Source organism: Pantoea sp. X-Soil-MYKO-1785 (genome assembly GCF_059730675.1).
In genome coordinates, this window is record NZ_AP036000.1 from 749,371 (window position 1) to 978,033 (window position 228,663).

The 228,663-nt window shown below is 57.2% G+C and carries 217 protein-coding genes, 4 tRNA genes, 3 rRNA genes and 1 pseudogene (2 of these 225 cut by a window edge); 132 read left to right on the plus strand and 93 right to left on the minus strand.

Features of this window, described 5'->3' with window-relative positions:
- The 5 genes from AC6I8D_RS03305 to AC6I8D_RS03325 form a co-directional block, all read right to left on the minus strand.
- A protein-coding gene (locus AC6I8D_RS03305) for an SDR family NAD(P)-dependent oxidoreductase (protein WP_497820649.1) crosses the window boundary here: on the minus strand, positions 1-271 show its 5' end (the start). It extends 401 nt beyond the left edge of the window; 271 of the gene's 672 nt are visible here — the first part of the coding sequence; its start codon is at positions 269-271; its stop codon lies off the left edge, out of view.
- 8 nt (positions 272-279) lie between these two features.
- The gene (locus AC6I8D_RS03310) at positions 280-1,470 is read right to left on the minus strand and encodes a sialidase family protein (RefSeq protein ID WP_312055402.1); all 1,191 of its coding nucleotides are present in this window, start codon (positions 1,468-1,470) and stop codon (positions 280-282) included.
- 1 nt (position 1,471) lies between these two features.
- A complete protein-coding gene (locus tag AC6I8D_RS03315) occupies positions 1,472-2,887 on the minus strand; it encodes a sodium:solute symporter family protein (protein ID WP_312055415.1) in 1,416 nt (471 codons plus the stop codon).
- A 213-nt stretch (positions 2,888-3,100) separates the two neighbouring features.
- Positions 3,101-3,985, minus strand: coding sequence for a dihydrodipicolinate synthase family protein (locus tag AC6I8D_RS03320; RefSeq protein WP_497819652.1), 885 nt, complete (start codon positions 3,983-3,985; stop codon positions 3,101-3,103).
- An 8-nt stretch (positions 3,986-3,993) separates the two neighbouring features.
- Positions 3,994-5,145, minus strand: a complete 1,152-nt coding sequence (locus tag AC6I8D_RS03325; protein ID WP_312055404.1) for an iron-containing alcohol dehydrogenase — start codon at positions 5,143-5,145, stop codon at positions 3,994-3,996.
- Positions 5,146-5,331: 186 nt separating this feature from the next.
- On the opposite strand from AC6I8D_RS03325, the gene dtnK reads away from it, so the two are divergent.
- From dtnK to AC6I8D_RS03340, 3 genes are read left to right on the plus strand one after another with little or no spacing between them, the layout of a single operon-like run.
- On the plus strand, positions 5,332-6,654 hold the full coding sequence (gene dtnK / locus AC6I8D_RS03330) for a D-threonate kinase (protein WP_312055405.1): 1,323 nt from the start codon (positions 5,332-5,334) through the stop codon (positions 6,652-6,654).
- The gene (locus AC6I8D_RS03335; RefSeq protein ID WP_497819653.1) at positions 6,647-7,627 is read left to right on the plus strand and encodes a D-threonate 4-phosphate dehydrogenase; all 981 of its coding nucleotides are present in this window, start codon (positions 6,647-6,649) and stop codon (positions 7,625-7,627) included. Before dtnK ends, AC6I8D_RS03335 begins: the two co-directional genes overlap by 8 nt.
- Before the next feature lie 6 nt (positions 7,628-7,633).
- The gene (locus AC6I8D_RS03340; RefSeq protein WP_312055407.1) at positions 7,634-8,395 is read left to right on the plus strand and encodes a DeoR/GlpR family DNA-binding transcription regulator; all 762 of its coding nucleotides are present in this window, start codon (positions 7,634-7,636) and stop codon (positions 8,393-8,395) included.
- A gap of 59 nt (positions 8,396-8,454) precedes the next feature.
- On the opposite strand, the gene speD is transcribed toward AC6I8D_RS03340, so the two are convergent.
- The 3 genes from speD to AC6I8D_RS03355 all read right to left on the minus strand — a co-directional run bounded on the left by speD (position 8,455) and on the right by AC6I8D_RS03355 (position 10,611).
- Positions 8,455-9,264: an adenosylmethionine decarboxylase gene (gene speD, locus AC6I8D_RS03345; RefSeq protein ID WP_312055408.1), complete on the minus strand. Its 810-nt coding sequence runs from the start codon at positions 9,262-9,264 to the stop codon at positions 8,455-8,457.
- 28 nt (positions 9,265-9,292) lie between these two features.
- Positions 9,293-10,156, minus strand: a complete 864-nt coding sequence (speE, locus tag AC6I8D_RS03350; protein ID WP_046289196.1) for a polyamine aminopropyltransferase — start codon at positions 10,154-10,156, stop codon at positions 9,293-9,295.
- A gap of 107 nt (positions 10,157-10,263) precedes the next feature.
- Positions 10,264-10,611, minus strand: coding sequence for a YacC family pilotin-like protein (locus tag AC6I8D_RS03355; RefSeq protein ID WP_009092068.1), 348 nt, complete (start codon positions 10,609-10,611; stop codon positions 10,264-10,266).
- Positions 10,612-10,791: 180 nt separating this feature from the next.
- On the opposite strand from AC6I8D_RS03355, the gene cueO reads away from it, so the two are divergent.
- A complete protein-coding gene (gene cueO / locus AC6I8D_RS03360; RefSeq protein WP_497819654.1) occupies positions 10,792-12,378 on the plus strand; it encodes a multicopper oxidase CueO in 1,587 nt (528 codons plus the stop codon).
- A 1-nt stretch (position 12,379) separates the two neighbouring features.
- Here cueO and AC6I8D_RS03365 read toward each other — a convergent pair whose 3' ends face one another.
- On the minus strand, positions 12,380-13,663 hold the full coding sequence (locus AC6I8D_RS03365; protein WP_312057492.1) for a cystathionine gamma-synthase family protein: 1,284 nt from the start codon (positions 13,661-13,663) through the stop codon (positions 12,380-12,382).
- A 235-nt stretch (positions 13,664-13,898) separates the two neighbouring features.
- Here AC6I8D_RS03365 and hpt point away from each other — a divergent pair, with 235 nt between their 5' ends.
- Positions 13,899-14,435: a hypoxanthine phosphoribosyltransferase gene (gene hpt / locus AC6I8D_RS03370; protein WP_046289198.1), complete on the plus strand. Its 537-nt coding sequence runs from the start codon at positions 13,899-13,901 to the stop codon at positions 14,433-14,435.
- Positions 14,436-14,508: 73 nt separating this feature from the next.
- Here the strand turns inward: hpt and can are convergent, their stop codons facing one another.
- Positions 14,509-15,162 carry a carbonate dehydratase gene (can, locus tag AC6I8D_RS03375; protein WP_031375743.1) on the minus strand — a complete coding sequence of 218 codons (654 nt, stop codon included), beginning with the start codon at positions 15,160-15,162 and terminating at the stop codon, positions 14,509-14,511.
- 108 nt (positions 15,163-15,270) lie between these two features.
- Between can and AC6I8D_RS03380 the strand changes: the two genes are divergently transcribed.
- The 3 genes from AC6I8D_RS03380 (at position 15,271) to AC6I8D_RS03390 (ending at position 18,413) form a co-directional block, all read left to right on the plus strand.
- A complete protein-coding gene (locus tag AC6I8D_RS03380) occupies positions 15,271-16,197 on the plus strand; it encodes an ABC transporter ATP-binding protein (RefSeq protein ID WP_031375742.1) in 927 nt (308 codons plus the stop codon).
- Positions 16,194-16,964 (plus strand): ABC transporter permease, encoded by a 771-nt coding sequence (locus tag AC6I8D_RS03385; protein WP_312057491.1) that lies wholly within the window; start codon positions 16,194-16,196, stop codon positions 16,962-16,964. The genes AC6I8D_RS03380 and AC6I8D_RS03385 overlap by 4 nt, the downstream gene beginning before the upstream one ends.
- A 435-nt stretch (positions 16,965-17,399) precedes the next feature.
- Positions 17,400-18,413 (plus strand): acyltransferase family protein, encoded by a 1,014-nt coding sequence (locus tag AC6I8D_RS03390; RefSeq protein ID WP_312057489.1) that lies wholly within the window; start codon positions 17,400-17,402, stop codon positions 18,411-18,413.
- 58 nt (positions 18,414-18,471) lie between these two features.
- On the opposite strand, the gene panD is transcribed toward AC6I8D_RS03390, so the two are convergent.
- The 9 genes from panD to thpR form a co-directional block, all read right to left on the minus strand.
- Positions 18,472-18,852 (minus strand): aspartate 1-decarboxylase, encoded by a 381-nt coding sequence (gene panD / locus AC6I8D_RS03395; protein WP_031375740.1) that lies wholly within the window; start codon positions 18,850-18,852, stop codon positions 18,472-18,474.
- Positions 18,853-18,903: 51 nt separating this feature from the next.
- Positions 18,904-19,758: a pantoate--beta-alanine ligase gene (panC, locus tag AC6I8D_RS03400; RefSeq protein ID WP_312759331.1), complete on the minus strand. Its 855-nt coding sequence runs from the start codon at positions 19,756-19,758 to the stop codon at positions 18,904-18,906.
- A gap of 15 nt (positions 19,759-19,773) precedes the next feature.
- A complete protein-coding gene (gene panB / locus AC6I8D_RS03405; protein ID WP_497819655.1) occupies positions 19,774-20,568 on the minus strand; it encodes a 3-methyl-2-oxobutanoate hydroxymethyltransferase in 795 nt (264 codons plus the stop codon).
- A gap of 83 nt (positions 20,569-20,651) precedes the next feature.
- Positions 20,652-21,137: a 2-amino-4-hydroxy-6-hydroxymethyldihydropteridine diphosphokinase gene (gene folK, locus AC6I8D_RS03410; RefSeq protein ID WP_312057486.1), complete on the minus strand. Its 486-nt coding sequence runs from the start codon at positions 21,135-21,137 to the stop codon at positions 20,652-20,654.
- Positions 21,134-22,552 (minus strand): polynucleotide adenylyltransferase PcnB, encoded by a 1,419-nt coding sequence (gene pcnB, locus AC6I8D_RS03415; RefSeq protein ID WP_312759446.1) that lies wholly within the window; start codon positions 22,550-22,552, stop codon positions 21,134-21,136. Before pcnB ends, folK begins: the two co-directional genes overlap by 4 nt.
- Positions 22,553-22,591: 39 nt before the next feature.
- The gene (gluQRS, locus tag AC6I8D_RS03420; RefSeq protein ID WP_497819656.1) at positions 22,592-23,518 is read right to left on the minus strand and encodes a tRNA glutamyl-Q(34) synthetase GluQRS; all 927 of its coding nucleotides are present in this window, start codon (positions 23,516-23,518) and stop codon (positions 22,592-22,594) included.
- A gap of 73 nt (positions 23,519-23,591) precedes the next feature.
- Complete coding sequence (dksA, locus tag AC6I8D_RS03425; RefSeq protein ID WP_031375735.1) at positions 23,592-24,047, minus strand: RNA polymerase-binding protein DksA; 456 nt, start codon at positions 24,045-24,047, stop codon at positions 23,592-23,594.
- Positions 24,048-24,295: 248 nt separating this feature from the next.
- Positions 24,296-25,000 (minus strand): DNA/RNA nuclease SfsA, encoded by a 705-nt coding sequence (gene sfsA / locus AC6I8D_RS03430; protein WP_497819657.1) that lies wholly within the window; start codon positions 24,998-25,000, stop codon positions 24,296-24,298.
- Between the two features lie 11 nt (positions 25,001-25,011).
- Positions 25,012-25,539, minus strand: a complete 528-nt coding sequence (gene thpR / locus AC6I8D_RS03435; protein WP_409519792.1) for an RNA 2',3'-cyclic phosphodiesterase — start codon at positions 25,537-25,539, stop codon at positions 25,012-25,014.
- A gap of 36 nt (positions 25,540-25,575) precedes the next feature.
- On the opposite strand from thpR, the gene hrpB reads away from it, so the two are divergent.
- The 6 genes from hrpB to fhuB all read left to right on the plus strand — a co-directional run bounded on the left by hrpB (position 25,576) and on the right by fhuB (position 36,814).
- Entirely contained in the window at positions 25,576-28,059 is a 2,484-nt protein-coding gene (gene hrpB, locus AC6I8D_RS03440) for an ATP-dependent helicase HrpB (RefSeq protein WP_497819658.1), read from the plus strand.
- 98 nt (positions 28,060-28,157) lie between these two features.
- Positions 28,158-30,692: a bifunctional glycosyl transferase/transpeptidase gene (gene mrcB / locus AC6I8D_RS03445; protein ID WP_497819659.1), complete on the plus strand. Its 2,535-nt coding sequence runs from the start codon at positions 28,158-28,160 to the stop codon at positions 30,690-30,692.
- A gap of 200 nt (positions 30,693-30,892) precedes the next feature.
- Positions 30,893-33,112 (plus strand): ferrichrome porin FhuA, encoded by a 2,220-nt coding sequence (fhuA, locus tag AC6I8D_RS03450; protein WP_497819660.1) that lies wholly within the window; start codon positions 30,893-30,895, stop codon positions 33,110-33,112.
- A 39-nt stretch (positions 33,113-33,151) separates the two neighbouring features.
- Positions 33,152-33,946, plus strand: coding sequence for a Fe3+-hydroxamate ABC transporter ATP-binding protein FhuC (gene fhuC, locus AC6I8D_RS03455; protein ID WP_312057482.1), 795 nt, complete (start codon positions 33,152-33,154; stop codon positions 33,944-33,946).
- Positions 33,947-33,956: 10 nt separating this feature from the next.
- Positions 33,957-34,835, plus strand: coding sequence for a Fe(3+)-hydroxamate ABC transporter substrate-binding protein FhuD (gene fhuD, locus AC6I8D_RS03460; protein ID WP_312057483.1), 879 nt, complete (start codon positions 33,957-33,959; stop codon positions 34,833-34,835).
- Positions 34,835-36,814, plus strand: a complete 1,980-nt coding sequence (gene fhuB / locus AC6I8D_RS03465) for a Fe(3+)-hydroxamate ABC transporter permease FhuB (protein WP_497819661.1) — start codon at positions 34,835-34,837, stop codon at positions 36,812-36,814. Before fhuD ends, fhuB begins: the two co-directional genes overlap by 1 nt.
- Positions 36,815-36,847: 33 nt before the next feature.
- On the opposite strand, the gene hemL is transcribed toward fhuB, so the two are convergent.
- Complete coding sequence (gene hemL / locus AC6I8D_RS03470) at positions 36,848-38,128, minus strand: glutamate-1-semialdehyde 2,1-aminomutase (protein ID WP_312759318.1); 1,281 nt, start codon at positions 38,126-38,128, stop codon at positions 36,848-36,850.
- 204 nt (positions 38,129-38,332) lie between these two features.
- Between hemL and erpA the strand changes: the two genes are divergently transcribed.
- The gene (gene erpA, locus AC6I8D_RS03475; protein WP_031375266.1) at positions 38,333-38,680 is read left to right on the plus strand and encodes an iron-sulfur cluster insertion protein ErpA; all 348 of its coding nucleotides are present in this window, start codon (positions 38,333-38,335) and stop codon (positions 38,678-38,680) included.
- Between the two features lie 40 nt (positions 38,681-38,720).
- Here erpA and AC6I8D_RS03480 read toward each other — a convergent pair whose 3' ends face one another.
- The 3 genes from AC6I8D_RS03480 to mtnN all read right to left on the minus strand — a co-directional run bounded on the left by AC6I8D_RS03480 (position 38,721) and on the right by mtnN (position 40,582).
- Positions 38,721-38,972, minus strand: coding sequence for a hypothetical protein (locus AC6I8D_RS03480; protein ID WP_312056741.1), 252 nt, complete (start codon positions 38,970-38,972; stop codon positions 38,721-38,723).
- A 115-nt stretch (positions 38,973-39,087) separates the two neighbouring features.
- Positions 39,088-39,891, minus strand: coding sequence for a vitamin B12 ABC transporter substrate-binding protein BtuF (gene btuF, locus AC6I8D_RS03485; RefSeq protein ID WP_497819662.1), 804 nt, complete (start codon positions 39,889-39,891; stop codon positions 39,088-39,090).
- Positions 39,884-40,582, minus strand: coding sequence for a 5'-methylthioadenosine/S-adenosylhomocysteine nucleosidase (mtnN, locus tag AC6I8D_RS03490; RefSeq protein ID WP_312056744.1), 699 nt, complete (start codon positions 40,580-40,582; stop codon positions 39,884-39,886). Before mtnN ends, btuF begins: the two co-directional genes overlap by 8 nt.
- 92 nt (positions 40,583-40,674) lie before the next feature.
- On the opposite strand from mtnN, the gene dgt reads away from it, so the two are divergent.
- The 3 genes from dgt (at position 40,675) to AC6I8D_RS03505 (ending at position 45,079) form a co-directional block, all read left to right on the plus strand.
- Positions 40,675-42,165, plus strand: coding sequence for a dGTPase (dgt, locus tag AC6I8D_RS03495; RefSeq protein WP_312056745.1), 1,491 nt, complete (start codon positions 40,675-40,677; stop codon positions 42,163-42,165).
- A 132-nt stretch (positions 42,166-42,297) separates the two neighbouring features.
- Positions 42,298-43,737, plus strand: a complete 1,440-nt coding sequence (gene degP / locus AC6I8D_RS03500) for a serine endoprotease DegP (RefSeq protein WP_497819663.1) — start codon at positions 42,298-42,300, stop codon at positions 43,735-43,737.
- A gap of 184 nt (positions 43,738-43,921) precedes the next feature.
- Positions 43,922-45,079 carry a CdaR family transcriptional regulator gene (locus AC6I8D_RS03505; protein WP_312056748.1) on the plus strand — a complete coding sequence of 386 codons (1,158 nt, stop codon included), beginning with the start codon at positions 43,922-43,924 and terminating at the stop codon, positions 45,077-45,079.
- Positions 45,080-45,143: 64 nt separating this feature from the next.
- Here the strand turns inward: AC6I8D_RS03505 and AC6I8D_RS03510 are convergent, their stop codons facing one another.
- From AC6I8D_RS03510 to map, 4 genes are all read right to left on the minus strand, one after another.
- Complete coding sequence (locus AC6I8D_RS03510) at positions 45,144-45,536, minus strand: DUF3461 family protein (protein ID WP_010254085.1); 393 nt, start codon at positions 45,534-45,536, stop codon at positions 45,144-45,146.
- A 225-nt stretch (positions 45,537-45,761) separates the two neighbouring features.
- Positions 45,762-46,586 (minus strand): 2,3,4,5-tetrahydropyridine-2,6-dicarboxylate N-succinyltransferase, encoded by an 825-nt coding sequence (gene dapD, locus AC6I8D_RS03515; RefSeq protein WP_031375273.1) that lies wholly within the window; start codon positions 46,584-46,586, stop codon positions 45,762-45,764.
- An 83-nt stretch (positions 46,587-46,669) separates the two neighbouring features.
- A complete protein-coding gene (glnD, locus tag AC6I8D_RS03520; RefSeq protein WP_312056750.1) occupies positions 46,670-49,324 on the minus strand; it encodes a bifunctional uridylyltransferase/uridylyl-removing protein GlnD in 2,655 nt (884 codons plus the stop codon).
- Positions 49,325-49,391: 67 nt separating this feature from the next.
- Positions 49,392-50,186 carry a type I methionyl aminopeptidase gene (gene map, locus AC6I8D_RS03525; protein ID WP_312056752.1) on the minus strand — a complete coding sequence of 265 codons (795 nt, stop codon included), beginning with the start codon at positions 50,184-50,186 and terminating at the stop codon, positions 49,392-49,394.
- Positions 50,187-50,502: 316 nt separating this feature from the next.
- Here map and rpsB point away from each other — a divergent pair, with 316 nt between their 5' ends.
- The 21 genes from rpsB (at position 50,503) to AC6I8D_RS03630 (ending at position 74,538) form a co-directional block, all read left to right on the plus strand.
- Positions 50,503-51,228 carry a 30S ribosomal protein S2 gene (gene rpsB, locus AC6I8D_RS03530; protein ID WP_031375276.1) on the plus strand — a complete coding sequence of 242 codons (726 nt, stop codon included), beginning with the start codon at positions 50,503-50,505 and terminating at the stop codon, positions 51,226-51,228.
- Positions 51,229-51,409: 181 nt separating this feature from the next.
- A complete protein-coding gene (gene tsf, locus AC6I8D_RS03535; protein WP_031375277.1) occupies positions 51,410-52,261 on the plus strand; it encodes a translation elongation factor Ts in 852 nt (283 codons plus the stop codon).
- A gap of 157 nt (positions 52,262-52,418) precedes the next feature.
- Entirely contained in the window at positions 52,419-53,144 is a 726-nt protein-coding gene (gene pyrH, locus AC6I8D_RS03540; RefSeq protein ID WP_031375278.1) for a UMP kinase, read from the plus strand.
- Positions 53,145-53,287: 143 nt separating this feature from the next.
- Positions 53,288-53,845, plus strand: a complete 558-nt coding sequence (gene frr / locus AC6I8D_RS03545; protein ID WP_031375279.1) for a ribosome recycling factor — start codon at positions 53,288-53,290, stop codon at positions 53,843-53,845.
- Positions 53,846-53,960: 115 nt separating this feature from the next.
- Positions 53,961-55,157, plus strand: a complete 1,197-nt coding sequence (gene ispC, locus AC6I8D_RS03550; RefSeq protein WP_312056755.1) for a 1-deoxy-D-xylulose-5-phosphate reductoisomerase — start codon at positions 53,961-53,963, stop codon at positions 55,155-55,157.
- 177 nt (positions 55,158-55,334) lie between these two features.
- Positions 55,335-56,087, plus strand: a complete 753-nt coding sequence (gene ispU / locus AC6I8D_RS03555; RefSeq protein ID WP_312056756.1) for a (2E,6E)-farnesyl-diphosphate-specific ditrans,polycis-undecaprenyl-diphosphate synthase — start codon at positions 55,335-55,337, stop codon at positions 56,085-56,087.
- A gap of 18 nt (positions 56,088-56,105) precedes the next feature.
- Positions 56,106-56,963, plus strand: coding sequence for a phosphatidate cytidylyltransferase (gene cdsA / locus AC6I8D_RS03560; RefSeq protein ID WP_312056758.1), 858 nt, complete (start codon positions 56,106-56,108; stop codon positions 56,961-56,963).
- A 12-nt stretch (positions 56,964-56,975) separates the two neighbouring features.
- The gene (gene rseP / locus AC6I8D_RS03565) at positions 56,976-58,325 is read left to right on the plus strand and encodes a sigma E protease regulator RseP (RefSeq protein ID WP_312056759.1); all 1,350 of its coding nucleotides are present in this window, start codon (positions 56,976-56,978) and stop codon (positions 58,323-58,325) included.
- A gap of 51 nt (positions 58,326-58,376) precedes the next feature.
- The gene (gene bamA / locus AC6I8D_RS03570) at positions 58,377-60,788 is read left to right on the plus strand and encodes an outer membrane protein assembly factor BamA (protein ID WP_312056760.1); all 2,412 of its coding nucleotides are present in this window, start codon (positions 58,377-58,379) and stop codon (positions 60,786-60,788) included.
- A gap of 110 nt (positions 60,789-60,898) precedes the next feature.
- On the plus strand, positions 60,899-61,396 hold the full coding sequence (gene skp, locus AC6I8D_RS03575; RefSeq protein WP_003852644.1) for a molecular chaperone Skp: 498 nt from the start codon (positions 60,899-60,901) through the stop codon (positions 61,394-61,396).
- 3 nt (positions 61,397-61,399) lie between these two features.
- Entirely contained in the window at positions 61,400-62,425 is a 1,026-nt protein-coding gene (gene lpxD, locus AC6I8D_RS03580) for a UDP-3-O-(3-hydroxymyristoyl)glucosamine N-acyltransferase (protein WP_031375285.1), read from the plus strand.
- A 152-nt stretch (positions 62,426-62,577) separates the two neighbouring features.
- On the plus strand, positions 62,578-63,033 hold the full coding sequence (gene fabZ, locus AC6I8D_RS03585; RefSeq protein ID WP_031375286.1) for a 3-hydroxyacyl-ACP dehydratase FabZ: 456 nt from the start codon (positions 62,578-62,580) through the stop codon (positions 63,031-63,033).
- A 3-nt stretch (positions 63,034-63,036) separates the two neighbouring features.
- A complete protein-coding gene (gene lpxA / locus AC6I8D_RS03590; protein ID WP_312056763.1) occupies positions 63,037-63,825 on the plus strand; it encodes an acyl-ACP--UDP-N-acetylglucosamine O-acyltransferase in 789 nt (262 codons plus the stop codon).
- 3 nt (positions 63,826-63,828) lie between these two features.
- Positions 63,829-64,977 carry a lipid-A-disaccharide synthase gene (gene lpxB / locus AC6I8D_RS03595; protein WP_312056764.1) on the plus strand — a complete coding sequence of 383 codons (1,149 nt, stop codon included), beginning with the start codon at positions 63,829-63,831 and terminating at the stop codon, positions 64,975-64,977.
- On the plus strand, positions 64,970-65,596 hold the full coding sequence (gene rnhB / locus AC6I8D_RS03600) for a ribonuclease HII (RefSeq protein WP_312056766.1): 627 nt from the start codon (positions 64,970-64,972) through the stop codon (positions 65,594-65,596). Before lpxB ends, rnhB begins: the two co-directional genes overlap by 8 nt.
- A gap of 31 nt (positions 65,597-65,627) precedes the next feature.
- The gene (dnaE, locus tag AC6I8D_RS03605; RefSeq protein ID WP_046289208.1) at positions 65,628-69,110 is read left to right on the plus strand and encodes a DNA polymerase III subunit alpha; all 3,483 of its coding nucleotides are present in this window, start codon (positions 65,628-65,630) and stop codon (positions 69,108-69,110) included.
- Between the two features lie 12 nt (positions 69,111-69,122).
- Positions 69,123-70,079: an acetyl-CoA carboxylase carboxyl transferase subunit alpha gene (gene accA / locus AC6I8D_RS03610; RefSeq protein WP_031375289.1), complete on the plus strand. Its 957-nt coding sequence runs from the start codon at positions 69,123-69,125 to the stop codon at positions 70,077-70,079.
- 167 nt (positions 70,080-70,246) lie between these two features.
- On the plus strand, positions 70,247-72,397 hold the full coding sequence (locus AC6I8D_RS03615; protein WP_312056769.1) for a lysine decarboxylase LdcC: 2,151 nt from the start codon (positions 70,247-70,249) through the stop codon (positions 72,395-72,397).
- A 70-nt stretch (positions 72,398-72,467) separates the two neighbouring features.
- Positions 72,468-72,857: a VOC family protein gene (locus AC6I8D_RS03620; protein WP_312759301.1), complete on the plus strand. Its 390-nt coding sequence runs from the start codon at positions 72,468-72,470 to the stop codon at positions 72,855-72,857.
- Between the two features lie 52 nt (positions 72,858-72,909).
- Positions 72,910-74,211: a tRNA lysidine(34) synthetase TilS gene (gene tilS, locus AC6I8D_RS03625; protein WP_497819664.1), complete on the plus strand. Its 1,302-nt coding sequence runs from the start codon at positions 72,910-72,912 to the stop codon at positions 74,209-74,211.
- 18 nt (positions 74,212-74,229) lie between these two features.
- The gene (locus tag AC6I8D_RS03630) at positions 74,230-74,538 is read left to right on the plus strand and encodes a c-type cytochrome (RefSeq protein WP_312056785.1); all 309 of its coding nucleotides are present in this window, start codon (positions 74,230-74,232) and stop codon (positions 74,536-74,538) included.
- A gap of 39 nt (positions 74,539-74,577) precedes the next feature.
- On the opposite strand, the gene rof is transcribed toward AC6I8D_RS03630, so the two are convergent.
- Positions 74,578-74,838 carry a Rho-binding antiterminator gene (gene rof / locus AC6I8D_RS03635; protein WP_312056772.1) on the minus strand — a complete coding sequence of 87 codons (261 nt, stop codon included), beginning with the start codon at positions 74,836-74,838 and terminating at the stop codon, positions 74,578-74,580.
- Complete coding sequence (locus AC6I8D_RS03640) at positions 74,825-75,025, minus strand: YaeP family protein (RefSeq protein WP_312056773.1); 201 nt, start codon at positions 75,023-75,025, stop codon at positions 74,825-74,827. The genes rof and AC6I8D_RS03640 overlap by 14 nt, the downstream gene beginning before the upstream one ends.
- A gap of 217 nt (positions 75,026-75,242) precedes the next feature.
- Here AC6I8D_RS03640 and arfB point away from each other — a divergent pair, with 217 nt between their 5' ends.
- The gene (gene arfB, locus AC6I8D_RS03645) at positions 75,243-75,653 is read left to right on the plus strand and encodes an alternative ribosome rescue aminoacyl-tRNA hydrolase ArfB (RefSeq protein WP_312056774.1); all 411 of its coding nucleotides are present in this window, start codon (positions 75,243-75,245) and stop codon (positions 75,651-75,653) included.
- 32 nt (positions 75,654-75,685) lie between these two features.
- On the opposite strand, the gene proS is transcribed toward arfB, so the two are convergent.
- From proS to metN, 6 genes are all read right to left on the minus strand, one after another.
- Positions 75,686-77,404: a proline--tRNA ligase gene (gene proS / locus AC6I8D_RS03650; protein ID WP_497819665.1), complete on the minus strand. Its 1,719-nt coding sequence runs from the start codon at positions 77,402-77,404 to the stop codon at positions 75,686-75,688.
- Positions 77,405-77,493: 89 nt separating this feature from the next.
- Positions 77,494-78,201, minus strand: coding sequence for a tRNA (N6-threonylcarbamoyladenosine(37)-N6)-methyltransferase TrmO (tsaA, locus tag AC6I8D_RS03655; RefSeq protein WP_312056778.1), 708 nt, complete (start codon positions 78,199-78,201; stop codon positions 77,494-77,496).
- A complete protein-coding gene (gene rcsF, locus AC6I8D_RS03660) occupies positions 78,198-78,596 on the minus strand; it encodes an envelope stress sensor lipoprotein RcsF (protein WP_312056780.1) in 399 nt (132 codons plus the stop codon). Before rcsF ends, tsaA begins: the two co-directional genes overlap by 4 nt.
- Before the next feature lie 128 nt (positions 78,597-78,724).
- Complete coding sequence (locus tag AC6I8D_RS03665) at positions 78,725-79,540, minus strand: MetQ/NlpA family lipoprotein (protein WP_031375298.1); 816 nt, start codon at positions 79,538-79,540, stop codon at positions 78,725-78,727.
- Between the two features lie 29 nt (positions 79,541-79,569).
- Positions 79,570-80,223 carry a methionine ABC transporter permease MetI gene (locus tag AC6I8D_RS03670; RefSeq protein WP_031375299.1) on the minus strand — a complete coding sequence of 218 codons (654 nt, stop codon included), beginning with the start codon at positions 80,221-80,223 and terminating at the stop codon, positions 79,570-79,572.
- A complete protein-coding gene (metN, locus tag AC6I8D_RS03675) occupies positions 80,216-81,247 on the minus strand; it encodes a methionine ABC transporter ATP-binding protein MetN (protein ID WP_312056782.1) in 1,032 nt (343 codons plus the stop codon). Before metN ends, AC6I8D_RS03670 begins: the two co-directional genes overlap by 8 nt.
- 188 nt (positions 81,248-81,435) lie before the next feature.
- Between metN and gmhB the strand changes: the two genes are divergently transcribed.
- The 6 genes from gmhB (at position 81,436) to AC6I8D_RS03705 (ending at position 87,732) form a co-directional block, all read left to right on the plus strand.
- Positions 81,436-81,996 carry a D-glycero-beta-D-manno-heptose 1,7-bisphosphate 7-phosphatase gene (gene gmhB, locus AC6I8D_RS03680; protein WP_312056784.1) on the plus strand — a complete coding sequence of 187 codons (561 nt, stop codon included), beginning with the start codon at positions 81,436-81,438 and terminating at the stop codon, positions 81,994-81,996.
- A gap of 406 nt (positions 81,997-82,402) precedes the next feature.
- A 16S ribosomal RNA gene (locus AC6I8D_RS03685) occupies positions 82,403-83,944 on the plus strand.
- A gap of 89 nt (positions 83,945-84,033) precedes the next feature.
- Positions 84,034-84,108: transfer RNA gene (locus tag AC6I8D_RS03690), tRNA-Glu, on the plus strand.
- 230 nt (positions 84,109-84,338) lie between these two features.
- A 23S ribosomal RNA gene (locus AC6I8D_RS03695) occupies positions 84,339-87,244 on the plus strand.
- A 208-nt stretch (positions 87,245-87,452) separates the two neighbouring features.
- A 5S ribosomal RNA gene (rrf, locus tag AC6I8D_RS03700) occupies positions 87,453-87,568 on the plus strand.
- Together the 16S, 23S and 5S rRNA genes with 2 tRNA genes alongside form the textbook arrangement of a ribosomal RNA operon.
- Before the next feature lie 87 nt (positions 87,569-87,655).
- A tRNA-Asp gene (locus AC6I8D_RS03705) sits at positions 87,656-87,732 on the plus strand.
- A gap of 115 nt (positions 87,733-87,847) precedes the next feature.
- On the opposite strand, the gene yafC is transcribed toward AC6I8D_RS03705, so the two are convergent.
- Both yafC and AC6I8D_RS03715 read right to left on the minus strand, forming a co-directional pair.
- Positions 87,848-88,777, minus strand: coding sequence for a DNA-binding transcriptional regulator YafC (gene yafC, locus AC6I8D_RS03710; protein WP_497819666.1), 930 nt, complete (start codon positions 88,775-88,777; stop codon positions 87,848-87,850).
- Positions 88,752-88,985 (minus strand): hypothetical protein, encoded by a 234-nt coding sequence (locus tag AC6I8D_RS03715; protein ID WP_497819667.1) that lies wholly within the window; start codon positions 88,983-88,985, stop codon positions 88,752-88,754. Before AC6I8D_RS03715 ends, yafC begins: the two co-directional genes overlap by 26 nt.
- A 72-nt stretch (positions 88,986-89,057) precedes the next feature.
- On the opposite strand from AC6I8D_RS03715, the gene AC6I8D_RS03720 reads away from it, so the two are divergent.
- Positions 89,058-89,849 carry an endonuclease/exonuclease/phosphatase family protein gene (locus tag AC6I8D_RS03720; RefSeq protein WP_312057639.1) on the plus strand — a complete coding sequence of 264 codons (792 nt, stop codon included), beginning with the start codon at positions 89,058-89,060 and terminating at the stop codon, positions 89,847-89,849.
- Between the two features lie 101 nt (positions 89,850-89,950).
- Here the strand turns inward: AC6I8D_RS03720 and mltD are convergent, their stop codons facing one another.
- Complete coding sequence (mltD, locus tag AC6I8D_RS03725) at positions 89,951-91,327, minus strand: murein transglycosylase D (RefSeq protein ID WP_089562377.1); 1,377 nt, start codon at positions 91,325-91,327, stop codon at positions 89,951-89,953.
- Between the two features lie 71 nt (positions 91,328-91,398).
- Complete coding sequence (gene gloB / locus AC6I8D_RS03730; protein WP_497820650.1) at positions 91,399-92,154, minus strand: hydroxyacylglutathione hydrolase; 756 nt, start codon at positions 92,152-92,154, stop codon at positions 91,399-91,401.
- Positions 92,155-92,196: 42 nt separating this feature from the next.
- On the opposite strand from gloB, the gene AC6I8D_RS03735 reads away from it, so the two are divergent.
- Entirely contained in the window at positions 92,197-92,934 is a 738-nt protein-coding gene (locus AC6I8D_RS03735; RefSeq protein WP_031377454.1) for a class I SAM-dependent methyltransferase, read from the plus strand.
- On the opposite strand, the gene rnhA is transcribed toward AC6I8D_RS03735, so the two are convergent.
- Together rnhA and AC6I8D_RS03745 are read right to left on the minus strand one after the other, a co-directional pair.
- Positions 92,916-93,383, minus strand: coding sequence for a ribonuclease HI (rnhA, locus tag AC6I8D_RS03740; RefSeq protein WP_031377455.1), 468 nt, complete (start codon positions 93,381-93,383; stop codon positions 92,916-92,918). The genes AC6I8D_RS03735 and rnhA overlap by 19 nt on opposite strands.
- A gap of 49 nt (positions 93,384-93,432) precedes the next feature.
- Positions 93,433-93,495, minus strand: a pseudogene (locus tag AC6I8D_RS03745) (hypothetical protein); the annotation flags it as partial.
- Here AC6I8D_RS03745 and dnaQ point away from each other — a divergent pair.
- Positions 93,486-94,166, plus strand: a complete 681-nt coding sequence (gene dnaQ, locus AC6I8D_RS03750) for a DNA polymerase III subunit epsilon (protein WP_353848065.1) — start codon at positions 93,486-93,488, stop codon at positions 94,164-94,166. The pseudogene AC6I8D_RS03745 and the gene dnaQ overlap by 10 nt on opposite strands.
- Before the next feature lie 134 nt (positions 94,167-94,300).
- A tRNA-Asp gene (locus tag AC6I8D_RS03755) sits at positions 94,301-94,377 on the plus strand.
- A gap of 72 nt (positions 94,378-94,449) precedes the next feature.
- Here the strand turns inward: AC6I8D_RS03755 and AC6I8D_RS03760 are convergent.
- The gene (locus AC6I8D_RS03760) at positions 94,450-95,943 is read right to left on the minus strand and encodes an NCS1 family nucleobase:cation symporter-1 (protein ID WP_312057114.1); all 1,494 of its coding nucleotides are present in this window, start codon (positions 95,941-95,943) and stop codon (positions 94,450-94,452) included.
- A 144-nt stretch (positions 95,944-96,087) separates the two neighbouring features.
- On the opposite strand from AC6I8D_RS03760, the gene AC6I8D_RS03765 reads away from it, so the two are divergent.
- Genes AC6I8D_RS03765 through puuE form a run of 3 tightly spaced genes read left to right on the plus strand, consistent with a single transcriptional unit; the run spans position 96,088 to position 98,535 of the window.
- Complete coding sequence (locus AC6I8D_RS03765; protein WP_312057112.1) at positions 96,088-96,810, plus strand: GntR family transcriptional regulator; 723 nt, start codon at positions 96,088-96,090, stop codon at positions 96,808-96,810.
- A complete protein-coding gene (hpxA, locus tag AC6I8D_RS03770; protein WP_312057110.1) occupies positions 96,807-97,538 on the plus strand; it encodes an allantoin racemase in 732 nt (243 codons plus the stop codon). The genes AC6I8D_RS03765 and hpxA overlap by 4 nt, the downstream gene beginning before the upstream one ends.
- A gap of 34 nt (positions 97,539-97,572) precedes the next feature.
- A complete protein-coding gene (puuE, locus tag AC6I8D_RS03775; RefSeq protein WP_312057108.1) occupies positions 97,573-98,535 on the plus strand; it encodes an allantoinase PuuE in 963 nt (320 codons plus the stop codon).
- Positions 98,536-98,596: 61 nt separating this feature from the next.
- Here puuE and hpxZ read toward each other — a convergent pair whose 3' ends face one another.
- From hpxZ to AC6I8D_RS03795, 4 genes are read right to left on the minus strand one after another with little or no spacing between them, the layout of a single operon-like run.
- Positions 98,597-98,980: an oxalurate catabolism protein HpxZ gene (gene hpxZ, locus AC6I8D_RS03780; protein WP_312057106.1), complete on the minus strand. Its 384-nt coding sequence runs from the start codon at positions 98,978-98,980 to the stop codon at positions 98,597-98,599.
- The gene (locus AC6I8D_RS03785) at positions 98,980-100,377 is read right to left on the minus strand and encodes an AtzE family amidohydrolase (RefSeq protein ID WP_497819668.1); all 1,398 of its coding nucleotides are present in this window, start codon (positions 100,375-100,377) and stop codon (positions 98,980-98,982) included. Before AC6I8D_RS03785 ends, hpxZ begins: the two co-directional genes overlap by 1 nt.
- Positions 100,374-100,556 (minus strand): oxalurate catabolism protein HpxX, encoded by a 183-nt coding sequence (gene hpxX / locus AC6I8D_RS03790; RefSeq protein WP_312057103.1) that lies wholly within the window; start codon positions 100,554-100,556, stop codon positions 100,374-100,376. Before hpxX ends, AC6I8D_RS03785 begins: the two co-directional genes overlap by 4 nt.
- 12 nt (positions 100,557-100,568) lie before the next feature.
- On the minus strand, positions 100,569-102,155 hold the full coding sequence (locus AC6I8D_RS03795; protein ID WP_497819669.1) for a gamma-glutamyltransferase family protein: 1,587 nt from the start codon (positions 102,153-102,155) through the stop codon (positions 100,569-100,571).
- Between the two features lie 143 nt (positions 102,156-102,298).
- On the opposite strand from AC6I8D_RS03795, the gene hpxU reads away from it, so the two are divergent.
- The 9 genes from hpxU to uraH all read left to right on the plus strand — a co-directional run bounded on the left by hpxU (position 102,299) and on the right by uraH (position 109,496).
- A complete protein-coding gene (gene hpxU, locus AC6I8D_RS03800; protein ID WP_031374964.1) occupies positions 102,299-103,138 on the plus strand; it encodes a MurR/RpiR family transcriptional regulator HpxU in 840 nt (279 codons plus the stop codon).
- Positions 103,139-103,330: 192 nt separating this feature from the next.
- On the plus strand, positions 103,331-104,116 hold the full coding sequence (locus AC6I8D_RS03805) for a transporter substrate-binding domain-containing protein (RefSeq protein ID WP_497819670.1): 786 nt from the start codon (positions 103,331-103,333) through the stop codon (positions 104,114-104,116).
- 10 nt (positions 104,117-104,126) lie between these two features.
- The gene (locus AC6I8D_RS03810) at positions 104,127-104,792 is read left to right on the plus strand and encodes an amino acid ABC transporter permease (protein WP_031374966.1); all 666 of its coding nucleotides are present in this window, start codon (positions 104,127-104,129) and stop codon (positions 104,790-104,792) included.
- A complete protein-coding gene (locus AC6I8D_RS03815) occupies positions 104,792-105,448 on the plus strand; it encodes an amino acid ABC transporter permease (RefSeq protein WP_497820651.1) in 657 nt (218 codons plus the stop codon). The genes AC6I8D_RS03810 and AC6I8D_RS03815 overlap by 1 nt, the downstream gene beginning before the upstream one ends.
- On the plus strand, positions 105,429-106,160 hold the full coding sequence (locus AC6I8D_RS03820) for an amino acid ABC transporter ATP-binding protein (protein ID WP_312057096.1): 732 nt from the start codon (positions 105,429-105,431) through the stop codon (positions 106,158-106,160). Before AC6I8D_RS03815 ends, AC6I8D_RS03820 begins: the two co-directional genes overlap by 20 nt.
- Before the next feature lie 21 nt (positions 106,161-106,181).
- Positions 106,182-107,417, plus strand: coding sequence for a pyridoxal-phosphate-dependent aminotransferase family protein (locus AC6I8D_RS03825; RefSeq protein WP_312057094.1), 1,236 nt, complete (start codon positions 106,182-106,184; stop codon positions 107,415-107,417).
- Entirely contained in the window at positions 107,414-108,667 is a 1,254-nt protein-coding gene (gene hpxK / locus AC6I8D_RS03830; RefSeq protein WP_497819671.1) for an allantoate amidohydrolase, read from the plus strand. Before AC6I8D_RS03825 ends, hpxK begins: the two co-directional genes overlap by 4 nt.
- Positions 108,668-108,669: 2 nt before the next feature.
- A complete protein-coding gene (gene uraD / locus AC6I8D_RS03835; protein WP_312758372.1) occupies positions 108,670-109,164 on the plus strand; it encodes a 2-oxo-4-hydroxy-4-carboxy-5-ureidoimidazoline decarboxylase in 495 nt (164 codons plus the stop codon).
- Positions 109,161-109,496, plus strand: a complete 336-nt coding sequence (gene uraH / locus AC6I8D_RS03840) for a hydroxyisourate hydrolase (protein WP_497819672.1) — start codon at positions 109,161-109,163, stop codon at positions 109,494-109,496. The genes uraD and uraH overlap by 4 nt, the downstream gene beginning before the upstream one ends.
- A gap of 28 nt (positions 109,497-109,524) precedes the next feature.
- Here the strand turns inward: uraH and AC6I8D_RS03845 are convergent, their stop codons facing one another.
- Together AC6I8D_RS03845 and AC6I8D_RS03850 are read right to left on the minus strand one after the other, a co-directional pair.
- Positions 109,525-110,292: an amidohydrolase gene (locus AC6I8D_RS03845; protein ID WP_312057087.1), complete on the minus strand. Its 768-nt coding sequence runs from the start codon at positions 110,290-110,292 to the stop codon at positions 109,525-109,527.
- Positions 110,280-111,440 carry a pyridoxal phosphate-dependent aminotransferase gene (locus tag AC6I8D_RS03850; RefSeq protein WP_497819673.1) on the minus strand — a complete coding sequence of 387 codons (1,161 nt, stop codon included), beginning with the start codon at positions 111,438-111,440 and terminating at the stop codon, positions 110,280-110,282. The genes AC6I8D_RS03845 and AC6I8D_RS03850 overlap by 13 nt, the downstream gene beginning before the upstream one ends.
- A 496-nt stretch (positions 111,441-111,936) precedes the next feature.
- Between AC6I8D_RS03850 and AC6I8D_RS03855 the strand changes: the two genes are divergently transcribed.
- Genes AC6I8D_RS03855 through AC6I8D_RS03865 form a run of 3 tightly spaced genes read left to right on the plus strand, consistent with a single transcriptional unit; the run spans position 111,937 to position 113,775 of the window.
- Positions 111,937-112,551: a methylthioribulose 1-phosphate dehydratase gene (locus tag AC6I8D_RS03855; RefSeq protein WP_312057083.1), complete on the plus strand. Its 615-nt coding sequence runs from the start codon at positions 111,937-111,939 to the stop codon at positions 112,549-112,551.
- The gene (gene mtnC / locus AC6I8D_RS03860) at positions 112,548-113,231 is read left to right on the plus strand and encodes an acireductone synthase (protein ID WP_497819674.1); all 684 of its coding nucleotides are present in this window, start codon (positions 112,548-112,550) and stop codon (positions 113,229-113,231) included. Before AC6I8D_RS03855 ends, mtnC begins: the two co-directional genes overlap by 4 nt.
- 1 nt (position 113,232) lies before the next feature.
- Entirely contained in the window at positions 113,233-113,775 is a 543-nt protein-coding gene (locus AC6I8D_RS03865; RefSeq protein WP_046288502.1) for a 1,2-dihydroxy-3-keto-5-methylthiopentene dioxygenase, read from the plus strand.
- A 53-nt stretch (positions 113,776-113,828) separates the two neighbouring features.
- Here AC6I8D_RS03865 and mtnA read toward each other — a convergent pair whose 3' ends face one another.
- On the minus strand, positions 113,829-114,851 hold the full coding sequence (gene mtnA / locus AC6I8D_RS03870) for an S-methyl-5-thioribose-1-phosphate isomerase (protein WP_312057076.1): 1,023 nt from the start codon (positions 114,849-114,851) through the stop codon (positions 113,829-113,831).
- A gap of 122 nt (positions 114,852-114,973) precedes the next feature.
- Here mtnA and mtnK point away from each other — a divergent pair, with 122 nt between their 5' ends.
- Positions 114,974-116,173 (plus strand): S-methyl-5-thioribose kinase, encoded by a 1,200-nt coding sequence (gene mtnK / locus AC6I8D_RS03875; RefSeq protein WP_312057074.1) that lies wholly within the window; start codon positions 114,974-114,976, stop codon positions 116,171-116,173.
- Between the two features lie 191 nt (positions 116,174-116,364).
- On the opposite strand, the gene fadE is transcribed toward mtnK, so the two are convergent.
- Positions 116,365-118,818 (minus strand): acyl-CoA dehydrogenase FadE, encoded by a 2,454-nt coding sequence (gene fadE, locus AC6I8D_RS03880; protein WP_312057072.1) that lies wholly within the window; start codon positions 118,816-118,818, stop codon positions 116,365-116,367.
- A 253-nt stretch (positions 118,819-119,071) separates the two neighbouring features.
- Between fadE and lpcA the strand changes: the two genes are divergently transcribed.
- The gene (lpcA, locus tag AC6I8D_RS03885) at positions 119,072-119,650 is read left to right on the plus strand and encodes a D-sedoheptulose 7-phosphate isomerase (RefSeq protein ID WP_031374980.1); all 579 of its coding nucleotides are present in this window, start codon (positions 119,072-119,074) and stop codon (positions 119,648-119,650) included.
- Positions 119,651-119,700: 50 nt separating this feature from the next.
- Positions 119,701-120,468 carry a class II glutamine amidotransferase gene (locus tag AC6I8D_RS03890; RefSeq protein ID WP_031374981.1) on the plus strand — a complete coding sequence of 256 codons (768 nt, stop codon included), beginning with the start codon at positions 119,701-119,703 and terminating at the stop codon, positions 120,466-120,468.
- On the opposite strand, the gene dpaA is transcribed toward AC6I8D_RS03890, so the two are convergent.
- Positions 120,439-121,179: a peptidoglycan meso-diaminopimelic acid protein amidase gene (gene dpaA / locus AC6I8D_RS03895; protein ID WP_031374982.1), complete on the minus strand. Its 741-nt coding sequence runs from the start codon at positions 121,177-121,179 to the stop codon at positions 120,439-120,441. The genes AC6I8D_RS03890 and dpaA overlap by 30 nt on opposite strands.
- A 245-nt stretch (positions 121,180-121,424) precedes the next feature.
- Here dpaA and dinB point away from each other — a divergent pair, with 245 nt between their 5' ends.
- Complete coding sequence (dinB, locus tag AC6I8D_RS03900; RefSeq protein ID WP_312057544.1) at positions 121,425-122,480, plus strand: DNA polymerase IV; 1,056 nt, start codon at positions 121,425-121,427, stop codon at positions 122,478-122,480.
- A gap of 52 nt (positions 122,481-122,532) precedes the next feature.
- On the opposite strand, the gene AC6I8D_RS03905 is transcribed toward dinB, so the two are convergent.
- From AC6I8D_RS03905 to pepD, 4 genes are all read right to left on the minus strand, one after another.
- Positions 122,533-123,600, minus strand: coding sequence for a sugar ABC transporter substrate-binding protein (locus AC6I8D_RS03905; protein WP_312057542.1), 1,068 nt, complete (start codon positions 123,598-123,600; stop codon positions 122,533-122,535).
- A gap of 25 nt (positions 123,601-123,625) precedes the next feature.
- Positions 123,626-124,627 carry an ABC transporter permease gene (locus tag AC6I8D_RS03910; RefSeq protein ID WP_497819675.1) on the minus strand — a complete coding sequence of 334 codons (1,002 nt, stop codon included), beginning with the start codon at positions 124,625-124,627 and terminating at the stop codon, positions 123,626-123,628.
- Positions 124,624-126,129 carry a sugar ABC transporter ATP-binding protein gene (locus AC6I8D_RS03915; RefSeq protein ID WP_497819676.1) on the minus strand — a complete coding sequence of 502 codons (1,506 nt, stop codon included), beginning with the start codon at positions 126,127-126,129 and terminating at the stop codon, positions 124,624-124,626. The genes AC6I8D_RS03910 and AC6I8D_RS03915 overlap by 4 nt, the downstream gene beginning before the upstream one ends.
- Positions 126,130-126,388: 259 nt before the next feature.
- Complete coding sequence (gene pepD, locus AC6I8D_RS03920) at positions 126,389-127,846, minus strand: beta-Ala-His dipeptidase (protein ID WP_031374986.1); 1,458 nt, start codon at positions 127,844-127,846, stop codon at positions 126,389-126,391.
- Positions 127,847-128,099: 253 nt separating this feature from the next.
- Here pepD and gpt point away from each other — a divergent pair, with 253 nt between their 5' ends.
- From gpt to crl, 3 genes are all read left to right on the plus strand, one after another.
- A complete protein-coding gene (gene gpt, locus AC6I8D_RS03925) occupies positions 128,100-128,558 on the plus strand; it encodes a xanthine phosphoribosyltransferase (RefSeq protein ID WP_312057538.1) in 459 nt (152 codons plus the stop codon).
- Positions 128,559-128,675: 117 nt separating this feature from the next.
- Positions 128,676-129,923, plus strand: coding sequence for an esterase FrsA (frsA, locus tag AC6I8D_RS03930; protein WP_312057536.1), 1,248 nt, complete (start codon positions 128,676-128,678; stop codon positions 129,921-129,923).
- 167 nt (positions 129,924-130,090) lie between these two features.
- On the plus strand, positions 130,091-130,492 hold the full coding sequence (crl, locus tag AC6I8D_RS03935; protein ID WP_031374988.1) for a sigma factor-binding protein Crl: 402 nt from the start codon (positions 130,091-130,093) through the stop codon (positions 130,490-130,492).
- A 138-nt stretch (positions 130,493-130,630) separates the two neighbouring features.
- Here crl and ompC read toward each other — a convergent pair whose 3' ends face one another.
- Complete coding sequence (gene ompC, locus AC6I8D_RS03940; protein WP_312057534.1) at positions 130,631-131,743, minus strand: porin OmpC; 1,113 nt, start codon at positions 131,741-131,743, stop codon at positions 130,631-130,633.
- A gap of 238 nt (positions 131,744-131,981) precedes the next feature.
- On the opposite strand from ompC, the gene proB reads away from it, so the two are divergent.
- The 11 genes from proB to ymcF all read left to right on the plus strand — a co-directional run bounded on the left by proB (position 131,982) and on the right by ymcF (position 140,416).
- On the plus strand, positions 131,982-133,085 hold the full coding sequence (gene proB / locus AC6I8D_RS03945) for a glutamate 5-kinase (RefSeq protein WP_312057532.1): 1,104 nt from the start codon (positions 131,982-131,984) through the stop codon (positions 133,083-133,085).
- 10 nt (positions 133,086-133,095) lie between these two features.
- Positions 133,096-134,349 (plus strand): glutamate-5-semialdehyde dehydrogenase, encoded by a 1,254-nt coding sequence (proA, locus tag AC6I8D_RS03950; protein ID WP_497819677.1) that lies wholly within the window; start codon positions 133,096-133,098, stop codon positions 134,347-134,349.
- A 361-nt stretch (positions 134,350-134,710) separates the two neighbouring features.
- A complete protein-coding gene (locus AC6I8D_RS03955) occupies positions 134,711-135,442 on the plus strand; it encodes a S24 family peptidase (protein ID WP_312057693.1) in 732 nt (243 codons plus the stop codon).
- Between the two features lie 422 nt (positions 135,443-135,864).
- The gene (locus AC6I8D_RS03960) at positions 135,865-136,143 is read left to right on the plus strand and encodes a transcriptional antitermination N peptide (RefSeq protein ID WP_031374992.1); all 279 of its coding nucleotides are present in this window, start codon (positions 135,865-135,867) and stop codon (positions 136,141-136,143) included.
- A 204-nt stretch (positions 136,144-136,347) separates the two neighbouring features.
- Positions 136,348-136,815, plus strand: coding sequence for a lysozyme family protein (locus tag AC6I8D_RS03965; protein WP_312057652.1), 468 nt, complete (start codon positions 136,348-136,350; stop codon positions 136,813-136,815).
- The gene (locus AC6I8D_RS03970; protein WP_031374994.1) at positions 136,812-137,159 is read left to right on the plus strand and encodes a DUF7940 domain-containing protein; all 348 of its coding nucleotides are present in this window, start codon (positions 136,812-136,814) and stop codon (positions 137,157-137,159) included. Before AC6I8D_RS03965 ends, AC6I8D_RS03970 begins: the two co-directional genes overlap by 4 nt.
- Positions 137,156-137,449 (plus strand): hypothetical protein, encoded by a 294-nt coding sequence (locus AC6I8D_RS03975; protein WP_312057654.1) that lies wholly within the window; start codon positions 137,156-137,158, stop codon positions 137,447-137,449. The genes AC6I8D_RS03970 and AC6I8D_RS03975 overlap by 4 nt, the downstream gene beginning before the upstream one ends.
- A gap of 204 nt (positions 137,450-137,653) precedes the next feature.
- The gene (locus AC6I8D_RS03980; RefSeq protein ID WP_312057656.1) at positions 137,654-139,399 is read left to right on the plus strand and encodes a putative phage tail protein; all 1,746 of its coding nucleotides are present in this window, start codon (positions 137,654-137,656) and stop codon (positions 139,397-139,399) included.
- A gap of 172 nt (positions 139,400-139,571) precedes the next feature.
- Positions 139,572-139,647: transfer RNA gene (locus tag AC6I8D_RS03985), tRNA-Thr, on the plus strand.
- A gap of 382 nt (positions 139,648-140,029) precedes the next feature.
- Positions 140,030-140,242, plus strand: coding sequence for a transcription antiterminator/RNA stability regulator CspE (gene cspE, locus AC6I8D_RS03990; protein ID WP_009091867.1), 213 nt, complete (start codon positions 140,030-140,032; stop codon positions 140,240-140,242).
- A 3-nt stretch (positions 140,243-140,245) separates the two neighbouring features.
- The gene (gene ymcF, locus AC6I8D_RS03995; RefSeq protein WP_122983606.1) at positions 140,246-140,416 is read left to right on the plus strand and encodes a cold shock small protein YmcF; all 171 of its coding nucleotides are present in this window, start codon (positions 140,246-140,248) and stop codon (positions 140,414-140,416) included.
- Positions 140,417-140,755: 339 nt separating this feature from the next.
- Here ymcF and AC6I8D_RS04000 read toward each other — a convergent pair whose 3' ends face one another.
- The 3 genes from AC6I8D_RS04000 to AC6I8D_RS04010 all read right to left on the minus strand — a co-directional run bounded on the left by AC6I8D_RS04000 (position 140,756) and on the right by AC6I8D_RS04010 (position 143,826).
- Positions 140,756-142,336: a methyl-accepting chemotaxis protein gene (locus AC6I8D_RS04000; protein ID WP_312758348.1), complete on the minus strand. Its 1,581-nt coding sequence runs from the start codon at positions 142,334-142,336 to the stop codon at positions 140,756-140,758.
- A gap of 307 nt (positions 142,337-142,643) precedes the next feature.
- On the minus strand, positions 142,644-142,775 hold the full coding sequence (locus AC6I8D_RS04005; RefSeq protein WP_312056896.1) for a hypothetical protein: 132 nt from the start codon (positions 142,773-142,775) through the stop codon (positions 142,644-142,646).
- 88 nt (positions 142,776-142,863) lie between these two features.
- Positions 142,864-143,826 (minus strand): chemotaxis protein, encoded by a 963-nt coding sequence (locus tag AC6I8D_RS04010; RefSeq protein WP_312056894.1) that lies wholly within the window; start codon positions 143,824-143,826, stop codon positions 142,864-142,866.
- Between the two features lie 167 nt (positions 143,827-143,993).
- Between AC6I8D_RS04010 and AC6I8D_RS04015 the strand changes: the two genes are divergently transcribed.
- Positions 143,994-144,386 (plus strand): YgiW/YdeI family stress tolerance OB fold protein, encoded by a 393-nt coding sequence (locus AC6I8D_RS04015; RefSeq protein ID WP_312758346.1) that lies wholly within the window; start codon positions 143,994-143,996, stop codon positions 144,384-144,386.
- A gap of 36 nt (positions 144,387-144,422) precedes the next feature.
- Here the strand turns inward: AC6I8D_RS04015 and dbpA are convergent, their stop codons facing one another.
- Positions 144,423-145,805 (minus strand): ATP-dependent RNA helicase DbpA, encoded by a 1,383-nt coding sequence (gene dbpA, locus AC6I8D_RS04020; RefSeq protein ID WP_312056890.1) that lies wholly within the window; start codon positions 145,803-145,805, stop codon positions 144,423-144,425.
- 413 nt (positions 145,806-146,218) lie between these two features.
- On the opposite strand from dbpA, the gene AC6I8D_RS04025 reads away from it, so the two are divergent.
- Positions 146,219-146,437 (plus strand): hypothetical protein, encoded by a 219-nt coding sequence (locus AC6I8D_RS04025; RefSeq protein WP_031375001.1) that lies wholly within the window; start codon positions 146,219-146,221, stop codon positions 146,435-146,437.
- 54 nt (positions 146,438-146,491) lie between these two features.
- Here the strand turns inward: AC6I8D_RS04025 and AC6I8D_RS04030 are convergent, their stop codons facing one another.
- Entirely contained in the window at positions 146,492-147,874 is a 1,383-nt protein-coding gene (locus tag AC6I8D_RS04030; protein WP_312056888.1) for an amidohydrolase, read from the minus strand.
- Between the two features lie 90 nt (positions 147,875-147,964).
- On the minus strand, positions 147,965-148,825 hold the full coding sequence (locus AC6I8D_RS04035) for a LysR family transcriptional regulator (protein ID WP_312056886.1): 861 nt from the start codon (positions 148,823-148,825) through the stop codon (positions 147,965-147,967).
- A gap of 87 nt (positions 148,826-148,912) precedes the next feature.
- Between AC6I8D_RS04035 and AC6I8D_RS04040 the strand changes: the two genes are divergently transcribed.
- The 6 genes from AC6I8D_RS04040 to yniD all read left to right on the plus strand — a co-directional run bounded on the left by AC6I8D_RS04040 (position 148,913) and on the right by yniD (position 154,628).
- Positions 148,913-150,082 (plus strand): cyanate transporter, encoded by a 1,170-nt coding sequence (locus AC6I8D_RS04040; protein ID WP_497819678.1) that lies wholly within the window; start codon positions 148,913-148,915, stop codon positions 150,080-150,082.
- Between the two features lie 217 nt (positions 150,083-150,299).
- The gene (lldP, locus tag AC6I8D_RS04045) at positions 150,300-151,955 is read left to right on the plus strand and encodes an L-lactate permease (RefSeq protein WP_497820652.1); all 1,656 of its coding nucleotides are present in this window, start codon (positions 150,300-150,302) and stop codon (positions 151,953-151,955) included.
- The gene (gene lldR, locus AC6I8D_RS04050) at positions 151,952-152,725 is read left to right on the plus strand and encodes a transcriptional regulator LldR (protein ID WP_312758340.1); all 774 of its coding nucleotides are present in this window, start codon (positions 151,952-151,954) and stop codon (positions 152,723-152,725) included. Before lldP ends, lldR begins: the two co-directional genes overlap by 4 nt.
- Positions 152,725-153,912, plus strand: coding sequence for an FMN-dependent L-lactate dehydrogenase LldD (gene lldD / locus AC6I8D_RS04055; RefSeq protein WP_046288496.1), 1,188 nt, complete (start codon positions 152,725-152,727; stop codon positions 153,910-153,912). Before lldR ends, lldD begins: the two co-directional genes overlap by 1 nt.
- Before the next feature lie 57 nt (positions 153,913-153,969).
- The gene (locus AC6I8D_RS04060) at positions 153,970-154,398 is read left to right on the plus strand and encodes an OsmC family protein (protein WP_031377843.1); all 429 of its coding nucleotides are present in this window, start codon (positions 153,970-153,972) and stop codon (positions 154,396-154,398) included.
- A 122-nt stretch (positions 154,399-154,520) separates the two neighbouring features.
- A complete protein-coding gene (gene yniD, locus AC6I8D_RS04065; RefSeq protein ID WP_236566394.1) occupies positions 154,521-154,628 on the plus strand; it encodes a small membrane protein YniD in 108 nt (35 codons plus the stop codon).
- A gap of 194 nt (positions 154,629-154,822) precedes the next feature.
- Here yniD and AC6I8D_RS04070 read toward each other — a convergent pair whose 3' ends face one another.
- The 3 genes from AC6I8D_RS04070 to AC6I8D_RS04080 form a co-directional block, all read right to left on the minus strand.
- Positions 154,823-155,053: a hypothetical protein gene (locus AC6I8D_RS04070; RefSeq protein WP_312056877.1), complete on the minus strand. Its 231-nt coding sequence runs from the start codon at positions 155,051-155,053 to the stop codon at positions 154,823-154,825.
- A 98-nt stretch (positions 155,054-155,151) separates the two neighbouring features.
- Entirely contained in the window at positions 155,152-155,322 is a 171-nt protein-coding gene (locus AC6I8D_RS04075) for a hypothetical protein (protein WP_089562355.1), read from the minus strand.
- 173 nt (positions 155,323-155,495) lie between these two features.
- A complete protein-coding gene (locus AC6I8D_RS04080; RefSeq protein WP_312056874.1) occupies positions 155,496-156,146 on the minus strand; it encodes a CPBP family intramembrane glutamic endopeptidase in 651 nt (216 codons plus the stop codon).
- A 218-nt stretch (positions 156,147-156,364) separates the two neighbouring features.
- Here AC6I8D_RS04080 and AC6I8D_RS04085 point away from each other — a divergent pair, with 218 nt between their 5' ends.
- From AC6I8D_RS04085 to AC6I8D_RS04095, 3 genes are all read left to right on the plus strand, one after another.
- Positions 156,365-158,968, plus strand: coding sequence for a bifunctional diguanylate cyclase/phosphodiesterase (locus AC6I8D_RS04085; protein WP_312056872.1), 2,604 nt, complete (start codon positions 156,365-156,367; stop codon positions 158,966-158,968).
- Between the two features lie 278 nt (positions 158,969-159,246).
- The gene (locus tag AC6I8D_RS04090) at positions 159,247-159,543 is read left to right on the plus strand and encodes an I78 family peptidase inhibitor (protein WP_312758335.1); all 297 of its coding nucleotides are present in this window, start codon (positions 159,247-159,249) and stop codon (positions 159,541-159,543) included.
- 162 nt (positions 159,544-159,705) lie between these two features.
- The gene (locus AC6I8D_RS04095; protein ID WP_312758333.1) at positions 159,706-160,026 is read left to right on the plus strand and encodes a hypothetical protein; all 321 of its coding nucleotides are present in this window, start codon (positions 159,706-159,708) and stop codon (positions 160,024-160,026) included.
- A 4-nt stretch (positions 160,027-160,030) separates the two neighbouring features.
- Here AC6I8D_RS04095 and AC6I8D_RS04100 read toward each other — a convergent pair whose 3' ends face one another.
- Positions 160,031-160,282, minus strand: coding sequence for a biofilm development regulator YmgB/AriR family protein (locus AC6I8D_RS04100; RefSeq protein WP_031377837.1), 252 nt, complete (start codon positions 160,280-160,282; stop codon positions 160,031-160,033).
- Positions 160,283-160,704: 422 nt separating this feature from the next.
- Between AC6I8D_RS04100 and AC6I8D_RS04105 the strand changes: the two genes are divergently transcribed.
- Positions 160,705-161,979, plus strand: coding sequence for a multidrug efflux MFS transporter (locus AC6I8D_RS04105; RefSeq protein WP_312056866.1), 1,275 nt, complete (start codon positions 160,705-160,707; stop codon positions 161,977-161,979).
- On the opposite strand, the gene AC6I8D_RS04110 is transcribed toward AC6I8D_RS04105, so the two are convergent.
- Positions 161,861-164,992, minus strand: coding sequence for a beta-galactosidase (locus tag AC6I8D_RS04110; RefSeq protein WP_497819679.1), 3,132 nt, complete (start codon positions 164,990-164,992; stop codon positions 161,861-161,863). The genes AC6I8D_RS04105 and AC6I8D_RS04110 overlap by 119 nt on opposite strands.
- A gap of 263 nt (positions 164,993-165,255) precedes the next feature.
- On the opposite strand from AC6I8D_RS04110, the gene AC6I8D_RS04115 reads away from it, so the two are divergent.
- The 4 genes from AC6I8D_RS04115 (at position 165,256) to AC6I8D_RS04130 (ending at position 168,005) form a co-directional block, all read left to right on the plus strand.
- Positions 165,256-165,399, plus strand: coding sequence for a hypothetical protein (locus tag AC6I8D_RS04115; protein ID WP_497819680.1), 144 nt, complete (start codon positions 165,256-165,258; stop codon positions 165,397-165,399).
- 206 nt (positions 165,400-165,605) lie between these two features.
- On the plus strand, positions 165,606-165,857 hold the full coding sequence (gene iraP / locus AC6I8D_RS04120; protein WP_312056860.1) for an anti-adapter protein IraP: 252 nt from the start codon (positions 165,606-165,608) through the stop codon (positions 165,855-165,857).
- A 114-nt stretch (positions 165,858-165,971) separates the two neighbouring features.
- Entirely contained in the window at positions 165,972-166,274 is a 303-nt protein-coding gene (locus AC6I8D_RS04125) for a PsiF family protein (protein ID WP_312056859.1), read from the plus strand.
- A 204-nt stretch (positions 166,275-166,478) separates the two neighbouring features.
- A complete protein-coding gene (locus tag AC6I8D_RS04130; RefSeq protein WP_312758328.1) occupies positions 166,479-168,005 on the plus strand; it encodes an FAD-dependent oxidoreductase in 1,527 nt (508 codons plus the stop codon).
- A gap of 66 nt (positions 168,006-168,071) precedes the next feature.
- Here the strand turns inward: AC6I8D_RS04130 and proC are convergent, their stop codons facing one another.
- A complete protein-coding gene (proC, locus tag AC6I8D_RS04135; protein WP_312056855.1) occupies positions 168,072-168,884 on the minus strand; it encodes a pyrroline-5-carboxylate reductase in 813 nt (270 codons plus the stop codon).
- 168 nt (positions 168,885-169,052) lie between these two features.
- Here proC and AC6I8D_RS04140 point away from each other — a divergent pair, with 168 nt between their 5' ends.
- Positions 169,053-169,502 carry a YaiI/YqxD family protein gene (locus AC6I8D_RS04140; RefSeq protein WP_031377593.1) on the plus strand — a complete coding sequence of 150 codons (450 nt, stop codon included), beginning with the start codon at positions 169,053-169,055 and terminating at the stop codon, positions 169,500-169,502.
- 2 nt (positions 169,503-169,504) lie between these two features.
- On the opposite strand, the gene AC6I8D_RS04145 is transcribed toward AC6I8D_RS04140, so the two are convergent.
- The gene (locus AC6I8D_RS04145) at positions 169,505-170,179 is read right to left on the minus strand and encodes a DUF2076 domain-containing protein (RefSeq protein WP_497819681.1); all 675 of its coding nucleotides are present in this window, start codon (positions 170,177-170,179) and stop codon (positions 169,505-169,507) included.
- 282 nt (positions 170,180-170,461) lie between these two features.
- Between AC6I8D_RS04145 and aroL the strand changes: the two genes are divergently transcribed.
- The 7 genes from aroL (at position 170,462) to ppnP (ending at position 176,162) form a co-directional block, all read left to right on the plus strand.
- Positions 170,462-170,986 carry a shikimate kinase AroL gene (gene aroL / locus AC6I8D_RS04150; RefSeq protein WP_312056851.1) on the plus strand — a complete coding sequence of 175 codons (525 nt, stop codon included), beginning with the start codon at positions 170,462-170,464 and terminating at the stop codon, positions 170,984-170,986.
- Between the two features lie 111 nt (positions 170,987-171,097).
- Positions 171,098-171,289, plus strand: coding sequence for a YaiA family protein (locus AC6I8D_RS04155; protein WP_031377596.1), 192 nt, complete (start codon positions 171,098-171,100; stop codon positions 171,287-171,289).
- Between the two features lie 273 nt (positions 171,290-171,562).
- Entirely contained in the window at positions 171,563-172,315 is a 753-nt protein-coding gene (locus AC6I8D_RS04160) for an IclR family transcriptional regulator (RefSeq protein WP_497819682.1), read from the plus strand.
- 277 nt (positions 172,316-172,592) lie between these two features.
- Complete coding sequence (locus AC6I8D_RS04165) at positions 172,593-174,152, plus strand: OPT/YSL family transporter (RefSeq protein ID WP_312758324.1); 1,560 nt, start codon at positions 172,593-172,595, stop codon at positions 174,150-174,152.
- Between the two features lie 13 nt (positions 174,153-174,165).
- Positions 174,166-175,098, plus strand: a complete 933-nt coding sequence (locus AC6I8D_RS04170; RefSeq protein WP_312758322.1) for a DUF1177 domain-containing protein — start codon at positions 174,166-174,168, stop codon at positions 175,096-175,098.
- 1 nt (position 175,099) lies between these two features.
- Positions 175,100-175,777, plus strand: a complete 678-nt coding sequence (locus AC6I8D_RS04175; protein WP_312056842.1) for an AroM family protein — start codon at positions 175,100-175,102, stop codon at positions 175,775-175,777.
- A gap of 94 nt (positions 175,778-175,871) precedes the next feature.
- Entirely contained in the window at positions 175,872-176,162 is a 291-nt protein-coding gene (gene ppnP / locus AC6I8D_RS04180; protein ID WP_031377601.1) for a pyrimidine/purine nucleoside phosphorylase, read from the plus strand.
- A gap of 45 nt (positions 176,163-176,207) precedes the next feature.
- On the opposite strand, the gene rdgC is transcribed toward ppnP, so the two are convergent.
- The gene (gene rdgC / locus AC6I8D_RS04185) at positions 176,208-177,119 is read right to left on the minus strand and encodes a recombination-associated protein RdgC (protein WP_312758320.1); all 912 of its coding nucleotides are present in this window, start codon (positions 177,117-177,119) and stop codon (positions 176,208-176,210) included.
- A 146-nt stretch (positions 177,120-177,265) separates the two neighbouring features.
- On the opposite strand from rdgC, the gene mak reads away from it, so the two are divergent.
- A complete protein-coding gene (mak, locus tag AC6I8D_RS04190; protein ID WP_497819683.1) occupies positions 177,266-178,177 on the plus strand; it encodes a fructokinase in 912 nt (303 codons plus the stop codon).
- A gap of 28 nt (positions 178,178-178,205) precedes the next feature.
- Here the strand turns inward: mak and eat are convergent, their stop codons facing one another.
- The gene (gene eat / locus AC6I8D_RS04195) at positions 178,206-179,570 is read right to left on the minus strand and encodes an ethanolamine permease (RefSeq protein WP_497819684.1); all 1,365 of its coding nucleotides are present in this window, start codon (positions 179,568-179,570) and stop codon (positions 178,206-178,208) included.
- Positions 179,571-179,828: 258 nt separating this feature from the next.
- On the opposite strand from eat, the gene AC6I8D_RS04200 reads away from it, so the two are divergent.
- Positions 179,829-180,833, plus strand: coding sequence for a phosphotransferase enzyme family protein (locus AC6I8D_RS04200; protein WP_497819685.1), 1,005 nt, complete (start codon positions 179,829-179,831; stop codon positions 180,831-180,833).
- Between the two features lie 149 nt (positions 180,834-180,982).
- Positions 180,983-182,053 carry an AraC-like transcriptional regulator QhpR gene (gene qhpR / locus AC6I8D_RS04205; RefSeq protein WP_497819686.1) on the plus strand — a complete coding sequence of 357 codons (1,071 nt, stop codon included), beginning with the start codon at positions 180,983-180,985 and terminating at the stop codon, positions 182,051-182,053.
- Here qhpR and AC6I8D_RS04210 read toward each other — a convergent pair.
- Entirely contained in the window at positions 182,013-182,441 is a 429-nt protein-coding gene (locus tag AC6I8D_RS04210; protein ID WP_312057238.1) for a cell envelope integrity TolA C-terminal domain-containing protein, read from the minus strand. The two genes, qhpR and AC6I8D_RS04210, sit on opposite strands and share 41 nt — an antisense overlap.
- Before the next feature lie 152 nt (positions 182,442-182,593).
- Here AC6I8D_RS04210 and AC6I8D_RS04215 point away from each other — a divergent pair, with 152 nt between their 5' ends.
- Genes AC6I8D_RS04215 through AC6I8D_RS04225 form a run of 3 tightly spaced genes read left to right on the plus strand, consistent with a single transcriptional unit; the run spans position 182,594 to position 184,295 of the window.
- Positions 182,594-183,271 carry a CsgG/HfaB family protein gene (locus tag AC6I8D_RS04215; protein ID WP_312057240.1) on the plus strand — a complete coding sequence of 226 codons (678 nt, stop codon included), beginning with the start codon at positions 182,594-182,596 and terminating at the stop codon, positions 183,269-183,271.
- A gap of 11 nt (positions 183,272-183,282) precedes the next feature.
- Positions 183,283-183,642 (plus strand): DUF4810 domain-containing protein, encoded by a 360-nt coding sequence (locus AC6I8D_RS04220; RefSeq protein WP_312758312.1) that lies wholly within the window; start codon positions 183,283-183,285, stop codon positions 183,640-183,642.
- Positions 183,639-184,295 (plus strand): DUF799 domain-containing protein, encoded by a 657-nt coding sequence (locus tag AC6I8D_RS04225; protein WP_312057243.1) that lies wholly within the window; start codon positions 183,639-183,641, stop codon positions 184,293-184,295. Before AC6I8D_RS04220 ends, AC6I8D_RS04225 begins: the two co-directional genes overlap by 4 nt.
- A gap of 30 nt (positions 184,296-184,325) precedes the next feature.
- Here the strand turns inward: AC6I8D_RS04225 and AC6I8D_RS04230 are convergent, their stop codons facing one another.
- Together AC6I8D_RS04230 and sbcD are read right to left on the minus strand one after the other, a co-directional pair.
- Positions 184,326-188,000 (minus strand): AAA family ATPase, encoded by a 3,675-nt coding sequence (locus AC6I8D_RS04230; RefSeq protein WP_497819687.1) that lies wholly within the window; start codon positions 187,998-188,000, stop codon positions 184,326-184,328.
- Positions 187,997-189,196: an exonuclease subunit SbcD gene (gene sbcD, locus AC6I8D_RS04235; protein ID WP_312057245.1), complete on the minus strand. Its 1,200-nt coding sequence runs from the start codon at positions 189,194-189,196 to the stop codon at positions 187,997-187,999. The genes AC6I8D_RS04230 and sbcD overlap by 4 nt, the downstream gene beginning before the upstream one ends.
- 195 nt (positions 189,197-189,391) lie before the next feature.
- Between sbcD and phoB the strand changes: the two genes are divergently transcribed.
- The 6 genes from phoB to proY all read left to right on the plus strand — a co-directional run bounded on the left by phoB (position 189,392) and on the right by proY (position 197,049).
- The gene (gene phoB / locus AC6I8D_RS04240; protein WP_003852491.1) at positions 189,392-190,081 is read left to right on the plus strand and encodes a phosphate response regulator transcription factor PhoB; all 690 of its coding nucleotides are present in this window, start codon (positions 189,392-189,394) and stop codon (positions 190,079-190,081) included.
- A 14-nt stretch (positions 190,082-190,095) separates the two neighbouring features.
- Positions 190,096-191,415, plus strand: coding sequence for a phosphate regulon sensor histidine kinase PhoR (gene phoR / locus AC6I8D_RS04245; protein ID WP_312057247.1), 1,320 nt, complete (start codon positions 190,096-190,098; stop codon positions 191,413-191,415).
- 12 nt (positions 191,416-191,427) lie between these two features.
- Entirely contained in the window at positions 191,428-192,348 is a 921-nt protein-coding gene (locus AC6I8D_RS04250) for a PstS family phosphate ABC transporter substrate-binding protein (RefSeq protein ID WP_312057248.1), read from the plus strand.
- 463 nt (positions 192,349-192,811) lie between these two features.
- Positions 192,812-193,915, plus strand: coding sequence for a cobalamin-independent methionine synthase II family protein (locus AC6I8D_RS04255; protein ID WP_497819688.1), 1,104 nt, complete (start codon positions 192,812-192,814; stop codon positions 193,913-193,915).
- Positions 193,916-194,306: 391 nt separating this feature from the next.
- On the plus strand, positions 194,307-195,626 hold the full coding sequence (brnQ, locus tag AC6I8D_RS04260; RefSeq protein WP_497819689.1) for a branched-chain amino acid transporter carrier protein BrnQ: 1,320 nt from the start codon (positions 194,307-194,309) through the stop codon (positions 195,624-195,626).
- A gap of 70 nt (positions 195,627-195,696) precedes the next feature.
- On the plus strand, positions 195,697-197,049 hold the full coding sequence (gene proY / locus AC6I8D_RS04265; protein ID WP_312057251.1) for a proline-specific permease ProY: 1,353 nt from the start codon (positions 195,697-195,699) through the stop codon (positions 197,047-197,049).
- A gap of 490 nt (positions 197,050-197,539) precedes the next feature.
- Here the strand turns inward: proY and AC6I8D_RS04270 are convergent, their stop codons facing one another.
- From AC6I8D_RS04270 to AC6I8D_RS04280, 3 genes are all read right to left on the minus strand, one after another.
- Positions 197,540-198,805 carry a histidine-type phosphatase gene (locus AC6I8D_RS04270; RefSeq protein WP_312057252.1) on the minus strand — a complete coding sequence of 422 codons (1,266 nt, stop codon included), beginning with the start codon at positions 198,803-198,805 and terminating at the stop codon, positions 197,540-197,542.
- On the minus strand, positions 198,806-199,618 hold the full coding sequence (locus tag AC6I8D_RS04275; RefSeq protein WP_312758301.1) for an inositol monophosphatase family protein: 813 nt from the start codon (positions 199,616-199,618) through the stop codon (positions 198,806-198,808).
- Positions 199,619-199,823: 205 nt separating this feature from the next.
- Positions 199,824-200,405 carry an acyl carrier protein phosphodiesterase gene (locus tag AC6I8D_RS04280; protein WP_312057254.1) on the minus strand — a complete coding sequence of 194 codons (582 nt, stop codon included), beginning with the start codon at positions 200,403-200,405 and terminating at the stop codon, positions 199,824-199,826.
- A gap of 103 nt (positions 200,406-200,508) precedes the next feature.
- Here AC6I8D_RS04280 and queA point away from each other — a divergent pair, with 103 nt between their 5' ends.
- The 5 genes from queA to secF all read left to right on the plus strand — a co-directional run bounded on the left by queA (position 200,509) and on the right by secF (position 205,987).
- Entirely contained in the window at positions 200,509-201,579 is a 1,071-nt protein-coding gene (gene queA / locus AC6I8D_RS04285; RefSeq protein WP_031374697.1) for a tRNA preQ1(34) S-adenosylmethionine ribosyltransferase-isomerase QueA, read from the plus strand.
- Positions 201,580-201,654: 75 nt separating this feature from the next.
- Positions 201,655-202,803, plus strand: coding sequence for a tRNA guanosine(34) transglycosylase Tgt (gene tgt, locus AC6I8D_RS04290; RefSeq protein WP_031374696.1), 1,149 nt, complete (start codon positions 201,655-201,657; stop codon positions 202,801-202,803).
- Entirely contained in the window at positions 202,803-203,135 is a 333-nt protein-coding gene (gene yajC, locus AC6I8D_RS04295) for a preprotein translocase subunit YajC (RefSeq protein ID WP_031374695.1), read from the plus strand. Before tgt ends, yajC begins: the two co-directional genes overlap by 1 nt.
- Before the next feature lie 25 nt (positions 203,136-203,160).
- The gene (gene secD, locus AC6I8D_RS04300; protein WP_312758297.1) at positions 203,161-205,008 is read left to right on the plus strand and encodes a protein translocase subunit SecD; all 1,848 of its coding nucleotides are present in this window, start codon (positions 203,161-203,163) and stop codon (positions 205,006-205,008) included.
- A 10-nt stretch (positions 205,009-205,018) separates the two neighbouring features.
- Complete coding sequence (secF, locus tag AC6I8D_RS04305; RefSeq protein WP_031374694.1) at positions 205,019-205,987, plus strand: protein translocase subunit SecF; 969 nt, start codon at positions 205,019-205,021, stop codon at positions 205,985-205,987.
- 59 nt (positions 205,988-206,046) lie between these two features.
- On the opposite strand, the gene AC6I8D_RS04310 is transcribed toward secF, so the two are convergent.
- Together AC6I8D_RS04310 and lysM are read right to left on the minus strand one after the other, a co-directional pair.
- Positions 206,047-206,616, minus strand: coding sequence for a SadB/YajI family lipoprotein (locus AC6I8D_RS04310; protein ID WP_312057646.1), 570 nt, complete (start codon positions 206,614-206,616; stop codon positions 206,047-206,049).
- A 17-nt stretch (positions 206,617-206,633) separates the two neighbouring features.
- The gene (lysM, locus tag AC6I8D_RS04315; RefSeq protein ID WP_497819690.1) at positions 206,634-207,071 is read right to left on the minus strand and encodes a peptidoglycan-binding protein LysM; all 438 of its coding nucleotides are present in this window, start codon (positions 207,069-207,071) and stop codon (positions 206,634-206,636) included.
- 186 nt (positions 207,072-207,257) lie between these two features.
- On the opposite strand from lysM, the gene nrdR reads away from it, so the two are divergent.
- From nrdR to pgpA, 6 genes are all read left to right on the plus strand, one after another.
- Complete coding sequence (gene nrdR, locus AC6I8D_RS04320; RefSeq protein WP_009091750.1) at positions 207,258-207,707, plus strand: transcriptional regulator NrdR; 450 nt, start codon at positions 207,258-207,260, stop codon at positions 207,705-207,707.
- A 3-nt stretch (positions 207,708-207,710) separates the two neighbouring features.
- Positions 207,711-208,814 carry a bifunctional diaminohydroxyphosphoribosylaminopyrimidine deaminase/5-amino-6-(5-phosphoribosylamino)uracil reductase RibD gene (gene ribD / locus AC6I8D_RS04325; protein WP_497819691.1) on the plus strand — a complete coding sequence of 368 codons (1,104 nt, stop codon included), beginning with the start codon at positions 207,711-207,713 and terminating at the stop codon, positions 208,812-208,814.
- A 91-nt stretch (positions 208,815-208,905) separates the two neighbouring features.
- Complete coding sequence (gene ribH / locus AC6I8D_RS04330; RefSeq protein ID WP_031374691.1) at positions 208,906-209,376, plus strand: 6,7-dimethyl-8-ribityllumazine synthase; 471 nt, start codon at positions 208,906-208,908, stop codon at positions 209,374-209,376.
- Between the two features lie 19 nt (positions 209,377-209,395).
- Positions 209,396-209,815, plus strand: a complete 420-nt coding sequence (gene nusB, locus AC6I8D_RS04335; protein WP_094120174.1) for a transcription antitermination factor NusB — start codon at positions 209,396-209,398, stop codon at positions 209,813-209,815.
- A gap of 55 nt (positions 209,816-209,870) precedes the next feature.
- Complete coding sequence (gene thiL / locus AC6I8D_RS04340) at positions 209,871-210,848, plus strand: thiamine-phosphate kinase (protein ID WP_497819692.1); 978 nt, start codon at positions 209,871-209,873, stop codon at positions 210,846-210,848.
- Positions 210,838-211,332, plus strand: coding sequence for a phosphatidylglycerophosphatase A (gene pgpA / locus AC6I8D_RS04345; protein ID WP_312053735.1), 495 nt, complete (start codon positions 210,838-210,840; stop codon positions 211,330-211,332). The genes thiL and pgpA overlap by 11 nt, the downstream gene beginning before the upstream one ends.
- Before the next feature lie 76 nt (positions 211,333-211,408).
- On the opposite strand, the gene AC6I8D_RS04350 is transcribed toward pgpA, so the two are convergent.
- From AC6I8D_RS04350 to xseB, 4 genes are all read right to left on the minus strand, one after another.
- Entirely contained in the window at positions 211,409-212,383 is a 975-nt protein-coding gene (locus tag AC6I8D_RS04350) for an aldo/keto reductase (RefSeq protein ID WP_312053382.1), read from the minus strand.
- A gap of 89 nt (positions 212,384-212,472) precedes the next feature.
- A complete protein-coding gene (dxs, locus tag AC6I8D_RS04355) occupies positions 212,473-214,338 on the minus strand; it encodes a 1-deoxy-D-xylulose-5-phosphate synthase (protein WP_312053384.1) in 1,866 nt (621 codons plus the stop codon).
- A gap of 19 nt (positions 214,339-214,357) precedes the next feature.
- Positions 214,358-215,257 (minus strand): (2E,6E)-farnesyl diphosphate synthase, encoded by a 900-nt coding sequence (ispA, locus tag AC6I8D_RS04360; protein WP_312758290.1) that lies wholly within the window; start codon positions 215,255-215,257, stop codon positions 214,358-214,360.
- On the minus strand, positions 215,257-215,499 hold the full coding sequence (xseB, locus tag AC6I8D_RS04365; protein ID WP_031374685.1) for an exodeoxyribonuclease VII small subunit: 243 nt from the start codon (positions 215,497-215,499) through the stop codon (positions 215,257-215,259). The genes ispA and xseB overlap by 1 nt, the downstream gene beginning before the upstream one ends.
- Before the next feature lie 232 nt (positions 215,500-215,731).
- Here xseB and thiI point away from each other — a divergent pair, with 232 nt between their 5' ends.
- On the plus strand, positions 215,732-217,180 hold the full coding sequence (gene thiI, locus AC6I8D_RS04370) for a tRNA uracil 4-sulfurtransferase ThiI (RefSeq protein ID WP_497819693.1): 1,449 nt from the start codon (positions 215,732-215,734) through the stop codon (positions 217,178-217,180).
- A gap of 66 nt (positions 217,181-217,246) precedes the next feature.
- Here the strand turns inward: thiI and yajL are convergent, their stop codons facing one another.
- Together yajL and panE are read right to left on the minus strand one after the other, a co-directional pair.
- Positions 217,247-217,843: a protein deglycase YajL gene (yajL, locus tag AC6I8D_RS04375; RefSeq protein WP_312053391.1), complete on the minus strand. Its 597-nt coding sequence runs from the start codon at positions 217,841-217,843 to the stop codon at positions 217,247-217,249.
- Positions 217,797-218,717, minus strand: coding sequence for a 2-dehydropantoate 2-reductase (gene panE / locus AC6I8D_RS04380; protein ID WP_497819694.1), 921 nt, complete (start codon positions 218,715-218,717; stop codon positions 217,797-217,799). Before panE ends, yajL begins: the two co-directional genes overlap by 47 nt.
- 135 nt (positions 218,718-218,852) lie before the next feature.
- Between panE and AC6I8D_RS04385 the strand changes: the two genes are divergently transcribed.
- Positions 218,853-219,344, plus strand: coding sequence for a YajQ family cyclic di-GMP-binding protein (locus AC6I8D_RS04385; RefSeq protein WP_003852530.1), 492 nt, complete (start codon positions 218,853-218,855; stop codon positions 219,342-219,344).
- A 640-nt stretch (positions 219,345-219,984) separates the two neighbouring features.
- Here the strand turns inward: AC6I8D_RS04385 and AC6I8D_RS04390 are convergent.
- From AC6I8D_RS04390 to AC6I8D_RS04425, 8 genes are all read right to left on the minus strand, one after another.
- The gene (locus tag AC6I8D_RS04390) at positions 219,985-221,349 is read right to left on the minus strand and encodes an MFS transporter (protein ID WP_312758287.1); all 1,365 of its coding nucleotides are present in this window, start codon (positions 221,347-221,349) and stop codon (positions 219,985-219,987) included.
- A gap of 132 nt (positions 221,350-221,481) precedes the next feature.
- The gene (gene cyoE / locus AC6I8D_RS04395) at positions 221,482-222,369 is read right to left on the minus strand and encodes a heme o synthase (protein WP_046288485.1); all 888 of its coding nucleotides are present in this window, start codon (positions 222,367-222,369) and stop codon (positions 221,482-221,484) included.
- Positions 222,370-222,382: 13 nt separating this feature from the next.
- Entirely contained in the window at positions 222,383-222,712 is a 330-nt protein-coding gene (locus tag AC6I8D_RS04400; protein WP_008924889.1) for a cytochrome o ubiquinol oxidase subunit IV, read from the minus strand.
- Positions 222,712-223,329 carry a cytochrome o ubiquinol oxidase subunit III gene (locus AC6I8D_RS04405; RefSeq protein ID WP_009091720.1) on the minus strand — a complete coding sequence of 206 codons (618 nt, stop codon included), beginning with the start codon at positions 223,327-223,329 and terminating at the stop codon, positions 222,712-222,714. Before AC6I8D_RS04405 ends, AC6I8D_RS04400 begins: the two co-directional genes overlap by 1 nt.
- On the minus strand, positions 223,329-225,311 hold the full coding sequence (cyoB, locus tag AC6I8D_RS04410) for a cytochrome o ubiquinol oxidase subunit I (protein ID WP_312053399.1): 1,983 nt from the start codon (positions 225,309-225,311) through the stop codon (positions 223,329-223,331). The genes AC6I8D_RS04405 and cyoB overlap by 1 nt, the downstream gene beginning before the upstream one ends.
- Positions 225,312-225,315: 4 nt before the next feature.
- Positions 225,316-226,242 carry a cytochrome o ubiquinol oxidase subunit II gene (gene cyoA, locus AC6I8D_RS04415; protein ID WP_031374679.1) on the minus strand — a complete coding sequence of 309 codons (927 nt, stop codon included), beginning with the start codon at positions 226,240-226,242 and terminating at the stop codon, positions 225,316-225,318.
- A 443-nt stretch (positions 226,243-226,685) separates the two neighbouring features.
- On the minus strand, positions 226,686-228,176 hold the full coding sequence (gene ampG / locus AC6I8D_RS04420) for a muropeptide MFS transporter AmpG (protein WP_312758283.1): 1,491 nt from the start codon (positions 228,174-228,176) through the stop codon (positions 226,686-226,688).
- A 57-nt stretch (positions 228,177-228,233) separates the two neighbouring features.
- Positions 228,234-228,663, minus strand: the 3' portion of a protein-coding gene (locus AC6I8D_RS04425) for a lipoprotein (protein WP_094120188.1). 149 nt of this gene lie beyond the right edge of the window; the window shows 430 of its 579 coding nt (coding positions 150-579); its start codon lies off the right edge, out of view — the gene reads right to left on this strand; it ends in the stop codon at positions 228,234-228,236.

Here is a 228,663-nt window from a genome sequence, read left to right on the forward strand (position 1 = left end):
ATAAGCGTGCGCTGGCGTTGAGATCGAGTTCACCCAGCGGCGCAGTCTGCATCATGCCCGCCGCATGCACCAGCGCCTGGGGCACCGGCAGCTGAGCTAACACCTCTTGCAGGGCGGCGGCATCGCTGATATCCACCTGATAGCTCTGCAGGGCCGGATGCTGCCGCGTCAGCGCCGAGCGACTCAGGCCGATTACCTGCCAGCCCTCTACCAGCAAGCGGTCGACAATCGCCTGACCGATGCCTGAACTGGCACCGGTGATCAGCGCCATATTGTCTATCACGCGCGACCTCCCGCCACCCACGACTCTTCAACGCGTACATACTTGATCGCCTGACGGTAAAAGGTGTAGGCAATATGCAGTTCGCCACCGGCCCCCTGTTTAATGCTCGGATAAGAGAATTCACGGTTCAGCTTCTGCTGTGAATTGTTGGTCATGCAGTAGCCATCGCCTTCATCCAGATTACGCTGCAGCGGCCAGCTTTTGCCGCCGTCAGGCGAAATCGCCAGCGTCATGGGCGCGCGCGGAGCACCCCAGAAGGCCGTTCGCGCGCCGTGTGCCACTGGCTGGGCGGCGACAGCCACCTCATCATCCTCATCTTCAATTTCGTCATACAGCGACAGCCGCCGCTCGCTCGCGCCTTCCGCGCTCATCGCATTAAACACCAGCGCCAGATGACCATTGCGCAGCGTGGTGACCTGAATCGACGAGTTATTGTTAGGCAGCGACAGCGGCTGCGGGGCACTCCAGCTTTCGCCCTGATCGACGGAGCGGCTCTGGTAAATATGATCGGCCCAGCGGCTGCGATAGAGCGCCAGCAGCGTGCCGTCATCCAGCAGCGTAACGTTCATGTGAACGCAGCCGGTGCTGTCCGGGACCGCAACATCACGCCAGCTCTGCCCCTTGTCCTCAGAGATTTTTACCGCACTGATATCATAACTGCCGACCCACTTTTCACCCGGCCGGGTCAGGCAGTAAAACACCGGCAGCAGCCAGTTACCGTTGGGCAGCACCACCACCGGTTGGCGGATAAAGGTGCCTGGCTTATCCAGCAGCGTGCCGATAGCGCCCCAGCTGCGGCCCAGATCGTGCGACTGGCGATAGCGCACAATCGCGGTGTCCTGATTACCCGATTTTTGCGCGGTCCACAGTAGCCACAGCACCTGATCCGGATCGAGGAATAGCACCGGGTTTTGTTCTGAACGGCCCGGATCGTCTGACAGTTTCTGCGCCTCGCTCCAGCGAGAGCTACCTTCTGCCAGCCGCGAACACCAGATCGAGATATCGGCGATACCTTCCTGGGTGCCGCCAAACCAGACGCAGAGCAGGTCGCCATTGGGCAGCGGCAGCAGATTGGCAGCATGATTTTGCGGGCAGGGCGATGGCAGCATCGCCACCTGTTGCGCGCTATCCTGCGGATGCGGCGCCAGCTGGCCGGTGCGTTCGACGGTGACGGTTTCCTGAGTCATATTAGGCTCCACTGTTTTGTGCATTGCGTTGCGTATTGGGCTGAGGCTGGCGTGACGGAATGCAGCGGTCAATCACCATGATGATCGCCGGCGTCGCCAGCGCCACGTACATATTATCGATGCCGAAGGGGTTACCGAGGATAAACCACACTGAGGTCGCCAGACAGGCGCCGATCAAACCGGCATTGGCGCCGCGGGTGCTTTTAAACCACGGCAGGTAAAACGCCATGATCGCCACCACGGTAATCGACAGACGAATGGCGCGGGTAAAGAATGACAGCTTCAGCACTTCCGGGAAGAACAACACGAACAGCAGCGGGAAGAAGCCGATGGCGATCGAGATCCAGCGCGTCATCTTAAATTCACGCTCCGGGGTCGGATTGCGGTAGGGCACGTAAAAGTCTTTCACCACCAGCGAGGCGATCGCCAGCGCCACGGTGCCAACGCTGACGAAGATCGACGCCACCAGTGAGGTGGTGACAATGCCCGCCAGCCACGGTGACATATCCTGCAGAAACACCGGCAGCGCATACAGGCTGTTGATATCCGGATGGGCAAATTTCGCCGCCACGCCAATCAGCGCCATCGCCAGACCAATCGGCAGGCAGAAGAAGAAGGCGACCCAGGTGGCACGCTTCGCGGACTTCACATCTTTGGTTGACGAGATCGCCTGGATCACAAACTGGGTACAGAAGATCGAACCGACCGTCCCGATTAGCCACGCCACAATGGTGCTGGCCCCGACGTGACCATCCCACGTCCAGTAGAACGCCGGCATTTTTTCAATCATGGGTGCTACACCGCCGGTCATCTTCAGCGCCACGAACAGGATTATCAGGATCCCGGCATACTTGAGCGCGCTGTGCAGCAGGGTGACCCAGGCGACCCCTTTCATTCCGCCGAAGGCAAAATAGAAGGTGCTGACCACCGCAGTAATAAAGGCTGCCTGCGTCAGGTCGATTTTCAGCACGGTTGAAATGGCCGCTGCGCCGCTGATGTAGTTGCCGACGTTCACCAGCAGCAGCGCATAGATCATGATCAGAGAGATGATATTTTTGGTCGAGGTGCCATATTTCTCGGCAATCGCGCCCGAAATGGTGATTTTGCCGGTGTTATAGATGCGTTTCACCAGGATAAGGCCAAACAGCGGGAAGCCGATCGCCGCGCCAATCACTGACCACGAGGCGGCAAAGCCATCCTCAAAGGCTGCCTGGGCGGTGCCAATGGTCGACTTCGCGCCGATATATTCAGACATCAGCATCACGCCGACGATAAACGCCGGCATCGCGCGTGACCCTTCCATAAAGTCACCGCTGCTTTTGCTGCGCAGCCGCCAGGTCAGCCAGGTGGTAAACAGGATATAGGCGAGCACCATGCCGACGATCAGCAGGGTGCTCTCAGTTGAAAATGCTTTCATCATGACCTCGATTGTTCTGGCAGATGGCGACCATCAGGTTCGTTCTCATCTGACCGGTAGGATACAAAGATGATGGTCGTTCCCCGGCAGGGCAGGCTGACGACACGCCAAAAGGTGATCGGTCATTGGTGCCAGCCGCAAGCGGTTCGCGGTGTCGTTTCAGGACCTCACCCCGGTCCTGCCGAAGACGCAGGGCATCCGCCCTGCTGGCGATTACTGCAGGTACTGATTAACGATCTGGCGGATCAGCTGCTGCTCATCGGCGCTGAACTGCACCGCATAGCGGCTGTCACCGACGTCAAAGCCCAGCAGGCTGACCGCCTTTTTCACCGCGGCAGGGGAGAAGCCAATGCTATAAAGATCGGTACGTAAACCGGTGACGCGCTCCTGCGCCTGATACGAACCGGCAATATCGCCAGCGTTAAACTGCGCCCAGATGGCGTTGATCGCCTGAGGTGCCACGTTTGCCAGCCCGGAAATGCAGGCGGAGCAGCCATCGACGAAACCCTGATGAATCAGCGAGTCGGGACCGTTCAGCACATCGAAATGATCGATGCCGTCGGCAGCCTGCAGGAAGCCGCTCAGGCTCTGGTAGCTGCCGGCTGAATCTTTGATACCGATGATGTTCGGATGTGCTGCCAGCGTCCTGACGGTGTCAGGCTGCAGAGTATTGCCGGTACGCGCAGGGATGTTGTAAAGGAACAGCGGCACCTCAAGCGCGTCCGCAACGGCGTGATAATGCGCAATCAGCTCCTGCTGCTTTAACGGCACGAACCAGGGTGTAATCACCGAGACGGCATCAATGCCCAGCCTGGCGATCTGCTTACCCAGGCGGATGGTTTCACGGGTTGATATCTCGCCAATGTGCGCCACCACCGGCGCGCGGCCGTTGACTTCATCGACGCAGGTTTCAGTGACCGCGATTTTTTCCTGCTGGTTCAGCACAAAGAACTCTCCGTTGGTGCCGCCGCAGAAAATGCCGTTACCGGCGTCGAGCTGGCGTCGCACCTGCTCACGCTGGGCAGCCGGATTAAACTCACCGTCGCGATCAAAAGTGGTAACGATGGCGGTCAGGACGCCGGTTATTTTTTTGTTCATGACAATCCTCATTGCGCCGGGTGAGAAGGAAACAGCGTCAGGTAGACCGCACGGACATCGTCCGCCGTCACGGCCATCGGCACGTTTTTCATCAGGCGCTGCACGTCGAGCGCCGCATCGACTAAATAGGGCAGGTGATCCGGGCTGATGCCCAGCGCTTCCAGGCTGGCCGGCAGCTGCAGGCGCTGAACCAGCGCGCTGAAATAATCGACCAGCGCATGAGATTTCTGCTCCTCGCTTAATCCGGTATCAGCCTCGGGCAGCAGATCGTAAGCCTGAGCAAATTTGCTCACCGCCGCGGGCCGGACAAAGCGCATGCAGGGGGCCAGCAGAATGGCATTGGCGACGCCGTGCGGCAGATGATATTTGCCGCCGAGCGGGTAGGACATGGCGTGGACCAGGTGCGTCCCGGCGTGAGCAATCGACGCTCCGCCGTAATAAGAGGCCCACAGCATCTCCAGTCGCGCCGCTAAATTGTGCGGTTCACGTAGCGTGGTTTCGAGGCTGGCGAACAGCTTCTTCAAGCCGATCAGCGCATAGTTATCGCTTACCGGATTGGCGACCGTGGCGGTGAAACACTCAATCAGATGGCACAGCGCATCAATCCCGGTGGATGAAGCAATATGCGGCGGCATGCTGGTGGTGAGTTCCGGCACCAGCGCGACCCAGTCGGGCAGCATCACCGGTGAAATAATGCCGATTTTGGTCTGTTTCTCTGGAATCGCCAGAATCGCATTCGGCGTAGCTTCCGAGCCGGTGCCGGCGGTGGTCGGAATCAACAGCGAGCGGACGCGGCGCTGCGGTTTCTCGCCTGCCAGCAGCGCATCCAGTGACGGTGCATCGCCAGCGCACAGCACTGATAGCAGCTTCGCGACATCCAGCACGCTGCCGCCGCCGATGCCAATCACCAGTTCAACCTGTTGCGGCGGCAGCGCGCTGACAATCGCCGCCACATCATGCTGGCTCGGCTCTGGCGGAACGCTGTTCACCACGCTGAGGCCGGGGAACTGCTGCCGGAGCTGCCCCACCAGCGCCTGCACGGCGGGAATGGCCTCAATGTTGTTATCGGTTACCACTAACGCTGTCGTGATGCCGTCCAGCAGATAGCGCATGTCGTTCAACGCCTGGTAGCCGCTGATCACCGTGCTGTTGATATTCATTTCACACCCTTGTTGGTATTGTCTGAAGCAATGATTGATATCGCTCAGAGTAATGCTGACGTAATCCCCTTCCTGTGGCTCATTTTATAGGGCATATCGATTTCGATTAATTTGATCTTGCTCACATATAATCAATCATGATTGAATATAATCAATTGCAGCGGCAATAGCCTGACAGGAGAGACGATGAATTCGTCATGGTGGAAAACCCCGGTAGTGGTCATCGCCGATGACTTTACCGGGGCCAATGATGCAGGCAGTGGGCTGGCGCAGGCTGGTGCCCGGGTGCAGGTGCTGTTCAGCCCGACGACGCCGGCGGGCAGTGAGGTGGCGGATGTCTGGGTAATCAGCACCGACAGCCGGGCAGTCACGCCGGCACTGGCGGCAGAGCGGGTCACTCAGGCGGTGGGCCACTACGGCCCACAGATTGCGCAGGGCTGGCTGTTTAAAAAGATCGACTCCACGCTGCGGGGCAACGTCGCAGCCGAACTGCGGGCGGCGCTGGCAGCCAGCGGTAAACGTCTGGCGCTGGTGGCGCCGGCCGTTCCGCACCTCGGTCGCACCACGCGTGCCGGTCAGGTCTGGCTTGGCGATCGTTTGCTGACGGATACCGAATTTGCCAGCGATCCCAAAACCCCGATTGTCAGCGCCAGCGTGCTGCAGCAGCTGCATATTGAGGGAGATCGGATCGATCTCGCCACCCTGCGCAGCGATCGGCTCGATCAGCGCTTAACGGCGGCCCGCGGCGTGCTGGTGGTCGATGCTGAAAATGACGCTGATCTGGCCCGCCTGATGGCAGCAGCGGCACGGCTGAGTGAAAAGCCGCTGCTGGTGGGGGCGGCAGGCTTAAGCGAGGCCCTGGGCCGCCATCTCGCCGCCCGGCCTGTGCCGTCGTCATCGGCGGAAAAGAGAGTTAGCGGTACGGCGGCTGACGCAGGTGTCCACGCAGCACGACCGGTACTGGCGGTTATCGGCTCGATGAGCAGCCGCGCACAGCAGCAGATCGCCACGCTGGCGACCCAGCGGCAGGTGACGGTGGTGGATGTTGATATCCGTCAGCTGTTCTGCCAGCCCACCTGGCCCGATGCGGCGGACTGGCTGGGACAAGCCACGACGGCGCTGCGTCAGGGACGACATACGGTGATCCGCACCTGTCAGCATGCTTCACAGCGGCATGAGGTTGAGACGCTCTGCCAGCAGTTTCAGCTGACGCGCCAGCAGTTGGGCGAGGCGATCTGTCAGCTGTTGGGCGAGATAACCCGCACGCTGTGTAACAGCCAGCTGCCGCATGCGCTCTATCTGTCTGGCGGCGACGTGGCGATTGCCGTCGCTCAGGCGTTAGGTGCCAGCGGATTTCAGATTCAGGGCCTGGTGGCGGGCTGTGTGCCGCACGGGGTTCTGCTTAACAGTGAATTTACCCTGCCGGTGATGACCAAAGCCGGTGGCTTTGGTGATGAAAACACCCTGGTAGCAGCCATTGGTTTTATTGAGGAGAAGTCGAGTGAGTAAAATTATTGCGGTCACCATGGGCGATCCGGCGGGCATCAGCCCGGAAATCATTATCAAGTCGCTGTCGGAAGGCGAATTAAATGGCGTGCCGGCGGTGGTGGTCGGCTGTGCCGCAACGCTGCGGCGGATTATGGCGATGAACATTACGCCACAGGCGGAACTGCGGATCGTGGATCGGGTGGCATCGGCCCACTTTGCGCCCGGCATCATTAACGTGATTGATGAACCGTTAGCCGATCCTGAGGCGCTGAAGCCCGGCGTGGTGCAGAAACAGGCGGGTGATCTGGCATGGCGCTGCGTGAAACGCGCCACCGAACTGGCGCTGGCGGGCGAGGTGCAGGCTATCGCCACTGCGCCATTGAATAAAGAGGCGCTGCACGCGGCGGGTCATCTCTATCCGGGTCACACCGAACTGCTGGCGCACCTGACCGGCACCCAGGATTACGCCATGGTGCTCTATACCGATAAGCTGAAGGTGATCCACGTCACCACTCATATTGCGCTGCGTAAATTCCTCGATACCCTGAGCCGTGCTCGCATAGAGACGGTGATCGGCATGGCGGACACCTTCCTGCGTCGGGTCGGCTTCACCCAGCCGCGCATCGCCGTGGCGGGCGTTAATCCGCACGCTGGGGAAAACGGCCTGTTTGGCAATGAGGAGATCACTACGGTTGCGCCGGCGATTGCGGCGATGAAAGCACAGGGCATCACGGTGTCGGGCCCCTGTCCACCGGATACGGTATTCCTGCAATGTCAGGAAGGGCAGTACGATATGGTGGTGGCGATGTACCACGATCAGGGACACATTCCGCTGAAGCTGCTGGGATTCTACGACGGAGTGAACATCACTGCGGGCCTGCCGTTTATCCGCACCTCGGCGGACCACGGCACGGCGTTTGATATCGCCTGGACAGGTAAAGCGAAGTCTGAGAGCATGGCGATCTCTATCAAACTCGCGATGCAGCTCGCATAGGGAAATATGAAGGGACAGAGCCGTCTTGACCAGATTATGGATTACCTGAAAAGCCATAATCTGGTGACTGTTGAGCAACTGGTCAGTGCGATATCCGCCTCGCCGGCCACGATTCGACGTGATTTGATTAAGCTGGATAAAGAAGGGGTGATCAGCCGCAGTCATGGCGGCGTCACCCTTAACCGGTTCATACCTGCGCAGCCGACCACGCTGGAAAAGATGCAGCGTAATCTGGCAGAAAAGCAGGCGATAGCCGCCTGTGCCGCCAGCTTTGTTCAGGCGGGCGATGCGGTGGTGCTGGATGCCGGTACCACCATGCTGGAGCTGGCGCGGCAGCTTACTCATCTGCCGCTGCGGGTGATTACCGCCGATCTGCACATTGCGCTGTTTTTATCGGAGTTCAGGCAGATAGAGGTAACGATTATCGGTGGCCGCATCGACGACTCCAGCCAGTCCTGTATTGGCGAACATGGCCGTCGACTGTTGCGCAGCATCAATCCGGATATCGCCTTTGTCAGTTGTAATTCGTGGAGCCTTGAGCGCGGCATTACTACTCCGACCGAGGAGAAAGCCGGGCTGAAGCACGATCTGCTGGCCAATGCCGGCCGACGGGTGTTGCTGGCTGACAGCAGCAAATATGGTTCCTGGTCACTGTTTTGCGCCGCACCGCTGGAGAGCCTGACCGACATTGTGACCGATGAACGGCTGGAAGAGGCTGCCCGGCATGGGCTGCGAGAGCGTGGGATTGGCTTGTTGCTGACCGCCTGAGCAACGGCGGTAAGAACAGTCAGCGGCGGCTGCCAGACACAGCGCGCCGCCGGGAAGGATTACAGCGTTTTCAGACCCACCGACGGGATATTTCTGCCGTAATAAATTTCACGCATCTCTTTCCACAGCAGGTCGGTAATCCGTTTATGCTCCTGCGGGCTAAGATCTTCGGGTTTGGTGTTGAACAGGTAGTGCTTCAGATCGAACTCTTTCAGCAACATTTTGGTATGAAAGATATTTTCCTGATAAACGTTCACGTCCACCATGTCATACATTGCTTTCATATCGTCCGACATGAAGTTCTGGATCGAATTAATTTCGTGATCGATAAAGTGCTTCATTCCCTTCACATCACGGGTAAACCCACGCACCCGGTAATCGACCGTGACAATGTCAGATTCCAGCTGGTGAATCAGGTAGTTCAGCGCTTTGAGCGGTGAAATCACGCCGCAGGTAGAGACTTCAATATCGGCGCGGAAGGTACACAGTCCGCCTTCCGGATGACTTTCCGGATAGGTGTGTACGCAGATATGACTCTTATCCAGATGGGCCACCACCGAATTCGGTAACGGGCCAGGGTGTTCCGAGTTATCGATATCTTTCGGATCGATCGGTTCTTCGCTGACCAGAATGGTGACGCTCGCGCCCTGCGGCTCATAATCCTGGCGCGCAATGTTCAGCACGTTGGCACCAATGATCGAGCAGGTCTCGGTCAGAATTTCGGTCAGACGGTTGGCGTTATATTGCTCATCAATATAGGCAATATAACCATCACGTTCAGCTTCAGTATTCGCATAGCAAATATCGTAAATACAAAAACTCAGGCTCTTAGTCAGGTTGTTGAAGCCATGTAGTTTTAGCTTTTGCAATTTCACTCACCCCCTTAGAAATGTGCCATCAGCGCGTGGCGGATAACGCATTCAACAAATATTGCGGCAGGGCAAAACTGCCGGTATGGATTGCCGGTGTGTAGTAACGGCAGGTCAGGCCAGCGGCCTCGAAACGCGCCTGTAACGTCGCGCTATCGAGCTGGCGCAGCGCCGGATTGTCACTGGCCCAGGCGAAAGTCATGATGCCGCCATAATAGGTCGGAATCGCCGCCTGATAGAAACTGACATCGGCAAAATAGTGACCCAGTTTGCGATGGCTGTTGACCGCTTCGTCCTGCTGCAGGAAGCAGACGCCATTCTGTGCCACAAAGATGCCATTTTCATTAAGGGCCGCTTTGCAGCCGGCATAAAATTCTGAGGTAAACAGACTTTCGCCGGGACCGATCGGATCGGTGCAGTCCGAGATGATGACATCAAATTTTTCGCGGGTCTGGTTAACAAAGTTAACCCCGTCGTCGATCACCAGAGTAAAGCGCGGATCGTCATAGGCACCGGCGCTGTGATTCGGCAGATACTGACGACAGAACGTCACCACGCCCGCGTCAATCTCCACCATGGTGATCTTTTCGATCTGCGGATGACGTGACACTTCGCGCAGCATCGCGCCATCGCCGCCGCCGATAATCAGCACGCTTTTCGCCGCACCGTGCGCCAGCAGAGGAACGTGGGTCATCATTTCATGATAGATAAATTCGTCGCGCTCGGTGGTCTGTACCACACCGTCGAGCGCCATCACGCGACCCATCGCGGCATTTTCGAAAATGATTAAATCCTGATGCGCAGTTTTCTCACGATAGAGTTGTTTATCAATCGTGAAATACTGGCCAAAACCGGCATGAAGGGTTTCATACCACATTTCATTTTGGGCCATGGTGGGGCTCTCCTCTGATGACATCGCCATGAAAATGGGCGGCACATCATAGCTAACTCTGACCGTGGTTGCACGGTCAAATGTCCAGCAGCAGAGCGGGGAGAGGATTACCTGACGTAGGCCAGCAGACTCAGTGAATCACGCGCCAGTGACTTGCATTTTTTATCGTTAGTGATGGCGATGCCGCTCAGGTCACGATAGCTCTCTTCACCCAGCGCCTTCATGTTGTAATTGCTGTAGTTGCTTAAATCCCAGCGGTTCTGCTGAGCAAAAAACACCAGCGCTTTACGAATCTGCGCATCCGGCAGATCCTGGTAGCCGCAATCATTCTTCAGATAGACGAACACCGCCGTCAGATCGGCCAGATCTTCCGCTTCGGATTCGCTCAGGGCAAAACTGGTGGAGGAGAAGCCAAGGAGTCCCGTCAGCAGCAGGATCTTAATGCTTTGCTTCATAATCGTTCTCTTCAATGGATATTGTTAATGACGTTAGCACAGTTGCTATCAGGTTTTCGATTAATTTGCCGCGCCGTGCGGCTCGCCAGCTTTTTTCGGCTGATTCTGGCGGGTAACACTTGACCTTCCCATAAGGTCAGGGTTTAGGCTGTCTGCTCTCATGCCACAAGGATGATCACCATGCAACGTCGCCACTTTCTGAAACTCACCGCCGCCCTGAGTGCCGCCGGGGCGCTGCCGCTCTGGAGCCGCTCGCTGATGGCCGCCAGTCGCCCGCTGTTGCCTGTTCCCTCGTTGCTGACGCCGGATGCTAACGGCCAGTACACGCTGACCGCGATGCAGGGCACCAGTCAATGGAATGGCAAAGCGGTGCCGACCTGGGGCTATAACGGCAACTTGCTCGGACCGGCGATCCGGCTGCAAAGCGGCAAGCCGGCCACGGTGAACATCCATAACCGGCTGAACGAAGCAACTACGCTGCACTGGCACGGCCTGGAGATCCCTGGCGCGGTTGACGGCGGACCGCAGGCCAGCATCGCCGCCGGCGACTCCCGTCAGGTCTCTTTCACCCCCGATCAACCGGCAGCAACCTGCTGGTATCATCCGCATCTGCACGGGAAAACCGGCCATCAGGTGGCGCAGGGGCTGGCGGGGCTGATCCTGCTGGAAGATAACGAGATCGGCAAACTGCGGCTGCCGACCCAGTGGGGCGCGGATGATGTGCCGCTGATCTTCCAGGATAAACAGCTGACTCAGGATGGCAGCCGCATCGATTACCAGCTGGACGTGATGCGCGCTGCGGTCGGCTGGTTTGGCGACATGATGCTGACCAATGGCGTGCAGTATCCCCAGCAAGCGGTACCGCGCGGCTGGCTGCGGTTGCGCTTACTCAACGGCTGCAATGCCCGCTCGCTGGATATCGCCGCCAGCGATCGGCGTCCACTCTATGTCATCGCCAGTGATGGCGGACTGCTGGCCGAGCCGGTGAAGCTGGAATCCCTGCCGATGCTGCCGGGCGAGCGCTTTGAAGTGATGATCGATACCGGGGATGGTAAGGCTTTTGATCTGGTGACTCTGCCGGTCGGGCAGATGGGCATGACGCTGGCACCGTTCGATCAACCACTGCCGCTGGTGCAGATTTTACCGCTGCGGGTGATGGCCAGCGGCACGCTGCCGGATCGGCTGGCAACGCTGCCGCCGCTGCCGAAAACCGAAGCGCTGACCAGCCGCTGGCTGCAACTGATGATGGACCCTCAGCTGGATCAGCAGGGGATGCAGGCGCTGATGCAGCGCTACGGTGACAAGGCGATGGGCAAAGGTGGCCACCATACGATGCCGATGGCGCATGATAAACCGGCGGCCAGTCACGAGCAGTCGATGGATCACAGCATGCACGGCATGGCGCAACCGGCCGGTTACGATTTCCGTAATGGCAATAAGATTAACGGCCAGGCGTTCAATATGACCCAGCCGTCATTCGCGGTAAAACTGGATGAAACGGAAAAGTGGACCATTTCCGGCGAGGGCGACGCGATGCTGCATCCGTTCCATATTCACGGCACCCAGTTCCGTATCCTGTCAGAAAACGGCAAACCCCCGGCGCCGCATCGACAGGGCTGGAAAGACATGGTGAATGTCGACGGCTGGCGCAGTGAAGTGCTGGTGCGCTTCAGTTACGTCGCCGCCGCCGAACATGCCTATATGGCCCACTGTCATCTGCTGGAGCATGAAGATACCGGCATGATGCTCGGGTTCACCGTCAGCTAAATCAGGCCTGATCCAGCGCCAGCCTGATATCTTCAATCAGGTCACCCGCGTTCTCGATACCAATCGACAGCCGCACCGTGGCGTCAGTGATGCCGATACGCTGACGCACCGCCTGTGGCACACCGGAGTGGGTGGTGCTGCCGGGATGGCTGGCGAGCGACTCGGTGCCGCCAAGGCTGACCGCCTGCTTGAACAGCGACAGGGCGTTAAGAAAACGGAAGGCTGCCTGCTGGCCACCCGCAATATCAAATGAGAAGGTCGACCCGGCTCCGCTGCACTGCTCACGGTAGGTTTTGCCTTCGGCACTCGCTTCATCCAGATACGGCAGCCAGTGCAGCTTCGCCACTTTAGGGTGATCGCGCAGGAAGGCGGCCACCGCTTCGGCATTGTGAAACGCTTTCTCCATTCGTAGCGACAGGGTTTCCAGCGATCGGCTGATCATCCAGCTGGAGTGCGGATCGAGCTGAGTGCCGATCGCACTGCGCAGCGCCCGAATCTGCCCCATCAGCTTTTTACTGCCCATTGCGGCACCGGCAATCAGGTCGGAATGGCCGCCAACGTATTTGGTCAGCGAGTAGAGCGAGAGATCTGCGCCCAGCGTCAGCGGCTGCTGAAACAGCGGGCCGAGCAGGGTGTTGTCGCAGGCGATAATCGGACGTGAACCCTGCTGCTGGTCGATCTCATCGGCGATCCGCGCCATCAGACGGATGTTCACCAGGCTATTGGTCGGGTTGGCCGGCGTCTCGATCAGGATAATCGCTACCCGACCCAGCGCCATCGCCTGCTGCGCCGCCTCCCGCACTTTGGTTTCATCATTGCCGTCGCTAAAGCCGACCGCCTTAATCTCCAGATTGTGCAGCGTCTTGCTTAGCAGCGTTTCGGTGCCGCCATACAGCGGCTGGGAATGCAGAATCACCTCGCCCGGCCGGGCAAAGGTCAGCAGGGTCGTGGCGATCGCCGACATACCGGACGAGAACAGCGAACAGCTCTCTGCCTGCTCATAGACCGCCAGCCGATCCTCAACGATTTCACTGTTGGGATGGTTAAACCGCGAATAGACCAGTCCACCCGATTTGCCTGCTGGCGGCTCACGCCGGCCTGACACATAGTCAAAGAAATCCCGTCCCTCTTCTGCGCTGTCAAACACAAAGGTTGAGGTCAGAAACACCGGCGGCTTGACCGCGCCTTCAGAGAGGCGAGGGTCGTAGCCGTAATTCAGCATCTGGGTTTCAGGATGCAGCGGGCGATCGCCGATGTGGGTTTTTTTGCTTGATGATGAAGTCATTGAGATCTCCGGCCAGCGGCGCGAGTGGAGTAACGATATGTTGGATAAAGGCTACCACGCAGCGAATCATGCTGGTAAATGCCAGAAAGTTCTAAGGTAATGCGCATTTGCACCACCGCTCGCCGGGACGCAATAATTTTCACCACGGTATCGTTTGCTTTACGCCTGTCGCAGCCGCCGTGCGCCTCTCTATGATAGACTTCGTGGCTTTTCTGACGTAACCGGGCTGAAAGCAATGAAACACACTGTTGAAGTGATGATCCCTGAACAGGCAATCGCCGCGCGCATCGCTGAACTGGGCAAAGAGATTAACGACCATTACCGTGACAGCGGCAGCGATATGGTGCTGGTGGGGCTGCTGCGTGGCTCTTTTATGTTTATGGCCGACCTGTGCCGCGCGATTGACGTCCCGCATGAGGTCGACTTTATGACCGCGTCGAGTTACGGCAGCGGTATGTCCAGCAGCCGCGATGTGAAAATCCTGAAGGATCTGGATGAAGATATCCGGGGTAAAGATGTGCTGATCGTCGAAGATATTATCGACTCCGGCAACACCCTGAGTAAGGTGCGCGAAATCCTGCAGCTGCGTCAGCCAAAATCACTGGCGATCTGTACCCTGCTGGATAAGCCGGAGCGCCGTGAAGTGGAGGTCAACGTGGAGTATGTCGGCTTTGCCATCCCGGATGAGTTCGTGGTTGGATTTGGTATCGACTATGCGCAGCACTATCGCCATCTGCCGTATATCGGCAAAGTGGTGCCGATCGAATCCTGAGTGCAGCGCACCGCACATTCTTCCAAGGCCAGCACCGCCTGCTTCGTGTAGGCTGTGTCGCGCCTGACTCCGCTTATTTATCGCTATTCAACAGATTAGCGATGCCGTGACGGTAGCGTTGTTCAAGGATTTCGCGGCTGTTTGCCGTAACATCAAGGTTACGCAGGCAGCCGTCCTGAATGCCGTAAACCCAGCCATGCAGTGAGACATTCTGCCCGCGTTTCCAGGCAGATTGCAGCACGGTTGAATGTCCCAGGTTATAAACTTGTTCAACGACGTTGATTTCGCACAGTTTATCCAGGCGTTTATCCGGCGGGAGTTCCCCCAGCAACACGCTATGCTTGTACCAGAGGTCACGGATGTGCAGCAGCCAGTTGTCGATCAACCCCAGTTCCGGGTTATCCATCGCCGCCTGCACGCCGCCGCAGCCGTAATGACCACAGACAATGACGTGTTCAACTTCCAGCACTTCGATGGCGTACTGCACCACGGAAAGACAGTTGAGATCGGTATGAATCACCAGATTGGCGACGTTGCGGTGGACAAACAGTTCACCCGGTTCCAGTCCGGTCAGACGTTCGGCGGGGACGCGGCTGTCAGAGCAGCCAATCCACAGGAAGCGCGGTTTTTGGGCCTGGGCGAGCCGCTCAAAAAAGCCGGGATCTTCTTCGACCAGTAATTTGGACCATTCGCGGTTATTACTGATCAGGGTATCGATATCTGTCATGGCGTTGAGCGACCGGTTACTGCGCAGAGTGCGTGCGCGTACTATAGGCGAAGGCTTCACAAATTTAAACGGCATTACATTGCCATCAAAACAGGGTATGGATTCGGAATGACTTATGCACTGGAACTTTCCCGGCTGACCAAGACCTATCCCGGCGGCGTGCAGGCGCTGAAGGGTATCGATCTTAACGTTGAAGCCGGTGATTTTTATGCACTGCTGGGACCGAATGGCGCCGGTAAATCAACCACCATTGGCATTATCAGTTCGCTGGTCAACAAATCTGACGGCAGCGTCCGGGTGTTTGGCTACGATCTGGAAAAAGATGTGGTCAATGCCAAACGCCAGCTGGGTCTGGTGCCGCAGGAATTTAACTTCAACCCGTTTGAGACGGTGATGCAAATCGTGGTTAACCAGGCGGGTTACTATGGCGTCGAACGTCGCGAAGCCAATGAGCGGGCGGAAAAGTACCTGAAGCAGCTCGATCTGTGGGGAAAACGCAGCGAACGGGCGCGGATGCTCTCCGGCGGCATGAAGCGCCGTCTGATGATCGCCCGGGCGTTAATGCATGAACCCAAGCTGCTGATCCTTGATGAGCCAACCGCCGGGGTTGATATCGAACTGCGACGCTCAATGTGGGTGTTCCTGAAAGATCTCAACGCCAAAGGCACCACCATTATTCTCACCACCCACTACCTGGAAGAGGCAGAAATGCTGTGCCGCAATATCGGCATTATTCAGAGCGGGGAACTGGTCGAGAACACCTCAATGAAAGAGCTGCTCTCTAAGCTTAAATCGGAAACCTTCATCCTCGATCTGGCGCCGCGCAGTCCGTTACCAACGCTGGAAGGCTTCCAGTATCGTCTGGTGGATACCTCGACGCTGGAAGTAGAAGTGTTGCGGGAGCAGGGTCTGAACAGCGTGTTCAGCCAGCTCAGCGCGCAGGGCGTGCAGGTGCTGAGCATGCGTAACAAAGCCAACCGTCTGGAAGAGCTGTTCGTCGGCCTGACGCAGGGAAAAACAGGAGCAAAAGCATGACACATTTGTACTGGGTGGCGCTGAAGAGCATCTGGGCCAAAGAGATTAACCGTTTCGCCCGCATCTGGATCCAGACGCTGGTGCCGCCGGTGATCACCATGACGCTCTACTTCATCATCTTCGGTAACCTGATTGGCTCGCGGATTGGTGAAATGCACGGGTTCAGCTATATGCAATTCATCGTGCCGGGTCTGATCATGATGGCGGTAATCACTAACGCCTATGCCAACGTCGCCTCGTCGTTCTTCAGCGCCAAGTTCCAGCGCAACATTGAAGAGCTGCTGGTCGCCCCGGTGCCGACCCACATTATCATCGCCGGTTACGTCGGCGGCGGGGTAGCGCGTGGCGTCTGCGTCGGCATTCTGGTCACCGCCATTTCGCTGTTCTTTGTGCCGTTCCATGTCCACTCCTGGAGCATGGTGGCGGTGACGCTGCTGCTGACCGCGGTGCTGTTTTCGCTGGCCGGCCTGCTGAATGCGGTGTTTGCCCGGACTTTTGATGACATCAGCCTGATCCCGACCTTTGTGCTGACGCCGTTAACCTATCTCGGCGGGGTATTCTATTCCCTGACGCTGCTGCCGCCTTTCTGGCAGGCGGTCTCGAAACTTAATCCGATCGTTTATATGATCAGCGGTTTCCGTTTCGGCTTCCTCGGTATTAACGACGTGCCACTGGTATTTACCCTGTCGGTGCTGATCGCCTTTATCGTGGTGTTCTATGGTCTGGTGTATACCCTGATTCAGCGCGGACGTGGATTGCGGACCTGATTGCTGCCCTCACTAAAAAAGCCACGCGGCTATTACGGCGTGGCTTTTTTTTGTCCGTATAACGGTTGTCCGATTTAAGCTGGCGGCCGGTGTCAAATTTAACCTTTTAATAACATCATCAGCCAGCCGCGGCGCATTATTCTTCCTCAGTCGCGGACATTAATACCCGCCTGGCCGCTAGTGGCAATAAAATAACCTTAAGCATTATCTGATAATCACCCGTTCTGCCTTTATATCGTTCTGATTTGACACAGCTAAAAAACTTTTAGGAATTGTATTAATGGCTGGCTGTTGTTTAATTGCAGCTGAGTTATCAAAATAGCGCCAGATTAAGGTTATTCCTCTGAACATGGACGAAAAAGGGGGGATGTTGAGTGTTCAATAAGAAAGGCACCCGGTAGATCAGGGCCGGTCTTAATTAAAAGGCAGGAAAAAATGAATCGTATTACGTGGATCGATAATCTGCGGGGATTGAGTATTCTCGCAATCATTTTTTTGCATAGCACCATCGCCGTGCATAATAATGCCGGACACTTTACCGCCTTCAGTAGCCTGTTAAATGAAATGCTTGCACCAGTTCGATTAGGACTGATGTTTTTCGTTTCAGGTTTATTTGTCGATGCGGGATTAAGAAAAGGCCTGGGTCCTTTTTTTAATAATAAGGTCCGCAGCATCCTTTATCCTTTCGTGGTTTGGGTGATTATTTATGGCGGGTTAAAGATTGCCTTTAGCTCAATGGCCAATACGCCGCAGTCACCGTTGAACATTATTCTCTCCCACCTGACGGGCGGGGGCGATATGACATGGTTCCTGCAGTCGCTGTTTATTTTCTTTGTGGTGATTATCTTTGCCCGTCACCTGCCGTTCCTGCTGGTGTTCGCGGTCTGTATGGGACTGAGTTGGGGGCTTCCGGCGATCGATCCTGACAGCGTATTTGCCAGCTTCGATAACACCCACGTCAATAAGTCGTTTTACCTGTTCGTTTTCTTCTACCTCGGTGACTACGTGGTAAGAAAACAGGTCGATATCGCGGATAAAGTGCAGCATGGCCCGACGTTAATCATTTCACTGTTAAGCTTTGTGCTGCTCTCCTGCTTAAATATCCTGGTGCTGGAGAACAACTCGCCGGCTTTACTGTCGCCGCTGGCGCTGTTGTCGGTGCCGTTCTTTGTCTGGATTGCGCTGAAGCTGAAGTCGAATCTGGTTTACTATATCGGGGTCAACTCAATCGTCTTTTACCTGTCGCATTATCTGGCGATTCAGTTCTTCAGCAAGATGGTGAAGTTTGAAAGTCCGTCAGCCTGGGTTAACGATCTGAAGTTTATCTCCGCTTTTCTGGTGGCGCTGGCGCTGCCGTGGACGCTGTGTCTGCTGAGGAAACGTGGCTGGTTCAACTTCCTGTTTACCATGAAAAAACCGTCTAAATCGCTCGCGACTAAACCGGTGTAAGCGCGGTCAGGTCAGCAAAAAAAGGGCCGCCGATCGCCGATCGGTGGCCCTTTTTCGATCAGGCAACCTGCACCGGGACCGCTTTCGCCAGCCGCTTCATCTGGTTGTCGCCCTCAAAGTAAGCCACTTTAGGCTGCCACTGGCGTGCTTCCGCATCCTCAACCTGCACGTAAGAACAGATGATCAGAATGTCGCCTTCACAGGCGCAGCGTGCCGCCGCCCCGTTGACGGAAATGATTTTGGAGCCACGTTCAGCGGCGATGGCGTAGGTCGAAAAGCGCTGGCCGTTGGTGACGTTGTAAATATCAATCGCTTCATATTGCAGAATGCCGGACGCATCAAGGAAGTCCTGATCAATAGCACAGGAGCCTTCATAGTTGAGGTCCGCCTGCGTAACCTTCACGCGGTGCAATTTGCCTTGTAATACAGTGCGAATCATAGCCAGAAACCTTGTCAGACGAGGAATAAAATGACCTTCAGCGGATGCAGCTTACTGCGTCAGGTCGACAGTTTGATTATCGATTAAGCGGGCATTACCCAGCCAGGCCGCCATCAGTACCACGGCGCGCTGGCTGTCAACCGTCAGCGGTTGCAGGGTTTCCGCATCGCAAATGGCCAGGCCATCCGGACGTAAGCCCCGCTCCAGCAGCGTCTGACTGGCCGCCTCGATGATCTCTTCAATGTGGCGCTCGCCGTTGGCCAGCCGCGCCGCCATCTGATTCATGACCTGACTCAGCGCAGGTGCCAGCTTACGCTCATCAGCGGTCAGGTAGCCATTGCGTGAACTCAGCGCCAGGCCATCTTTGGCGCGCACCGTCGGCACGCCGACAATCTCAATGTCGAAGCCCATGTCAGCCACCATCTTGCGAATGATCGCCAGCTGCTGAAAATCCTTTTCACCGAAACAGGCAATGTCCGGCTGAACCAGGTTAAACAGCTTGCTGACAATGGTCGCCACGCCGCGAAAATGGCCGGGACGGGTTTCCCCTTCCAGCAGCGAAGAGAGCACCGGCACTTCAACAAAGGTCTGATTCTTCAGGCCATGCGGGTAGACTTCAGCCGGTGACGGGGCGAACACCACATCAACCTGATGGCGGTTCAGCTTCTCGCAATCCTGCTGCAGGGTACGCGGATAGCGCGCCAGATCGTCAGCGCGATCAAACTGCATCGGGTTGACGAAGACGGAGACAATCACGATGTCGCCGCGCGATCGCGCTTCATCAACCAGCGTTAAATGTCCTTCGTGCAGATTGCCCATGGTGGGCACCAGCGCGATGCGCTTACCTTGTTGCCGCCAGCGGCGCACTTCACGGCGCAGCATCGGCAGCGTTTCAATGATCAACACGGTTACTCTCCTGAGTTACTGGAAGCTGTGCTCTGCCGCCGGGTAGGTGCCGGCTTCGACTTCGGCGATATAGTGGCGAATCGCGGCGCGGATATCGCCGGTCGCGGCGAGGAAGTTTTTAGCAAATTTGGGAATGTGACCGCCGGTCACGCCCAGCGCATCGTGCATTACCAGGATCTGTCCATCAGTTACGTTTCCGGCCCCAATGCCGATCACCGGAATGGAGAGGGCAGCGGTCACGCGCTGAGCCAGCGCAACCGGTACGCACTCCAGCACCATCAGCTGTGCACCTGCTGCTTCCAGCGCCAGCGCATCCGTCATCAGCTGCTCTGCGCCTGCTTCATCCCGGCCCTGAACCTTGTAGCCGCCAAAGATATTGACCGACTGTGGCGTCAGACCAAGGTGCCCGCAGACCGGTACCGCACGCTCGGTCAGCATCCGTACCGTCTCTGCCAGCCAGCTGCCGCCTTCCAGCTTCACCATATTGGCACCGGCACGCATCAGCTGAGCGGCGTTGTCGAAGGTTTGTTGTGGTGTGGCATAGCTCATGAACGGCAGGTCGGCGAGCAACAGCGCCTGTGGCGCACCGCGCCGGACGGCGGCAGTGTGGTAGGCGATATCGCTGACCGTGACCGGCAGGGTGGAATCATGACCCTGCACCGTCATGCCGAGGGAATCACCAACCAGCATCACCTGGATGCCTTCATCGGCAAACAGGCGGGCAAAACTGAAATCGTAGGCAGTCAGCGTGGCGAATTTTTTGCCGTCGGTTTTCCACTGACGCAGATGTGACATTGTGGTGGGTTTCATGGCGCTCTCAACTCAGAAATTCTGATGGGCGCAGTTTACTGGATAGCGTGAAAGAGCGGAATCGAAGATGTGTGATTGTGTGCTCAGGCGTGCCAGAGTTGGATAGCGCCGCTGTCGAGGGTGGCAAGCACGGCGCTGAGCGCCCGGCCATCCGGCAGCGTGGCGTCAGGTGCGATGGCCAGCAGCGGCACCAGCATAAAGGCGCGGTTCAGCAAGTCATAGTGCGGCACGATCAGGCGATCGCTGTTAATCACCGCGTCGCCAAACAGCATCACATCGATATCCAGCGTGCGTGGACCCCAGCGCTCCGCTTTACGCACCCGGCCATGCTCTCGCTCAATCCGCTGGGTATGATCCAGCAACGCCTCGGCACTCAGTCCGGTCTCCAGCGCCACGGCGGCGTTGAGAAAGTCAGGCTGATCGGGGGGGCCGTAGGGCGGCGTGCGATAGAACGGCGAGGTGGCGATGCGTTGCGTCTGCGGCAACGCATCCAGTGCGCTTAGCGCTGCATCAACCTGATGCAGCGGATCGGCCAGATTACTGCCTAACGCGAGGTAAACCCGGGTCATGACGCGTTTTGATTATCGCGACGCGGTGCCGAAGGACGACGGCGAGGACGGCGTGATTTATGCCGCGGTGCCGGATCGTCACCCAGGTTATTGAGCATGGTTTTCTGGTGTGGCGGTGCCGCCACCTGGAATTCACCCCACCACTGGCTCAGGCGCAGCAGTTCCGGGTTGTTTTCCACTTCAGCGCGCAACGCCAGCAGGTCATACGCGGCGCGGAACTTAGGATGCTCCATCAGTTTCCAGGCGCGTTTACCGTGGCGACGCGACATGCGTAACTGAAGCTGCCAGATATCACGGATTAGCGACGTGATACGTTTCGGGATCGCCAGCGCGCGGCAGGCTTCATCCAGCGTATCGTTCATTGCCATCGCAAAGGCTTCGAAATAGGTCAGGCCGCTTTCCTGCGCAATGCGTTCGGCCGCTTCAAGCTGTGGATACCAGAACATCGCCGCAAACAGGAAGGCCGGATTGACGCGCATGTCGTTGTGGATGCGGTTATCGGTGTTTTTCAGCACCTGAGCCAGCATCTTCTCCATCAGGCTGTCGCTCTGTTCGGTGAAGTTGCGCGCCAGCGTCGGGAACAGCGGCTGGAACAGCTGGTATTCACACAGCTTGAGGTAGGTGCTATAGCCGTAACCTGCCTGCAGCAGCTTAAGCGACTCTTCGAACAGGCGCGCGGGCGGAATATCACGCAGCAGCGAGGCCAGACGCGGGATCGGCTCAGCTGTTTCCGGCGCAATGCTCATGTTGAGCTTGGCGGCAAAGCGCGCGACGCGCAGCATCCGCACCGGATCTTCGCGGTAGCGGGTTTCCGGATCGCCAATCAGACGAATGATGCCCTGTTGCAGATCCTGCAGACCGCCAACATAGTCACGGACGCTGAAATCGGCGACGCTGTAGTAAAGGCTGTTGATGGTGAGATCGCGGCGCTGGGCATCATCTTCGATGGTGCCGAAAATGTTGTCGCGCAGCAGCATGCCGCTCTGGGCGCGCTGCGAACTGTTGCGATCGTCTTCGCTCTCTTCCATCTGGTGGTGACCACGGAAGGTAGCAACCTCAATCACTTCCGGACCAAACATCACGTGCGCCAGACGAAAACGACGGCCAACCAGGCGACAGTTGCGGAACAGCTTGCGCATCTGCTCTGGCGTGGCATTGGTGGTGACATCGAAATCCTTGGGTTTTTGCCCCAGCAGCAAATCGCGCACGCCACCGCCTACCAGATAGGCTTCATAACCGGCTTTATTCAGGCGATAGAGCACTTTGAGGGCATTTTCGCTGATGTCTTTGCGTGAGATGGTGTGGCTTTCACGAGGAATGATGGTCATATGACTCTCTGGTTCAACCTCTGCAGGGGCTTCCTCTTCATCACGCTTCAGGACTTTCCGGCAAAAATTAGCTACTCGGGTAAAAATGGGACACCTCGACAGTGGCGTAAAAGGGTGTAGGTAAAATCAGCGGCTAATCATAGCCTGTTGAGAACCATTTGAGAATGCTGTTGTCTCTGCATCCGGTTTCAGGGCGTTGTCCTGGGGCATCAAAGCGATATTCCACTGCGACACCGCGTCAGACAGTAGTTTGTCCTGCGTTAAGTCCTGCCAGCCGCTGCAAACCGGCTGTCCGAGAAAGCGTAACGCCGCGACTAACAGCGGCCGGGCATCGCCATCCGGCAGTGACGGCGCATGATTCTGCTTCGACAACTTATTGCCGTCGTGATTCAGCGCCAGTGGCAAATGCAGATAGTCGGGCAGCGGCCAGCCAAACTGCTGATAAAGTGCAATCTGCCGCACCGTCGGCTCAATCAAATCCGCTCCGCGCACCACCTCGGTGACGCCCTGAAAATGATCGTCGACCACCACCGCCAGGTTATAGGCAAACAGGCCATCGCGGCGGTGAATAATAAAATCTTCCTGCGCCAGTCGCGGGTCCGCCTGCACCTTGCCGCGCAACCGATCGTCAAACGCCAGCACCGGGTTATGCTGCCGCAAACGCAGGGCGGCATACTCCGGCCCGCGCTGCCGATCGCGGCAGTAGCCATCATAGAACCCCCCGATCTGCTGAATGCGACGACGGGAACAGGTACAGAAATAACTCTGACGATGCTGCTGAAGCCAGGCCAGCGCGTCGCGGTAGGCCTGATGGCGCTGTGACTGCCACAGTACCTCGCCGTCCCAGGTCAGGCCGTAATGTTCCAGCTGATGCAAAATGCGCGAGGCTGCGCCAGGCACCTCACGCGGCGGATCGATATCTTCAATCCGCACCCGCCAGATACCCTGCTGCGCACGCGCGCTCAGGTAGCTGCCTAACGCAGCAATCAACGAGCCGAAATGAAGTTCACCAGACGGGGAGGGGGCGAAGCGGCCAATGCAGGAGGCGGTCATAGGCGTTAAACGTGACCACGCAGCGGAATAACCGGTAGGTGTTCCACTGCGTGGCAACGTGCTGGACGCGGCATTAGCCGGCCATTTGTTTCTCACGAATTTCTGCTAACGTCTTACAGTCGATGCAGAGATCGGCCGTTGGACGCGCTTCGAGACGGCGAATACCGATCTCAACGCCACAGGAATCGCAATAGCCAAAGTCGTCATCTTCAACTTTCTTCAGCGTCTTCTCGATCTTTTTGATCAGTTTACGTTCGCGATCGCGGTTACGCAGCTCCAGGCTGAACTCCTCTTCCTGCGCGGCACGGTCAACCGGGTCCGGGAAGTTAGCAGCTTCATCCTGCATGTGCGATACGGTACGATCGACCTCGTCCCGCAATTGATTACGCCAGGCTTCCAGAATCTTGCGAAAATGGGTCAGCTGCGCGTCGTTCATATACTCTTCGCCCGGCTTCTCCTGATAAGGCTCCACCCCAGCGATGGCGAGAATACTCAGGGACGATGTTTTACGGTTTTGCCCTTCTTGCATGTTGTTTCTCCTGGATAACACGCACTATACCCTTCGACTTTCGTCTTGCAGGTGCGTTGCTGCTAGCCTGCTGTTTGACATCTACGGGGTACATCGATCCCCCATTGGGGAAAAAAACAGGCCGCTATAAATAACAGAAGCAGTCAGGGTTGGCAATTATTCGTGAACGCACCTTGACAAGCCTGTGAGGAACAGCGTAATTGGGCCTCAGCACAGAGCATTCTTATCACATAAAATTGCAAAAGATATTACAAGCTTACGATAAGCGGCGTTTTAAGAAACATGCCCGCCGCGGATAAGTCCGCCTGATACGCTAAAACCTCCACGCCTTCCCGCTGCGCCTGGACCAGTTGCTCTGCGTAAGCCACGTCAATGTGACGCGCCGGGGAAACGTCCTCAATCCCCGAGTGCAGAACGGCAAACAACAAAACGGCCCGATGACCTTCTGCCGCGACCATAGCCAGCTCGCGCAGATGTTTCTGTCCCCGAACCGTCACCGCATCCGGAAAATAACCTTTTCCTTCATGTAAAAGGGTTACGGATTTCACCTCAATATAGCAGTTGCGTCGGTCCTGCGCCTTGAGCAGAAAATCAATTCTGCTTTTTTCACTGCCATATCTCACTTCTGCCTGTCGCTGCTGATAACCGGCCAGTTCCGGCAGGCGTTGCTGATCGAGCGCCTCTGCCACCAGCTGGTTGGCGCGCAGGGTATTGACGCAGATCCAGTGGCCCTGTTGCGTCTCGGTCAGCTCCCAGCTGTGCGGGTATTTTCGCGTCAGGCTGTCCGAGGTGGAGTACCAGACCCGGTCGCCTGGCGTGGCGCAGCCGGTCATGGCACCGGTATTGGCGCAGTGAATCGTCAGGATCTCGCCGGAGAGGGTCTCGACATCGGCCAGAAAGCGCTTGTAACGGGCGATCAAGCGAGCGGGTTTTAGCGGCGGAGAGAAATGCATAAGCGTCCTGATTAAGGCTGTAACGGCCAGCTGGCCAGCGCACGATAGCGGGTCCGGCCCTGAGCAAAGTCAGAGGCGAACAGGGAAAACTGCGTGACGCGAAAGCGCCAGTGAAAGCCGCGCGGCGGCAGGGCAACCGGCTGTGTCGCCTGTCGCAGCAGGGTGATGTGCGGATGAAACGGCTGCGGACTTTGATGACAGCCGTGGCGGGCGGCCTGCGCCCGTAACAGGCTGGCCAGTTGCAACAGACCGCGCGGCGCGCGCTGGCAACCGAGCCACACCACGCCGGGACGCGGCCAGTGACCGGCGTCATCCAGATCCAGATCAAACGCTGGCTGCACAATGCGCGACGCCAGGGTTTGCAGCCGCTGTGCGGTCTCTGGCGTCACCTCGCCAAGAAACGCCAGCGTCAGGTGCAGATTGGCGGCGGCCACCGGACGGCCCGCCTCGGCGGGAAAGGTATCGGCCCGCCAGCGCACCAGCTGTTGCTGCATCGCGTCAGGCAGGCTGATGGCAAAAAATAAGCGTTGGGTCGACATGGCGCTCTCCGGCAAATTTCACGGATGGATGCTACAATGCGCGCCATCTTAGCACAGGCAGAAGCGGAGTTTGCTGTGAGCGATTTACCGGTCAGCGCGGTGCTGCCTGACATCCTGGCGGCACTGAGCCGCGCCTCACAAATCCTGCTGGCGGCGCCGACCGGCGCGGGCAAATCCACCTGGCTGCCGCTGCAGCTGTTGCAGCAGGCGGACCTGCCAGGCCGGATCATTATGCTGGAGCCGCGTCGACTGGCGGCGCGCAACGTGGCGCAACGGCTGGCGGAGCAACTGGGTGAGCAGCCGGGGGCCACAGTCGGTTTCCGGATGCGCGGCGAAAGCAGCGTCGGGCCACAGACCCGGCTGGAAGTGGTCACCGAGGGGATGCTGACCCGGATGCTGCAGCACGATCCGATGCTGGACGGAGTGTCGCTGGTGATCCTTGATGAGTTCCACGAGCGCAGCCTGCAGGCCGATCTGGCGCTGGCACTGCTGCTGGATGTCCAGCAGGGGCTGCGCGACGATCTGAAGATCATGCTGATGTCAGCCACGCTGGACAATGCGCGGCTGGCGGCGCTGTTGCCAGACGCGCCGCTGATCGTGTCGGAAGGGCGCAGCTATCCGGTTGAACGGCGCTACGCGTCGCTGAACGCCAACGTGCGCTTCGAGGAGGCGGTGGCGCGTGAAGTGGCGCAACTGCTGCGCGATGAGCAGGGATCGTTACTGCTGTTTTTGCCCGGCGTAGCGGAAATCGAGCGGGTCAGGCGCGAGCTGGAATCGCGTATTAGCGATGACGTTGACCTGACGCCGCTGTATGGCGCACTGCCGCTGGCGGCGCAGCGTCGGGCGATTCTTCCCGCGTCGCAAGGACGCCGGAAAGTGGTGCTGGCCACCAATATTGCCGAGACCAGCCTGACGATAGAAGGGATCCGGCTGGTGGTCGACAGCGCGCTGGAACGCAGTGCGCTGTTTGATGCCCGCAGCGGCGTGACCCGTCTGCAGACCCAGCGCATCAGCCAGGCCTCGATGACCCAGCGCGCCGGACGTGCCGGGCGTTTAATGCCGGGCATCTGTCTGCATCTGCTGCCACAGGAGCAGGCGTCACGCGCGGCGGCACAGAGCGAGGCGGAGATCCTGCACAGTGATTTGTCATCGCTGTGGCTCGATTTGTTGCAATGGGGCTGTACCCAGCCGCAACAGCTGCAGTGGCTTGATCTGCCGCCGGCCAGACATCTGGCGGCGGCGCAGCAGCAGTTGACCCGTCTCGGCGCGCTGGATAGCCATGGACTGCTCAACACGCTGGGACGACGGATGGCGGCGCTGGGCTGCGATCCCCGGCTGGCCGCCATGCTGTGCGCCGCCGGTCAGGATGCCGATGCGGTCGCGACTGCCGCGCTGCTGGTGGCGATTCTGGAAGATCCCCCGCGCAGCGGCAGCGCCGATCTGCGCGATGCGCTGCACCGACCACAACCGCAGTGGCTGCGTCGGGCGCAGCAGTGGCAGCGACGGCTTAAGGTCAGCGGTGGCCGGGTGGATGATGACCGTTTTGCCGCCTTGCTGGCGGTGGGCTTCGGTGACCGGCTGGCGCGCCGGCGTGACGAGAGCGGCCGCTATCAGCTGGCCAATGGACTGGGTGCGATGCTGGATCAGCAGGATGGTCTGACGCGCAACGCGTGGCTGATCGCCCCGGTGTTGTTACAGGGCAGCGCCACGCCGGATGCGCGGATGTTGCTGGCGCTGCCGGTCGACATTGAGGCGCTGTGTCAGCAGCAGCCTGCGCTGATTGAGCGGCGGACGGAAGTTGAATGGGATGAGGAGAAGGGCACCCTGCGCACCCTGCGACGTGAGCAGATTGGCGCGCTGGTGCTGAAAACTCAGCCGCTGGCCCGTCCGGAACCCGCGGTGCTGCAGGCGGCTATTCTGCGCTGGGTGGCGGAAAAGGGGCTGTCGGTGTTGGGCTGGACGCCTCAGGCGGAGCAGCTGCGCCTGCGCATCCAGTGTGCCGCACAGTGGTTGCCGGAAGAGCCGTGGCCAGCGGTCGATGACGCCGCGCTGCTCGACAGCCTGCCACAGTGGTTGCTGCCGCAGATGTCCGCCGTCCGCGATCTGAAAACGCTGCAATCAGTGGACCTCGTCAACGCGCTATTACATTTACTCACATGGTCACAACGCCAGCGGCTGGATAGTGCGCTGCCAACTCATTACACTGTGCCGACCGGTAGCCGGCTGCCGATCCGCTACCACGCGGACAAGCCCCCGGCACTGGCGGTGCGGATTCAGGAGATGTTTGGCGAAGCCACCAATCCCGCCGTCGCGGAAGGCCGGGTACCGCTGGTGCTGGAGCTGTTATCGCCGGCGCAGCGCCCGTTACAGATTACCCGCGATTTGGCGGCTTTCTGGCGCGGCGCGTATCCGGAGGTCCGCAAAGAGATGAAAGGGCGCTATCCTAAACATCCCTGGCCAGACGATCCGGCCACCGCCTTGCCGACAAGGCGCACCAAAAAAATGTCTCCGCAAGGTTGAGACCGCTGGATCGAATTCAGAGGGTTCTGCCATGCGGAACGCGAGAAAGCAGTTAGAGTAGCGGCGCAGCCGTAAGCTATGCCTGGAGAATAAAAGTAATGTCTGGCAACGATCGCGAACCTATTGGGCGCAAAGGTAAACCGTTGCCGCCGCGCAGCAGTGCGCGCCGGGGACGCCGCAGGGATATCGAACAGGATATCGATCAGGATGATTTTAATGATGACGAGGAGGAAGCGCCGGTGCCACGTAAAGGTAAAGGTGGAAAACCGCCGCGCGGCAAACGCCGTTGGCTGGGATGGTTAATCAAACTGTTCCTGGTGTTTGTGGTGGTGATGGCCGCATGGGGCGTCTACCTCGACTCGGAAATTCGCAGCCGGATTGACGGGAAAGTGTGGCAACTGCCCGCCACCGTCTATGGCCGTATGGTCAGCCTGGAACCGGGCATGGCCTACAACAAAAGTGAAATGGTGGCGCTGCTGGAAGGTACTCAGTATCGCGAGGTGTCACGTATCACCCGCCCTGGCGAGTTTTCAGTCAAAGGCAACACCATTGATTTGCTGCGTCGTCCGTTCGATTTCCCCGACAGTAAAGAGGGGCAGATCCACGCGCGCATGAGTTTCAGCAAGGATGAGCTGAGCGAGATTAAAAACCTCGAAACCGGCCGTGATTTTGGCTTCTTCCGCCTCGATCCGCGGTTGATTACCATGCTGCAGTCGCCGAATGGCGAACAGCGTCTGTTCGTCCCGCGCGCCGGCTTCCCGGATCTGCTGGTCGATACGCTGATTGCCACCGAAGATCGCCACTTCTACGAACATGACGGCATCAGCCCCTATTCGATTGGTCGCGCCTTCCTTGCCAACATTACCGCCGGTAAAGCGGTGCAGGGCGGCAGTACGCTGACCCAGCAGCTGGTAAAAAACCTGTTCCTCACTAACGAGCGTTCGCTGTGGCGTAAAGCGCGTGAAGCCTATATGGCGGTGATCATGGATGCGCGCTACAGCAAAGATCGCATTCTGGAACTCTATCTGAACGAGGTTTATCTCGGTCAGGCCGGCAGCGATCAGATCCGCGGTTTCCCGCTGGCCAGCCTCTACTACTTTGGTCGCCCGGTTGATGAGCTGAGCCTCGATCAGCAGGCGATGCTGGTCGGCATGGTGAAAGGCGCCTCGCTCTATAACCCGTGGCGTAACCCGAAACTGGCGCTGGAACGCCGCAACCTGGTGCTGCGCCTGTTACAGCAGCAGAAAGTGATCGACCAGGAACTGTATGACATGCTGTCGGCGCGTCCGCTGGGCGTGCAGCCGAAAGGTGGGGTCATTACCCCGCAGCCCGCCTTTATGCAGATGGTGCGTAATGAGCTGCAGGCGAAGCTCGGTGACAAGGTGAAAGATCTCTCCGGCGTGAAGATTTTCACCACCCTCGATCCGGTCTCGCAGGATGCGGCAGAAAAAGCGGTAATCGACGGCATTCCGACGCTGAAAAAACAGCGCGGCCTGAAGGATCTGGAAACCGCGATGGTGGTGGTTGATCGCTTCAGTGGCGAAGTGCGCGCCATGGTGGGCGGTGCCGATCCGCAGTATGCCGGTTATAACCGTGCGCTGCAGGCGCGTCGTTCTATCGGTTCGCTGGCAAAACCGGCCACCTATCTGACCGCGCTGAGCCAGCCGAACAGCTATCGTCTTAACAGCTGGATTGCCGATGAGCCCATCGCGCTGAAACAGCCGAACGGCAGCGTCTGGAAACCGATGAACGACGATCGTCGCTTCAGCGGAAAAGTGATGCTGGTGGATGCGCTGACCAACTCGATGAACGTGCCTACGGTTAACCTTGGGATGACGCTGGGTCTGGATGCGGTTGTCGATACCTGGAACAAGCTGGGCGTGCCGAAAGAGCAGCTGCACCCGGTGCCCGCGATGCTGCTGGGGGCGTTAAACCTGACGCCGGTTGAAGTGGCGCAGGCGTTCCAGTCGATCGCCAGCGGCGGCAACCGCGCCTCGCTGTCGGCGGTGCGCTCGGTGATTGCTGAAGATGGCAGCGTACTGTATCAGAGCTATCCGCAGGCGCAGCGCGTTGAGCCGGCTCAGGCCGCTTACCTGACGCTCTACACCATGCAGCAGGTGGCCGATCACGGTACCGCCCGTGCGCTGGGCGCGCGGTTCCCGAATGCGCATCTGGCGGGCAAAACCGGTACCACCAACGATCTGGTCGACAGCTGGTTTGCCGGTATCGATGGTAAAGAAGTGGCGATCACCTGGGTCGGACGTGATAACAACCAGCCGACCAAACTGTACGGTGCCAGCGGGGCGATGCAGCTCTATCGTCGTTACCTTGACAACCAGGCGCCTATGCCGCTGCAGCTGACGCCACCGGAAGATGTGTCGCTGATGAATATCGACTCGGCCGGTAACTTTGTCTGCGGCACCGGCAGCAGCACCTGGCGTTCGCTACCGGTGTGGGCGCTGGACCCGAATGCGCTGTGTCAGCAACAGCAACAACAGGTTCAGCAGCAGCAACAGCTGTTTGATCAACAGCAACAGCAGCAGCAACAGCAGCAGCAACCCTCTCAGCAACCGCAGGAGCAGAAAGAGAGCGACGGCGTAGCGGGATGGATAAAAGATATGTTTGGTAAATAATTCCACCAGACTGGTTAAAAAGGGCGCTTCGGCGCCCTTTTTTTGTGCCTGATCAATACCGGTTAATCGCGCTGCAAACGGCGTCACGCCTGGGATTTATCCTTGCAGTCGCGACGTCGTTTCGCATATTATTCGACCGTTATAATAATCATTATCGTTTCGATTCGCCTGCACCTCCTTCATAGCTAAGAGACACCTTTATGAATGCGCGAACGACTTCCGCTTGTTGTACTAAGAAACATTTTTACCGCCAGCCTTTGGGGATCATGATTGCGCTGGCGTTGGCCAGCCTGAGCAGCAACCTGTTCGCGGAAGAGACCCTCGTGGTGTCAGCAGACGGCGGCGCTGGCGTGGCGGGCGAGAGCGCATGGGGACCTGCGCCGACCATTGCGGCAAAACAGAGTGCCACCGGCACCAAAACCGATACGCCGATTGAAAAAAATCCGCAGTCGGTTTCGGTAGTGACGCGTGAAGAGATGGAGATGCGCAACGTCACCAGCGTCAAAGGGGCGTTTAACTATACGCCTGGCGTGCTGACCGGTAACCGCGGCAGCTCAGACGTGATTGATGCGCTGTCAATTCGCGGCTTTAGCGAAACCAATACCAACCAGTATCTGGATGGCCTGAAACTGCAGGGTGATAACTACTCTGAGTTCGCTATCGATCCTTACTTCCTGGAACGCGCGGAGCTGCTGCGCGGGCCGGTCTCGGTGCTGTACGGCAAAAGCAACCCCGGCGGTGTCGTCGCGCTGGTCAGCAAGCGGCCGGTGCAGGAAACGCTGCGTGAAGTGCAGTTCCAGATGGGCAACGATAACCTGTTCTCGACCGGCTTTGACTTTGGTGGCGCGCTGGATGATGACGGCGTCTACAGCTACCGCCTGACCGGCCAGGCGCGCAGTCAGGATGCGCAGCAGGCGATGAACAAAGAGAAACGTTACACCCTCGCCCCGGCATTCAGCTGGCGTCCGGATGATCGCACCCGCGTTGATCTGCTGACCTATTTCCAGAACGAGCCTGAAACCGGCTATTACGGCTGGCTGCCGCGTCAGGGCACGGTGGTGCCGATTACCCGTGCCGACGGCAGCGAGTACAAGCTGCCGACCAATTTTGATGAAGGCGAACAGAGCAATAAGATTTCGCGGAACACCAAAATGGTCGGCTATAACGCCGAGCACAGCTTTAACGACACCTGGACGGTGCGGCAGAACCTGCGCTATGCCGACCTGCGTACCGATTACCGCAGTATTTATGGCAGCAGTTTCAATTCGGAAACGCAGGAGATTAATCGCGGTTCTGCTATCTCTGAAGAGAAGCTCAACCAGTTTGCGGTCGATACCCAGGCACAGGCGAAATTCGCCACCGGCCAGCTCGATCACACCCTGTTGCTGGGAGTGGATTATCAACGGACCCGTAACGATATTGATGCCGCTTTCGGCAGTGCTGCGCCACTTAATGCGATCAATCCGCAATATGGTAATGATGCTGCAATCGGTACGCCATTCCCTTATCACTATCTCAACAAGCAAGAACAAACCGGCCTTTATGCACAAGATCAGATGGAATGGGATCGCTGGGTACTGACGTTAGGTAGCCGTTACGATTACGCGATGACCTCTGCGCTTAACCGCAGCGGCAATACCGAAGTGAAAAACCACGATCAGGCCTTCACCTGGCGCGGTGGCCTGAACTATGTGTTTGATAACGGCGTGGCTCCCTACTTTAGCTATAGCGAATCATTCATTCCTAATACCGGCACCACTTCCGGCGGAAAGCCGTTTGATCCCTCACGGGCAAAGCAGTATGAAGCTGGCGTGAAATATGTTCCTAAAGATCGGCCTCTGGTGGTTACGGCGGCGGTTTACCAGTTAACCAAGACAAAAAACCTGACTGCTGAACCCGGTAATGTCACCTTCAGCGTACAGGGGGGTGAAATCCGCTCGCGCGGTGTCGAACTGGAAGCCAAAGCGGCGCTCAGTGCTAACGTCAACCTGACCGCGGCATACACCTACACCGATGCGGAATATACCGAAGACACGCTGCTGAAAGGCAAAACGCCGGTACAGGTACCGAAGCATATGGCCTCCTTGTGGAGTGATTACACCTTCCACGAAACCGCCCTGTCAGGGGTGACAATCGGCGCCGGGGTTCGTTACGTCGGTGAAAGCCAGGGACTGTATGCTGAGACCCCAGATAATACCGCGGCTGGACTCTCGAACCAGAACTTTAAGGTTGCCGGTTACACCACGGTCGACGCTGCGCTGAAATATGATCTCGCTCGCTTCGGTTTGCCCGGTTCGACAGTCGGCGTCAACGTCAACAACCTGTTTGACCGCGACTATGTTGCCAGCTGCTATCGTGACTACGCCTGTTACTGGGGCGCGGAACGCCAGATTGTCGGCACCGCCACCTTTAGATTTTGATTTAGCCGGGCGCTGCGGCGCCCGTTCACAGGGATTACCATGTCGTATCCGCACGCAGAAGAGGTGACCTTTACCCTGGATAACGCCAGCTTCCAGCTGCCGGGACGTTCCCTCCTTCAACCGCTGTCGCTGACCTTTCCGCCAGGCAAGGTCACCGCGCTGATCGGCCATAACGGCTCAGGCAAATCGACGCTGCTGAAAATGCTGGGTCGCCATCATCGCGCCAGCGCCGGACAGGTGCTGCTCAACCAGCAGCCGGTTGATCGCTGGAACAGCAAGGCCTTTGCCCGTCAGGTCGCCTATCTGCCGCAGCAGCTGCCCGCCGCGGAAGGGATGACGGTTCGCGAGCTGGTGGCGATTGGTCGTTATCCGTGGCACGGTGCGCTGGGGCGCTTTGGTCAGGAAGATCGCGATCGGGTGGATGACGCCATCGCACGGGTCGGACTGAACGCGTTTGCCGGGCGCCTGGTCGACAGCCTGTCGGGCGGCGAGCGTCAGCGCGCCTGGCTGGCGATGATGGTGGCGCAGAACAGCCGCTGTCTGTTGCTGGATGAGCCGACCTCCGCGCTGGATATCGCCCATCAGGTCGAGGTGCTGGCGCTGATTCAGACGCTGAGCCGTGAGCGCGGGCTGACCGTTATTGCGGTGCTGCACGATATCAACATGGCGGCGCGCTACTGCGATCATCTGGTGGCGCTGCGTCAGGGCGCGCTGATCGCCGAAGGCGGGCCAGAGGCGATGATGCAGGCTGAGGTGCTCGGGACGATTTATGGTATCCCGATGGGCATTTTACCGCACCCGCAGGGCGGTGCCCCGGTCAGTTTTGTCTACTAAGGATGGCTTCATGCCCGATCTGTTACGCCGTCGGCTGATGCTGGCACTGGCGGCGGCTCCGTTGCTCCGCAGCCTGCCGCTGCAGGCCGCCACGCCCGACCTGTCGCGCATTATTGCCCTGGAGTGGTTACCCACCGAACTGCTGCTGGCGCTTGGCGTTACGCCCTATGGGGTCGCGGATCTCCACAATTACAACATCTGGGTCGGTGAGCCGTCACTGCCCGCCGGTGTGGTTGACGTCGGCTTGCGCACCGAACCGAACCTTGAGCTGATGGCGCAGATGCAGCCGTCGCTGATCCTCTGCTCCAATGGCTACGGCCCGTCAAAAGAGAAACTGATGCGCATCGCGCCGATTATGGGCTTCGACCTCAACAGCGGTGACGGCAAACCCTTCAGCACCGCGCGCGCCTCGTTACGTCAGCTGGCGGCGCAGCTGGGACTGAGCAGCAGGGCAGAGCAGCATCTGCGCACGGTCGATAGCGAGCTGGCCGCAGCGCGTCAGCGTCTGGCACCTTACGCCGGGCGAACGCTGCTGCTGATGTCGCTGCTCGACAGCCGCCACGCCATTACCTTCGGTAAAAACAGCCTGTTTCTTGAAATCATGACCCTGCTGGGTTTGAAAAATGCCTGGCAGGGCGAAACCAATTTCTGGGGCAGTGCGGTGATCGGTATCGAACAGCTGGCCCCGCTGAGCGATGTGGATGTCATCTGCTTTGATCACGATAACGAGGCGGATATGCAGCAGCTGATGCGCAGCCCGCTGTGGCAGTCGCTGCCGTTTGTGCGTGCCGGACGCTTTCAGCGCGTTCCGGCGGTCTGGTATTACGGCGCGACGCTGTCGGCGCTGCACTTTGTTCGCGTGCTGGAACGCGCGCTGGAGACACACTGATGCGCCATGCTCTGTTCCCGGCGGCGCTGCTCAGCCTGCTGTTTCTGCTGGCGCTTGGCCTGACGCTGGTTAACCTGCAGCAGGCGTTACCGCTGGCACAGTGGTCACAGGCGTTGTGGTCGCCCGCCAGCGATAACGTCTCGCAGATGGTATTTCACTACAGCCTGCTGCCAAGGCTGGTGCTGGCACTGCTGGTGGGTGCCGGGCTGGGATTAGCCGGCTTGCTGTTTCAGCAGGTGCTGCGTAATCCGCTGGCCGAACCGACCACGCTGGGCGTCTCCTCTGGCGCACAGCTCGGCATCACCGTGGCGACCTTGTGGCAGTTGCCCGGCGGTGCGGTGACCCAGCAGTTTGCTGCCCTGATCGGGGCGGTGGTGGTTGGCGTGCTGGTGTTTGGCGTGGCGTGGCGCAAACGTCTGTCGCCGGTCACCCTGATTCTGGCCGGTCTGGTACTGAGTCTCTACAGCGGCGCGGTGAACCAGATTTTCGCCATCTTCAATCACGACCAGTTGCAGAACATGTTCCTGTGGAGCACCGGTGCGCTGAATCAGATGAGCTGGGAAAACGTGCTGCAACTCTGGCCGCGTCTGCTGCTGGCGCTGTTGCTGACGCTGGCACTGCTGCGTCCGCTGACGCTGATGGGACTGGATGATGGCGTAGCCAAAAATCTGGGACTGGCGCTGTCGCTGGCGCGAATCGGCGGCCTGGCTCTGGCGATTCTGCTCAGCGCGCAGCTGGTTAATGCCGCCGGTATTATCGGCTTTATCGGGCTGTTTGCGCCGCTACTGGCGAAGCTGCTGGGCGGCCGGCGGTTACTCAGCCGCATGCTGCTGGCACCGCTGATCGGCGCGCTACTGCTGTGGCTGGCGGATGGCTGCGTGCAGTGGTTAAGCGTTCACTGGCGCGAGATTCCGACCGGCACCGCTACCGCGCTGCTGGGTGTGCCGATTCTGCTGTGGCTGCTGCCGCGGCTGCGAACCGGTTCGGTGCCGCCAGCGCTGGATCAGGGCGATAACGTTCCGGCCGAGCGCCAGCATCTGCTGCGCTGGGTGCTGGTCGGCCTGCTGGCGCTGGCGCTGCTGGCGTGGGGCGGCCTGGCGTTTGGCCGCAATGCCCAGGGCTGGCTCTGGTCTGCGGGCGATATGCTCCATCAGCTGCTGCCGTGGCGTGCGCCGCGGGTACTGGCTGCACTGGTGACCGGCCTGATGCTGGGCGTGGCGGGCAGCCTGATCCAGCGCCTGACCGGCAACCCGATGGCCAGTCCGGAAGTGCTTGGCATCAGTTCCGGTGCCGCCTGTGGTGTGGTGGTGATGATGTTGCTGGTGCCCGGCGATGCGCTGATGTGGCTGCTGCCTGCTGGCGCAATCGGCGCGGCGCTAACCCTGATGGTGATTATGCTGGTGGCCAGCCGTGGCGGTTTTTCACCGGAGCGGATGCTGCTGGCGGGGATGGCGCTGAACAGCGCCTTTGTCACGCTGCTGATGCTGCTGCTGGCCAGTGGCGATCCGCGCATGGGCGGCCTGCTGAGCTGGATCTCCGGCTCAACCTACAACATCAGTGGCAGCCAGGCGATACAGAGCGCTGGCTGCGCGCTGCTGCTGGTGGCGCTGGCTCCGCTGGCCAGCCGCTGGCTGACGCTGCTGCCGCTCGGCAGTGCCACGGCACGATCGGCGGGCATGGCGTTAACCCCGGCCCGGCTCAGCCTGCTACTGCTGGCGGCCGCGCTGACGGCCAGCGCCACGCTGACCATCGGGCCACTGAGTTTTGTCGGATTGATGGCACCGCATATGGCACGGATGCTGGGCTTCCGTCGGGCATTACCGCAGTTATTGCTGTCAGGCTTGCTGGGGGCGGGATTGATGGTGCTGGCGGACTGGTGCGGGCGGATGCTGGCGTTTCCGGATCAGATTCCGGCCGGGCTGATGGCGACCTTTCTCGGCGCGCCTTACTTCATCTGGCTGCTGCGGCGTTCAGGCTAGAAAAGACCGGCCTCAGCCGGTCTTATACCCATTTTACAGCTTCGCGAAGCAACGACGCGCGGCGTCAATGGTACGCTGAATATCTTCTTCGCTGTGGGCCAGCGACATAAAACCAGCTTCAAAGGCCGACGGAGCAAAGTAGACACCTTCTTCCAGCATCAGGTGGAAGAAGGTTTTGAAACGCTCAACATCACAGCGAGTCACGTCGGCGTAACAGGTCACGCTGTCAGCATCGGTGAAGAACAGGCCAAACATCCCGCCGACGTGGTTGACCACCAGCGGAATGTTTTGCTGCTGCGCCGCTTCACGCAGGCCGGTCGCCAGTTTGCGGGTCAGGGCATCCAGCGTCTGATGGGTGCCAGGCTGGGCGATCTGGGTCAGACAGGCATAACCGGCCGCCATGGCGATCGGGTTGCCCGACAGCGTGCCAGCCTGATAGACCGGACCGGTCGGAGCCAGCGCCGCCATCACCTCACGACGACCGCCAAACGCGCCAACCGGCATACCGCCACCGATGATCTTACCGAGGCAGGTCAGGTCAGGACGGACGTTGTAATACTCCTGCGCGCCGCCCAGCGCCACGCGGAAGCCGGTCATCACTTCATCAATAATCAACAGCGCGCCAAACTCATCACACAGCGCCCGCAGGCCCGGCAGGAACTCTGGCTGCGGTGGAATGCAGTTCATGTTGCCGGCTACCGGTTCAACGATGATCGCGGCGATAGCCTCCGGATACTGTTCAAAGGCGGCGCGAACCGAATCGAGATCGTTGTAGGTGCAGGTCAGGGTATGCTTAGCGAAATCGGCCGGGACGCCTGGCGAATTGGGCTGGCCGAGAGTTAATGCGCCCGAGCCCGCTTTGACCAGCAGATGATCGGCGTGCCCGTGATAGCAGCCTTCGAATTTGATGATTTTATCACGGCCGGTAAAGCCACGCGCCAGACGAATGGCGCTCATGGTGGCTTCGGTACCGGAGTTGACCATCCGCACCATCTCCATGCTCGGCACCAGTTCGCACACCAGCTGCGCCATGGTAACTTCCATCTCGGTGGGCGCGCCAAAGCTCAGTCCGCGCTCAGCGGCCTCAATCACCGCGTTGCGAATTCCGGCGTTATTGTGCCCCAGCACCATCGGGCCCCACGATCCGACATAATCAATGTAGGCTTTGCCATCGGCGTCATACAGGTAGGCACCGTTAGCGTGTTCGATAAACAGCGGAACGCCGCCCACACCGGTAAATGCGCGTACCGGCGAGTTTACGCCACCCGGAATCAGGCGTTGTGCCTCGGCAAACAGTTGTTCGGACTTACTCATTTTCGGCTCCAGCGGTTCATAAAAATATCGCGCCATTCTACGGAAGAGGCGCAGCAGACGAAAGCCGGTTTCACCAGCCGCTATACTTAACCTTAGTGAAAGCGGCACAGAGTGCGAAGGGCAGAGCTTGATTGCGCTGAGGTGCTGGCAGATAATAGCGGTATTAAGGTCGTTTTCTGACCTGGACGTTTAGCGGAGTAAAACATGAGTGATGATGTAGCAGCACTGCCGTTGCAGTTTACCGACGCAGCAGCCACCAAGGTGAAGAACCTGATTGCCGACGAAGAGAACCCGGCGCTGAAATTACGCGTTTATATCACCGGTGGAGGTTGCAGCGGCTTCCAGTACGGTTTTACTTTTGATGACCAGATGAATGACGGCGATATGACCATTGAGAAGCAGGGCGTCTCGCTGGTGGTCGATCCGATGAGCCTGCAGTATCTGGTGGGCGGCTCGGTGGACTACACCGAAGGGCTGGAAGGATCGCGTTTTATCGTCACTAACCCGAACGCGAAAACCACCTGCGGCTGTGGTTCTTCTTTCAGTATCTGACAGTCTCTGATAACGCAGGCCGTCTTCCTGACGGCCTCGTTTACCACTCTATCGTTACCAGCTGATGGTTTCGTCTCTGATTCCCCTGTGATGGAATAACACTACGCGTTACCCGCGGCTGCGCGCTCGCCTGTCTGCCGCAATCGATCTGCGGCACAGCCGGCGTCTCAGGGCGGTGAATTTCACAGCGTGAAAAGATGACAAGCCTGACGCCAATAGAGCCGGTGACCGATCCTGCCAGCGTGTACGCCGGGATCAGCAGCCCCATCGCCAGTAGCAGTGCTCTGGTCATGTAAGGTTCCTGGTGTTGTTTAAAAAGCGCTAAGCGCTAAAAAGGACGGCGAGCATACGTGGCGCGCGCGTCTCATACCTTGATTAACGGCAAAAAAGGCTGTTTCTTTAATCGATTAGTTGGATTTTTGTGCGGGATGCAGCGCAGCACACAGCTGTTTTGCCGCCAGTAACAGGCGCGGGCCAGGGCGGCTGAGCCAGTCATCATTTATCGCAATCACCGGCACGCTGAGCTGCGGCTGCCAGAAGGCCCGGATGTTGTCAGCCTGGTGGCCACTGCCGCCGATCACAATCGCCTGCGGGCGTCGCATCAGTACCTGTTCACGGCTGACCTGTGGCCAGCTGACCCGACTGTCGGCAAAGATATTTCTGCCGCCACACAGTTCAATGATCTCATTCTGTAAGGTCGATTTTGCGGCGGTAAACAGCGGCTGCTGACCAAACTGTAAAAACAGCGGCACCACCGGCAGATGAGCGTAGCGCTGACGCAGCGCGGCCTGCTGTTGACGTAACTGCTCTGCAGCCTCAACCGCCTGTTCAGGATGCGGGCTCCACTGCGCCAGTTTATCCAGCGTGGCAATCATCTGATCCAGCGAGACCGGATCGACCCATTCGATTTTTATGCCGAGCTGCTGCAGCTGGTCGATCTGTCGCTGCGGATTGCCGCCACGCCAGGCTAACACCCGATCCGGCTTCAGTTGCAGAATACGCTCGAGGTTAATCCCCTGCCAGTTGGCCACCTGTTCAATCGTTTTCGCCTGCGGTGGATAGTCGGACCAGGCGCTGACCGCAATCGGCGTAATGCCGGCGGCGAAGGCGAGTTCAGTCAGATGGGGCGCGAGGGTGATAACGCGCGGAGGGGAAGCCAGCAGGCTGCCGCTGATCAGCAGCAGCCAGCAGAACAGCAGAGTTTTAGCCACGCGCCAGACGCGCCAGCAGGTTCTCCACCATCAGCGACGACTGCTTAGCCGCGACGCTGAGGAACTCATCAAAGCTCAGGTGCGAGGCCTGATCAGCGACGTCAGAAATGGCACGAACCACCACGAAAGGCACCTGGAACTGGTGGCAGACGTGACCGATAGCTGCGGCCTCCATTTCCACGGCGATAGCCTGTGGAAACTGCTGACGAATACGCGCCAGCGGCTCAGCGCCGTTGATAAAGGCGTCGCCGCTCACCACCAGTCCGCGCACCGCATTCAGATCGAGCTGCTTAATGCAGGCTTCGGCTGCTGCAATCAAACCACTGTCGGCGACAAAGGCTGGCGGGCAGCCTGCCATCTGACCCGGCTGATAGCCAAAAGCCGTGACGTCGGCATCGTGATAGCGCACTTCTTCCGATACCACGATATCGCCCACGCTCAGCGAAGCCGCTAAGCCGCCAGCCGAACCGGTGTTGATCACCACGTCGGGCTTACACAGTTGCAGCAGCAGGGTAGTACCCAGCGCGGCGGAGGTTTTGCCAATGCCCGATTTCAACAGGGCGACCTCAACGCCGTTCAGGGTGCCGGTATAAATTTCACAGCCAGCCAGCGATAAAGTTTGACGGTTTTCGATTTTGTCGCGCAGCAGGGTAACTTCCTGCTCCATCGCACCAATAATGCCTGCTTTCATAGTGAGTCCCGCTAATGTAAAAAGTCATAATTTAAGGCATAGTCTACCATGGCTAACAGGGGATTAATTCACCAAAAAATAAGGGGTAATGAATGTCAGCGATCAATTTCAGGAAGAAGATCAGCTTCTCGCGCCCTTATACCAGCCGAAAAGATCCGGAAGGGGAATATTACATTACCCGCCACTTCGAGAGCGATCGCGGACGGATTATTAACTCCGCGGCGATTCGGCGATTGCAGCAAAAAACCCAGGTCTTTCCGCTGGAGCGCAATGCCGCGGTGCGTTCAAGGCTGACGCATTCGCTGGAGGTGCAGCAGACCGGACGCTATATCACCAAGGAGATCCTGCAGACCCTGAAAATGCAGGGCGGGCTGGCGCAATATGGACTGGACGAGCTGGAAGGCGCGTTTGAGAGCCTGATTGAGATGGCCTGTCTGATGCACGACGTCGGCAATCCCCCGTTCGGGCATTTTGGTGAGGCGGCGATCAACGACTGGTTTGAAGATAATCTGCCGGCTGAACTGGTTGATCCGCTGGTGGCCGGGGTAGAAGGCGAGACGCAACGCCGCGCCTTCGACCAGCTAAATGCGATGATTCGACAGGATTTGTGCCATTTTGAAGGCAATGCGCAGGCGATTCGCATGGTCCATACGCTGCTGCAACTCAATCTTAGCTACTCGCAGGTTGCCTGCATTCTCAAATATACCGCCCCCGCGTGGTGGCAAGGCGAGAAACCCGCCGAATTCAGCGTGTTAATGAAAAAGCCCGGCTTTTATCTCTCCGAGCAGGACTATATTAGTGACCTGCGCGCCGCAACCAATATGGCAGAGCACCATCGCTTTCCGCTGACTTATATAATGGAAGCCGCCGACGATATCTCCTATTGCATTGCCGATTTGGACGACGCTGTAGAAAAAGATATATTTAATGTTGAGAGTTTGTATGAGTTTCTCAATAAAGCCTGGGGGCCGGTAAAAAATAATGACGCCTTCAGCCGCACCATCGGCGAAGCCTGGCGTGAAGCCTGCAGTAAAAAGCGCCGCAGCCGCAGCGATCAATTCTTTATGTCATTACGCGTAAATGTTCAGAGCGTGCTGGTGACCTATGCAGTGAAGCGTTTTGTTGATAATCTGCCCGCCATCTTTGCCGGTAATTTCAATCATGCCTTACTGGAAGATGACGGCGAAGAGGGACGTTTATTGCAGTTGTTCAAAACGGTGGCGCGCCAGCAGGTATTTAATCATTCCGAAGTGGAACAGCTGGAATTACAGGGATATCGGGTTATTAAGGGATTACTGGAAATTTATCAGCCGCTAATGCTGCTCAATTATGAATCGTTTACCACGCTGATAAATGAAGACTTTCTGCGGCACCATCCGATTGAAACCCGGCTTTTTCATAAACTTTCCGGCAAGCATCGTAAAGCTTATCTGCATAAAATGCGCACCCTGGTAGTGGAGCATAAATATGAGCGCCTGCTGTGGGAGCGATATTATCGTTTTCGTCTGATTCAGGATTATATTAGCGGGATGACCGATCTCTATGCCTGGGATGAGTACCGTCGGCTGATGGCTGTCGAATAATCATCAATTGTAAAGAGCGCGAATAAATTTTTACCTTTGCTTGAAACTTTAAAAGGAACTTCGCGCTAAAACATTTATCTCAACACCGACCACAGCAATGGTCTGAACAGTTATCCTCAAGAGAAACCAAAAATGAAAAAAAAGAGTTTAATGCTAAGTGCGCTGGCCCTGAGCCTGAGTATGGCCCTGGCGCCCGTCACGGTTTCCGCTGCGCAAACCGCCTCTTCTGATAGTCAGCAACTGCCGAGCCTGGCACCGATGCTGGAGAAGGTGATGCCGTCAGTGGTGAGTATCAGCGTTGAAGGCACCACCACGGTGAAAACGCCGCGCATGCCACAGCAGTTCCAGCAGTTCTTTGGCGATAACTCGCCTTTCTGTCAGGACGGCTCACCGTTCCAGAGTTCACCGATGTGCCAGAGCGGTGACGGCTCTGATGGCGGTGCCCCGGTGCCGAATACCCAACAGGAAAAATTCCGCGCATTGGGATCTGGCGTGGTGATCAATGCTGAAAAAGGCTATGTGGTAACCAACAACCACGTGGTGAATAACGCCACCAAAATTCAGGTCCAGCTGAGCGATGGCCGCCGCTATGACGCCAAAGTGATCGGTAAAGATCCCAGCTCCGACATTGCGTTGATTCAGCTGCAGGACGCAAAAAACCTCACGGCGGTGAAACTGGCCGACTCTGACAATCTGCGGGTCGGTGACTACACCGTGGCGATCGGTAACCCGTATGGCCTGGGTGAAACGGTGACCTCAGGTATCGTTTCCGCGCTGGGCCGTAGCGGTCTGAATGTGGAAAACTACGAGAACTTTATCCAGACCGATGCGGCGATTAACCGGGGTAACTCCGGCGGCGCGCTGGTTAACCTTAACGGCGAACTGATCGGCATTAACACCGCGATTCTGGCACCGGATGGCGGCAACATCGGTATCGGCTTTGCTATCCCGAGCAACATGGTGAAAAACCTGACGGCGCAGATGGTGGAGTTTGGTCAGGTTAAACGTGGTGAACTGGGTGTGATGGGCACCGAGCTTAACTCTGAGCTGGCGAAAGCGATGAAGGTCGATGCACAGCGCGGAGCCTTTGTCAGCCAGGTACTGCCTGGTTCGGCGGCGGCGAAAGCCGGTATCAAAGCCGGCGATGTGGTGGTCTCGATGAACGGCAAGCCACTGAACAGTTTTGCTGCGCTGCGTGCTGAAGTCGGTTCACTGCCGATTGGCACCACCCTGAAACTGGGTCTGCTGCGTGACGGCAAACCGCTGGACGTGTCGGTTCAGCTGCAACAGAGCAGCCAGGCAAAAGTCCAGTCAGCCACCATCTACACCGGCATTGAAGGGGCCGATCTCAGCAACAGCGACACCGGTGATAAAGGGGTTCGGGTGGATAACGTCAAAGCGGGCAGCGCTGCCGCCCGTATCGGCCTGAAAAAAGGCGACGTGATTCAGGGCGTGAACCAGCAGCCGGTGACCAACCTCGGCGAACTGCGTAAGATCCTTGATGCCAAACCGTCGGTGCTGGCGCTCAACGTCAAGCGCGGCGACAGCAGCATCTACCTGCTGATGCAGTAAGCGGCAAGCTATTGCTATCAGGCGGACTTCGGTCCGCCTTTTTTATTGCTTCAATCCGCGTCGGTAAGAGTGTGATGCTGGCCGCAAATTTACTAAATGCCCACCTGGCTCTGTGCAATTGCACAATGTTCTGCTCGCTCTGCATGCGTATTCTATCTCTTCCCCTCTTTTTCAGGAGTAATGGATGGCTACCTATCATCTTGATGCCCGGCTGGCGCAGGATATCGTGGCGCGCACCATGAAAATTATTGACAGCAATGTCAACGTGATGGATGCGCGCGGCCGGATTATTGGCAGCGGCGACCGCGAGCGCATTGGGGAATTGCACGAAGGCGCACTGCTGGTGCTCTCTCAGGGTCGGGTGGTGGACATTGATGAAGCGGTGGCGAAACATCTGCACGGGGTACGACCCGGCATTAATCTGCCGCTGCGGATAGACGGCGATATCGTCGGGGTAATCGGCCTGACCGGTGAGCCGCTGGCGCTGCGGCATTATGGGGAGCTGGTCTGTATGACCGCCGAGATGATGCTGGAGCAGGCGCGACTGCTGCATATGCTGGCGCAGGATAGCCGACTGCGTGAAGAGCTGGTGCTGAACCTGATTCGCAGCGATACCCTGTCGCCGCAGCTGACCGAATGGGCGCAGCGGCTCGGCATCGATCTTAATCAGCCACGGGTAGTAGCCGTAGTGGAGGTTGATAGCGGCCAGCTGGGGGTCGATAGTGCAATGTCAGAGCTGCAGCAGCTGCAAACGTTGTTGGTTACGCCGGAACGGGACAACCTGATCGCCATTGTTTCGCTAACCGAAATGGTGGTGCTGAAGCCGGCGCTGAATGGACACGGCCGTTACGATCAGGAGGATCATCGTCGTCGGGTCGAGCAGCTGTTACAACGCATGAAGGAGAGCGGCCATTTACGGATGCGGATTGCGCTGGGAAACTTTTTCACCGGCCCCGGCAGTATTGCGCGTTCCTATCGTACCGCCCGCACCACCATGATGGTGGGCAAACAGCGCATGCCTGAGGTGCGCAGCTATTTTTATCAGGACCTGGTGCTGCCGGTGCTGCTCGACAGTCTGCGTGGCGGCTGGCAGGCCAATGAACTGGCGCGGCCACTGGCGAAACTCAAGAGCATGGATAATAACGGCTTGCTGCGGCGAACGCTGATCGCCTGGTTCACCCATAATGTGCAGCCGAGCGCGACCGCACGTGCGCTGTTTATTCATCGTAATACGCTGGAGTATCGGCTGAACCGGATTTCGGAGCTAACCGGGCTGAACCTCGGTCACTTTGACGATCGGCTGCTGCTTTATGTGGCGCTGCAGCTGGATGAGCAGGGATGATCGGGGCCATACTGGCGGCATAAAAAAGGCCAGCAGCGCTGGCCTTTTCGACACTGACAGCAGATTAACGACCGTTGCGGGTCAGTTTTTCCAGGTCAGATTCGATTTCGGTAATCTTGTGTGACACGACGCTTTCCAGATGGCGCAGATCATCAAGAATTTTACGTTTCAGGTCCACTTCAACCTGGTCGCGCTGGCAAATCTGGTCCAGCTCATCAATCACGTAACGCAGGTTCGGGCTGATTTCCTGCACTTCTTTGTAGCCCTGGGTAGCGTGATCGGCCACCACCGTTTTACGCTGACGCGGGTATTTGAATTTTACGCTTTTCGCGAAAAACTCGCCTTTATCTTTGCGGAAGTAGATCTTCAGAATATCGTTATTGGCTTCCTGACGCAGGCTGTAACGATCAATATCATCCGGATTACTGATACCTAAGCTTTTCAGATTGTCATACATAGCGTTGTTTCCATCAAAAGGTGAGAAGCGCGCAGTCTTGTTCATGACGTCTGACAACTGTAGACATAAATAAGCAGGATGAACATTGCGCGACGGGATTTAACTGGCGCGGATTATGACCTGAATAAAAATTAAACGCACCCGTTAATTCGCGGTGCAAAACAGGATACTGGCGGGGAAGTGTAAAGAAAAGATGACGGGCTGGTTTCCAGCCCGTCACGTAAATCAGTCGATAGTGCGCAGCAGTTCGTTGATGCCTGTTTTGCCAAGCGTTTTGGCATCTACTTTCTTCACGATAACCGCACAGTAGAGGCTGTAGCTGCCATCTTTTGACGGCAGGTTACCGGAAACCACCACCGAACCGGCTGGCACGCGGCCGTAATGCACTTCACCGGTCTCACGGTCATAAATTTTGGTGCTCTGGCCGATGTAAACGCCCATTGAGATCACGGAACCTTCTTCAACAATCACGCCTTCAACGATTTCAGAGCGCGCGCCAATGAAGCAGTTATCTTCAATGATGGTCGGGTTGGCCTGCAGCGGCTCCAGCACGCCGCCGATGCCCACACCGCCGGAGAGGTGAACGTTTTTACCGATCTGCGCACAGGAGCCAACGGTGGCCCAGGTGTCCACCATGGTGCCTTCATCTACGAAAGCGCCAATGTTAACGTAAGACGGCATCAACACCGTGTTACGGGCGATATAGGCACCCTGACGCACAGCCGCCGGCGGCACCACGCGGAAACCGGCCTCTTTGAAACGCGCTTCATCCCAGCCAGCAAATTTCATCGGCACTTTGTCATAAAAACGGGTTTCAGCACCTTCCATCACCTGGTTGTCGTTGATGCGGAAAGAGAGCAGTACCGCTTTCTTCAGCCACTGATGCGTTACCCACTCGCCGTCGATCTTTTCGGAAACGCGCAGAGCACCGCTGTCCAGCAGAGAGATAACCTGGTTAATGGCATCGCGGGTTTCGCTGTCAACGCTGGCTGGGGTAATGTCAGCACGACGTTCGAAGGCAGATTCAATAACGCTCTGTAACTGTTGCATATTTTTTTCCTGATCTGTCATGTGCAGTGCCGGGCAATCACCCGACACACGTAAAAAGTTTAAGGTTCACAAATCGACTTTGGTCACACTTTATCGTTTGGATTAAGGGCTTCTGTCAACCGTTGTTGCAACGCTTTACGCATTTCTTCATCCAGCGCCTGACGTTCACTGTTGGCGAGAATAAACAAATCCTCGACCCGCTCGCCGATGGTGCTGATGCGCGCGCCGTGCAGCGAGACGCCGAGATCGGCAAACACTTCGCCTACCCGCGCCAGCAGGCCGGGCTGATCAAGGGCCACCAGCTCGAGGTAGCTGCGGCGGTCGGTATGGGTTGGCAGAAAATTGACTTCGGTATCGACGCTGAAGTGCTTCAGCCTGGCCGACGGACGACGGGTTCGCGGCGGCACCCAGTCTGACTGGGTAATCGCCTGCTCCAGCGCCTGAATAATCATTGGATGGCGGTCCGGTGCCAGCGGGCTGCCATCGGGCTCCAGCACGATAAACGTATCCATCGCCATGCCGTCGCGGCTGGTAAAAATTTGCGCATCGTGCACGCTGAGATTACGCCGATCCAGCTCGCCCGCTACGGCGGCAAACAGGTGCGGTCGATCCGGGCTCCAGATAAAGATTTCAGTTCCGCCGCGCGTGGCCTGCGGGCTGACCAGCACCAGCGGTTTTTTCAGATCGTGCCCCATCAGATGACGGGCATGCCAGGCGATCTGATTCGGCGTATGCCGCAGGAAATAATCGGCGCGGCAGCGGTTCCAGATCTGATGCAGCCGCTCTTCATCAATATTGTCCATCCGCAGCAGCGCCAGCGCCTGCAGACGATGGTGACGCACCCGCTCGCGCAGGTCCGGGCTGTTCTCCATGCCGCGTCGCAGCTGTTTCTCGGTGGCGAAAAACAGTTCGCGCAACAGGCTCTGCTTCCAGCTGTTCCACAGGCTTTCGTTGGTGGCGCAGATATCCGCCACCGTGAGGCAGACCAGATAGCGCAGGCGATTTTCATTCTGCATCACCTCAGCGAACTGCTGGATCACCGTCGGGTCCTGAATATCGCGGCGCTGCGCGGTGACCGACATCAGCAGATGATGGCGCACCAGCCAGGCGACCAGCTGCGTTTCACGCGAGTTCAGGCCGTGCATTTCAGCAAAGTCGAGCGCGTCCTGGGCACCAAGAATCGAGTGATCGCCACCGCGCCCTTTAGCGATATCGTGCAGCAGCGCGGCCATCAGCAACAGCTCCTGCTGCGGCAGGCGCGGCCAGAGTTCAACGCACAGCGGATGCTGCGAGCGGGTGGATTCGCTGGCGAAGCTTTCCAGCTTCTGCAGCACACGAATGGTGTGCTCATCAACGGTGTAGGCGTGGAACAGGTCAAACTGCATCTGGCCGACAATATGGCCCCACAGCGGGGTGTAAGCCCACAGCACGCTGTGGCGGTGCATCGGCACCAGCGCCCGGCTGACGGCGCCAGGATGACGCAGAATAGACATAAAGGTGCGGCGCGCTTCCGGTATCTGACACAGCGGCTGTTTCAGATGGCGGCGCGCATGGCGCAGATGGCGCAGGGTGGTGGAGTAGATACCTTTAATGCTGTCGTTGCGCACCATGACGTAGAACATGCGCAGGATTGCCTGCGGCTCGCGCTCAAACAGCGTTTCATCGCGCAGGTCAATCAGATCGCCACGCAGCTGGAAGTGATCGTCGATCGGGCAGGGCTTCTCGCTGGTAGGCAGCGCCAGGATCGCTTCATCGAACAGCTGGAGCAGCATCTGGTTCAACTCGCCAATCCGGCGCGTCACCCGGTAAAAGTCTTTCATCATCCGCTCGACCGGCTCGTTGCCTTCGCCCTGATAATTAAGACGTTGTGCCACGCTGAGCTGGCGATCAAACAGCAGCCGGTTGTCGTAGCGTGGCAGCGAAAGGTGCAATGCAAAACGAATCCGCCAGAGAAATTCCTGGCACTCGTTCAGCTCGCTGCGCTCCACGTCGGTGAGGAAACCGAAGCCGACCATCTCATCGAGGGTGGTGGCGCCAAAATGACGACGCGCCACCCATTGCAGGGTATGAATATCGCGCAGGCCGCCGGGGCTGCTTTTAATGTCTGGCTCAAGGTTGTAGCTGGTGCCGTGATAGCGCTTATGGCGCTCCTGCTGCTCTTCGATTTTGGCGGCGAAAAAGCACGACGAAGGCCAGAATCCGTCGCTGAAAACGTTTTTCTGCAGTTCAAGGAACAGCGCCACGTCACCGGTCAGCATCCGCGACTCAATCAGATTGGTGGCTACCGTCAGATCCGATAAGCCCTCCAGCAGACACTCCTCCAGCGTGCGCACGCTGTGGCCGACTTCCAGCTTCAGGTCCCACATCAGGGTCAGCAGTTCGCTGGTGCGCTGTGCGGTCTGTTCATCCAGCGGCTGACGGCTGAGGATCAGCACGTCTATGTCTGAAAGCGGATGCAGCTCGGCACGGCCATAGCCGCCAACCGCCACCAGCGCGATGGCGCTCAGCTGATCAAAGCCGAAAAAGCGCCACAGGCGGCGCAGCAGGCGATCGATAAACAGCGTGCGGGCATCAATCAGCGGCTCGACGGCTTCACCGGCGTCGAAAGCAGCAGACAGATAGTGCTGAAACTGCTCCAGTCGCTGTTTCAGAATATCGCGGGTGAGCTGATCGTCATCCCATTCGGCCGGGGAATCGATCAGACCGTTTTGTACCTCTTCCGACAGGCTCACGCTCATGCAGCTTTTCTCTTCTTCAGCCAAAAAAAAGCCGGCTTAGCGCCGGCTTGATTCTGTAGTGGGGGGATTACCCTTCAGCAACCAGCACCGCAGGCAGAGTGTCATCTTTGCGCAGGGTTAAGATCTCACAGCCGTTTTCCGTCACCACAATAGTATGCTCATACTGCGCGGACAAGCTGCGATCTTTGGTTTTTACCGTCCAGCCATCTTTCATAGTGCGGATGCGGTAATCGCCCGCATTCACCATCGGTTCCACCGTAAACGTCATGCCTGCCTGCAGCACCACGCCGCCATCATCCGCATCATAATGCAGCACCTGTGGCTCTTCGTGGAAGCCCTTGCCGATGCCGTGACCGCAATACTCACGCACCACCGAGAAGTCATTCGCTTCGACATATTTCTGAATCGCGCGGCCCAGCTCACGCAGGCGGATGCCGGGCTTAATCAGACGCAATGAGAGATAGAGACTCTCCTGGGTGACGCGGCACAGGCGTTCGCCCTGAATGGTCGGCTTGCCAACGATAAACATCTTAGAGGTGTCGCCGTGGTAGTCGTCTTTAATCACGGTGACATCAATATTGATAATGTCGCCGTCTTTTAACTGGCGGTCATCGCTGGGAATGCCGTGGCACACCACTTCATTGACCGAAATGCAGACCGATTTCGGAAAGCCGTGATAGCCCAGACAGGCAGAAATCGCCTGTTGATGCTGTGTGATGTAGTCATGGCAGATGCGATCCAGCTCACCGGTGGTGACGCCCGGCTGAACGTGAGGCTCGATCATCTCCAGTACTTCGGCCGCCAGACGACCAGCGACGCGCATTTTTTCGATTTCTTCAGGGGTTTTAATTGAAATTGCCATTAAATTAATCCGCATTTGTCGAAATTTTCGACAATAATGAACTCTGTGCTGTCATGTTAGCAGTCAGCAAATGGGCTGCCAAATCGAGAACACGCTGGCCGCGGTCAGCGATCATTTATTGGCGTCCCTGGGCTGATTGTGGTATAAAGCGCGCCGACGATTCTCTGTATGGCCGTTTCGGTCAGCAGGAAACGCATAACTCTCATTATGTGTACTAAAACACACATGTATCGACACATACGCCGGGGTGCCTTGAAAAAGGTCGGTCGTATGGGATACATGGAGGCCCAACCCCAATCAAACTTTAGAGGTTATCATGGCAACTGTTTCCATGCGCGACATGCTCCAGGCTGGTGTTCACTTCGGTCACCAGACCCGTTACTGGAACCCAAAAATGAAGCCATTCATCTTTGGTGCTCGTAACAAGGTTCACATCATCAACCTGGAAAAAACTGTTCCTATGTTCAACGAAGCGCTGGCTGAACTGAACAAGATCGCTTCCCGTAAAGGTAAGATCCTGATCGTAGGTACTAAGCGCGCTGCTGCTGAAGCGGTAAAAGAGTCTGCACTGAGCTGCGACCAGTTCTTCGTAAACCACCGCTGGTTGGGTGGCATGCTGACTAACTGGAAAACCGTGCGTCAGTCAATCAAGCGTCTGAAAGATCTGGAGACTCAGTCTCAGGATGGTACTTTCGACAAACTGACCAAAAAAGAAGCGCTGATGCGTGCGCGTGAGCTGGCCAAGCTGGAAAACAGCCTGGGCGGTATCAAAGATATGGGCGGTCTGCCAGACGCACTGTTTGTTGTCGATGCTGACCACGAACACATCGCAATCAAAGAAGCAAACAACCTGGGTATCCCGGTATTTGCTATCGTTGATACCAACTCTGATCCAGATGGCGTTGATTTCGTTATCCCAGGTAACGACGATGCGATCCGTGCTGTAAACCTGTACCTGACCGCCGTTGCGACCACTGTTCGCGAAGGCCGCTCTCAGGACCTGGCTGAGCAAGCTGAAGAAGCGTCTTTAGAAAACGCTTAATAAGGTTTGCTCTGCATAAGAGCCCTTAGCATTCAGATGTGATCTGTAAGGGGCCTATACTGGCCCCTTTATTTTATCTAAGTCTGTCACGCTCCCTTCGGGACGGCGGGACAGAGTAAATTTTCCGCAAATAAGTGTCTGCTGGTGCAAACGTACACAGGCACGAACCGAGGATTCTGGAATGGCTGACATTACCGCTGCATTGGTAAAAGAACTGCGCGAACGTACTGGCGCGGGCATGATGGACTGCAAAAAAGCGCTGACTGAAGCGAACGGCGACATTGAGCTGGCGATTGAGAACATGCGTAAGTCTGGCGCAATCAAAGCAGCGAAAAAAGCAGGCAACGTTGCTGCTGATGGCGTAATCAAAACCAAAATCGTTGGTGACTACGGTGTGATTCTGGAAGTGAACTGCCAGACTGACTTCGTCGCAAAAGATGGTGGTTTCCAGGCATTCGCAGACAAAGTTCTGGATGCAGCAGCAGCGGATCGCATCACTGACGTTGAAGTGCTGAAAGCGCAGTTCGAAGAAGAGCGCGTTGCGCTGGTGGCTAAAATCGGTGAGAACATCAACATCCGCCGCGTTGCTATCCTGGAAGGCGCAGAGCTGGGCAGCTACCTGCACGGCGCACGTATCGGCGTGCTGGTTTCAACCACCGGCGCAAGCGAAGATCTGATCAAACAGATCGCGATGCACGTTGCGGCGAGCAAGCCTGAATTCGTTAAGCCAGAAGACGTGTCTGCAGACGTGGTAGAGAAAGAGTACCAGGTTCAGCTGGACATCGCGATGCAGTCTGGCAAGCCGAAAGAGATTGCAGAGAAGATGGTTGAAGGCCGTATGAAGAAATTCACCGGCGAAGTCTCTCTGACCGGTCAGGCTTTCGTTATCGACCCAAGCAAAACCGTTGGCCAGGCTCTGAAAGAGCAGGGCGCTGACGTCATCAACTTCATCCGCTTCGAAGTGGGTGAAGGCATCGAGAAAGTTGAGTCTGACTTTGCTGCAGAAGTTGCAGCCATGTCCAAACAGTCTTAATGCTCTGAAAGAACCGCCAGAAGGCGGTTCTTTTTTGTCTGTGAACCGCAACAGACACGTTTTCAGTTTCATCCCAATAGCAATTTCATTGCGGTAAGCGGATGATCGATCAGATTTTACTTCTCCTTATCACCCTATCTTCCAGGAAGAACTGACCATGGCGACCAACGCAAAACCTGTTTATCAACGTATCCTGCTAAAACTGAGCGGCGAAGCACTGCAAGGCGCTGAAGGTTTTGGTATCGACGCGAGTGTGCTTGACCGTATGGCACAAGAGGTAAAAGAGCTGGTTGAACTGGGCATCCAGGTTGGCGTTGTGATTGGCGGGGGGAACCTGTTCCGTGGCGCAGGCCTGGCGCAGGCGGGAATGAACCGCGTAGTGGGTGACCACATGGGTATGCTGGCCACCGTGATGAACGGTCTGGCGATGCGTGATGCACTGCACCGCGCCTATGTGAACGCGCGCCTGATGTCGGCGATTCCATTGAATGGCGTCTGTGACAACTACAGCTGGGCGGAAGCGATTAGCCTGCTGCGCAATAACCGCGTGGTGATTTTCTCCGCCGGTACCGGTAACCCGTTCTTCACCACTGACTCTGCTGCCTGTCTGCGCGGCATTGAGATTGAAGCCGACGTGGTGCTGAAAGCGACCAAGGTTGATGGCGTGTACTCTGCCGATCCGGTGAAAACCCCGGACGCGACGCTGTATGAACAACTGACCTACGCCGAAGTGCTGGATCAGGAGCTGAAAGTGATGGATCTCGCGGCCTTTACCCTGGCGCGTGACCACAAACTGCCGATCCGCGTGTTCAACATGAATAAGCCTGGCGCACTGCGTCGTGTAGTGATGGGTGAAAAAGAAGGCACTCTGATTACGCATTAATACCCGAGGCGAGATAAAATAAGGTATATTCTGTCAGCGCGATGATAACGCATCGCGCACCAGTCAGGATTATCGATGATTATCGATCCCGCTTCCGGTTATGCCGGAACTGGCCAGGTCAAACCGAATCCAAGGGTTTCAACGTGATTAACGACATCAAAAAAGATGCTGATACGCGCATGGATAAATGCGTCGAAGCATTCAAAACCACCATCAGCAAAGTGCGCACCGGTCGTGCTTCACCTTCGCTGCTCGACGGCATCGTCGTCGAATATTACGGCACGCCAACGCCACTGCGTCAGCTTGCTTCCGTGACCGTGGAAGATTCACGCACGTTGAAAATCAACGTGTTTGATCGCTCACTCGGTCCGGCAGTCGAAAAGGCGATCATGACGTCCGATCTGGGTCTGAACCCAAGTTCAGCCGGTACGGATATTCGTGTTCCGCTGCCTGCGCTGACGGAAGAGCGTCGTAAAGATCTGATCAAAATCGTGCGCGGCGAAGCCGAGCAGGGCCGCGTGTCGGTACGTAACGTCCGTCGCGATGCCAACGATAAAATCAAAGCGCTGCTGAAAGATAAAGAGATCAGCGAAGACGACGAGCGTCGTGCGCAGGATGAAATTCAGAAAATGACCGATGCACACATCAAGAAAGTTGATGCTGCACTGTCAGAAAAAGAGACGGAGCTGATGGATTTCTAATCCCATCACTGCCGGAAAAAACGCCGTACAGAGAGGTATTCGTATGAATGCGACATCTGGCGGCGTTTTACATTGTGTCTGCGGGCACGTCTGTTGACTTCACATGGATAGCATCATGAAGCGATTAACTCTGCTGGGCTCAACCGGGTCAATCGGCACCAGTACCCTGGCGGTGGTTCGCGCCAATCCCGAGCTTTACCAGGTTACCGCGCTGGTTGCCGGTCACAACGTGGCGCTGATGGCCGAACAGTGTGCCACTTTCCAGCCGCGCTATGCCGCAATGGCCGACGATGCCTCTGCCACGGCCCTGCGTGAGCGACTGAGAGCACTCAAGGTAAACACTGAAGTGCTCTCCGGCGTTCAGGCAGCCTGCGAGCTGGCGGCGCTGGATGAGGTTGATCAGGTGATGGCGGCGATTGTCGGGGCGTCAGGTTTGCTGCCGACGCTGGCGGCGATCCGCGCCGGCAAAACCGTGCTGCTGGCGAATAAAGAATCGCTTGTCACCTGCGGCCGTTTGTTTATGGAGGCGGTGCGTCATCATAATGCCCGTTTACTGCCGGTCGACAGTGAGCATAACGCCATTTTTCAGAGTTTACCGGCTACCATCCAGCATCAGTTAGGTTACGCTGACCTGCGGGATAACGGCATTGAGTCGATTATCCTTACGGGATCAGGTGGTCCTTTTCGTGACACAGATTTAGCGGATCTCAGCGCCATGTCGCCGGATCAGGCCTGTGCACATCCGAACTGGTCAATGGGACGAAAAATCTCCGTTGATTCGGCCACCATGATGAATAAAGGTCTTGAGTACATTGAAGCCCGTTGGCTGTTTAATGCCAGCGCAGCGCAGATGGAAGTGATACTGCACCCACAATCGGTGATTCACTCCATGGTGCGATACTGCGATGGCAGCGTGCTGGCTCAGTTGGGTTCTCCTGATATGCGTACGCCGATTGCCCACAGCATGGCCTGGCCGGCGCGTATTCACGCTGGCGTAACGCCGCTGGATTTCACCCGCATGTCGGCGCTGACGTTTGCAGAACCTGATTTTGGTCGCTATCCCTGTCTGAAGCTGGCGATTGACGCTTGCGAAGCAGGGCAGGCGGCGACCACCACGCTCAATGCTGCCAACGAGGTTGCCGTTGCGGCTTTCCTGAATCACCAGATTCGCTTTACCGACATCGCCGCGCTAAACAGCGCTGTGCTGGCGGCGCAGGCGTGTCCGGAACCGGATTCGGTGGACGCTGTCCTTGAAATCGATCGCACTGCACGCGCGCTGGCGACAGAAATGTTGTCGCGCTTCACGTCGTGAAGCCGATCATTATGAGGCCATTTGTTCGCTTCAGGTGAAAATGGTATAGTCGCTGGCTCGCGTTTCACGGTCTGTCACCGGATTCGGTGTAGCCTGGCACAAGGTGCCGGGATTTAGATCGGGCGCAATGTATTCAGAAACCACAGCATTTCTGATGAAAGGAATAGAGTACGCGTTATGTCGTCTAACAATCACAACAACACTGATGACCAGCAGGGAACCGGTCCGCGCCATGTCGCTATTATCATGGATGGCAACGGTCGCTGGGCCAAAAATCAGGGAAAACTGCGTATTTCCGGCCATAAAGCGGGCGTGAAATCGGTACGCCGCGCTGTCAGCTTTGCCGTCAGTAACAATCTTGAGGCCCTGACGCTCTACGCCTTCAGTAGCGAAAACTGGAGCCGTCCGGCGCAGGAAGTGACCGCATTAATGGAGCTGTTTGTCTGGGCACTCGACAGTGAAGTGAAGAGCCTGCACAAGCACAATGTTCGTTTACGCATCATCGGCGATACCAGCCGGTTCAGTCCGCGTATTCAGGAGCGGATTCGCCGTTCTGAGGCGCTGACTGAAAATAATGATGGCCTGACGCTCAACATCGCTGCTAATTATGGCGGCCGTTGGGATATTATCGAAGGCGTGAAAAAACTGGCAGAACAGGTGCAGGAAGGTTTACTGCGTCCTGACCAGATTACCGAAGAGAGCCTGACGTCGCAGCTCTGCATGCAGGAGCTGGCGCCAGTGGATTTAGTGATAAGGACCGGGGGAGAGCATCGGATTAGCAACTTCCTGCTGTGGCAAATTGCCTATGCTGAATTCTATTTTACCGATGTGCTCTGGCCGGATTTCGATGAACACGTTTTTGAAGGTGCACTGAATGCATTCTCTCTGCGGGAGCGTCGTTTTGGCGGCGCTGCACCAGGCGGCGCCTGAGCAATCTGGGGGTAACCTTTGCTGAAGTCTCGTCTGATTACCGCGTTGATATTAATTCCGCTGGTAATTGCTGCTCTGTTCTGGTTACCGCCGGTTGGTTTTGCAATTACAACTATCGTCATCTGCATGCTGGCTGCCTGGGAATGGGGGCAACTGGCCGGTATGGCGTCCCGTCAACAACGCATCTGGCTGGCCGTGCTCTGTGGGCTGCTGCTGGCGCTGATGTTGTTCACCCTGCCACCCTATCAACATGATGTGCATCTGCCGCAGGTCGCGACATCGCTTTGGGCGTCGCTGGTGTGGTGGGTCGTTGCGCTGCTGTTGGTGCTCTCTTATCCGGCGTCAGCCTCGTTCTGGCGCCATTCGCGTCCGCTCCGATTACTGTTTGGCGTGTTAACGCTGGTGCCTTTCTTCTGGGGCATGATGGCGCTGCGTCAGTATCATTACGACACCGATCATTTTGCCGGTGCCTGGTGGTTACTGTTCGTGATGCTGCTGGTGTGGGGCGCGGATTCCGGTGCATATATGTTTGGCAAAATGTTTGGCAAGCACAAGCTGGCACCGCGCGTTTCACCGGGCAAGACCTGGGAAGGTTTCCTCGGCGGTCTGGTCTCGTCGGCGCTGATTGCGCTGCTGTTCGCTTCGCTGGCCCCGCTGACAGTCTCAACAGGCACGCTGGTGATCTGCGCCATTATCGCCACCCTGGCCTCGGTGCTGGGCGACCTGACCGAGAGCATGTTCAAACGTGAAGCGGGCATTAAAGACAGCGGTCATCTGATTCCCGGTCACGGCGGCATTCTGGATCGCATCGATAGTCTGACTGCGGCGGTGCCGGTGTTTGCCTGTTTATTGCTGCTGGTGTTCCGCACCCTTTAAGGACAGGCAACGATGTTGAGTATTCTCTGGAGTTTTGTCGCCTTTATCGTCGCGCTGGGCGTGCTGATTACCGTACATGAGTTTGGCCACTTCTGGGTCGCTCGTCGCTGCGGCGTCAAAGTCGAGCGCTTCTCCATCGGTTTCGGTAAGTCACTCTGGCAACGCCGCGACCGTCACGGTACCGAATTTGTTATCGCGCTGATCCCGCTCGGCGGCTACGTCAAAATGCTCGACGAACGGGTTGAGAGCGTACCGGCCGAGCTGCGTCATCAGGCGTTCAACAACAAAGCTATCTGGCAGCGCGCCGCGATTATTGCGGCCGGGCCTGTCGCCAACTTCCTTTTCGCCATCTTTGCCTACTGGGTTGTGTTCGTTCACGGCGTACCTGGCGTACGTCCGGTAATTGGCGAAATTTTAAACGGTTCGGTAGCTGCGGAAGCGCAAATTACGCCCGGCATGGAACTTAAGGCGGTCGATGGTATCGAAACGCCTGACTGGGATGCTGTGCGAATGGCGCTGGTCGGCAAAATCGGCGACAGCAATGCCACCTTAACCGTGGCGCGTTTCGGCGAAGATGCCACGCAGCAGAAGCAGCTGGATTTGCGTCAGTGGCAGTTTGAGCCTGATAAGCAGGATCCGGTGGTGGCACTGGGAATTCGTCCGCGCGGTCCGCAGATAGAAACCACGCTGGCCGAAGTTCAGGCGAATTCACCCGCCAGTGAAGCCGGTTTGCAAGCAGGCGACAGGATCGTTAAAGTCGATGGTCAGCCATTATCGCAGTGGCAGGCGTTTGTCGCCCAGGTCCGGGACAACCCGGGCAAAAGCATGGCGCTTGAGGTGGATCGTGGCGGTGACTCAATCGCGCTGACGATGACGCCGGAAGCGAAACCTGGCAATAAAGCGGAAGGATTTGCGGGAGTTATCCCACGAATTGTTCCTCTGCCAGAAGAGTATAAAACGGTAAGACAGTATGGCGCGTTTGCGGCTATCGGCGAGGCCAGTGTAAAAACCTGGCAACTGATGAAGCTCACCGTCTCTATGCTGGGCAAGTTAATAACCGGTGATGTAAAGCTGAACAACCTGAGCGGGCCAATATCGATTGCGCAGGGTGCAGGATTGTCAGCAGAGTATGGATTGATTTACTACCTGATGTTTCTGGCGTTGATTAGCGTCAACCTGGGCATCATCAATCTGTTCCCTCTGCCGGTTTTAGATGGTGGGCACTTGCTCTTCCTGGCGATCGAAAAGATCAAGGGGGGACCGGTGTCCGAGCGAGTTCAGGACTTTAGTTATCGCATCGGTTCGATTTTACTGGTGCTGTTAATGGGGCTTGCACTTTTCAATGATTTCTCACGTCTGTAATCGCGGGAACGCGAACATTCGAGGGATGTGTTAGGAAAACGCATAATAACGATGGCGATGAAAAAGTTGCTCATAGCGTCGCTGCTGTTTAGCAGCGCCACCGTTTACGGTGCAGACGATTTCGTGGTGAAGGATATTCATTTCGAAGGGCTGCAGCGAGTCGCCGTCGGCGCGGCTCTGCTGAGCATGCCAGTACGGGTTGGCGATACGGTGAATGACGATGATGTCAGAAATACCATTCGCTCGCTGTTCGCTACTGGCAACTTTGAGGATGTTCAGGTCCTGCGAGACGGTACAACGCTGATTGTCCAGGTCAAAGAACGTCCTACCATTGCCAGCATTACCTTCACCGGTAACAAAGCGGTGAAAGAGGATCAGCTCAAACAAAATCTGGAAGCCTCAGGCGTACGGGTCGGCGAAGCGCTGGACCGTACCATGATCTCTTCGATTGAGAAGGGACTGGAGGACTTCTACTACAGCGTCGGTAAATATACTGCCAGCGTGAAAGCTGTGGTTACGCCGCTGCCGCGTAACCGTGTCGATCTGAAGCTGGTGTTCACCGAAGGTGTCTCTGCCAAAATTCAGCAGATCAACATCGTCGGTAACAAAGCCTTTAGCTCTGACGAATTGATTTCCCGTTTCCAGCTGCGCGATGAAGTGCCGTGGTGGAACGTGGTCGGCGATCGTAAATACCAGAAACAGAAACTGGCGGGTGACCTTGAAACCCTGCGCAGCTTCTATCTCGATCGTGGTTATGCCCGCTTCAACATCGATTCCACGCAGGTCAGCCTGACGCCGGATAAGAAGGGCATCTACATTACCGTTAACATCACCGAAGGCGATCAGTACAAAATCGCTGGCGTGATCGTCAACGGCAGCATGGCAGGTCATTCAGCAGAAATTGAACATCTGACCAAGATTCCGGCGGGCGAGCTGTATAACGGCGCGAAAGTCACCAAGATGGAAGATGAGATCAAGAAGCTGCTGGGGCGCTATGGTTATGCCTATCCGCGCGTGGTCACCCAGCCGGAAATCAACGATGCTGATAAAACCGTAAAACTGCATATCAACGTCGATGCCGGCAACCGCTACTACGTCCGTAATGTCCGTTTCGAAGGCAACGACACCTCAAAAGATTCGGTGCTGCGTCGCGAAATGCGTCAGATGGAAGGGGCATGGCTGGGCAGCGATCTGGTAGAGCAGGGCAAAGAACGTCTGAACCGTACCGGCTACTTCGAAACGGTCGATGTCGATACGCAGCGTGTGCCAGGCTCACCTGACCAGGTTGACGTGGTCTACAAAGTTAAAGAGCGTAACACCGGTACCTTTAACTTCGGCGTCGGCTACGGCACCGAAAGTGGCGTCAGCTTCCAGGTCGGCGTAACGCAGGATAACTGGCTGGGAACCGGTAATACCGTTGGTATCAGCGGCACCAAAAACGATTACCAGACCTATGCCGAGTTCTCGCTGACTGACCCGTACTTCACCGTTGACGGCGTGAGTCTGGGCGGTCGCCTGTTCTATAACGACTTTAAAGCGGATAACGCCGATCTTTCTGACTATACCAACAAAAGTTATGGTCTGGACGGTACGCTTGGCTTCCCGATTAACGAGAATAACACCCTGCGTGTCGGTCTGGGCTATGTCCATAATGACCTATCAAACATGCAGCCGCAGGTTGCGATGTGGCGTTATCTTAATTCGGTCGGCAAGCCACAACAGCTCAATGATGAAGGCGATTTCTCAGCAGATGACTTCACCTTTAACTACGGCTGGACTTACAACACCCTTGACCGCGGATTCTTCCCGACCTCCGGTAACCGCACCAACCTGAACGGTAAGGTGACGATTCCGGGCTCAGATAACAGCTTCTATAAGGCCACGCTGGACACACAGCAATATGTGCCGATTAACCAGGATCGTACCTGGGTGCTGTTGGGCCGTGGACGTGTCGGTTATGGCGATGGTCTCGACGGCAAAGAGATGCCGTTCTACGAGAACTTCTATGCCGGTGGTTCCAGCACCGTGCGTGGCTTCCAGTCCAATACCATTGGTCCGAAGGCTGCGTACTACAATAACAACTCGTCCAACTGCCGGATCGCCGATCCAAACGGTATCTGTAAGTCGGATGATGCGGTGGGCGGTAACGCCATGGCGATTGCCAGCCTGGAGCTGATTACGCCAACGCCGTTCCTGAGCGAGAAGTATGCTAACTCGGTTCGTACCTCGGTGTTTGTCGATGCCGGTACAGTGTGGGATACCAAGTGGGAAAATACCGCGGAGACGCGTGCTGCCGGCATTCCTGACTACAGTGATCCAAACAATATCCGTGTATCAAGCGGTATTGCGCTGCAGTGGATGTCGCCGCTCGGCCCACTGGTGTTCTCTTACGCCCAGCCGATCAAGAAAATCGAGGGAGACAAGTCAGAGCAATTCCAGTTTAACATCGGTAAAACCTGGTAATGTTCTGCGCATGGATGCATAGCTGAAGTATTGCCACCGGGCAGCTCAAGTGGCTGTTCCGGGGCAAACACTGTGTCGCTGACACAAACGTTGATGGTAAGGAGTTTATAGTGAAAAAGTTGTTGTGTGCCGCAGGTCTGGGTCTTGCTTTAGCGGTTTCCGCTGGTGTTCAGGCTGCTGACAAAATTGCAGTGGTAAACGTGTCCAGCATTTTCCAACAGTTACCGCAACGTGCGACTGTTGCTAAACAGCTGGAAAATGAGTTCAAAGGCCGTGCGACTGAGCTGCAGAGCCAGGAACGCGATCTGCAAACCAAAATGCAGCGTCTGCAGCGTGACGGTTCTACCATGAAGGCCAGCGAACGCAGCCGCATGGAAAAAGACGTGATGTCACAGCGTGAAGCTTTCTCCTCTAAAGCGCAGGCTTTCGAGCAGGACAACCGTCGTCGTCAGATGGAAGAGCGTAACAAGCTGCTGAGCCGTATTCAGGATGCCGTGAAGAAAGTCGCTGACAGCGATGGTTACGACGTCGTAATCGACGCGAATGCGGTGGCTTATGCGTCAAACGCAAAAGACATCACTGCTGACGTGCTGAAACAGGTTAAATAATTGATGTCATCTATTCGACTGGCTGATTTAGCCCAGCAGTTGGATGCAGAATTGCACGGAGATGGCGATATCGTCATCTCCGGCATTGCTTCTATGCAATCCGCCACAACTGGCCAAATCACTTTTCTTGCAAACAGCCGTTACCGCGAGCAACTCGCCCTGATTAAGGCCTCAGCCGTGGTGCTGACGGAAGCGGATCTGGAGTGGTGCCACACCGCAGCGTTGGTGGTGAAAAATCCTTACCTGACGTATGCGCGTATGGCGCAAATACTCGATACCACGCCTCAACCGGCACAAAACATTGCGCCCAGCGCCGTCATTGATCCCAGCGCCCGCCTTGGCGCAAACGTGGCCATTGGCGCGAATGCGGTGATTGAGGCAGAGGTCGAACTGGGTGACAACGTAGTGATTGGCGCCGGCTGTTTTGTCGGCAAAAAGACCCGCATCGGCAGCGGCACGCGTCTGTGGGCCAATGTCTCTGTGTATCACGAGATTCAGATCGGTCAGGATTGTCTGATTCAGTCCGGCACCGTTATCGGTTCTGATGGCTTTGGTTACGCCAACGATCGCGGCAACTGGGTGAAAATCCCCCAGTTAGGCGCAGTGATTATCGGCGATCGCGTGGAAATAGGTGCCTGTACTACCATCGATCGCGGTGCGCTGGATAACACTCTGATCGGCAATGGTGTTATCATAGACAACCAGTGTCAGATCGCCCACAACGTGGTTATTGGTGACAATACTGCGGTTGCAGGCGGTGTGATCATGGCGGGTAGTTTAAAAATTGGTCGTTATTGTATGATTGGCGGTGCCAGCGTCATTAACGGACATATGGAAATCTGTGACAAAGTCACCGTGACCGGTATGGGCATGGTCATGCGTCCGATCACAGAGCCTGGTGTATACTCGTCAGGCATTCCGCTACAACCCAACAAAACCTGGCGCAAAACTGCAGCGCTGGTGATGAACATCGATGACATGAGCAAACGCTTAAAAGCCATCGAGCGCAAGGTCGGTAAAGACGACTGACCGCCATCCCAAAACTGACCGGCTTTCATAATAAAAGTGTTAAGCAGGGAAGCCAGGCGCCACAGAACCTATTTGCGGCCTGCGGAAGATCATGTTGATCTGTGCAGGCCGTGTTATTGATGTCATCAGATTTTTAGGACAGGAAGAGTATTTTGACTACTGAAACTCATACTCTGAAAATTGAAGAGATTTTAGAGCTGCTGCCGCACCGCTATCCGTTTCTGCTGGTAGATCGCGTGCTGGAATTTGAAGAGCACAAATACCTGCGCGCAGTGAAGAACGTTTCTGTTAATGAACCGTTTTTCCAGGGGCACTTCCCTGGTAAACCGATTTTTCCTGGCGTTCTGATCCTGGAAGCGATGGCGCAGGCCACCGGTATTCTGGCGTTTAAAAGCGTGGGTAAACTGGAGCCGGGTGAACTCTACTACTTTGCTGGCATCGACGATGCTCGCTTCAAGCGTCCGGTTGTGCCGGGCGATCAAATGATCATGGAAGTCACTTTCGAGAAAACCCGCCGTGGTCTGACCCGCTTTAAAGGCGTGGCGACCGTCGATGGCAAAATCGTTTGTGAAGCGACCATGATGTGTGCCCGTAGCCGGGAGGCATAATTCGTGATTGATCCAACCGCCACTATCCATGCCAGCTCTGTCATCGAAGAAGGTGCCATCATTGGCGCTAACGTTCACATTGGTCCGTTCTGCTTTATTGGGGCCAACGTTGAGATCGGTGAAGGAACGGTCCTGAAATCACACGTCGTGATTAATGGCCATACACGTATCGGCAAAGATAACCAGATCTATCAGTTCGCCTCAATTGGTGAAGTGAATCAGGATTTGAAATATGCCGGTGAACCAACGCGTGTTGAAATCGGCGATCGCAACCGCATTCGTGAAAGCGTGACGATTCATCGCGGCACCATCCAGGGCGGCCATGTCACCCAGGTCGGCAGCGATAATCTGCTGATGGTGAATGCGCACATTGCGCATGACTGCGTAATCGGCAACCGCTGCATCTTCGCCAACAACGCCACTCTGGGTGGTCACGTTACGGTCGATGATTTCGCCATTATTGGCGGCATGACGGCGGTGCACCAGTGGTGCACGATTGGCGCGCATGTGATGGTTGGCGGCTGTTCTGGCGTCGCGCAGGATGTACCACCTTATGTGATTGCCCAGGGCAACCACGCCACGCCGTTCGGGATCAACATTGAAGGTCTGAAACGCCGTGGCTTCAGTAAAGAGTCATTGCACGCGATCCGCAACGCTTACAAATTACTTTATCGCAGCGGCAGAACGCTGGATGAAGTGAAGCCTGAAATTGAAGCGATCGCGAAGCAGCACAGCGAAGTGCAGCCTTTCTACGATTTCTTTGCCCGCTCAACCCGTGGATTAATTCGTTAATCCATGTCAGCGCGTCCTTTAACGATTGCCCTGGTCGCCGGAGAAACCTCCGGCGATATTCTTGGTGCAGGTCTGATCCGTGCGTTAAAAGCGCGCCATCCTGAGGCTCGCTTTGTTGGCGTAGCCGGTCCGTTGATGCAGGCGGAAGGGTGTGAAGCCTGGTACGAAATGGAAGAGCTGGCGGTGATGGGCATCGTCGAAGTGCTGGGCCGACTGCGACGTCTGCTGATGATTCGCCGCGATCTCACTCAGCGCTTCAGCGAACTGCGGCCCGATGTGTTCGTCGGTATCGATGCGCCCGATTTTAATATCACGCTGGAAGGCAACCTCAAGCGCGCGGGGATTCGCACTATTCATTACGTCAGCCCGTCAGTCTGGGCATGGCGGCAAAAACGCGTGTTCAAGATTGGCCGCAACACCGATCTGGTGCTGGCGTTTCTGCCGTTTGAAAAAGCCTTTTACGATCGTTATAACGTTCCCTGTCGCTTTATCGGCCATACCATGGCAGATGCGATGCCGCTGCATCCCGATAAGCTGGCTGCGCGCCGCCATCTGGCGATTGCCGATGATGCGCTCTGTCTGGCGCTGCTGCCGGGGAGTCGCGGAGCGGAAGTCGAGATGCTGAGCGGTGATTTTCTCAAAACGGCCCGCCTGCTGCGTCGTCACTATCCGGCGCTGGAGATCGTGGTGCCGCTGGTTAACGCCCGCCGCCGCGAACAGTTCGAGAAAATTAAAGCTGAGGTGGCACCGGAACTGCCGATGCATCTGTTAGATGGCCATGGGCGTGAGGCGATGATTGCGAGCGACGCCGCATTACTGGCGTCAGGCACTGCCGCACTCGAATGCATGCTGGCAAAATGCCCGATGGTAGTGGGTTACCGGATGAAGCCCGCCACTTTCTGGCTGGCGAAGCGGCTGGTGAAAACGCCCTACGTTTCGCTGCCGAACCTGCTGGCCGGGCGCGAGTTGGTTACCGAGTTGCTGCAGGATGAATGCCAGCCAGACGCGCTGGCGGCGGCGTTAGATCCGCTGCTGCACGCCGGACCTGAGCGCGATACTCTGCTACAGACGTTTCATGAATTACATCAACAGATCCGCTGGAACGCCGACGAACAAGCGGCGGATGCGGTACTGGAGCTGGTGAATGCCTGATTTTATCTATCCTGCCGTCGGGCTGATTGCCGGCGTAGACGAAGTAGGGCGAGGGCCACTGGTCGGCGCGGTTGTCACTGCCGCGGTGATCCTCGATCCGGCAAAGCCGATTATCGGCCTGGCAGATTCGAAAAAATTGTCAGAAAAACGCCGCCTGGCGCTGTATGACGAAATCAAAGAGAAAGCACTGGCCTGGAGCCTGGGCCGCGCCGAGCCGGAAGAGATTGACCAGCTGAATATTCTGCACGCCACCATGCTGGCGATGCAGCGCGCGGTCGCCGGTTTGCAAATCCTGCCTGACTACGTGCTGATTGATGGCAACCGCTGTCCGGCGCTGCCGATGCCGTCGCAGGCGGTGGTTAAAGGGGACAGTCTGGTGGCAGAAATAAGCGCGGCTTCCATCATTGCCAAAGTGACGCGCGACCGCGAAATGGCGGAACTCGATCTGCTGTTCCCGCAGTATGGCTTTGCGCAACATAAAGGCTATCCTACGGCGCTGCACATGGAAAAATTGACGCAGTATGGTGCCACGCCGCACCACCGTCGCAGTTTTGCTCCGGTACGCAACGCGCTGATCGATGCTGACGTACTGGCTGCCCGCCAGCCCCATACGCTTTAATAGCCTGACACTGTTTTAACCGGAAACTGATATGGCTGAACCCCGTTTTATACATCTGCGTGTCCATAGCGACTATTCGATGGTTGATGGCCTGGCGAAAACCGGGCCGCTGATCAAGAAGGCGGCTGCACTTGGCATGCCCGCGATTGCGATTACCGATTTCACCAACCTGTGTGGTTTGGTGAAGTTTTACGGTGGTGCGCACAGCGCTGGGATCAAGCCGATCATTGGTGCTGACTTCAACGTGGCCAGTGAGCTGATGGGGGATGAGTTAACCCAGCTGACGGTACTGGCCGCCAACAACACCGGTTATCAGAACCTGACGCTGTTGATTTCGCGCGCCTATCAGCGAGGCTACGGTGTGGCCGGACCGATCATCGATCGTGACTGGCTGCTGGAGCTAAATGAGGGATTAATCCTGCTGTCGGGTGGACGTCGGGGCGATGTCGGTCGCAGCCTGCTGCGTGGCAATACGGCATTGGTTTCGCAGTGTCTGGCGTTTTATCAGCAGCATTTTGCCGATCGGTATTACCTGGAACTGGTGCGCACCGGTCGTCAGGATGAAGAGAGCTATCTGCACGCGGCAGTTGAACTGGCGATCGCTGAAGGTGTGCCGGTCGTCGCCACCAACGAAGTCTGCTTCATCAATGAAGAGGATTTTGACGCCCACGAAATTCGCGTTGCGATTCACGATGGCTACACGCTGGACGATCCAAAACGTCCGCGCAACTACAGTCCTCAGCAATATATGCGCAGCGAAGCGGAGATGTGCGAGCTGTTTTCGGACATCCCGGAAGCGCTGGAAAACAGCGTAGAGATTGCTAAGCGTTGTAACGTCACGGTCCGGCTGGGTGAGTACTTCCTGCCGCAATTCCCGACCGGTGACATGACCACCGAAGATTATCTGGTGGTGAAATCGCGCGAAGGGCTGGAAGAGCGTCTGGCTTTCCTGTTCCCTGACGAAGCCGAACGCGCCGAAAAACGCCCGGAATATGATGAACGCCTTGAGATTGAGCTCAACGTTATCAACCAGATGGGCTTCCCCGGCTACTTCCTGATCGTGATGGAGTTTATCCAGTGGTCGAAGGATAACGGCGTGCCGGTCGGGCCGGGCCGTGGATCCGGTGCAGGCTCGCTGGTGGCCTATGCGCTGAAAATCACCGATATCGACCCGCTGGAATTTGATCTGCTGTTCGAACGTTTTCTTAACCCGGAACGTGTTTCGATGCCCGACTTCGACGTCGATTTCTGTATGGAAAAGCGCGATCAGGTGATTGAACATGTCGCGGATATGTACGGGCGTGAAGCAGTTTCGCAGATCATTACCTTTGGTACCATGGCGGCGAAAGCTGTCATCCGCGATGTCGGCCGCGTGCTGGGGCATCCTTACGGTTTCGTCGATCGTATTTCAAAGCTGATCCCGCCCGATCCCGGCATGACGCTGGAAAAAGCCTTTATTGCTGAGCCGCAGCTGCCGGCCATGTATGACGCGGACGAAGAGGTTAAAGCGCTGATCGATATGGCGCGTAAGCTGGAAGGCGTCACGCGTAATGCCGGTAAACATGCTGGTGGCGTGGTGATCGCGCCGACCAAAATTACCGATTTTGCCCCGCTTTACTGCGACGAAAACGGCCAGTTCCCGGTGACGCAGTTCGACAAGAATGATGTGGAATATGCCGGGCTGGTGAAGTTTGACTTCCTCGGCCTGCGTACTCTGACCATCATCGACTGGGCGCTGAAGATGATCAACCCGCGCCGGGAAAAGCAGGGACTGGAGCCGATCGATATCGCCGCCATCCCGCTGGACGATAAAAAAAGCTTCGACATGCTGCAGCGCTCGGAAACCACGGCGGTGTTCCAGCTTGAATCGCGCGGCATGAAAGATCTGATTAAGCGTCTGAAGCCTGACTGCTTTGAAGATATGATCGCGCTGGTGGCGCTGTTCCGTCCAGGTCCGTTGCAATCCGGCATGGTGGATAACTTCATTGACCGTAAACATGGCCGTGAAGCGATCTCTTATCCTGATATTCAGTGGCAGCATGAGAGCCTGAAGCCGGTGCTTGAACCGACCTACGGCATTATTCTCTATCAGGAACAGGTGATGCAGATCGCCCAGGTGCTCTCCGGCTATACCCTCGGCGGGGCGGACATGCTGCGCCGTGCAATGGGTAAAAAGAAACCGGAAGAGATGGCCAAGCAGCGGTCGGTATTCCGTGACGGTGCAGAAAGAATGGGCATCGACGGCGAACTGTCGATGAAGATCTTCGATCTGGTTGAAAAATTTGCTGGCTACGGCTTTAACAAGTCCCACTCCGCCGCGTATGCGCTGGTCTCTTATCAGACGCTGTGGCTGAAAGCCCACTATCCGGCCGAGTTTATGGCTGCGGTAATGACGGCTGATATGGACAACACCGAGAAGGTGGTGGGCCTGGTTGATGAATGCTGGCGTATGGGGCTGAAGGTCCTGCCGCCGGACATCAACTCCGGCCTGTATCAGTTCCACGTCAATGAGGCAGGTGAGATCGTCTACGGTATCGGTGCCATCAAAGGTGTCGGTGAAGGGCCGATCGAAGCGATCATCGACGCCCGTAACGAAGGCGGCTACTTCCGCGAACTGTTTGATCTCTGCGCCCGGACCGATACCAAAAAGATTAACCGCCGGGTAATGGAAAAATTGATCATGTCCGGCGCCTTTGATCGCCTCGGACCGCACCGCGCCGCGCTGATGAGTTCACTCAGCGATGCGCTGAAAGCAGCCGATCAGCATGCTAAAGCGGAAGCGATTGGACAGGCAGACATGTTTGGCGTGCTGGCCGATGAGCCGGAGCAGGTAGAGAAATCCTACGCCAGCGTCACGCCGTGGCCAGAGCAGGTTCAGCTGGATGGCGAACGGGAAACGCTGGGGTTATACCTTACCGGCCACCCGATTAATCAGTATCTGAAAGAAATTGAGCGTTACGTCGGCGGGGTGCGGCTGAAAGATATGCATCCGACCGATCGCGGTAAAATTACCGTCGCGGCCGGTCTGGTGATCGCTGCACGCGTAATGGTGACCAAACGCGGCAACCGAATTGGTATCTGTACTCTGGACGACCGTTCCGGCCGTCTTGAGGTGATGTTATTTACCGATGCGTTAGACAAATACCAGCAGTTGCTGGAGAAAGACCGTATCCTGATCGTCAGCGGACAGGTCAGCTTTGATGACTTCAGCGGCGGCCTTAAAATGACCGCCCGGGAAGTCATGGACATCGACGAAGCGCGCGAAAAATACGCGCGCGGACTTGCTATATCGCTGACGGACAGGCAAATTGATGACCAGCTATTAAACCGACTCCGTCAGTCCCTGGAACCCCATCGCTCAGGGACTATTCCGGTGCATCTCTACTATCAGAGAGCCGACGCGCGAGCGAAGCTGCGCTTTGGTGCAGCGTGGCGAATTTCGCCCAGCGATCGTTTACTTAACGATCTGCGCTCGTTGATTGGATCGGAGCAGGTGGAACTGGAGTTTGACTAAAACAGGAACATTATGAGTCTTAATTACCTGGATTTTGAACAGCCGATCGCAGAACTGGAAGCGAAGATTGATTCGCTGACGTCGATTGGTCGTCAGGATGATAAACACGTTAATCTGGATGAAGAAGTTCAGCGTCTGCGCGAAAAAAGCGTTGAGCTGACCCGTAAAATCTTTGCCGATTTAGGCGCATGGCAAATCGCTCAACTGGCGCGCCATCCTTTGCGTCCTTATACCTTTGATTACGTCCGTAACGCATTCGACGATTTCGATGAGCTGGCGGGTGACCGTGCTTATGCGGATGACAAAGCCATTGTCGGCGGTATTGCGCGTCTTGACGGCCGTCCGGTGATGATCATCGGCCACCAGAAGGGCCGTGAAACCAAAGAGAAAATTCGTCGTAACTTTGGTATGCCAGCACCGGAAGGATACCGTAAAGCGCTGCGCCTGATGGAAATGGCTGAGCGGTTTAAAATGCCTATCATCACCTTCATCGACACCCCTGGCGCCTATCCGGGCGTGGGCGCCGAAGAGCGTGGTCAGTCAGAAGCCATTGCGCGCAACCTGCGTGAGATGTCGGGTCTGAAAGTGCCGGTCATCTGTACGGTGATTGGCGAAGGCGGTTCCGGTGGTGCGCTGGCGATTGGCGTGGGCGATAAAGTTAACATGCTGCAGTACAGCACCTATTCGGTGATCTCTCCGGAAGGCTGTGCTTCGATTCTGTGGAAGAGCGCTGACAAAGCGCCTCTGGCTGCGGAAGCGATGGGCATTACCGCTCACCGTCTGAAAGAGCTGAAGCTGATCGACTCGGTTATTCCTGAGCCGTTAGGCGGTGCGCATCGTCATCCGGTCGATATGGCGCAGTCGCTGAAACAGCAACTGCTGGCCGACCTGGCCGATCTCGACGGTCTGAGCACGGAAGAGCTGCTGGATCGTCGTTATCAGCGTCTGATGAGCTACGGCTACGCCTGATTAGGCTGATGGTCAAAACAAAGCGGACTCCGGTCCGCTTTTTTTATGCCGCCAGCCTCACTCTGCCCGATATTCCGCATGCCCCGCCGCCTGCACTGCTCTCCGCCTACACCTTCAATCGGTTAGCGTATATGCTTACCCGATGCCACGACAAAGGGAGGTGAGCATTGAATATTCTGGCGATCATGGGCGCGCACGGCGTGTTTTATAAAGATGAGCCGTTGCGTGAACTCGACGCGGCATTAAATCTGCAAGGTTTTCAGCTACTTTATCCGAGAAACAGCGACGATCTGCTCAAGCTGATTGAACACAATCCGCGTATAAGCGGGGTGATCTTTGACTGGGATGCGCACAACAGCCCGGAACTGTGCGGCGAGATCAATCAGCTCAATGAATACCTGCCGCTCTATGCTTTCATCAATACCCATTCGCAGATGGATATCAGCGTCAATGAGATGCGGATGCCGCTGCACTTCTTTGAATACGCGCTCAACGCAGCCGACGATATCGCGCTGCATATCCGTCAGTACACCGATGACTATATTGACCACATCACGCCACCGCTGACTAAAGCGTTGTTCACCTACGTCAAAGAGGGTAAGTACACCTTCTGCACGCCCGGTCACATGGCGGGCACCGCCTTTCAGAAAAGCCCGGTCGGCTGCCTGTTCTATGATTTCTTCGGCGCCAACACCCTGAAGTCCGATATCTCAATTTCGGTGACGGAACTCGGCTCGCTGCTCGATCACACCGGCCCGCATCTTGAAGCGGAAGAGTATGTGGCGCGCACCTTTGGCGCTGAACAGAGTTACATGGTGACCAACGGCACCTCGACCTCCAATAAAATTGTCGGGATGTACGCGGCGTCCGCCGGCAGCACGGTGCTTATTGACCGTAACTGCCACAAGTCGCTGACCCATCTGCTGATGATGAGCGATCTGATCCCGATCTGGCTGAAGCCAACCCGCAATGCGCTGGGTATCCTTGGTGGTATTCCAAAACAGGAATTCACTCGCGCCAGCATCACGCAAAAAGTGGCGACCACCGAGCGTGCCAGCTGGCCGGTCCATGCGGTGATCACTAACTCGACCTATGACGGCCTGCTGTATAACACCCAGTACATCAAAGAGACGCTGGATGTGCCGTCGATCCACTTTGATTCCGCCTGGGTTCCCTATACCAACTTCCACCCGATTTATGCCGGCAAAAGCGGCATGAGTGGCGAACGTATTCCGGGCAAAGTGGTGTATGAAACCCAGTCAACCCACAAACTGCTGGCGGCGTTTTCACAGGCATCGATGATTCACATTAAAGGCGACTATGATGAGCAGACCTTTAACGAAGCCTACATGATGCATACCACGACCTCGCCGAACTACGCCATTGTCTCGTCGATTGAAACCGCGGCGGCGATGCTGCGCGGTAATCCGGGCAAACGACTGATCAATCGTTCGGTGGAACGTGCTCTGCATTTCCGTCGCGAGATCCAGCGCCTGCGCGAAGAGTCTGACAGCTGGTTCTTTGATATCTGGCAGCCGGAACAGATTGATGAGGCGCAATGCTGGCCGATCCAGCCAGGCGACGAGGCGTGGCACGGCTTTACCCAGGCCGATCGCGATCATATGTATCTCGATCCGATCAAGGTCACTATCCTGACGCCGGGCATGAGCGAACTGGGTGAGATGGCTGAAGAGGGGATCCCGGCCGCGCTGGTGGCTAAATTCCTCGATGAGCGCGGCATCGTGGTAGAGAAAACCGGTCCCTATAACCTGCTGTTCCTGTTCAGTATTGGCATCGACAAAACCAAGGCGATGAGCGTGCTGCGCGGGCTGACCGAGTTCAAACGCGCTTACGATCTTAATCTGCGGGTGAAAAATATGTTGCCGGATCTCTACGCGGAAGATCCCGACTTCTACCGCAACATGCGGATCCAGACGCTGGCGCAGGGCATCCATCAGTTGATCCGCCATCACGATCTGCCGCGGCTGATGCTGCAGGCGTTTGATGTGCTGCCGGAGATGAAGATGACGCCGCATCAGGCATTCCAGCAGCAGGTGAAAGGCAATATCGAAACGGTCGATATCAGTCAGCTGGTCGGGCGGATCTCAGCCAACATGATTTTGCCCTATCCGCCGGGCGTGCCGCTGGTAATGCCGGGAGAGATGATCACCGAACAGAGCCGTGCGGTGCTCGATTTCCTGCTGATGCTGTGCAGCATTGGCCGTCACTATCCGGGCTTTGAAACCGATATTCATGGTGCCACGCTGACAGAAGAGGGTGAATATCGGGTTCGGGTGCTGAAAAACGACGCCGGTTAAGAACTTTGTAGATTGTCAGCCAGCGGGTGCCTGCGTAAGGTAGGCACTCGTCTGAACTTAAGGAATTGAAATGCTGCAGTTAACGGCTATCCACCACATTGCGATCATCGCGTCAGATTATCAGCGCAGCAAAGCGTTCTACTGTGACGTGCTCGGCTTCAGCCTGATGGGCGAATATTACCGCGAAGCCCGCGACTCATGGAAAGGGGATCTGGCGCTTCAGGGTCAGTACACTATCGAACTGTTCTCTTTCCCTCAGCCGCCGGCGCGGGTCAGCCATCCTGAAGCCTGCGGCCTGCGTCATCTGGCATTCACCGTGCCGGATGTTGCAGCGGCGGTCGCAACCCTGGCGCAGAAAGGGGTAGTGTGCGAGCCGATCCGCATCGATGAACTGACCGGCAAACAGTGCACTTTCTTTGCCGATCCAGATGGTTTGCCGCTGGAGCTTTATCAGGCGTAAAATAGCGCGCTCGGTGGGCCACATCCGGTGGCCCGATTGTCTGGATTGCACCATGTCTTTGTCTGCTCTTGATTCTCTGCTGCAACCGGATGCCGCGCTGGTGGTGGCATTCAGCGGCGGACTCGATTCAACCGTGCTGCTGCATCAGGCATGGCGCTGGCAGCAGCAGCACTCTCCTCAATCCCGCCTGCGGGCACTGCACGTTCATCACGGACTCAGCCCGAATGCCGATCGCTGGGCTGCGCACTGTCTGGCGCTCTGTCAGCAATGGCAGTTAGCGTGTGAGGTGTTGCGGGTCAGGGTCGATGGGCGTGACAGCGGCATTGAAGCCGCCGCCCGCACCGCCCGCTATCAGGCGCTGAGCGCGGCGCTTCAGCCGGGCGAAACCTTACTGACTGCCCAGCATCTCGACGATCAATGTGAAACCTTATTACTGGCGCTGAAGCGTGGCAGTGGCCCGGCCGGCTTAGCTGCGATGCCGCAATCGCGCTCGCTCGGCGCGCATCGTCTGTTACGGCCGTTGCTCAATCATTCCCGCCAGGCGCTGGAGCAGTATGCCCGGACGCATCAGCTGGTGTGGGTTGAGGATGAGAGCAATCAGGATCTGCGCTACGACCGTAACTTTCTGCGCCAGCGTCTGCTGCCTGAACTCAGTCAGCGCTGGCCCCATTTTGCCGAGGCGACGGCCCGTAGCGCGGCACTCTGCAGTGAGCAGGAACAGTTACTGGATGAGTTACTGGCTGAACAGCTCAGCGCGCTGATTCAGCCTGACGGCAGCTTACACTTTTCGCCCTTACTGACGATGAGTGAGGTGCGTGCCAATGCGCTACTGCGTCGCTGGATTGCCGGTCAGGGCGGGGCGATGCCGTCACGGGATGCCCTGAACCGCATCCGTAATGAAGTGATGGCGAGCCGTGAAGATGCCCAGCCGCGGCTGCAGTTTGGTCAGGCTGAACTGCGACGCTATCGCCAGCAACTCTACTGGCTGCCGCGGCTCAGCTCGTTACGTGATGTCCAGCTGACGTGGCCCGATCTTCACCAGCCGCTGGCGTTGCCTGACGATCTGGGCACGTTGCAGGCCAGCCAGTCTCAACACCTGTTACGTTTTCCCCGACTGAATGAGCAGGTCAGCGTGCGGTTTCATGCCCACGGTCAGGTTCATCTGGTGGGGCGCAGCGGCGGACGGGAAATGAAGAAGCTATGGCAGGCGCTGCACATTCCGCCGTGGCAACGCGAACGTATTCCATTAATTTTTTACAATCAGACGCTGGTCTGCGCGCCGGATCTTTTCATTACCCGTGAGGGCGCGGCCATTGACCAGCATGGCTGGCAGGCTGTCTGGCATTCACTATAAAAACGCAGGAGAGCAATGATGAAAACGTGGATCGCGGCGTGTTTACTGGTCGCCGCGCTACCGGCCTGGGCGGCGGGTGATGCGCAGAGCGGGGCGCAGAAAGCAGCCAGCTGCATGGCCTGTCACGGTGCAGAAGGAAAAGCCACGGTGCCGCTTTATCCTAACCTGGCCGGTCAACAGCCGGCCTATCTTGAGCATGCCCTGCAGGCGTATAAAAAAGGTGAACGCAGCGGGGGACAGGCCGAGGTGATGAAAGCGTTCGTCGCGGGATTAAGTGATGCAGATATGGCAGATTTAGCGGCGTACTACGGTTCTCTACAGCCCTGAAGGGGAAAGGGCGGGAAAGTCCCGCCCGGAAAACGTGGATTATTCTGCGCTGACAACCACCGTTCCCAGCTCCGGATGACTGAAGCTGGCGATATGGTCGAGGCGTAACTCGCGGGTTTCACCGGCAAGATCGATGGCCAGATATTCCACATTCTTGCGTGAAAAAATCTCGCTGGCCTTTGCGCTGAGCTGCTCGCCATTTTTCATTTCCAGCGACAGCATCCAGTTATTTTGGCAGGCGAGTTCCAGGTTGTCGTAATCATCGCAATTGATGGGTTGGTACGCTTCATTTATCAACATAGTCGCTCACCAATAAGTTAGCAGCGGCGTAGGCCGCCTGTTCCCTGACAGAAGAGTTTAGCGCAGTATCTGCAGCAATATCATTAAGCGCCTTCAATGCGCAGCCAATCGCATCGGGTATGTAACCTAAATCCCCGCTGCCGATTTCGGCATATTTTCGGCGAACTAACTCACAATAATTTTGCACGTGGCCCTCCTCAGCAGAGCGTCAATACTCTGGTTAACTGGCGACTATATCACAGCCATTTGCAGGAAATCAGCCCGCTTAAAGCAGGAACAGCACGCAAAACACTGCTAAAGTGACAGATTCCGCTGTCTGACGCGGAAAGAGTCAAAGCACAAAAGGTTAAGTTGATGAACAGGTTATCGGCAGTAAACGCCCTAAGCGTACGGGAAGGTGGCAGATGATTATGCTGTCACGCAGTGTTGAAATCCCGGAGAGTGAAATTGAGCTGACCGCGATTCGGGCGCAGGGCAACGGGGGACAACATGTCAATAAAGCCAGTACGGCGATACATTTGCGGTTTGATATTGCCGCATCCTCGTTGCCACTCTTTTATAAACAGCGACTGCTGGCTGCCAGTCACCATCTGATTACGCGCGAAGGGATTGTGGTGATTAAGTCGCAGGAACACCGCAGTCAGGAGATGAACCGCGAAGCGGCGCTGCAGCGTCTGGTTAATCTGATTCGGGAACTGAGTACGGTAGAAAAGGCCCGGCGTGCCACACGGCCGACCCGCGCCTCTAAAGAGCGACGGCTGGAGGGGAAAGCCCGACGCAGTACCACCAAGTCGATGCGCGGTAAGGTGCAATAAAAAACGCCCCGCAAGCGGGGCGTCTGAAACGATTACTTATTTAATGCTTTCAGCAGGAAGTCGACGATCTCATCCTGCTTGATCATCTGCTTCTCACCAGCACGGCGCGCTTTATATTCAATCTCCTGATTGTCGAGATTGCGATCGCCAATCACGATGGTGTGCGGCACGCCAATCAGTTCCATGTCGGCGAACATTACGCCCGGGCGCTCTTTACGGTCATCCAGAATCACATCCACGCCTTTGGCACGCAGCGTCGCGTACAGCTCTTCCGCCAGCTCTTTCACCCGGAACGATTTCTGCATGTTCATTGGCAGAATCGCGACTTCGAACGGTGCCAGCGCCGCAGGCCAGATAATGCCGCGATCGTCATGGTTCTGTTCAATCGCCGCCGCGACTACGCGGGTGATACCGATGCCGTAGCAGCCCATGCTCATCACCTGGTTGCGGCCATCTTCACCCTGCACCGAGGCTTTCATCGCATCGGAATATTTGGTGCCGAGCTGGAAGATGTGACCCACTTCGATACCGCGTTTAATCTGCAAGGTACCTTTGCCATCCGGACTGAGATCGCCTTCGACCACGTTACGGATATCCGCTACGCTGGCCAGCGGCAGATCGCGCTCCCAGTTGATGCCAAAGTAATGTTTACCGTCGACGTTTGCGCCAGCGCTGAAATCACTCATCTTCGCCACGGTACGATCGGCGATAATCGGCATCTTCAGGCCGACCGGACCGATAGAACCTGGACCAGCACCTACGGCAGCCCGGATCTCTTCTTCGGTAGCGAACACCAGTGGTGCAGCCACGATGTCCGCTTTTTCCGCTTTGATCTCGTTCAGCTGGTGATCGCCGCGCACCAGCAGGGCAACCAGCGCATGGCCGCTCTCTTCAGCACCTTTCACGATCAGCGTCTTCACCGTCTGCTCAATCGGCAGCTGGAATTGCTCTACCAGTTCGGCGATGGTTTTGGCATCTGGCGTATCAACCAGGCGCATTTCCTGCGTCGGCTGAGCGCGTTCCCCGGCCGGCGCAACCGCTTCGGCCAGCTCGATATTTGCCGCATAATCCGATTCAGTAGAGAAGATCACGTCATCTTCACCGCTCTGCGCCAGCACCTGGAACTCATGGGATGCGCTGCCGCCGATCGAACCGGTATCCGCCTGCACCGCACGAAAATCCAGCCCCATCCGGGTGAAGCTCTGACTGTAAGCGCGGTACATCGCCTCGTACGTCTCCTGCAGCGACTCCTGGGAAACATGGAATGAGTAAGCATCCTTCATGATGAATTCACGGGAACGCATCACGCCAAAACGCGGGCGCACTTCATCGCGGAATTTGGTCTGAATCTGATACAGATTCAGCGGCAGCTGCTTGTATGAGCTCAGCTCGTTACGGATCAGGTCAGTGACCACTTCCTCGTGCGTCGGGCCAAGCACGAACGGACGATCGTGGCGATCCGCAATACGTAACAGTTCCGGGCCATACTCTTCCCAGCGACCGCTCTCTTGCCATAAATCGGCAGGCTGCACGACCGGCATTGAAATCTCAATCGCGCCGGCGTTGTTCATCTCTTCACGCACGATGTTTTCGACTTTTTTCAGCACGCGCACCCCGGTCGGTAACCAGGTATACAAGCCAGAAGCCAGTTTGCGGATCATACCGGCGCGCAGCATCAGCTGGTGGCTGATCACTTCAGCGTCGGAAGGCGTCTCTTTCTGAGTAGAGAGCAGATATTGAGTAGTACGCATTGATTACGATTCCAGTTGAGCGGAAAGTCACAGACAGAATTTTGCTGGCGGCTAGTGTACCAGTGAGATCACCGGCTCAAAAGCGGGTTTTAACGCGGGTCGATGGCGATCACTTCCGTTCCGGCCGCGTCGATCCGCCAGCGCACATTAAAATCGATCAGCCAGGCGGCATATTCCCGCTGCTCCACTTCGCCTTTACGGTAAGCCGGACGGGGATCCTGCGCCAGGACTTCAGTGATAAAGCGCGCCAAATGCGGGTAGCGCGCCTGCAGCTGCTGCAATTGCTGTTGCGCCTGATCCGAGAAGCGGACCGGCATATCAGCGGCCGGGGCTGCCTGGGCAAAACCGGCCCCGGCGTGCGGTAAGGCTTCTGCAAACGGCAGGTAAGGTTTGATATCAACCACCGGCGTCCCGTCGACCAGATCCAGACTGCCGAGCTGCAGGATGACCTGCTGTTTATCGATATGGATGCCCTTAAGCTCAACCAGTGACATACCAATCGGATTAGGCCGGAAGGTTGAGCGGGTCGCGAAAACCCCGATGCGCGCATTGCCGCCGAGACGGGGCGGACGTACCGTTGGTCGCCAGCCACCCGCCATGGTCTGATGGAACACGAACAGCAGCCACAGATGACTGAAGGCCTCCAGCCCGCGCACCGCTTCCGGCTGGTTATAAGGTGCCAGCAGGTGCAGCTCGCCGCCGCCATCCTGCACCAGACCAGGCTGGCGCGGTACGGCAAACTTCTCTTTCCACGGTGAGCGGATTACCCCAATTTGCGCAAAGGTGAATTCACTCATTGATTACTGACTTTCAGCGCCGAACCCTGGCACACCGCCTGGCGATAGCAGCCTGGCGTACCGGTTACGATTTCACATTTATGCAGCAGTACCGCATTGGCTTTCATCTGTGAGGCGCGGATCTGCAGGCGTTTACGGGCAGTGGCGATGTTAGCGGGTGAGTTCTGATTACTGATCTGACAATCTTCAGCAGAGACTTCACCGAGATCGCGGAACGGTTTGCTGACCAGATCAGCCGCATCGGTATAGAGCTTAACCGGTGCAGGACGTGGCGTCGGCTTACGGGACGGTTCGCTGGATTGCTGCGGACGAGAAGGTGCGCTGCTTATCGGGTGATATTCGTGAACACACCCGGTCAGCATCAATGCTAACAAGCAGAGCGGTAAAAAACGCATGGCAACATCCTCAAGTTTCAAAAAGTGGCGTTATTGAAACAAGGACCAGAATAAATAACAAGTCGGGCAGGGCACCCAAAAACAGAAAGGGCGGCATAGCGCCGCCCTTTAAAAGAAGAGTAACCGAATTACCAGCCTTTAACGGCACCGCCGTTGAAGACTTTGTTTGCGGCTTCGTTGACTTCGTCAGACTGGTAGGCCTGAACGAATTTCTTCACGTTTTCCGCATCTTTATTATCTTCACGCGCCACAATCAGGTTCACGTAAGGAGAATCTTTATCTTCGACAAAGATGCCATCTTTAGCCGGCGTCAGGCCAATCTGGCTGGCGTAGGTGGTGTTGATTACCGCCAGCGCAATCTGCTGATCGTCGAGTGAGCGCGGCAGCTGTGGCGCTTCCAGCTCAACAATTTTCAGATGTTTTGGGTTCTCGGTGATATCCAGTGAGGTCGGCAGCAGGCCCACGCCATCTTTCAGCTTGATCAGACCCACTTTCTGCAGCAGCAGCAGGGTACGGCCCAGGTTGGTCGGATCGTTAGGAATCGCGACCTGAGCGCCATCCTGCAACTCATCCAGCGACTTAATCTTTTTCGAGTAGCCGGCGATAGGGTAGACGAAGGAGTTACCGACTGATACCAGCTTGTAGCCACGATCCTTGATCTGCTGATCCAGATACGGCTTGTGCTGGAAAGCATTGGCGTCGATGTCGCCTTTGCTCAGCGCTTCGTTAGGCAGCACGTAATCGTTAAACGTTACCAGTTCAACGTCGAGGCCATACTTCTCTTTCGCGACTTTCTGCGCTGCTTCAGCAACCTGCTGCTCAGCACCGACAATCACGCCCACTTTAATATGGTTGGGATCTTTCTCTTTTTGATCGCATCCTGCCAGCGCAATTGCGCCAATCAGTGCACCCACAGCGGCAATTTTTTTAAATCTGAAAGACATATCCTTTCCTTAATAGTGATATTGCTGGCTTACTTATGGGACACCGCACGTACGATGCGGTCACCACAGAATTGAATGAGATACACCAAAACCACTAACAACACCAACACCGTATTCATCACCGTGGCGTTGTAGCCGATATAACCGTACTGATAACCGATCTGACCCAGACCGCCTGCGCCGACTGCGCCGCCCATGGCGGAGTAACCGACCAGCGTAATCAGGGTGATGGTCGCCGCGTTGACCAGGCCTGGCATCGCTTCAGGTAACAGAACCTTGCGGATAATCTGCATTGGCGTGGCGCCCATCGCGCGTGACGCTTCAATCAGTCCGGTGGGCAGTTCCAGCAGAGCATTCTCCACCATACGTGCAATAAAAGGTGCGGCGCCGACGGTTAACGGCACAATCGCGGCCTGTAAGCCAATCGACGTGCCGACGATGACGCGGGTGAATGGAATCATCCAGACCAGCAGGATAATAAAAGGAATCGAACGGAAGATATTCACCAGCGCCGAGAGCACGCGGTAGAGCCCCTGATTCTGCAGAATCTGTCCCGGACGGGTGACATACAGCAACACGCCGACCGGCAGACCCAGCACAAAGCCAAAGAAGCCCGAGACAAAGGTCATCATCAGCGTTTCCCATACGCCGCGCCCCAGCAACCACATCATCGCCTCAGACATAACCTAACACCTCTACTTTCACGTGATTCTCCTGCAGCCAGGCGATGGCCTGACGGGTATCGCTTTCTGTGCCGTGCATTTCGGCCAGCATAATGCCGAATTTCACACCGCCGGCATAATCCATTTGGGCACTGATAATGTTGTTATTAACGTTGTAACGGCGGGCCGCTTCCGACAGCAGTGGCGCATCGACCGACTTACCGGTGAACTCCAGACGCAGCAGCGGCACATTATCGTGGCTGGCAGCGGCTGATAGACGTTGTTGATAGTCATCCGGGATATCCAGATGCAGCGTCGACTGAATGAACTGCTGCGCCAGCGGCGTTTTCGGATGTGAGAAGACTTCGCTGACGCTGTCTTTCTCAATCAGTTCACCCTGACTGATGACGGCGACCTGGTCACAGATGCGTTTCACCACATCCATCTCATGGGTGATCAACAGAATGGTTAGGCCGAGCCGACGGTTAATATCTTTCAGCAGCTCCAGAATCGAGCGGGTAGTGGCCGGATCGAGGGCGCTGGTGGCTTCATCACACAGCAGCACCTTAGGATTACTGGCCAGGGCGCGGGCAATCGCGACGCGTTGCTTCTGGCCGCCGGAAAGGTTGGCGGGCCAGGCATCATGCTTATCGGACAGGCCGACCAGCTCCAGCAGTTCAGCGACCCGCGCCTTAATCTGCTCGCGTGACAGGTTACCCAGCTCGAGCGGCAGCGAAACGTTGCCGGCGACGGTGCGGGAATTCATCAGGTTAAAGTGCTGAAAGATCATGCCAATCTGACGACGCGCCTGGGTTAACTGGCGTTCGTTAAGCGCGGTCAGGTCAGCGCCATCCACCAGTACCCGGCCCGAAGTAGGGCGTTCAAGCAGGTTAACGCAACGAATCAATGTACTTTTGCCGGCACCGGAAGCCCCGATGACGCCATAGATTTGTCCGGCAGGCACGTGCAGACTGACGTCAGATAACGCCTGAATGGTACGGTTGCCTTGCTGAAACACCTTGGTGATATTTTCTAATTTAATCATTACGTTATTTATTATCGTGTTGCGTTGTCCGTGGTGTGGCAGGCGGTCAAGCCTGATATGCTGTCAAAGCTGGATGGATGGTAAGGCATCCAGACGTCTAAATCAATGAAAGTGATTCAATCTGGCATTCTCCCTTTTATAGCAATCATGCGATACTGATCGGCAATTTTTACAGCAGGAGTTTCTACGTGGCGAATAAAGTCCCAGCTATTTTTCTTGATCGCGATGGCACCCTTAACGTCGACCATGGCTATGTCCATGAAATTGATGATTTCCAGTTCATTGACGGCACTATTGAGGCGCTGCAGCAACTGAAGAAGATGGGTTTTGCGCTGGTGGTGGTGACCAATCAGTCTGGCATTGCGCGCGGCATGTTTACTGAAGATACCTTTATGCGCCTGACCGAATGGATGGACTGGTCATTAGCCGATCGCGATGTGGATCTGGATGGCATCTATTTCTGTCCGCATCATCCAGAGGCCGTAGTCGAAGAGTTCCGCCAGGAGTGTGATTGCCGCAAACCGCAGCCGGGCATGCTATTAACTGCCCAGCAGGAGCTGCATATTGATATGGCAGCGTCTTATATGGTGGGCGATAAGCTGGAGGATATGCTGGCGGGGCAGGCTGCGGGCGTCGGTAAGAAAGTGCTGGTGCGGAGCGGTAAGCCGGTCACCGCCGAAGGCGAAGCCGCAGCAGACTGGGTAATTGATAGCCTTGCCGCGCTGCCGGCGCGTATCAAACAGGGCTAAAATGGCGCTTTTGTGCAAATTTCAGACGAACAGCAAAAAAGTTTAAATTTGCACTTGCGCTATCTGAAGCGTTCCCTATAATGCGCCTCCACTGACACGGAACACCGGCTTACGGAGAGACGGGTCAGCAGGCACAGGAGACTGCGCCGCCGGAGAAAAACTTCTGAAAAAGAAGTTGACTCTGAAGGAGGAAAGCGTAATATACGCCACCTCGCGACAGGCGGTTAACCCGCTGTTCGCACTGCTCTTTAACAATTTATCAGACAATCTGTGTGGGCACTCGCAGGATTGATATCAGCGTCTCCGGACGTAAAAAATATCAAGTCTCACGAGTGAACGCATAATGAAATTCATTATGACGTTTTACAGATGAGCACCGCTTAACTTGTTTAAGCAAATCAAACTTAAATTGAAGAGTTTGATCATGGCTCAGATTGAACGCTGGCGGCAGGCCTAACACATGCAAGTCGGACGGTAGCACAGAGGAGCTTGCTCCTTGGGTGACGAGTGGCGGACGGGTGAGTAATGTCTGGGGATCTGCCCGATAGAGGGGGATAACCACTGGAAACGGTGGCTAATACCGCATAACGTCGCAAGACCAAAGAGGGGGACCTTCGGGCCTCTCACTATCGGATGAACCCAGATGGGATTAGCTAGTAGGCGGGGTAATGGCCCACCTAGGCGACGATCCCTAGCTGGTCTGAGAGGATGACCAGCCACACTGGAACTGAGACACGGTCCAGACTCCTACGGGAGGCAGCAGTGGGGAATATTGCACAATGGGCGCAAGCCTGATGCAGCCATGCCGCGTGTATGAAGAAGGCCTTCGGGTTGTAAAGTACTTTCAGCGGGGAGGAAGGCGATGCGGTTAATAACCGCGTCGATTGACGTTACCCGCAGAAGAAGCACCGGCTAACTCCGTGCCAGCAGCCGCGGTAATACGGAGGGTGCAAGCGTTAATCGGAATTACTGGGCGTAAAGCGCACGCAGGCGGTCTGTTAAGTCAGATGTGAAATCCCCGGGCTTAACCTGGGAACTGCATTTGAAACTGGCAGGCTTGAGTCTCGTAGAGGGGGGTAGAATTCCAGGTGTAGCGGTGAAATGCGTAGAGATCTGGAGGAATACCGGTGGCGAAGGCGGCCCCCTGGACGAAGACTGACGCTCAGGTGCGAAAGCGTGGGGAGCAAACAGGATTAGATACCCTGGTAGTCCACGCCGTAAACGATGTCGACTTGGAGGTTGTTCCCTTGAGGAGTGGCTTCCGGAGCTAACGCGTTAAGTCGACCGCCTGGGGAGTACGGCCGCAAGGTTAAAACTCAAATGAATTGACGGGGGCCCGCACAAGCGGTGGAGCATGTGGTTTAATTCGATGCAACGCGAAGAACCTTACCTACTCTTGACATCCAGCGAACTTGGCAGAGATGCCTTGGTGCCTTCGGGAACGCTGAGACAGGTGCTGCATGGCTGTCGTCAGCTCGTGTTGTGAAATGTTGGGTTAAGTCCCGCAACGAGCGCAACCCTTATCCTTTGTTGCCAGCGATTCGGTCGGGAACTCAAAGGAGACTGCCGGTGATAAACCGGAGGAAGGTGGGGATGACGTCAAGTCATCATGGCCCTTACGAGTAGGGCTACACACGTGCTACAATGGCGCATACAAAGAGAAGCGACCTCGCGAGAGCAAGCGGACCTCACAAAGTGCGTCGTAGTCCGGATCGGAGTCTGCAACTCGACTCCGTGAAGTCGGAATCGCTAGTAATCGTGGATCAGAATGCCACGGTGAATACGTTCCCGGGCCTTGTACACACCGCCCGTCACACCATGGGAGTGGGTTGCAAAAGAAGTAGGTAGCTTAACCTTCGGGAGGGCGCTTACCACTTTGTGATTCATGACTGGGGTGAAGTCGTAACAAGGTAACCGTAGGGGAACCTGCGGTTGGATCACCTCCTTACCTGAAGATACCTTCCCGCGAAGTGCTCACACAGATTGTCTGATAGAAAAGTAATGAGCAAGACGGCTGCGAAGTCGTGACACCTTTGTGTCCCCTTCGTCTAGCGGTTAGGACTCCGCCCTTTCACGGCGGCAACAGGGGTTCGAATCCCCTAGGGGACGCCACTTGCTTGGTGACAGGTGAAAGGTGTCTCCACGAAGTATCTCAAAACCGATTCAGTTGCGTGAGCAGCCGAGCCGCGTTTGAGATATTTGCTCTTTAACAATCCGGAACAAGCTGAAAATTGAAACGACGCAGCGCGTTATTCCTCCGTAATAAGGAATAACAAGGCGATGCGTTCGAGTCTCTCAAATGCTTGCAGCACGCAGCGTTGAAAAACGCCTGTGGGTTGTGAGGTTAAGCGACTAAGCGTACACGGTGGATGCCCTGGCAGTCAGAGGCGATGAAGGACGTGCTAATCTGCGTAAAGCGACGGTAAGGTGATATGAACCGCTACAGCCGTCGATGTCCGAATGGGGAAACCCGGTGCACTCAGTGCATCATTGCAGCATGAATACATAGTGCTGCAAGGCGAACCGGGGGAACTGAAACATCTAAGTACCCCGAGGAAAAGAAATCAACCGAGATTCCCCCAGTAGCGGCGAGCGAACGGGGAGCAGCCCAGAGCCTGAATCAGCTTGTGTGTTAGTGGAAGCGTCTGGAAAGTCGCAGGGTACAGGGTGATACTCCCGTACACAAAAACACACAGGCTGTGAGCTCGATGAGTAAGGCGGGACACGTGGTATCCTGTCTGAATATGGGGGGACCATCCTCCAAGGCTAAATACTCCTGACTGACCGATAGTGAACCAGTACCGTGAGGGAAAGGCGAAAAGAACCCCGGCGAGGGGAGTGAAACAGAACCTGAAACCGTGTACGTACAAGCAGTGGGAGCCTTCTTTATGGGGGTGACTGCGTACCTTTTGTATAATGGGTCAGCGACTTATATTCTGTAGCAAGGTTAACCGTATAGGGGAGCCGCAGGGAAACCGAGTCTTAACTGGGCGTTAAGTTGCAGGGTATAGACCCGAAACCCGGTGATCTAGCCATGGGCAGGTTGAAGGTTGGGTAACACTAACTGGAGGACCGAACCGACTAATGTTGAAAAATTAGCGGATGACCTGTGGCTGGGGGTGAAAGGCCAATCAAACCGGGAGATAGCTGGTTCTCCCCGAAAGCTATTTAGGTAGCGCCTCGTGAACTCATCTTCGGGGGTAGAGCACTGTTTCGGCTAGGGGGCCATCCCGGCTTACCAACCCGATGCAAACTGCGAATACCGAAGAATGTTATCACGGGAGACACACGGCGGGTGCTAACGTCCGTCGTGAAGAGGGAAACAACCCAGACCGCCAGCTAAGGTCCCAAAGTCATGGTTAAGTGGGAAACGATGTGGGAAGGCACAGACAGCCAGGATGTTGGCTTAGAAGCAGCCATCATTTAAAGAAAGCGTAATAGCTCACTGGTCGAGTCGGCCTGCGCGGAAGATGTAACGGGGCTAAACCATGCACCGAAGCTGCGGCAGCGACACTATGTGTTGTTGGGTAGGGGAGCGTTCTGTAAGCCGTCGAAGGTGGCCTGTGAGGGCTGCTGGAGGTATCAGAAGTGCGAATGCTGACATAAGTAACGATAAAGCGGGTGAAAAGCCCGCTCGCCGGAAGACCAAGGGTTCCTGTTCAACGTTAATCGGAGCAGGGTGAGTCGACCCCTAAGGCGAGGCCGAAAGGCGTAGTCGATGGGAAACAGGTTAATATTCCTGTACTTGGTGTTACTGCGAAGGGGGGACGGAGAAGGCTATATCAGCCGGGCGACGGTTGTCCCGGTTTAAGCGTGTAGGTGTGTGTTCCAGGCAAATCCGGTTCACTTTACACTGAGGCGTGACGACGAGGCACTACGGTGCTGAAGTGATAAATGCCCTGCTTCCAGGAAAAGCCTCTAAGCATCAGGTAACACAAAATCGTACCCCAAACCGACACAGGTGGTCAGGTAGAGAATACCAAGGCGCTTGAGAGAACTCGGGTGAAGGAACTAGGCAAAATGGTGCCGTAACTTCGGGAGAAGGCACGCTGGCGCGTAGGTGGAGGGACCTGCTCCCCGAGCCGAAGCCAGTCGAAGATACCAGCTGGCTGCAACTGTTTATTAAAAACACAGCACTGTGCAAACACGAAAGTGGACGTATACGGTGTGACGCCTGCCCGGTGCCGGAAGGTTAATTGATGGGGTTATCCGCAAGGAGAAGCTCTTGATCGAAGCCCCGGTAAACGGCGGCCGTAACTATAACGGTCCTAAGGTAGCGAAATTCCTTGTCGGGTAAGTTCCGACCTGCACGAATGGCGTAATGATGGCCAGGCTGTCTCCACCCGAGACTCAGTGAAATTGAACTCGCTGTGAAGATGCAGTGTACCCGCGGCAAGACGGAAAGACCCCGTGAACCTTTACTACAGCTTGACACTGAACATTGAGCCTTGATGTGTAGGATAGGTGGGAGGCTTTGAAGCGCGGACGCCAGTCCGCGTGGAGCCAACCTTGAAATACCACCCTTTAATGTTTGATGTTCTAACGTGGCCCCGTGATCCGGGGTGCGGACAGTGTCTGGTGGGTAGTTTGACTGGGGCGGTCTCCTCCTAAAGCGTAACGGAGGAGCACGAAGGTCAGCTAATCACGGTCGGACATCGTGAGGTTAGTGCAATGGCATAAGCTGGCTTGACTGCGAGAGTGACGGCTCGAGCAGGTGCGAAAGCAGGTCATAGTGATCCGGTGGTTCTGAATGGAAGGGCCATCGCTCAACGGATAAAAGGTACTCCGGGGATAACAGGCTGATACCGCCCAAGAGTTCATATCGACGGCGGTGTTTGGCACCTCGATGTCGGCTCATCACATCCTGGGGCTGAAGTAGGTCCCAAGGGTACGGCTGTTCGCCGTTTAAAGTGGTACGCGAGCTGGGTTTAGAACGTCGTGAGACAGTTCGGTCCCTATCTGCCGTGGGCGCTGGAGAATTGAGGGGGGTTGCTCCTAGTACGAGAGGACCGGAGTGAACGCACCACTGGTGTTCGGGTTGTCATGCCAATGGCATTGCCCGGTAGCTAAGTGCGGAAAAGATAAGTGCTGAAAGCATCTAAGCACGAAACTTGCCCCGAGATGAGTTCTCCCTGACCCTTTAAGGGTCCTGAAGGGACGTTGAAGACGACGACGTTGATAGGCCGGGTGTGTAAGCGCAGCGATGCGTTGAGCTAACCGGTACTAATGACCCGTGAGGCTTAACCTTACAACGCCAGAGGCGTTTTGAGAGACAGATTTTCAGCTTGTGACGGATAAAGTTGTGTCCCGCGGAGTCATGTCCGCAGGATTCTGCGCTGAGGCAAGGCGGCAACCGAGCGATACGAAGGAGCATACTGACGTATGTGACGGAGTAGCGCGAGGGCGGCCAACGCAGCATCAGCACAGAAGACACAGGACAGAGCACAAAGAATTTGCCTGGCGGCTGTAGCGCGGTGGTCCCACCTGACCCCATGCCGAACTCAGAAGTGAAACGCCGTAGCGCCGATGGTAGTGTGGGGTCTCCCCATGCGAGAGTAGGGAACTGCCAGGCATCAAATTTGTTCCTTTTCCCCTGACAAGGAAAGCAGCAGGAACAGACGGGTATCAGCCAGTTGCTGATAGCTGTGAAAGAATCGGTGGAGCGGTAGTTCAGTTGGTTAGAATACCTGCCTGTCACGCAGGGGGTCGCGGGTTCGAGCCCCGTCCGTTCCGCCACTCAATGGGTAAGCCCTGACTTAACGGTCAGGGCTTTTTCCATTGCATCGAATTAAGCCAGCGTAGATGACGTCAGCGCAGCGGTAACCCGCCAGCGCGAGCAGAGCGGGATCGGTTAAGGTAACTCTGTCGACGAACGATCCTCGATCTGCCAGGGTTGATCGGCAGTCCACTCACTGAGAAAATCGATAAAGGCACGCACCCGCTGGCTCAGGCCAATGTCACTGTAGTAGACCGCGTTAAAGGGCATCTCAACCGGCAAACGCTGTTCCGCCAGCACCTCTATCAGTTTCCCCTCGGCAATTTCACGATCGATCATATAGTCAGACAGGCAGGCAATACCGTTACCAGTCAGGCTCAGTTGTTTGATTGTTTCACCACTATTAGACGAAATTTCCCAGGTAATGTCATAAAGTTCACCATTATCCTGGGCGACCGGCCAGCGGTTAAGACGTGACGGATCGACAAAGCCGAGACACTGATGCTGTGCCAGATCCGCTACCGTTTTCGGCGTGCCGTACTCTGCCAGATAGGCTGGCGACGCAACCAGCTTGCGGAAACTGTTAAACAACAGCCGTGCGCGCAACGTCGAGTCTGTCAGGTTGCCGGCACGTATCGCTACGTCGACTTTACGCTCAATAAGATTGATAAAACTCTCCGACGAGATCAATGAGAGCGTGATGTCGGGATAACGATCCCGAAACGGTTTGATCATCGGCATCAATAAATGCAGGATCACCGGTGTGGCGGCATCAACCCGTAGCAACCCCTTCGGGGCCTGCAGGGTTTCGATCAACTCGCTTTCAGCTGTCGTCATCTCCTGCAGGAAACGTTGTACGTGGCGGAAATAGCGCTCGCCCTCCTGGGTCAGCGCCAGCTGACGTGTGGTGCGGGTCAGCAGCGCGACGCCCAGCTTGCCCTCCAGTTTTTTAATCGTCCGGCTGACGGCAGAGTTCGCCATCCGCATCTGTTCAGCTGCGCGACTGAAGCTTCCACTTTCTACTACACTGACAAACACTTTAAGCTCGTCGGAAGACGCCTTCATTACTGCTCTCCGTATTGTTACCTGACCCGGAATGCGGCACCCGGCTGGTATATTGTGCCAGGGTGCAATTTTTATCATCATTATAGGGGGAGATCAGCCTTAGCTTGATCAATGCGATGTCTGTTTCCCGACCAGTTTCTTCAAGCCGACAAAGCAGCAGATTTTTCGCTGAAAAGGGGGCTGGATTCCGACATTGATCTGCATCCATTGAAACCCCGGACTAAAATCCCTATAACAGATCTGTGTTATCTGTTTTTTGAACCATCAGTCAGGCGGGAAAGTGCGCAAAAAAACTTATGCAATGCGATATGTTGCGGGACAACCAGCGGAACAGATTTTTCCGCCGGGCGCGATGCTACATCTCGGTCAGGGACTGCCGCCCGGCGTGCCATTGCCCGCTCATCCTAACCTCAAAGTACTGGTATGGAATATCTTTAAGCAGCAACGTGCCGACTGGATGTCTGTGCTGGAAGGTTTCGGTAAAGATGCGCACCTGGTGCTGTTGCAGGAGGCGCAGACCACACCGGAACTGGTTGAGTTCGCCACCAGTAATTATCTGGCCGCCGATCAGGTGCCCGCCTTTGTGCTGCCTCAGCACCCCTCAGGCGTGATGACGCTGGCTTCAGCTCACCCAGTCTATTGTTGTCCGTTGCGCGAGCGTGAGCCGCTTCTCAGGCTGGCAAAATCGGCACTGGTCACTGCCTACCCATTACCGACCGGCGATATGCTGATGGTAGTCAACATCCATGCGGTGAACTTCAGTTTAGGCATAGACGTTTACAGCAAGCAGTTGGGGCCGATTGGCGAGCAGATCATGCACCATCGCGGTCCGGTGATCATGGCAGGAGATTTCAATGCCTGGAGCCGCCAGCGTATTAATGCGCTCTATCGCTTTGCCCACCGGATGAAACTGGAGGAAGTGATGTTTACCGCCGATCATCGTCGTAAAGCGTTTGGCCGCCCGCTGGACTTCGTATTTTATCGCGATCTGGCCGTCAGTGAAGCCTCGGTGCTGGTCACGCGCGCGTCTGACCACAATCCGTTACTGGTGGAGTTTAATCCGAGAGGCTAATCGATGCGGTTGGGTGAGTTGACCCGGCTGGCGGTAAAGGGCAGGGGAGAAGCTGGGTAGATCAAAGAAAAAGGCTGACAATTGTCAGCCTTTTCAACGTATCAGGTATCAGGATTGGCGTTATTATTCACGAACAGCGTTAAATTATCGCCGGGCTGAATATCTTTCGCATTGTCCAGCACACTGTTCCAGCGCATCACGTCTTTAATATTGACGCCGTGATGCCGTGCAATACTGGCAAGAGAATCACCCTTACGAACACGATAGGTGATGCTGTTGCCGTTATCAGCCAGGCGGGTGCCATTCGAACCGATAGTCAGCGTCTGACCCGGTCGGATATCCGCACCGCGCAGGTTGTTATCCTGCTTCAGTGTACTCACGCTAACGCCAAGTTTTGAGGCAATACCTGACAGAGTATCACCCCGTCGCACTTTATAACCGCCACTGGCGCTGGCTTTCGCGAGCTGGGTCGGTTGTACCGCTGCGATGTCACCGGAAGCCAGTGAGTTACGCAACTTAGCGACGTTGGACTTAGGCACCATAATGTAGTGCGGTCCGTTTGGCGCTGTCGCACCGCCTTTGTAGCCGGTGTTGAAGCTCTTCAACTTAGTGAGCGACATACCCGCCATTTCTGCGGCCTGCGTCAGTTTTATCTGCTGACCCACTTCCACACGTGCCAGAGCACGGCTTTCGTTAGGCGTCGGCAGTTTGATACCGTAACGCTTGTTATTTTTGAGCAACTCACTCAGGGCTAACATTTTCGGAACATACACCGTGGTTTCGCGTGGCAGCGATAAGTGCCAGAAGTCAGTCGGCTTACCGCGCGCCTTATTCTGCTTAATCGCTTTTAGCACCCGTCCTTCACCACTGTTGTAGGCGGCAATGGTCAGTAACCAGTCACCGTCGAACATGGTGTTGAGACGCTGCATCATATCCAGCGCAACCTTGGTGGATGCAACGACATCACGTCGCCCATCGTAATATTGGTTCTGTTTCAAACCATAGTTTCGACCCGTTGCCGCAACAATCTGCCAGATACCAGCGGCATTGGCGGATGAGGTTGCGCGGGGGTCAAAAGCGCTCTCCACTATGGGTAGCAGTACCAGTTCCATCGGCATTTTACGTTTCTGTATCTGCTCGACTATCCAGTACATGTACGGCTCTGCCCGTAATGTTACATCGTGGAGATAGCTCTTATTTTTTAAAAATTTACTTTTTTGTTCGCGGATTCGCGGGTTTTCCGGAATCCCCATCTTCAACTCGTCACTAATGAAACTCCAGAGATCTGCGTCTGCTGCGAGGCCAGTTCCATCTTCCTGCCAACGCGGCGACAAAAACTCGTCTCCGTACTTTCCATTTTCACCTTGACCAGCTGAAGACAGACTCTGGGCATGCTGTTCGGGGATATTGGCGTCATTCCTTGATGCCTGACATCCCACCAGCAAGACCGAGGCGAGTAATATCGCTTTAGCCTTCATGTGTGTGTCAATAGTTCGCTTAAAAGACGAGCAACTATACGTGACGCGTTTTCACAACACAACCCGAAAAATCAAAAAGCGTCTTTCTTCTCGCGTAGAACGGCAAATGTTTGCCATACCGGTCCTGTAGCCGTGTTAACCCTTAAAGCTCTTTGTAAATCAGCATCTTGGGTACGAAGAAATAAATTTATTGTCCGTTCGTGCGCCAGTTTTGTTGGCAAACTAATGCCATTTTCGGCACGTAAGTCCTTAATTTTCTGATATTCGGCCGTTATTTGTGGGTCATGAGGCAGAATAGCCGCAGCAAACTTCAAATTGGATAAAGTATATTCATGTGCGCAGCAGACCAGTGTATCGCCTGGTAGCTGATTAAGCTTTTGAAAAGAATCATACATTTGCTCCGCGGTCCCTTCAAAAAGACGTCCGCAGCCGCCTGAAAAAAGCGTATCGCCACAGAAAAGATAAGGTGAGCTGTAATATGAGATATGTCCTAAAGTGTGTCCGGGTGTCGCGATCACTTTGAAAGTCAAACCCATCACCTCGATCCGATCGCCTTCATGTACCAGGGTCTTCGCCCCTTTACTGGCGGTTTCCTGTGGACCGAAAACCTCAAGCTGCGGGAACTGCTCACACAGCGCTTTTACCCCACCGGTGTGATCGTTATGGTGATGGGTTAACAGGATGGCGACCGGTTGCCAGCCGTTGGCGGCCACTTTTTCCAGCACCGGTTGCGCTTCCCCCGGATCGACAATCAGGCATTTCCCTTCATCATTTGTCAGTGTCCAGATGTAGTTATCCTGCAACGCAGGAATACTGGTAAGATTCATCATCACCTCTCGCAGGTCGTAGAAAAAGGAAGATGGTAAAGCATGAAGCCCGCTAAAACACGCCAGATTCTGAATGCGCCGCTCTCATGGCGCGATATGCCATGGGGAGACTATTTTCGTGACGCGCTGACGCAGCAGTTGCAGCCTTACCTTGGAAAGCTTTATGGCTTTCATATGCTTAAGCTTGGCAACCTGAGCGCAGAAATCAACACGGAAAACTGTGCTATTTCACATCAGGTCAATGTCGGCAGTGAAGGCGAGCTGTTACAGGTGCTGGCAAATCCGATGCAGCTGCCGTTTGAATCGAAATCAATTGATGCCTGTCTACTGGCGCATACCCTGGCGTGGAGCCAGGATCCGCATCGGGTATTACGCGAAGTCGATCGGGTCTTGATTGACGATGGCTGGATGATTATCAGTGGCTTTAATCCTTTCAGCCTGCTCGGCGTCAGTAAAATCGTGCCGGGCTTACCGCGTAAGGCGCCGTGGAGCGGCAGGATGTTCAGCCAGATGCGATTACTCGACTGGCTGGGGCTGCTCAATTATGAAGTGGTGTTCCGTACCCGCTTTCAGGTGCTGCCGTGGCATCGGCAGGGCGGGAAAGTGATCAGTGCCCACCTGCCGGCGCTGGGCTGTCTGAATATTGTGGTGGCGCGCAAGCGGACCTTCCCGCTGATTCCGACCCGGGCGAAGAAAAGCCTGAGTACCAGTAAGATTCGTCAGACGGTCAACGCCACGCGCCAGTTCCGGCAGAAAGAGGATCAGGATTCGGTTTTATAACCGATGTCATCGAAGGCGGGATTCTCAGCAGCGCTGCGCGCCAGTTCATCACAGCGCTCATTTTCCGGATGTCCGGCGTGGCCTTTTACCCACTCCCACTGAATCTGGTGGGTGCTGAGCGCGAGATCGAGACGCTGCCAGAGATCGACATTCTTTACCGGTTTTTTATCGGCCGTTTTCCAGCCGCGTTTCTTCCAGTTGTGGATCCAGCTGGTAATTCCCTGACGGACATACTGACTGTCGGTGCTGAGCACCACATCGCACGGCTGTTTCAGCGCTTCAAGCGAGACAATCGCCGCCATCAGCTCCATCCGGTTATTGGTGGTGAGGTGATAGCCGGCGCTGAAGGTTTTCTCATGCTGGCCGTAACGTAAAATGGCACCGTAACCGCCGGGGCCGGGATTTCCAAGACAGGATCCATCGGTGAATATTTCTACCTGTTTGCGCATCTCTGGTAGACTTCCTCTCAAAAACGCCAAGTCTGACATAAAACGGGTCTTATGAGCACTGCAAATAACCGCCAGATCGTACTCGATACTGAAACCACCGGCATGAACATGATCGGGGTACATTATGAGGGTCACCGCATCATTGAGATTGGTGCGGTCGAAGTGATTAACCGTCGCCTGACCGGTAACAATTTTCATATGTATCTGAAGCCCGATCGGCTGGTGGATCCGGAGGCGTTTGGCGTGCACGGCATTGCAGATGAGTTCCTCGCCGACAAGCCTACGTTCAGCGAAATTGCCGATGAGTTTCTCGACTATATTCGCGGCGCTGAGCTGGTCATCCATAACGCGCCGTTTGATATCGGCTTTATGGACTACGAATTCGCCAAACTGCAGCGCGGCATCGAAAAAACGGAAACCTTCTGCAAGATTACCGACAGTCTGGCCCTGGCGCGCCGGATGTTCCCCGGCAAGCGCAACAGCCTTGATGCGCTCTGCTCACGCTATGAGATCGACAACAGCAAACGAACTCTGCACGGCGCACTGCTCGATGCCGAGATCCTCGCTGACGTATTCCTGACCATGACCGGCGGACAGACCTCACTCTCATTTTTATCGGAGAGTGAAAGCGCCCGTCAGGCGCAGGGGGAGAGCATTCAGCGCATTGTGCGTCCGGCATCCGCTTTACGGGTGGTGACCGCCAGCGATGAGGAGATCGTCGCGCATGAATCACGTCTCGATCTGGTGATGAAGAAGGGCGGCAGCTGCCTGTGGCGCGGCTGAAGTCAGTGATTTTGCGGGAAAAATCAGCGTGAAGGTGAAAAAACCAGCAAACGGTTTTTTCCTCCGGAAAAAGCGTTGACGTGGTGGGAGCCTGCCATTAATATTCGCCTCGTTCTCGACGGGGAACAAAGCGCGGAGCGGTAGTTCAGTTGGTTAGAATACCTGCCTGTCACGCAGGGGGTCGCGGGTTCGAGCCCCGTCCGTTCCGCCAATCTCTTTAAAGAAGCCGATTCAGTAATGAATCGGCTTTTTGCTGTCTGCGCGTCACTCACTGCCAGCGTGTTTAATCCTTCTGCACCGCGACGTTACTGCGCCAGCTGTTCACCTCTTCGGTTTCACGATCCTCGCGGGCGATAAAGCGATAACAGCCTGCCGCCAGACCCGCACCGATAAACCAGCTAAAGTTCGCGACCTCATGCAGTGACGGAATAAAGCTGATCACCAGGCAGATCGCGACCGAAGGCAGCAGTGCGCCAATCGCTTTCGGATTAAAGCCGCCGCGATACCAGTAACGGCCCGCCGGGGTGTCATTGAACAGGTCGTTCACATCAATACGGCCACGCTTAATCAGATAAAAATCCGTCAGCAGAATGCCGAACAGCGGGCCGATAAAGGAACCCAGCACGTCAAGGGTATAGTGAATCAGCTCCGGTGACTGGAACAGATTCCACGGCGTTAACAGCACCGAACCCACGGCGGCGATCATTCCGCCTGTCCGGAAGCTGATTTTCTGCGGCGAGCAGTTAGAGAAGTCGAACGCCGGTGAGACAAAGTTAGCCACGATGTTGATGCCGATGGTGGCGATAATCATGGTCAGCAGGCCAATCGCTACCGCGAGGTCATTACCGACCCGGCTCACGGTTTCAATGGGGTCGGTGATCATTTTACCGAACAGCGACTGGGTGCCAGAGACAATCACCACCGTCACAATCGAAAACAGCAGAAAGTTGAACGGCAGGCCCCAACGGTTACCGCGACGGATCTCCGCCATGCTTTTGCCGTAACGTGAGAAATCACCAAAGTTCAGCAGCGGGCCGGAGAAGTAGGAAACCACTAACGCGGTGGCGGTAATCATCTGCCATGTCTGCTCCCCGGCTGACAGCGACTTGCTGGCGAGAGTGAAAGAGATACCATCAAAACCGGTCTTGTATACAATCCAGCCGGCCAGCGCCACCATCACCACATAGACTGCCGGCCCGGCGACATCAATAAAACGCTTGATGGCGCTCATGCCGTGCCAGAACACCATCGCCTGCAGCAGCCACATGGTACCAAAGCAGCACCAGCCCAGCAGCGACAGACCCAGCCAGCTGGTTTCGGTCAGCGACGACAGCGACGGCGCAAACTTCAGCAGCACCAGCATCAGCGCGTTGGCGGCCAGATAGGTCTGAATGCCATACCACGCAAAGGCGATCAGTCCGCGGATCACCGCTGGTATGTTAGCGCCAAACACCCCAAACGCCTGACGGCAGATTACCGCATAAGGCACGCCCGCCATCTGGCTTGGTTTCGCCACCAGGTTGGCGCAGATCTGCACTATACAGATGCCCACCAGCAGACACAGCAGCACCTGCCAGCTGGCTAATCCCAGCGTAAAGAAGCTGGCGGCCACCACGTAGCCGCCCATGCTGTGCACATCCGACATCCAGAATGAAAAAATGTTGTACCACGACCAGTTCTGGTTGCGGGTCGGTGCCAGATCGTCGTTACACAGCCGTGGGCTGTAGCTGGCGTTGGCTTCAGAGGCCTTGCTGGCCACCGTTGAATGATTTGGCATGAAACCTGCTCCTCTACCCGAGAGTGGAATGAATAATTGCGTGAAAGCGTATTGCAGGATTCAGGCCAGATTTGTTTTCTTGTATACAAAAATTAATCTTCACGTATACGATATGCTGCGCACAATCACCTACCGGAGCGGGTAATGAAGAGTGAAACTGGCCAGATCACGGCCGCCGAACGGCATGATAAAGATGAGGCTATCTACCAGGCGTTGATGAACGCGATCGTTGAACATCAGCTGCCTCCCGGCAGTAAATTACCGGAAGAGGCCCTTTCTGCGGTATTTGGCGTCAGTCGCACCGGGATCCGTAAAGTGCTGCAACGCCTCGCGGCAGTGCAAATGGTGACGCTGACGCCCAAACGCGGTGCACAGGTTGCCACCCCGGGCGTTGACGAAGCGCGCGATATCTTTCGTACCCGCAGCTTAATTGAGTGCGCCAACCTGCCCGCGGTGCTGGCGCATCTGCAGCCACCGCATCTGGCGGCGCTGGCGCAGTTGATCGCGCAGGAGAATCAGGCGCACGCCGACCATGATGGTGCGGCCGCGATTCGGCTGTCGGCTGCGTTTCATATTCAGCTGCAGGCGATCTCCGGTAACCAGGTGCTGACCGGGATGGTGACCCGCCTGACGCAGCGCTCCTCGCTGGTGATTGCCGCCTATGGCGCACCCTGGCAGCACGGCTGTCGCTGTGACGATCACACTACGCTGCTCAGCCTGCTGCGCGAGCGTGCGCTGACACCGCTGACGCAGGCGCTGCAGCACCACTTCGAACACATTGTCTCCGGCCTGCACTTTGAACGCAGCGGTGAAACCCTGCCCGATTTCGCCCGGCTGTTTGGCACGGATAAAGGAAGCGCATCATGAGCCTGATTCAGGTCATCAACCCGAATACCAGCCTGGCCATGACCGAAACCATCGGTCAGGCAGCCCGCGCCGTGGCGGCTCCGGGCACCGAAATTCTGGCCGTTTGCCCGACGCACGGCGTGCCGTCGATTGAAGGCCATTTCGACGAAGCGATAGCCGCTATCGGTGTGCTGGAGCAGATCCAGCTGGGTAAAGCGCAGGGCGTCAGCGGCCATGTGATTGCCTGCTTCGGCGATCCGGGTCTGCTGGCGGCGCGGGAACTGGCCAGCGGTCCGGTGGTAGGAATAGCGGAAGCGGCGATGCACACCGCGACGCTGCTGGCGACGCGTTTCTCAATTGTCACCACGCTGCCGCGCACGCTGGTGATTGCGCGCCATCTGCTGCAGCAGTATGGCTTCAGTCATCACTGCGCGGCGCTACACGCCATCGATCTGCCGGTACTGGCACTGGAAGATGGCAGCGGACTGGCGCAGGAGAAAGTCCGCCAGCGCTGCATCCAGGCGAAACGTGAAGATGGCAGCGGAGCGATTGTGCTGGGCTGCGGCGGGATGGCGACACTGGCCGCTTCCCTGACGCAGGAACTCGGCCTGCCGGTGATTGATGGCGTCGGCGCAGCGGTAAAAATGGTCGAGTCGCTGGTGGCGCTTGGCTTTGGCACCAGCAAACATGGCGATCTGGCCTGGCCTTTGCAGAAACCTCTCTCAGGTGCGTTTCAGCATCTAAACTAACGGAACTCTCCCGATTGATGACAGGAAGCGAGTAATGACTGACGCTGCAGAGAAGAAAGAGTACAGCTTTAACAAAAACTATCCGCGCGATTTAATCGGTTATGGCGCCAATCCGCCGCACGCCGCCTGGCCCAACAACGCCCGCGTGGCGGTGCAGTTTGTCCTTAATTACGAAGAAGGAGCGGAAAATAGCGTGCTGCACGGCGACGCCGGCTCGGAGCAATTTCTCTCCGACATCATTGGCGCGGCCAGTTATCCCGATCGCCATATGTCGATGGAGTCGCTGTATGAGTACGGCTCACGCGCTGGCTTCTGGCGCATCCATAATGAATTCCAGAAACGCGGTCTGCCGCTCACCGTGTTTGGTGTAGCGATGGCGCTGGCTCGTCATCCGGAGATTGTTGAGGCGATTAAACAGGCGGACTACGACGTAGTGAGCCACGGCTGGCGCTGGATCCACTATCAGGGGATGGACGCCAAAACCGAACGCCAGCATATGCAGCAGGCGGTGGATGTGCTGCTCGACCTGTTTGGTAAAGCGCCGACCGGCTGGTACACCGGCCGTGACAGCCCGAACACCCGCCGTCTGGTGGTGGAGCAGGGCGGTTTCAGCTACGACAGCGATTATTATGGCGACGATCTGCCGTTCTGGACCCAGGTCACCTGTCAGGATGGCACGGTCAGACCGCACCTGATTATCCCTTACACCCTGGAGTGCAACGACATGCGTTTTGCCTCGCCACAGGGCTTCAATACCGCCGAACAGTTCTTCACCTATCTGCGCGATACCTTTGATGTGCTGTATGAAGAGGGCGAAACGGCGCCGAAGATGATGTCGGTCGGCATGCATTGCCGCCTGCTGGGGCGTCCCGGAAAATTCCGTGCGTTGCAGAACTTCCTCGATCATATCCAGCAGCATGATGACGTCTGGATTTGCAGCCGTCAGCAGATTGCCGAACACTGGATCAAAACGCATCCGGCTCCGGACGCACCCTGAGGTCAGCGCAAGGCGTTTCATTCAGCCACCGGGCCGGACGAAACGCCTGCTGTTCAGGCGCTTAACTCATCAGGCTCACCTGGGCCGCAACAATGCACCAGCCATGCGGCAACCGCACCCAGGTTTGCTGCTGCCGGCCGATTTTATCGCTGCCGGCGCGGGTGAATTCGGTGCTGCACACCGCAAGGTCTTCGCCAAAAGTGGTGATCACGGTGTTGCGTAGCGTTCGCTCCAGCCCGGCAGAAGGGCGGGCAGCACGGAACGCGCGTATCTCATCAATGCCGTATAAGTTCTCACCGGCCCCCAGCCGCACGGTGCGGGCATCATGCCAGAACAGCGCATCCAGCTCGGCAATATCATTGCCGACCAGCGCCTGCTCGTAGCGGTAAAACTGTGCCGTCACTTCACTGACTATCTGCGGTAAATTGATCTGTTGAATGTCCATCAGGCTCCTGCCATGTTGATTTGTGCCAGTGTGATACCTTGTTGTTCCAGTGCCCAGGCGGCACGCAACACGGCCGCTTCATTAAAGGGACGGGCGATTAACTGCAGGCCAATCGGCAAACCGCTGCGGGTCGCCAGCGGCACGGTGCAGACCGGCAATCCGAGGAAAGAGATCGGCTGCGTCAGCATACCCATGCTGGCTTTGGCGGGCAGTTCTTCCCCATTAATCGTGATAGTTTGCTGGCCAATGGTAATCGCGCTGCACGGCGTCGCCGGTGCAATCAGCAGGTCAAACTGGCTGAACAGCGGCAGCACCTGCTGCTGGAAATGGCGACGGAAACGCTGCGCCTGCAGATACCAGGCGGCGGGCATCATCGCACCCGCCAGTAAACGCTCGCGGGAGTTGGGTTCAAACTGCTCCGGCACCTGACGTAACGCAGGCAGATAATGGTTACCGCCTTCCGCCGCCGTCATGATAAAGGCAGCAGAGCGCGCCAGCTGGGCTTCCGGCATCACCACCTGCTGCTGCGCGTCGAGCGCGGCGGCGACAACCGCCACCGCAGCCCGTGCCTCTTCGTCACACCAGTCATTAAAAAAACCGCCCAGCACGCCGCAGCGTAACCCTTCCACACCGCGGGACAAGGTCGGCAGCGTCGCAGCCGCGGGACGGCTGGCCTGAAACGCATCGCTGCTGTCTGCGCCCTGTAGCTGGTCATAGACCAGCGCCAGATCGTCGACCCGGCGGGCGAAAGGGCCAATGTGGTCGAGGCTGGCGACAAACGGATGGCTGCCGCTACGCGACAGGCGGCCAAAGGTCGGCTTCAGGCCAAACGTACCGCACAGCGAGGCGGGAACCCGAATCGAGCCGTTGGTGTCCGTGCCAAGTGAAAAATGAACCAGACCGGCCGCCACCGCCGCGGCTGAGCCGCCCGAGGAGCCACCGGCCACGCGGCTCAGGTCGCGCGGATTATGGGTCGCGCCGTAGTGGCTGTTTTCGGTAGTAAAGCCGTAGGCGTAGGCATCCATATTCAACATGCCCGACAGCGTTGCGCCCGCCTGTCGTAGCCGATCGATGGCAAATGCATCCGCACGCGCGGCGGGCCGCTGGCTGAACAGGCTGGCTCCGGCCAGCGTGCTGTAGCCGGCAACGTCAAACAGATTTTTTACCGCGTAAGGAATGCCCGCCAGCGGCGGCAGATCTTCACCGCGCTGCCGCTTGGTATCGATACTCTCTGCCTCTTTCAGCATCCGCTGCCCGGTGACTTCCGTCCATGCATTGAGCTGCGGATTGTGCTGCTCAATCGCCTGCAGGGTGGTTTCAGCCACCTCTCTGGCGCTGATCTCGCCATTGTGGATCGCCAGACGCAGCGTCTGAATCGAAACGTCGCTCAGTTTCATGCCTGATACACTCCTGCAACTTCCAGTCGATCGTCCAGCGGAAAGGCCATCAGCGGCGCGGCCATCTGCGCGATACGCGTCAGCTGGATTAACAGCTCTGCGCGTCGGGCTTCGTCCAGCTCCAGTTGTAGCATCTGCTCCATGTGAGCAACATAGGGGGTCCAGTCAGCTTGATTCATGGTTGGCTCCTGTTAAAAACCGGCGGCGCTGCCGTTGCTGCGCGGATCGCTGGCACCTTCAAACATGCCATTGCTGTGGCGCACGATCGCGCCCGCATGGCCGACAAATTCACTGAAGGCCGGCAGCAGCTCGACCTGATGTCCCCACTGCCGCAGCTGCTCCACCGTTTCCGGTGCGAGACGGCTCTCCAGTTTGAGCGAGTCAGAAGACTGACCCCAGGTGCGGCCCAGCAGCCAGCGCGGTGCGCTGACCGCCTGTTGCAGCGGCAGGCCCTGAATCACATGACGGGTAAAAATCGCCGCCTGGGTTTGCGGCTGGCCATCGCCGCCCATCGATCCATAGACCAGGGTACGGCCATCTTTCAGGCGCGCGGCTGCGGGATTAAGGGTATGAAACGGCTGCTTGCCGGGGGCCAGCGCCAGCAGGTGATCGGGATCGAGACTGAATGCCGCACCGCGGTTCTGCCAGGTAATGCCGGTGCCCGGCAGCACCACGCCGCTGCCAAATTCGTGATAAATACTCTGGATAAACGACACGGCCAGGCCGCTGCTGTCCATCACGCCCATCCAGACAGTATCGCCCGGACCCCGCCCGTTTCCCCAGGGGGCCGCCTGGCGATCGTCGATCTGACTGGCGAGCGTGGCGAGATGATCGCTGTCGAGCAGCGCCTGTAAATCTTCGGTAACGTGGCGCGGATCGGTGATGTGTTTGTCGCGCAGCGCGAAGGCTTTTTTGGTGGCTTCCACGATACGGTGTACGGTCTGCGCTTCACTGGCGTCAACCATATCCAGCGCGTCGGTGATGCCAAGGATCGCCAGCGACACCATGCCCTGAGTCGGCGGCGTCATATTCCAGATATCGCCCTCGCTGTGTGACAGATGCAGCGGGGTACAGCGGCGGGCGCGCTGCTGTTGCAGATCCTCCAGGGTGATCGGCATGCCCAGCGCTGACATCTCGCTGGCCAGATGGCGCGCCAGCGGGCCGCGATAAAAGCTGTCAAGCCCCTGCTCCGTCAGCTGACACAGCGTTTGCGCCAGCGCCGGCTGGGTAAAGCGGCTGCCCGGCTGCGGCACATCGCCATCAGGCATAAAGGTGGCGGCAAAGCCGGGCTGATGCTGTAACTCGTTGCGGAAGGTCGCCGTGGCGGCCGCCTGTGAAGCGGTCACCGGAATGCCATCGGCCGCATAGCGAATGGCATCGCGCAGCAGACGTGCCAGCGGCAGCGGGGCAGTTCCCAGTTCCGCGCCCAGCTGCAACGCCTCCTGCCAGCCGCTGACCGTACCGGCGACGGTTAACGCCGCTTTCGGGCCGCGGTGCGGGATCTGTTGATGATCGCCGTAGAAATCGAAGTGGGCCAGCGATCCCGCTGCACCGCTGGCATCAATCGCGACAGGATCGCCGCCTGGCGGCATAATCAGCCAGAAGCCATCGCCACCGAGGCCATTCATGTGTGGATAGACCACGGCGATAGTTGATGCCGCCGCCACCATCGCTTCAATGGCGTTGCCGCCGTCACGCAGCACCGCCAGCGCACTTTCGCTGGCCAGATGGTGCGGCGTCACCGCCATCCCCTGTGGGGCCATATTGCTTTGAATCATGCTTTTCTCATTCTGTTATCGGGTGACAGAACGGTATACAAAGCAAGAGCTGTTCCAGTTTTCATTCCGGCCGCGGTTGCAACCGCGTTAACCTGGCGCAAATTATGCTAGCTTCAGCTGAAACAAAAGTTACAGGACCTGTTATGCAACAGCTTGATGAACGACTCAGAAGCCACTATTCCCAGCTCTCACCGCAGGAGCAACGGATTGCCGACTTTGTTTTTGACCATTTTGACGACCTGATCAGCTACAACAGCGCCGAGCTGGCGCGGCTCAGCGGCGTTTCGAAAGCCACCGTCAGCCGGTTGTTCAAACGTCTGGGCTATGAGAAGTACAAAGAGATGCGTGATGAGCTGCGCACCCTGCGTCAGAGCGGCATGCCGCTAACCGATAACCGCGATGCGGTGCAGGGCAACACCTTACTGTCACGGCACTACAAGCAGGAGATGGCTAACCTGACGCAGTGGGTTAATAGTCTGGATGCGCAGCATTTCGGTGAGGTAATCCAGCAGCTGGCGCAGGCGAAACGTGTTTTTATTATCGGCATGCGTAATGCCTATCCGGTGGCACTGCACCTGCGTCAGCAGCTGATGCAGGCGCGGCCACAGGTGCATATTCTGCCGCAGCCAGGCCAGACGCTGGCCGAAGAGCTGGTGGATATCACGCCGGACGACATGGTCGTGGTAATGGCGTTCCGCCGCCGTACCCGGATGATTCGTCCGCTGATGCAACAGCTACAAACCGCCGGCATCCCGCTGCTGGCGCTGTGTGAGCCGCAGGCGCAAACAGTGATTGCGCTGGCACGCTGGCAGCTCTGCGCGCCGCTCGACAGCGTCTCGGCTTTCGACAGCTACGCCTCGGCAATGAGCCTGATCAACCTGATCGCCAACGCGCTGCTGCATGAAATGCTGGCGCAGGGCCGTCAGCGTATTCATCAGATCGCCGATCTTTACCAGCAGTTTGACGAACTGGAGCACCGTTAACAGGCACCGTTTTGGTGCCTTGCCCCATTTTAGTACAGCCTGTTCCGCCAGCCTTTCGCGGCTTATCAGGCCGCTCTTTTCCCAATCTCATTGCCAGTTAACCCTTTTTTTGCCGCTGCGCTGGTTGGCACATTAGTTGCAGAATGCATGCTAAAGAATCTTTTGTTTCACACAATCTCACCGGGGTGCATAATGAAAAAAGTTTTGATGGCGGTTGCGGCAGCGGCATTACTGATGGCACAGGCGGGCAGCGCGCTGGCCGATCAGCTGCAGGATATCCAGCAGCGTGGCGTGATCCGGGTGGCGGTGCCGCAGGATTTCCCGCCGTTTGGTTCAGTCGGCACCGATCTGCAACCCCAGGGTTACGACATCGACATGGCGAAGTACCTGGCGAAGCAGATGAAACTTAAGTTACAGCTGGTGCCGGTCAGCAGCGCCAACCGGGTGCCTTATCTGCAAACCGACAAAGTCGATCTGGTGATCTCCAGCATGGGCAAAAACGCGGAGCGTGAAAAAGTGATCGATTTTACCCGCGCCTATGCGCCGTTCTTCCTCGGCGTCTTTGGGCCGAAAGGCGAAGAGATCAAATCGGCGGCGGCACTGAGCGGCAAGTCGATTGGCGTAACCCGTGGCGCAGTGGAGGACATGGTGCTGAGTGAGGTCGCACCGAAGGACGCCCAGGTGAAACGTTACGAAGATAACAACACCACGCTGTCAGCCTACCTCTCCGGTCAGGTGGAATATGTCGCGACCGGCAACCTGGTGGTGGCGGCTATCGCCCGTCAGAATCCGGCTAAAGCACCGGTTGCCCAGTTTATGCTGAAAGATTCACCCTGCTTCATTGGCCTGAAGAAAGACCAGCCGGCACTGAAACAGAAGATCAATGCGCTGATTGAGCAGGGCATCAAAGATGGCACCCTAAACAGCCTGTCAGAACAGTGGCTGAAAGCCCCGCTGCCCGCCAGCCTCGGCGCCTGAGGAACGGATAATGATCGGGCAACTTAACTTTCCCGCCCTGTGGCCCTACTGGCCGGAGCTGCTCTCCGGCCTGTGGGTCACCATCCAGTTAACGCTGCTGGCCACCGTCGGCGGCGTCAGCCTCGGCATCGTCGGCGCCGCGCTGCGCAGCGGTAAACCGGGCTGGATGAGCCGTCTGTGGGGCGTCTACGTCGAGCTGATCCGCAATACGCCGTTCGTGGTGCAACTGTTCTTTATCGTGTTTGGCCTGCCTAACCTGGGGCTGAAACTCACCGCCGGTGAAGCAGCGCTGCTGGCGATGCTGATCAACCTTGGTGCCTACAGCACTGAGATCATCCGCGCCGGTATTCAGGTGACGCCAAAAGGGCAGTGGGAAGCGGGCCGGGTGCTGGGCCTGACCCGCAGCCAGACGTTTCTGCGGGTGGTGCTGCCGCCCGCGCTGCAGCGTATTTATCCGGCGCTGGTGAGTCAGTGCATTATCGTGATGCTCGGCTCGTCGGTGGTGTCGCAGGTCTCCTACGAGGAGCTGACTTTCGCCGCTAACCTGATTCAGTCGCGCACCTTTTTAAGCTTTGAGGTCTATCTGGTGACCACGTTGATCTACCTGGCGTTGTCGATTGCGATGCGTCAGCTGCTGCTGGCGATTGGCCGTAAATGGTTTGGAGTGCAGGCATGATGACAACCTTCACCGACTGGGACATCGTGCGCAACCTGCTGCTGGCGGCGCGCTGGACCCTGCTGCTCTCTCTGGTGGCGTTTGCCGGCGGCACGCTGGTGACGCTGCCGCTGCTGTTTATGCGACTGTTGCAGCGTAAATGGCTGACGCGCTGGGTTCGCGGCTATACCGCGCTGTTCCAGGGTACGCCGCTGCTGATGCAGCTGTTTCTCGCCTTCTTTGGCGTCGGGCTGTTCGGAATTGACGTCGCGCCCTGGACGGCGGCCTCGCTGGCGCTGACTTTCTACACCAGCGCCTTTCTGGTCGATATCTGGTACGGCAGTATTCGCGCGTTGCCGAAAGGGCAGTGGGAAGCGTCACGCTGTCTCGGCCTGAGTTTCGGCCAGACCCTGGCGCGGGTGGTTGCGCCGCAGGCGATTCGCATCGCCATCGCCCCGACGGTCGGCTTTGCGGTACAGGTGATCAAAGGCACTGCGCTGGCGTCGATTATCGGTTTTATCGAGCTGACCAAAGCCGGCACCATTCTGAACAACGTGACCTACCAGCCGTTCAAAGTCTTTGGGCTGGTGGCGCTCGGTTACTTCCTGATGTGTTATCCGCTGTCTCGCTACAGCCAGTATCTGGAGAAAAAATTCAATGCCGCTCATCACCATTAATCAGGTGCAAAAATATTACGGCGACAACCATGTGTTGAAAGGCGTGGATCTGGATATCGACATGGGCGAGGTGATCTCGATTATCGGTCGCAGTGGATCGGGTAAAAGCACGCTGCTGCGCTGCATTAACGGGCTGGAAGGCTATCAGGAAGGCAGCATCAAGCTTGGCGGCATGACCATTACCGACCGCGATTCACAGGCCCGCGAGATCAGCCGTTCAATCGGCATGGTGTTTCAGAGCTTCAACCTGTTCCCGCACATGACTGCGCTGGAAAATGTCATGCTGGCACCGCGTCGGGTATTGAAAAAGGGCGAGGCGGAGTGCCGGGCGCTGGCGACGCAGATGCTGGAGAAGGTCGGGCTGGGCGAACGGCTCGATTACTATCCAGCCAGCCTCTCCGGCGGTCAGCAGCAGCGGGTTGCAATCGCCCGTGCGCTGGCGATGACGCCGAAAGTTTTACTCTGTGACGAGATCACCTCGGCGCTCGATCCTGAGCTGGTCGGCGAAGTGCTCAAAGTGCTGGAGCAGCTGGCGGCCGAAGGAATGACGCTGATCCTCGTCACTCATGAAATGAGCTTCGCCCGCGACGTGGGCGATCGCGTGGTCTTTATGCATCAGGGGCGCGTCTGGGAGCAGGGCGACAGCAAAACGTTATTTGCGCAGCCGCAATCGCCTGAACTGAAACAGTTTATCTCTTCGGTCCGCCTGTAAGTCTTCAACAAGGAATTCATCATGGATATCACTCGCTACCCACAACTCAATCCACCGCAACGTCTGCTGATGGGGCCTGGGCCGATCAACGCCGATCCGCGCGTCCTGCGCGCCATGTCGAGCCAGCTGCTTGGCCAGTACGATCCCGCCATGACCCATTACATGAACGAGGTGATGGCGCTCTATCGCGGCGTATTTCGTACCGAAAACCGCTGGACCCTGCTGATTGATGGCACCTCGCGCGCCGGGATTGAAGCGATCCTGCTCTCCGCCATCCGGCCCGGCGACAAAGTACTGGTGCCGGTGTTTGGCCGCTTTGGGCATCTGCTGTGTGAAATCGCCCGTCGCTGCCGCGCTGAGGTTCATACCATAGAGGTGCCGTGGGGCGAGGTCTTTACTCCCGATCAGATCGAAGATGCGATCAAAAAAGTGCGGCCACGGCTGCTGTTGACGGTACAGGGCGACACCTCCACCACCATGCTGCAACCGCTGGCGCAGCTGGGGGCAATCTGCAAACAGTATGGCGTGCTGTTCTACACCGATGCCACCGCGTCGCTGGCCGGTAATGCGCTGGAAACCGATGCCTGGGGGCTGGATGCGGTCTCTGCCGGGATGCAGAAATGCCTCGGCGGTCCGTCCGGCACCTCGCCGATCACCCTGAGCGAACAGATGGAAGCGGTGATCCGCAAGCGTAAGTGCGTCGAACAGGGGATCCGAACCGCCGCGCATCAGGATGGGGAAGAGGAGATGATCTACTCCAACTATTTTGATCTCGGCATGATCATGGATTACTGGGGACCGGAGCGTCTGAATCACCACACTGAAGCGACCAGCGCGCTGTTTGGCGCCCGCGAATGCGCCCGTCTGATCCTGCAGGAAGGTCTGGATAACGGCATTGCCCGCCACAAACTGCACGGTGAAGCGCTGCTGAAAGGCATTCAGGGAATGGGACTGGAGACCTTTGGCGACCTGCAACACAAAATGAATAACGTGCTGGGCGTGGTGATCCCGCCGGGCATCAATGGCGATCAGGTGCGGCAACTGATGCTGAATGATTTCGGCATTGAAATTGGCACCTCGTTTGGTCCGCTGCACGGCAAGGTGTGGCGCATCGGCACCATGGGCTTCAATGCCCGCAAGGATTGTGTCATGCAGACGCTGGCGGCGCTGGAAACGGTGCTGACCTATCTGGGCTATCGCACGCCGCAGGGCGCGGCTGCGCAGGCGGCCTGGGACTACTACGGGAGCCAGGCATGATGATGAACGCCAGCGAAGCCCACGCCGCCGCGCAGCGCGTCATGGCGCGCTGTGATGCGCTGGCAGCGATCAGCGAAACGGCGCAGGGACTGACGCGCGTCTACCTGTCGCCGGAGCACCTGCGCGCCAACGCCTGTGTCGGAGAGTGGATGCAGGCCGCCGGAATGCAGGTGTGGCAGGATGCGGTCGGCAACATTTGTGGCCGCTACGAAGCAGCCGAACCGGGGGCGCCCGCCTTACTGCTCGGTTCGCATCTCGACACGGTACGTAACGCCGGTCGCTATGACGGCATGCTGGGCGTGCTAAGCGCTATCGAAACCGTGCAGTGGCTGCATCAGCACCAGCAACGTTTGCCGCTGGCAATTGAGGTGATCGGTTTCGGCGACGAAGAGGGCACCCGTTTTGGCATTACGCTGCTCGGCAGCCGCGGCATTACCGGCAGCTGGCCGCAGAGCTGGGTAACCCATCCTGACGGCAACGGCATTACCGTGGCGCAGGCGATGGCAGATGTCGGGCTCGACAGCAGCCAAATCGCCACCGCCGCGCGCCGGGTAGAAGATATTGTCGGTTACCTTGAGTTGCACATTGAGCAGGGGCCGTGTCTTGAACAGGCAGATCTGCCCCTGGGCGTGGTGACGGCGATCAACGGTGCGCGCCGGCTGAACTGCCGCTTCACCGGCGAAGCCGGACATGCCGGTACGGTACCAATGACCCACCGTAAAGATGCGCTGGCTGCCGCTGCCGAATGGATGGTGTTTATCGAGCAGACCACCCGCGAGCAGGATCCACAGCTGGTGGCGACGGTCGGCACTCTGAGCTGCGCGCCCGGCGCGGTGAATGTGATCCCTGGCGAGGTCGCACTGTCGCTGGACGTGCGCGGCCCGCTGGACAATCCGCTGGAGGCGCTGCTCTCCAGCCTGTTAACTCAGGCGGAGGCGATCGCGCTGCGTCGCGGGCTGCGCTTTGAAGCGAATGAATATTACCGCATCGGGGCCACCGCCTGTGACTCCGCACTGCAACAGGCGCTAAGTCATGCGGTGGAAACGGTGCAGGGGCGCAGCCTGTCGCTGCCGAGCGGTGCGGGCCATGATGCGATTGCGATTGCCGAACGCTGGCCGGTCGGCATGCTGTTTGTGCGTAATCATCGCGGTATCAGCCACCATCCGGCGGAGTCGGTAGCGGTGAATGATGTTGCCCCGGCACTGCAGGCCTATCTGCAGGCGGTCTGTCTGATTGCTGAACGGAGCTGAGCATGCAATTAACCACCTTTAATCAGATGCCGGAGCAGCAGGCGCTGGCGGCGATTGCCCACTGTGTGGCGATCCCGCACTGGCAGCAGGCGCTGGTGGCGGCACGTCCCTATGCTTCGGTGGCGGCACTGCTCGCCACCGGCGACGCACTGGCGCGTCAGTGGCAGGATGACGCTTTACAGGCGGCGCTGGCTGCTCATCCGCGTATCGGCGAGCGGGCCAGCGGAAGCGACAAGCAGGCGACCCTGTCGCGCGGTGAGCAGTCTGCTATGCAGCAGGCCGATCGGTCGCTACAACAGGCGATGCAACAGGGCAATCAGGCTTATGAGGCGCGCTTTGGCCGGGTATTTTTAATCCGCGCCAAAGGACGCAGCGCAGAGCAGATGCTGGCGGAATTACAGCGCCGGCTCCAGAATGATCAGCAGGCTGAACAACAGGAAGCGCTGGATCAGCTGCGTGAAATTACCCTGTTACGGCTGGAGGAGAGCATAGAATGAGTACTGTCACGACCCATATTCTTGATACCGCAATCGGCAAACCGGCCAGCGGCGTGGCGATTTCGCTGGAGCAGAACAGCCCGGAAGGGTGGTTCCCGCTGTCTCAGGGTGAAACCGACAGCGACGGCCGACTGAAAACCCTGACCCCGGAACCGCTGACGCCGGGTCACTACCGCTTAACGGCGGAGATTGGCGACTATTTTGCCGCCGCCGGTCGGGATGCGCTTTATGTCAACGCCCAGATCGATTTTGTCATTGCCGAAGCGGGCAGCCATTTTCATCTGCCGTTCCTGATTTCGCCGTGGTCGTGGTCAACCTATCGCGGCAGCTGATTGCTGCCGGCCAGGCTTGCGCGACAGACTACAGCGTAAACCGATCCGCATCCTGCCAGGCCGGGAAGCGTTCACGGTAAGCATTAAGCGCCTCCAGCGACAGCGCGGCATCCAGCCGGGCGCGCTGGAACGGCTCCGCCGCCTGCAGAATCTCACCCTGCGGTGAAATAATCTGGCTGTCGCCACGGTACTGATGCTGGTTACCGTCACTGCCGACCCGGTTACAGCCCGCCACGTAAGCCTGATTCTCAATCGCCCGCGCTAACAGCAGCGCCTGCCAGTGCAACGCACGCGGCGCAGGCCAGTTGGCGACGTACAGCGCCAGATCGTAATCGTTGCGGTTGCGTGAAAAAACCGGGAAACGCAGGTCATAACAGATTTGCGGCAGAATGCGCCAGCCGCGCCATTCCACGATCTGACGCTGCTCGCCGGGCAGATAGTGATGATGCTCATCCGCCATGCGAAACAGATGCCGCTTGTCGTACTGATGCAGCGTTCCGTCCGGCTCGACCAGTAAAAAGCGGTTTACCGCGCCTTTTTCAGTCTGGATCGCCGCACTGCCGCCGATCAGGGCGTCAGTCTGTCGGGCGTGATGCTGCAGCCATTCCACCACCTGCGCCTGAGGCAACGAGCTTTTTGCCGCCTCCATCGCAAAGCCGGTGGTAAACATTTCCGGCAGCAGAATTAAATCGCGTCCGGTAATGCCAGTCAGTTGCTGATCGAAATGGCGCAGATTCGCCTCGCCATCCATCCAGCTCAGGGTCTCCTGCAATACGGTGATGTTTAAAGCTGACATAAGCGCTCCGCGGCGGCATCTAACGTCGCTTGCTGTTTAGCGAAACAGAGGCGAATCAGTTTATGAGGGAAGGGATCGGCGCAGAACACCGACAGCGGTATCGCCGCCACGCCGGCTTCTTTGGTCAGCCACTGGCAGAAACTGACATCGTCCAGATCGGAGATGGCGCTGTAATCCACCAGTAAAAAATAGGTGCCTTCGCACGGCAGAACCCTGAAGCGGCTGTGCTGCAAGGCCGCAACCAGCTGGTCGCGACGCGCCTGATAAAACGCCGGCAGCTCGCGATAATGTTCCGGCTGGTGACGCAGCATATCGGCAATCGCCAGCTGCGCCGGGGTATTGACCGAAAAGGTCAGATACTGATGTACCTTGCGCACTTCAGCGCTGATGGCCGCCGGTGCAATGCAGTAGCCCACTTTCCAGCCGGTCATGTGGAAGGTTTTGCCAAACGAAGAGACGGCAATGGCGCGTTGACGCAGTTCCGGATGGGCCAGTACGCTGGCATGACCCGCCGGATCAAAGCAGATGTGTTCATACACTTCGTCGCTCAGCACATACACCGGTAGCCCGGCAATCGCCTGCCACAGCGCGGCATAATCCTCGCGCCGCCAGACGGTGGCCGACGGATTGTGCGGAGTATTCAGGATCACCAGCCGGGTTTTCTCACTCAGCAGCGCGCCAAAGGCCGACCAGTCAACGTGAAAGGCCGGTGGCTGCAGGGCGATGCGCTTCAGCACCCCACCCGACAGCTCAACTGCCGGCGCATAGCTGTCGTAGCTGGGATCGAAACAGATCACCTCATCGCCCGGCCTGACCAGCGCGGTAATCGCCGCATACAGCGCTTCAGTCGCCCCGGCAGTGACCGTAATCTCGCGCTCGACGTCCGGACGATAGTCATAAAGCTCAGCGGTCTTCTCCGCAATCGCCTCGCGTAACGGCAAAGCGCCGGTCATCGGCGCATACTGATTCGCGCCCTGGCTAACGTGATACGCCAGCCGCTGCTGCAAATAGTCCGGTCCGTTAAAATCGGGAAAGCCCTGAGAAAGGTTGATCGCGTTGTGCTGCTGTGCCAGCGCACTCATCTGGCTAAAAATGGTCGTCCCAAGCGCCGGAAGTTTGCTCTCAGGAATCAGGTTGTGCTGCGTCATGGTTATCTGGCCTTAAGCGCGAATGTCGATGCGGAGTCACCCGGTGTTTGTGCCACTATAAACAGGATGATAGTATTTGGCAATCGAGACGCTTAGACGGCTAAATGCGTCATGCTCCGTATCTCAGCGGCGTTGGCTACGATTGCTTACCCCGGTCACTTACTCTTGTAAGCTCCCGGGGATGCGCGCACTTGCCGCCTTGCTGAAATGCGGATCATTTAGCATTTACAATGCGTCATGCTCCGCATCTCAGCGGCGTTGGTTGCGTTTGCTTACCCCGGTCACTGACTGATGTCAGCTCACGGGGATAAGCGCGCTTACCGCCTTGCTGACACACGGATCATTTGGCAGGGGGCGTGAGCTTTGCTGATACAGGAATCATTGAAAAGACATCGTGAGCTTTGCCGGCAAAGTATCAAACTTAACCTGTTGTATTTTTAGGGCCGTTACCGTTATCTGAGTTACCAGCCATCCCATTCCACTGCAAGGAAACCCTATGTCGGATATTCACCCGTTAGATCAGCTGGTCGCCGCCTGTCACTGGATTGGTGCGAAGGGCTGGGCACCCGCGACCGGCGGTAATATGTCTGTGCGTCAGGATGCGCAGATCTGTCTGCTGAGCGAATCTGGTAAAGATAAAGGCACGCTGACGCGTGATGACTTTATCCAGGTCGATATTGCCACCAGCCAGGCGCTCTCCGGCCGCAAGCCGTCGGCGGAAACCGGCCTGCACACGCTGATCTATCGGCTCTTTCCTGAGGCGGGTGCGGTGCTGCACACCCATACCGTGAATGCGACGGTGTTATCGCGGGTCGAGCAGGGCGCGGCGCTGCTGCTGCACGGTTATGAGATGCAGAAAACGCTCACCGGTCAGCATAATCATCTGGATACCGTCGCCATACCGCTGTTCGATAACAGCCAGGACATTGCGGCGCTGGCATCGGAAATTGAAGATTACGCCGCCCGGTTTCCGCTGCGCTATGGCTTCCTGCTGCGCGGTCACGGCTTAACCTGCTGGGGTCGCGATGTCAGCGAAGCGCGTCGCCAGCTGGAAGGACTGGAATTTTTATTTGAATGTGAACGTCAACGTCGCCTGCTGGAGAACGCATGATCCGCGCCATTGTTACCGATATTGAAGGCACCACCAGCGATATCCGCTTTGTCCATAACATCCTGTTTCCTTACGCGCGCCAGCATCTGGCGACGTTCCTGCGTGACCAGCAGCATCAGCCAGAGGTGCAGGCTGCGCTTGAGGCGGTGCGGGCTGAGGTCGATCAGCCGCAGGCCGATCTGCCGACCCTGACGCAGATCCTGTTCAGCTTTATGGATCAGGATCGTAAATCTACCGGACTGAAAGCGCTGCAGGGGATGATCTGGCGTGATGGCTATCTCAACGGCAGTTTCACCGGCCATCTTTATCCCGATGTGCTCCCGGCCCTGACCGCCTGGCAGGCGCAGGGTCGTAAACTCTATGTATATTCCTCAGGCTCGGTTGCGGCGCAGAAATTGTTATTTGGCTACAGCGACGAAGGTGATATTACTGGCTTATTCAGCGGCTACTTCGATACGCACGTCGGCGCTAAACGTGAAGTCGCGGCGTATCACACCATTGCCGCACAGATTGGCCTGCCAGCGGAGCAACTGCTGTTCCTGTCGGATATTCATCAGGAGCTGGATGCGGCTGCCCAGGCTGGCTGGCATACCCTGCAGCTGATACGTGGTGAGGCGGATGGCGCAAGTTTCCACCGTCAGGTCACTGATTTTTCTGAGATTAACCTGGAGTCGATTTAGAATGAGTGCACTGACTATTTTTACCGACAGCGAAGCCAGCCAGCCGATATGGCACAGCACCGACCCGCAGGCGATCGCTGAGCGGCTGAATACCAAAGGCGTCCGCTTTGAACGCTGGGAAGCCGATCGCGATTTGGGGGAAAACCCGGACGCAGCAGCGGTTATCACCGCCTATCAGCATGCGATTGACCGGCTGGTGGCGGAGAAGGGCTATCAGAGCTGGGACGTGATCAGCATGCGGGCGGACAATCCGCAGAAAACGGTGCTGCGCGAAAAGTTTCTTTCCGAACACACCCACGGCGAAGATGAAGTGCGTTTCTTTGTTGAGGGCGCGGGTTTGTTCTGCCTGCATCTGGATGGCGAGATCCTGCAGATCCTGTGCGAAAAGAACGATCTGATCTCGGTGCCGGCCGGTACGCCACACTGGTTTGATATGGGATCGTCGCCGCATTTCACCGCGATTCGGATTTTTGATAATCAGGAAGGGTGGATCGCTAACTTCACCGGCGACAGGATTGCCGACGCCTATCCACGACTGGCGTAATCGGCTGAGCCGCTTCGGCTACCGCGCAGAACAGTGCGCGGTGGCCGTCTGACTCACTGCGGCTGGAAAATTCCCGCTGCGACCTGCTCCGGTGTTACCACGCCGGTATCCAGCACCCAGCCGCTAATCAGGGCGGCTGGCGTCACATCAAATGCCGGGTTGTAGACGTTCGCCGCTTCAGGCGCCCACTGCACGCTGCCAAAACTGCCGGCCACGCCGGTCACTTCGCTGGCGGCGCGCTGCTCGATCGGAATCACCGCACCGTTCGGGCAGCTGCGATCCAGCGTGGTGTGCGGCGCAGCCACATAAAACGGGATCTGATGATAGTGTGCCAGTACCGCCAGGCTGTAGGTGCCGATCTTATTGGCGACGTCACCGTTGGCGGCAATCCGGTCAGCGCCGACCCACACCGCGTCCACCTGTTTGCTGGCCATCAGGCTGGCGGCCATGCTGTCGGTAATCAGGGTATAAGGAACCGCCCGTTCGCCCAGCTCCCAGGCCGTTAAGCGGCCGCCCTGCAACAGCGGACGGGTTTCATCGACCCAGACATTGTTCACCCGGCCCTGCTGATGAGCGTGGATGATTACCCCCAGCGCGGTGCCGACGCCCGCCGTTGCCAGCCCACCGGTGTTGCAGTGGGTCAGCAGCTGGCTGCCAGGTTTTACCAGCGCGCTGCCTGCGCTGGCAATTGCCTCACACAGCTGTTTATCTTCTTCGACCAGTCGCCAGGCTTCCTCGGCCAGCGCGGTAGCGAACGCCGGTTGCGCCAGCGCCTGTTTCATCCGATCAAGGTTATTCATCAGGTTGACCGCGGTAGGGCGGGCGGCACGCAGAATCGCCAGCGACTCTGCCAGCTGCCTCTGCGTCTGACCCTGTTCTGCCAGCAACGCCAGCAATAATGAGGCGGAAAGACCAATCAGCGGCGCACCGCGCACCCGCAGCGCGTGAATATGTTCAACCAGCTGCGCCACGCTGTGCGCCGCTAGCCAGTTTTTTTGCTGCGGCAGCGCCTGCTGATCGAGGATCCAGAGCTGATTGTCACGAACCTGTAAGCTGGTGGTTTGGAGAGTCTGCATGGTGGGTGAAATCCCTGTTGCGTTAATGTCAGATATTGTGCCAACATGCTCGACGGATGTATAGACGTCTGAACGGCTTTTACACCGGGTTTATTCAGCCTTCGAATGATGAGGAACAGGCAATGTCGCAATACCGTACCTTCACCGCTGCTGATGCGGTGGACTATGCCCGACAATTCGGCGGTCTGGATAATCCTTCCGCCCTGAGCCGTGCCGAAGAAATCGGTGACGGCAATCTTAACCTGGTGTTCAAAATTTATGACGATCAGGGCAACAGCCGGGTAGTGGTCAAGCAGGCGCTGCCTTATGTGCGCTGCGTCGGCGAGTCATGGCCTCTGACGCTGGATCGGGCGCGGCTTGAAGCGCAGACGCTGGTCGAGCACTACAAATATTGCCCACAGCACACGGTGCAGATTACCCATTACGACGCGGATCTGGCGGTGATGGTGATGGAAGATCTATCCAGCCACCGTATCTGGCGTAGCGAGCTGGTGAAGGGCGTTTACTATCCTGAGGCACCACGGCAGCTGGGCGAGTATCTGGCACAGACGTTGTTTAACACCTCCGATTTCGTGCTGCATCCGCATCAGAAGAAAGCGGAAGTGGCGCGCTTCATTAATCCGGAAATGTGCGAGATCACCGAAGATCTGTTCTTTAACGATCCCTACACCGATCATCCGCGTAATAGCTATCCGGCGGCGCTGGAGCCGTTAGTGGCCAGCCTGCGTCACGATGATGCGCTGCGTATTGCGGTAGCTGGTCTCAAGCACCGCTTCTTTGCCCACGCCGAAGCCTTGCTGCATGGCGATATCCACAGCGGATCGATTTTTGTCGCGGACGGTAGCCTGAAAGCGATTGATGCTGAATTTGGCTATTTCGGGCCGATGGGCTTTGATATCGGCACTGCGCTCGGCAATCTGCTGATCAACTATTGCGGTCTGCCCGGCCTGCTGCCGCCGCGTGAAGCAGCCGATGCCCGTGAGCAACGCCTGAGCGATGTGCATAGCGTCTGGACAACCTTCTCCAGCCGTTTCCAGGCGCTGGCGGCGGAGAAAACCGCTGACGTGGCGCTGGCTTATCCCGGCTATGTCGATGCCTTCCTGCGCAAAGTATGGGCGGATACCATCGGCTACTGCGGAACCGAACTGATCCGGCGCACGGTAGGGATGTCGCATGTGGCGGATATGAAGCTGATTGCCGATCCGGCGATGCGTACCGACTGCATCCGTAACGCGATAAACCTCGGACGCACGCTGATACTGGCAGCCGATCACGTTGAAGATGTCGATGCGCTGATTGCCCGCATCCGACAGGCCGGATAAAAAAAGGCCGACGTGATGTCGGCCTCTGGATAAAACAAAAATCTTGCTGGCGATGAGGGGGATGCCAGCGCAGGAAGCACGGTCAGATTAAACGCTAAAGCCATGTATGGCGTTGTTGTGTCTTTACGGAGGGCATACGTTCCCTGAACCTGCGCTGAATTAACGGGCCGACATCACATCGGCCCGCCGCCTTATGCCGCCTCGCTGGCGCGGGCCGAAGCGGATTGCGATTTTTTCTCTGGCACCGGAACCGCCAGTGCATCCGCTTCAAACTCATCCACATTGATAGAACGCAGGCGACTGGCTTCAGCGCGGCGCAATACCTCGGCTTCTTTATCGTCAATCCAGCCCTGCTCCAGCGCCCGTTTTGCCAGCTCATCCAGCCGGGTAAAGGAGAGGTGCTGCTTGCTCTGTTTGCTCAGTCTGTCGTGAATCACTTCCGCAGCCATTACATCCTGCAACGCCTGTTCCAGCTGACCGGCCGGATTGTTATCAACCGGTGCCAGATACTGTCCGCGTCCCAGACGCGTGCGGGTGGCCGACGGCAGTTGCAGCATTTTTGCCAGCTGATGATCAAGACGATCGGACGGTGCCGGGCAGTGATGGCCACCGGCAAAAATCACCAGCCGTAACGCGCCCGCCACCAGCCGGTTAGGGAAATTGCGCAGCAGCTCATCGATAGCCACTTCCGCCTGATGCAGCGCATCCTGAACGCCCCAGTGTACCAGCGGCAAATCGGCTTCGTTACGGCCTTCATCGTCGTAGCGCTTCAGCGTGGCAGAGGCCAGATAAAGCTGGCTCAGGACATCACCCAGTCGCGCCGAGATGCGTTCACGACGTTTCAGGCTACCGCCCAGCACCGCCATTGAGACATCTGACAGCAACGCGAGGTTGGCGCTGATGCGGTTGAGATGCTGATAATAGCGACGCGTCGCATCACGGGTCGGGGTGGCGCTGGTGCGTCCGCCGGTCAGGCCGAGCCACAGACTGCGCACCTGATTACTGCCGACGTGGCCGATATGGCTGAACAGCGCCCGATCAAAAGCGTCAACGTCGTTACTGGCCGCGGCCGCCATCTCCTGCAGAACATAAGGATGGCAACGAATTGCCCCCTGGCCGAAGATGATCATGCTGCGGGTTAAGATGTTCGCCCCTTCAACGGTAATAGCGATCGGCGCTCCCTGATAGGCGCGCGCCAGGAAGTTGCTGTTACCGAGCATAATGCCTTTACCGCCGGCAATGTCCATCGCGTCAATGATCGCCCGCTGACCGCGATGGGTGCAGTGATATTTCACTATCGCCGACAGCACCGCCGGTTTTTCACCCTGCATAATACCGGCGGTGATCAGCGTTGCTGCCGCATCCATCACGTAAGCATTACCGGCAATGCGTGCCAGTGGCTCTTCAATCCCTTCCATTTTACCGATCGACAGCCTGAACTGACGGCGGATATGGGCATAGGCACCAATTGCCAGCGCCACGCTTTTCAGGCTGCCGGTCGAGTTGGACGGCAGGGTAATGCCGCGACCCACTGACAGACATTCGACCAGCATACGCCAGCCCTGTCCGGCCATTTCCGGTCCGCCGATGATGTAATCGATCGGCACGAAAATATCCTTACCGCGGGTCGGACCGTTCTGGAACGGCACGTTAAGCGGGAAGTGACGGTGACCGATTTCCACGCCGGGGGTGTTGGTCGGGATCAGCGCGCAGGTAATGCCCGGATGGGTGTTATCGCTGAGCAGATGATCGGGATCGGACAGTTTAAACGCCAGCCCCAGCACGGTCGCGATAGGCGCCAGCGTGATGTAGCGTTTGTTCCAGGTCAGGCGCATACCCAGCACCTGCTGACCCTGCCATTCACCCATACACACCACGCCGGTATCGGGAATCGCACCGGCATCTGAGCCGGCTTCCGGGCTGGTCAGGGCGAAGCAGGGGATCTCATCGCCACGCGCCAGACGCGGTAAATAGTGATTTTTCTGTTCATCAGTGCCGTAATGCTGCAGCAGTTCGCCCGGACCGAGCGAGTTCGGTACACCGACGGTAATCGCCAGGATGCCCGATACGCCAGCCAGTTTCTGCAACACGCGCGCCTGGGCATAAGCGGAAAACTCCAGCCCGCCATACTCTTTTTTAATGATCATCGCGAAGAAGCGATGCTGTTTCAGATAGGCCCACAGTTCCGGCGGCAGATCGGCCATTTCATGGGTAATCTGGAAATCATTCGCCAGCCGGCACGCTTCCTCAACCGGACCCTCCAGGAAGGCCTGCTCATCCGGCGTCAGGTGCGGCTGAGGATAGTTATGCAGCTTCTGCCAGTCCGGTTTGCCCTGAAACAGATCGCCCTCCCACCAGGTGGTTCCGGCATCGATCGCTTCTTTCTCGGTGCGTGACATGGGCGGCATCACCTGCTGAAAACGCTGCAGCATCGGTTTTGAAAACAGATTACGGCGCAGCGACGGCAGGTTAAACGGCAACAGAATAATAGCCAGTGGCAGCAGCAGCCACGGCGTCCAGAGGTGTGCGGCCGCCATCGCCGCGGTCCACAGCAGCAGAATCAGGCTGCTCAGCCGCAACGACAGGCGGTGATAGAACAGGGCGCCAATCAGCACCACCGTGGCAAGTATCGAAACAACCATCATAATGAACCGCTCCGTAAGTAGTAAGAGGTCTGACCTGTTGAGTAGAGGTTTAGAGCAGTTGGCTCTATTTATCAATTCGTTTACATCGCAATTACAACCTGACTCACAAAATCAATTTTCCGACCCGTTTCGCTGGCGGCTGTGCAGAGATAATGCCAGCGGCGATTGGGCCGCAATGGCGTGATGCTTTGCGCCGCTCAGGCATTCCGTTAAACTTGCTGCAGATTAACCTCTGCTAAAAAAGGACCTCCCTATGTACCAGGACATCATCCGCTCTGAGCTCAACGAAGCCGCCGATACGCTGAATAAATTCCTCAGCGATGACGCGAATATCCATGCGATCCAGCGGGCTGCGGTGCTGCTGGCTGACAGTTTCAAGGCAGGCGGCAAGGTGCTCTCCTGCGGCAACGGTGGGTCACACTGCGACGCGATGCATTTCGCCGAAGAGCTGACCGGCCGCTATCGTGAAAATCGTCCTGGCTATCCGGCGATCGCCATTTCAGACGTCAGCCATCTCTCCTGCGTCAGTAACGACTTTGGCTACGATTACGTCTTTTCGCGTTATGTTGAAGCGGTAGGCCGTCCGGGGGATGTGCTGCTGGGGCTATCGACCTCCGGCAACTCGGCCAACATCATTAAGGCGATTGAGGCGGCGCGGGCGCAGGGGATGAAAGTGATCACCCTGACCGGTAAAGATGGCGGTAAGATGGCGGGCAGTGCTGACATTGAAATCCGGGTGCCGCACTTTGGTTATGCCGATCGCATTCAGGAGATCCACATTAAAGTGATCCATATTCTGATGTTGCTGATCGAAAAAGAGATGGTGAAGTAACACTCTGGCCTCTCGCCTGGCGGGAGGCGTCTGACGCTAAGGTGGTGACTATGTGCGAATTGCTCGGGATGAGCGCCAATGTTCCCACGGATATCTGTTTCAGCTTTACCGGCCTGGTGCAGCGTGGTGGCGGAACCGGCCCACATAAAGATGGCTGGGGCATTACCTTTTACGAAGATAAAGGCTGTCGCACCTTTAAGGATCCCCTGCCGAGCTTCAATTCGCCAATAGCGCGGCTGGTGCAGGAGTACCCGATCAAATCGCATTCGGTGGTGGCGCACATCCGCCAGGCTAATCGCGGTCAGGTGTCGCTGGAAAACACCCATCCGTTTACCCGCGAACTGTGGGGCCGTAACTGGACCTACGCCCATAACGGGCAGCTAAAGGGCTACCGGCAGCTGGAGACCGGGACCTTTCGTCCGGTCGGGGAGACCGACAGCGAAAAGGCGTTCTGCTGGATTTTGCATCAGCTGGCGACGCGTTATCCCCGCACGCCGGGTAACTGGCCAGCGGTGTTTCGCTTTATCGGCGAGCTGGCGGGCAGCCTGCGGCAGAAAGGGGTGTTTAACATGCTGCTGTCGGACGGGCGTTATCTGATGGCCTTCTGCTCCACCAACCTGTTCTGGATCACCCGGCGCGCGCCGTTTGGCCGCGCGCAGCTGCTCGATCAGGATGTAGAGGTTGATTTTCAGCAGCACACCACGCCGCATGACGTGGTGACGGTGATTGCGACGCAGCCGCTGACGGCCAATGAAACCTGGCAGCGGATTGTGCCAGGTGAGTGGGCGTTATTCTGCCTTGGAGAGCGCCAGGAATGAGCGTGAAGCAGCTTCGGGATTGGTCACTACCGGGCTGCTGTTCATCACATATTTTCCGCTGGCGACGTTAACCGTCGGTGGCTGGTGATACTTCGCAAAATAAGCGTAACCCGGCTGCAACTGCTGCCAGAAACTGGCGTAGGTGGAGTAACGGTGACGCTGCATATTGCTGTCGGTCATGCGGAACGGATAGATACTGATGCTGATATCCTGCTGGCCGTTACGCAGCGCCGCATTGACATAAGTAAAGATCTCATCCATATAGGCGTTCGTCATGGCATAGCAGCCAATCGACTTACAGTCGCCATGAATCATCAGGTAGTTACCGCTGTAGCCCTGATTGCGATCGTACTGATTCGGAAAGCCAATATTGATCGCGCGATAAAACCGGCTATCCGGTTTCAGCTGGTTCAGCCTGACGTTATAAAATCCTTCCGGGCTTTTGAAATCGCCTTCACGACGTTTCGGGCCGAGGCCGCCAGAAAAATTACAGATGCGGTAGGTATCCAGCAGGCGGTATTCGTTACCAATTTTGCCGTACAGTTCGAGGGTACGCTCTTCCTTGAAAATCTGAATATAAACCGGCGTGCCGAGTAACTGTTTCTTTAATTCTTTACTGACCGGTGCCGCTTGCTGAGCGGGTTCTGGGGTCATTGCCATGCTGAGGGCTGGCAGTAAAATCATCGCAAACAGGAGTGCGATTTTGCCCATGCTGTGTGTACCTTGAGGTGAAGAGAACAATGACGCGAATCGTGCGTCTCTGCTTGCATTATCGGAACTATCCGCTACCGCAGCGCAACATTAAACATTGTCTGTTTTTTTAGCAAGACAGCACGCCAGAAATTCGCGATTTCCTGAACAGAATACGGCCAGAAATTTGTAAACTTTAATGCCGGCCGCGACAAATATTGCAGTTACCTTCGCCAACTGTATACTTATCCAGTGCTGGAGGGGGTATGCGTAAAATCATTCATGTCGATATGGACTGCTTCTATGCTGCGGTGGAGATGCGCGATAATCCCCTGTTGCGTGACATCCCGATTGCCATCGGCGGCAGCCGCGAACGTCGCGGTGTCATCAGTACCGCTAACTACCCGGCGCGCAAATATGGCGTGCGCAGCGCCATGCCGACCGGGATGGCGCTCAAGCTATGTCCCCATTTGCGGCTGCTGCCAGGCCGCTTTGACGCCTATAAAGAGGCCTCGGCGCAGATCCGCGAGATCTTCTCCCGCTACACTCCGCTGATTGAACCGCTGTCGCTGGATGAAGCCTATCTGGACGTGACCGACAGTCCGCACTGCCACGGTTCCGCCACCCTGATCGCCCAGCACATTCGCGCGACTATCCTGCGTGAAACGCAGCTGACCGCCTCGGCCGGCATCGCACCGATTAAGTTTCTGGCGAAAATCGCCTCCGACATGAATAAGCCGGATGGACAGTTTGTTATCACGCCGGCGGAGATGTCCGGTTTTTTACTGACGCTGCCGCTGGCGAAAATTCCGGGCGTGGGCAAGGTGTCGGCAAAAAAGCTGGAGGAGATGGGCCTGGTGACCTGCGGGGATGTGCAGAAGGCGGATTTAGCCCAGCTGCTGAAGCGCTTTGGTAAGTTTGGCCGGGTGTTGTGGGAGCGCAGCAACGGCATTGACGAGCGCGGCGTGGTGGTTGAGCGGGAACGTAAATCACTTGGGGTTGAGCGTACGCTGGCCGAGGACATTCACGACTGGGACGCCTGCCTGGAGATCATCGATTTTCTCTATGCCGAACTGGATCGCCGGCTGAGCCAGATCCGTCCCGATAAGCAGGTGGCGCGGCAGGGCGTGAAACTGAAGTTCAGCGACTTTCAGCAGACTACGCAGGAGCACATCTGGCCGGTGCTGAATAAAGAGGACATGATCGCGATTGCCAAAAAAACCTGGGATGAGCGTCGGGTCGGGCGGGGCGTCAGGCTGGTGGGGCTGCACGTCACCCTGCTCGATCCGCAGCTGGAACGACAGCTGTTGCTGGGGTTGTAGCGCGGTCTGGCGATAAGTGCGCGTCAGCCTGCCAGCGCTGACGCGCCGTCACTTACTTGTGATTTTTGGCTGCCAGGGTGGCGAACCACGGCGCGACGAAATCGTCATTACCGCCCCAGCCGGGGACGATTTTATTCAGCGAGGCAACGTTCACCGCGCCGGACTGGCTGTTGAGCTGCTGCTGAGAGATCGAGGCAGCCTTAAACTGATAGGTGGCTGGCGTCGCTTCACCGGCAATCTTTTTCGCTACCAGACGCATGTTCACCGCGCCAATAGTTTTCGGATCCACCGCCACGGTCTGCACCCACGGGCTGTTCTTCTCACGCATCAGCTGCAAATCCTGGTTTGAGACATCGATGCTGTAGAGCTTGATTTCGGTTCGGCCATTCTCCTGCAGCGCTTTATAGGCGCCCTGGCTGAAGGCGTCCCACGCGCCCCAGATGGCGTCAATCTTGCCTTTCGGGTATTTCGCCAGAATCGCGCCAATCTTGTTCGCAGTATCGCCCTGTACATCGGTAGAAACCGCGCCAATCGACTCCAGCTGATGGATGCCAGGATTCTCCTTCAGCAGTTTCTCGTACACCACCTGACGGCGTTCCATTGGCGGGAAGCCGGCTACCCACAGTTTGACGATGTTGGCTTTGCCGTTGAAATCGCTGATTAACTGACCCAGCGACAGCTGCGCCAGCGAGGCGTCATCCTGCGCCGTCACGGTCACGCCTTCAATCGGGCTATCAACCGGGGTATCAAACACTGACAGCTTAATGCCGGCCTCGGCGATGCGTTTGACCAGACCGCTGGCGTAGGGCGCTTTACCGTGTGATAGCACGATGCCGTCATACTTCTGGCTGATCGCCTGGTTAACGAAATCCTGAAAACGCGCGTCGTCGCCGTTGCTGAGGAAAGTGCTGACCTTAAAGCCGAGCTGACGGCCCTGCTGAATCGCACCGGCGACAAACTGGGTGGTGTTGTCGTCAGAACCGAGGTTACGGATCACCGCGATGCGGATCGGGCCGTCGTGGCTGGCGATCGCCGCGGGCACCGGGGTGACGGTCTCCGCGAAAGCGGCGCTGGCGTTCAGCAGGCTCAGGGCCAGCAGCGAGAGCGTTATTTTTTGCATTAGTAGCAACTCCGGTCAGTGCGCCTCAGCGGCGCTGGATATAGGTGATTGCCAGTGCCAAAGCCAGCACCAGCCCTTTAATAATGTCCATGGCGTAATAGGGGACGGAGAGCATCACCAGGCCGTTCTGCAATACCCCGAGGATCACCGCGCCGACCAGCGTGCCGAGCGCATTCGGTTTGCCCGATCCCGCCAGCGAGAAGCCAATCCACGCCGCCGCCACCGCATCCATCAGGTAGCCGCTACCGGCGTTAACCTGTGATGAACCAATACGCGAGGCCAGCAGAATGCCGCCCAGCCCGGCCAGCAGCGAGGCGATCACATAGGCCAGCACGCGATAGCGGGTAGTGCGGATACCAGAGAGGCGCGCCGCTTCGGGATTGCCGCCGAGGGCATACATCCGGCGGCCATGTTTGGTCAGCGACAGCGCCAGCTGAGCCACGACCGTTACCACCAGCATAATGATGACGATGGTTGGCACCTGACCCAGCAGGCCAAACGCCGCCGGGATTGTGCCTTCCGCCATATCGCCGCTCGGCAACACCATGTTTTCCGTGATCGAGCCGCCAAAGCTGTAGGTCATCGCCACGCCCTGAATCACAAACAGCGTCGCCAGCGTGGCCAGCATGTCGGGGATCCGCAGGATGACAATCAGAAAGGCGTTAAACAGCCCGACCAGGCTGCAGAGCGCCAGGGTAATCACGATCGCTTCGGTGGTGTCGAGGCCGTACCAGACAAACAGCGAAATCACCAGCGCGTTGGCCAGCGAAGCGGTCGAGCCGACCGACAGATCGAAGCCGCCGACGGTCAGTGAGATCGATACGCCGACCGCGATGACCGTAACAATCGCTATCGATCGCAGAATATTGATGATGTTGTTGGGTTCGAGAAAACTGTCTGAGGCCATGCCAAAGGCGGCGATCAGGATCACCACCGTCAGTAACATGCCCCATTTATAGAGGAAGTCGAACAGTTGATGACTCCATGAAGATGACGGCAGATTCAGGCTGGTTTCTTTGCTGCTCACGCAGGGATTCCTCCGGTGGAATAAAGCAAAAGCGTCTCTTCAGTGACATCGCGCGCGGCCAGTTCAGCCACAATGCGTCCATCCCAGAGCACACAAATCCGGTCGCATAAGCCGACCAGTTCAGAAAATTCACCTGACGCGTAGATAATGCCTTTGCCTTCGCGCGCCAGACCGTCGATCAGAGTGAACAGTTCGGTTTTGGCTTTGATATCGACGCCTTTAGTCGGCTCATCGAAAATCAGCACGTCGGCGTTGTTACGCAGCCATTTGCCAATCGCCACTTTTTGCTGATTCCCCCCGGAGAGGCGGCGCAGTGGTTGGGCCGGACCGGTGGTCCGCACCTGAAGTCGCTGAATGATGTCCTCTGCCCAGCGCCACGCCTGGCGATGGCCGAACAGGCTCCATCGCGAGAAACTGTCGTCCGCGCTGACGCTCAGATTCATCGCCACCGACTCATCAATAAAGATGCCCTCTTTACGCCGCTCTTCCGGCACCAGCGCCATGCGCCGGCTGACCGAATCGTGCGGGGAGCGCGGCTGCCACGGCTGGCCGTGCAGCTCTCCCCGACTGACGCGGCTTTTACTGGCACCAAACAGCGCTTTGCACAGTTCAGTCTTGCCGGCACCGGCCAGTCCGGCGATGCCGAGAATTTCGCCCTGATGCAGCCGCAGCGAGATATCCTGCAACAGGTGTTCATCATGCAGTCCGTCGACCGCCAGCAGCAGCGGCTGTGGCTGTGGTTCACGCCGGGCGGGATAGATGTCGGTGAGCTGATGCCCAAGCATTTTTTCCACAATCTGCTCGCCGCTTAGCGCTGCCATCGGGCCACTCTCAATCAGCCGGCCGTCGCGCAGCACCGTCAGGCGATCGCAAATCGCTTTCAGTTCGTGAATCCGGTGAGAGATAAATATCACCCCGATACCGCTGGCCTGCAGGCGACGCACCACGGTGAACAGCCGCTCGCTCTCATGCTGGTCGAGCGGGGCGGTGGGTTCATCCAGAATCAGAAAGCGGCAATGATGCGACAGCGCACGCGCCAGCAGGATCTGTTGCTTTTCAGCCAGGGTGCAGCGCTCGACCAGCCGATTGACGTCCAGCGTCACCTCCAGCTGCGCCAGTAAGGTTCGCGCCTGACGACGTATCTCACCCCAGCGGTAGCGGTGACCCGGTTCCGCCAGCCGATCCAGCAGAATGTTTTCCGCCACGCTGAGCTGTTGCACCAGCGCCACATCAACCTCCTGCTGCACCAGATGAATCCCCAGCTGCTTCGCCTCGCGCGGGCTGCGGAGGGTGACCGGAACGCCATCCAGCAGGATCTCGCCGCTGTAGTGACTGTGAGCGCCGGACAGCACCGCCATCAGGGTCGATTTTCCTGCGCCATTCGCGCCGGTCAGCGCGTGAACAGAGTGGCCTTCACTGACGAAATCTACCGATGAGAGTGCGGCAAATCCGCCAAAAGCGATGGAGATGTTACGCATCTCGAGGCGGTTTAACGCAGCCATGTCACCATTCTCCTGAAGAATCACTGGCCGCATTTTTTCCTGAAGCTTCAGGCGCGGCAACGACCGAAAGCGCATAAGCTAGCACGAAACGGTATTAGCCATCCAGACATCTGGACATAACGGCGGCTAAAACCAGCGAAGCGTGAAAGCGTGGCGTATTCAGGTGGGGAAGGGCGTTCGGGGTGGTGAATTATGCTGTTACGGCGCGGCGGGCATAAAAAAACCAGGCCGAAGCCTGGTTAAACTTTTTGCGGTGAGATTACTTTTCTGGCACCACATTCAGCAAGGTGGTCAGCAATTTCCAGTAAAGGCCGACGCTTTCAATATGTACCTGCTCATCCGGTGAGTGCGGGCCGGTAATGGTCGGACCGATCGACACCATATCCATCTGCGGATACGGTTTTTTGAACAGACCGCACTCCAGACCGGCGTGAATCACCTGAATGTTTGGCGTTTTGTCGAACAGCGCGATATAGGTCTGACGGGTCAGCGCCATGATCGGCGAGTCCGCGTCTGGCTGCCAGCCTGGGTAGCCGCCTTTCGCTTTGGTCTGCGCGCCTGCCAGCTGGCCCAGCGAGGTCAGCATCTGCACCACATAATCGCGTCCGGTGTCGATCAGTGAACGGATCAGGCAGTTAATTTCTGCTTTATCCGCTTCCATCGTCACCACGCCGATATTCAGCGAGGTTTCGACCACGCCTTTGGCGACGTCTGAGTTACGGATTACGCCGTTCGGCGTGCTGTTCAACAGATTAAGGAAGCGATCGCGGCTGTCGGCGGTTAATGCTTCACCCTGATGCGCCAGCGGTTCGGTGACCAGCGCGATGTTCGGCTCTTTAATGCCGTGCTCGTTCTGGATGGCGGTCAGGAAATGCGCCGCAGCCGATTTCAGCGCATCGGCCTGGTGGCTGTCGACTGCAACGGTTGCAAAGGCTTCACGCGGAATGGCGTTACGCAGCGTACCGCCGCTGAACGCCAGCAGACGCAGATCCAGTTCGGCAGCGTGCGCCGCCAGGAAACGCGCCAGCAGCTTGTTGGCGTTGCCGAGGCCCATATGAATGTCGGCACCGGAGTGGCCGCCGCGCAGCCCTTTCAGCGTCAGCTTCAGGGTTTCAAAGCTGGCAGGCACCGCTTCACGGGTCAGTGGCAGGGTGGTAACGAAGTCGATACCGCCCGCGCATCCCATGTAGATCTCACCTTCTTCTTCCGAGTCGGTGTTGATCAGAATTTCGGCCTGCAGCCAGTTGGGTTGCAGACCAAAAGCGCCATCCATGCCGGTTTCTTCGGTCATGGTCAGCAGCACTTCCAGCGGGCCGTGGGTCAGGCTGCTGTCAGCCAGTACCGCCAGCGCCGATGCCATACCGATGCCGTTGTCAGCCCCCAGCGTGGTGCCGCGCGCTTTGACCCATTCGCCGTCAATCCACGGCTGAATCGGATCTTTGGTAAAGTCGTGTACGGTATCGTTATTCTTCTGCGGCACCATATCGAGGTGCGCCTGCAGCGCGACCGGCTTGCGGTTTTCCATCCCGGCGGTGGCGGGTTTACGAATCAGGATATTGCCGACCTGATCGCGCTCACACCAGAAGCCTTGCTCTTTGGCCCAGCCGACGATGTAACTGGCCAGCGCTTCTTCATGAAAAGAGGGATGAGGAATAGAGCAAATCTTAGCGAAAATATCCCACAGTGGCTGTGGAGAGAGTTGAGACAATTCAGACACGACAAGTCTCCTGTGTCAGTGCGCCGGACCAGCCGGACATCGCGAGTTTCCAGTGAAAGATCGCCGCCAGCGAATCTGGCGAGATGGCCTGAGAATATCACTGTTTTTCCCCGGGTGCGCACTCAGACGCGCTAAAAAGCCGCAACCGACGCACGGGCGCTGGTTTTTAGCGCGTCAACTCCTTATAATCTCGCGCAACCTTTTCCCCGTTGCACATTTTTAAGCCACTCCGGTTGGCTGGGATTCCTATTCTATGAGCGAAAAATACGTCGTTACCTGGGACATGCTACAGATTCATGCCCGTAAACTGGCTCAGCGCCTGCTTCCTGTTGAACAGTGGACAGGCATTATCGCGGTCAGCCGCGGCGGTCTGGTACCGGCTTCGCTGCTGGCGCGTGAACTGGGGATTCGCTATGTCGATACCGTTTGCATCTCCAGCTACGATCACGATCATCAGCGCGAAATGAAAGTGCTGAAGCGCGCCGAAGGCGATGGCGAAGGCTTCATCGTGATTGACGACCTGGTGGATACCGGCGGAACAGCGCAGGCGATCCGCGAGATGTACCCGAAAGCCCGCTTCTGCACCATTTTTGCCAAGCCTGCTGGCCGCCAGCTGGTCGATGATTACATCGTCGACATTCCACAGAACACCTGGATTGAACAGCCATGGGATATGGGCGTGGTCTACATTCCGCCGATTGTAAAAAACTGATTAATCCTGCCTCAACAACGCCCGGTTTTCCGGGCGTTGTGCTTTCTGCACCTCGCACCCTGATTTGGCGTACAGTACACTAAGCCATCGCCGTTTTATGCCGCAGGAGAAGTGAGTATGTCGAGCAAAAATCTCAGCGAAGAGTTGTTCAAACCACGCTTTAAACATCCTGAAACCTCTTCTTTAGTGCGTCGCCAGCATCACGCGACCCCGGACGTGCACTCCGCCCTTGATGGCGACAGCCAGCGCGGCTGGTATCGCATGCTGAATAAGCTGATGTGGACCTGGCGCGGCCTGACGCCGCAGGAGATTAGCGAAGTGCTGGCGCGCATCGCCATCAGCGACGTTGAGCATACCGATGAGACGCTGCTGGACACCGTGATCGGTTTTCGCGGCGGCAACTGGAATTTCGAATGGTGCCGCCAGGCGGGCTTCTGGCAGCAGAAAGCGCTGGAGTGCAGCGATGACAGCGAAGCGGGCGAATACTGGCTGCATGCTGCCCATCTTTACAGCGTAGCCGCCTATCCCTACATCAAAGGCGATGAGCTGGCCGACCAGGCCCAGACGCTGGCTAACCGCGCCTATGAAGAGGCGACGCAGCGTCTGCCGGGTGAGCTGAAGCCGCTGACTTTCGCTATCAGCGGCGGCAGTCCGGTCAGCGGTTTCCTGCATATGCCGGCAGGCGTCGACGCTCCTTATCCGACCGTCCTGTTCTGTGGCGCACTCGACTCGCTGCAAAGCGACCATTACCGCCTGTTTCATGACTATCTTGCGCCGCGCGGCATCGCGATGCTGACCATTGATGTGCCGTCGGTCGGCAACTCGGTGAAGTGGACGCTGAATCAGGACACCAGCTTTTTGCATCAGCAGGTACTGCGTCAGCTGGAAACGGTGCCGTGGGTCGATCACACCCGCGTGGCGGCGTTTGGCTATCGCTTTGGTGCCAACGTGGCGGTGCGGCTGGCTTACCTTGAGTCGCCACGGCTGCGGGCGGTCGCCTGTCTCGGCCCGATTGTGCATGCGCTGCTGACCCAGACTGCGCTGCAGGATGAGATTCCGGATATGTACATGGATATGCTGGCAAGCCGGCTCGGCATGGCCTCCTCGTCTGACAGCGCGCTGCGTACCGAGCTTAACCGCTATTCGCTGAAGACCCAGGGGCTGCTGGGCCGGCGTACCCCGACGCCGATGCTGTCAGGCTACTGGCAGAACGATTTGTTCAGCCCGGAAGAGGAGAGCAAACTGATCGCTAACTCCTCGGCGGAGGGCAAAGCGCTGCTGATTCCGGTGAAACCGATGATGGTCAGTTTTGATCGGGCGCTAAATGAAATTTGCGACTGGCTGGAGAAGCGTTTAAAAAGGTAACTGGCAAAATTTACAGTATTTGCTACAACTACTACCTGAATTATTGCGGGCTGTTGCAGCGCGCTTCGCTGACTCCGGGCGGTTATGCCGGTGACGTGGCGTGAAGCGGGCGGCGACAGTCCGGATGATTGAGGATCGATATCGGTCAAAACCTATGGAGAATTAGCATGACGTTACCGAGTGGTCACCCCCGCAGTCGCCTGCTTAAGCGCTTCACTGAGCTGGGACCGTATATCCGCGATGGGAAATGTGGTGAAACCCGTTTCTTTTTCGACTGCCTGGCTGCCTGCGTCAATGTGAAACCGGCACCGGAACTGCGTGAATTCTGGGGCTGGTGGATGGAGCTGGAAGCGCAGGCCGATCACTTTACCTATGTCTACCATATCGGTCTGTTCGATAAAGAGGGCGACTGGTCTGTGGCGACGGTTAAAGGCAAAGAGAATACGGCGCGAGTCGAAGAGACCTTACGTAACTTTCATACCCGTCTGAAAGCGATGCTGCACGAATTTGAGCTTGATCTGATTCCGGCCAGCGACTTCGATGAGAAACCGGTGAAACTGAGTGCCTGATTACAGCGTTCAGCAATAAGAAAGGGCGAGTTGAAAAACTCGCCCTTTTTTTATCAGACACATTCACATTGAGGGTAACGCACTGCGGACCCGCCGCCGCCACAGCAATCAACAGGGACGGCGCCGGCCCGACAGATATCAGAACTGGTAGGTCATGCCCACGGCAACCACGTCATCATTGTTGATTGACAGCGCGTTGTCGTCATCCAGCTGGTTAATTTTGTAATCCACAAAGGCGGACATATTTTTGTTGAAGTAGTAGGTGGCACCCACATCGATATATTTCACCAGATCCGCATCGCCGATCCCGTTTTCAATATCTTTGCCTTTGGTCTGCACATAGCCGATAGAAGGACGCAGGCCGAAATCAAACTGATACTGCGCCACCAGCTCGATGTTCTGCGCTTTGTTGGCAGCACCGGCCACTGCGGCACCGGTGTTGCGGTTGGTACCGCTGATTGGCGTCATGTTACGGGTGTCGGTATAAATCGCCGCCAGGTAAACGCTGTTCGCATCATATTTGACGCCTGCGCCCCAGGAATCCGCGCGATCGCCGCCGCCGTAAGCGCGGGCCTGCTGCTGGTTGGTGCGGTCAGATGAGGTGATGGCACTCATCAGGCTCACGCCGGTGTCGCCCAGCGTATAACCGAGTGATGCACCGTAGCCATCGCCGTTCTGGCGGTTGATATCGGTACGGCTATTGGCGCTGCTGGCGTCATTTTTGCCCTGATACTGCAGCGCAAATTTCAGACCATCCACCAGGCCGAAGAAGTTATTGTTGCGGTAGGTTGCGACGCCGGTGGCGCGCTGGGTCATAAAGTTATCAGAACGCGCGGTGCCGTCACCGCCAAATTCCGGGAACACGTCGGTCCATGACTCCACGTCATACAGCACGCCGTAGTTACGACCGTAATCGACCGAGCCATACTGTGAGAATTTCAGGCCGGCAAAACCGAGACGGGTTTTGTTGCCGTTGTTGGCATCGCTGCCTTCGGAGTTGTTGACGTTGTACTGATATTCCCACTGACCGTAACCGGTCATCAGATCGTTAATCTGCGTCTGGCCTTTGAAGCCGATACGCACGTAGGATTTGTCGCCATCTGAGCCGGCATTATCGCTGAAGTAATGCTCAGCTTTAACTTTGCCGTAAAAGTCCAGTTTGTTGCCATCTTTGTTATAGACTTCGGCGGCCTGTGCGGTCGACGCCAGCGCCAGAGCAGAGATGATCATTGCCAGTGTGCTTTTCTTCATTTGCTATCAATCCCAATGTGTACGTCAAAAAGTTGTGAAAGTTTTTGTAAAGCACCGACTTTTTACCGGGCGGTGATGAACTTTTTATGACGCTTTTCGTGATTTCTTGTTAATCGTGAACTTTTGGTCTACGCCCTTGTCCGCGTAAAATCGTGCTTTTCCCCCGCTGGCTGTTGGCTTCCTTATCGACTCCTGTTAAAACGTCCTTTCGTAAAAATTTTTCACTACGGCAGGAAATATGAGTGGCAGTCAGACCTTAGTGGTCAAATTGGGTACCAGCGTTCTCACCGGCGGTTCACGCCGGCTGAATCGGGCGCATATGGTGGAGCTGGTTCGCCAGTGTGCGCAGCAACATGCTGCAGGCCACCGCATTGTGATTGTGACCTCTGGCGCGATGGCGGCCGGACGCGAACATCTGGGCTACCCCGAACTGCCGCCGACCATCGCCTCAAAGCAGCTGCTGGCTGCGGTGGGGCAAAGCCGTCTGATCCAGCTGTGGGAACAGTTATTCTCTATCTACGGCATCCACATCGGTCAGATGTTGCTGACCCGCGCCGATATGGAAGATCGCGAGCGTTTTCTGAATGCCCGCGACACGCTGCGCGCGCTGCTGGATAACCACATCGTACCGGTGATCAATGAGAACGATGCGGTGGCGACCGCCGAGATTAAAGTGGGCGACAATGACAACCTCTCGGCGCTGGCCGCGATGCTCGGCGGGGCCGACAAGCTGCTGCTGCTGACCGATCAACCGGGGCTGTTTACCGCCGATCCGCGTAATAATCCCGACGCTGAGCTGATCAGCGACGTGCATGTGATTGATGATGCGTTACGCTCATTAGCCGGCGGCAGCGTTTCCGGGCTAGGCACCGGCGGCATGTCAACCAAGCTTCAGGCGGCCGATGTCGCCTGCCGTGCCGGCATTGAGGTGATCATCGCTTCAGGCAGCCGCAGCGGGGTGATCGGCGATGTGATTGACGGCAAACCCGTCGGCACGCTGTTTCATGCTCAGCAGTCGCCGCTGGAAAACCGCAAACGCTGGATATTCGGCGCACCGCCGGCGGGCGAACTAACGGTGGATGATGGCGCGCTGGCCGCGATTATTGAACGTGGCAGTTCACTGCTGCCGAAAGGGATCCGCGCCATTCAGGGCAATTTCTCCCGCGGTGAAGTGATCCGTATCCGCAGCCTGCAGGGACGCGATATCGCCCACGGCGTGTCACGCTATAACAGCGATGCGATGCGAATGATTGCCGGCCACCACAGCCAGCAGATCAGTGAGATCCTCGGCTATGAATATGGCCCGGTGGCGGTTCACCGCGACGACATGATCGTCAGTTAAGGAGCAGACAATGCTTGAAGAGATGGGAAAAGCGGCCCGCGCGGCAGCCTATCGCGTGGCCGATCTGTCGACCGCAGAGAAAAATCAGGTCCTGATGACCATTGCCGATCGTCTGGAAGCCGAAAGCGCCGACATTCTGGCCGCCAATGAACAGGACCTGGCCGAGGCGCGTCAGAACGGCATGAGCGCGGCGCTGTTAGATCGGCTGACGCTGAATCCACCGCGGCTGAGCGGCATCGCCAGTGACGTTCGTCAGGTTTGTCAGCTGGCCGATCCGGTCGGGCAGTTGATCGATGGCGGCCAGCTCGACAGCGGGCTGCGTATCGAACGCCGCCGTGTGCCGCTCGGGGTGGTGGCGGTGATTTACGAAGCGCGTCCCAATGTGACGGTAGATGTCGCCAGCCTGTGTCTGAAAACCGGCAATGCAGCGATTCTGCGCGGCGGTAAAGAGACGTGGCGCACCAATGCCGCCACGGTGCGGGTCATCCAGAACGCCTTGCAGCAGCACGGCCTGCCGACGGCTATCATCCAGGCGATCGAGAATCCCGATCGTGAACTGGTGAATCAGCTACTAAAGCTGGATCGCTATGTCGATATGCTGATTCCGCGCGGCGGCGCGGCGCTGCATAAGCTGTGCCGCGAAAACTCCACCATTCCGGTGATCACCGGCGGAATCGGCGTATGCCACATCTATATCGATGAAACCATGGAGATTGAACCGGCGCTTGAGGTGATCGTCAATGCCAAGAAGCAGCGCCCCAGCGCCTGTAATTCGCTGGAGACGCTGCTGGTAGATCAGGCGATTGCCGACCGCTTCCTGCCAGCCTTCAGCGCCCGAATGGCGCAGGAAAATATTGTGCTGCATGCTGACAGCAACGTGCTGGCGCAGCTGCAGGCGGGTCCGGCGCAGGTGATGCCGGTCAGTCTGCCGCAGTACGATGATGAATGGCTGTCGCTCGATCTTAACGTGAAGCTAGTGGCGGATATGGATCAGGCGATTGATCATATCCGGACGCACGGCACCCAGCATTCCGATGCCATTCTGACCCGCAGCACCCGCAATGCCACGCGCTTTGTTCGTCAGGTTGACTCGTCTGCGGTCTACGTTAACGCCAGCACCCGCTTTACCGACGGCGGACAGTTCGGTCTGGGGGCGGAAGTCGCCGTCAGTACCCAGAAGCTGCACGCTCGCGGGCCGATGGGATTAGAGGCGCTAACCACCTACAAATGGATTGCCTGGGGCGACGACACGCTGCGGCCATAATCCCCCCTTTTTTTAACAAAACGGGAGTCTTTTACAGACTCCCGTTTTTTTTTAGCCACTTGTTTCGGTCCAGTTAAATCTGGAGTTTCTCGCCTGTAAGTTAATTTTTCGTCACTGCCGGGTCGTTTCAGCTAAAAAAGCTGGCTGAATTTCACGCAATTCGTTACGGAAGATTCCTGAAAGCCGGGGCTGTGCGCGGCCTGAGGCAATATTTTTTGTTCAGCTGCAAACGGCAAGGGATAATGATAATTAGAAATGCTTGATAAAGCGGTTAGGTAGTAAACGGACGGTAATATAAAATGAACTGGTAGCAATAATGAAAATAACATCCAGTACCTCCTCTATGGCTGATTATTAACTAATGGTTAAAAAAGAAAGTACAAGACAAGCTTTCACCGCCAGGCTGATTGCGGCCTGTGAGAGTGCCGGCATTGTCGGACATGGACGAAACAAACAGGTTGCTAAGGCCCTGCAACAGCAGGGCTGTAAGATTTCAACGCCGGGAGTGTGGAAGTGGTTCAACGCCCAGTCAGTGCCCGATGGCGGCAATCTGCTGGCCCTCAGTCAGCTGCTTGGCGTCAGGGTAGAGTGGCTGCAGTACGGAATGGAGCATCCTGCTGAACCGGTGACGTTAAGCGCACTGACTGGCCATAAAAACGCTTTTCGCGTTGATAGCCTCGATATAGGCCAGAAAAGTGCGGCGGGTCTGCCTGCGCGCGATGAGTTTGTCGAAACCATCCAGGCCATCGAGTACGGTCAGGATGAGGCGCGGGTGCTTTTCAACGGCCGTCCGGCAGAAAATATCCGCCTGATCGCCATCAACAGCGATTCGATGGCCGACACCTTTGCGCCGCGCGACCAGCTGTTTGTCGACATCAGCGTGCGGATGTTTGACGGTGACGGCATCTACATTTTCACCCTCGATGAGCAGCTCTACCTGAAGCGCCTGCAGCTACAGCACAAGAAAATCGCTGTAATATCAGACAATAAACGCTATGAAACCTGGTATCTCAACCACGATGATGTGGCCAGCCTGAAGGTGCTGGCGAAAGTCATCATGAGCCAGGCACGACACTATCAGATCCTCGGTTAAGCGCGCTGTCAGCGGGCGAGACCGTTAGCCTGCAAAAAAATAATCGACATAAATTCAAAAATTTAACCAGCGGTAAATAAAAAATTAACCAACAGTGTTTGATAAAGCATAAGAACCTGTTAATAATTTGAACATGGATGAACGAAGCAGTTCTTTCAGGGATGACCCGCTCTTAAACAATTGAGGCGCTGCACAAGCGCGAATCAAACCACCCAAAAGTCAGTGAACTTTGGGATGGGGTGGATGCGCAAAATGCAGCGTCGTCAGATGCCGTTTATTCCCCTTCGCCTACTTTCCACCTGGCTGCTCAAGCAGCCGGGCGGTGAGTGTGCGAGCGTGAATCGCGACATTCGGGCCCGTTCGGTTCGCCGAAAGCTCGCGCCTGCCACCCCATCGCCAAAGACTCATTCACAGGAGGAGTTATGGCGATAATTCACTATGGCAAAAGCGTTTTTATGGGCAACGCACGTACTCGTCGCCATCGGCGGCGCCAACCTCTCAGCAGCCTGAAACAGAGCATCGACCAGGCACTGAACTTCCCACCCGAAACACCCACCCTGCGACGTGCAGAGCAAATCTGCCAGCGTCAGGTCACTCCGCGCGTTGATCGTGCGATAACCGCGCCACGCGCCAAAAATCAGGAAACGCCCAGCTTCGACAATTGCTGTCTGCCGCACGTGCATCTCTACGCAGTGCGCTGATTAGCGTCAGAAACCTCCCGTTCTTACTCCCTGTTCAATTCCAGTTACCTCCATTTTTCACTGGCCGCAATCCGGTTATTTACTGTTCAGTTTAACTGGAGAGTCACCCCTGCCTGCGGCTGGCGGCGTGAGGAGTATTGATCAGCGAACGTTATGTATTTTTTCACAGGGTGAGTTGCTCTGACCCGTCATTGAGGAATCGTTATGAGCCAGATAATTGCAATGCTGAATTTTGAAGAAGGCTATGCCGACGTGCCTTATCTCGACACGCTCGGCTTTCCGACGGTCGCGGGAGGGATCCGTATCGGTCCGAAAGGCGCATCGCTGAGTAACTATGCGTTCCGTGTTCCGCGACGCGTCGGGGATGTATGGAAGCAATGCATTCTGGAAGGCAAGGTGCAGGACATGCAGAGTCGGGAGCTGCTGCGTAATGCGCTGGCGAAGTGCAACGACGCCCGCACCGACGTACTGCTGAGCATGGCCTATCAGCTGGGGGTTGATGGTGTGATGCAGTTTAAAAACATGCTCAGCGCCATTGTCAGTGAGAACTTCAACGAAGCCGCGGACGCGATGATGAACAGTCTGTGGGCGCGGCAAACGCCAGGCCGCGCCCGGCGTCATGCTGAAGTGATGCGTAGCGGCACCTATGCGGTGTACAGGGGGCTGCTATGAGATGGCTGATGTTCCTGATTGCCGTGCTGACGGCGATCATCATTCTGCTGCTGCTGCAGCGCTTTACCACCCTGCAATTTGTCTCCCACGCCCGTCTGTTATTCAAAACCTGGTCGGTCTGGCTCGCCTCGCTGGGATCGATGCTCAGCGCCTGGGCGCAATCCTTTCCCTCCGCCGCCGTCGATGCCTGGAGCGTACTGCCGGAAGACGTCAAAGCGATTCTGCCGCACAACTACCTCGGGCTGGTCGGCGCTTTCATGGTGGCGATGGGGGTGATTGCCCAATTTGTTCGTCAGAAAAACCTGCTGAATGAGAAGCAGCGGGCGGAGGTAACCAAATCATGACGCTGTTAACCACGTTACTCGGCGGCGGCTGGCACTGGATCGCGGCGCTGGCCGGCATCATTGCCGCGCTGGGGGCCAGCTATTTCGGCGGGAAAAAAATCGGCAAAGTGCAGCAAAAAGCGCGCTCTGACGTCGAAAACGCACAACAACAGGCGTCCCGCGTCGAAGCGGTCGCGCAGCAGCAACAACATAACCGTGAGGAGGCCAACCGTGTGGCGACTGACAATCACAACCTTGATGACACTGCTGCTCGCGACAAGCTGCAGCAGTCGAAATACCACCAACCCTGAGCCGGTCGCGATAACCGATTCAGCCTGCGTTCTGTTTTCCCCTCTTTATACCTACGGCGATGACGCACAAAAGATGGACGTTCGCACCGTGCGCGCTATTAACACCCACAACGACATGTGGGACACCCTCTGCGGCCACCCGGCCTCTGCTAAGTAACCTGCTGATAATCAGCGATAAATCTAAGTGATCCTGAGGAGGATACTATGATCGAAGTTAACTCTTTTGCTGAACTGCGTACGACTCCCCCATCAAAATCAGGTGAAGTTGCGATCCTGAAACGCTATTACGACAAAGACTCGAGCTTCCGTGGCGGCGCGGACTTTGTTGGTTTCCTCAGTACGACTCCACTGAAAGACGATGGCGGGACGGTCGCTATCGGCAACGGTTTTTACTGGAAACGCACCATCAACGATCCTACTGAAGTGAATATCCTGCACTTTGGCGCGAAAGGGGATGGCGTAACTGATGATACCGACGCGTTTAAGCGGATGCTGGCGTGGACGCAGACCTATAACACCTACGTGAAAGCGCTGCCGGTTCGTTTTCCCGGTGGCCGCTTCCTGATTTCGCCTATCGATCTCAGCGATACCGAAATCCCGTTCTTCGGCCTGTTAGGGGACGATCTGGAACTCGGCTCACTGCCGCGCACCACGATTATTTCCGATAAAAGCGCCAATACGGTGTTTAAAGTAAAGGCGCGCCGTACTGCCATCAAAGGCATCGTCTGGAACGGGCAGGCCAGCGCCGATACCAGCGCCAAAGTCACTATTTTACCCGAACAGTGCAGCAACAATCAGCCGTTCTTCGAAAACACCTGTATCGAAGGGCAAACCGTCAATATCAGCTGCTTCCGGGCGCAAAGCACTGGCGGCACGGTGTTTAAGCTGCAGGATACGCTCGACAGTAAGTTCGACCAGATCTACACCACCAGCACCTTTTCACGGGTGTTTGACGTCGGCTGGTCGAACTCACCCAATGGCGTCTGGGACCACTCGACTGCCATTGAGTTAAGCAATGCCAACTTCCAGTCCGGTTATGGTGACGCCACGCTCTATATGCCGCGTATGACTCAGGGGATCCTGCGTAACGTCTGGATTGAGCATACCCGCAATCCGGGCGATCTGTCGGACGGTGGCTGGACCATTGATACGCTGAACATTGAAGACTGCGGGACGCCGCTCAACCTCAACAATGCCCGCGTCATCATGCGTCAGATTAACCTGCAGGCCGGGGCGAAAATTACTAACGATCTGGCCGCCGGGAAGTGGTTATCGACCTTTGAATATGGTTACCGTCGTGATGAAAACCACGGCAGCTATTCAACCGGTTCGATGCGCGTTGGCTATTTCAGCGGATATAAGGTGGTGAACAACACCGATACCGACAACTGGTACCGGCTGGGTCAGCTCTACTTCCCGGCGCCTAACCAGGCGTGGGTGATGGAACTGATCGGGAAAGCGGATGCCACTACGCCCTCCGGCACGGCGGGGTCGCCGGTCAACCTGCCGGGGACCGGCAGAACGCTGATTAATCTGCAGCGACTGGAGACGGTGTGGGCGGATGCGCATCACATGGGTCAATCCTCGGTGCTCGATATCCGTTATAACCGGGTAGGGACCACCTATGCGGTGGTCTGGGTCAAGTTGCGGGCCAACAGCGGCGAAACCATGTTCAACCTGAAGACCACCGGTCCGACCCGTTTCGATACCGGTTCCTGCTCGCTGTTCCAGTCTGATATGTCGGTGGTGACTGACATTACCAAAGTAGGGACGCTGAAACCGGCCGCACGCTTCGGCATGCATAACGGACTGGCCGGCATTGGTGCCAATGAAAAAGGGGTGGTGACACTCGCAACGGCGGCGGGAACCCCGGCCAATAAAACCGCGCCGACCGGTTTTGTGCTGATCAATATCAACGGCGTTGACCGTAAGGTCCCTTACTACGATTGATGATCGGCATTTTTTGGGCGAGGCTGCGGCCTCGCTTTTTTTTGTCTGACGCCTGCGCCGCGGGCAGGGTGCTGTCAGATGATCTGCTGCGAAAATCCGCAGTTAAGCACCGCCTCTCTTGACGTAATTCCGCTTTTTTCCTAACGTATTTCCCCGCTAATCCTACCCGTTTGCCGGTATAGCTCAGTTGGCAGAGCAGCGCATTCGTAATGCGAAGGTCGGAGGTTCGACTCCTCTTACCGGCACCAGTTTTTCTCTTTATCAGATTCTCTTCTTCTATTACGTCTGTTTGGCTGGTTCACCTTTGCCGCGCTCACCGATAACAGTTCAGGGCGACATCGCTAACGCGCGTGGTGCCAATCTCTTTCCAGTTCAGTAGAGGAGGCGCGCGACCCACGCAAACCAGCTTGTGACGATTAATTTCAATTGCCGCTTGCATCACTTAAAGAAGTGTGGCCTAATGAATCGTCGGTTTGATTAACAGACACTATCAAAGTAAGTATCCAAAGCAGTTCTCATCTCTAAGTTTGTCGCGAGACATCCCTTCTTTTTGAGTCTTCTCTTACGTTCTGATTAAAATCTGTTCTCAGGCCATTATGCCGGAAGGCTCGATATATTAAGGATTTAAGCATGTCTAACAAAATTCGCGGTACCGTTAAGTGGTTTAACGCAGAGAAAGGCTTCGGTTTCATCTCTCCTCAGGACGGCAGCAAAGATGTATTCGTACACTTCTCTGCAATCCAGGGCACTGATTTCCGTTCATTAGATGAAGGTCAACAAGTTGAGTTTACAGTAGAAAATGGCGCCAAAGGCCCAGCTGCTGCGAACGTTGTTGGTCTCTAAGGACTGAAAATTACATTTAAATGTCCTCACTGTAATGGCTCACAGTTTCGTACATCACACTTTGATGTTACAAGAGCCAATCCGCATGGAGCGAAATGCATTTTCTGCAAATCTGTCGTTGTTCAGGTGAACGCGGCGAGGATTGCACTTCAGAGCCAGCCTCGCGCTCTCTGATTAAAGGCTAACTGAGCTTTATAGCGTTGTTGCATTTACTGTAATTAAAGGCTGCCACTGGCAGCCTTTTTTGTTTCTGTCATTCTGCTTCTGCTTCTGCTTCTGCTTCTGCTTCTGCTTCTGCCTGAGTCTCAGCTTGCGCTGATGTTCCCGCTATTCTGTTGCTTATCCCTGGCTCCGCCTGTTGCTGGCGCACGGCCTGACGTCATCGCTTCCCTGTTCAACAGAAATTAACGCCAGGTTCAGGCGCTGATCCGGCCATACACTGTTGGAACAACGACGTTACGGCCCGCCGGAGCAGGCCGCTGGAACAAACTTCGCTACTTATCAGCCACGATATCAGGCACTGTGCGCTGCATTCAGTGAGAGCTGCCCAACCTTAAACACGCTCATCGCCTGCGCCATCCGTTCAGCCTGATCCTGCAGGGCTTGTGAAGCTGCGGACGCTTCCTGCACCAGCGCGGCGTTCTGCTGCGTCACCGCTTCCATCTGGGTAATCGCCATGTTGATCTCACTGATGCCGCTGCTTTGCTCGCTGCTGGCGATGGTGATTTCACTCATGATGTTTGCCACGCTCTGTACGCTGTTGACCACTTCGCCAATGGTAGAACCGGCATGGGTAACCAGCTTACTGCCTTCGTCCACCTTCGCGACCGAATCTTCAATCAGCACTTTGATCTCTTTGGCAGCCGACGCTGAGCGCTGGGCCAGATTACGCACTTCAGAAGCGACCACCGCAAAGCCGCGTCCCTGTTCACCGGCACGTGCGGCTTCAACGGCTGCGTTCAGCGACAGAATGTTGGTCTGAAAGGCAATGGAATCAATTACGCTGATAATGTCGACAATCTTCTTCGATGACAGGGCGATCGCCTCCATCTTCTCAATCACCTGCTCCATTACCACACCGCCTTCACGCGCCACGCTGGAGGTGCTGGCGACCAGCTGGTTGGCTTCACGGGCGTTATCCGCGTTGTGTTTAACCGTAGAGGTCATCTGCTCCATCGCAGAGGCGGTCTCTTCCAGCGAGCTGGCCTGCTGCTCGGTGCGGGTAGAGAGATCAAGGTTGCCGCTGGAGATCTGGTTTGAAGCCACCGCAATGGTATCGGAACCGGTACGCACCTCGGTGACAATAGAGAGCAAATTATCATTCATCCGTTGCAGCGCCTGCATCAGTACGCCGGTCTCATCGCGTGACGTCACCTGAATTTTTGAGCTCAGATCGCCGGCGGCAACGCGCTCGGCAACATCAACCGCGGCCACCAGCGGGCGCACGATCGAACGCGTCAGGAAAAGGCCCAGCATAATTGAGGCCAGAATCGCCAGCGCAGAGAAAATCAACGTGATGTTAATTGCTGACTGACCATTGGCCACGATACTCTGTCCTTCGCCGCGCAGTTGCGAATCCTGAGAGTTAGCAAATGCGACAGCATCATCAAGGAACTTGTTCTGGGTGGCGGTCATCGACTTCAGCACATAGGTGCTGGCAGCATCGAAATTGCCGCTTTTCACCAGCGTAACCAACTCCGTTTTCACCTTCTCAAAGGCTTCGGCCGATGCCAGCAGACCGGCAATTTTTTTCTTACCGACTGCCGTAACCTGAATGTCGGCGATCTTTTTCATGGCGGCGTTAGTACGCTGGGTCGCTTCGTCCAGCTGACCGTAACGTTTCACGTTCATTTCAGGCCGGTTAGTGTCGATCACGATGCCGCGCAGGTATTTGATCTGATCGTTGACACCATCGCGCACATCAAATGCCAGTCGCACTTTTACGTAACGATCGTCCACGATCGAGGCGATCGCGCTGTTGATGCTGTTAATTTTCGTTATGGATGTCACACCAATGACAATCAGTAACGCCACAACAATACCGAAGGCTGCGGCGAGCCGCATACCCACCTTCATATTCTTGATACTGACCATGCTTTTTTCCCCGTTTTATTATTTATCACTGTGTTATCAGCAATCAGGTTCCTTGCTGCTGTGCGCGATTCACCTGCTGTGCCCGGCGTCGTGCCGCCGAAAAAGGGTGATCTCGCGCACACTGTTATCGGAGCGTTAAGCTTTACCTTTAATATTTTTGAAGTAACAGGCAGGGGAAAGCGCACCATTAACCGCATGGATTAATCGTGTTTAACAAAACTGCCAGGATAAAAGAGCAAGGCCGAAGGAGAGCGGTTGGGCTGGCAGCCACAAAGCTGGCAGCCTGAACCGTCAGAAATGAAAGGGATCAGAAAACCAGGAAGTAGAGGCCCACCCAGAACAGGATGCTAAGGGTCAGGGCGCTAATCCAGGCAAGCTGACGTAAACGGCCACGCAGCACGTTTTGACGGGAAGTAACAGGTAAGGTTTCGCTGTGCATGGGTAAAATTCCTGGCTAAAGAGTAAAGACGCAGTGCGAAACAGGCCAGAGCGGCAGACCGAACGGCAGCGCGCTGGCCTGCATTCGCTTAGCGGGCTGCTTCGAGAACGTTAAAAATCACGTCGGAGAGTTCGTTTAACTCGAACTTGGCGACATAACCGTCGGCACCCACTTTGCGGACGTGATCTTCATTGGCGCTGCCTGACAGTGAAGAGTGGATCACCACCGGCAGACGTTTCAGTATTTCGTCACGCTTGATGTTGCGGGTCAGGGTAAAACCATCCATCTCCGGCATTTCCAGGTCAGTGAGGACAAAGGCGATTTTGTCGTGAATCGACTCGCCTGCCGCCTGCGCCTGCTGGCTCATCAGCTTAAGTTTTTCCCACGCTTCCAGGCCGGTATTAAACATCAGCGATGGAATCCCCATGCTCTTCAGACCCTGTTCCAGCAGCTGGCGCGCCACTTTGGAGTCTTCCGCCACAATGGCGACGGCTCCAGGACGATAGTTGAATTCACGCGCTTTGGTGGCTTCAGGCTCCACACCGCGAACCGAAGGAATGATGTCATACAGAATTTGCTCAACGTCCAGCACCATCGCCAGTTCGTTGCTCTGTTTGTCACTGTCCAGACAGGCGATGCTGGTAATGTTGCGGCCACCGATACCGGCTTCTGCGGTGTGCACCTGGCTCCAGTCGAGACGCACAATGTTTTCCACCGATTCGACGGCGAACGCCTGGGTGTTGCGCGCATATTCGGTTACCAGCAGCAGATTCAGGCCGGTTTCCGGCACGCAACCTGCTACCGCCGGCAGGTCGATAACCGGGATGAACTGGCCGCGAATACTTGCCATACCCAGCAGCGGTGAGCGCATGCCCGCAGCTTTGGTAATGGCTGGCATCGGTACGATTTCACGCAGCTTGAACACGTTAATGCCAAACAGTTCTGACTTGCCTTTCAGCTGATCGGAACCTAAGCGAAACAGCAGCAGTTCGAATTTATTCGATAACGCGAGATTCGCTCTCTCATCAATCTCTTTTTGAAAATTATCCATCGTTGCCTCTGCATTAACGCAGCTGGTGAAATAGGGTGTGAACAGGTTATCGGCAGCAAAAGGAAAAAGGTGAGAACAGAAGGGTGAAATAAAACAGACGCCAATTATTGTGCCAGGCTTATCGGTGAAGGTTCGACATGGACACCTTTCCAATACAGGAGTGTGAAATGAAAAAAGTAATTTTAGCGTCGCTGTTGGTGGTAATAAGTGCTGGCGTGTATGCCGATGAGGGAGGATACAAGGGCGGCGAAGCGCCGCCGCCGCAGCACAAGCAGGATGCAGGCTATAAAGGATCAGAAGATACCGGTCAGACTCACATCGACCAGATTCGCGATTTCCGTCAGGGCGGATACGTGACGCTTGAAGGCTATATCGTGAAGAAAGAGCAGGGCGATACCTACCAGTTCCGCGATAATACCGGCACCTTACCGATCATTGCGCCGCAGAAAACCTTTGATGGTAAAACCTACTCGGCTGAGGACAAAGTGCGCGTCAGCGGCAAGGTACATGGCAAAGGGCAACAAACCACGCTGCATGTCACCCAGATTGACGAACCGTAATAAGCAGGGCGAGGCTTCAGCCTCGCCCGTGGTGATTTAATCCTTCAGCAAAATCGCCCGGCACGCTTTGCCTTTGATTTTTCCCTGCTTCAGTTTCACCAGCGCCCCTTTCGCCTGGGCGGCGTCAATCGCGACGTAAGCGTGGGTCGGTGTCAGCACAATCTTGCCAATCTGGTCGGCGCGATAACCCGCTTCCCCGGTCAGTGCGCCGAGAATATCGCCCGGACGGATTTTGGCTTTGCGGCCACCATCAATGCACAAGGTCATCATCGCGGCTGGCAACGGTTTACTGCTGCCTTTTTTCAGCGTGCTGGCGGAAATCCACGGCAGCTTCTGCTGCAGAAAATCTTCCAGCGCATGGGCGCGCGCCATTTCATCGGCCGCCACCAGGCTGACTGCGACGCCGTGCTCACCGGCGCGTGCGGTGCGGCCAATACGGTGCAGATGCACTTCCGGGTCCCATGCCAGCTGATAGTTCACCACCATTGCCAGCGATTTGATGTCGAGTCCACGGGCCGCCACATCGGTGGCAACCAGCACCCGGCCACTGCCGTTGGCAAAGCGGATCAGTACCCGCTCACGATCGCGCTGCTCAAGGTCGCCATGCAGCGGCAGTGCGCTGATATCACGCGCGTTCAGCGCCGCGGCAATCTCATCGCATTCACGACGGGTGTTACAGAACACGACGCATGACGCAGGCTGGCGTTCGCTCAGCAGGGCTATCAGCAGTGACAGCTTTTCACCGTGGCCGGCTTCAATAAACTGCTGCTCAATCGACGGCAGTTCGCTGACCTCTTCCGTCACCACGCTCAGCGCATCACGCTGAAAGCGGCTGCTGATGGCGGCAATGCCTTCTGGCCAGGTGGCGGAGAACAGCAGCGTCTGGCGTGAAGCGGGGGTGGCCTCAATGATGGTTTCCATATCGTCCCGGAAGCCCATTTCCAGCATCCGGTCAGCTTCATCCAGCACCAGCGTACGCAGGTTTTCCAGCTTCAGGTTTTCGCGTTTGATGTGATCCAGAATACGACCCGGGGTACCGACCACGATATGCGGTGGATGCACCAGCGAATCACGCTGGGCGCTCATCGGCTGTCCGCCACACAGGGTCAGAACTTTAATATTGCGGGTGAAGCGTGCCAGCTGACGCAGCACGTTACCGACCTGATCGGCCAGTTCGCGGGTCGGGCAGAGAATCAGCGCCTGGGTCTGAAACCGGGCACTGTCGATATGTTGCAGTAAGCCAATACCAAACGCGGCGGTTTTGCCGCTGCCGGTTTTCGCCTGCGCGCGCACGTCACGACCCTGCAGAATGGCGGGCAGCGTGGCGGCCTGAACCGGCGTCATGCTGGTATAGCCCATCTCGCGCAGGTTATCGAGCTGGCTGTCGGGAAGCGTATTGAGGGTTGAAAAAGCGGTCACGGGCGCGGCCTCTGAGGCTGAAAGTGGAGGGCATTATTGCGCGCGCAAGTCTGGCAGAAAGCCGGCCTGACGGCAACGGGAACCTTGAGGTTAGCAGTATGAAACAATTCGGTGCAGATCGGATAAGAATTAACCGAAGAAGAGTCAGAATTGGTGTTTTTTTTTAATCCTTCAGCGGTGGTTAAAGAAAATACTGCCGCTACGTTTATTCATCAAGACCAGTCATTAGTTTATAACCTGCCGTTTTTAAAAAATTATTTGATTGTTAATCAGATAAATCCTTAAAAATAACTCCAGTAAAAGAATTAATCATTAAAAAATATCACCCTTAATGCCGATAAAAATCGGGCGCTAATTGCTTTATATTTAGCGCGCCATATTCCTGGTACAACGACCGGTAGAGGGTATTTTCATTGAGTAATAGCATCCAGGGACCACATGAGAATGTGCTTAAAATAGTAGGCCGCGCCGTACTGACACTGCACGTTCATGGAGAGAGCTTATCAGCCGATAAGATCGCTTCAATGATCGGCTGTTATGCGGAAGATGAGCCCTGTGATCAGGAAGATCGTCGCTTATATGCGCTGGCAATGGAATTGATGTCGAATGATAAATGGGCTAAAACCGCCTGACAGGTGAGTCCATTCAGGTAAATGCAGAGCCTCCGAACCGGAGGCTCTGTTATTTCAGGCGGAGGCCAGCGCAAATACCGCTTTACCGCGCGAAAAGGTCGCCACCACCGGTGAAATACGCGCCACCGCTTCTGCAGAACAGCTCGCCGCCACCAACATCATACTGGCTTCATCGCCCGATTTCGGCCACTGACGCTCGCCTTCGGCCGACAGCGGTAGCTGATTACCGGTAGCAATCGCCAGCGCCCGCGACAGCGAAAACTCATCCGATCCCCGATAAAGCTGCGCATACAGATTGGCTTTTTCCAGCATGCTGCCGGTGCCAAACGGCGACCAGTGATCGATAACGCTGTCGGTACCGGTCATTACGTTAATGCCGGCCGCCTGTAACTGCGGAATCGGCATGGTGAGTTTACCGATCGGCAGAGTAGAGGCGACGCTGAACTGCTGCTCCGCCAGCCCCTCAATCATCCTCTCCAGCGCGCTGCCCTCCAGCGTCGCCAGCGCAAAGCCGTGGCTCAGGGTGACTTTGCCTTTCAGGGCGGGGTTGCTGGCCACGGTATCGATCATGTACTGAATCGCCGCCACGCCAGCCGCTGAGGTTTCATGCAGATGAATATCAACCCCGCGCTGATAGTCGAGCGCAATCCGGAACATCGCATCCAGTGATTTTTCCATCGCGCCATCCACGTTGGTCGGATCGAGCCCGCCAACGTACTGGACGCCGCGCTGCATCGCCTCGCGCATCAGGCCATCAACCTGAGAATGCAGCAGGCCGTGCTGCGGAAAGGCTACGATTTCACAGGGGAACGCGGGATGATTGGCCAGTGCCGCCTGCAGGTGATCGAGGCTTTGCAGGCCGCTGACCGGATCGATATTGCAATGGCTGCGGGCGCGGGTGGTGCCTTTGGCGTTCAGCAGCGCGATCAATCCTTCGGCCCGCGCCTGAGAATGCGGCAGCAGCTGCGGGATCAGTACCTGTTCCCGGGCGATCATATCCATAATGGTTTTGCCCTGACGCGGGCGCGGTGCCTGCCACGGGCCACCATAAAAGGTCTTATCCAGGTGGATATGCATATCCTGGGTCGAGGGCAGCAGCAGCGCTCCCTGAGCATCCCATGCCGGCAGCGAAGGGTCGCCCTGGCCTGCCGGTTGCAGTCGATCAATTTTTCCGTCACGCACGCTGAGGTCGTAAAGCGCGGTGCGGGTGGCAATAATCTCGTCGCCCTCGCGTTCAAATTCCTCTTCCAGCCGCACGTTGCGCAGCAGATAGCGATCCTGATGCGGCAGGGCGGTCGGCTGCCCGGTGGCTGTTGAAGGGGCGCTGGCTGCAACGCTGGCCTGGCTAAAGCCGGCGGCCAGCAGACCGCCTGCCGCGGTCCAGCGCACGCTCTGGCTGAGAAAGTCACGCCGGCCTGGCGAAGGGGAAGTAGGCATCAGAGACTCCTGCAAAGTGGGCAAGCGGTTAATCTGACAAATGGCCAGCTGCTTTGCTGCGTTATTTTCCACTGCTGGCTAGTGGAAATTTCACTGCCAGCGTAACTGACCAAATGCCACCAGCGCCTCAGCCAGCTCACGCTGCAACGGCTCCTGTGGCTGACGGCAGAACAGCGCCAGCTCGAAGCTATCAATTACCGGCAGTCCCTGTTCGCGGCCGAGTACCCGATGCTGCGGCAGTCGGCAACTGGCGGGCAGCAAGGTCAAACCCAGCCCCTCGGCACTGGCGGCAGCAAGCGCCACCAGACTGGCGCTGCTGTAGCTGATACGCCAGCTGCGGCCCAGCGTATCAAGCGTCTGGCAGACCTCATCACGATACAATCCCAGCTGCGGAAACAGCACCAGCGGCACCGGCGTCTGTTCAAAACAGGGCGACGCCGCGCTGTCGAGCCACAGCAGCGGTTCCGGCCGCGACGCCAGCGGACGCTCGCCATAGGTCTGCTTGATCAGCATGATATCGAGTTCTTCACGCTGCCATGCCCGGCGTAGCTCGACCTGCATACCGCTCATCACATCCAGTCGCAGCTGTGGATGATCGCGACTAAAATCGGCCAGCAGGCCCGCTGTGGGTGCGGCGAAATCTTCCGGTACGCCGAGACGCAGCACGCCATCGCGCCATTGATCGCTCAGCACGTCGTGCGCTTCGCCGTTGAGGGCGATAATCCGGCGTGCGTAGCCCAGCAATTTTTCGCCCTCTTCGGTGATCTGAACCTGATGCGACGAGCGCACCAGCAGATCTTTACCCACCATCTCCTCCAGCCGCCGTACCTGCTGACTGACGGTTGACTGCGACAGGTGCACCCGGTCAGCGGCGCGGGTAAAGCTGGCCGTTTCACACACCGCCACAAAGCTAAGTAGTTGCTGTGGCGTAAACATCGGCTGACGATTCATTTTTCCACTACCTGGCAGAGTAATATTTTATTTCCAAATAGTACCGGCTGCTGTCAGGCTGACAACTTTTAAATCTGCGGACCTACGATGAACAGAGAAAATAAGCTGCTGCTGGCGGCACTGGTGCTGGCCGGGCTGAATATGCGCCCCCTGATGACTTCGGTCAGTCCGCTGCTGGAACAGTTGCGACAGAGTATTGGCCTGACGCCACTGGCGGCGTCGCTGCTGCCCGCCGTGCCGATGATGATGATGGGAGCGATCGCCCTGACCAGCGCCCGACTGATGCAGCGCTTTTCAGTACGTAAGCTGCTGCTGGGCGGCTTGTTTCTGTTACTACTGGCGCTGGTGAGCCGGCTGTTTATCAGCGACGGACGCTGGCTGGTGCTGAGCACGATACCGGGCGGCGCGGGAATTGGTGTGGTGCAGATGGCGATGCCTGGGCTGATTCGTCAGCGCTTTAGCCGTCGCAGCGCGCCGGTGACCGGCCTGTGGGCAGGCGCGCTGATGGGGGGCGGCGGAATAGGCGCGGCGCTAACACCGTGGCTGAATGCGCATTTCGGCTGGCCGGGCGCGCTGAGCAGCTGGACGCTGCCGGTGGTGCTGGCGCTACTGCTGTGGCTGTCTATTCCGACCGCAGCGCCAGCAAAAGCGGCGACGGTCGCGCTGCCCGCACTGTGGCGAAAAACCCGTGCCTGGACGCTGGCGTTGAGCTTCGGGCTGGTAAACGGCGGTTATGCTATCTGCGTCGCCTGGCTGCCGGACTTCTATCATCAGCTGGGCTGGAGCGCACAGGCCGGTGGCTCGCTGCTGGGCATGATGATTGGTTGTCAGGTAACAGGCGCACTGCTGCTGCCGCTGCTGGCACGCGGTAACGATCGCCGGCCGCTGCTGCTGCTGACCCTGACGCTGCAGCTTTGCGGCATGCTCGGTTTCCTGCTGGCACCGCAGGCGGCACCGTGGCTGTGGGCCGGGATCGCGGGGGTCGGGCTCGGCGGCGCGTTCCCGCTGGCGCTGGTACTGGCGCTGGATCATCTGGCACAGCCACAGGCGGGTGCGCGTCTGGTGGCGTTTATGCAGGGCATCGGTTTTATGATCGCTGGCAGCATGCCGTTCATCGCTGGCCAGCTGCGGACGCTGTCCGATGATTTCAGCAGCGTCTGGCTGTTACAGGCGACGGTGACGCTGGTGCTGATCGTGCTTAACCTGCGGTTTCATCCACGTAGCTATCCGCAGGCCTTTCCCGAGCAGCATCACTGATTTTGGTCCTACCAATTGCGGCAAAATTTTTCTGTGCTTCACACAACGGGAAAATTTACGCCGCTTTTGTTGCCTTGAATTAACAATGCATTAACTATCTGTTGCCATAAGGCCTGAGGATGTGATTTTTGGTCAGACCAAATATCGCATCGGGCTGATGGTGCGCGGCAGGCTGCTGTACGCGTACCACGTTTCCTCTTCCTCTGGAGATAGCGGCATGCAGCTGTGGCAACAAAACTACGATCCGTTGGGCAATATCTGGCTTTCAAGCCTGGTGGCTCTGATTCCGATTCTGTTTTTCTTCTTCGCGCTGATCAAACTCAGGCTGAAAGGCTACCTCGCCGCCAGCATCACCGTGGGGCTGGCGCTGCTGGTGGCGCTATTTCTCTATCAGATGCCGGTGGCGCAGGCGCTGGCGTCGGTGGTTTACGGCTTTCTCTATGGCCTGTGGCCAATCGCCTGGATCATTGTGGCGGCGGTGTTCGTCTACAAAATTTCGGTCAAAACCGGCCAGTTCGATATTATCCGCGCCTCAATCCTGTCGATTACCCCTGACCAACGTCTGCAGATGCTGATCGTTGGTTTCTCGTTTGGCGCATTCCTTGAAGGAGCCGCCGGCTTTGGTGCGCCGGTGGCGATCACCGCCGCGCTGCTGGTCGGGCTGGGTTTTAATCCGCTGTACGCTGCCGGGCTGTGCCTGATTGTGAATACCGCGCCGGTCGCCTTTGGCGCGATGGGCATTCCGATTATTGTGGCCGGGCAGGTGACCGGACTCGACAGCTTCGCCATCGGGCAGATGGCCGGGCGGCAGTTGCCGCTGCTGACGCTGATCGTGCTGTTCTGGATAATGGCGATCATGGATGGCTGGCGCGGCGTTAAAGAGACCTGGCCGGCGGTGCTGGTGGCTGGTGGCTCGTTTGCTATCGCCCAGTTCCTCAGCTCCAACTTCCTCGGGCCGGAACTGCCGGATATCATCTCGTCTCTGGCCTCGCTGATTTCGCTGACGCTGTTTCTGCGCGTCTGGAAGCCGGTGCGTATTTTCCGCTTTGAGAATGGCGATGCATCACCGGTTGACTCATCCGTTCTGCAGCAAAAATACCGGCTCGGGCAGGTGGTGCGCGCCTGGATGCCGTTCCTGTTTCTGACCGCCACCGTCACGCTGTGGAGCATTCCACCGTTTAAAGCGCTGTTCGCCAAAGGCGGCGCGATGGCTGACTGGGTGCTGAACCTGCCGGTGCCGTTGCTGCACCAGGGCGTCGCGCGCATGCCGCCGGTGGTAAGCAGCGCCACCCCTTATCCGGCCATCTTTAAGTTCGATCTCTTTTCCGCCACCGGCACCGCGATTTTAATTGCGGCGGTCGTCGCGGTGTTCTACCTGAAGATGAAGCCCAGGGCTGCGCTGCAGACCTTTGGTGAAACCCTGAAAGAGCTGGCGCTGCCGATCTACTCGATTGGCATGGTGCTGGCCTTTGCTTTTATCTCTAACTACTCCGGCCTGTCAGCCACGCTGGCGTTAGCGCTGGCGCATACCGGTCACGCTTTTACCTTTTTCTCGCCGTTCCTCGGCTGGCTCGGGGTGTTTCTGACCGGCTCAGATACCTCGTCAAATGCGCTGTTCGCCGCGCTGCAGGCCACCACCGCGCAGCAGATTGGCGTGTCGGACGTGCTGCTGGTGGCGGCCAACACCACCGGCGGCGTCACCGGCAAGATGATCTCGCCGCAGTCGATCGCCATCGCCTGTGCGGCGGTCGGACTGGTTGGCAAAGAGTCTGACCTGTTCCGCTTTACTGTTAAACACAGCCTGATTTTTACCTGCATGGTCGGCGTGATTACCACGCTGCAGGCCTACGTCTTCCCGTGGATGATTCCATGAATAATGTTTCCGATCCGCTGGTGACGCGCCTCCGGGCGTACATCACTGAACATCAACTGACACCAGGCATGCGTCTGCCTGCTGAGCGACAACTCTCGGCCGAACTCGGGGTGTCGCGCTCATCGCTGCGTGAAGCGTTACAGCAGCTGATCAGCAGCGGGATGCTGATCAGCCGGCGCGGCGGCGGCACCTGGGTGCGGCAACAGCTGGAACCCTGGTCGGAACAGCGCATCGTTGAACCGATTCGCCAGTTGTTACGCGACGATCCTGACTATCGCTACGACATTCTCGAGGCACGACATGCGATTGAAGCCAGCACCGCCTGGCACGCAGCGCTGCGCGCCACCGAAGCGGATCGCGAGCGGTTGCAGTACGCCTTCGACGCTACGCTGAAGCTGAAAGAGAGTGACGATCCTGACCTTGCCGCTCAGGCTGACGTGCGCTTTCACCTGGCGATTGCCGAGGCCTCTCATAATCTGGTGCTGCTGCAAACCATGCGCGGTTTCTTCGAACTGCTGCAATCCTCGGTGATGCAAAGCCGCCAGCGGATGTACACCCAGCCGGCGATATTCGCCCGGCTGACGGAGCAACATCAGGCGCTGCTCGACGCCATTCTCACCGGGGATGCCGAGGGCGCACGCCAGGCGGCGATGCAGCACCTCGGGTTTGTACACACCACGATGAAAAATCTGCATGAGGATGAGGCGCGCCAGGCGCGCATCACCCGCTTACCGGACACTGAATTACGTAACCGTAAGGAATCTGATTGATGATTATCTCTGCTGCCAGTGACTATCGCGCCGCCGCGCAACGCATCCTGCCGCCTTTCCTGTTCCACTATCTTGATGGCGGCGCATATGCCGAGCACACCCTGCGCCGGAATGTCGAGGATCTCTCTGACGTGGCGCTGCGCCAGCGCATTCTGAAGAACATGTCAGAGCTGAGCCTGGAAACGAAATTATTCAATGAGACGCTGTCAATGCCGGTGGCGTTGGCACCGGTCGGCCTGTGCGGTATGTATGCCCGTCGGGGTGAAGTGCAGGCGGCGCGAGCGGCGGCGCTGAAAGGGATTCCGTTTACTCTGTCGACGGTATCCGTCTGCCCGATAGAAGAGGTCGCACCGCAGATTAACCGGCCGATGTGGTTCCAGCTCTACGTGCTGCGCGACCGCGGGTTTATGCGTAATGCGCTGGAGCGCGCCAAAGCCGCCGGCTGCTCGACGCTGGTGTTTACCGTTGATATGCCGACGCCAGGGGCGCGTTACCGTGACGCGCACTCCGGTATGAGCGGTAACCATGCGGCGCTGCGCCGCTACTGGCAGGCGGTCACCCATCCGCAGTGGGCGCTGGATGTCGGATTGCAGGGACGGCCACACGATCTGGGCAATATTTCAACCTATCTGGGTAAACCGACCGGGCTGGAAGATTACATCGGCTGGCTGGCGAACAACTTCGATCCTTCGATCAGCTGGAAAGACCTGGAGTGGATCCGTGAATTCTGGGATGGCCCGATGGTGATCAAAGGGATCCTCGATCCGGAGGATGCGCGTGATGCGGTGCGTTTTGGCGCTGACGGTATCGTGGTCTCCAATCATGGCGGACGCCAGCTGGATGGCGTGCTGTCGTCCGCACGTGCGCTGCCGGCCATTGCTGATGCGGTGAAAGGCGATATCACCATTCTGGCCGACAGCGGTATCCGCAACGGTCTGGATGTGGTGCGGATGATTGCGCTCGGTGCAGACAGCGTCCTGCTGGGACGGGCCTTTATCTATGCGCTGGCGACCCACGGCCAGCGTGGCGTGGAAAACCTGCTCAATCTGATTGAGAAAGAGATGCGGGTTGCGATGACCCTGACCGGGGCGAAGTCAATCAGCGAGATCACCCGTGAGTCGCTGGTGCAGGCCGAGGCGGTGCTGAACCCGCAGAGCACCCCGCCACGGCCGCGCGCAGTAAGTTAACCGGCGAAAACGCAGGCGTTGTCTATACTTAGCTTCTTTACCAACAGGAGGAATAACATGACCATTCATAAGAAAGGTTCGGCGCACTGGGAAGGCGATATCAAGGGCAAAGGCACCGTCAGCACCGAAAGTGGCGTGCTGAGCCAGCAACCTTATGGTTTCAACACCCGCTTTGAAGGCGAGAAGGGCACCAACCCGGAAGAGCTGATTGGTGCGGCGCATGCGGCCTGTTTCTCCATGGCGTTATCGCTGATGCTGGGCCAGGCGGGTCATCCGCCAGAAAGTATCGACACCACTGCGGACGTCTCGCTGGATAAGAAAGGTGACGGCTTCGCCATTACCAAAATAGCGCTGACCAGCACTATTTCGCTGCCAGGCATTGATGAATCGACTTTCGATGAGATCATCAATAAAGCCAAAGCGGGTTGCCCGGTTTCTCAGGTGCTGAATGCGGAAATCACGCTGGATTACACCCTGAATAACTGATGCTGTCCACCGGTCGCCTTTTTGCGGCCGGGGCGTTATGCTACGCAGTACCGGTCCTGCAGCTGACCGAATCAGATGCGCCTTGTGGCGCATCTTCGCTTTCTGACAGGGAGGAAACCGATGTGACGAAGTATCGGGCGGCAAAAAAGCACTGGAAAATGGTGCTGGTTCTGTTTTGCATCTGTGGCGCGCTATTGCTGATACGCTGGGCTGCGATGATTTGGGCCTGACCGGATGAACAGGATCTGCCGCCATAAGCTGGGCATATTATTGATGGTAATACTGGTACTTGAAGCGATTCACTTCCTGCTGACCGCCTCCTGGCTGCCGTGGCAATAGCCTGGCAGGAGCGTAAGCCTTTTCACGCTGCGGTGGCAATGTCGTCGCCTGAAGATAGGCTTTTCCACACCGTTAACTATTCCGATTAAACGCAGGCGTCTTCCCGCCGCCGGGCACGCACGTCGCTGCGCGCAATGCGATACGCCTTGCGTGGGTCGCCGACCACAAACTCAAAGGTTGGCGTATAGTAAAACGGCAACCAGCCGCCGAAGCCGCTCTCCCATTCCCAGCGAACCGGGCAGGGCCACAGAATGCCATCATACAAAATGTAATAAACCCAGCGTCCGTTTGGACGACGGGGACGTGATGTTTTCATGGGATTCACTACGGTAATAGTCAACAACAGCTCATATTTTGTACGCTAAAGCGTCAGCTTGCAACGTTACAGGCCGGTTTATTGCAGTTGGTCCTGTTTTAACGATGCACTTCACCGCACAGCAGGACCACGTTGGGCCTGACTTTATGAATACGGTTCGCCATGGTTTCACAGGCGCTTTTGGTCGGAAAGATGTGCTCCGAAACCGGCAAAGCCTCACAGGCATCGTAGCCGCACGCACTCACTAATAACACAAATCCAATTAACATAGATCGACTCCTTTGCACGGTCTGGTGGTCCGGACTGTGGTGCTTTTTATCCCTTTTTTTGATCCAGTATAGTCAAACGCGTCGGGGGCAGCATTACCCGCCCGAGCTATAGCCAGCCGCAGGCCGGAAGGCTGACAGCGATACAGGACGGCAGGCGAAAGAACCGGGCACCCTCAGCCCGCGAAATACCAGGCAGGCAGCAGGGCGATCAGGTTGTTGAGGGTGTGGAGGAAAATCGGCAGCGCCAGGCTATTACTGCGTAAGCGCGCGTAGCACAGCAGCAGCGAAAACAGCGTCAGTGCGATAATCGTCTGCCAGTGAACGTATTGGGTATGCATCACCGCGAACAGCAGCGAGGTGAGCAACATACAGGCGAAGCGACTGCGGGGTGCCCACAGCAGGAAAGCCTGCAACAGAAAACCGCGAAACAGCACCTCTTCAAATACCGGGGCCAGCAGCACCGCCGTCAGCAGCAGAATCAGCAACGAGTTACGTCCCTGCTGCGCCTGCATCACCAGCCAGCCTTCCGGCTGCATAAACTGCATCTGTGCCGCCATCAGCACAAACAGCGCGCCGGTAAACAGCAGCGTCTGCAGCGCACGCAGTTCACCCAGCGGCAAATCGGTGCGGCGCTGACAGTAAAAGCGGTAGAGCGGATAGATCACCGCAAATTCAAACAAACAGAGCACCGGCACCAGCAGACCGTCATTACGCAGCACGCCGTAATTAGGGAACAGCGTGATCAGCATGGTGACAAGGTAATAGACCACAAAGCTGCCGACGTAGAACAGCGTCAGTGTCACTCTGTCGGAATTGGTATTCATAGGCGACCCAGCCAGCGAAGGTTAGCGCATAGTAGCAATGCGCCTGATCGCTGTCGAGTCAGCCAATGACACAATATTTAAGCGCTAAATTTTAATCGCAGACTAAACACCCGACGGCATGGGCCGATAACTGAGGAAACAAATCGTGTCAGCTCGGCGCTTCACCGGGCGGGCCTGATATCCCCAACGGACTTTATGTCGTGTAGTGAGTACTTTTAATGACTTTTGACCCTCCGGCACCGCCGTCACCCTCCTTTGCGCACGCATCGGAAGATCGCACTGTCCGCTTTACGCGGCGCAGCCTGCGCACGCTTTCGCTGCTGCTGTTCGGTGTGCTGATACTGTCGATGCTGATGGTGCTGACCATCGCCCAGCGGCAGAATAGCGCGTCGATGGCGCGCGACCAGTTGCTGATGCAGCAGGCGTGGAAAAGTCGTCAGGACGCGATGATCACTGATATCCGCGACTATGCGTTCTGGAGCGAAGCCTGGCGTAATCTGCACCTGACGGTGAATACCGTCTGGGCCTACGACGAAGAGAACTTTGGACCGGGCCTGTATGAGGAGTATCACTACGAGGGCGTGTTCGTGGTCGACGGTGACGGACGCACCCGCTACGCCGTGATTAATGGCCAGCTCTCTGATACGCCGCTGGAGGCCTGGCTCGGCAGTCAGAGCCGCGCGATGATTGCGGCGGCACGTCAGCTCAATAACGCTGCTCTGGTGCGTAATGCCATCATTAACCGCCAGGCAGCCATCGTGGTCGCCGCGCCGATCAGCCGCGGTAAAGTCGTTGCGCTGCCGCTGAAATCGGGACCGCCGTCGGTCATGGTGTTCGTGAATCTGTTTACCCCCGCCAAGCTGAACGAACTGGGTGCGGCGCTGGACGTGCGCGGACCGCGGCTGGCCAGCAGCGCGATGGATGCTGAACGCGAACCGAGGATGCTGCAGCCGATTGCAGGCAGCCCGCCGATGGTGCTGCGCTGGACGCCGAAAATGCCGGGCATGGGGCTGATATGGTTCCTGCTGCCGCTGCTGGTGATGATGGCGATTATTATCGGAATGATTACCCGTCGCGTCAGCCGACACGCGCTGTACAACGCCATACTCTCCGATCGACGCTTTGCTATGCTGGCCATCAGTCAGCAGGAACTGGCAAACAGCGAGGCCCGCTTCCGCGATCTGGCTGAAGCCGCATCGGACTGGATCTGGGAGACCGATGAACAGGGCCGCCTGATCTACCTGTCGGCGCGTTTCCACACCGTAACCGGCCATGAAATCTCGCACTGGCTGGGACGTCATATCGATCACTTACTGACCCACCCCAGCCATTCGCTGGTCACCTGGCTACTGCGCCAGGAGCAGGAGCCGCAACCGATGCCGCTGCGCTGCCAGTTTATGTCGGCGCACGGTGAGCGGCGAATTGGTCAGCTGGTGGCGAAAACCGTCTGGCACGATCGGCGCTGCATCGGTTTTCGCGGTACGGTGTCAGACATTACCCAGGGCATGGAGGCCGAAGCGCGTATTCAGTTCCTGTCGCGTCATGATGTATTAACCGGCTTGCCCAACCGCGTGCAGCTGCAGGAGTTCCTGACGCACCATCTTGAACTGGCCGACGAAACCAGTCCGCTGATGATTATCAGCCTCGATCTCGATCAATTCCGGCCAATCAACGAAACCTGGGGCCATGCGGCGGGCGATGGCGTGCTGAATCAGATGGCCCAGCGCCTGAAAAGTTGTATCGGGCCGCATGAGCTGGCGGCGCGGCTGGGCGGCGATGAGTTTGTGCTGGTGCTGCGTGAAGGCAGTCGTGACAAGGTTGATGAACGCTGCGCCCAGCTGGTACACGACGTTCAGCAGCCGATCACCACCGGCCAGCATGTTCACTACCTCACCGCCAGCCTCGGCATCGCCTGTGCCCCGCAGGATGCCAGTCACCCGGAAGCGCTGCTGCGGATGGCCGACATTGCGCTGAATGAGGCGCGCGAAGCCGGACGCAATCAGTGGGTCTGGTACGCCAACGAGATGGCCAGCCAGCGCAACAGTAAGCGCGACATGGCACAGCGTATTGAGAAAGCGCTAAAGAACAACGAATTCCGGCTGCACTATCAGCCGCGCTATCAGCTGCTGAGCGGACAGCTGGCCGGCGCAGAAGCGTTGATCCGCTGGCAGATCGCGCCCGATCAATGGATCACGCCGGATCGTTTTATTCCACTGGCGGAAGAGAGTGGGCTGATAGCCACCATCAGCGACTGGGTCCTGATGCGCGCCTGTGAAGATGCGCTGGGGTGGGGAGGCGATCGCTACGTGTCGGTCAATATTTCCCCGATGGAGTTTCGTACCAGCGACCTGGTTCAGCGGGTGGCGAATACGCTGGCGCTAACCGGTCTGCCCGCGACGCGGCTGGAGCTGGAAATTACCGAAAATGTCACCTTTGAACATCCCCAGCACGCGCTGGAAGTGATGCAGGGCTTGCGTTCGCTGGGCGTGCGGCTGACGGTTGACGATTTTGGCACTGGCTATGCTGCGCTGGGTTACCTGAAAACCTTCCCGTTCAACGGTCTGAAGATCGATCGTTCATGGATGAAAGATTTTCCGGAGTCGCAACAGGCGCAGTCGGTGGTGGCAGGGATTATTGCGCTGGCGCGCGCCTTTGCGTTAACCATTACCGCAGAAGGAATTGAGACAGAAGCGCAACTGAATCAGCTTAAGCTGCTGTCGTGCGAAGAGGGGCAAGGCTACTTCCTCGGTCGACCGATGCCGCTGGCCGCATTCAGCACGCTTCTGGAAAGAACCACGCAAAGCCCGCCAGAGCAGACTTAGCGGACTTTAACGGCCACGGCGGTCATCAGCATGGCACAGACGATAAAAATGATAAGTTCCATGATTTCACCTCTCTGGACCTCAGAATATTCTTAAGTATTTTAGCCGCTGACTGCCGTCTTTTTGCACAGTTAGTGCGATTAATCTTAAAAATTAACGCTGATAGCCTGGCGAAAGAGGCGTCAGCGGGGATAACTTTACTTTTTTAGGGTTCAGCTCAGCGGGCGCGCTTTGCTACTCTTGGGGCAGGGTTTTACACGTCCAACAGGAGATCACACGTGAAACATTATGGAAAAGCGCTGCTGGTAGTGGGTTTGTTTACATTAGCGGCCTGTCAATCTGCCAGCAAACCCGACACCACCAGCGCGCCGCAGGATCCGGAAGCGGACCGCTGCGGTGCCTCGCAGTATCAGCATTATGTCGGAAAACCGTTAACCTCACTGCAGGGGCAGCATTTTGACCAGAAGGTGCGGGCTATCCCGTATAATTCTGCCGTCACCATGGATTTCAACCTCAGCCGGCTGAACTTCCTGGCCGATAAGAGCGGCAATATCAGCCAGGTTTATTGCGGTTAAGCCTGAATCGGGCGTTTTGTCATAGCCTTGTCATAACGGCAGGCGAAGATAGAGAGGCGTTTAAGAGACTTCCTCGTCACTCTCCATAGACAATGCTCGTCTTGTTTATTCCCGCTCCGGCGGGAATTTTTTTATCGCCGTCGGTGCGATAAAGGAGCAAAAATGCAGCGGATCATCGGGGCGTTCCTGCCCGTGTTACTCCTCGGTTCGTCACTGGCTTACGCCTCAACCGACACTGCCTGGCAGCAGAGTCATCAGGTGATGACGCAGGCCTGTATCAACGCCAGCACGCTGAGCAAGGCCAGAGTCCTCGGCGAAATTATCGATTATGACGATAGCGTGGGATACAGCGTACTGCTGCTGGAAGGCCGCTATCCGCAGCCACAGCTGCGGAATAAGCGTGGGCGGGAGCTTTGTCTGTTCCAGCGCAGCAGCGGGCGCGCCAGCGTCAGTGAAGCCGATCGGCTGCGTTGGGTGAAATAAACGACTACTCTTCCGGCCGCGTTTCCATCAGCTGCGCCAGCAGGGTGCGGTAATTCTGTAGCCGCGTCTCATCGCCTTCGACCTCGAGTTTGTCGATCACCCGCGCGACGATGGTCTTATTGGTGGCGGGCTGTCCCGCCTCCATCAGTTCACGCAGTATGACCGCCAGCAGGTCAGACTCAGGCGGTATCCGCCAGTCCGGGCTATTGAAATAGTCGGTGATAGCTCGGCTGGCGCTGTTAGGTTGCACTCTCATTCCCTACCTCCGCTAAAACAACAACGCCCCTTACGCCGTGGCACAAGGGCTGGGTTTCTCTCCATTGAATCAGGTCACCTCAGATCTTACTGACGGCGGGCACCATCATTGTGAGGCTACTGCGTCAGTCAGAATGATCGACGCACCGCACCAGACTGGCGGTTTTTTAAACATAGAACCGGGGGGGATAATTGTCAGTAACAGGCTGAAATATTTTTTCATACTGATTATTGCCCGATGCGCTACAGGCCGGTTTTGCCACCGGAAGCTGCTGTAAATCCTGGCAGAAGGAAAATTTGTGCCAGGCAGTATGCTGAATCAAAGCGGAAAACAGCGTTTTACCGTCTGTGCCATGTTTTGTCAGTTGGCAAAGTCAGGCGCGCGGTAAACTTAAGCTTCCCTTTGCTGCAAACCTTCTGCTGATGCCACGCGTAATTGAACCCTGGAAAATTAACCTGATTTCGGTCTGGTTTGGCTGCTTTTTCACCGGCCTGGCGATCAGCCAGATCATTCCGTTTCTGCCGCTCTACCTGGAACAGCTTGGCGTCAGCGGCGGCGAGTCGCTCAGCCTGTGGTCGGGGCTGACCTTCAGCATCACCTTTGTCATTTCGGCGGCCGTCGCGCCGCTGTGGGGCAGCCTGGCGGATCGAAAAGGCCGCAAACTGATGCTGCTGCGTGCCGCCTTTGGCATGGGGGTGGTGATCCTGCTGCAGGCGTTTGTCACCGAGGCGTGGCAACTGCTGTTGCTGCGTGCGCTGATGGGGCTGACCTCCGGCTATATTCCCAATGCCATGGCGCTGGTGGCGGCGCAGGTGCCGCGTGAACGCAGCGGCTGGGCGCTGAGCTGCGTCTCCACCGGTCAGATTGGCGGGGTGATCCTCGGCCCGATGCTGGGCGGCCTGCTGGCGGACTGGGTCGGATTACGCACCGTGTTTATCGTCACCGCGGTGCTGCTGATGGTCAGCTTCCTGGTCACGCTGTTCCTGATTAAAGAGACCGGTTACATCCCGGTCAGCAAAAAAGATAAGCTCAGCGGGCGCGAGGTGTTCCGTTCGCTGGATAACCCGAAGCTGATGATCTGTCTGTTTTTCACCACCATGGTGATTCAGATGTGCAACGGATCGGTGAACCCGATCCTGACGCTGTTTGTGCGTGAACTGGCACCCACCGCAGAGAATATCGCCTTTCTCAGCGGCGTAATCGCGGCGTTGCCGGGCGTGTCAGCCCTGCTCGCCGCGCCCCGGCTGGGGCGGTTAGGCGATCGCATCGGTACCCAGCGAATTCTGCTGGCCACTATGGTGATCTCGCTGCTGCTGTTTGTCGCCATGTCATTTGTCACCAGCGCAACCCAGCTTGGAGTGCTGCGTTTCCTGCTGGGATTTGCCGATGGCGCTATGATGCCGGCGGTGCAGACGCTGCTGGTGCGCCATTCACGCGACAACATCACCGGCCGTATCTTTGGCTATAACCAGTCGTTCATGTATCTGGGCAATGTCGCCGGTCCGCTGCTCGGCGCAGCGGTGTCGGCGGTGGCGGGCTTCCGCTGGGTCTTCTTCGCCACCGCCGTGGTGGTGCTGATTAACGTGGTGTTTCTGAAGCGCTTTTATCGGCGTCCGAAAACGTCTCTGCCGGCGTCGGCTGGCAAATCGTCAGCGTCGCCTGCCAGCGCTGCTGAGTCAGCAAAAACTCAGGACTGACGCTCGGACTCCAGGAATCATCGCCGCCCACGCCCATATGATGCAGATCCAGATGCAGCCAGCAGCCCGCTTCGGGCTGCAACAGATGGCGATGTGAGGTGTCGCGTAACTGCTCCAGACTGAAACGGCTGAGCGAAAAGGCAAAATCTCCGCTGACCTGCCAGCTGCCGCTGTCGAGCTGGCGGGTGCCGCCTCGCAACCCGTTTTCACTCGGAAAAACATAGGGTGTCGTCAACTGCTGCAACGGCTGTTGCCAGCGTGAGAATCGGGCAGCCAGTTGGCGATCGGGGTAGTTTTCATGTGGGCCCAGTCCGAGCCAGCTGACATGCTGCGGTATCGTAACCAGCTGACAGCGCAGGCCGATACGCGCGGGCGGCGGCAGGCCACGTGACTGCTCAACGGACAGGCTGATCTGCATCTCGCCCCCGGCGCTAATCTGGTAGCGTTTGCGGCTGATAAAGGCCAGCTGGCCGTTGGCGTACCAGCCGTGCAGCGTGTCGATTTGCACCGACTGCGGCAGACTGCTGGCTTCGATGGACACCAGGCTGCAGGTCATCTGGTCATAACCGGCGGCTTTCCAGCGCTCTGCCCAGGCATTGGGATCGACCCGCTCAGCTTCGCTGGTGCCGATGTCATTATCCAGCGGCGCCCGAATAAAGCAGTCACGCAGCGGTGACAGCAGCGACGGTTGCTGATTAACGTACCACTGCGTCAGTTCACCGCTGTGGCGTGAAAAGCACCAGCGCTGCTGCTGATGGGTGACGTGAATGTTGCCATCCTCCTCATGCAGTCGCGGCGCATTACCCACTTCAGGCGGTGATGGCAGCTCCAGCGTCGACGGTAGCGGCCATTGATGCCAGGCGACGCACCAGTCTGCGGGGCTCCAGTCGGTGGCTTCAATCTGATGGACCGCCAGATTGAGCCAGCATTCTCCCTGCAACCCGGCGGGCGACGGCAGCGTAATGCGTTGCCGTCCCTGCGCCGCCAGGTCCAGCCGCACTTCACCTTCCGCCACCCGCTCGCCTGCCTGCTCAATGCACCAGCGCAGCACTTCATTGTCGCTGTGCCGGAACAGGTATTCACTGCTGACGGTCACGCTGAACGGATCGGCCGCATCGGCCCCGAACTGATAAAACTGCTGAGCGCGCTGCGCTTCAAACAGTGCCGGGTGCGGAGTGCGATCGGCAAACACCAGTCCGTTCATACAGAACTGGCGGTCGTTAGGCTTATCACCAAAATCGCCGCCGTAAGCCTGCCACGGCTGGCCCTGCTGGTCATAGCGGGTCAGGCTTTGATCGACCCAGTCCCAGACAAAGCCGCCCTGTAAGCGGGGAAACTGACGAAAGGCCTGCCAGTATTTAGCGAAACCACCAAAGCTGTTGCCCATCGCATGCGCGTATTCACACAGGATCAGCGGACGGGTTTCACCCGGCAGGCTAATCCACTGCTTCAGCGACCATTTCGGCACGGCGGGGAAGGGTTGATCCTGATCGACCCGGGCGTACATCGGACAAATAATGTCGGTGGCCGCGGTGTCGGCACCGCCGCCTTCATACTGGACCGGGCGGCTCGGATCGGCGCTTTTTACCCAGCGATAGAGCGCGTCATGGGTGCTGCCGTGTCCCGACTCGTTGCCCAGCGACCAGATGATGATGCTGCAGTGGTTACGATCGCGCTGCACCATGCGGGTGACGCGTTCGCTGTAAGCAGCAAACCAGCGCGGATCGTCTGAAAGCCGGTTCATCGGCTGCATGCCGTGGGTTTCAATATTGGCTTCATCCACCACATACAGACCGTAGCGATCGCACAGCCGGTACCACAACGGATGATTCGGGTAGTGCGAGCAGCGCACGGCGTTGAAATTGTGCTGTTTCATCAGCGTAATATCGCGACGCATCGTCTCCTCATCCATCACCTGACCGCGCTCAGGATGGTGCTCATGACGGTTGGTGCCGCGGATTAACAGCGGTTTGCCGTTCAGGCACAGCAGGCCATTATCAATCGTGACCTGACGGAAGCCAACGTCATAGGCTTCCACTTCGATGACCTGCTGATTTTTATCCAGCAGCGCCAGCGTGGCGCGATACAGATGCGGCGTTTCGGCGCTCCACAATTGGGGCTGTTCCACCCGCAAACGCAGCAGGGCGCGTTCCGGATAGTGGCCGCGCTCGTCAATAATCTCGCTGCCGGGGGCCTGCAGGCACTGCGCTATCTGCTGCTCTCCCTGCCACAGCGTCAGGCGCAGCTGAACATCGGCGCAGGCAGCGGCGGGCCAGGCTATCTTCACCTCTGCCCGCAGCTCAGCGCTGGAAAATTCCGGGCTGAGCCGGGTTTCCAGCTGAACGTCGGCCAGCTGGACCGTCGGTTTATGCAGCAGGGTGACATCGCGGAAGATGCCGCTCATCCGCCACATATCCTGATCTTCCAGATAGCTGCCATCACTCCAGCGCAGCACCATTACCGCCAGCCGGTTATTGCCGGGCCGCAGGCAGGCGGTTAAATCGAATTCGGCCGGCAGACGGCTATCCTGCGAGTAGCCGACCCACTGGCCGTTACACCAAAGATGAAAGGCCGAGTTGACCCCATCGAAGATAATGCGAGTCTGGCCGCTAGCCTGCCACTGCGCGTCGGTAATGAATGTGAGCGAGTAACAGCCGGTCGGGTTTTCCTGCGGAACATAGGGTGGATTGACCGGAATCGGGTATTGCACGTTGGTATAGACCGGCGCGTCGTAGCCGTGCATCTGCCAGTTGGCCGGTACCGGAAGAGTGGCGGCATCTGGCAGATCCGACAGCAGCCAGCTGGCCGGAACCGCTTCAGGCTGGGTGAAATAGCTAAAATTCCACTGCCCGTTGAGGCTTTTTAGTGAGGGCGAGGGGCAATCGTCGCGCGCGGCGGTCTCGTCGCGCCAGCTGGCGAACGGCGGATGCGCATCCAGCCGGTGCAGCGCGGTGATCACCGGATTTTCCCAGTCACGTCGGGAAAGAATGTCATTAAAAGCGGCCTGGGACATGATGAGTTCCTTAAATTGTAATGCGCTCACAATGCGCAAAAATCTTCAGACTGTAAAGCGTCCGCCTTAACGTTTTGAACAAAATAAGCCGATCGCCCTGCGCCCGAAAGGCCGGCAGATGTTGAGATTGTGACGTCGTACTGGCTGTAAAGCGTTAAGCCTGGTCAGCAAAGATGAATAGCCGCCCGATACGGAGGATTCTCACTTGTCGGCCTGTTGGCGTCTCCCTACACTCAGCCCGGTTTCTTCATCCTGAGGTAGATATGGTACGACTGATTAAGCTGACTGCCGTTGTGGCATTGGTTACCGCGCTGAGCGGATGTATTTTCCCTCCTCCGGGCGGCGGTGGGGGTGGCTGGGGTGGACACGGCGGTGGACCGGGCCGCGGTTTTGTCGATCCGCGTTAACCCATAACGGGCAGTTTCAGGCGGGCGAAACGTTACGCGACGGCACATTTCGCTGGCAAAACGTTTCGCCTGCATCAACAGCCCGCAACGGGAAATGCGCACGCCACGTGCCATAGGTTAACTGCCTGACAAAAGAGGGATTACCCTCTGTTTTTTTTATTTCACCAATGCTAATTTCTGCTTTTCTTCTCTGCTGAGATCGCAGCATGAAAAACCTGATTGCTGAACTACTGGTTAAACTGGCTGAAAAAGAAGAGGCGTCAAAAGAACAGGTCGCTCAGATTGAGGCGCTGGAAATCGTGGTCACCGCGCTGGTGCGCAAGCTGGATCCGCAGCAGCATCAGGCCATTACCTCCAGCATTGAAACGGCAATGGACAATGCTGCCGACGCCAGTGATGAAAACGCCGTGCTGCTGCGTAATCACATTGACAGGCTGCTCAGGCACCCGCGCGTCTGATTGCGTGTGCGCTGGCCTGATTTGCGATCCTGGCAGCAGTTCCGCCTGAAATTCCCCCGCTTTGCTTAATCACTGCCAGAATCAGAATGGCGAACTCACAATGGAGAAGAAGCGATGAAAATCGGTTTAACGGCGATGGTGATGGCGGGCCTGCTGGTCAGCGGTGTTGCCAGCGCGGCGGATAAAACGCCGCAGCAGGAGAAGATGTCGATGTGTAATCAGCATGCCAGCTCACAAAACCTCAAAGGCGATGCCCGTAAAAGCTTTATGAGTGACTGTCTGAAGAAAGACAGCAAGCTGTCGGGCATGTCGCCTCAGCAGATGAAAATGAAAACCTGCAACAGCGAAGCCGGAAATAAACAGCTTGCGGGCGATGCCCGTAAGACCTTTATGAGTCAGTGCCTGAAAAAAAGCTGACGCCTGCCGGCCACCCGGGTGGCCGCCTTTTGCTTGCCGCCTTCGGTGATTAAATTTCCTGATAAATCAGTTCGATAACCGCCTCGTTAACATTCCGACATGAGCCGTGCGATTCCTTTGCCACACTTACTGTTTGTAGGGGTTTGTGCAGCAGCGGATATTTTGCTGCGCATCCGATAACCAGAACGCAAAAGGAGCCATGTCGTGAACTATCAATTTACCGTTGCCCTGAACGAGTTGCCACAGCGTCAGCCGGTTAAAAAAAAACTGGGTGAGGTGGAGATATTGCTGATCCGGGACGGAGAGAGTGTGCGTGCTTACCAGGCGAAATGTCCCCATGCTGGCGCACCGCTTGAGCAGGGCGCTATCTGCGGCGATCGGCTGGTCTGCCCGTGGCATAAAGCGGCGTTCGATCTGGCGGATGGCAGAATGTGTGAACCGCTGGCGCTGGCCGATCTGAAGCAGTATCCGCTGCGGATTGAAAACGGCAACGTGCTGGTGAACCCTAAAGCGATGTCGCCTGCTGCGCCGATTGGCAGCGGGGCAAGCGCGCCGGTTTTCGTGGTGCTGGGCGGCGGGGCGGCCGGCAGTGCCGCGCTGTGGCGGCTGCGTCATGAGGGCTTTAAGGGCCGGCTGGTACTGGTCGAACGCGAGCAGGATGCCCCATACGACCGGACGGCGCTGACCAAATTTGTGCCCTCCGGCAAGATGGATATCAGCGAGGTGCCGCAGCTGCTGAAAGAGGATGTGATGGATCACGTTGAGCGCATCACCGCCACCGTCACCCGGCTCGACAGCCAGCAGCAGCGGCTGATTTTCGACAATGGCGAGTCACTGTCGTTCGACAAATTATTGATCGCCAGCGGGGCGACGCCGGTGCTTCCTGACCTGCCAGGCAGCGATCTGGCTGGCGTACATTTGCTGCGCAGTAAAGATCAGACCGACGCACTATTGAAAGCGGTGGATGCCAGCCAGCAAATCGTGATCGTCGGCAACAGCTTCATCGGCACCGAAATGGCTTCGGCGCTGCGTAATCGAAATATCGACGTCACGGTGATTGCCCGCCAGCCGCTGCCGTTTGTGAAACAGTTCGGTGAACAGATTGGCCGCTATTTTTTACAGCTACATCAGGAAAATGGCGTCAAATGGGTTCACGGCGAGATCGAGGCGTTGCAGGGCGACAAACATGTCACCGCGGTGCGGCTGAAAGGGGGGCAACAGCTGGCGGCTGATGTGGTGTTGTTTGCCACCGGCGTAAAACCGGCCACGCCGTTTATTCATGACTTACCGCTCGCTGAGGATGGCAGCCTGCAGGCGGATACTCAGCTGCGGGTGGCAGAAAACATCTGGGTTGCCGGTGATATCGCCACCTGGCCGGCCGCGCAGGGACCGTTACGCATTGAGCACTACCGTGTGGCGCACCAGCAGGGACAGACGGCGGCGCGCAATATGCTGGATCAGGCGGTGCACTATGACCGTGTGCCGTTCTTCTGGACCACCCAATATGGCACGCGCTATGAATATCTGGGCCATGCCGCCGAATGGGATGAGTACCAACTGCTTGGCTCGCCGGCGGATAAAACGTTTATCGCGTTTTATGGGCAGCAGGGGCAACTGGCCGCGGTCTGCTCATGCGGTCTCTACACCCTGACCGCGGAACTGATCGAACGTATGCAGCAGCCGATGACGGTGGCGCAGGCGGTGGCGCTTTATCAGGCGCAGCAGAAGTGATCTGAGGTGCGAAAAGAGCAGAGCAGGCGCTGGCCTGCTCTGTTGGTATGGCGTTAACTTACGGCCTTAACTGCGGCTGAGCTTTTCTGATTTCGCCATGCACTGCTGCATCGCTTCGATAACCGCCGAGCGCAGTCCTTTCTCTTCCAGCACCTTTACCGCTTCAATCGTGGTCCCGCCAGGCGAGCAGACCATATCTTTCAGCTCAGCTGGATGTTTACCGGTAGTCAGCACCATCTGCGCAGCACCTTTCACTGCCTGAGCCGCAAACTGGTACGCCTGGGCACGCGGCATCCCGCCGGCCACTGCGGCATCGGCCATCGCTTCAATAAACATAAACACGTAGGCGGGGGCAGAACCGCTGACGCCGACCACCGAATGGATCAGGTATTCTTCCACCACGGCGGCTTTGCCGAAGCTTTCAAAAATCGCCACCACCTCATCGGTTTCACTCTGTTCAACCAGCGCGTTAGGGGTGACAGAGGTCATGCCTTCACTCACCAGCGACGGAGTATTCGGCATCGCCCGGATAATTTTACGATCGTAACCCAGCACCGACGAGAGTGAATCCAGCGTCACTCCGGCGGCAATGGAAACCACCAGCGCCTCTTTTTTCAGGCTGCCGGTCAGATCCTTGAGAATTTTGAGGATGACGTTGGGTTTCACCGCGCCAAACAGGATATCGACCTCGCGTGCCATCGCCTCTGCGCTCTCGGCGGCGTTAATGCCGTACTGCTCAGCCAGCGCCTGGTTAGTCTCGGGTTTACGATCGAAAACCGAGATATCAGACGGCGCGATTTTGCCACTGTTGACCAGTCCGCCAATAATGGCCTTTGCCATGTTGCCACCGCCGATAAATCCAATTTTCTTTGCCAGCATCGCCGTCTCCTTAGTCATTGTTCGCTGTTCTGTGCGGGTTAGCTTACTTCAGCCAGCCTGAATAACAAGTCAGCCGCGTTCAGGCCGGTCAGCGAGCTGCAAATAAAATTTGCCATTGCGCAGGAGTGCGGCAAGATCGGGGCTTATCTCCGATAAGAAGGAATCATGATGGCTATCTGGGTCGATGCTGACGCCTGTCCGAATGTGATCAAAGAGGTGCTGTACCGCGCTGCGGACCGCACGGCGACCACCGTGACCTTTGTCGCGAACCAGTTTCTGCGCGTGCCGTCTTCGCCCTATCTGCGCACGCTGCAGGTGCCGGCGGGGTTTGACGTGGCGGATAATGAAATTGTCCGACGGGCACAGCCGGGCGATCTGGTGATCACGGCGGATATCCCGCTGGCGGCGGAAGTGATTGAAAAGGGGGCGGCGGCGCTTAATCCACGCGGCGAACGCTACTCACCGGCCACCATTCGTGAACGGCTGACGATGCGCGATTTTATGGATACCCTGCGGGCAAGTGGGGTGCAGACCGGCGGCCCCGCGGCGATGAATCCGCGTGACCGCCAGCAATTTGCTAATGAGCTGGACAGCTGGCTCAGGCAGCAGAAACGCTAAAATCAGACGAAGCTGTCGTCGTCATAATCGTTGCCGCCAAAATCGTTGAGATCGCCGTTGTCGGCGAAGCCGTTATCCCAGCCGGCGTTCTGATCGAGGAAGCTGTTGTCATCACCGCCGTTAAAGGTGTTGAGGTTGTCATTCACCTCCGGTAGCGGTGGCTCATTAATGATGTTCACAATCTCTTCCGGCTGGGAATGATGGAACATGCTGGTCAGCATATCCGCCATCACCACACCGCCCGCGACGCCCACTGCGGTTTGCAGCGCACCGCCAAGGAAGCCCGTGCCGCGTGGGGCCGGGGCATTAGCATACTGCGGTGGCTGGGCAGGCTGCTGAGGCGCACTGTTCCACGCCGGCTGCTGCTGAGCAGGCGGCTGCTGGCGCGATCCGCTGCCAAATAAGCCCGACAGAAATCCACCGCTGCTCTGCGCTGGCTGCTGCTGCTGCTGTTGTGCCAGGCGGCTCTCCAGCTCGCTCACCCGCTCATTCAGTTTCTTCAGCGCCGCTTCCTGAATCAAAATCGCCTGCGCCATGTAGTAGGGCGCGCCCGGCTGTGCCTGCAGGTGCTGGTTAATCAGTTGTTCGGCGGCGGCATCGCGTGCCGCAGTCTGGCTTTCTGCCTGTTTCAGACGGCTGAATAGCCCTTCAATCAGTTGTTGTTCTTCGCGTTGCATGGTGACTCTCCTGTTGCGACTGTGATCAGTATATGGGGGCGGCAAGCTGCAAAGTAAAATTGAGGCGGTAAGCAAATGTTGCGGAGGTAACCGGATGCCGCTGATGCACAAAACGTGCATGGTTTTCACATTGAAAATAAAGGAATTATCCGAAGTTTGTCGGGGATGGTGCGCAAATCATGCTTGATGGGTAGAGGCAAAAAAGATTTCCAGTTATCATGCGTCGCATTATTGAGCTAAACATGCAGCCGCAGCACGCGGCCAGGCGGAGGAACGGCCCTGATGTCTCTACCCATCTTTTTGATTGGCGCACGCGGTTGCGGCAAAACCACTGTCGGCAAAGCGTTGTCGCAGGCGCTGGGCTACGCCTTCTGCGATACCGATCATCACCTGCAACTGACGACGCAACGCAGCGTGGCGGAAATTGTTGCGGCTGAAGGCTGGGAAGGCTTCCGCGCCCGTGAAACCGAATCGCTGCAGGCGGTTACCGCACCGTTGACGGTGATTGCCACCGGCGGCGGCATGGTACTGGCAGAACACAACTGCCGCTTTATGCAGGAGCAGGGCCGCGTTATCTGGCTCAGCGCCTCACCTGATGTGCTGGCAGAGCGGCTGGAGAGTCAGCCGGAAACCGCACAGCGGCCGACCTTAACCGGACGCCCTATCGCTGACGAGATGGAAGAAGTGCTGCGTGAGCGCGCACATTTATACCGCGCGGCGGCCCATCATCAGGTTAATGCCATGCAGTCGCCCGACGGCGTGGTTGATGAAATCCTGCACTCTCTTTCACTGGCGCGCGCCAGCTAACCCTCAGATTTTTCCCGCTTTGATCCCGCTTCGGGCGCCGTTGTCTATACTTACTGTCTGGCAGGCATTAGCCTGTCTCACAGAGAGTTATTCAGCCAGGAGGGATACCGTATGCCGACCAGACCACCCTATCCACGTGAAGCGCGCATTGTGCCGGTTGAAAAGGGCACCGAAGCCAACAAAGTGACGTCGTACGAACTGCGTGCTGACCATCCTAAACCGAATTCGTTAATCAGTGAGCATGAAACGGAAGAGGAAGCGCGTGACGCCAAACTGCGTTATGAAGACGTCGAAAAAGAGTAAAACGTTGCCGCTGGCAGGGACGCCAGCCTGTAAGCCCGCCGACCCGACCTTCAATTCTGTGCAAATTTCCTGCTGAACCCGGTTTTGCATTGATTTCTGTCCTGCCCGATCGCCTCATCGCCAGATAAAGGCCCGCTAATCATTTCACTGCCCGTATTTTGTCCGCTTGCCAATTACCCGGGCTAAAAATTGTGACTTGACCGATTCAGCGCAACGCTTTATTTTCGACTTATCCGATTCAGGAACTCAGTTCCATATAGTGAAACTCGCAGCATGACCACACTCGAAAACGCCGCCGCAGTACTCAGACTGTTCCAGCAAAAAGGCGTGACGCAGGGCCATGTCGGCCTGACGTTTAGTGAGGTGGTTGAGGCATTAACGCTGCCAAAGAGCACCGTTTCGCGTCTGCTGGCGACGATGGAAAGTCAGGGGTTGCTGGAGCGGGATGCCGAAACGCGCGGCTATCATATTGGGCGCGTACTGCTGGCCGCCGCCGGGCATTATCTCTCGGCACCGCTGGTCGATAGCGTTTCTGCCGCGATGATCAGACTGGCTGAAAGCACCGGCTGCATGGGATATGTCTCTAAGCTGGCCGGGCGCGAAATATTAGTCATGCGCATGTATCACGGTCGCCATTTCACCCAGATGGTGACACCGCCAGGCAGCCGGATGCCCGCTGCCGCAACCTCTACCGGCCGGGCGCTGTTAGCCCGGTTGAGCGATGAAGAGGTGCAGGCGCGCTACCGTGATGACTGGCAGGTCGTTTCAGCTAATTCGCCGCAAACGCCCGACGCACTGTGTGCCAGACTGGCTGAAGTGCGTCAGCACGGCTGGTCGCTGGCTCGCAATGAAACCTTGCCTGGCATCAGTTCGCTGTCAGTCATCGTATACAACAAACATCATGGCGAAACGGTGGCGCTCTGCCTGTCGTTTCTGTCGCAGGAGACTGAGCCGGGCTACCCGCCAGCACTGCTTGATGCCTTACGCGCTACCGCCGCAGAGATGGCTGGGAAATTCGGCGCGTAACGTCACAACGATTTTATCGGCGTAATATTTCGCCACACCAGGGAAAAACAAAGGCCTTCGGGCCTTTTTCTTTTAATCTGACCGTCACTCTTTACGCAGCGCTTCGGTTGTCTGTGCGGGCCTCCCCACGTCTCAGGGGCGTTGCCGGGACGGTACGCACACGCTGGCTGCTGCCGCAACGATTCAGCGTGTCAGATCAGTGAAATATAACAACGACGTAAGCCTGCGGGCTGGCAAAACGTTATTTCATTTCGTCTGGGAAGGGAGAGGGGAATAGATGGAACGGGTCAATCCGATTAAGCACGCTGGCGTTGCGCTGGTTTTAATTTTTCTGTCAATTGCGGGTGCCATTATTGGCATTCAGTTGATCACTACCATTGGGGTGACGCCCAATACCTCAATTATCGGTGCGCTGTTTGCGATGTTACTGGCGCGCATTCCACTGCAGGCATTTCGCCGCTATCGCTCAATAGAGATTCAGAACCTGGCGCAGACCGCCATCTCCTCGGCCACCTTCGGTGCTGCTAACAGCTTACTGATGCCAATTGCTGTCCCATGGGCGCTGGGCGAGCCACAGCTGGTGCTGCCGCTGTTCTGTGGCGTCAGTGCCGCCATGCTGCTGGATGCCTGGCTGCTCTATCGGCTGTTTGATACCCGCGTCTTCCCGGCCAGCAATGCCTGGCCGCCGGGCGTCGCGGCTGCAGAAGCGATTAAGGCGGGCGATAAAGGCGGACGACAGGCCTGGCTGCTGGTGATGGGCATTGTGGGCGGCATCGTCGGCGCGATGCTGAAGATTCCGATGTCCGCCTTTGGCACCGCGTTTATCGGCAACATCTGGGCGCTGTCGATGCTGGGCATTGGCTTCCTGCTGCGCGCCTATGCCCAGCCGGTGGCCGGCATTGATATTAACGCGCTCTATATTCCTCATGGCGTTATGGTCGGGGCCGGACTGGTGGCGCTGATTCAGGTGGTAATGGTGATCCGCAGCCGCAAAAATGACGCACTGGTGGTCAGCCGTAACGGCAATGAAGTGCAGCGGGCGCTAGGACTGGGCAGTGCGGGCTATATCATTATTTCGGCACTGCTGGCGCTGGCTGGCGGCTTGTGGAGTGAGATGGGGCTGGCCATGCTGCTGCTGTTTATTCTCTACGCCGCCTTTGCCGCCTTCGTTCACGAACTGATTGTCGGCATTGCTGCCATGCACTCCGGCTGGTTTCCAGCCTTTGCGGTGGCGCTGATCACCCTGATTATCGGTATTCTGATCGGCTTCCCGCCGCTGGCGCTCTGCCTGCTGTGCGGCTTTACCGCCGCGACCGGGCCAGCCTTTGCCGATATGGGATACGACCTCAAGGCGGGCTTTATCCTGCGCGGCAACGGCGCGGATATGCAGCAGGAGCTGTGGGGCCGTCGTATTCAGCTGATCGCCGCGATGATCGCCTTCGTGGTCTCAATTCCGCTGGTCTGGTATGCCCACACACTGTTCTTCACCGACAATCTGCTGCCACCGGTCGCGCGGGTCTATGCCAAAACTATTCAGGCTGGCGCAGAGCCCGGCATCGCCGGCAACCTGCTGATCTGGGCCATTCCAGGCGCAATTATTCAGCTGATCGGCGGACCAAAACGCCAGCTGGGCGTGCTGTTAGCCACCGGTTTATTGATCAACAACGCCATGGCCGGCTGGGCGGTGGTGGTGGGGATCGCGCTGCGTATCGTGATCATTCGCGTCTGGGGCGAGCGCGGCCGATCGCCGATGGAAGTGATGGCGGCGGGTTTTATTGCCGGCGATGCCCTGTACAGCTTCTTTAATTCGCTGTTTGCCAGCAGCAGTAAGAAATAGCTAAGGATTAACCATGAGTTTACAGCAGACCTTACAGGTTTTTGAGTTACTGGATAGCGCCCTGATTGATGGACAGCAGGTGGTAGACCTGTTCGCCGCGTATCCGCAGGTGGAAGCCAGTTTTAGCCGGGTTACCGGCCCCAAAGGCCGTACCGATTTTATCCGCATCGATATTCCTGGCACCCAGGGCAAAGCCAGTGGCGGCAACGCCCCGACGCTGGGCATTATCGGGCGTCTTGGCGGTATCGGTGCGCGTCCAGGCCGTATCGGCATGGTGTCCGATGCGGACGGGGCCGTGGCGGCGATCGCCAGTGCGCTGAAGCTGGCCCGGATGCAAAGCAATGGCGATCGCCTGAGCGGTGATGTGATTATCACCACCCACATCTGCCCGGATGCGCCGACCCGGCCGCATCAGCCGGTCGATTTTATGGATTCGCCAATTGACGATGTCACCATGAACGATAATGAGGTGATGGCGGGGGTGGATGCGATCCTGTCAATCGACACCACCAAAGGTAACCGCATCATCAACCACAAGGGCTTTGCGCTGTCGCCTACGGTGAAAGAGGGTTACATCCTGCGGGTGTCGGAGGATCTGCTGCGCATTATGGAGATGACTACCGGTCGTCCGGCCGTCACCTTTCCGATTACCACTCAGGACATCACCCCCTACGGCAACGGCATCTATCATCTGAACAGCATTCTGCAACCGTCGACCGCCACTGATGTGCCGGTGGTCGGGGTGGCGATCACTGCCGAAACGGTGGTGCCGGGCTGCGGTACCGGTGCCAGTCATGAGGTGGATATCGCCGCTGCGGCGAAATTTGCGGTTGAAGTGGCGAAAGAATTTGGTCGCCAGACCTGCCACTTTTATGACGCTGAAGAATATGCGCGGCTGCTCGCGCTGTATGGCAGCTTGGGACATCTGCGCCAGCGGAATCACTGATATGGCCAAATCTCTGGTCACCCTGACTATTGGTCAGTCACCGCGCAGCGACATTCTGCCGCTGCTGCGCCAGCATCTGCCGGACGACGTTACCGACCATGCTGGCTTGCTGGATGGATTGAGCGCGGCCGACATTGCGGCGCAGTATGCTCCGGCGGCGGGCGAGGCGATCCTGGTTTCCCGGCTGCAGAGCGGTGAGCAGGTGCGGCTGGCGGCACCAAAGGTGGAGCAGGGATTACAGCGCAAAATCAGTGCGCTGGAGCAGGCCGGTTACGACACCATTCTGCTGCTGTGTACCGGCGAGTTCGGTGCCTTACGCACCCGGCGCGCACTGCTGCTGGAGCCAGATCGTATTATCCCGCCGCTGATCGGCGCGCTGGTGCAGCAGCAACGGGTGGGCATTGTGGTGCCGGTAGAGGAGCAGATCGTTGAACAGGCCGGTAAATGGCAGCCGTTACCGACGCCGCCCTGTTTCGCCGTCGCCAGCCCCTATCTGGCTGATGACCAGGTGTTCGCAGCGGCGGCCCGCACCTTGCAGGCTGCTGATGTCGGGCTGGTGGTGCTGGACTGTATTGGCTATCACCAGCAGCATCGGGCCGCGTTGCAGGCGCAGCTTGGCGTACCGGTACTGCTCTCTAACCAGCTGGTGGCCAGACTGGCGGCGGAACTGCTGGGCTGACGTGAGAGATCACAAACGACCATCATTTCGCGTGACAGATCAGCGAGTTCCCTTCTACACTGCCAGACACCTTAATGTGCTGTGAGGAAGTATTATGCTCAACATTAGTGAGTATTTTGACGGAAAAGTTAAATCCATTGGTTTTGACAGTGCGAGCACCGGCCGTGCCAGCGTGGGCGTGATGGCTGAAGGCGAATATACCTTTGGTACTGCTCAGCCGGAAGAGATGACCGTGGTAAGCGGGTCGCTGAAGGTGCTGCTGCCGGGTGAAACCGAGTGGCAATGGTTTGAAGCGGGTTCGGTGTTCAACGTGCCGGGCCACAGCGAATTTCATTTACAGGTTGGCGAACCCAGTTCTTATCTCTGTCGCTACCTGAAAGGATAAAAAAATGGCCGCAATGCGGCCATTTTCTTTCAGGGCTTCGCCAGCTTAACGCTGGGCTTCGCCGCCTAACGCTTCCACCAGGTTGCTGGTCAGCGCAGCCAGTTCGCTGGTCATCAGAATAAAGTCGGCGTCAAAACGCTGAGCAAAATCTTCACGATCAATATCGTCGTTCTGGTCGCGCAGCGTGTCGCTGAACTTCAGGCGTTTGACTGAACCGTCGTCGGCCAGCATAAACTGAATGCGCTCCTGCCAGTCCAGCGCCAGTTTGGTCACCAGCTTGCCCGCTTCGATGTGATTAGCGATCTCATCGCACACCAGATCCTGCTTCTTGCAGCGAATCACGCCGCCATCCTCCAGAATTGCTTTCAGCTCCGCTTCATCCATCAGGGCGAAACCGGCTGGCACCTCGCCAGAGCGCACCCATTCGGTCAGGGTCAGCTCAATCGGGCTTTCCAGCGTCAGCGGCACCACCGGCAGTGAGCCGAGGCTTTTGCGCAGCAGCGCCAGAGTATCTTCCGCTTTTTTGGCACTGGCGCAGTCAACCATAATCAGGTTGTTCACCGTGTCGATCCACAGGTAGGTCTGGCTGAAGCGGCTGAAGGCACGCGGCAGCAGGCTGTGCAGCACTTCATCTTTCAGCGAATCTTTTTCGGTCTTCTTCAGCTTGCGGCTCTGCTCCGCTTCCAGCTTGTCGATTTTCGCTTCCAGCGCCTGTTTTACTACCGGAGACGGCAGGATTTTCTCTTCTTTACGGGCGCAGATGACGATCTGGCCGTTGTTTTCATGCGTCAGTGCATCGCTGCGGTTGCCCATCGGCGGCACCCAGCCGGTTTTGCTCATATCCTGACTGCCACACGGTGAAAAAGTGAAGGCGTCGAGCTGTTTTTCCATCTCGTCTGCGGACAACGGAATGTCACGATTCAGACGATAAACCATCATATTTTTAAACCACAACATCGGGATTCCTTACCGTGGCGCGATCGGGCGCACAAGTCTAACAGAGTCAGCGCGCATGATAGCGAAACATCGGAGTGGTTTCATTGCCTTTCCGGCTGGCGCCTTCTACTGTATGTTCCACCTGAACGAATAATGAGGAATAAACCGTGCGGATAGGCATTGATTTGGGTGGCACCAAGACAGAAGTAATTGCGTTATCGAACGCCGGGCAGGAACTGTTTCGTCACCGGGTCAACACCCCGCGCGATGACTATCAGGCAACGGTTCAGGCGATTGTCGATCTGGTCCGCCTGGCGGAGCAGAAAACCGGGCAGACCGGCACCGTCGGCCTCGGCATTCCCGGCACGATTTCGCCCTACAGCAAGCGGGTAAAAAACGCCAACTCCACCTGGCTCAACGGCCAGCCGCTGGATAAAGATCTGGCGCATGCGCTGAATCGTGACGTGCGCATCGCCAATGACGCGAATTGTCTCGCCGTTTCTGAGGCGGTCGACGGGGCGGGTGCGGGGCAGCCGCTGGTGTTTGCGGTGATCATTGGCACCGGATCGGGTGCCGGGGTGGCGATCAACGGTCAGTCACGCATCGGCGGTAACGGCAATGCCGGCGAATGGGGCCACAATCCGCTGCCGTGGATGGATGAGGATGAGCTGCGATATCGGCAGGAAGTGCCCTGTTATTGTGGGCAGCAGGGCTGTATTGAAACCTTCGTCTCGGGCACTGGTTTCGCCATCGATTATCAGCGGCTGAGCGGGGTGTCACGTAAAGGTGCGGAGATCGTATCGCTGCTGGCGCAGCAGGATCCGATCGCCGAACTGGCGATGAGCCGTTACGAACTGCGGCTGGCAAAATCGCTGGCGCAGGTGGTGAATCTGATCGATCCGGACGTGATCGTGCTGGGCGGCGGGATGAGCAATGTTGATCGTCTCTATCAGACCGTGCCGACGCTGATGAAAAAATGGGTATTTGGCGGCGAATGCGAAACCCCGGTGCTTAAGGCTCATCACGGCGATTCCAGCGGCGTGCGTGGAGCGGCCTGGCTCTGGCCGCTCAACGACTGATCAGCACTGAATAGCGGGGCGCGCCCTGCTATTCACCCAGCAGCATGCTGTCCTGTGGTGCCCGATCGCGCTGGGCTTTGGTCGCAAGGAAGTAGAGATAGCCGACCAGCATAAAGGCGACGAACAGCGCGCCAATGATCGGGTTAAACCACAGCATCGCCAGCAGACAGACCACCGACAACAGCAGGGCGATGCCCGGCACAATCGGGTAGCCGGGCGCACGGAAACTGCGAGCCAGCTGCGGCGCACTGCGGCGCAGCCGGAACAGGCTCAGCATACTCATGATATACATCACAATTGCCCCAAACACCGCCATGGTGATCATCGCTGCCGTTAGCGTCATTCCCTGCAAATTAATAATGCCGTCGCTGTAGATCGCCGCGATCCCCAGTACGCCGCCGGTAATGATGGCGCGGTGCGGGGTCCGGAAGCGTGACAGTTTCGCCAGCCCGGGCGGCAGATAGCCCGCGCGTGCCAGCGCAAAGAACTGACGTGAATAGCCGAGAATGATGCCGTGGAAGCTGGCCACCAGGCCAAACAGGCCGATCCACACCAGCATGTGCATCCAGTTAGAGTGTTCGCCGACAATCATTTTCATCGCCTGCGGCAGCGGATCGTTAATGTCTGACAGTTTGCGCCAGTCGCCCGCGCCGCCTGCCATCAGCATCACGCCGATCGCCAGCACCACCAGCGTCAGAATGCCGCTGATATAGGCGCGAGGAATGGTGCGGGTCGGATCTTTTGCCTCTTCCGCCGCCATTGCGGCCCCCTCAATGGCAAGGAAAAACCAGATGGCGAACGGAATAGCGGCAAAAATACCGGAAAACGCCGGCATACCGAAGCTGTCGCTGCCGGCCCAGCCGTGCGCGGCAAAGTTGGCCAGGCTGAAACCCGGTGACACCACGCCCATAAACACCAGCAGCTCAATCACCGCCAGAACCGTGACCACCAGTTCGAACATCGCCGCCAGTTTCACGCCAACAATGTTGAGCGTCATAAACAGCAGGTAAGCGCCGACCGCGGCGGTTTTCGGGTTAAGCGCCGGATACTGCACGTTGAGGTAGGCCCCAATTGCCATCGCAATCGCTGGCGGCGCAAAGACGAACTCAATCAGCGTGGCCAGACCGGCAATCAGCCCGCCGGTTTCACCAAAAGCGCGGCGGCTGTAGGCAAACGGCCCGCCGGCATGCGGAATCGCGGTGGTCAGCTCGGTGAAGCTGAAAATAAAGCAGGTGTAGAGCGTGGCAATCAACGCGGTAGTGACCAGAAAGCCCAGCGTGCCCGCCACCGCCCAGCCGTAACTCCAGCCAAAGTATTCACCTGAGATAACCAGGCCTACCGCGATCCCCCACAGATGCAGGGTGCCCAGAGTGGGCTTGAGTCTGTTTGTCATACTGTTATCCCCGTCGTTGTTGGTGCAGCGCGGCAGTGATACCGCACATCATGGTTTACGCTACAGTGAAGGGATAATGCCGTTGCCTTGCGGGCCGCGACTTGACGTCGGCGCGGTCAATGCTGTCCTCCACGGTCAACTCACAGGCAACAACCGGGCCAGATGCACGCTGCGGTCAACTTTGACTGCTCTGCGGTCAAGCAGCACAGGTTCTGGCAACGCATGCTGAGGTGACGCAAGTGACCAGGAGCCGGACTGATGAGCGCTAAACAATATGACAACCTGACTGATTCCCAACTCACCGCACTGGCGCAGCAGGCGCTGGGCCGTTATCCCGCGGCGCTGCAGGGCACGCTGCACCTGCTCTGTCGCTCGGAAAATGCCACCTTCCTGCTTCAGGCGGGCGGCAGACGCTATGCGCTGCGGTTGCATCGCGGCGACTACCATCAAAAAGCGGATATTCTTAGCGAACTGCTGTGGCTGGATGCGCTACGTGAAACCGGCATTGTGGTGCCGCAGGCGATAGCCGACCGCCAGGGCGAGCGCGTGCTGACGCTGCGTTTGCCCGATGGCGGCGAGCGTTATGTGGTGCTGTTTCACTGGATTGACGGCGAGATGCCGACTACCGAGGTCGACCCGCGCGCCTTTCAGCAGCTGGGACAGATTACGGCCCGGCTGCATCAGCACAGCAAACAGTGGCAGCCGCCGGCGGGCTTCCAGCGCATCATCTGGGATCACCACACCATGACCAGCGCGCAGAGTCACTGGGGACGCTGGCAGGATGCGCCGCATCTGCATCCTGCCGATCACGCTATCGTCGAGCAGGCGATCGCCCAGGCGGGCGAGGCGCTGGCGCAGTTCGGCAAAGGATCGGATCGTTACGGCCTGATCCACGCCGATCTGCGGCTGACCAATCTGCTGCTGCACAACGGCGAAACCCGGGTGATCGACTTTGATGACTGCGGGATGGGCTGGTATCTGCACGATCTGGCGGCGGCGATCAGTTTTGTTGAGCATCATCCGCGGGCGGCAGAGTGGATCGATCACTGGATCCGCGGTTACGAGCGGGTCTCGCACATCAGCGATCGGGAGATGGCGCTGCTGCCGACGCTGCTGATCCAGCGCCGGATCCAGCTCACCGCCTGGGTAGGATCGCACGCTGAAACCGAAATGGCGCAGAGCCTGGGCAGCGAATGGGCCAGCCACTCGGTGCGACTCTGCCGTCGTTACCTGGAAAGCGAACAGTTGCCGGTGGGCGCCTGATGCACCAGCGGCGGGCGTCAGTGCGCTGCCGCAGTGCTGCCCGCCGGATACCGGCTGGCTAACCGACTGAAACCCGGAAGAATTAAGCTGGTACGGAATTTGCTCGGTCTGACAGTGGGTGATCCCCCTGAATTCTGACTGAGGCGACCATGAATCCGATGATGATGAAACAGCCCGATGCGTTTGCTGCCTGCTCCGCTGCGGCGGGTGCAGGCAATCACGGCGTGCTGGCCGCTGCGGCCACCGGCCTGAGCGATTTTATTCATATCCGCGGCGGCGACGTTGACCGCATCTTTGGCATCAGCGGCATCGATGCGGAGCGGCTGACCAGCCCGACGCTCAGCCTCGGGCTGGTCAACTACTGCCGGGTGCTGGAAGAGGCGGCACGGCACTCCGGTTTTGATAACTTCGGTTTGCACTACGGCAGGCAGTTTAAACCGCAGTCATTAGGCCTGATTGGCTATATCGGACTCTGCTCGGCCACGCTGGAGCAGGCGCTGCACAACGTGGTTAATGCTTTTCCCTGGCATCAGCACGACACGCTGACCCGGCTGGTGGACAAAGGTGAGTGCTGGCGGCTCGACTATCAGGTTCGTCACGGCGCTATTTTGTCGCGCCGTCAGGATGCGGAGCTGACGCTGGGCATGTTCATGAATCTGATTCGTCATGCGGCAGGCAAAAACTGGGCGCCGCGTGAAGTGCATTTTGAACATCCGCGCCCGGAACAGTGGCACGATCACGGTAAAGTGTTCGATGCCCCGATCTGGTTCGATCAACCGTTTAACTCGCTGGTGATCCCGAAGCGCGATCTGCTGCGCAGCATGCCGGACAGCGATCCGATGTTGCTGCTGGTAATGCAGGATGCGATCCGCCGGCTTAACCGGGCCGCCTCGCAGCAGAGCCTGGCAGAGCAGGCGCGCTCACAGGTGAATCTGTCGCTGATGCAGGGCGAACCGGTGCTGGAGGAGGTGGCCGATAAACTGGGGCTATCGAGCTGGTCGCTGCAGCGGCGGCTGCGTGAAGAGGGCTGCAGCTTTACTGCGCTGGTGGATCAGGTTCGCTGCGAAATGGCCACTCACTATCTGCAGCAGAAGCAGCTGCCGATCTCTGAAATGGCGCTGCTGCTGGGTTATTCAGAAGTCAGCGCCTTTTCGCGGGCCTTTCGTCGCTGGTTTGGCATCAGCCCGCGTCAGTGGCGGCAGCATGGGCTGGCAAGCTAGCCTGGCGCGGCGCAAAGCCAAACCACGCCGGTTGGCTGCGCACCGGCGGCGGCGGCAATCCCTGGGTCTGCGCAGCCAGCTGCCAGGCGCGTAAGCACAACGCCTCGTCTCCCTGAGTCTGCGTCACCGCATAGCGTCCACTCTGTTGCCACTCCAGCCGGACCAGACATTGCTGACCCGCATAGCGCGCCGCATCGCTGAATTGCTGATTCAGGCGATGCTGCATTTGATTAGTCCACTGACAGGATGCACTGTCAGGATCCTTCGCTGGCTGACACAGGTTGGCCACGCTATCCCGTTGCTGTGGTTCAGAATGCTGACAACCACTGAGCAGGGCGGCAATAATGACGCCCGGTAATATTTTCACTATTACATTAATTAAATTCATTGAACTGACCAATTCTGATTAAAGTTCTGCTCATCTGCTGCCGACAGTCTACAGACCGGACTGGTGAATGCTATGGCATTACTCCGACTGTCGGCAGAACCAGAATTTACCGCCCCCATTGCGGTTTCTTATTATTTATTCATGGATTTGAAATGCAGAGAAAATATGCCGTTGCGGCACTCACCTTATTAAGTGCTTCGCTGATCAGCGGGTGCGCCACCGAATCATCCCGAGCCATCGAGGCACCCCAGGTCCGCGCGGCCAGCCAGCCCGCTTACCAGGGGGTGCGCAGTCCGATTGCCGTCGGTCAGTTTGATAACCGCTCTTCGTATATGAACGGCATCTTCTCCGATGGCGTTGACCGGCTGGGCAATCAGTCAAAAACCATTCTGATCACCCACCTGCAGCAGACAAACCGCTTCAGCGTGCTCGACCGCAGCAACCTGAAAGAGTTAGAGCAGGAAGCGGACTTCAAGCGCAGCCAGCAAAATATCAAAGGCGCGAACTACATCATCACCGGTGATATCACCGAGTTTGGCCGTAAAGAAGTGGGCGATCAGCAGCTGTGGGGCATTCTCGGCCGGGGTAAGAGCCAGATCGCCTACGCCAAAGTTAATCTCAACGTGGTGGACGTCACTACCTCCGAAGTGGTGTTCAGCGCGCAGGGCGCGGGCGAATATCAGCTTTCCGCCCGGGAAATCATAGGTTTTGGCGGCACCAGCAGCTACGACTCAACGCTGAACGGCAAAGTGATGGATCTGGCGATTCGTGAAGCGGTCGATCATTTAGTGGATGGAATCAACAACGGCGCCTGGCGTCCGGCTAAATAAGGAAGCAGTAAATGAAAATAATCACACTGGGCGGCCTGCTGATGGCGGCTGCGCTGCTGGCGGGCTGTGCGCCGAAAGCGCCGAAAACGATCTACTACTGGGGCGACTATCAGCAGCAGATTTACAGCTATTACCAGAAAGATAGCGATCCGCAGAAGCAAATCGACGCGCTGAATCTTGATATTGAAAAAGCCCGTGCGGTAAACCAGCCGGTCGCGCCAGGGCTGCACGCTCAGCTCGGCCTGCTGTACGCCAAAACCGGTGATACCAATAAAGCCTTTGGCCAGTTTGCCACGGAAAAGCAGCTGTTTCCGGAAGCTGGCCCTTACATGGATTTTCTGATGAGTAACAAAAAAGGAGTGACCCGGTGAAAAAACTGATTGCCCTGGGCGGCGCACTGGCCGTGCTGCTGCTGACCGGCTGTGCGCAGCACAAAAAACCGTATGACTACAGCGCGTTTCGCGCCAGCAAGCCGGCGTCGATTCTGGTATTACCGGCCGAAAACAAAGCTCCGGACATTAATGCCGCTCACAGTCTGACCTCGCTGGTAACCCAGCCGCTGGCCGAAGCGGGTTACTACGTGTTTCCGGTGGCGGTGGTGGAAGAGACTTTCCAGCAGAATGGCCTGACCAGCGGCAGTGAAATTCAGGCCGTCAGCCCGGCTCGCCTGAATAAGATCTTTCACGCCGACAGCGCGCTCTATATCTCGATCACCGATTATGGCAGCAGCTATCGGGTGATCGACAGCGTGACCACCGTGTCAGCCACCGCGCGGCTGGTGGATCTGCGCAGCGGTAAAGAGCTCTGGCAGGGCTATGCCACCGCCAGTGACAGTGAGCAGGGCAACAACAACAATGGCGGACTGGTTGGCATGCTGGTCAGTGCGGCGATCAAACAGATCGCCAACAACGTCAGCGATAAAGCCCACTCGATTGCCGGCCTGACCAGCAATCGCCTGCTGGCGCAGAATGAGCAGGGTGGTTTGCTGACCGGACCGCGCTACAGGCTGATTAGCGCCCGCTGATCGGCAACAAAGCGGGCGCTGCGGCGCCCGTTATCCCTGCGGCAACTCCAGCTGGCTGTAGCCCAGCCCATTCATTTTTCGCACCTTGATCTGCACCGGAATCCGCTCTTTCATCGCTTCAACGTGACTGATCACGCCGATGGTTTTGCCGCTGGCGTTGAGCGCATCCAGCGCGTCCAGCGCGGTATCGAGCGTTTGCGCATCCAGCGTGCCGAAGCCTTCGTCGAGAAACAGCGATTCAATACGGGTTTTGTGGCTGACCAGATCGGATAACGCCAGTGCCAGCGCCAGGCTGACGAGAAAGCTCTCGCCGCCGGACAGGGTGCGGGTATCGCGCGCCGTGTCAGCCTGCCAGGTATCCACCACGTCCAGCTCCAGCAGATCCTGCGCCCGACGCTGCAGCAGATAACGGCCGTGCAGCCGGTCGAGCTGACGGTTGGCGAGCGCCACCAGGTGATCCAGCGTTAAGCCCTGGGCAAAGCGCCGGAACTTGTCGCCGCTGGCGGAGCCAATCAGATCGTTGAGCAATCCCCACTGCGCCAGCACCGTTTCGTCCTCTGCAATCTGCGTCATCAGGCTCTGCTGCTGCTGGCGCAGGCTGGCATCGCTCTGTAGCTGTTGCTGTATCTGGCCCTGCTGGCTGGCATTGTCACGTAGCGCCAGCCGCAGCTGTTCCAGCTGCTGCGCCAGCGCCTCAGCCGAGGCTGGCATCGCAGCGGGCTGCGCCTGCTGGTGCGCCGCCTGCCGCTGATGCAGATCCGCCAGCCGCGTCTGTTGCTGCTGATGGTGCTGATCGATCTGCTGCAGCTGTTGACGCAGCTGCTGCGCGGTTTGCTCGTCCAGCAGCGCGGCGCGCAGCGTGGCTTCATCACGGAACCCGGCGGCGGTCAGCGCCTGCAGCAGGGTCTGTTCCGCCTCAGCCAGACGGGTGACCAGCTGTTGCCGCTGGCTCTCCAGCACCGCCAGCTGGCCCTGCAGGCTGCTGACTCCGCTTTGCGCCCGCTGTAACCCCTCCAGCTGCTGCGCGAGCTGCGCCTCATGCTGGCGGAGGCTGGCCTGCATCTGCTGGCGGGCCACGGCGACCTCGCGATCGCCAAACAGCGCCTGACGCTGCTGGCGCATCTCGTCGAGCCGGGTCTGATGGTGGTGCAGTTGCTGCTGCTGAGTGGTCAGCTGCTGCTGTTCACGTTCGGCCTGTTGTTGCAGCGCAGTCAGCTGAGTTTCGCCGCGCAGCAGCTGCGGCTGCAGGTTAGCGAGTAGTTGCTCACTTTCCTGCCAGCGCTGCCAGCGGGATTGCTGAGCGGCCAGCCAGGATTCACGTTCAGCGGCGGCAGGCAGGCTCAGGCCATGCTGGCTGAACTGCTGCTGTACTGCGTCCTGCAACTGCTGCCAGCTCGCCTGTTCCTGCTGCTGGCGCTGTTGCAGCGCGCTGAGCGCCTGCTGCAGGTTATCCAGCGACTGCTGCGCCAGCTGTTCGGCCTGCAGATGCTGCTGCCAGGCCTGCGACTGCTGAAGATGGTGATCTTTTGCCGCCTGGCGCGCCTGCTCAGCCGCCTCCAGCGCCTGTCGCTGCTGCTCAAGCTGCTGTTCGCGTTGATTTTGCTGCTGCTGCCACTGGGTCAGTGCGTCGCGATCTGACAGGGTGAAGGTAAGTGCCAGCTCACCGCTGAGCGCCTGCCATTGCTGCTCCAGACCAGCAAGCTGCCGCTGGGTTTCGGCAATGTCGTCGCGCAGCGTCTGCTGCTGGGTCGCCGACTGCTTTAACTGTTCTTTTTTGGCGGTACCCGCTTCGCGCAGTGCATCGACCTGCTGTTGCAGGGCAGCGCGTCGCTGTTGATTGGCGCTGATTTCCAGCGTGCTGTAGCTGGCGACTGCCGGATGTGTGCAGGAGCCACACAGCGGACAGGGCTGGTCTGGTGTGAGCCGGGCGCGATACTGCGAAAGATCGGCAATCTGCTGCTCCAGCGCGCAGATTTTATCGACATCATCCAGCTGCTGTTTCTCGCGTTTCCATGTTTCGCGCAGGCTGTGTAGTTCCGCCTCCGTCTGCTGGTGAGCTTTTTCCAGCCCGGCCAGCTGCTGCTGGCGCTGACCAAGCTGCTGATGCAGCGGATGCCATTGAGTGGAAAGCAGTAACAGCTGCTGCCGCGCCGCGCGGCTGCTGTGCAGCTGGCTTAGCGCCTCTCGTAGCGCGGCTGGCGGATGCTGCTCCTGCAGCGAAGTTAGTACTTGCTCTGCTTGCAGCAGCGCCTGAGCGGCGGCCTGCTCAGCCTGCTGGCGGGGTAAGGCCTGCTTCGCCTGCTGTTCCCGTTCTGCTTGCTGCGCCGCGATTTTCTGCTGCTGTTGCTGCTGCTGTTGCACCAGTCCGGCGAGGGTCGCCTCGCGCTGCGCCAGCTGGGCAAATCGTTCCTGCCACAGCGGCAGCGATGCGCCCCATTGCGCCATATCGGCTAACTGCTGACGCAGGGTTTGCTGCTCCGCGATCGCCTGTTGTAAGGCGCTAAGCTGGTGAGTCTGTTCGGTCAGCGTACCTTGAGTCCGATCGTACTGCTGCTGCTGGCGCTCTTTTTCCTGCTGCTGCTGCGTCAGCTGCTGTTGCAGTGCCTGCAGTGACTGATCCAGCGGCATCACCTGTTCGGTCAGCAGGCTCTCCTGTTGCTGCTGTTGCTGGCGTGCCTGTTCCGCCGCGGCCTGGGCGGCGGCATAGTGCTGCTGCTGGCGTTGCTGTTCAGCCAGCGCCTGCTGGTGCGCGTCGGACAGCTGCTGCTGCTGACTGCGTACCTCACGCAGCGCATTCGCCCGTTCGTCGCGCTGCTGCAGGGTAGCCCGCAGCTTTTCAGCCGGTTCGCTGCGCGTCAGCCGCTGCCGGTCCGCTTCAGCGGCCTGCGCCGCCGCCTCCGCCTGTTGCAGCGCCTGGCGGGTCTGCGCGATATCCTGCTGGAGCTGCTGCGCCTGTTGCTGCCACTGCTGCTGCTGCTGGGCGTGCTGATAGTCACGACTCAGCGTCTGTTCCGCCGCGCTCAGTTGCAGCATCTGCTGTTGCAGCGCGGTGCGGGTGTCGTCATCCAGCAGCGCCATGGCGCCCGCCCGGCTGCGCAGCAGGTCGAGCGCGGTTTTTGCCTCTTTATGGCGTTCATAGATTGCGGCGGAAATCTGGCCGTAAATTTCGGTGCCGGTCAGCTCTTCCAGCAGTTCGGCCCGTTCGCTGGCTTTGGCGTTGAGGAAGGCGGCGAACTGTCCCTGGGAGAGCATCATCGAGCGGGTAAAACGCTCAAAGTCGAGGCCGGAAAGGGTCTCAATCAGCCTCAGTTTGTCACCGACCTTGTCGGCGACGATGGTATCGTCGGCACAGCGCGCCAGCTCCACCCGCGGCGCCTGCAGTTTGCCGTCGGCGGTGCCGCGTGCGCGGTTCTGGCTCCAGAAGGCGCGCCAGGCTTCGCCTTTGATCTCAAATTCCACTTCGGCCAGACACTCGGCGCAGTCGCGGGTCATCAGCGCATTCTGACTCTGGGAGATGGCGCCGAGACGCGGCGTCTGGTGATAGAGTGCCAGACAGATGGCATCCAGCAGCGTGGTTTTGCCTGCGCCGGTGGCACCGGTAATCGCGAACAGCCCGTTGCTGGCGAAGGGTTCGGCGCGGAAATCGATAAACCATTCACCGCGCAGTGCGTTAAGGTTTTTAAACCGTAGCGTGAGGATCTTCACTGTGGTTCCTCAATGTCGGCCAGCGTCTGGCGGAACAGGGTGGTCATCTGATCGATCTGCTGCGGTTGCAGTTCACTATCCAGCGCCAGGCGACGGGCAAACACCTCTTCCACTTTCAGTTCGCTCAGGGTTTCGTTGTCGAGTCGCGCCAGACTGTGCTGACGCTGCTCGCGGCTGCGGCGCAACAGCAACACTTCCACCGGCAGTTCTGCGGTCAGGGTTTCCACCTGGCGCTGCAGGTCGCTGAGGTACTCCTGAGTAGTGACTTCGATATCCAGCCAGGTCGGTTTTTCCTGCTGCACGCCGCTGAAATCGCTGAGCTGCTGCGCAATCTGTGCCAGTGAGCCTTTCAGTACCTGCATCGGCTGCACCTGCGGCACCACCAGCGGCGTCACCGTTTGCAAACCGCGCGGGGTGAAGTCCAGCAGGAAGACGCTTTTTTCACTGCCCAGTTCATCAAAACTGAGTGCAATCGGCGAGCCGCTGTAACGGATGTGCTCGGTGCCCGCTACCCGCTGAGCGCGATGAATGTGGCCGAGCGCGATGTAATCGACCTCAGGAAAGGCGGCGGCCGGAAAGGCGTCCAGCGTGCCGATATAGATGTCACGTACCGAGTCGCTCTGGCTGACGCCGACGGTGGTGAGATGGCCGGTGGCCACGATTGGCAGAGCCGGGTCCAGCGCCCGCGCGGCAGCCACGCGCTGCTGATAATGATGAGCAATCGCCTCCAGCAGCGAGGTCTGCTTGTCGCGTCCGGACTGGCCGGCGCGGCTGCGCAGGATGTCGCGCGGCCGCAGATATGGAATGGCGCACAGCAGCACGCCCGGCGCGCCCTGACGGGTGGTGAGCAGCAGCACATCGCTGTTGGCCTCGGGCGTGGCGATCACCCGGGTATTCAGGCAGGCGAGCAGTTCGCGTGACTCATTGAGCGTCGCCACCGAGTCGTGATTGCCCGCCAGCACAATCAGCTGACAGCCGCTGGGCTGCAGCGCCACCACAAAGCGGTTGAACATTTCGCGCGCGTAGCTGGGCGGGGTGCCGGTATCGAACAGATCGCCCGCCACGATTAACGCATCCACCTGATGCTGTTCGATCTGGATCAACAACCAGTCGAGAAACGCCTGATGTTCCGCTGCCCGACTCTTGTTGTAAAAGAACTGCCCCAGATGCCAGTCCGCAGTATGAATGATGCGCATAAAACTCCCTGCCGTTGTAATTCGCCCGGCGATTATACTGGCTCTGTGGCCAAAGCGAAAAATTGTCGCTGCGCGGTCATAATTGATTACCACTGGCCTGAATGAGCGGGTATGTTTTTCATAAAAGTGTCACAAATCTGACGCATAATGGCGCCGCGAATCTCAGTGACAGCCGTCATATCAGCAGGAGTAATAATGGCTAAGCGCATTTTGGTTGTGGAAGATGAAGCCCCAATCCGTGAAATGTTGTGCTTTGTTCTGGAGCAGAACGACTATCAGCCAATTGAGGCGGAAGATTATGACAGCGCAGTGGGTAAGCTGATTGAACCCTGGCCCGATCTGATTCTGCTGGACTGGATGTTACCCGGCGGCAGCGGCATTCAGTTTATTAAGCATCTGAAACGCGAAGCGATGACCCGCGATATTCCGGTGATGATGCTAACCGCCCGCGGTGAAGAAGAGGACCGGGTGCGCGGGCTGGAAGTCGGCGCTGACGATTACATCACCAAGCCGTTCTCGCCAAAAGAGCTGATGGCGCGCATCAAAGCCGTCATGCGCCGTATTTCACCGATGGCGGTGGAAGAGGTGATTGAGATGCAGGGACTGAGTCTGGATCCCTCCTCGCACCGGGTGATGTCGGAAACCACGCCGCTGGAAATGGGCCCTACCGAATATAAACTGCTGCACTTCTTTATGACCCACCCGGAGCGGGTTTATAGCCGCGAACAGCTGCTGAACCACGTCTGGGGCACCAACGTGTATGTCGAAGATCGCACCGTCGATGTTCACATTCGCCGTTTACGTAAAGCGCTGGAAGTCTCCGGCCACGATCGCATGGTACAAACCGTCCGTGGAACAGGGTATCGTTTCTCTGCCCGCTACTAAACGGAGTTTTCACCGTGCTGGAACGCCTCTCCTGGAAGAGATTACTGTCAGAACTGCTGCTGGCGTGTCTGCCTGCGCTGCTGCTTGGCCTGCTGTTCGGTTATCTGCCGTGGCTGCTGTTGCTGAGCGTGCTGGCGGTGCTGCTGTGGCATTTCCACAACCTGATGCGCCTGTCGCACTGGTTGTGGCTCGATCGCACCATGACGCCGCCGGCCGGGCGGGCCAGCTGGGAACCGCTGTTTTACGGGCTCTACCAGATGCAGTTACGCAACCGGCGGCGGCGGCGTGAACTCGGCAACCTGATTAAACGCTTTCGCAGCGGCGCTGAGTCGCTGCCGGATGCGGTGATCCTCACCACCGAAGAGGGCACCATTTTCTGGTGCAACGGGCTGGCACAACAGCATCTCGGGCTACGCTGGCCAGAAGATAATGGCCAGAACATCCTTAACCTGCTGCGCTATCCGGAATTCTCGCGCTATATCCGCCAGCGTGACTTCGACAAACCGCTGACGCTGGTGCTGAATAACCAGTACCACATGGAATTTCGCGTTATGCCCTACAGTGAAGGCCAGTGGCTGCTGGTGGCGCGTGACGTCACTCAGATGCATCAGCTGGAGGGGGCGCGGCGTAACTTCTTTGCCAACGTCAGCCATGAACTGCGCACCCCGCTGACGGTGCTGCAGGGCTATCTGGAGATGATGAATGACTCGGTGATGAACGAGCGTTCACGCGGTAAGGCGCTGCATACCATGTCGGAGCAGACGCGCCGCATGGACAGCCTGGTTAAACAGCTGCTGACGCTGTCGCGGATTGAAGCTGCACCGGCGATCGATCTGAAAGAGAAGGTTGATGTGCCGGTGATGCTCCGGCTGCTGCAGCATGAGGCCGCCACCCTGAGCGGCGGACGTCACGACATCCATTTCCATACCGATCCGCATCTGAAAGTGTTCGGCAACGATGAACAACTGCGCAGCGCCATCTCCAACCTGGTCTACAACGCGGTAAATCATACGCCGGAGGGCACGCGCATTGATATCAGCTGGCTGCGCAGCAAGCAGGGCGCAACGTTTCGGGTGTGCGATAACGGGCCGGGCATCGCGGCTGAACATATTCCCCGTCTCACCGAGCGTTTCTACCGGGTCGATAAGGCGCGATCGCGGGCGACCGGCGGCAGCGGGCTGGGGCTGGCGATCGTGAAACATGCCCTGAGCCACCATAATGCGCGGCTAGATATCACCAGCGTGCCGCATCAGGAGACCTGTTTTACCTTTACCCTGCCGGCAAGGTTGATTGTCAGCAGTGGGATGCAGGAGAATGCCTCCATTAATGGCTGACGGATCTGCTTGATGCGCGCACTTGTTTTGTTGATGGTCATTTTATTGCCAGGCATGGCGCTGGCCCAGCCCGGCACGCTGTCGGGCAACCTCAGCAGCGTCGGGTCTGATACGCTGGGCTACCTGATGACGCTGTGGGGCGAGGATTTCAGCCGGCAGGCACCGGGGGTCAATGTGCAGGTGCAGGCTTCCGGTTCGTCGACCGCGCCGACTGCGCTGGCTGCCGGTGCGGCGCAGCTTGGGCCAATGAGCCGCCCGATGCAGGCGGATGAACGGCAGGCGTTTGAAGCGCGCTATGGTTATCCTCCGCTGGCGGTACCGGTAGCGATGGATGCGCTGGTGGTGGTGGTTAATCAACGCAATCCGCTGCAGCAGATTACGCCGCGTCAGCTCGACGCCATTTTCTCGATTACCCGCCTGTGTGGCGCGACATCGGTGCCGCAACGCTGGGGCGATCTCGGCACGCAGGCATCTGAGTGGGTCCGCCGACCGATCCAGCGCTACGGACGCAACTCGGCGTCCGGCACCTGGGGATTCTTCAAGCAGCAGGCGCTCTGTCAGGGCGATTTTCGCAATGACGTAGCCGAATTTCCCGGTTCGGCAGCGGTGGTACAGGCGGTGGCCGGCAATCCACGCAGCATCGGTTACGCCAGTTTTGGCTTCCATCTCAGCGGCGTAAAAATGCTGGCGGTGGTGAACCCTCGGGGTGAGGCTGTAGCACCCGACGCAGAGGCGATCCGCAGTGGTCGTTATCCGTGGGCCCGTCCGCTCTATCTGTACGTCAACAAGGCGCCGGGTCAGCCATTGCCGCCGCTGGTGGCAGCGTTCCTGCAGCAGGTGCTCTCGGTGCAGGGACAGCGACGGGTCAGCGAGGCGGGATATCTGCCACTCTCTGATAGCCAGATGGCGCAGGCGCGCGCGGCGCTTAATTAACCCTTTTCAGGCAGGCATCACGCTTAATCGATCATCTTCAGGCGCGCGTTCTGCATGTGCTTTGCCGGCGCGCGGCGTTTAACCGATCGTCTTCAGGCGCGTATGGCTTTGCTTATCCGCGACCGGCACGCGGCGCTGTATCGGTCGTCTTCAGGCGCGTAACACTTTGCTTAACCGGCGCTGGATGATTCACCTCTGGTCGCACCTTCTGCTCTTCTTAGCTGCTGTAAATATCATCGTCACTGGCGTAACAGACGGCTCTCCTTAGCCGCTGCAAAGCTGGGCAGCAACTCATCTTATCAGCCAACATGAATTTTCTTCATGAGCGGTGAATTTTCTTCTGTTGCAGCGGACGGCGGCACGTGTCATCCTGCGTTCAGACGTATAGCCATCCAGATGGCTATAAATAACAGAGCGCAATTATTTCCTGCTGAAACCACCGGCAGGCGAGACAGGAGTGATCATGCAAAGAAATACCGCCCCGTTCCGTGCTGATACCGTCGGCAGTTTTCTGCGTCCCGCCGCGATTAAGCAAGCGCGTGAGCAGTTCGCCGCCGGTGAAATTGATGCGGCAGCCCTGCGGCAGGTTGAAAATGACGCCATCCGCGATGTGGTGGCAAAACAGCGCGAAAATGGCCTGCAGGTGGTGACCGATGGCGAATTTCGTCGCGGCTGGTGGCACTTCGACTTTTTCTACGGCCTGGATGGCGTGGAAGCGTATGAAGCGGAGCAGGGTATCCAGTTCAACGGCGTGCAGACCAAAGCGCATGGCGTGAAAGTGGTAAGTAAGCTCGGTTTTTCCAGCCATCCGATGCTGGAGCATTTCCGCTTTTTGCAAAGCGTCGCCGGTGATGCAATGCCAAAAATGACCATTCCCAGCCCCAGCGTGCTGCACTTCCGTGGCGGGCGCAAAGTGATCGATGCAGAGGTCTATCCGGACCTGGCTGATTACTTTGACGACCTGGCACAGACTTATAAAGACGCTATTAAAGCGTTTTACGCCGCTGGCTGCCGCTATCTGCAACTGGATGACACCGTCTGGGCGTATCTCTGCTCTGAAGATCAGAAACGCGAAATCCGGGCACGCGGCGACGATCCGGAAGCGCTGGCGCGGACCTATGCTCAGGTGCTGAACAAGGCGCTGGAAGATAAGCCAGCCGATCTGACCGTTGGCCTGCATGTCTGCCGTGGTAACTTCCGCTCAACCTGGATTTCAGAAGGCGGCTACGAGCCGGTGGCGGAAATCCTGTTCGGCAGCGTCAATGTCGATGCCTTCTTCCTCGAATATGACAATGCCCGTTCAGGCGGTTTTGAGCCGCTGCGCTTCATCAAGCCAGGCCATCAGCAGGTGGTGCTGGGCCTGATCACCACCAAATCCGGCGAGCTGGAAGATCCGGCGCAGGTGAAAGCCCGTCTGCAGGAAGCGGCGCAGTATGTCAGCCTCGACCAGATCTGTCTCAGCCCGCAGTGTGGCTTTGCTTCTACCGAAGAGGGCAACAGCCTGAGCGAAGAGCAGCAGTGGCAGAAGATCCGCCTGGTGGTCGATATCGCAAAACAGGTGTGGTAATGCTGTAAACTTGTGCAAACAGGCGCGTAAAACGCGCCTTTTGTGCATTTGTCAGCGGCGTTATGCGGGGAATTCTCGCGGCCTGTTTATTATTTAGGCATATCATCTTGTGTGCCTGGGTTAAAAATTAACGCTATCCACTGGCTGTGGCTTAAATAACGAGATAACCTTCTGGTTTTCCGATCCCGTATTGCCTTTCCCCGCTATAAACGTTTTACTTAGCCCCGTTGTCGATCCATCCCTCCGTGAACAGAAAAAAAGCAGCTTAAATCACCTGCGCTTCACCTCACGATGAGCATAATGCGCTGACATTGGCTGGCTGGTCGTGGTTTTAACGCAGCGAGGGGACAACACAAACCCAACTTCCACCGCAACATCAGTGACAGGCCGTATGACACATCGTTTAACCTCGAAAGACATTCTCGCGCTGGGCTTCATGACATTTGCCCTGTTCGTTGGCGCGGGCAACATTATTTTCCCGCCGATGGTCGGTATTCAGTCTGGCGAACACGTCTGGACCGCCGCGATTGGCTTTCTGATCACTGCCGTAGGTCTGCCGGTGATGACCGTGGTAGCGCTGGCGCGCGTCGGCGGCGGCGTGGATGCACTCAGTACCCCAATCGGTAAGGTTGCCGGTCTGGTGCTGGCCACCGTCTGCTATCTGGCGGTCGGGCCACTCTTTGCGACGCCGCGGACGGCCACCGTCTCCTTTGAGATGGGGATTGCCCCGCTGACCGGTGATGGCGCGATGCCGCTGTTTATCTACAGCCTGGTCTATTTTGCGCTGGTGATTGGCGTGTCGCTCTATCCGGGCAAACTGCTCGATACCGTCGGCCATTTCCTTGCGCCGCTAAAAATTGTGGCGCTGACCGTGCTGGGCATTGCTGCGCTGGTGTGGCCAGCGGGCGGCACTATTCCGGCGACGGAAGATTATCAGCGTGCGGCGTTCTCCAGCGGTTTTGTGAACGGCTATCTGACCATGGATACGCTGGGCGCACTGGTGTTCGGCATCGTGATCGTGAACGCGGCCCGTTCACGCGGGGTTGATAATGCCGCGCTGCTGACGCGTTACACCGTTCTGGCCGGCCTGATCGCTGGCGTGGGCCTGACGCTGGTCTACCTGTGCCTGTTTAAACTGGGCTCCGGCAGCGGCGCGCTGGTCGATCAGAATGCGAACGGCGCAGCGATTCTGCACGCTTACGTTCAGCAGACATTTGGCGGTATGGGCAGCTTCTTCCTGGCGGCGCTGATCTTTGTTGCCTGTATGGTAACGGCGGTCGGTCTGACCTGTGCCTGTGCGGAATTTTTTGCGCAATACCTGCCATTGTCGTATAAAACGCTGGTGTTTATCCTTGGTCTGTTCTCGATGGTGGTGTCGAACCTCGGCCTGAGCCACCTGATTCAGATCTCCATCCCGGTCCTGACGGCGATTTATCCGCCTTGTATCGTGCTGGTGGTGCTGAGCTTCACCCTGAACTGGTGGAACAAGAGCAGCCGGATTATTGCGCCAGCGATGCTGATTAGCCTGCTGTTCGGCATTGTTGATGCGATTAAAACGACCGGGTTTAAAGTGTTGCTGCCTGCATTCAGTCAGCACCTGCCGCTGGCCGATCAGGGACTTGCCTGGTTACCGCCATCGCTGGTGATGCTGCTGATTGCCGCCGTGGTGGATCGGGTAAAAGGTCGCGAACAGGTTTCCGTTCACTCGTAGCAGATGGCACTGATTTTTCTTTAACCACGGGCTTGCCCGTGGTTTTTTCATTTCACAGGTACAGGTTGTTATGCAAGAAACCAATAAGCTCAAACGCGGACTGAGCACGCGCCACATCCGCTTTATGGCGCTGGGATCGGCGATTGGCACCGGGCTGTTTTATGGTTCCGCCGATGCGATCAAAATGGCCGGACCCAGCGTGCTGCTCGCCTATATTATCGGCGGGGCGGTGGCCTACATCATCATGCGCGCACTGGGCGAGATGTCAGTCAACAATCCCCAGGCCAGCTCCTTCTCCCGCTATGCCCAGGATTATCTCGGTCCGATGGCGGGCTACATTACCGGCTGGACCTACTGCTTCGAAATCCTGATCGTGGCGATCGCTGATGTCACGGCGTTCGGCATCTATATGGGCGTCTGGTTTCCGGAGGTGCCGCACTGGATTTGGGTACTGAGCGTGGTGCTGATCATCGGCGCGGTCAACCTGATGAGCGTGAAGGTGTTCGGCGAAGTGGAGTTCTGGTTTTCTTTCTTCAAAGTCGCCACCATCATTGTGATGATTCTGGCTGGTTTCGGCATGATCATCTGGGGCATCGGCAACGGCGGCCAGCCGACCGGCATCCATAACCTCTGGACCAACGGCGGCTTCTTTGCCCACGGCGTGGTCGGAATGCTGCTGTCGCTGCAGATGGTGATGTTCGCCTACGGCGGTATCGAAATTATCGGTATCACCGCCGGTGAAGCGAAGGAGCCGGAGAAGTCGATTCCGCGCGCCATTAACTCGGTCCCGTGGCGTATTCTAGTGTTTTATGTCGGCACACTGTTTGTGATTATGTCGATCTATCCGTGGAATCAGGTGGGCACCTCGGGCAGTCCGTTTGTACTGACCTTCCAGCATCTGGGCATCGCGGCGGCCGCCTCGATTCTTAATTTTGTGGTGCTGACCGCCTCACTGTCAGCGATCAACAGCGACGTGTTTGGCGTGGGCCGCATGCTGCACGGCATGGCCCAGCAGGGACATGCGCCGAAGATGTTTATGAAGGTCTCTTCACGCGGTATTCCGTGGGTGACGGTGGTGGTGATGATGTTCGCCATGCTGATTGCGGTCTACCTCAACTACCTGATGCCAGAGAAGGTGTTCCTGGTGATCGCTTCGCTGGCGACCTTTGCGACGGTCTGGGTGTGGATCATGATCCTGTTGTCACAGATCGCCTTCCGTCGCAAAATCGGCAAGCAGGCTGCCAGTGAGCTCAAGTTTGCGCTGCCAGGCGGCAGCTGGACCGCAGGTGTCGGTGTCGCATTCCTCTGCTTCATCATTGCGCTGATCGGCTATTTCCCGGATACCCGGGTGTCGCTCTATGTCGGCGTGGTGTGGATAGTGGTGCTGCTGCTGGGCTATAAGCTGGTACGTAAAGCGCACTGATCCACGACTGCTCCCCCTCTGGCGGGGGGAGCAGTTGCTATTTGCCATCACCTGGCCCTTCTCTTTCCCCGCCTGACTTTCCTGACGCTGCTCCGGCTATTCATCTCAGCTATAACCCCGTTCTGAAATAATCTTTGCGGATACCGCCTGCAGACGGTGGAATAACACGCCTGCGCGCGCGGTTAATTATCCGTGTGGAAGCGGATTGTCAGATAAACATTGGCGTTAAGCGCGTCAGGGGGGCTGTGGCTGGGCAGAGAGAATGATAAATAAATAAAAAAACGGCGAAACCAGTCGCCGAAATATTCAAGAGAATCAGAGTAATAAAAAGGGATGATTGACCCGACAATCGTAAAACAAAATTAGCGCCGCTGATAGCCGGGTTATTTAAATAAGAAAATTACCAGGCGGCATCAATAAAACTAATTAAGACTGATAAAGCATATTTATGCCGCGCAGCGAGCGCGGCATAAATCTGATTAGCGGCGATTCAGGGCAGCCGGATGGAAACCGGCGGCGTGGCGGTGGTGTCCAGCCGTTTTTGCCAGCCGGTCAGGGTCGATTGATAAGGACACAGCAGCCCGACGTCGGTCATCCTGCAGTCTGGCTGATGCCACTCCTGACGCAATAAATCCTGCGCGTCATCAATTGGCTGTAACTGGCGCAGGCCATCAAGACTCTGTGCCTGGAAGTAGAGCCGCAGAAAACGCTCGCCGCTCTGGCTGTCACGCCAGCGCTCCAGCACCAGACTGCCGCCGGGCGGAATATTGCCGCGCGCGTAGCCCGGCAGCTGCCAGTCAAAGCCCATCAGGGTGCGCACCATCGCAATATTGGTGTCATGCGCCACCAGGATTAGCCAGCGGGCAGTGGAGGTGTTGCTGGCGATTTCGGTCAGCATCGCCTGCAGTAAGATCGATCCCCGTCGCTGCGCCTGATACAGCAGATCATTACTCAAATCGTAATTAGCGGTCAGCAACGGCAGCAGGCGGGTAATTTGCGCCGCGGTGGTGATATGCCCCCACGCCAGCTGATCGACGGGCAGGTTTTCGCTGTAACCCAGCCGCAGGGTCTCAACCATACTGGCCATCACGCTCAGTCCTTCGACGTAGGTGTGGCCGCTGCGGGTCTGTTTGAATTGCCATGGGCGATCAAAGAAATCACATTTCGCAGTGGGCGGGCAAACCGCGGCTTTAAGCAGCTGAATCGCCGGTTGCAGTTGCTGCTGTAACTGCGCCAGATCGCCCGCTTTCTGCTGCTTGGCCGCCAGCTCTTGCTGCGGATCGGTTTGCGCAAACGCCAGCTTATCGCTCTGAAACAGCGGATCAACCTCACCGGTCACCTGATGGATCGGCACGCCACAGCCCGGAAACGCACCGTCAGCGATCGCCTGGGCGGTGGCTCGGGTGCGCTGGAGCGGACTGGCGCGCAGATAGACGTCGTCTGCCGTCGGGCAGCCAGCGGGCAGTAAACCGAGCTGACGATAGTGGTCGCCCTGCCAGCGTCCGGTGTTGACCACTGCACTGTAGCCGTGACCGGTCAGCTCACCATCCGCAGTGGTCCACACCGTCCACGGTTGCTGGCTGGCGGCTTCGATCTCTTTACGGTTAGCAGGCGTCGGTGGCCGCACGCCGTGCCGGCTGAGTTCGACCACCTTTTCCAGCTGATAGTGAGGCGGCGGGGCCGCCTGCGACGGCAGGCTCAGCAGCCAGAGCGCACTCAGGGTTAACGCGCATTGGTACCACCGGGTAGCGCGCATTTATTCGTCCAGCGCGCGATTGCCGGTCAGCGCTTTTATCTGTGGGTAGAGCGTGGCGTTCGCCAGCAGCACCGGATTACCCTTTTTCAGGCCGTCGTTACTGAGGTAATCGTTGGTAACGCCGCCGGCTTCGCGCATCAGCACGATACCTGGCAGGCTATCCCACGGATGCATATGCGCTTCGTAGTAGCCGATTAACCGGCCTGCGGCTGCCCAGGCGCTGGTTAGCGCGCCAGAACCAATGCGGATAAACATGCCGCCCTGTTGAGTCAGTCCGGCGATCAGGCGGGTAACGCTCTCGGCCGGGGTGCGGCTGGAGTGACTGATACCGAGCAGGCCTTCGTTGAGACGTTGCGCAGCATGCACCTGCAATCGGGTCTCGTTGACCCACGCCCCCTGGCCCTGTCGGGCGTGGAACAGCTCCTGATGATTGGGATCGCATACCACGCCAATCACCGGTTCACCGTCGCACACCACCGCCAGCGAGACGCACCAGTTAGGCAGGCCGTTGACGAAGCAGGCGGTGCCATCGATCGGATCGACGACCCAGATAAAACTGGTGTTGCCCATTTCGCCGCCGCTCTCTTCACCGTAGACGGCATCGTCCGGGAAGCGCTCCTCAATCAGCGTTTTGATTAAAGCTTCGACGTTGCGATCGGCTTCGCTGACCACGTCCTGCAGATCCCTCTTGTGTTCCACCACCAGGTTTTGACGCTGCTGATACCACGAATAAGCCCGGCTGGCCGCCGCACGGGCGATGTCGCAGGCGTAACGGTAGCGCGCGTCAATTTCAGAATGCGAAGCGGATGACATCTTTCCCTCTTATGATTTTTTGCCATAGCGAACGGAAGGCACGCCTGAACAGGCGGTCTGGCTGTGTGTTTTGCTTAACTATTGTTAAGAAAGGCTTCATTAAGCCGCAGATAAGACCCGATGGCAAGATGGGCAAGGGGCGGGCAGGCGGCTTTTTTGTGCGGAATTGGCTGGCATTTGCCAGCCAACAGAAGAGGATCGGGTTTTACAGCGTTCTGGCCGTCGCCTGCGCCATTAAACGCGGATAAAAAATGAAAAACAGGGCTTCAAGCTGTTCATAATGTTCAGTGAAGTCGTGGTAAGAGTCGCGCAGTGCCGCCAGGCGCGGGCGGCGGGCGGCCATGCCGTGCAACACCCGCTCCAGCCGGGCGGGCTGGGCGTAGTGCTCAAACCAGCGTTCGCGCCACATCACCGCGTTCAGCCGCTGAAATTCCTCCGGCGTCGTCGCCAGCTGCGGCACGATTTCGCGCTCGGCGGCGGCAGAAAACTGCGTCAGGGTCAGATCAGCTGTGAAGTGTGACCAGTGACGGGCGAGAAAATGGTCCCAGATGACATCAAGGGTAATCGGGGCCACGCGGTAGGTTTCCGGACGGAACAGCTGACGGGCGCGACGGACTTCCGGCAACGCATCGGTCATGACGTCGAGCCGGCGATGCATCAGAATGCCGTCAGCCACCGGCGTGGGCCAGTGCTGGTGCGGGTTACCGCGCACAAAATCAGCCATTAAATTGCCGAGTAGCGAGCTGTCAGCCAGTTGGGCCAGATGAAGATGAGCAAGAAAGTTCATGGTGCATTATAGGCTGAACTGCCTTTGCGCAGCCAGTTGTTCAGAATTGGTCGTTTTTCCGCTAAACTGTGCCGCCTGTTTTTGCCTGAGAAAGAACTCTTTCATGCGTGTCGCCGATTTTGCTTTTGAATTGCCCGAATCCCTGATTGCCCACTATCCCCAGGCGCAGCGCAGCGGCTGTCGTCTGCTGTCGCTCGACGGTCCCAGCGGCGCACTGACGCACGGTGTGTTCACCGACGTGCTGGATAAGCTCAATCCAGGCGATCTGCTGGTGTTCAACAACACCCGCGTGATCCCGGCGCGCGTCTATGGACGTAAAGCCAGCGGCGGCAAAATCGAAATGCTGGTGGAGCGGATGCTCGACGACAAGCGCGTGCTGGCCCATGTGCGCGCCTCAAAAGCACCCAAGCCGGGCGCAGCGCTGTTGCTGGGTGAAGATGAGAGCGTTAAAGCGACGATGGTGGCGCGTCACGACGCCCTGTTCGAGATCGCCTTTGACGATGACCGGGCGGTGCTCGACATCCTGAACAGCGTCGGCCATATGCCGCTGCCACCGTACATCGATCGCCCTGATGAAGAAGCCGACCGCGAACTCTATCAGACCGTTTACAGCGCCCGTCCGGGGGCCGTAGCAGCACCGACTGCCGGCTTGCACTTCGATGAGCCGCTGTTGCAGGCGCTGAAAGAGAAGGGCGTTGAAATGGCCTTCGTCACGCTGCATGTCGGGGCGGGCACTTTCCAGCCGGTGCGCGTCGACAACATCGAAGAACACCACATGCACGCCGAATATGCGGAAGTGCCGCAGGAGGTAGTGGATGCGGTGCTGGCCTGTAAAGCGCGCGGCAACAAAGTGGTCGCGGTCGGGACCACCTCGGTACGCTCGCTGGAGAGCGCGGCCAAAGCGAGTCAGGATGCGCTGATTGCGCCGTTCTTCGACGATACCCAGATTTTTATCTATCCGGGCTACCACTACCAGGTGATCGATGCGCTGATCACCAATTTCCACCTGCCCGAATCTACCCTGATTATGCTGGTCTCGGCGTTTGCCGGTTACCAGCACACCATGGCGGCCTACCGCGCTGCCGTGGCTGAGCAATATCGTTTCTTCAGTTATGGTGACGCGATGTTTATCAGCAAAAATCCGCAGGCGCCGATGGAAAAGATTGGCGACTGATTTATTAACCCACGACCTGACGCGCCTTCTGGCGCAGGGTTGTAGACATCGGACTGTTTCTCCGGTGGAGGCTTTGTGAAATTTGAACTTGATACCACAGACGGGCGCGCGCGCCGTGGCCGTCTGATTTTTGATCGCGGCGTGGTCGAAACCCCGGCGTTTATGCCAGTCGGTACCTACGGCACGGTAAAAGGCATGACGCCGGAAGAAGTGCAGGAGACCGGGGCGCAGATTATTCTGGGCAACACCTTCCATCTCTGGCTGCGTCCAGGCCAGGAGATCATGAAACTGCACGGCGACCTGCATGACTTCATGCAGTGGAAAGGACCAATCCTCACCGATTCCGGTGGTTTCCAGGTCTTCAGCCTGGGCGACATCCGCAAAATTACCGAAGCCGGGGTGCACTTCCGTAACCCCATCAATGGCGACGCGATTTTCCTCGACCCTGAAAAGTCGATGGAGATTCAGTATGACCTCGGCTCCGACATCGTGATGATCTTCGACGAATGTACGCCATACCCGGCGGACTGGGACTATGCCAAACGCTCGATGGAGATGTCGCTGCGCTGGGCGAAACGCAGCCGTGACCGTTTTGACAGCCTCGGTAACAAAAATGCGCTGTTCGGCATCATCCAGGGCTCGGTTTACGAAGATTTACGAGATGTGTCGGTGAAAGGTCTGGTAGAGATTGGCTTTGATGGGTACGCTGTGGGCGGCCTGGCGGTGGGTGAGCCTAAACAGGACATGCACCGTATTCTTGAGCACGTCTGCCCGCAGCTGCCGCAGGATAAACCACGCTATCTGATGGGCGTCGGCAAACCTGAAGATCTGGTGGAAGGGGTCCGTCGCGGCGTCGATATGTTCGATTGCGTGATGCCAACCCGTAACGCGCGTAACGGTCATCTGTTTGTGACTGACGGTGTGGTTAAAATCCGCAACGCCAAATATAAAGATGACACCGCGCCACTGGATGCCGAATGTGATTGCTACACCTGTCGCAACTACAGCCGCGCCTACCTGTATCATCTGGACCGCTGTAACGAAATACTGGGCGCGCGTCTGAACACGATTCACAATCTGCGCTATTACCAGCGCCTGATGGCAGGTTTACGCCAGGCCATCGAAGAGGGTAAATTAGAGCGCTTTGTAAACGAGTTCTACCAACGGACGGGCAAAGAAGTTCCGCCTTTAACGTCTGATAATTCATCTATGAGGGAAATTTAATGAGCTTTTTCATTTCTGACGCCGTGGCCGCAGCAGGCGCACCGTCGCAGGGAAGTCCGTATTCTCTGGTGATCATGCTGGTGGTGTTTGGTCTGATTTTCTATTTCATGATCCTGCGTCCGCAGCAGAAACGTGCGAAAGAGCACAAGAAGCTGATGGATTCCATCTCAAAGGGCGATGAAGTGCTGACCAGCGGTGGCCTGGTAGGTCGCGTAACAAAAGTGTCTGACACTGGCTACGTTTCTATCGCGCTGAATGAGACCAATGAAGTGGTCATTAAACGTGATTTCGTCGCTGCCGTCCTGCCGAAAGGTACTATGAAGGCGCTGTAATTCTATCTTCCCTAAGGGAACTGCCGTGTTAAATCGTTATCCTTTGTGGAAGTATGTGATGCTGGTCGTCGTGATTCTCGTCGGCCTGCTGTATGCGCTTCCCAACCTGTATGGTGAGGATCCGGCCGTTCAAATCACTGGCGCGCGCGGAAGCGCCGCCAGTGAGCAGACGTTGGATCACATTCAGTCCGCATTAAAACAAGACAATATCCAGAGCAAATCCGTTGCGCTGGAAAATGGCGCCATTACCGCGCGTTTCGCTAACACCGATGTGCAGTTACGCGCCCGTGAAGCGATCATGAAAGCGCTGGGCGAAGACTACGTTGTGGCGCTGAACCTGGCACCAGCCACGCCACGCTGGCTGACGATGCTGTCAGCGGAACCGATGAAACTCGGTCTCGATCTGCGTGGCGGCGTGCACTTCCTGATGGAAGTGGACATGGATACCGCCTTAGGCAAGCTGCAGGAGCAGAATGCCGATACGCTGCGTAGCGACCTGCGCACCAAAAATATTCCTTATACCAACGTCAACAAAATCGCGAACTACGGGGTGGAAATTCGTTTCCGTGACGCCGCCAGCCGCGATGCTGCCGTCTCCTGGCTGACCTCCCGTCATCAGGATCTGGTGATCAACAGCAGCGGCAGCGATGCGCTGCGCGCCACCATGAGCGATGCGCGCCTGAGCGAAGCGCGTGAATATGCGGTTCAGCAGAACATCACGATTCTGCGTAACCGTGTGAACCAGCTGGGCGTGGCCGAACCACTGGTACAGCGTCAGGGTTCCGATCGCATTGTGGTTGAGCTGCCAGGGATTCAGGACACTGCACGCGCCAAAGAGATTCTGGGTGCGACCGCGACGCTGGAATTCCGTCTGGTGAATACCAGCGTTGATCCTACCGCGGCGGCCAGTGGCCGGGTGCCGGGTGACTCTGAAGTCAAAGATATGCGTGACGGCCAGCCGGTGGTGCTCTACAAGCGGGTGATCCTGACCGGTGACCACATCACCGACTCGACCTCCAGCATGGATGAGTACAACCAGCCACAGGTGAACATTTCACTGGATGGCGCGGGCGGTAACATCATGTCGAACTTCACCAAGGACAACATCGGCAAGCCGATGGCGACCCTGTTTGTGGAGTACAAAGACAGCGGTAAGAAAGATGCCAATGGCCGTTCAATTCTGGTGAAACAGGAAGAGGTGATTAACGTCGCCAACATCCAGTCTCGTCTGGGGAACAGCTTCCGCATCACCGGTATCAACAACCCGAACGAAGCGCGTCAGCTGTCGCTGCTGCTGCGTGCCGGTGCGTTGATTGCGCCTATCCAGATTGTGGAAGAGCGCACTATCGGTCCGACCATGGGTCAGCAGAACATTACCCAGGGTCTGGAAGCCTGCCTGTGGGGCCTGCTTGCGTCGATCCTGTTTATGGTGGTGTTCTACAAGAAGTTTGGTCTGATTGCGACCAGTGCGCTGCTGGTGAACCTGGTGCTGATCGTCGGCGTCATGTCACTGCTGCCTGGTGCGACCCTGACCATGCCGGGTATTGCCGGTATTGTGTTAACGCTGGCGGTAGCAGTCGATGCTAACGTACTGATTAACGAACGTATTAAAGAAGAGCTGCGTAACGGGCGCTCGGTTCAGCAGGCAATTCATGAAGGCTATAAAGGCGCCTTCTCCAGTATTGTCGATGCGAACGTGACCACCCTAATCAAAGTCATCATTCTTTATGCGGTCGGCACCGGTTCGATCAAAGGCTTTGCGATTACTACCGCAATTGGTATCGCGACCTCAATGTTCACCGCGATCGTCGGTACCCGTGCCATTGTTAACCTGGTTTACGGTGGCAAACGCATCAACAAGCTGTCTATCTGAGGAGTGCGTTGTGGCACAGGAATATAACATTGAGCAGTTGAACCACGGGCGTAAAGTCGTCGACTTTATGCGCTGGGATAAGCTGGCCTTCATCATTTCGGGGCTGCTGATCGTAGCCGCGATTGCGATTGTCGGCATTCGTGGCTTCAACTGGGGTCTCGATTTCACCGGCGGTACGGTGATTGAGATCGCGCTGGAAAAACCGGCCGACCTCGATACGCTGCGTGGCGATCTGGTAAAAGCGGGCTTCGACGAGCCGCTGGTACAAAACTTCGGCAGCAGCCGTGACGTGATGGTGCGCATGGCACCGGTCAGCGGCCCGGCGGGCACCGAGTTAGGTAACAAAGTGGTATCGGTAATCAACCAGACCACCCAGCAGAACGCGACCGTTAAGCGCATTGAGTTTGTCGGCCCGAGCGTCGGCAGCGATCTGGCGCAGGCGGGGGCGATGGCACTGCTGTCGGCGCTGATTGCGATTCTGATCTATATCGGTTTCCGCTTTGAGTGGCGTCTGGCGCTGGGCACCGTGCTGGCGCTGGCGCATGACGTCATCATCACCTGCGGACTGCTGGCGCTGTTCCGGATTGAGATCGACCTGACGATTGTCGCCTCGCTGATGTCGGTGATTGGCTACTCGCTTAACGATAAAATTGTGGTTTCCGACCGTATTCGTGAGAACTTCCGCAAGATTCGCCGCGGCAGCTCTTACGACATTACCAACGTGTCGCTGACCCAGACGTTAAGCCGTACCCTGATTACCTCACTGACCACGCTGGCGATGATCCTGATCCTGTTCATCTTTGGTGGCGCGTTGCTGAAAGGCTTCTCACTGACCATGTTGATCGGTGTGACCATCGGTACGATTTCATCAATTTATGTCTCTTCGGCGCTGGCGCTGAAGCTGGGCATGAAGCGTGAACATATGCTGGTGCAGAAAGTTGAGAAAGAGGGCGCCGATCAGCCTTCTATCCTGCCGTAAGCGCGGCGGAATGATAAAACGGGCTGCCAGTGATGGCAGCCCGTTTTTTTATGCGCCGGTTAAGGCGCGGCAGGAACGGTTTGCGCCGGTGCGTCAGCGGTGACATCGTGCACCCGGATAAACCCGAGCTGATCCGGCGTCAGGCCACTTAGCCGCAGTGGAACCTCGACCGTATGTTGCGCTAACAGCGAGGCGGGCACGGCGATGGTCTGACTCAGGCTATCACTGTTGAGCGGTTTGCCGGTCGCCGGGTCGAGTTCGCCCCAGATCACCGTCGCATGCAGGGCAGGCAACGGCTGATCGCCCATCGCGCGGATTGACAGCGTGGTCCGCGATCCACTGGCTTCGGCGATCACCGGCGACAACGTCAGTCGCAGCGTACCGAGCTGGGTCTGCAAGGCAACCGGGGTATTCGCCTGCGGCACCAGCCATGCGCCGTTGGCGGAATGGCTGTTCAGCTGCCCCTGTATCTCCAGCGCGCTGGCCTGGGTGGTTAAGTGTTGCATCTGCTGATTGAGCTGGCTCACTTCCTGATGCAGCTGCTTAACCTGTGGGTTGGTCGCGGAAGTACTACAACCGCTCAGTAACGCCAGCGAAACTGCTGCTGGCGCCCAAACCGTCCTGATCATAAGTTTATCCTTGTCGGTTATTTTGGAATGCGTAAAACCTGGCCAGGATAGATCTTATCAGGATGCGACAGCATAGGTTTGTTGGCTTCGAAAATCTTGTTGTATTCGTTAGGATTTCCGTAAACCTGCTTCGAGATAGCGCTGAGAGTGTCGCCTTTTTTGACGGTGTAAAGTTCAGACTCGGTGGCGCTGTCGCTGGTTGTCACCTTGTCTTCGACTTTGGTGATACCGGCAACGTTACCGGCGGCGATCAGAATCTTCTCTTTCAGTTCCTGTGACAGGCCATCACCGCTTACTGTGACGGTATCGCCGTTCACTTTGACGTCGACTTTGTTACTGTCAGGCAATCCCAGCTTTTTAATGTGCTCCTGCAATTTTTTACTTGGGTCGTCGCCGCCGTTCACGGCATCCCACAACTTCTCACCCGCTTCTTTGACGAAATTAAACAAGCCCATAAAACCTCCGATGTGTTAGGTAAAATATTTAACGTGCAGCTTATTAAGCGTAGTCCCTTTTGCTGCAGGTCAAATTTACCACTGATTATGCTGAGAAGCGAACCAGGCAACCGCACGGAAGAGATTTTGTTGACCGGCAGTTCGCGCTACACTGTCAGGCCCATCTATCTCGCGTCAGGAAACGTCATGCATTGCCCATTCTGCTCCGCTGTGGACACCAAAGTGATTGATTCTCGTCTGGTTAGTGAAGGATCGTCGGTGCGACGCCGGCGCCAGTGTCTGATGTGTCATGAACGCTTTACCACCTTCGAAGTAGCGGAGCTGGTGATGCCGCGCGTGGTAAAAAGTAATGACGTGCGTGAACCTTTCAATGAAGACAAAATGGCCAGCGGGATGATGAAAGCGCTTGAGAAGCGTCCGGTGAGTGCTGACGCGGTCGAGAGTGCGGTGAACCACATTAAAACCCAGTTGCGCGCCACGGGTGAACGCGAAATTCCCAGTAAACTGATTGGTAATCTGGTGATGGACGAGCTGAAAAAGCTCGATAAAGTCGCCTATATCCGGTTCGCCTCGGTTTACCGCAGCTTCGAAGATATTCGTGATTTTGGCGAAGAGATCGCCCGGTTACAGGATTAAGCCATGAGCGATGAAGTCTATATGGCGCGCGCGCTGGAACTGGCGCGCCGCGGCCGTTTTACCACCATGCCCAATCCGAACGTCGGCTGTGTGATTGTCCGTGACGATCAGGTAGTGGGTGAGGGCTGGCATCAGCGCGCCGGCGAACCGCACGCGGAAGTGCATGCGCTGCGAATGGCCGGTGACAAAGCGCGTGGCGCCACCGCCTATGTCACGCTGGAGCCGTGCAGCCATCATGGACGTACGCCGCCCTGCAGCGACGCGCTGATAGCTGCGGGCGTGAGCCGGGTGGTCGCCGCAATGCAGGACCCCAATCCGCAGGTTGCCGGTCGCGGCTTACACCGCCTGCATCAGGCCGGGATTGCGGTCAGCCACGGTCTGATGATGGAAGAAGCGGAAGCCCTGAACCGCGGTTTCCTGAAACGGATGCGCACCGGTTTTCCGTGGATCCAGCTTAAGCTGGGTGCCTCCCTCGATGGCCGCACCGCGATGGCGAATGGCGAAAGCCAGTGGATCACCTCGGCGGCCGCCCGTCGCGATGTGCAGCGGTTGCGGGCGCAAAGTGCCGCAATCCTCAGCAGCAGCGCCACGGTGCTGGCTGACGATCCGTCGCTGACGGTGCGCTGGTCCGAACTCACCCCGGAGACTCAGGCGTTACTCGATCAACAGCAACTGCGGCAGCCGCTGCGGGTGATTATTGACAGCCAGAACCGCGTGACGCCGCAGCATCGCATCATTGACCAGCCGGGTGAAACCTGGCTGATGCGTCATCAACCCGATCAGCAGCACTGGCCAGAGCGCGTCAGTCAGATCGCCGTGCCGCTGCGCGAGCAGCAGCTGGATCTGGTAGCGATGATGATGCTGCTGGGCCAGCGTCAGGTAAACAGCGTCTGGGTCGAAGCGGGAGCCAGCCTGGCGGGCGCGCTGTTGCAGGCCGGACTGGTCGATGAACTGATTGTCTATCTGGCACCGAAATTACTTGGCGACCAGGGACGTGGCCTGTGCCAGCTACCGGGCCTTGATCGTCTGGCTGATGCGCCGGGCCTGATTTTCCGCGACGTTCGCCAGGTCGGCGAGGATTTACGCCTGACCCTGACGCCGCAATAACACGGACGGAAAAGCGAGAGCACGCCGCCGAAGAGTATGATAGAATCCGCCCCCCTGCGCGGGGCCAAACAAACCCCCTGAAAGGATAAGTATGAAAGTTATCGAAGCTGCTGTTGCAACGCCTGAGGCCAATGTCGCCATCGTTATTGCGCGTTTTAACAACTTCATTAATGACAGCCTGCTGGATGGTGCAGTTGATGCCCTGAAACGTATTGGCCAGGTCAAAGATGACAATATCACCGTAGTCTGGGTTCCGGGTGCGTATGAACTGCCGCTGGCAGCGCGCGCACTGGCAAACACCAGCAAATATGACGCCGTTATTGCACTGGGCACGGTAATTCGTGGTGGCACTGCTCACTTCGAATATGTGGCCGGTGAAGCCAGCTCCGGTATCGCCAGCGTTGCCATGAACAGCGAGATTCCTGTCGCGTTCGGCGTGCTGACCACCGAAAATATCGAGCAGGCCATTGAGCGTGCTGGCACCAAAGCCGGTAATAAAGGTGCCGAAGCGGCCCTGACCGCGCTCGAAATGATCAACGTATTGAAAGCCATCAAAGCCTGATTTTTGTAAGGGGAATTTTGTGAAACCTGCTGCTCGTCGTCGCGCCCGTGAGTGCGCTGTTCAGGCGCTTTACTCCTGGCAGTTGTCCAACAACGACATTGCCGATGTGGAATACCAGTTTCTGGCGGAACAAGACGTCAAAGACGTCGACATTAGCTATTTCCGCGAACTGCTGTCCGGTGTGGCGACCAACAGTGCGTATCTGGATGGACTGATGAAGCCTTACCTGTCGCGTCAGCTCGAAGAGCTGGGCCAGGTCGAGAAAGCTATCCTGCGTATCTCGCTGTATGAGCTGAGCAAACGCGATGATGTGCCGTATAAAGTGGCCATCAACGAAGGGATTGAGCTGGCGAAAGTGTTCGGCGCTGAAGACAGTCATAAATTTGTTAACGGCGTGCTGGATAAAGCCGGTCCACAGATTCGACCCCATCGCAAATAAATAAAAAGGCCGGCTTGCCGGCCTTTTTTCATTAAGGGTTAAGCGGAACGTAATTATGTCTTGTGGTGAATTCGAACTCATCGCACGCTACTTCAACCGCAGAACGCGCAGCCGTCGTGATGTTGAACTTGGCATCGGCGATGATTGTGCGTTACTTAGCGTGCCGGAAAAACAGACGCTGGCGATCAGTACCGATACCCTGGTCGCGGGTGTGCATTTCTTACGGGATATCCATCCTGCCGATTTAGGCTACAAAGCGCTGGCGGTTAACCTCAGCGATCTTGCTGCCATGGGCGCCGATCCGGCGTGGCTGACGCTGGCCTTAACCCTGCCACAGGTCGATGAGAGCTGGCTCGCTGCCTTTAGCACCAGCCTGTTCGAGCTGCTGGAATATTACGATATGCAGCTGGTGGGCGGCGATACCACCCGTGGTCCGCTGAGCCTGACGCTGGCGATCCACGGCCTGGTGCCGCAGGGCCGCGCCCTGAAACGTTCAGGGGCAAAACCGGGTGACTGGATCTACGTTACCGGCACGCTGGGTGACAGTGCGGCCGGTCTGGCGCTGCTGCAACATCACTGCCGCATCAGCGATCCGGCGGTGCATGAAGCGCTGATTAAGCGCCATCTGCGGCCGATGCCGCGCATTCTGCAGGGACAGGCGTTGCGTTCTCTGGCCACCTCGGCGGTCGACCTCTCAGACGGTTTGATCTCTGATCTCGGCCATGTGCTGAAAGCCAGCGGCTGTGGTGCGCGCCTTAACCTCGACGCGTTACCGCTTTCCGCCGCGCTACGCGATCACTTCGAACCCGAGCAGGTTTTACGCTGGGCGCTGAGCGGCGGCGAAGATTATGAACTCTGCTTCACCGTACCCGAGGTAAACCGCGGCGCGCTGGACGTAGCGCTCGGCCACCTTGGCGTGCCTTATACCTGCATTGGTCAGATCGCACCGGAGTCAGAAGGGCTGATGCTGCTTGAAAACGGCAAGCCAGCGACGTTCCGCCATAAAGGGTTTGATCACTTTGATATTAAATAACGACGTGGCAAAAGGCCGCCTGCGGATGAGCAATCCCTGGCATCTGCTGGCAACCGGTTTCGGCAGCGGACTCAGCCCGGTGGTTCCGGGTACCATGGGCTCGCTGGCGGCGATCCCCTTCTGGTGGCTGATGACGCATCTGCCCCAGGATCTCTATTCGCTGGTGGTGCTGGTGGGGATCTGCGTCGGCGTCTATCTCTGTCACCGTACCGCCAAAGATATGGGCGTTCACGATCACGGCAGTATTGTCTGGGATGAGTTTATTGGCATGTGGATCACCCTGATGGCGATCCCGGTCAACAGCTGGCAGTGGGTGCTGGGCGGCTTTGTGCTGTTCCGCATTCTGGATATGTGGAAACCCTGGCCGATACGCTGGTTCGATCGCAACGTGCATGGCGGCATGGGCATCATGGTCGACGATATTATTGCCGGCGTGATTGCCGCCGCGATGCTGTACGGCATCGGTAGCTGGCTGGCCAGCTAATACTGCCGGCATCCGGCATCGGATGCCGTTAGCGGCGCGCACCTTAACTCCTCGGTTAAGGTGCGGGCGTCAGCGTTTATTCGAATCCGACCGCCTGATGCGGTTGATAGACCTCTTCCAGCGTAGCAATCTCAGCCTCACTCAGCGTCACATCTACCGCCCTGACCAAATCATCGAACTGCTCAGCCCGTGAGGCACCAATAATCGGGGCGGTCACGGCGGGTTTACTCAGCAGCCAGGCCAGGGCGACCTGCGCCCGGGTGACGCCTTTATCCTCAGCCACCTGCGCCAGACGTTGCGCAATCGCCGCATCGTTCTCTTCGGTATTGGCATACAGCGACGCCATCACCTTATCCGAGGTCGATCGTGCCGTGGTTTCGCCCCACGGACGGGTTAGCTTACCGCGCGCCAGCGGGCTCCACGGCAGTACCGCAATCTGTTCCTGCAGGCAGAGTGGATGCATTTCACGTTCCTCTTCACGCTGGATCAGGTTGTACTGATCCTGCATGCTGACGAAGCGATGCCAGCCCTGTTGCTTCTGCAGGGTTAATGCCTGGGCAAACTGGCTGGCATGCATCGATGAGGCACCGATATAGCGCGCTTTACCGGCCTGCACCACGTCGTGCAGCGCTTCCAGCGTCTCTTCCAGCGGCGTGTCGTAATCCCAGCGGTGGATCTGCAGCAGGTCGACATACTCCATGCCAAGGCGTTGCAGGCTGTCATCAATTGATTGCAGGATATTCTGGCGCGACAGGCCCTGCGACAGGTTACTCAGCGGGAAGTAAACTTTGGTGGCAACTACCACCTCGTCGCGACGGGCAAAATCTTTCAGCGCCCGACCGAGGATCTCTTCACTGCTGCCATCGGAATAGCTGTTGGCGGTGTCAAAAAAGTTGATGCCGGCATTCAGCGCCTGCTGAATCAGCGGGCGGCTGCTGGCTTCCGGCAGCGTCCAGGCGTGATTTCCGCGCGTCGGCTCACCATAGGTCATACAGCCGAGACAGAGACGTGAAACCTGCAGATCGGTATTACCCAGTTGAATGGTTTTCATAATGACTCCCGCGGCATAGCGCATGATTTTTAGCAGAGAATAAGCATAGCAGGGGCTGCGCTCCCCGAGAGGAGCGCAGGGAAGGGAGGTTACTGTGCCAGCCAGCTGGCGATCTGTTGCTGAATGCCTTCGGCGTCCAGCAGATAGTCATGACGGATTTCGTCCTGCGTACCCTGCGGGATAAACTCGTCGGGCAGGCCGATATTCAGTACCGGAATGCGCAGACGTTTCGCCATCACCAGTTCGTTGACGCCGCTGCCCGCGCCGCCTTTGATCGCCCCTTCTTCCAGCGTGATTAACGCCTCGTGACGGGTCGAAAGCTCAGCAATCAGCGCCTCATCCAGCGGCTTAACGAAGCGCATATCCACCAGCGTGGCATTGAGCGCTTCCGCCGCCGCCGCGGCCTCGGGTAACAGCGTACCGAAGTTAAGGATCGCCAGTTTTTCGCCCTGACGCTTCACCACGCCTTTGCCCAGCGGCAGACTTTGCAGCGGTGCCAGCGGCGTGCCGATGCCGGTGCCACGCGGATAGCGTACCGCGCTCGGGCCATCCTGATAGTGGTAGCCGGTGTAGAGCATCTGTCGGCATTCGTTCTCATCACTTGGCGTCATGATCACCATATCCGGCACACAGCGCAGATACGCCAGATCAAACGCGCCCTGATGGGTCTGGCCGTCCGCGCCAACAATGCCGCCGCGATCGATAGCAAACAGCACCGGCAGTTTCTGGATAGCCACGTCGTGAATCAGCTGATCGTAGGCGCGCTGCAGGAAAGTAGAGTAGATGGCGACGATCGGTTTGTAACCGCCAATCGCCATCCCGGCCGCAAAGGTCACCGCATGCTGCTCGGCGATCGCCACGTCAAAATACTGGTTGGGATATTCGCGTGAGAAGCCGACCATGCCGGAACCTTCGCGCATCGCCGGGGTAATCGCCATCAGTTTCGGATCGTCAGCTGCCATCTCGCACAGCCAGTTGCCGAAGATTTTTGAGTAGCTCGGCAGGCCTTCTGCGCTTTTAGGCAGTTCACCGCTGGCGGGATCGAATTTTGGCACCGCATGCCAGGCGATCGGATCTTCTTCCGCCGGGGCGTAGCCTTTGCCTTTTTTGGTCATGATGTGCAGGAACTGCGGCCCTTTCAGGCTACGCATGTTGCTCAGGGTATTGACCAGCGTCAGCACGTCATGGCCGTCGACCGGACCAATGTAATTGAAGCCCAGCTCTTCAAACAGCGTACCCGGCACCACCATGCCTTTCAGATGCTCTTCGGTGCGGCGCACCAGCTCTTTAATCGGCGGCAGGCCGGTCAGCACCCGCTTACCGCCTTCGCGCAGGCGCGCATAGGTTTTGCCCGACAGGATCTGCGCCAGCCGGTTGTTTAACGCGCCGACGTTCTCTGAAATCGACATCTCGTTATCATTCAGGATCACCAGCATGTCAGGTTTGATATCGCCCGCGTGGTTCATCGCTTCAAACGCCATACCGGCGGTGATCGCGCCATCGCCGATAATACAGGCGGTGCGACGACCGAGGCCTTCACGCTCTGCCGCCGCCGCCATGCCGAGACCGGCGCTGATCGAGGTCGATGAGTGGCCGACGCTCAGCACGTCATATTCGCTTTCGCCGCGCCACGGAAAAGGATGCACGCCATTTTTCTGGCGAATGGTGCCGATGCGATCGCGACGACCGGTCAGAATTTTATGCGGATAAGCCTGATGGCCGACATCCCACACCAGATGATCGAACGGGGTGTTATAGACATAATGAAGCGCAACCGTCAGTTCGACCACGCCCAAACCCGATGCAAAGTGGCCACTGGAGCGACTCACACTGTCTAACAGGTACTGACGCAGTTCATCACAGAGCGCCGGCAGCTTCTCTTTCGGCAGGGCGCGCAGCTCCTGAACCGTATTTGCCAGCGCCAGTGTCGGGTATTTCGCAATATCAAAACTCATCAGAGACTCATTATGGAAGTTATTTGTCGCGTTCAATTATGAAGCTCGCCAGCGCCTGCAATGCTGTGGTGTTATAAGATTGCGCTGCGAGAATTTCTAATGCATCAAGGGCTTCCTGATACAAATCCCGCGCTTTGGCACGGGCCTGTTCTAATCCTAACAGTGAAGGATAGGTGCTTTTGCCGAGATGCTGGTCGGCACCCTGACGTTTTCCGATAATCGCGGTATCGCCCACCACATCCAGAATATCGTCCTGCACCTGAAAGGCGAGCCCGATAGCATCAGCATAGCGGTCAAGTGCCGGTAATGCTGCACGACCTGCTTCACCCGCCGCCAGCGCACCCAGCCGCACCGCGGCCCGAATCAGTGCGCCGGTTTTATGGCGATGAATCTGCTCCAGCTGCAGCAGATCGACCGACTGACCTTCTGCCGCCAGATCCAGCGCCTGGCCGCCACACATACCCGCCACGCCGCTGGCCCGCGCCAGTTCCGACAGCATCATCAGCCGATATTCCGCGCTGACGCCGGGCATCGGCTCATCGGTCAGAATCGAGAAGGCCAGCGTCTGTAGTGCATCGCCAGCCAGTATCGCGGTATCTTCGCCATATTTAATGTGGCAGGTCGGCTGACCGCGACGCAGTGCGTCGTCGTCCATTGCAGGGAGATCGTCATGAATCAGGGAGTACGCGTGGATGCATTCAACCGCCGCAGCGGGCGCATCCAGACTCGCCGGGTCGGCATGGAGCATTTCGCCGGTGGCATAAACCAGAAAAGGGCGCAGACGTTTACCGCCTAATAATGCCCCATAATGCATGGCATTAACCAGAGGAGAACTCTGAAAAGGGAGTGGCTCTATAAAGCGCGTCAACGCGGCATTCACCTGCTGGTGATACCCGTTGAGCATCTGGGCAAAATCCATTAGTCGTTTTCCGGGGTAAAAGAGGTGAGGTCGGCATCTTTATCATCGCTCAGCAAAATGCGCACACGCTGTTCAGCCTGTTGCAACGTTTGCTGACCGGTACGCGCCAGCTGCACGCCCCGTTCAAACTCATTTAACGCCTCTTCCAACGGCAGTTCACCACTTTCCAGACGGCTGACTATCTGTTCCAGCTGCTGCAATGACGTTTCAAAGCTGGCTGGCTGTTCGGCTTTTTTCGGCATATTTCGGATCGACTCACGGTTGGGACATTATCCTGCAATCGGTCATGGTAGCTGAGACCAAATGATTAGCAAAATAATCAATGCGGCGGCTGTTGAAGAAGCAGTCACCTGACAAAGGTGATATACTCCTGCGCCTCGGATGCGGTTGCGCCATGCAGCCCGCAATTTTGTGATTTTACCAGCTAAGTGCAGCCTGTTTTAGCACTTATTTGCCCAACGAAGCTGTGTCGCCATGAAGTTTATCATCAAGTTATTTCCTGAAATCACCATCAAGAGTCCGTCGGTGCGTTTGCGCTTTATTAAGATTCTTGCCAGCAATATCCGCAACGTCCTGAAGACGGTCAGTGATGAGATCGCGGTAGTGCGTTACTGGGATCACATTGAAGTGCGTTCGAAAAATCCGGCGCTCGGGGAGATTATTCCTGATGAGCTGACGCGCATTCCGGGGATCCATCACGTTTTAGCCGTTGAAGATCGTGAGTACACCGATATTCATCACATCTTTGAACAGACTTTAGCCCAGTATCGCGACAGCCTGGAAGGAAAGAGCTTCTGCGTCCGCGTTAAACGTCGCGGTAAGCATAGCTTCAGTTCGCAGGATGTGGAACGGTACGTCGGTGGCGGGCTGAACCAGCACATCGAGAGCGCCCGGGTACAGCTTAAGAATCCGGACGTGACGGTGAATCTTGAAGTGGAAGAGAACCGTCTGACGCTGGTGACGGCGCGTTACGAAGGGCTGGGCGGATTCCCAATCGGCACCCAGGAAGATGTGCTGTCGCTAATTTCCGGCGGCTTCGACTCCGGCGTCTCCAGCTACATGCTGCTGCGTCGCGGCAGCCGCGTGCACTACTGCTTCTTTAATCTGGGTGGCGCAGCGCATGAAATTGGCGTCCGTCAGGTCGCACATTATCTGTGGAATCGCTTCGGCCGTTCGCACCGCGTTCGCTTCGTGGCGATTAACTTCGAGCCGGTAGTAGGTGAAATCCTCGAAAAAGTCGATGACGGCCAGATGGGCGTGGTGCTGAAACGCATGATGGTGCGTGCTGCCTCAATGATTGCTGAGCGCTACGGCGTACAGGCGCTGGTGACCGGTGAAGCGGTTGGCCAGGTCTCCAGCCAGACGCTGACCAACCTGCGCCTGATCGATAACGCCTCGGATACCCTGATTCTGCGTCCGCTGATCTCGCATGATAAAGAACACATCATCAAGGTGGCGCGTGAGATCGGCACCGAAGATTTTGCCAGCACCATGCCGGAATATTGCGGCGTGATCTCAAAAAGCCCGACGGTGAAAGCAGTTAAGGCGAAAATTGAGGCCGAAGAGCAGAATTTCGATTTCGATATTCTTAATCGGGTGGTGGAAGAAGCAACCAATGTCGATATTCGTACCATCGCCGAACAGACTGAAGAAGAGGTAGTGGAAGTCGAAACCGTGGCCTCGCTGGGCGATAACGACATCGTGCTGGATATTCGGGCGATCGATGAGCAGGAAGAGAACCCGTTAAAGCTCAGTGCCACCGAAGTCAAATCGCTGCCGTTTTATAAGCTCAGCAGCCATTTTGGCGATCTCGACCAGAACCGTACCTGGTTGCTTTACTGCGATCGCGGCGTGATGAGTCGTTTGCAGGCGCTCTACCTGCACGAGCAGGGCTATAAGAACGTCAAAGTTTACCGTCCGTAGTCCTTCGGCGCCGGTAACACGATCCGTCAGGACCAGCACGCTCCTGACGGGTCGCCTTCAGTATTATCAGGCCTGATAATCGTAAATGCCCGGTGCCAGCACCAGCTGTGCGGCCACCTCGCGCGCTTTCTCTTTTCCCACCAGCAGATCGATCAGCTTCAGGGCGAAATCCATTGCCGTACCGGGACCCTGACTGGTCAGCAGCTTCACCCGTGGATCCCAGACGACCCGCCGTTCCATCCATTTTTCTTCAGGTATTGTCTGTTTCAATCCGGGGAAGCCCGTCATGTTGCCAACCGGAAACAGGTCGTGTGGCACCAGCACCGTGCCGGCTGCGGCACAGATGGCCGCCACGATTTTGTCGTTGAGATGATACTGGCGCACCGTTTCAACCAGCAACGGACTGTCGCGAAACGTCTCGGCGCCTTTCAGCCCGCCGGGCAGCACAATCGCGGCATAATCGTTGTCGGCTACTTCAACCAGCGGGGCATCAGCCAGCAGACGCACGCCGCGCGAGCAGCGAATTTCAAGGTTGCCATCACTCTCAACGCTGGCGGTGACCACCTTTAGTCCACCCCGCACCAGCAGATCGATGGTGGTGACGGCTTCGGTCTCTTCACTGCCATGTGCCAGGCAAACCAGTACCGATGCGTTCGCGGACATAATAGGACTCCTTACGTTTAACAATGTCGTACAGCCGGCTGTTTTCCGTCAGCACCAAACCGTGGGTTCGGGCGCGGCGCAGCAGAAAGCCGCTGATATAATCAATTTCGGTCATCCGCTGGGCGCGAACGTCCTGCAGCATCGACGAGGTATTGGCCGCGGTGCTTTCAATCACATCAAAGATAATATCCTGCAGGCTTTCGCTGGCGACGTTCTGACCTTCACGCTCCATCACCCAACTGATTTCATCACACAGCCGCGCGATCTGATCGGCGTAAGCGCGTAAGGCACCGTTCTGACAATCATATTCCACCGTCATCGGGTTGATGACGCAGTTGACCGCCAGCTTACGCCAGCAGGCGGCGCGGATATTGTCGTGCCAGGCGACGTCGGGCAGGGCGTGATGCAGGATGTCGGCGACATCGCTGTAAGCGGCGCTTTTACGGTTACCCGGCCCGATGTGGGTGATGCCGCTGGCGATGTGTTTGATTACCGTCCCGTCGCGCATCGCTGCATGGGTAGTGACACCGCGCAGCAGCGGTTGGGTTAGCCCTTTTAGCTCCTCCAGCGTGCCCATACCGTTATGCAGCAGCAGCACCGGGCAGTTTTCCGCCAGCACGCTTTCGAGGTTTTTAACCGCAGGCGACACCTGCGGCGCTTTCAGTGTCACCAGCAGCAACTGGCTCTCGGCCAGAAACAGCGGATCGTTAGCAATAAAGGTGCGGTTTGAAATGTTGCCTTGCGGATCGACGACGTTGGCTGAGCAATAGGGCTGTGGCACCCGCAGCCACCCCTGAACTTCGTGTCCCTGGCGGGCCAGCGCCGTGAGCCACACCTGACCCAGAGCGCCGCAACCTAACACGGTAATTTTCATACTGCCTCCCGCTGGCGGGCTATCTATTTATTTTTCACTGTCACAAAACAAGTATAGCGTTGTGTGCAGCCTGATTTTATTTAGCACCGTAAGACGCGTATTATGCATGTCACTTTAGCGTCAGGAGAAGAAGAGATGCCATCTTTCGATATCGTTTCAGAAGTCGATCTGCAGGAAATTCGCAATGCGGTGGAAAATGCCAACCGTGAAGTGTCTACCCGCTTTGATTTCCGCAACGTGAGCGCCGAATTTGAGCTCAACGAAAAGAATGAAACCATCAAAATCACCAGCGAGTCTGACTTCCAGGTCAAACAGCTGGTCGATATTTTGCGTGAGAAGCTGCTGAAGCGCGGAATTGAAGGCGGTGCCTTAGAGGTGCCGGAAGAGATTGAGCACAGCGGTAAAAGCTGGGCGGTCGATGCCAAACTGAAAAAAGGCATTGAAAGCGACGTGGCGAAGAAGCTGGTGAAGCTGATTAAAGACAGCAAGCTGAAAGTGCAGACTCAGATTCAGGGCGAAGCGTTGCGTGTTACCGGCAAAGCCCGTGATGATTTGCAGGGTGCGATGGCGATCGTGCGCGGCAGCAATCTGGGGCAGCCGTTCCAGTTTAAAAACTTCCGCGACTAAGCGGGGCAGGCTGCGTTTCCTCAGCCTGAAGGTAGTGAAAAAAACCGGCTAAGGCCGGTTTTTTGTTGTTGAGCGAGAGGTCGTCTGTGCGATCGCGCGCTGGCTCAGGGAGCCTGTGCCTTTCGCAAAGACGCAAAAGCGCCATCCATGGCGGCTCAGCGCGGGCGATTACGCACCTCATCCCTGAGGTGCGCCCGTAGCCGGGCCAACACGTTGCGTTGTTCAAAAACGCTCCCGGCGTTTTTGTCCCTGGCCCGCGATGCTTTGCTACAGGCACAGGCTCCCATCGCTTTCCATTTATGAGTCGTCTGTAAGTAAGGCTTGTGCCGGGTTTGAAGCTGTTGAGTGGGGGTTGACCAATATTGCTTAAGTTATGAACTTTCTGGAGCCAGGATTAAACTGGGGTTGAGGCTACTCACAAATTTAAATGCGGTTGCTCCTGGCAGCAATTCAAAAGCTCAGGGGCGCAGGGAACACGGGCAGAAGAGGAAAGCGTCCCGCGCCAGGGACGGCGCGGGACGAGCGTGCCATGGATGGCGGCTTTTGCGTCTTTCCGATCTGACCGTGTTCCCTGAGCCAGTTCGATCCCACAGCGAAACGGGCTAATCGGCCAGATTTAACCGGCAGAACCCATTTTAAACTAGCAACTGCCTAACAGAGCTTCCAGCTCAGGGCGGCTGGTAACCTTGCTATCAATTTTGATGTAGGCGCTTTTCTCTTCGGGCACGATAAACACAGAGTTAACGCCCGGCTGGGCTTTCAGACGCTGCTCCAGATTCGGCGCTGCCAGTGCCGCATCGCTCAGCACCAGCCGCAGGCTGCTGACATACGGCGGCTCCTGCATCGTCATACTGACAAACAGCCACGCGGCGGCGACTATAGCACCGACCAGGAATACCGTTTGCGCATCGAAGTGGCCAAATACCCAGCCACCCATGCTGCCGCCCACCGCCACGCCGAGGAACTGGCTGGTGGAGTAGAGGCCCATCGCCGTGCCTTTATAACCGGCAGGGGACTCTTTACTCACCAGCGACGGCAGGATCGCTTCCATCAGGTTGAAGGCGAAGAAGAATAGCTGCACCCCGACCACCAGCGTCCAGAAGTGGCCCGCCGCGCCCCACAGTACAATTTCCGCTACCACGATCATCCCGACGCAGCCGACAAACACCCGCTTCATACGACGCTTCACTTCGGCGTAGATGATAAACGGTACCACGCCAGCAAAGGCGATCAGCATGGTGGCGAGATAGACTTTCCAGTGCTCAGGTGCCGGGAAGCCTGCCTGCTCAAACTGCCCGGGCAGGGCGACAAAGCTCGACATCAACAGCACGTGGAGGCAGAAAATACCGATATTGAGCTTAACCAGCCGGGAGTTGGCCAGCACTTTGCGGAAACTGCCTTTCACCATCCCGGATTCGCGATTCAGCACGTGATGGGAGGCGGACGGCACCACCAGCAGGGTAATCACGATGCCGAGCGACGCCAAAATCGCAATCATCCAGAACAGCGCATGCAGGCCCAGCGCGTGGGTGACGATGGGGCCGACCACCATCGCAATCGCAAAGGTAATACCGAAACTAATGCCGATAAAGGCCATCGCTTTGGTGCGGTTCTGTTCGCGGGTCAGATCGGACAGCAGCGCCATCACTGCGGCGGCAATGGCTCCGGACCCCTGCAGCGCGCGGCCCAGAATAATTCCCCAGATCGATTCGGTGCAGGCCGCAATGATGCTGCCCAGCACAAACAGCAGCAGTCCGCCGACGATCAGCGGTTTACGACCGATACGATCGGATAGCAGGCCAAAAGGAATCTGAAATATCGCCTGAGCAAGGCCGTAAATACCAATCGCCAGGCCGATTAAGGTTTCACTCGCGCCCTGTAACGCCATGCCATATGTGGTTAATACCGGCAGGACCATGAACATTCCCAACATGCGCAGGGAAAAGACCGTACCGAGGCCCCATGTGGCGCGCAGCTCCACCGGAGTCATTTTATTATCGTTCATTCCAACCTCTGTTAATGTGCTGCGTTTATTCTAGGGGGCGGGGCAGGGCGGGTAAAATAATAGTTTTTAAGCAGTGGTAACAAAAAGAAAGGGCGCGAAAATCGCGCCCTTATCATGCTGTTGCGGTATCAGTTACCAGACGTAGGTCAGCAGGTCTTTCGAGGCCGGAGCCATCGAATCTACCGACATCATCACACTAAGTGCGGTGATGGCGACGATGGAAAAGACGAACAGCTTACGTGCCCAGACCCGATCGTTAGCGGTCTTATAGCCCGATAACGCCATGCCCAGCCACCAGACGCTAACGGCAGCAGCCACCACCAGATATTTGTAGCCGGCGTATCCGCCCAGCGTCAGCATCAGCGTAGCAATCATAAACGCCAGGATGTAGAGCGTAATATGATTCTTCGCGACTGAGATGCCTTTCACCACCGGCAGAACCGGGATGTTCGCTGCCTGGTAATCTTTAAAGCGGAAGATGGCAATCGCGTACGAATGCGGCATCTGCCACAGGCTAAAGATCGCCAGCAGGATTAACGCGCCTGCATCAAACTCGTTGGAGACCGCACAGTAACCGATCACCGGCGGCGCGGCGCCAGACAGGCTGCCGATCAGCGTTCCGTAGACTGAATTACGCTTCATATAGAGGCTGTAAACGCCAACGTACACCACGAAGCCCATCACCGCCAGCCACATGGCCAGCGGGTTAGCGCCGAAATAGAGCAACGCAAAGCCAGCAATACCCAAAACAGTGGCATAAACCAGGCTTACTTTCGCGGAGATGAGGCCTTTTACCAGCACCCGATTCCTGGTTCTCTCCATTTTGATGTCGATGTCGCGGTCAATCACGTTGTTGAAAACACAACCTGATGCGACCACCAGTGACACGCCAACCAGTGCGGTGAGAAACAGGGCGTAATCAATGCTGCCTTTAGAAGCCAGCAGAAATCCGCCGATCACAGAAATTAAATTCCCGAAAATAATTCCTGGTTTTGTAACTTGCAGGTATTGCTTAAACATTACGCGCGACTCTTTAGTGAGGCATCATGTTGTAGTTAAGGTTCCACATGATCCACAGTGAGCCTACTACGACAATCAGGATGATAATTGCCGAGAAGACAATGGCCACCATGTTCCAGCCACCCTCAGATTTGCTGTCTAAATGCAGGAAGTAGACCAGGTGCACCAGCACCTGAATCACTGCACAGACCAGCACAACACCGAGAATGGTACCGTGAGATGCACTGCCATCCATTACCATCCAGAACGGGATCGCCGTCAGGATGATAGAGAGGATGAAGCCGATCATGTAAGACTTCACGCTACCGTGAGAAGCGCCATGTTCGTTAACAGAATGACTCATTACATGGCTCCCATCAGGTAAACAACGGTGAAGACGCAAATCCAGACCACGTCCAGGAAGTGCCAGAACAGGCTCAGACACATGATACGGGTACGGTTAGTGGCATTCAGGCCGCGTTTGGAAATCTGGAACATCAGTACCAGCATCCAAATCAGACCGGAGGTCACGTGCAGACCGTGGGTACCGACCAGCGTAAAGAAGCCAGACAGGAAGCCACTGCGATCCGGACCAAAGCCTTCAGCAATCAGGTGATGGAATTCATAGATTTCCATGCCGATGAAGCCCAGACCAAACAGGAAGGTCAGCGCCAGCCAGCCGATAACGGCACCTTTTTGCTCCTTGTTCATCGAGATAACAGCCATGCCGTAAGTGATCGAACTCAACAGCAGCAGGGCGGTTTCTACCAGAACAAACGGCAGTTCAAAGATATCTTTACCTGCCGGGCCACCGGCAGTGTTGTTGACCATAACTGCATAGGTCGCAAACAGGGTTGCGAAGATAATGCAGTCACTCATCAGGTAGATCCAGAAACCAAAGACTTTATTGGCTCCTGCATCGTGATGCCCATGCTCCGCATGGGCGTCGTGGTGATGCTTAATCAGAGTTTCAGTTGACATTATTTCAGACCTGCTTTGCTGATTTCGTCAAAGTGCTGCTTCTCAATCTGCTCAACTTCGGCAACCGGAACGTAGTAATCCACGTCTTCGTCGAAGCTCTTCACGATCCAGGTAACGATCATGCCGAGGAATGAGAGGCCAGCCAGCCACCAGATATGCCAGATCAGCGCGAAGCCCATAACCGTAGCGAATGCACAGATAACCAGTGCAGCGCCGCTGTTTTTCGGCATATGAATTTCTTCATATTTTTCCGGCTGTTTGTACGCTTCGCCTTTCTCTTTCATTTCCCAGAAAGCGTCACGCTCATGGACATGCGGGATGACAGCAAAGTTGTAGAACGGTGGTGGTGAAGAGGTTGCCCACTCCAGCGTACGGCCGCCCCACGGGTCACCGGTCACATCGCGATTCTGGTCACGGTCACGGACCGAAACGTAGAACATGGTCAGCTGACACAGGATACCCATTGCAATCAGACCAGCACCGACCGCAGCAACCACCAGTAAGGAGTGGAACTGTGGATCGATATCCTGGCTCAGACGACGGGTCATACCCATGAAGCCCAGTGCGTACAGCGGCATAAAGGCAACAAAGAAGCCAATGATCCAGAACCAGAATGCGCGCTTACCCCAGGTTTCGTTCAGGGTGAAGCCAAAGGCTTTCGGGAACCAGTAGGTCACGCCCGCCATACAACCGAACACCACACCACCGATAATTACGTTATGGAAGTGTGCAATCAGGAACAGGCTGTTGTGCAGAATGAAGTCAGCGCCCGGAACGGCCAGCAGTACGCCGGTCATACCCCCTACGGAGAAGGTTACCAGGAAGCCAACGGTCCACAGCATGGCAGAGTGCATCTGAATGCGGCCCTGATACATGGTGAACAGCCAGTTAAAGATTTTAACCCCGGTCGGAATCGCGATGATCATCGTCATGATACCGAAGAAGGCGTTAACGTTGGCACCCGCACCCATGGTGAAGAAGTGGTGCAGCCAGACGATGAACGACAGTACGGTAATGGCGATGGTCGCCCACACCAGTGAGGTGTAACCAAACAGGCGTTTTTTGGAGAAGGTCGCGGTAATTTCAGCGAACACACCAAACACCGGCAGAACCAGAATGTAAACTTCCGGATGACCCCAGACCCAGATCAGGTTGACGTACATCATCATGTTCCCGCCCATTTCATTGGTGAAGAAATGGAAGCCGAGATAACGATCAAGGGTCAACAGTGCCAGCGTAACGGTAAGAACCGGGAACGCAGCGATGATCAGGACGTTGGTGCAGAGCGCGGTCCAGGTAAATACCGGCATTTTGAACAGGCTCATGCCCGGTGCGCGCATCTTCAGAATGGTCACGAAGAAGTTAATACCGGTTAAGGTCGTACCAATACCGGAAAGCTGGAGACTCCAGATCCAGTAATCGACCCCGACGCCGGGACTGTACTCCGCGCCGGAGAGCGGCGGATAGGCCAGCCAGCCGGTCTGTGCGAACTCGCCCACACCCAGCGACAGGTTAACCAGGATCACACCGACCGCGGTAAACCAGAAGCTCAGGTTGTTCAGGAACGGGAACGCCACGTCGCGTGCGCCAATCTGCAGCGGTACGGCGATGTTCATCAGGCCAACCACGAACGGCATCGCTACGAAGAAGATCATAATCACGCCGTGCGCGGTAAAGATCTGGTCGTAGTGGTGCGGTGGTAGTATGCCCGCTTCCCCGGCCGAAGCCATTACCTGTTGGGTACGCATCATGATTGCATCAGCAAAGCCACGCAGCAGCATGACGAATGCCATGATGATATACATGATACCCAGTTTTTTGTGGTCAACAGACGTTAGCCATTCTGACCACAGATATTGCCATTTACCAAAATAGGTGATGGCAGCAACCAGCGCCAGACCACCTAAGATGATACCGGCGACCGTAACCATGATAATCGGCTCATGGTACGGCACTGCATCCAGTGTTAATTTTCCGAACATCGTATTATTCCTCGGCTCCCGCGGAAGCGGCGTGACTCATGTCCATACCTTCGTGCTCAGGCATGTCCATTTTCCCGTGGCTCATCTTGAACTTGTTAATGACTTGCAAGAACAGTTTCGGATCAGCTGAAGAGAAATATTCCACCGGATGATTTTCGCTTGGCACCGCCACTTTCTCGAAATCTTCCATAGTGTTCAGCGTGTTAGGGGCTGCTTTAACTTTTGCCACCCACTGCTGGAATTCCGCATCGTCTTTGGTTGCAATGGCTTTAAACTTCATGCCAGAGAAACCGCGACCACTGAAGTTCGCAGAGATACCGTCGAAAGTCCCTGGCTCATTCGCAATCAGATGCAGCTTGGTCTGCATACCAGCCATTGCATAAATCTGGCTGCCGAGTGTCGGGATGAAGAAAGAGTTCATGACGGAGTTGGACGTGATTTTGAAGTTCACTGGCGTATTTGCCGGGAAGGCAATCTGGTTCACGGTCGCAATACCCTGTTCCGGGTAAATGAACAACCATTTCCAGTCCAGTGCAACCACATCGATTTCAACCGGTTTCACATCGGATTGCAGCGGTTTGCTGGGCTCCAGTGCGTGGGTTGATTTCCAGGTCAGCACGCTGAGGAAGAGAATGATCAGGATCGGAATGGTCCAGACCACGGCTTCCACTTTATTAGAGTGTGACCAGTTCGGGCTGTACTTCGCATTCGTGTTGGACGCCCGATATTTCCAGGCAAACACCACGGCCATCAAGACTGCGGGAATCACGACGATCAACATCAGGCCAAAGGCAGTCAGTATCAGCGAACGTTGCTCCAGTGCAATCTGTCCTTTGGGATTTAACAATGCACTATCGCAGCCACTCATTAATAAAGTGCCTGCAATTAATGACAAAATCCCCAAACTTTTATTGTATTTACTGAGTCTCATTTAACGACCTCAATGACAAAGGGCTCTATTGTCGTTTAAGTGTGCGCGCATTTTACGGGAAGGTTTATGCAGTGTAAACCAGCTTAAGGATGTGTCAGAGGCGTGTTGACACCTTTTGCTAAGGGTGTCACAGATGTTGCTTCAGGTGACAAATTATTAACGCAGACAAGCAGTTGGGGCCAATATAACAAAAACCAATGGAAGTAACCGCTAAAAAATCAGGGAAAGGAATAACCCTTACTTTTATCTCCAGATTATTTAACAAATTCGCATCATTTGATCGATGAAATTTAACCAAACTAATTGCTCACCGGTTTTTAGTATTTCAGAGGATCCTATTTTCGCAAGAATGTTTTTTTTTAAAATAACACGCGATGATAAAACCAGGCGACCACCGCGCTTCGGTAAAACAATAAGCGATCGCCGGTGAAACATTGATTCTGCTAATGACTGGTGGCCGGCGACGCGCGGCTGTTCTTCAGCGCCCGATAGTCCAGCACCACGCCAGACAACACCGCCAGCAAGGTCAGCGCCATGCCGATTTCAAACAGCGCTGGCAGCCACGAAGAGAGTGTCAGCACCCCGAGCGCGTCGATCGCCAGCGCCAGCAGCCACAGTGCCAGGATGCTGCATCCGGCGGCGAACAGACGATGGGTCCAGCGATAACCCTGCGGGTAGCAGCAGCGGACCAGGAAGGTGCCGCTTTGCTGTACCTGATCCAGCGTCTGGCGGCAGAATGCCAGCAGCAGCAAGCCCGGCAGGCCGGCGACGACGGTAAAGGCATAGAACGTCGGCCATCCCCACAGCTCCACCAGCCAGCCGGCTGCCGGACCGACATAGACCCGGCCAACGGCGGAGAGCGCCGACAGCAGCGCAAACTGGGTGGCGGAAAAGGATTTGTTACACAGCGTCATCAGCAGCGCCACAAACGCCGCTGTCCCCATGCCGCCGCACAGATTTTCAACAAATACCGCGCTCGCCATGCTCCACAACTGCTTGTCGGTTACCGCCAGCAGCCAGTAGCCAAAATTCGATATCGCCTGCAGCAGGCCAAAAATCATCAACGCCCGGAACAGGCTCAGGCGCTGCATCAGCACTCCACCGTATAACGCCCCGATAATCGTCGCCAGCAGGCCAAGCGTTTTGTTGACCAGTCCGACGTCACCGGCATTGAAGCCCACGCCACGAATCAGGAAGGTGGTCGTCAGCGAGGCGGCAAAGGCATCGCCCAGCTTATAAAGGATGATCAGGGTGATCAGCAGCCAGGCATTGTTGCGCTGGAAAAAATCTTTTAACGGATCGACCACCGCCTGACGCAGCGTATGTGGCGTAGCGATGTGGGTATCCGGTTCGCGAGCCAGCAGGGTGGCGATAATGCCGGGCACCAGCATCAGCGCCATCAGCCAGTAGGTCGCCTGCCAGCCCAGATAGCGATCGGCCAGCCACAGCGCGAGTCCGCCCGAAATCAACATCGCCAGCCGGTAGCCCAGTACGGTAATTGCCGCACCGCTGCCGCGCTCTTCCGGCGGCAGGATGTCGGTTTTCCAGGCGTCAAAAACGATATCCTGTGAAGCCGAACAGAAGGCGATCAGCACCGCCAGTGCGGCCATCAGGGTCAAATCCCGGCTGGGTTGCAGAAAGCCCATCGCCACAATGCCGCCAATCAGCGCCAGCTGGCTGAGCAGTAACCAGCCGCGACGCCGCCCGAGAAACGGCGGGGTATAGCGGTCCATCATGGGCGACCAGAGAAACTTAAACACGTAAGCCTGACCCACCAGCGAAAAGAAGCCGATGGTTTTCAGGTCAACATTTTCTACCGTCATCCACGCCTGCAGCGTCCCGGCAGTCAGGGCGAGGGGCAGCCCGGAAGCAAAACCGAGTAACAGTAATACAACGGCGTTTTTTTGACTGAAAAGACGAAGATAGTGGTTCATGCTGACCCTGAAGGTGACGATGTGCCCGGCACATAGCCGGGCAGGGATGAAGCGGAATTAACGGGCGTTTTGCTTGATGAAGTCATTGACGCTGGTGTCCTGCGCCATATCAGCGATCACATCGCTCATGGTGGAGTTCACTGCGTTAGTAATCTTCTGGTTACTGGCGCTGAACGCACCTTCTACGCTGTAGGTCTGGCGGTAGTTTTTAACCTGCTTGTTGCCGTTTTTGGCGGTGGCGATGATCGAGATATCCGCTTTGGTGGTGATGCTGTAGCGCACATTACCCTGCGTTACGTCGGCATACAGATTGTTGACCACAATCTGCAAATCAACCGCACCATTCGGACCGACCATATAACCGCGTGCGGTCATTTGCTTCTCCAGCACTTCCTGCAGCAGGAAACGCAGATCGCGCGATGGCGTCAGGGTCACTAACTGACCATCACGGTTCACTTTCGCCAGCGCCTGATCGCTACGCTGATCG

Coding starts and splice junctions, on each gene's coding strand:
- AC6I8D_RS03310 (WP_312055402.1), bottom strand. CDS start 1,470: ATGACTCAGGAAACCGTCACCGTCGAACGCACCGGCCAGCTGGCGCCG.
- AC6I8D_RS03315 (WP_312055415.1), bottom strand. CDS start 2,887: ATGAAAGCATTTTCAACTGAGAGCACCCTGCTGATCGTCGGCATGGTG.
- AC6I8D_RS03320 (WP_497819652.1), bottom strand. CDS start 3,985: ATGAACAAAAAAATAACCGGCGTCCTGACCGCCATCGTTACCACTTTT.
- AC6I8D_RS03325 (WP_312055404.1), bottom strand. CDS start 5,145: ATGAATATCAACAGCACGGTGATCAGCGGCTACCAGGCGTTGAACGAC.
- dtnK (WP_312055405.1), top strand. CDS start 5,332: ATGAATTCGTCATGGTGGAAAACCCCGGTAGTGGTCATCGCCGATGAC.
- AC6I8D_RS03340 (WP_312055407.1), top strand. CDS start 7,634: ATGAAGGGACAGAGCCGTCTTGACCAGATTATGGATTACCTGAAAAGC.
- speE (WP_046289196.1), bottom strand. CDS start 10,156: ATGGCCCAAAATGAAATGTGGTATGAAACCCTTCATGCCGGTTTTGGC.
- AC6I8D_RS03355 (WP_009092068.1), bottom strand. CDS start 10,611: ATGAAGCAAAGCATTAAGATCCTGCTGCTGACGGGACTCCTTGGCTTC.
- cueO (WP_497819654.1), top strand. CDS start 10,792: ATGCAACGTCGCCACTTTCTGAAACTCACCGCCGCCCTGAGTGCCGCC.
- AC6I8D_RS03365 (WP_312057492.1), bottom strand. CDS start 13,663: ATGACTTCATCATCAAGCAAAAAAACCCACATCGGCGATCGCCCGCTG.
- hpt (WP_046289198.1), top strand. CDS start 13,899: ATGAAACACACTGTTGAAGTGATGATCCCTGAACAGGCAATCGCCGCG.
- can (WP_031375743.1), bottom strand. CDS start 15,162: ATGACAGATATCGATACCCTGATCAGTAATAACCGCGAATGGTCCAAA.
- AC6I8D_RS03380 (WP_031375742.1), top strand. CDS start 15,271: ATGACTTATGCACTGGAACTTTCCCGGCTGACCAAGACCTATCCCGGC.
- AC6I8D_RS03385 (WP_312057491.1), top strand. CDS start 16,194: ATGACACATTTGTACTGGGTGGCGCTGAAGAGCATCTGGGCCAAAGAG.
- AC6I8D_RS03390 (WP_312057489.1), top strand. CDS start 17,400: ATGAATCGTATTACGTGGATCGATAATCTGCGGGGATTGAGTATTCTC.
- panD (WP_031375740.1), bottom strand. CDS start 18,852: ATGATTCGCACTGTATTACAAGGCAAATTGCACCGCGTGAAGGTTACG.
- panB (WP_497819655.1), bottom strand. CDS start 20,568: ATGAAACCCACCACAATGTCACATCTGCGTCAGTGGAAAACCGACGGC.
- folK (WP_312057486.1), bottom strand. CDS start 21,137: ATGACCCGGGTTTACCTCGCGTTAGGCAGTAATCTGGCCGATCCGCTG.
- gluQRS (WP_497819656.1), bottom strand. CDS start 23,518: ATGACCGCCTCCTGCATTGGCCGCTTCGCCCCCTCCCCGTCTGGTGAA.
- dksA (WP_031375735.1), bottom strand. CDS start 24,047: ATGCAAGAAGGGCAAAACCGTAAAACATCGTCCCTGAGTATTCTCGCC.
- sfsA (WP_497819657.1), bottom strand. CDS start 25,000: ATGCATTTCTCTCCGCCGCTAAAACCCGCTCGCTTGATCGCCCGTTAC.
- thpR (WP_409519792.1), bottom strand. CDS start 25,539: ATGTCGACCCAACGCTTATTTTTTGCCATCAGCCTGCCTGACGCGATG.
- hrpB (WP_497819658.1), top strand. CDS start 25,576: ATGCGCGCCATCTTAGCACAGGCAGAAGCGGAGTTTGCTGTGAGCGAT.
- mrcB (WP_497819659.1), top strand. CDS start 28,158: ATGTCTGGCAACGATCGCGAACCTATTGGGCGCAAAGGTAAACCGTTG.
- fhuA (WP_497819660.1), top strand. CDS start 30,893: ATGAATGCGCGAACGACTTCCGCTTGTTGTACTAAGAAACATTTTTAC.
- fhuC (WP_312057482.1), top strand. CDS start 33,152: ATGTCGTATCCGCACGCAGAAGAGGTGACCTTTACCCTGGATAACGCC.
- fhuD (WP_312057483.1), top strand. CDS start 33,957: ATGCCCGATCTGTTACGCCGTCGGCTGATGCTGGCACTGGCGGCGGCT.
- fhuB (WP_497819661.1), top strand. CDS start 34,835: ATGCGCCATGCTCTGTTCCCGGCGGCGCTGCTCAGCCTGCTGTTTCTG.
- hemL (WP_312759318.1), bottom strand. CDS start 38,128: ATGAGTAAGTCCGAACAACTGTTTGCCGAGGCACAACGCCTGATTCCG.
- erpA (WP_031375266.1), top strand. CDS start 38,333: ATGAGTGATGATGTAGCAGCACTGCCGTTGCAGTTTACCGACGCAGCA.
- AC6I8D_RS03480 (WP_312056741.1), bottom strand. CDS start 38,972: ATGACCAGAGCACTGCTACTGGCGATGGGGCTGCTGATCCCGGCGTAC.
- mtnN (WP_312056744.1), bottom strand. CDS start 40,582: ATGAAAGCAGGCATTATTGGTGCGATGGAGCAGGAAGTTACCCTGCTG.
- dgt (WP_312056745.1), top strand. CDS start 40,675: ATGTCAGCGATCAATTTCAGGAAGAAGATCAGCTTCTCGCGCCCTTAT.
- degP (WP_497819663.1), top strand. CDS start 42,298: ATGAAAAAAAAGAGTTTAATGCTAAGTGCGCTGGCCCTGAGCCTGAGT.
- AC6I8D_RS03505 (WP_312056748.1), top strand. CDS start 43,922: ATGGCTACCTATCATCTTGATGCCCGGCTGGCGCAGGATATCGTGGCG.
- AC6I8D_RS03510 (WP_010254085.1), bottom strand. CDS start 45,536: ATGTATGACAATCTGAAAAGCTTAGGTATCAGTAATCCGGATGATATT.
- dapD (WP_031375273.1), bottom strand. CDS start 46,586: ATGCAACAGTTACAGAGCGTTATTGAATCTGCCTTCGAACGTCGTGCT.
- glnD (WP_312056750.1), bottom strand. CDS start 49,324: ATGAGCGTGAGCCTGTCGGAAGAGGTACAAAACGGTCTGATCGATTCC.
- map (WP_312056752.1), bottom strand. CDS start 50,186: ATGGCAATTTCAATTAAAACCCCTGAAGAAATCGAAAAAATGCGCGTC.
- rpsB (WP_031375276.1), top strand. CDS start 50,503: ATGGCAACTGTTTCCATGCGCGACATGCTCCAGGCTGGTGTTCACTTC.
- tsf (WP_031375277.1), top strand. CDS start 51,410: ATGGCTGACATTACCGCTGCATTGGTAAAAGAACTGCGCGAACGTACT.
- pyrH (WP_031375278.1), top strand. CDS start 52,419: ATGGCGACCAACGCAAAACCTGTTTATCAACGTATCCTGCTAAAACTG.
- ispC (WP_312056755.1), top strand. CDS start 53,961: ATGAAGCGATTAACTCTGCTGGGCTCAACCGGGTCAATCGGCACCAGT.
- ispU (WP_312056756.1), top strand. CDS start 55,335: ATGTCGTCTAACAATCACAACAACACTGATGACCAGCAGGGAACCGGT.
- rseP (WP_312056759.1), top strand. CDS start 56,976: ATGTTGAGTATTCTCTGGAGTTTTGTCGCCTTTATCGTCGCGCTGGGC.
- bamA (WP_312056760.1), top strand. CDS start 58,377: ATGGCGATGAAAAAGTTGCTCATAGCGTCGCTGCTGTTTAGCAGCGCC.
- lpxD (WP_031375285.1), top strand. CDS start 61,400: ATGTCATCTATTCGACTGGCTGATTTAGCCCAGCAGTTGGATGCAGAA.
- lpxB (WP_312056764.1), top strand. CDS start 63,829: ATGTCAGCGCGTCCTTTAACGATTGCCCTGGTCGCCGGAGAAACCTCC.
- rnhB (WP_312056766.1), top strand. CDS start 64,970: ATGCCTGATTTTATCTATCCTGCCGTCGGGCTGATTGCCGGCGTAGAC.
- dnaE (WP_046289208.1), top strand. CDS start 65,628: ATGGCTGAACCCCGTTTTATACATCTGCGTGTCCATAGCGACTATTCG.
- accA (WP_031375289.1), top strand. CDS start 69,123: ATGAGTCTTAATTACCTGGATTTTGAACAGCCGATCGCAGAACTGGAA.
- AC6I8D_RS03620 (WP_312759301.1), top strand. CDS start 72,468: ATGCTGCAGTTAACGGCTATCCACCACATTGCGATCATCGCGTCAGAT.
- tilS (WP_497819664.1), top strand. CDS start 72,910: ATGTCTTTGTCTGCTCTTGATTCTCTGCTGCAACCGGATGCCGCGCTG.
- AC6I8D_RS03630 (WP_312056785.1), top strand. CDS start 74,230: ATGAAAACGTGGATCGCGGCGTGTTTACTGGTCGCCGCGCTACCGGCC.
- rof (WP_312056772.1), bottom strand. CDS start 74,838: ATGTTGATAAATGAAGCGTACCAACCCATCAATTGCGATGATTACGAC.
- arfB (WP_312056774.1), top strand. CDS start 75,243: ATGATTATGCTGTCACGCAGTGTTGAAATCCCGGAGAGTGAAATTGAG.
- proS (WP_497819665.1), bottom strand. CDS start 77,404: ATGCGTACTACTCAATATCTGCTCTCTACTCAGAAAGAGACGCCTTCC.
- tsaA (WP_312056778.1), bottom strand. CDS start 78,201: ATGAGTGAATTCACCTTTGCGCAAATTGGGGTAATCCGCTCACCGTGG.
- rcsF (WP_312056780.1), bottom strand. CDS start 78,596: ATGCGTTTTTTACCGCTCTGCTTGTTAGCATTGATGCTGACCGGGTGT.
- AC6I8D_RS03665 (WP_031375298.1), bottom strand. CDS start 79,540: ATGTCTTTCAGATTTAAAAAAATTGCCGCTGTGGGTGCACTGATTGGC.
- AC6I8D_RS03670 (WP_031375299.1), bottom strand. CDS start 80,223: ATGTCTGAGGCGATGATGTGGTTGCTGGGGCGCGGCGTATGGGAAACG.
- metN (WP_312056782.1), bottom strand. CDS start 81,247: ATGATTAAATTAGAAAATATCACCAAGGTGTTTCAGCAAGGCAACCGT.
- yafC (WP_497819666.1), bottom strand. CDS start 88,777: ATGAAGGCGTCTTCCGACGAGCTTAAAGTGTTTGTCAGTGTAGTAGAA.
- AC6I8D_RS03715 (WP_497819667.1), bottom strand. CDS start 88,985: ATGGATGCAGATCAATGTCGGAATCCAGCCCCCTTTTCAGCGAAAAAT.
- mltD (WP_089562377.1), bottom strand. CDS start 91,327: ATGAAGGCTAAAGCGATATTACTCGCCTCGGTCTTGCTGGTGGGATGT.
- gloB (WP_497820650.1), bottom strand. CDS start 92,154: ATGAATCTTACCAGTATTCCTGCGTTGCAGGATAACTACATCTGGACA.
- AC6I8D_RS03735 (WP_031377454.1), top strand. CDS start 92,197: ATGAAGCCCGCTAAAACACGCCAGATTCTGAATGCGCCGCTCTCATGG.
- rnhA (WP_031377455.1), bottom strand. CDS start 93,383: ATGCGCAAACAGGTAGAAATATTCACCGATGGATCCTGTCTTGGAAAT.
- dnaQ (WP_353848065.1), top strand. CDS start 93,486: ATGAACATGATCGGGGTACATTATGAGGGTCACCGCATCATTGAGATT.
- AC6I8D_RS03760 (WP_312057114.1), bottom strand. CDS start 95,943: ATGCCAAATCATTCAACGGTGGCCAGCAAGGCCTCTGAAGCCAACGCC.
- AC6I8D_RS03765 (WP_312057112.1), top strand. CDS start 96,088: ATGAAGAGTGAAACTGGCCAGATCACGGCCGCCGAACGGCATGATAAA.
- hpxA (WP_312057110.1), top strand. CDS start 96,807: ATGAGCCTGATTCAGGTCATCAACCCGAATACCAGCCTGGCCATGACC.
- puuE (WP_312057108.1), top strand. CDS start 97,573: ATGACTGACGCTGCAGAGAAGAAAGAGTACAGCTTTAACAAAAACTAT.
- hpxZ (WP_312057106.1), bottom strand. CDS start 98,980: ATGGACATTCAACAGATCAATTTACCGCAGATAGTCAGTGAAGTGACG.
- AC6I8D_RS03785 (WP_497819668.1), bottom strand. CDS start 100,377: ATGAAACTGAGCGACGTTTCGATTCAGACGCTGCGTCTGGCGATCCAC.
- hpxX (WP_312057103.1), bottom strand. CDS start 100,556: ATGAATCAAGCTGACTGGACCCCCTATGTTGCTCACATGGAGCAGATG.
- AC6I8D_RS03795 (WP_497819669.1), bottom strand. CDS start 102,155: ATGATTCAAAGCAATATGGCCCCACAGGGGATGGCGGTGACGCCGCAC.
- hpxU (WP_031374964.1), top strand. CDS start 102,299: ATGCAACAGCTTGATGAACGACTCAGAAGCCACTATTCCCAGCTCTCA.
- AC6I8D_RS03805 (WP_497819670.1), top strand. CDS start 103,331: ATGAAAAAAGTTTTGATGGCGGTTGCGGCAGCGGCATTACTGATGGCA.
- AC6I8D_RS03810 (WP_031374966.1), top strand. CDS start 104,127: ATGATCGGGCAACTTAACTTTCCCGCCCTGTGGCCCTACTGGCCGGAG.
- AC6I8D_RS03815 (WP_497820651.1), top strand. CDS start 104,792: ATGACAACCTTCACCGACTGGGACATCGTGCGCAACCTGCTGCTGGCG.
- AC6I8D_RS03820 (WP_312057096.1), top strand. CDS start 105,429: ATGCCGCTCATCACCATTAATCAGGTGCAAAAATATTACGGCGACAAC.
- AC6I8D_RS03825 (WP_312057094.1), top strand. CDS start 106,182: ATGGATATCACTCGCTACCCACAACTCAATCCACCGCAACGTCTGCTG.
- hpxK (WP_497819671.1), top strand. CDS start 107,414: ATGATGATGAACGCCAGCGAAGCCCACGCCGCCGCGCAGCGCGTCATG.
- uraD (WP_312758372.1), top strand. CDS start 108,670: ATGCAATTAACCACCTTTAATCAGATGCCGGAGCAGCAGGCGCTGGCG.
- uraH (WP_497819672.1), top strand. CDS start 109,161: ATGAGTACTGTCACGACCCATATTCTTGATACCGCAATCGGCAAACCG.
- AC6I8D_RS03845 (WP_312057087.1), bottom strand. CDS start 110,292: ATGTCAGCTTTAAACATCACCGTATTGCAGGAGACCCTGAGCTGGATG.
- AC6I8D_RS03850 (WP_497819673.1), bottom strand. CDS start 111,440: ATGACGCAGCACAACCTGATTCCTGAGAGCAAACTTCCGGCGCTTGGG.
- AC6I8D_RS03855 (WP_312057083.1), top strand. CDS start 111,937: ATGTCGGATATTCACCCGTTAGATCAGCTGGTCGCCGCCTGTCACTGG.
- mtnC (WP_497819674.1), top strand. CDS start 112,548: ATGATCCGCGCCATTGTTACCGATATTGAAGGCACCACCAGCGATATC.
- AC6I8D_RS03865 (WP_046288502.1), top strand. CDS start 113,233: ATGAGTGCACTGACTATTTTTACCGACAGCGAAGCCAGCCAGCCGATA.
- mtnA (WP_312057076.1), bottom strand. CDS start 114,851: ATGCAGACTCTCCAAACCACCAGCTTACAGGTTCGTGACAATCAGCTC.
- mtnK (WP_312057074.1), top strand. CDS start 114,974: ATGTCGCAATACCGTACCTTCACCGCTGCTGATGCGGTGGACTATGCC.
- fadE (WP_312057072.1), bottom strand. CDS start 118,818: ATGATGGTTGTTTCGATACTTGCCACGGTGGTGCTGATTGGCGCCCTG.
- lpcA (WP_031374980.1), top strand. CDS start 119,072: ATGTACCAGGACATCATCCGCTCTGAGCTCAACGAAGCCGCCGATACG.
- AC6I8D_RS03890 (WP_031374981.1), top strand. CDS start 119,701: ATGTGCGAATTGCTCGGGATGAGCGCCAATGTTCCCACGGATATCTGT.
- dpaA (WP_031374982.1), bottom strand. CDS start 121,179: ATGGGCAAAATCGCACTCCTGTTTGCGATGATTTTACTGCCAGCCCTC.
- dinB (WP_312057544.1), top strand. CDS start 121,425: ATGCGTAAAATCATTCATGTCGATATGGACTGCTTCTATGCTGCGGTG.
- AC6I8D_RS03905 (WP_312057542.1), bottom strand. CDS start 123,600: ATGCAAAAAATAACGCTCTCGCTGCTGGCCCTGAGCCTGCTGAACGCC.
- AC6I8D_RS03915 (WP_497819676.1), bottom strand. CDS start 126,129: ATGGCTGCGTTAAACCGCCTCGAGATGCGTAACATCTCCATCGCTTTT.
- gpt (WP_312057538.1), top strand. CDS start 128,100: ATGAGCGAAAAATACGTCGTTACCTGGGACATGCTACAGATTCATGCC.
- frsA (WP_312057536.1), top strand. CDS start 128,676: ATGTCGAGCAAAAATCTCAGCGAAGAGTTGTTCAAACCACGCTTTAAA.
- crl (WP_031374988.1), top strand. CDS start 130,091: ATGACGTTACCGAGTGGTCACCCCCGCAGTCGCCTGCTTAAGCGCTTC.
- ompC (WP_312057534.1), bottom strand. CDS start 131,743: ATGAAGAAAAGCACACTGGCAATGATCATCTCTGCTCTGGCGCTGGCG.
- proB (WP_312057532.1), top strand. CDS start 131,982: ATGAGTGGCAGTCAGACCTTAGTGGTCAAATTGGGTACCAGCGTTCTC.
- proA (WP_497819677.1), top strand. CDS start 133,096: ATGCTTGAAGAGATGGGAAAAGCGGCCCGCGCGGCAGCCTATCGCGTG.
- AC6I8D_RS03955 (WP_312057693.1), top strand. CDS start 134,711: ATGGTTAAAAAAGAAAGTACAAGACAAGCTTTCACCGCCAGGCTGATT.
- AC6I8D_RS03960 (WP_031374992.1), top strand. CDS start 135,865: ATGGCGATAATTCACTATGGCAAAAGCGTTTTTATGGGCAACGCACGT.
- AC6I8D_RS03965 (WP_312057652.1), top strand. CDS start 136,348: ATGAGCCAGATAATTGCAATGCTGAATTTTGAAGAAGGCTATGCCGAC.
- AC6I8D_RS03970 (WP_031374994.1), top strand. CDS start 136,812: ATGAGATGGCTGATGTTCCTGATTGCCGTGCTGACGGCGATCATCATT.
- AC6I8D_RS03975 (WP_312057654.1), top strand. CDS start 137,156: ATGACGCTGTTAACCACGTTACTCGGCGGCGGCTGGCACTGGATCGCG.
- AC6I8D_RS03980 (WP_312057656.1), top strand. CDS start 137,654: ATGATCGAAGTTAACTCTTTTGCTGAACTGCGTACGACTCCCCCATCA.
- cspE (WP_009091867.1), top strand. CDS start 140,030: ATGTCTAACAAAATTCGCGGTACCGTTAAGTGGTTTAACGCAGAGAAA.
- AC6I8D_RS04000 (WP_312758348.1), bottom strand. CDS start 142,336: ATGGTCAGTATCAAGAATATGAAGGTGGGTATGCGGCTCGCCGCAGCC.
- AC6I8D_RS04005 (WP_312056896.1), bottom strand. CDS start 142,775: ATGCACAGCGAAACCTTACCTGTTACTTCCCGTCAAAACGTGCTGCGT.
- AC6I8D_RS04010 (WP_312056894.1), bottom strand. CDS start 143,826: ATGGATAATTTTCAAAAAGAGATTGATGAGAGAGCGAATCTCGCGTTA.
- AC6I8D_RS04015 (WP_312758346.1), top strand. CDS start 143,994: ATGAAAAAAGTAATTTTAGCGTCGCTGTTGGTGGTAATAAGTGCTGGC.
- AC6I8D_RS04030 (WP_312056888.1), bottom strand. CDS start 147,874: ATGCCTACTTCCCCTTCGCCAGGCCGGCGTGACTTTCTCAGCCAGAGC.
- AC6I8D_RS04035 (WP_312056886.1), bottom strand. CDS start 148,825: ATGAATCGTCAGCCGATGTTTACGCCACAGCAACTACTTAGCTTTGTG.
- AC6I8D_RS04040 (WP_497819678.1), top strand. CDS start 148,913: ATGAACAGAGAAAATAAGCTGCTGCTGGCGGCACTGGTGCTGGCCGGG.
- lldP (WP_497820652.1), top strand. CDS start 150,300: ATGCAGCTGTGGCAACAAAACTACGATCCGTTGGGCAATATCTGGCTT.
- lldR (WP_312758340.1), top strand. CDS start 151,952: ATGAATAATGTTTCCGATCCGCTGGTGACGCGCCTCCGGGCGTACATC.
- lldD (WP_046288496.1), top strand. CDS start 152,725: ATGATTATCTCTGCTGCCAGTGACTATCGCGCCGCCGCGCAACGCATC.
- AC6I8D_RS04060 (WP_031377843.1), top strand. CDS start 153,970: ATGACCATTCATAAGAAAGGTTCGGCGCACTGGGAAGGCGATATCAAG.
- AC6I8D_RS04070 (WP_312056877.1), bottom strand. CDS start 155,053: ATGAAAACATCACGTCCCCGTCGTCCAAACGGACGCTGGGTTTATTAC.
- AC6I8D_RS04075 (WP_089562355.1), bottom strand. CDS start 155,322: ATGTTAATTGGATTTGTGTTATTAGTGAGTGCGTGCGGCTACGATGCC.
- AC6I8D_RS04080 (WP_312056874.1), bottom strand. CDS start 156,146: ATGAATACCAATTCCGACAGAGTGACACTGACGCTGTTCTACGTCGGC.
- AC6I8D_RS04085 (WP_312056872.1), top strand. CDS start 156,365: ATGACTTTTGACCCTCCGGCACCGCCGTCACCCTCCTTTGCGCACGCA.
- AC6I8D_RS04095 (WP_312758333.1), top strand. CDS start 159,706: ATGCAGCGGATCATCGGGGCGTTCCTGCCCGTGTTACTCCTCGGTTCG.
- AC6I8D_RS04100 (WP_031377837.1), bottom strand. CDS start 160,282: ATGAGAGTGCAACCTAACAGCGCCAGCCGAGCTATCACCGACTATTTC.
- AC6I8D_RS04105 (WP_312056866.1), top strand. CDS start 160,705: ATGCCACGCGTAATTGAACCCTGGAAAATTAACCTGATTTCGGTCTGG.
- AC6I8D_RS04110 (WP_497819679.1), bottom strand. CDS start 164,992: ATGTCCCAGGCCGCTTTTAATGACATTCTTTCCCGACGTGACTGGGAA.
- AC6I8D_RS04115 (WP_497819680.1), top strand. CDS start 165,256: ATGGTACGACTGATTAAGCTGACTGCCGTTGTGGCATTGGTTACCGCG.
- iraP (WP_312056860.1), top strand. CDS start 165,606: ATGAAAAACCTGATTGCTGAACTACTGGTTAAACTGGCTGAAAAAGAA.
- AC6I8D_RS04125 (WP_312056859.1), top strand. CDS start 165,972: ATGAAAATCGGTTTAACGGCGATGGTGATGGCGGGCCTGCTGGTCAGC.
- proC (WP_312056855.1), bottom strand. CDS start 168,884: ATGCTGGCAAAGAAAATTGGATTTATCGGCGGTGGCAACATGGCAAAG.
- AC6I8D_RS04140 (WP_031377593.1), top strand. CDS start 169,053: ATGGCTATCTGGGTCGATGCTGACGCCTGTCCGAATGTGATCAAAGAG.
- AC6I8D_RS04145 (WP_497819681.1), bottom strand. CDS start 170,179: ATGCAACGCGAAGAACAACAACTGATTGAAGGGCTATTCAGCCGTCTG.
- aroL (WP_312056851.1), top strand. CDS start 170,462: ATGTCTCTACCCATCTTTTTGATTGGCGCACGCGGTTGCGGCAAAACC.
- AC6I8D_RS04155 (WP_031377596.1), top strand. CDS start 171,098: ATGCCGACCAGACCACCCTATCCACGTGAAGCGCGCATTGTGCCGGTT.
- AC6I8D_RS04160 (WP_497819682.1), top strand. CDS start 171,563: ATGACCACACTCGAAAACGCCGCCGCAGTACTCAGACTGTTCCAGCAA.
- AC6I8D_RS04165 (WP_312758324.1), top strand. CDS start 172,593: ATGGAACGGGTCAATCCGATTAAGCACGCTGGCGTTGCGCTGGTTTTA.
- AC6I8D_RS04170 (WP_312758322.1), top strand. CDS start 174,166: ATGAGTTTACAGCAGACCTTACAGGTTTTTGAGTTACTGGATAGCGCC.
- AC6I8D_RS04175 (WP_312056842.1), top strand. CDS start 175,100: ATGGCCAAATCTCTGGTCACCCTGACTATTGGTCAGTCACCGCGCAGC.
- ppnP (WP_031377601.1), top strand. CDS start 175,872: ATGCTCAACATTAGTGAGTATTTTGACGGAAAAGTTAAATCCATTGGT.
- rdgC (WP_312758320.1), bottom strand. CDS start 177,119: ATGTTGTGGTTTAAAAATATGATGGTTTATCGTCTGAATCGTGACATT.
- eat (WP_497819684.1), bottom strand. CDS start 179,570: ATGACAAACAGACTCAAGCCCACTCTGGGCACCCTGCATCTGTGGGGG.
- AC6I8D_RS04200 (WP_497819685.1), top strand. CDS start 179,829: ATGAGCGCTAAACAATATGACAACCTGACTGATTCCCAACTCACCGCA.
- qhpR (WP_497819686.1), top strand. CDS start 180,983: ATGAATCCGATGATGATGAAACAGCCCGATGCGTTTGCTGCCTGCTCC.
- AC6I8D_RS04210 (WP_312057238.1), bottom strand. CDS start 182,441: ATGAATTTAATTAATGTAATAGTGAAAATATTACCGGGCGTCATTATT.
- AC6I8D_RS04215 (WP_312057240.1), top strand. CDS start 182,594: ATGCAGAGAAAATATGCCGTTGCGGCACTCACCTTATTAAGTGCTTCG.
- AC6I8D_RS04220 (WP_312758312.1), top strand. CDS start 183,283: ATGAAAATAATCACACTGGGCGGCCTGCTGATGGCGGCTGCGCTGCTG.
- sbcD (WP_312057245.1), bottom strand. CDS start 189,196: ATGCGCATCATTCATACTGCGGACTGGCATCTGGGGCAGTTCTTTTAC.
- phoB (WP_003852491.1), top strand. CDS start 189,392: ATGGCTAAGCGCATTTTGGTTGTGGAAGATGAAGCCCCAATCCGTGAA.
- AC6I8D_RS04250 (WP_312057248.1), top strand. CDS start 191,428: ATGCGCGCACTTGTTTTGTTGATGGTCATTTTATTGCCAGGCATGGCG.
- AC6I8D_RS04255 (WP_497819688.1), top strand. CDS start 192,812: ATGCAAAGAAATACCGCCCCGTTCCGTGCTGATACCGTCGGCAGTTTT.
- brnQ (WP_497819689.1), top strand. CDS start 194,307: ATGACACATCGTTTAACCTCGAAAGACATTCTCGCGCTGGGCTTCATG.
- proY (WP_312057251.1), top strand. CDS start 195,697: ATGCAAGAAACCAATAAGCTCAAACGCGGACTGAGCACGCGCCACATC.
- AC6I8D_RS04270 (WP_312057252.1), bottom strand. CDS start 198,805: ATGCGCGCTACCCGGTGGTACCAATGCGCGTTAACCCTGAGTGCGCTC.
- AC6I8D_RS04275 (WP_312758301.1), bottom strand. CDS start 199,618: ATGTCATCCGCTTCGCATTCTGAAATTGACGCGCGCTACCGTTACGCC.
- AC6I8D_RS04280 (WP_312057254.1), bottom strand. CDS start 200,405: ATGAACTTTCTTGCTCATCTTCATCTGGCCCAACTGGCTGACAGCTCG.
- queA (WP_031374697.1), top strand. CDS start 200,509: ATGCGTGTCGCCGATTTTGCTTTTGAATTGCCCGAATCCCTGATTGCC.
- yajC (WP_031374695.1), top strand. CDS start 202,803: ATGAGCTTTTTCATTTCTGACGCCGTGGCCGCAGCAGGCGCACCGTCG.
- AC6I8D_RS04310 (WP_312057646.1), bottom strand. CDS start 206,616: ATGATCAGGACGGTTTGGGCGCCAGCAGCAGTTTCGCTGGCGTTACTG.
- lysM (WP_497819690.1), bottom strand. CDS start 207,071: ATGGGCTTGTTTAATTTCGTCAAAGAAGCGGGTGAGAAGTTGTGGGAT.
- nrdR (WP_009091750.1), top strand. CDS start 207,258: ATGCATTGCCCATTCTGCTCCGCTGTGGACACCAAAGTGATTGATTCT.
- ribD (WP_497819691.1), top strand. CDS start 207,711: ATGAGCGATGAAGTCTATATGGCGCGCGCGCTGGAACTGGCGCGCCGC.
- ribH (WP_031374691.1), top strand. CDS start 208,906: ATGAAAGTTATCGAAGCTGCTGTTGCAACGCCTGAGGCCAATGTCGCC.
- thiL (WP_497819692.1), top strand. CDS start 209,871: ATGTCTTGTGGTGAATTCGAACTCATCGCACGCTACTTCAACCGCAGA.
- AC6I8D_RS04350 (WP_312053382.1), bottom strand. CDS start 212,383: ATGAAAACCATTCAACTGGGTAATACCGATCTGCAGGTTTCACGTCTC.
- dxs (WP_312053384.1), bottom strand. CDS start 214,338: ATGAGTTTTGATATTGCGAAATACCCGACACTGGCGCTGGCAAATACG.
- ispA (WP_312758290.1), bottom strand. CDS start 215,257: ATGGATTTTGCCCAGATGCTCAACGGGTATCACCAGCAGGTGAATGCC.
- xseB (WP_031374685.1), bottom strand. CDS start 215,499: ATGCCGAAAAAAGCCGAACAGCCAGCCAGCTTTGAAACGTCATTGCAG.
- thiI (WP_497819693.1), top strand. CDS start 215,732: ATGAAGTTTATCATCAAGTTATTTCCTGAAATCACCATCAAGAGTCCG.
- yajL (WP_312053391.1), bottom strand. CDS start 217,843: ATGTCCGCGAACGCATCGGTACTGGTTTGCCTGGCACATGGCAGTGAA.
- panE (WP_497819694.1), bottom strand. CDS start 218,717: ATGAAAATTACCGTGTTAGGTTGCGGCGCTCTGGGTCAGGTGTGGCTC.
- AC6I8D_RS04385 (WP_003852530.1), top strand. CDS start 218,853: ATGCCATCTTTCGATATCGTTTCAGAAGTCGATCTGCAGGAAATTCGC.
- AC6I8D_RS04390 (WP_312758287.1), bottom strand. CDS start 221,349: ATGAACGATAATAAAATGACTCCGGTGGAGCTGCGCGCCACATGGGGC.
- cyoE (WP_046288485.1), bottom strand. CDS start 222,369: ATGTTTAAGCAATACCTGCAAGTTACAAAACCAGGAATTATTTTCGGG.
- AC6I8D_RS04400 (WP_008924889.1), bottom strand. CDS start 222,712: ATGAGTCATTCTGTTAACGAACATGGCGCTTCTCACGGTAGCGTGAAG.
- AC6I8D_RS04405 (WP_009091720.1), bottom strand. CDS start 223,329: ATGTCAACTGAAACTCTGATTAAGCATCACCACGACGCCCATGCGGAG.
- cyoB (WP_312053399.1), bottom strand. CDS start 225,311: ATGTTCGGAAAATTAACACTGGATGCAGTGCCGTACCATGAGCCGATT.
- cyoA (WP_031374679.1), bottom strand. CDS start 226,242: ATGAGACTCAGTAAATACAATAAAAGTTTGGGGATTTTGTCATTAATT.
- ampG (WP_312758283.1), bottom strand. CDS start 228,176: ATGAACCACTATCTTCGTCTTTTCAGTCAAAAAAACGCCGTTGTATTA.